Origin of the sequence: Streptomyces lomondensis, from assembly GCF_014651035.1 — a bacterium.
Classification (GTDB): domain Bacteria; phylum Actinomycetota; class Actinomycetes; order Streptomycetales; family Streptomycetaceae; genus Streptomyces; species Streptomyces lomondensis.
Genome location: NZ_BMWC01000009.1, coordinates 1 through 230091, shown reverse-complemented (window position 1 = coordinate 230091; position 230091 = coordinate 1). Strand labels below are relative to the sequence as shown.

The window sequence follows — 230091 nt, the reverse complement described above, 5'->3', positions numbered from 1 at the left end:
CCACATCCCGGCCCACAACCCCTCGGGCCCGTGCATCGGCTTCATCGGCGTCCTGCCCGACCAGCGGGGCCGCGGCTACGCCTACGACCTCCTGGCCGAGTGCACCCACTTCCTGGCCGAACAGGGCGCGGAGTTCATCGCCGCCGCCACCGACCGGGGGAACACCCCCATGGCCGCGAATTTCGCCAAGGCCGGATTCCCGGTGGTCAAGGAACGCGTCAACTTCCACCCGGCCTGGGACCCGGGCAGCGACGTCGCCTAGCGCGCGCCGCCGTTCAGCAGGTCCTCCGCCGCTGTGAGGATCTCCGTGACCCGGAGGCCGAACGCCGCGTCGCACGCGTGCGGGCGGCCCGTCCGGGCGGCGGCGAGCAGGGCGTCCGCGGCCCGCTTCAGGGCGGGGACGGCTCCGTCGGAGCTCTGCGGCAGGACCGCGACCCCGGCCTCCCCGCGGAGCTCCACGGCGGCACCGGCCGCGGCGGGCGGTGCCGTCAGGCTCAGGGTGAGGGTGCTGGACGCGCCGCCCGCGTGGTCGAGGACCACATGCGCCGTGTCCCCGGGACCGTACGCCGCCGCCGTCACGCGTCGCACATCGCCCAGCACCGGCAGCAGCACGGACAGGGCGTGCGGTCCGACGTCCCACAGGGCGCCCTTCTCCCGCCGCCACGGCGTCGCGAAGGGACTCTCGCTGGTGAACACCGCCCCGAGCCACTGCGCCCGCCCGGTGAACCAGCCCGGTACCGCCGCCTGCTCGGTGATCCACGCCTGCGGTCCGGGCTGGAAGCGGGTCGTGAAGAACACGACCGAGGCGACCCCGGCCTCCTCGGCGGCCTCGACCACGGCCCGTCCCTGCTCCACCGTCGGCGCGAGCGGCTTGTCGAGCAGCAGATGGCACCCGGCCCGCGCCGCCCGCGCGGCCAGCCCCGCCTGCACGTCCGGCGGCAGCGCCACGGCCACCGCGTCCACGTCGGCGAACAGCTCGTCGGTGTCGTCGTACGCGCGGACGCCGTGCCGCTCGGCCAGCTCCTTGGCGGCCTCGGGGCGGCGGCCCCACACTCCTGCGAAGTCCAGTTCGTCGTGCCCGCCCAGGGCGGGTGCGTGGGCCATCTGCGCCCAGGGTCCGGTGCCGAGCAGTCCTATGCGCATGCCGCCGCCTCTCCACGGTGCCGAAAAACCGCCGGCGGCCGGTTCCCCGCCGCCGCTCGTCGAAGAGCGTGTCACACGGAACCGGCCGCCGGGGAGTCCGGGCAGGGGTCAGGGCCGCACGAGACCGGTGTCCGTCAGATCCGGCGCGGCGCCGGCCAGGGACCGCACGGTGTACGGCCGCAGGTCCCACGCGCTGACCGCGTAACCGAGGCCGCCCTCGCCCCCGCCCCGCGCCTCGATCCGCCAGGGCGCGCCGCCGGTGGGGTAGAAGCGCAGCGTCAGCGTCCGGCCCGACGGCAGATACACCTCGGCGACGGACCGGTCCACCACGAGACGCAGCTCCACGCTCGCCCCGGGGCAGGGGACGCGGTACGAGCCGCCGTGGGCGCCCGCGTCGAGGGAGGCGTGGTCGCGGTCCACGACGAGTTCACCGGCCGCCGGGTCCAGCCTGAGGTCGAGGTACTCGCCGCCGTCGGCCGAGGTGACCAGCCGGAGCCCTCCCGCCGCCCCGGGAGCCCGGGGTTCCAGACGAGCGGTCAGATCGAAGCTCCCGCTCACCGTCCCCAGCACGGCCGTCCCGTCGGTCACGCCGGCCGCGGTCACCGCGCGCCCGCCCCGCAGCGCGAGCAGTTCCGCCGCCGGCCGCTGTCGTACGGAGCCGTCGTCGGCGAGGGTCACCTCGCGCGGCAGCGTCAGCAGCCCGGCCCAGCCGGCTTCCCGTACCCACTCCGGGTCGCGGGCCTCCCACGACCAGCCCCACAGCAGCCACCGGCCGTCGGGCGCGTGCAGCAGCGCGGGCGCGTAGAAGTCGGGGCCGTGGTCGAGCAGGGCGGGGGCGCCGGCGCGGAAGCGGCCGTTCTCCTCGCGGCCGGAGTGGACCACGGTCCGGCGCGGCCCGAGTTCCGGGTCCCAGGCGCTGAGGATCAGCGCGCCGCGGCCGTCCGTGTGCAGGTACTGGGGGCACTCCCAGCCCAGTCCCGTGTCGGCGCCCGGCGCCACCGGCTGCGGGGCCCGGTCCAGGAACGGACCCCGGTACTCCCACCGCTCCAGGTCCGCGGACTCGTACAGCAGCGCCGCCGCCCGGCCGTCCGCCAGGGCGGAGCCGACCAGCATGCGCCAGCGGCCGGCCTCGCGCCACACGTACGGGTCGCGGTACATGGTGGTGCCCTCGGGCGGGTCGGGGATCAGCAGGCTGCCGCGCGGCGTCCAGGTGACACCGTTGTCCCGGGACTCGGCGGTGGTGACCGGCTGGGCCCAGCGATCGGTGCGGAAGGCGGAGTAGAAGGCGACCAGGCGGTCCCCGTCGGAGACGGCGTTGCCGGAGAAGCAGCCGTCGGCGTCCTCGCCGCCCGGCGTGGGGGTCAGGGCGACGGGCAGTTCCTCCCAGGCCAGCAGGTCGGGGCTGCGGAAGTGGCCCCAGTGCATGTGCGCGTGCTCGGGTCCGTACGGGTTGTACTGGAAGCACACGTGGTAGTGGCCGTCGTGGAAGGCCAGCCCGTTGGGGTCGTTGATCCAGTTGCGGGGCGGGCGCAGGTGCGCGACGGGCCGGTGGGGGTCTGCGGGCAGGACGGACACGCAGGGGTCCTTTCGGTGTGGGGGAGTCGAAGGCGCGCGGTCAGCCCTTGACGCCGGTGGAGGCGATGCTGTTGACGAACGACCGCTGGAAGGCCACGAACAGCGCCAGGATCGGCACGGTGATCATGGACGAGTACGCCATGATCTGGCCCCAGCTCACGTTCAGTTGGAAGAAGTAGGAGAGGCCCACCATCACCGGCCGCAGCTCCTCGCTCTGGACGACCATGAGCGGCCACAGGTAGGAGTTCCAGGCGGGCAGGAAGGTGAGGATGGCCACGGTGGCCACGGCCGGGCCGGACAGCGGCATGACGATGCGGCGGTAGATGGTGAACCAGCCCGCGCCGTCGACGATCGCCGCCTCGTCGATCTCCTTGGGGATGCTCTGGAAGTACTGGTGGAAGAAGAAGATGGAGAAGGCGTTGGCGACGAGCGGCAGGATCTGCACCTGGTAGGTGTCCATCCAGCCGGTGGTCCACTCCAGGTGGAAGCCATTGACGCGGAGCAGCGGCAGCTGGTTGATCCACCACACCAGCGGCAGGGCGAAGGTCTCGAACGGCACGATGAGCGTGGCGATGACGGCCGTCAGGACGAGCTTCCTGCCGGGCCAGCGCATCCGTGACAGGGCGAAGGCGGCCAGGCTGTTGACGATGACGCCGAGCACGACGGTGATCGAGGAGATCAGCACCGAGTTCAGCAGGAACCGCGCCGCCGGGACGCGCTCGAAGACGCCCGTGTAGTTGTCCAGGGACAGGGCGCCGACCGGCAGGAAGGCGCGCAGCGAGCCCAGGTCGCCGAAGATCTGGTCGTCCGGCTTGAACGACGAGACCAGCATGAAGACGAGCGGAAGCGCGAAGACCAGGGCGAGGACGACCCGTCCGACGTGACCGGCGAAAAACCGCAGATAAGAGGTCATGTCAGTCCTTCTCCCGGGTCAGGAAACGCTGGACGAGGGACACGGCCAGCACGAGGACGAAGAAGACCAGCGAGATCGAGGCCGCGTACGCGGTCTGCTGCTGCTCGTAGCCGGTGCGCATCGCCTGGTAGACGACGGTGGTGGTGGAGTCGAGGGGGCCGCCCTCGGTCATGACGTTGATCTGGGTGAAGAGGCCGAGCGCCTGGATGGTGATGGTGATCAGGACGAACGTCCGGGTGGCGCGCAGTCCGGGCCAGGTGACATGGCGGAAGCGGTGCCACCGGGTGGCCCCGTCCAGGTCGGCGGCCTCGTACAGCTCCGCGGGGATGGTCTGGAGGCCGGCCAGCCAGATGATCATGTGGAAGCCGACGCCCTGCCACACCGACATCAGGATGATGGCGGGCATCGCGGTGGCCGGGTCGCCCAGCCAGTCCCGGCCCTCGACGTGTCCGAGGGTGAGCGCCGAGAGCACGTGGTTGACCAGGCCGTCCTGCCGGTAGAGGAAGGTCCACAGCAGGGACACGACCACCATCGAGGTGACGACCGGCAGGAAGTAGACGGTGCGGAAGAAGTTGACGCCGCGCACCTTCGCGTTGACCAGCAGGGCCAGCACCAGGGCGAGCCCGCCCTGGAGCGGGACGACGACGGCGGCGAAGTACGCCGTGTTGCGCAGGGACTTGAAGAAGACCGGGTCCTGGAAGAGGCGGGTGAAGTTGTCCAGGCCCACGAAGCGGGCCGGCGTGGGCGAGATGAGCCTCGCGTCGGTGAAGGCGAGGGCGAAGGTCAGGGCGAGCGGTACGACGACGAAGACGATCAGCAGCACCACGGCCGGAGCGGCCATGCCGAGAGCGGTGAGGCCCTCACGGCGACGGGCGTGCGTCTTGCGGGTTCGCCGGACCGGACGCGGCCGCTCGCGGGCTGCGGTCAGGGTGGTCACGGTGTGGCTCCAGGGGAAGCCGGTCCGGTTCGGGGAGCGCGGTCGGGGCCTCGAACCGGACCGGAGCGGGTCGGCCGGTCTAGTACCTGTTGGTCTTGAGGTTGGTGTCGATGTCCTTCGTCGCCTGGCCGAGCGCCTTCTCGGGGTCCGCCCCGGCCAGGATGTCCTGGACCGCCTTCTGGAACTCGGTGGAGATGTACGGGTAGGCCGGGGTGACCGGGCGCACCACCGCGTACTCGCGGGCGAACCGGGTGAACACACTGAACTTCCCGCCCGGCTGGTAGCCGTCGACCTGCTGCGCGGCGGCGTCGGTCGCCGGGATCGTGCCGGTGGCCTCGGCGTAGTCCACGAAGTACTTCGTCTGGCGGGCGAACTTCAGCCACGCCTGCGCGCCCGCCTTGTTGGAGCAGGTGGAACTCATCGCCCACTGCCAGGAGGCACCGCCGATCTTCGGCCCGTGACCGAAGTCCACCGGCGGGATGATCGCCAGGTCGTCACCGAGCTTCGCCGCGTTCTTGGCCGCGTTCCAGCTGCCGTCCCACTGCAGGGCGCTCTTGCCGGCCAGGAAGTCCTTGTTGGGGTCGGCTCCCGACTTCTTCGACAGATAGCCCTTGGCCACCAGCGAGCGGAACCAGGTCGCCCACTCCACGGCGTCCTTGCCGTCGAGGGTGCCCGAGGCGGTCTGGTAGCCGTCGCGGTCGATCAGGTCACCGCCGAAGCTCTGAAGCTGAGGTGAGTAGGCGTACGGGTACCACTCGCCCAGGCTGCCGGTGCCCATCTCCAGCGGGTACGGGAACTTCCCGCTCTTCTTCAGCTTCGCCAGGGCGGAGTCGAACTCGGCCTTGGTCCACGGCTTGTCGAGCGTCGGTATGCGGATGCCGTACTCCTTCAGCACGGACTTGCGGGCGAAGAAGGCCAGGGAGACGTCGTAGAAGCCGAACGCGTAGACCTTGCCCTGGTAACGGCCCACGGTGCTGGGGAGTTGGGCGGACAGCGGTACCTCGCTGCCGGAGACGTCGATCGGGGCCAGATAGCCGCCCCATGCCCAGTTCGGCACGTTGGGGCCGTCCACGTCGAGCAGGCAGGGCAGCTTGCGGGCGGAGGCGGCGGCCACGACGGAGTTGTTGTAGTCGCTCTGCGGGAACGCCTGGAGCTCGACCTTGTACGTGCTCTGGGAGCCGTTGAAATCCTTGATGATCTTCTTGACGACGTCGAGCTCGGCCGAGTTGCCGGCGTTGTGCGTCCACAGGGTCAGCGTGTCGCCCTTGGCTCCGGACGTGCTGCTGCCGCCGCTTCCGGTCGCGCAGCCGGCGACCAGCGCGGTCGCCGCCAGGGCGGCTACACTCGCGACTGCGAGGCGCCTGGTTCTGAACACCACGAGGTTCCTCCATCTCACTGAGACGGGTCTTGCCGGACCCGCCTGGGCGACCGGTTGCGACGGTCGCTGTTCCTGGTGGCCGTCCCGCCACCCGGGGGTCGTAGCCCCGGGCGGCGGGACGGCCTGTCTTCGGTGCGTCAGCGCGTCGCCGGGGTGCCGATGGAGGCACGGTCCTGCAACGGCATCGGCACCCGGTGCACGGCCGCTTCGAGGGGCCCTTCGCCGAGAATCAACTCCACGGCCAGACGGCCGAGTCGGTAGTGCGGCAGCTTCAGCGTGGTGAGCGCCGGGCGCAGTACGGCCGCGATGTCCTGGTCGTCGAAGGACACCACCGACACATCACCGGGCACCGACAGACCCGCCTCGCCGAGCGCCTGGTAGGCGCCCATGGACACCCGGTCGGTCAGGCACACCAGCGCCCGGGGCCGATGCCCCGCCGCCAGCAGCGCGGAGACCTCCCGGTAGCCGTCCCGCGTGTCCCAGTCGCACTCGACGACCCCGTCCAGCCGGGCCCCGCCCGCGCGCAGGACCTCCTCCAGGCCGCGCATGCGCTCGTTGCCGGCGATGATCCCCTCGGGCGTGGCCGGCACGGCCTGGTGGCCGCCGATCGCCCAGATGCCCTCGGTGTGGCCGGCGGCGAGCAGGGCACGGGCCGCGTCCCGGCCGGCCTCCAGTTCGTCCGGGACGACGGAGGGCGCGTCGAAGCCGGGGGCCAGGCAGTTCAGCAGGACCACCCGGCGCCCGAACAACTCCTTGGGCGGGGTGACGTACCGGGTGAACATCGACGCGTAGATCACGGCGTCGACCTGGCGGTCCAGCAGCGCGTGGACGAGTGACGACTCGGCGGCGCGGTCGCCGCCGGCCTCCGTGATGAACAGCAGGTTGTCCCGCTCCCGGGCGGCCTCCATCGCGCCGCGGATCACATCGCCCGCGAACGGAGTCGTCGTGATGCGGTCCGAGACGAACCCGATGGTCTGGGTCGACTTCGTCCGCAGGCTGCGCGCCGTGACGTTGGGGCGGTAGCCCAGCTCCCGCGCGGCCTCCAGGACGCGTTCGCGGGAGGCGTCGGAGATGCGCATGTCGGTGCGGCCGGAGAGGGCGAACGACGCGGTCGTCGGCGAGACGCCCGCCTTGCGGGCGACGTCGGCCATGGTCACACGGCGTTCAGGCATCAGCGGCTCAGCTCCGTTGTTAAATCGGATTAGCAAGATGCGATGAGAGTGATGCGCTCTTCGGTCGCTGTCAACACCCGGGACACCAACGGTGGCTATATAGGGCGATTTGTCCAGTCCTGAGGTAACGCCCGGGTAAATCGGAGCGCGTTAGCTCTTGCTTTAGCAGGCACGGCACGCGAACCATGCCAACCCCGCCGACTAAACCGATTTGGCATGGCGTCACGCCTGCCGCAGCGCCCAGGAGTTGCCATGAGGAGAAGAACGGCCCTCAGTGTTGTGTCCGCCGCTGTGGGCGGCGCCGTCGTCCCGTTCTCGTTCGCTCCCGCCGCCACCGCCCGGGAGCGGCGCCTGCCCGGAGGCCCCGCCGCCCGCTGGGACTTCGACGAACGGGCCGGCACCGTCACCCGCGAGGCCGTGTCCGGCACCGCCGACCCCGTCGACTACGTCTTCACCGACGCCCGCTACAAGCCCGACAGCGACCCCGTGCGCCGCCGCGGCGTGCGCGGCCGGGCGCTGTACTTCGACGGCTACTCCACCGTCGTCACCGCCCGCGGCCCCGGCGGCCTCGACCTCACCCGCGGCCTCACCCTCGACGTGTGGATCGCGCCCTACGCCTACGAGCACGGCATCGACGGCAAGCCCCAGGCCCTGGTCAACCAGCACGACCCCGACGCCAGGACGGGATTCCTGCTCGGCCTGCGCCGCTTCGGGCGGATCGTCTTCCAACTCGGCTTCGGCACCGAGCTGATCGAGGTCCAGGGAGCCGCGGACCAGCCGGCCGCCAAGGGCACCTGGACGCATGTCGCGGCCACCTACGACCCCGCCGCCCGGCAACTGCGCCTCTACCGCGACGGCCGCCGCATCGGCACCGCCACCACCCCCGGCCAGGCCCCCGAACCGGCCCCCGACGAGCCGCTGCTCATAGGCCGGCACAACCGGCCCACGCTGCTGAACGGCGAGTTCCACGCCAACATGTACATCGGGCTGATGGACAGCCTCGTGATCCGCCCGGGCACCCTCGACGACGAGACGGCCCGGCAGGAGCACACCGACACGATCGCGGCGCTGCCCGGGGGCCGCGCGCCCCGGCCGGACCTGGTCCAGCACCGGACGCGCTTCGACGGCGACCGGCACCGCCCCCAGTTCCACATGCTGCCGCCCTGGCACTGGATGAACGAGCCGCACGCGCCCGTGTACTTCAAGGGCAAGTACCACATCTTCTACCAGCACGACCCGTTCGGCCCGTACTGGGGCCAGATCCACTGGGGGCACGCGGTCAGCACCGACATGGTGCACTGGCGGGACCTGCCCGTCGCCCTCGCGCCCGCCGCGGACTCGCCCGGACCGGACGGGATCTGGTCGGGCTCGGCGTACGTGGACGGCGACCGCGGGCCGGTGCTCTTCTTCACCGGCGGCGACGACCGGCTGCCGTACCGCCAGCGCACCGGCCTTGCCGTGTCCTCGTACGCGGCCGACGGCGACACGGACCTGGCTACCTGGACGATGAGGTCCGAGCCGGTCACCGAGGCCCCGGCAGGCCTCCCCGCGGGACCGGGCACGGCCTGGGCGGAGAACTTCCGCGACCCGTTCGTCTGGGAGGAGGACGGCGTCTGGTACCAGCTGGTCGGCAGCGGCATCGTCGACTACGACGGCACCCGCGTCACCCGCAAGCACGGAGGCACCGCACTCGTCTACACCGCGCGCAGACCGGAAGGGCCGTGGACGTACCGGGGCCCGCTGCACTGGAACGACCTGGCCACGGTGCCCGAACCCGGAGAGGTGTGGGAGCTGCCGGTCCTCCTCCCGCTCCCCGGGCCCACCGGCAAGCGCACCGGCAAGCACATCCTGCTGGTCAGCCCCTGGTGGGAGGCGTTCCACCCGAACGCCGTCAAGCACACCTACTACTGGATCGGGACCTTCGACAAGCACACGTGCCGCTTCGTCCCCGACCACGTCGAGCCCCGCGAGTTCGACTTCGGCGAGCACTTCACCGGCCCGTCCGGCTTCGTCACCCCCGACGGCCGGTCCGTGCTCTTCAGCATCACCCAGGACCGCCGCAGCGAACAGCAGCACGCCCAGGCCGGCTGGGCGCACAACGCCGGGATGCCCGTCAGCGTCTCGCTGCGCACGGACGGCCGCCTGGGCGTCGAACCGATCGCCGAGGCGGCCGGCCTCCGCGGCAAGCGCCTCGCCCGGATCCGCCAGGCCTCGGTCGAGGAGGCGAACCGGCGGCTCGCCGACGTCTCCGGGGACCTGCTGGACATCTCCGCCGTCATCGAGCCGCGCGACGCCCGCAGCATCACCCTGGCGGTGCGGGCCTGCGAGGACGGCACCGAGGAGACGCTGCTCTCCTACTCCGTCGCCGAGCGCCGCTTCTCCCTCGACCGCGGCCGCTCCAGCCTCGACCCGGACGTCCGCAAGGGCGTGCACGGCGGAACCGTCCAACTGGACGGCGGGAAACTGAGGTTGAGGGTCCTGCTCGACCGCTCGATGCTGGAGGCGTACGTCAACGGGACCAACAGCCTCACCAGCCGCGTCTATCCCACCAGAAAGGACGCCACCGGCCTGCGGCTGACCACCGAGGGAGGCGACGCCCATGTCCTGGAGCTGGACGTCTGGCGGATGAACGGCGCCTACGACACCCCCGTCGCCCCGGCCGCCTACGACCCGCCGCGCCCGGCGGACGTCGACGCCCTGCCCAACCACGACTTCGCCACCGGCGACCTCACCGGCTGGACCGTCGTCTCGGGCACGACCTTCGGCGACGCCAACGTCACCACCCGCACCGACTGGGGCTGGGGCGGACCCTTCTACCAGGCCGAGACCGGCGACGACGCGGCCGGCCACCACCTCTGGGGCTTCAACCCGGACGCCGGTGGTGACGAGGCGACCGGGGTGCTCCGCTCGGCCACCGTCGTCCTCGGCGGAGACGGCGTGGTCGACCTGCTCGTCTCCGGCGGCAACGACCCCGACCGGCTCTACGCCGCCGTCGTCCGCGCCGACGACGGCAAGGTGCTGGCCAAGGCGACCGGCCGCGGCGTCGAGCAGTACCGACGTGTAGCCTTCGACCTGGCCGAGCACATCGGCGAGCGGATCTACGTCGAGATCGTCGACCGGGCGACGGGCGGCTGGGGCCACATCAACGTGGACGACGTCAACGTCCCCGTACGCCGGTGACCGACAGGGCAACAAGAAGGGCAAGGAGCACTCTCCTCGCCACTCTCAACCTATAGCGCACAGGGGGCCTTGCGGCAAGGCCCCCTGTCTCCCGCACACTGTCGGGCCTAGGCCCAGGACCTGCGGAAACGGGAGCATGACGTGACCCCCCTGACCACGAGCGCGTTCGATCTTCCCGACCGCCTCGCGCACAAAGCCGCGCCGGCGCTGATCGCCCGCGACGAGCGGCATTTCGCCGCCGTCGCCGACTGCCTGGAGCAGTCGATCGCCGAACTCTCCGACCGTCTCGAAGCAGAGCGCAGGGCGCCCGGCGGCAAGGGACGGCAGGCGATGGACCGGGACGCCGAGATCCACCGGCTCACCGCTCGCCTGCGCGCACTGCGCCGCTTCGGACTGGACCTGTGCCTCGGGCACATGGTCGCCGCGGACGGCTCCGAGCCCGTGTACGTGGGACGCCTCGGCCTCACGGACAGCGAGGGACGCCGCCTGCTCGTCGACTGGCGTTCCCCGGCCGCCGAGCCGTTCTTCGGGGCGACGCACGCCAACCCGATGGGGCTGGCCAGCCGCCGCCGCTACCGCTGGACCGACGGCCGGATCAGCGACTACTGGGACGAGGTGTTCACCCCGGACGGGGTCGTCGGCCACGCCGCGCTCGACGACCAGTCCGCCTTCATCGCCAGCCTGGGCACCAACCGCTCGCCCCGGATGAGGGACGTCCTCGGCACCATCCAGGCCGACCAGGACGCCATCATCCGCGCGGGTTCCCGCGGCGCCCTCGTCGTCGACGGGGGGCCCGGCACGGGCAAGACCGTCGTCGCCCTGCACCGCTCCGCCTACCTCCTGTACTCCGACCCCCGGCTCGGCCACCGCCGGGGCGGCGTCCTGTTCGTCGGCCCGCACCGGCCCTACCTGTCGTACGTCTCCGACGTCCTGCCCAGCCTCGGCGAGGAGGGCGTGCAGACCTGCGTCCTGCGGGACCTCGTCGACGAGGGAGCCGAAGCGGCGGTCGAGACCGACCCGGACGTCGCGCGCCTGAAGTCGTCCGCGGACATGGTGAAGGCGCTCGAGAAGGCCGTCACGTTCTACGAGGAGCCGCCCACCGAGGGCATGACGGTCACGACCCACTGGTCCGACATCCGGCTCAGTGCCGAGGACTGGCTCGTGGCGTTCGCGGCGGCGGAACCCGGCACCCCGCACAACGACGCGCGCGGCCAGGTCTGGGAAGAACTGCTCACGATCCTGGAGGACAAGCACGAGGGCGACGCGCCGGCCGCCCTGCTGCGCAGGTCGCTGTCGCGGAACAGGGACCTGCTCACGGCCTTCAACCGAGCCTGGCCGCTGCTGGAGGCGAGCGATCTCGTCGGGGACCTGTGGTCGGTACCGGCCTATCTGCGGATGTGCGCCCCCTGGCTCGGCCGCGACGACGTGCGAAAGCTCCAGCGCGAGGATCCCCAAGCCTGGACGGTGTCCGACCTGCCGCTGCTGGACGCGGCACGGCAGCGGCTCGGCGACCCGGAGGCGTCACGGCGCAAACGCCGGCACGCCGCCGCCGTCGCCACCGAACGCGAACGCATGGACAAGGTCATCGACAACCTGCTGGAGGCCCATACCCACGACGACGGCGAAGGCGTGCTGGTCATGCTGCACGGACAGGACATGCGCAACTCCCTGGTCGACGAGAGTGCCCTGCCCGCCGACGATCCGGACCGGCTCGCCGGGCCGTTCGCGCACATCGTCGTGGACGAGGCGCAGGAACTGACCGACGCGGAATGGCAGATGCTGCTGCTGCGCTGCCCCTCACGCAGCTTCACCATCGTCGGGGACCGCGCCCAGGCCCGGCACGGGTTCACGGAGTCGTGGCGGGAACGGCTGGAGCGGGTCGGGTTCGGCCGGGTCGAGATGGCCTCGCTGAGCATCAACTACCGGACGCCGGAGGAGATCATGGCGGAGGCCGAGCCGGTCATCCGGGCCGTGCTCCCGGACGCCAACGTGCCGGTCTCCATCCGCAGCGGCGGTGTCCCCGTCGTCCACGGACCCGTCTCGGACCTGCCCGCGATCCTCGACACCTGGCTGGCCGCACACGCCGAGGGGACCGCCTGTGTCATCGGCGATCCCACGTTCCGGCCGACCTCGGCCCGTGTGCGGTCGCTGACGCCGGAGCTGTCCAAGGGGCTGGAGTTCGACCTGGTCGTGCTCGTCGACCCGGAGGACTTCGGCACCGGCATCGAGGGCGCGGTCGACCACTACGTCGCGATGACCCGGGCGACCCGGCAGCTCGTGGTGCTCACGAGCTGCTGAGCCGCCCCGGCCGGAGTGCTACGCGGCGAGTTCCTTGCGGATGCGGTCCAGCATGAACGCCGACGACTCCCGGGCCCGCTCCTCCCAGGCGAAGACGCAGGCCGTGGCGACGCCGTCGAAGCCCAGCTCGCGCAGGGTGCCGAAGAAGGCGTCCCAGTCGACCTCGCCCTGACCGATGTCGAGGTGCTGGTGGATCCGGGCCGGGGTGCCCGGCGGGTTCAGGATGTAGCGCAGGCCGCTGGAGCCCTTGTGGTTGAAGGAGTCCGCGATGTGCACGTGCTGGAGCTTGTCACCGGCGTAGCGCATCATCGCCGCGATGTCGGCCGTCGGATCCGCGCCCGAGAGATGGAAGGTGTGCGGGGCGCAGTACAGGTAGTTCACCCACGGCTTGTTGATCGCGCGGACGAGATCGACGGCGGGCGTGTTCTCCTCGCAGAAGTCGTCCGGGTGGGCCTCCAGGTTCAGAGCGATGCCTTCGCGCTCGAACACCGGCAGCAGTTCCTCCAGCGAGCGCCAGAACGCGGCCTCGCTCTCGGCGGCCCGCTCGGGGCGGCCGTTGAACTCCGAGTTCATCAGCGGGCATTCGAGCTCGACGGTGATCTCGATCATCCGCTTCCAGTAGCGGACGGCCGCCTGCCGCTCGGTCTCGTCCGGCGAGGACCACTTGTACAGCGGCAGCACCGAGGACAGCCGCACGCCGTGCCTGCGCAGGGAGTTCTTCAGCTCCGCCACCCGCGCGTCGTCCGCACGCGGGTGCAGGAAGAACGGCATGAAGTCCGCGCGCGGCGACAACTCGATGTACTCGTAGCCGAGTTCGGCGACCGTGCGCACCATCTCGTCGATCGGCAGGGCACGGAACATATAGGGGTCGAGGGCGATCTTCACGCGGTCCCTCCGTAGAACGCGGGGCGGGGCTTCATGTCGGTGGTGACGATCTCGCCGCCGGACTCAAGGGACCGGACGGCGGCGTCGGTGATGACGGTGGCGGCGTAACCGTCCCAGGCGGACGGGCCGGTGGGCTCGGTGCCGGCCGCGACCGAGGCGACCCACTCGCGGAACTCGGTGTCGAAGGCCTCCGCGAACCGGTCCTTCCAGTCCTGGAGCACGCCCGTGCCGTGCCGGGCGGCGGTGCGGATCCCGACGGCCGCCGGGTCGGGCAGCCGGACCAGCCCGTCCTCGCCGACGACCTCGCACTGGATGTCGTAGCCGTACTGGCAGTTGACGAAGACCTCCAGGTCGATCCGGACGCCCTCGGACGTCTCGAAGATCATGATCTGAGGGTCCTTCAGGTGCGGGAACCGCTTGCTCGTGGCGCGCGGGGTGACCACCTGGGCGGAGACGATCTCGTCGTCGAGCAGCCAGCGCAGCACGTCGATCTCGTGCACGGCCGTGTCCTGGGCGGCCATGGCGGAGTGGTACGACTCGGGCACGGTCGGGTTGCGGTGGGCGCAGTGCACGATCAGCGGCGCCCCGAGCGAGCCGGTCGACAGGACCTCCTTCATCTGCCGGTAGCCCGGGTCGAAGCGGCGCATGAAGCCGACCTGCACCAGCCGGCGCCCGTGCGCCCGCTCGGCCTCGACGATCCGCAGACAGTCCTCGGCGGTCGTGGCCAGCGGCTTCTCGCAGAACACCGGCTTGCCGGCCGCGATCGCGTTCAGGACGTGCTCGGCATGGGTGGGTCCCCAGGAGGTGACGAGCACGGCGTCCACGTCGGGGGAGGCGACCAGGTCCGCGCCGGTGGGCAGCGCGGTGGCACCGGTCCGGGCGGCCACCTCGGCGGCGCGCCCGGCGTCGATGTCGGTCACGGCCGTGACCCTGGCCCCGGTGACGACCTCGGTGAGCCGCCTGATGTGGTCCTGGCCGATCATTCCGGCGCCGATGACGCCTACACGTACGGTCATGGTGAACTCCTCGGGAGTGGTCAGGAGAAGCGCGTCCGGAGCTCGGCTTCGAGGGTTTCGAGGGTGCGGCCCTTGGTCTCGGGGACGTACAGCTTCACGAAGGTGAGGGACAGCAGACCCGCCACCACGAACAGGAAGAAGGTGTTGGAGATCCCGATCCCGGAGACCAGGGACGGGAAGACCAGCCCGATCACGAAGTTGGTCAGCCACAGCACCACGGCCGCGACGCCCATGCCGAAGCCGCGCATCCGCATCGGGAAGATCTCCGACAGCATCAGCCAGGTCACCGGCGAGATCGCGCCCTGCTGGAAGGCGAGGAACGTGACCGTCATGGCCAGCACCGCGAAGGCCCGCGGATCACCGGAGGGCAGCACCAGCGAGAAGACGCCGATCAGCAACAGGGCGGCCGTCGTGCCCACCTGACCGGTCATCAGCATCGGGCGGCGCGGGACGCGGCCCAGCAGCCAGATGCCGACGAAGGTGGCGAGCACCGAGATCACACCGTTGGCGATGTTCGCCGTCAGCGCGCTGTCGGCGGCGAAACCGGCGTCGGTGAGGATCTGCGTGCCGTAGTACATGATCGTGTTGACGCCGGTGATCTGCTGCACGATCGCGATGCCGAACCCGACGAACATCAGCTTCCGCACCCACGGCGTGCTCTTGATGTCCTGCCAGCCGCCGAGCCTCTCCCGCTGGTCCTTGACGGCGAGGGCGGTGACCTCCTTCAGCTCGGCCTCGGCCCGCACCTGCGACCGCACCTGCTTCAGGACGTCGAGGGCCTCGCCGAAGCGGCTCTGCGAGGCCAGCCAGCGCGGGCTCTCCGGCATCACCAGCATGCCGAACCACAGCACCACGGCCGGCAGCGTGGCGATGACCAGCATCCAGCGCCACACGCCGCCGGACTCGCCGCCGATCTGGGCGATGATCGCGTTGGAGGTGAACGCCAGCAGCTGACCGGTGACGATCATCAGCTCGTTGCGGGTCACGAGGGCGCCGCGCCGCTCGGCGGGCGACACCTCCGCGAGATAGACCGGCACGGTCACCGAGGCACCGCCGACCGCGAGACCGAGCACGAACCGTGCCACGATCATCACCTCGGTCGTCGGCGCGAGCGTGCAGCCGAGCGCGCCGACGAAGAACAGCACGGCCAGCAGCAGGATGTTGCGCCGCCTGCCCCGCGCGTCCGACAGCCGGCCGCCGGTCACCGCGCCCAGCGCGGCACCCAGCAGCAGCGAGCTGGTGACCATGCCCTCGGTGACCGGGGTCAGGCCGAGGTCGTCGGTCATGTAGGGCAGGGCGCCGTTGATGACGCCCGTGTCGTAGCCGAAGAGCAGACCACCGAACGTGGCGATGATCGTGATCAGCCGCAGCCGCCGCCTGACCGCCGGAGGGGCGTCGTCCGCGACGGCGGTGGCGGGGGGCGGGGTGGGGGCCGGTGTCGTGTCGTCCCTGACGTCCATGGCCGCTCCTTACCTGTCGATGTTCGGGCGCCGGGTACCCGACAGGCCGCAGCCGGCCAGGTGCTCACGGGTGCTGACCGCGATGGGCAGCGGCACCTCGGGAGCGCACGGGTACAGGTCCTGCTCGACGATCACGAACAACTCCGCGTCGAGCCGGGCGAGTTCGGCCACCACATCGGCCGGCTTGGGCACCCCGGCCGGCGGCGACACGCACACCCCGCGCTTCACGGCCTCACCGAACGACAGGTCCTCGGCGGCGACCTGGGCCAGGATCTCCGGATCCATCTGCTTGATGTGCACGTACCCGACCCGCTCACCGAACCGGCGGATCAGATCGAGGTTGTCCCCGCCGCCGTACGCCACATGCCCCGTGTCCAGGCACAGGTTGGTGTACCGGCCGTCGGACTCGTTCAGCAGCCGCTCGATCTCCGGCTGGGTCTGGATGTGGCTGTCGGCGTGCGGATGGACGACCAGCCGTACGTCGTACTCCTCCAGCAGCAGCCTGCCCAGCCGGTCCGCGGCCCGGCCGAACCCGGCCCACTGCTCGGCGGTCAGCTCGGGCGACTCGGTGAACGCACCGGTCTTCTCGTCCCGGTACATCGGCGGGATGAAGACCAGGTGGTGCGCCCCCGCGGCGGCGGTCAGCGCGGCGACCTGCCGGACATGGGCGAGCATCTCGTCCCACGCCTCGGGCCGGTGCAGCGCGCCGAACGCCGTACCGCCGGAGACCTTCAGCCCCCGGGCGTCCAGCTCGGCCTTCAGCCGCTGCGGGTCGGTGGGCAGGTACCCGTACGGGCCGAGCTCCAGCCACTCGTAGCCGGCCTGGACCAGCTCGTCGAGGAAGCGCGTGTACGACACCTGGTGCTCGTCCTCGGGGAACCAGACACCCCAGGAGTCGGGGGCGGAGCCGAGGCACAGGTTGCCGACGGTGGTACGGAGAGGGGGAGGCGCCGTTGCCATGGTGCGTGTCCTTTGGGAGAGGGACAGGGACGGTCAGTCGGACGTGGGGAAGTCGAAGCCCGCGGCCGCGGACTGGGCCTGCTGGGGCCAGCGGGTGGTGACGACCTTGGGGCGGGTGTAGAAGCGGATGCCTTCGGGGCCGTGGATGGGGGAGTCGCCGATGAGGGAGTCCTTCCAGCCGCCGAAGGAGTAGTAGGACATCGGGACGGGCACCGGCACGTTGACGCCGATCATGCCGACGTGGACGTTGCGCTGGAAGCGGCGGGCGGCTTCGCCGGAGGTGGTGAACAGGGCAGTGCCGTTGCCGTAGGGGTTGGCGTTGATGAGGTGGATGGCCTGGTCGAGGGTGTCGACGCGGACGATGGCGAGGACCGGGCCGAAGAGTTCTTCCCGGTAGGCGTCCATGTCGGTGGTGACGTGGTCGAGGAGGGAGGGGCCGGTGAAGAAGCCGTCCTCGTGGCCGTCGATCTTCAGGCCGCGTCCGTCGACGACGATGGTGGCGCCCTGCGTGGCGGCGGTGCCGACGGCGTTCTCGACGCGTTCCTGGGCGGCCTTGGTGACCAGGGGGCCCATGTCGGTGCCGGGCGCGTTCCCTGGGCCGACCTTCACCTCGCGGGCCTTGCGGGCCAGGACCTCCACGAGTCCGTCGGCGGCGTCGCCGACGGCGACGGCCACCGAGACGGCCATGCAGCGCTCACCTGCGGAGCCGTAGGCGCCGGCGGTGATGTGGTTGGCGGCGTATTCGAGGTCGGCGTCGGGCAGGACGACGGCGTGGTTCTTGGCGCCGCCGAGGGCCTGGACGCGCTTGCCGTGTGCGGTGGCCTGCTCGTGGACGTACTTGGCGATGGGGGTGGAGCCGACGAAGGAGACGGCTCGGATGCCGGGGTGGGTGAGGATCGCGTCGACGGCGGGCTTGCCGCCGTGGACGATGTTGAAGACGCCGTCGGGCAGGCCGGCCTTCCGGTAGAGCTCGGCGACGAAGTTCGCGGCTGACGGGTCGCGCTCGCTGGGCTTGAGGATGAAGGTGTTGCCGGTGGCGATGGCGATCGGGTGCATCCACAGCGGCACCATCGCGGGGAAGTTGAACGGCGTGATGCCGGCGACGACGCCGAGGGGCTGGCGGAAGTCGTGTACGTCGACGCCGCGGGAGACCTGGTCGGAGAAGTTGCCCTTCAACACGTCGCCGAGGCCGCAGGTGAATTCGACGACTTCGCGGCCGCGGGTGATCTCGCCGCGGGCGTCGTCGACGGTCTTGCCGTGTTCGGCGGAGATGATCCGGCCGAGTTCCTCTTCGTGGTCGACGAGGAGCTGGCGGAAGGCGAACATGACCTGGGTGCGCTGGGAGAGCGAGGACTCCGACCAGGCCTCGAACGCGCGGGTGGCGGCGGCGACGGCGGTGTCCACGTCGGCGGAACCGCCCAGGGCCACCCGGGCCTGTTCGGCACCGGTGGCCGGGTTGAACACCGGGGCGGTGTCGGTGCCGGGGACGGCCTGGCCGTCGATCCAGTGGGCAATGGTGTTCACGGGAGCGGGTCCTTACAGGTAGTGGCGCTGGGACTGCTTCTGGGCTGCGTACGTCTCGTAGGCGGTGCGGGTGGAGTCCAGGGCGGAGGTCTCGCTGACGGGGACGTCCCACCAGCCGTGGCCGGGCGGGTTGGGGCCGTAGAGGTCGGCCTCGACGTGCACGACCGTGGTGCGCGTGGCGGCCTTCGCCTTCTCCATCGCCGAACGGAACTCCTCGACGGTGGCGGCGTGCAGGACGTCCGCGCCCAGGCTGGAGGCGTTGGCGGCGAGGTCGACGGGGAGGATGCCGCCGTCGAGCTGGCCCGAATCGCGGTCGCGGTAGCGGTACTTGGTGCCGAACCGCTGCGAGCCGAGCGACTCCGACAGGGCGCCGATGGAGGCGAAGCCGTGGTTCTGGACGAGGACGATGATGACCTTCAGGCCCTCGGAGACCATGGTGACGATCTCCTGAGCCATCATCAGGTACGAGCCGTCGCCGACCAGGACGACGACCTCGTGTGAGGGGTCGGCCATCTTGGCGCCGACGCCGGCGGCGACCTCGTAGCCCATGCAGGAGTAGGCGTACTCGACGTGGTAGGCCTTCGGGTCCCGGGCCCGCCAGAGCTGCTGGAGGTCGCCGGGCATGGAACCGGCGGCGTTGATGACCACGGCCCGGTCGTCCAGGACGTCGTTGAGAGCGCCGAGGATCTCGGTCTGTGCGGGCAGCGGGCCGTGGCCCCGGTGGAAGCACTCCTCCTCGATCTGCCTGGTGCGGGCGATGAGTTGGCGTGTTCGGTCGCGGTAGGCCTGGTCCACCTCCCAGTCCGTGAGTGCACCGGCGAGGGCCTGGATGCCGAGGCGGGCGTCGGCCACCAGCGGCTCGGCGGAGTGCTTGACGGCGTCGAGGCGGGCGACGTTGAGGTTGACGAAGGTGACGTCCGGGTTGCCGAAGACGGTGTGGCTGGCGGTGGTGAAGTCCGAGTAGCGGGTGCCGATGCCCAGGACCACGTCCGCCTCGCGCGCGAGTTCGTTCGCCGCGTACGACCCGGTGGAGCCGATGCCGCCGACCGCGTAGGGGTGGTCCCAGGGGACTGCCCCTTTGCCGGCGTGGGTGTCGGCGACCGGGATGCCCGTGGCCTCGGCGAAGGCGCGCAGGGCGGTTTCGGCACCGGAGTAGACGGTGCCTCCACCGGCGACGATCAGCGGCTTCCTGGCGGTGCGGAGCAGGCGCGCGGCCCGTTCGACCGCCGCCGGCTCCGGCACCGGGCGGCCCACATGCCAGACCCGACGCCGGAAGAAGTCGATCGGCCAGTCATACGCCTCTGCCTGCACGTCCTGCGGCAGCGCCAGCGTCACAGCGCCGGTCTCGACCGGGTCGGTCAGCACCCGCATCGCCGCCAGCGCGGCCGGGATCAACTGCTCGGGGCGGGAGATGCGGTCGAAGTACTTCGACACGGCGCGGAAGGCGTCGTTGACGGTGACGTCTCCGCCCCGGGTGTCCTCCAGCTGCTGGAGCACGGGGTCGGCGGCGCGGGTGGCGAACATGTCGGACGGCAGGAGCAGCACGGGCAGCCGGTTGGTGGTGGCCAGCGCCGCACCGGTGATCATGTTCGTCGAGCCCGGCCCGGTGGAGGCCGTGCAGGCGAAGGTGGCCAGCCGGTCACGCATCTTCGCGTAGGCCACCGAGGCGTGCACCATGCCCTGCTCGTTGCGGGCCAGGTAGTAGGGGAGATCGGCCTCTTGCGTGACGGCGGCCTGGAGCAGGGCCTGGCCGATCCCGGCCACGTTGCCGTGCCCGAAGATGCCCCACACGCCGGGGATCAGCCGCTGCTCCTGGCCGTCGCGCTCGCTGTACTGGTTGGCCAGGAAGCGGACGAGTGCCTGGGCGGTGGTGAGTCGGACGGTGTTCATCGGTTCTCTCCGAAGGGAAGCCGGTCGTCGACGTCCAGGGAGTGCCAGGTGCCGCGCACCCAGCCATGAGCGGGTTCGTCGCAGGTCAGCCAGGCCTGCTCATGCCCCGCCATGCCAGGTGCCGCGCACCCAGCCATGAGCGGGTTCGTCGCAGGTCAGCCAGGCCTGCTCATGCCCGGGACCGGCCATGACGTTGAGGTAGTAGAGGTCGTAGCCGGGCGCGGCGATCGACGGGCCGTGCCAGCCGTGCGGGATCAGCACGGTGTCGCCGGAGCGGACCTCGGCGAGCACGTCGATGGGCCGCTCGGCGGTGCCGTACACCCGCTGGTAGCCGAAGCCGTTCTCACCGCCGGAGACCTCGAAGTAGTAGACCTGCTCCAGCTCCGACTCCTCGCCGGGACGGGCCTCGTCGTGCTTGCCGGCCGCGCTGCTGATGACGGCCTCCGAGTCACGCGGCACGTACGCGAAGTCGGTGGCCGAGGCGAACACGCCCGCCCGCCCAGCCAGTTCGAAGGCCTGCCCGTCGGCCGCGGTTCCGTTGGGCGCGTAGTACTCGCCGTTCACAGCAGGCTCACCGCCTTGTCCACGGCACCGGCGACATCGCCGTCCGAGGGGTAGAGCAGGGAACGGCCCACGACCAGCCCCTGCGCGGTGGGCTGCTTCAGCGCCCTGCCCCAGGAGGCGAAGGCCGCGTCCGGGTCGGTGACCTCGCCGCCCAGCAGCAGCGCCGGCAGTGTCGAAGCGGACAGCACCCGCTCCATGCCGTCCACGACCGGGAGCTTCAGCCAGGTGTACGCGGTACGGCGGCCCAGCCCCGAGGCGATGGTGACCGACTTGACCACGGCATCGGTCGAAAGGTCGTTGCGGATCCTGCCGTCCTGCCACACCGACATGAACGGCTCGACCATCGCGATCAACCGACGGTCGTTGAGATCGTCGATGGCCCGCGCGCTGTTCTCCAGTACGGAAGGCGTGGCGGGATCGGCCAGCGCGATGCGTGTGAGCATCTTGCCGCCGTCGAAGCCCATCGCGGCGATCGTCTCGGCGTCGTAGCCGGTGAAGCGGTCGTCGATCTCGAAGACCGAACCGGCCAGCCCCGCCCGGTTCATGGAGCCGAAGACGCTCTTGCCATCGAGGACACCGAGCAGCAGCAGGTCCTCCAGGATGTCTGCCGTGCCCAGCACACCCGTCACACCCGGCCGTGCCAGGGCCACGCAGAGCCGGTCCAGCAGCTCGAAGCGATCCGCCATGGCGTTCGCGTCGCCGCCCACCCCGTTGGCGCCACGCGCCGGATGGTCCGCGGCGATGATCATCGCCTTGCCGTGCTCACCGAGCAACGAGGGGGCCGGCACCCGCCGTGCGGCAGCCGCCGCGACCGCGCCGGGGTCCTTCACCCGCGCGTCGACGATGCGGGAGATCTTCTCAGAGGGCATGGTTCACCTCGCGCAGCGCGGCCTCGACCTCGGCCTGGGCCGGCATAGCGTCGGAGCAGGACAGCCGGCCGGCGACGATCGCTCCGGCGGCGTTGGCGAAGGACACCGTGCGGCGGGTGTCCCAGCCGGACAGCAGGCCGTGACACAGCGCCCCGCCGAAGGCATCGCCCGCGCCGAGCCCGTTCACCACGTCCACCGGCACCGGCGGGATCTCCACCGCCGTCCCGTCCCGGTCCATGGCCAGCACGCCCTTCGGGCCCTGCTTGACCACCGCCAGCTCCACCCCGGCGGCCAGCAGCGCCTTCGCCGCGGCGTACGGCTCGCGCTCGCCGGTGGCGACCTCGCACTCGTCGAGGTTGCCGACCGCGACCGTGGTGTGGCGCAGCGCCTCGGCGTAGTACGGCCGCGCCTGTGCCGGGTCGGCCCAGAACATCGGCCGCCAGTCGAGGTCGAACACCGTCGTGCCCGCCTTCGCCCGGTGCGCCAGGGCGGCGAGGGTGGCCGGACGGCTCGGCTCCTCGCTCAGGCCCGTGCCGGTGATCCAGAAGATCCGTGCCTCCCGCACCGCTCCGAGGTCCAGCTCGTCCGGCCGGATGTCCAGGTCCGGAGCCTTGGGCAGGCGGTAGAAGTACAGCGGGAAGTCGTCCGGCGGGAAGATCTCGCAGAACGTCACCGGCGTCGGCGCGATCCCGGACGTCCCCACGAACCGGCTGTCGACGCCGTAGCCCTCCAGGGCCTTGCGGACGAAGTCGCCGAACGGGTCCCGGCCCGTCTTGGTGATCACAGCGGCCGAACGGCCGTAACGGGCGGCGGCCACCGCGACATTGGTCGGACTGCCGCCCAGGTACTTGCCGAACGAGGTGACCTCAGCCAACCCCACGCCTGTCTGGAGCGGATACACATCCACTCCCACGCGGCCCATGGTCAGCACATCGAACGGCATCACGCTGCGTTTCCCCTCTCTGTCGCGCTCTACTAGCGCGCTCTAGTTCGAGTACGATGACCCCGGTCCAAATGTCATGTCAATAGCTTGTTGCCGGGAGATTGCAGGATCCCTGTACGGGGGTCCGGACGGATCCCGCAGGGCTCCCCGTGCGGGGCACCCCGTAGGGTGATCGGCGTCGGAGGGTGGGTTCACAGGTGGATGCATCGGGCAGGCAGCGGCCCACGATGGCGGACGTCGCCGAGAAGGCGGGCGTGTCCCGCGCGCTCGTCTCGATCATCTTCCGCAACCAGGCGGGGGCCAGCCGGGAGACGCGGGAGCGGGTCCTGCGCGTGGCCGACGAGATCGGCTACCGTCCCGACAGCGCGGCCCGGCTGCTGGCCCGGGGCCGCAGCCGCACGCTCGGCGTGATGTTCACCGTGCACCAGACCTTCCACACGGACCTCATCACCGGCATCTACCCCGAGGCCGAGCGCCTCGGCTACGACGTCCTGCTCTCCGGGGCCACCCACGGCCGCAGCGAGGCCAAGGCGGTCGAGGCGCTGCTCAGCCACCGCTGCGAGGCGGTGATCCTGCTCGGCCCGGACGCCGAGCCCGCCTACCTCGACGCGCTCGGGCAGCGCACGGTCGCCGTCTCGGTCAGCCGCCGGGTGCCCCAGGCCCGGGTCGACTTCGTGCACTCGGCCGAGGCCAAGGGTGTCCGGCAGGCGATGGACCACCTGGTGGAGCTGGGGCACCGCCGGATCGTGCACATCGACGGCGGACGCGGCCCCGGTTCGGCGGAACGGCGGCGGGCCTACCGGGCCGCGATGCGCCGCCACGGGCTGGAGGGGGAGGCACGGGTGATTCCCGGCCACCACACCGAGGAGTCCGGTATCGAGACGGGCCGCCTGCTCCTGGCCGAGCACGACAGCGGGCGGCCGCTGCCGACAGCCGTTCTCGCCGGCAACGACCGCTGTGCGATGGGCCTGTTGATGTCCCTCACCCGCTCGGGCGTCGAGGTCCCGCGCGACCTGTCCGTCGTCGGCTATGACGACAGCCACCTCTCCCACCTGATGCCGATCGGCCTGACCACGGTCCGCCAGGACGCGGCCCTCATGGCCGAGCATGCCGTCCGCTTCGCCGTCGAACGGCTGGAGAACGGGGAGCTGGAGCCGCGGGAGGCGGTGCTGGATCCCAAGCTGGTGGTGCGCGGGACCAGCGGGCCGGTGCCGGCTCCTTAGGACCTCTCAGCGCGTCCCCTTCTTGGCGAACTCCGCGATGCTGTCCACGTTCTCCTTCGTGACGAAGGCCGGACCGGTGAGCACGGGAGCGGTGCCGCCGCCGCTGAAGTTGCCGTTCGTCCTGTACAGCCACAGCGCGTCGACGGCAAGGTAGCCCTGGAGATAGGGCTGCTGGTCGACGGCGAACTCGACGCTGCCGCCCTGGATGGCCCCGACCAGGTCCTTGTTGAGGTCGAAGGTGGCGACCTTGGCCTTGCTGCCCGCGTCCTTCACCGACTGCACGGCGGTCAGCGCGATCGGGGCGCCGAGCGTGACCACCTGGTCGATGGACGACTCCTTCTGGAGCTTGGCGGTCAGCGTCGACTTCACGGACGGCATGTCGGTGCCGTTGACGTACAGGTTCTCCGTCGTGCCCTTGAAGCCCTTCTTCAGGCCGGCGCAGCGGGCCTCGAGCGCGACCTGCCCCTGCTCCTGGATCACGCAGACGGCGTGCTTGGCGCCCAGCTCGTTGAGGCGCTCGCCGAAGGCCTGGCCCGCGATGTTCTCGTCCTGGCCGAAGTACTCGAGCATACCGAGTCTCTTCCAGTCGTCCAGGCCGGAGTTGAAGCCGACGACGGGGATGCCGGCCGCCTCGGCCTTGGCCACCACCGCCTTCATGGCGTCGGGCTTGGCGGCGGTGAGCGCGATGCCGTCGACCTTCTGGTCGATGGCGTTCTGCACCAGGTTGGCCTGGTTCCCGGCGACGGGGTCGCTGGAGTAGACGAGCTTGATGTTGTCCTTCGCGGCCGCGGCCTGGGCGCCCTTGCGGATCAGGTCCCAGAAGGTGTCGCCGGGCGCCGCGTGGGTGATCATGGCGACGGTCATCCGCGGGGTGGTGGCCTTGCCCGCGGCGGCGTCGGTGCCACCGGCCTCGGACTTCTTCCCGCCGGAGCCGCTGGAGCAGCCGGCGGCGAGCAGGGCGCCCGCGAGGACGGCGGTGGTCAGGGCGGCGGCTCTGTGGTGTCTGCGCATGTCGGGTGCACCTCACTGTGCTGGGACGAGGGGGCCGCGCCCGGGCCGGTGAGACGGGCGGTGGGTGGGTGCCCTGGGCGGCGGCGGTCATGGGGTATGCGGCGGTCCTGGGTGCGGACCCTGCGATCTCGTGGCCGGAACGCGTCACTAGCGCGCTCTAGTGGCAGGTACTATGCGGGCGCCTTCGGGTGATGTCAACAGCTTTGTCAGGACGTTCCAACAAAACAGGGCCGCCCGCACGCGCCGGTGGTGACCGGCGGGTGCGGGCGGCCTCGGGCGGACGGTCCCGGACCGTCCCGATCCGTCCTGCTCAGCTCTCCGAGGTGCTGATGTTGACCATCCAGGGGATGCCGAAGCGGTCCGTGCACATGCCGAACTCGTCGCCCCACATCTGCTTCTCCAGCGGTACCGACACCGAGCCGCTCCCGGACAGCTTCTCCCAGTAGCCGCGCAGCTCGGCGTCGTCGTCGCCGCTCAGGCTCACGGAGAAGGCGCTGCCCTGCGGGGGTTCCATGCCCGGCGGATTGTCCGCGCCCATCAGGGTGAAGCCGCTGGAGGTCTCCAGCATGCCGTGCATGATCTTGTCGGCGTTCGGGGCGTCCGCCTGGCCGAAGTCGCCGTAGGTGTTGAGGGACAGGGTGCCGCCGAAGACCTCCTTGTAGAACTCCATCGCCTGTCGGGCATCGCCGTTGAAGGTCAGGTACGGATTGAGACGCGAGACCATGAGAACCTCCCAAAAGGGGGCAGGGGCCATTTGCGCGCAGCGTAACGCCGGGCGCTGACGACGGCTCGCCGAGCGCGTCCGGCCCCCGGGGGGGCGTGACCGGGCGACCCGCGCCGGGATCGACCGCGCTGTTAGCGTGGCCCCTCAGCAGAGGGGGAGGACCGCGGCTCATGACACCGAGCACGTTCCGCATCGGCGGGGATCTGGACGTACGCAGGCTCGGTTTCGGCGCCATGCATCTGCCGGCCGGGCCCGGCCCGGAGCGGGAGAACGCCCTCGCGGTCGCCCGGCGGGCCGTGGAGCTGGGCGTCACGCTGATCGACACGGCCCATCTGTACGGCGGGGGAGCCAACGAGGAACTCCTCGCCGAGGCCCTGTACCCCTATCCGGAGGGGTTGCTGATCACCACCAAGGTCGGTGTCGCACGCACCGGCCCCGGAGGCGAGTGGAAACTCGACGGACGGCCCGAGATCCTGCGCTCCCAGGTCGAGCAGGCCCGGCTGCGGCTGCGGGTCGAGCGGATCGAACTGCTCCAGCTGCACCGCATCGACCCGGACACGCCGCTCGCCGACCAGCTCGGCACGCTGCGGGAACTCCAGAGCGAGGGCCTGGTCGGCCGGATCGGGCTGTCGGAGGTCACCGTCGCCGAGCTGGAGCGGGCCCGGGAGATCGTCGACGTGGTGAGCGTGCAGAACCGCTACAACCTGCTCGACCGCGAGCACGAGCCCGTGCTCGCTGCGTGCGCGGAGGCCGGCATCGCCTTCCTGCCCTGGCGCCCCGCCGCCTGGGGGAAGACCGGGGCGGAGGCCGAGATCGCCGCCGTGGCCGCCGACCTCGGTGCCACGCCCACGCAGGTCGCGCTCGCCTGGCTCCTCGACCGCTCGCCGGTGGTGCTCCCGATCCCCGGCACGGCCCGGATCGAGCACCTGGAGGAGAACCTCGCCGCGGCCGGACTGGAGCTGACGCCGTCCCATCGCGAGCGCCTCGACCGGCTGGGCGACGGGGCGGGGGCCGCGGCGCAGGCGGGCTGAGGCGGGGCATGGGCCGCAGGGCCGGCCGACTGAGACAGGGCCGCGGGCCGTGGCGCCGGCGGGCTGAGACGGGGACGGGGCATGGGCCGCAGTGCCGGCCGACTGTGACGGGGCATGGGTGGGGCCGCGGGCTGTCGCGCGGAGGGTCACGCCTCGTCGGAGGACCCGTTGTTCCAGTCGTACGGGCCGCCGCCGCGCCACTCGATCAGCTCGGTGTCGTCGACGGCCGTGTCGGTGGTGGGCAGGCCTTCGCGGTGCAGGAAGTCCAGCACGTCGAACAGGCTGTAGGCGACGCCCATGTTCTCGCCGTGGATGGTCACCAGCCGTCCGCCGTCCGACGCGGGCGGCTGCACGACCACAGGGGGTTGACCGTCCATGACCCCACCATGCGCCCCGAACGGCCGGTTCGCAGCTCGGTGGCGCCCAGAAGCGGTAGAACCCGTCCCGGGCCTCCGGTCACCGGGCGCCCCTGTGCGCCGGTGACAAGGCGCGATCCGGATGCTGAGTTCTCATCAGCACTCCCTGAGGGCCCCCGCGCCGCAGCCCTAGCGTCCGTGGCATGGACATGAACCGTAGGAGTAGAGGGAAGTGGCGCGGCGCCGCGCTGGCGGTGCTGCTGACCGCCGGGACGCTCACGGCCGTCGCCCCGGGCGCCCGGGCCGACGGGGCCCGGACCGAGACGCCGGTGGCGTCGACGTCGCCGGTGACCGGGGTGACGGAGTCGGTGGTGCGCGTGAAGGTGCCGCTGCCGGAGTCGGCCGGGCCCCGTCCGGCCGCCTGCGACTGGCTGTCGTACCTGCGCTACCGCTCCGCCGACGGGCCCGCCGCCTCGGCCGACGCGGACCGGATCCTCGTCGCCCAGCCCGGCATCCTGGAAGGGGCGGGGGCGTTCGACAGCGTCGCCCGCAACACCGTGGCGCGCGCCGCCGAGCAGGGCCGGCACATCGAGTTCTGGGCGCTGGACCGGCGCTCCAACTGCCTGGAGGACCGCACCGGCATCGCCTCCGGCGACCAGCACACCGCCGTCGACTACTACTACCGAGGCAAGCAGGTCGACGGCCGGACCTTCGCCGGCTTCGTCGGCAACGGGCAGCTCGGCTGGATGGCGAAGCTCGGCATCGAGCAGACCGTGCGCGACCAGTACGACCTGCTCGCCGCCGAGTTGCCGAACCAGGCGCAGCGCAAGCGCAAGGTGCTGTGCGGCGGGCACTCGCTGGGCGGTGTGATCACCGGGTACTTCGCCGCCGCCGACTTCGACGGCGACCGGGCCACCACCGCGGACGCCGGGTACAACCAGTGCGCCGGCTACTTCGCCCTCGACACGACCGTCTCCACCTCGCTCGCCGACCTCAGCGGCAGCCTGCCCGACGACACCAACCTGCCCGACATCGGCCTCGGGTACGGCGTGGTCCAGGCCGGGCTCGACAGCGGGGCGCTCTCGCGCACCCTGTCCGCGCCGGTGCTGCTCAACCCCGAGACCATGACCCTGCTCGGCATCGCGGGAATGGATGCTCTCAAGGACCCGGACGCCGAGGCGAGCCTGCCGCGCTACCTGCCCTCCAACCTCAACATCGAGGCCACCCACCGCGTCCTGTTCTCCAAGGACACCGCCGCCTTCCTCACCGGCAAGCCCGCCGTGAAGGACTTCCGGCTCACCAACGGGGCGGTGCTCGGCGCCCTGTTGGACGACAACTCCGTACCGCTGGCGTTCCTCCAGACCAGCGTCGGCTTCTTCGACGGCGGGCCGATCGCCGACAAGAGCTTCCCCGTCGCCAACGGCGGTACGCAGCAGCCCGGGCTGTACGGCACCGCGTACAAGGCGATCCCGGACCGGCCGCAGGGCCCGCTCTACACCTGGCGCAACTACGACCGCGTCGGTGACCCCGACGACCCCGGCTACCGGTCGGCCGACGGCACCCCGTTCACCGGCCCCGGGGAGGAGGTCACCGACATCCGGCAACTGGCCCGCAGCCTGGCCGAGCAGCCGCTGGACTTCACCGAGCAGTACTTCCCGACCAAGCTCGTGACGGACATACAGATGTCCACCTCGCCGCAGGTGAAGAAGCTCGTCGTCCATCCCGACGGGCTCAAGGCCAACCCGGTGCTCACCGTCCTCGCCGGTGAGGGACTGCTCGCCGGCCGGGTCCCGCCCGAGCTGCGTCCCGTGATCGCCGACGGCTACCAGCACCTCGACGTGCTGACCGCCGCGCCCGAGCAGAACAACGGCAGGCCAGAGCCCGTCTCCACCAGCCTCGCCGCCTTCGCGCAGGCGCCGCGCTAGACCCTCCGCAACCAGCGCGACGGGGCCCGGGAGGATCTCCTCCCGGGCCCCTTGGTGTGCGCGGTGGCTAGAGCTTGCCCGCGGCGAACGTGGCCGCCGTCTCGGCGTCGTCCCGGTAGCCGAGGTGGGCCCCGACGTCGCCGCCGCCGCTCTCGCAGACGGGGTCGCCCTTGGCGCAGATGTCCAGGGTGCGGCTCTGGTAGGTGCCCGTGACGCTCTTGCCGAGCGCCCGGATCGGGTTGCCGAACAGCAGCACGGCGGCGACCTTCGGCTCGACCGCGGCGGGCAGCGTGGCCACGATGGGGCTGCCCACCACCGCGCCCGCGCTGCTGATGCCGATCGAGTTGTCGACGACGTTCGCGCCCTGCGAATAGCCGACGAGAACGAACTTCTGGTTCGGGCAGGCGGCGGCCTGGCTCTTCACGTGGTTCACCAGGTCCAGATTGCCCTGTGCCGCGGAGGTCGGAGAGAGGTCGGCGGGATAGTTCACCTTGTAGCTGGACAGGCTTTTGCCCGTCAGTTTCTTCTGCAGGGCGGAAAACACCGGGTCGCCGACGATGAAGCCGAGCGTGCCCGGCTCGAAGGTGCCGCGGGCCGCGACGAGTTCCACGTCCGAGCAGGCCGCGGCGGCGGCCGGGGGAGCCGAGAGGGTGGCAAGTCCGGCCCCGCCGGCCAGCGAGAGCGCGGCGAGGGACAAGCGGATACGCATGGGGGATCCTCCGCGTGTGAGGCGCGTCGAGCGCCTGCGAAAAAGGACGGCCCGAACGTATTCGCTGTCCCTCGCCCGGTGTTATGGACGGGATTATGGAATCGCCGCGGTTTTTTGTCGCCGATTGAGTACCGGTATTCAGACCTGCCGGGCACCCAGTGATTCCGCGCGCAACGCGAGAATGAGGTCGAGGCGGGTTTCCGGATCGTGCAGGGCGTCGCCGAACAGTTTCTCCAGCTGGCGCAGGCGGTAGCGGACCGTCTGCGGGTGGATGTGCAGCCGCACGGCGACGTCGGGCACGTTGCTGCCGCTGAGCAGCCAGGCCAGCAGCGTCTCGGCGAGCCGGTCGCGCTGCCCCGCCGAGACGGTGTCGAGGGGCGCGAGGACCCGAGCCTGGAGCCGTTCCAGCAGCGGCTCGTCGCCGTACAGCAGCAGGGTCGACAGATGGTCGGCGCACCGCACCACGCCCTGGCGGGGGAGCACCCCGCGCCCCATCAGGCCGAGTGCCCGGGTGGCGAGGCGCAGCGACTGCGCGGCCTCGGTGACCGCGACCGTCGGGCCGACCGCGGCGGGCCGGCCCCGCAGCGCGAGCGTGAACGCCCGGCCGCCGAACCGTCCGGAGCCGTCCGGGTCGGGCACCAGCATGCGCGGCGGCCGGGACTCCATGTCCACCAGCGCGCCCGCCGCCGCCAGCGGCCGGTCCTCCTCCCGCCGGTCCGGCGCCGCCGCGAGCGCCACGACGGCGACCGTCCGGGGCACCGGCCAGCGCGCGCTGTGCGCCAGGTCCTGCACGGCCTCCAGCGCCACCGGGCCGTCCTCCAGGAGCAGGTCGAGCAGCCGCCTGCGGCGCCGCTCCAGCTCGTCGGAGCTGCGCAGCTGGGCCTCCGCGTAGCCGGCCGCGGCCGCCTGGGCGACCTCGTGCACGGTCCGGAACGCCAGCTCCCCGAGGGCGGCCACGACCGTGGAGTCCAGACCGAGTTCCTCCGCCGTACGCCCCATCAGCCGCCAGGCGTGCAGCCCCCCGACCCGCAGCGCGGACTGGAGCGCGTCCAGGCTGCGGCCCTCCAGGGCCTCGCCGCGCCCGAGTTCGTAGTACGTGGCCGCGATCGCGCCGCCGTCGTCGCGCGGGCCGGCGATGTGGTCGACGAACAGGGTCAGCGCCTGCACCACCCCCGACCGCAGGTTCTGGCGGTACGTCCCGTCCGCGGGCCGTGCGTACTCGGGGACCTGGCGGCGGACCTCCTCCTCCACCTCGTCGGCGACCGCGGCGAGCTGGGCGCGCAGCAGCTCCGCCAGCCCGGGCGGCACCGGGGGCGCGGCGGGACGGTCCGGCACGCCGTGCGGAGTGGGCACAGCCATCACGGACACTCCTTTCGACCGGAAGCGGCTCACCCGCGGGCTGTTGCCTGTGGGACGAGGGGGAAGTCCTGTGTTGGACGGACGACCCTTCCGCTCCGTTCCGTGCCCCGACGGCACCCCCGTCACTCCGGCACGCCCAGCGCACGGGCGAGCATCGGCCACGAGGCGGTGAACTCCCGCTTCCAGTAAGGCCAGTCGTGTCCTCCTCCCGAGTAGAGGTGCGTGGTGGCCGGAATGCCCAGGAGGGTCAGCGCGCGGGCGAAGCCCTGGGCCGAGGGCCACAGGGCGCTCTCCAGGATCCCGGGCAGCGGATCACCGCCGCCGCCCACCCCGCTGCCCTGCGAGACGTACAGCGCGGTGCCGCGCAGCCCGGTGGCGCGGGCGCGCGGGTTGAAGTCCCGCCAGGTCAGGAGGTTCAGCAGCGGGTGCCCCCAGAGGGAGTCGGCCGGCAGGTTCTCGCGGGCCACGATCGCGTCCATGATGGCGGGAACACCCGGGGCGGTGGTGTCGAGGATGCCGCTGTAGGAGGCCGCGGCGGTGAACGCCCCGGGGTGGCGGGCCGCGTGGGCCATCGCGCCGTAGCCCCCGGTGGAGACTCCGGCGACCGCCCGGACGCCGGAGGCCCGGTAGTCCCGGGCCAGCAGCGCCGGCACCTCCTTCACCTGGAACGTCTCGTAGTCGGGGCCGTCGCGCCACACGCTCGGGATGCCGGTGGGGCCCGCGTCCGGCATCGCCACGATCAGGTCGCGGCCCTCCGTGAAGGCCTCGATGTCCGTCTCCCGGGTCCAGGACGTGTAGTCGTCGTGGGCGCCGTGCAGCAGATACAGGACGGGGTACTTCCGCTCGGGCCGGGTGCCGAAGTCCGTCGGCAGGATCAGCCGGACCGGCGCGCTGCGGCCGAGCGCGGCGGAGGGCACGGACACGTCCAGGGTGCGCGGCCCCAGCCGGGTGGCCGCCCGGGCGCGGGCCGTGCCGCTCGCGGCCCCGAACAGGACGGCGAGGCCGGCGGCGGCCGTCGCCCGGGCGAGGGTGCGCCGGGACACTCCGGTGGCGGGCTTCGGCGGCAGGTCGGGCATGGCGGCTCCTCGGGTTGCGGTTCAGGGGGCCCGCTCGGCGAGCACCCGGCTCAGATGGGCGGCTATCTCGTCGACGTGCGGCGGATCGAGCAGCGACAGATGGTGACCGGGCACCCGTACGACCTCCAGACGCGGGCACACCTCGTCCCAGCCCAGCGCCTCGTCGTCCCGCTCGTACGCCGGGTCGCGCACGGTGTGCGGCGCGGGCTCGGCGGCCCGGTAGAGGACGACCGGCCCGTCGTAGCCGCCGGGCCGGTGCGCCTCCCCGATGCCCAGGTCCAGGTAGGAGGCCCGCTGGTGCTCCAGCGCGGCGGCCGGCACGTCGGCGGCCTCCCGCAGCGCCCGCAGTACGGCGTCGATGCGGGCCCGGTCGTCGTCCATGGCCACCAACTCGTCGTACGGCAGCTCCAGTCGCACGTCGTAGGCGTCCGCGACGTGCCGGGCGAAGCCCTCGAAGTGCGTCCGGATCCGGTCGGCGCGGGTCAGTCCGGGGCGGGGGAGGGGACGCACGGAGTCGATGAGCACGACCAGCCGCACGTCCCGTCCGGCGGCGGTCAGCTGCCGCGCGGTCTCCTGGGCGACGAAACCGCCGAAGGACCAACCGCCCAGCACGCAGGGCCCGTCGGGGTGGGCGGTGGTGATGGCCTCGGCGTAGCGCCGGGCCTTCTCCGGCACGGTCCCGGCCTCCTCGATCCGCTCCAGGCCGTACACCGGCTGGTCGTCCCCGAGGCGCTCGGCGAGCGTCCGGTAGACGGTGACCGGGCCGCCGGCGGCGTGGGCCAGGAACATCGGGGGCCGGGAGCCGGTCGCGCGCAGCGGGCGCAGCGGGGTGTCCAGGGCGAGCTGGACGCGGGCGGCGGCGTCCTCGACGGTGACGGCGGCGAACAGGGCCCGCAGGGGGAGTGCGATGCCGAACTCGCGCTCCACGGCCGTGCGGACGCGGACGGCCATCAGCGAGTCCAGGCCCAGGTCGGCCAGGGCGGTGCCCGGGGTGAGGCGGGTGGGCGGGTGGCCGGTGACGGCGGTGATGTGGTGGGTCAGCCGGGCCAGGACCGAGGAGGGCTCCGCCGGCTCGACGGGAGGTTCCTCCGGCACCGGTGCCGTGCGCGCCCGGGCGTGGGCTTCCGTGCGCGCCGGGGCGTCGGTCGGCACCAGCTCATTGCGTGCCGGGACTTGGGTCGGCGCCGGCGCGGTGCGCGCCCGGCCGTCCGTCCACCAGTGCCGTACGTGCCGCCACCTGGGTGCGGGCAGGTCGACGACCCGCCCGGGCGGCACGGGCAGCCGCTGGCCCGCCGCGTACAGGGCGCCCAGCTGCCCGGCGAACGCCTGCGCCCCGTCGGCGTCCCGGCGCAGCGTGGCCAGGGCGAGGGCGCCGGGCACGGTGTCGACGACGGCGGCCGTCAGCACCGGATGGGGCGAGATCTCCACGAACGCGGTGTGGCCGTCGGCCGCGGCGGACGCGAGCGCCCGGTCCAGCCGCACGGGCCGCCTCAGGTTGGCCGCCCAGTGCTCGGCGTCGAACACGCAGTCGCCACGCGGATCGTCGAGGACGGTGGAGTGGACCGGGACGACCGGCCGCCGGCCCCGGATGCCGGACAGCGCCTCGACCAGCTCCGGCAACAGCCCGTCCACCTGGGGGGAGTGCCCGGCGCCGACGACCCGCATGGCCCGGGCCGCCCGGCCCTGCCCCTCCAGCCGGCGCACGAGCCCGGTCACCGCCGCATCCTCGCCCGTGACGACCTTCTGCCGGGGTGAGGAGTGCACGGCGACGTGCACACCAGGGAAGTCCCGTTCCAGAGACTCCAGTTCGGCGTCGTCCAGGTCCACCACGGCCATCGCCCCGCCCCGCAACCCGCTGAGCAGCCGGGCCCGTACGGCGATGACCCGCGCCCCGTCCGCCACGTCCAGCGCGCCCGCGCACACGGCCGCCGCCACCTCGCCCATGGAGTGGCCGATGACCGCGGCGGGCTCGACCCCGTGGGAGCGCCACAGCTCGGCCAGGGCCAGCTGGAGCCCGAACAGCACGGGCTGGGCGACCTCCAGACGGTCGAGGCCGGCCCCGGAGGACAGGTGGTCGTAGAGGGACAGGCCGCACTCCGGGGCGAGCTGCGGGTCGAGCTTCTCGACGGCGGCGGCGAACGCGGGCTCCTCGGCCAGCAGCCGGCGCCCCATGCCCGGCCACTGGCTGCCGTAGCCGGAGAAGACCCACACCGTGCCGGGCCCCACGCGGTCGCGGTCCCCGGTCACCACCCGCGCGTCCGGACGTCCCGCCGCCAACGCGTCCAGGGCGTCGGCCAGTTCGGCGCGGTCACGGGCGACCACGGCGGCCCGTACGGGACCCCGGCCGGTCCGCCCGGCCAGGGTGCGGGCCACGTCGGCGGGACGGGCGGCGCCGCCGCGCAGCCAGTCGGCGAGCCGGCCCGCGGTGTCGCGGACGCGCTCGGCGTCGAGGTCGGAGAGCAGATGAAGACGCGCGACGGGTTCCTCGTCCGCCCGGGCAGGGACCAGGCCCGGCGGCGCCTCCTCCAGCACCACATGGGCGTTGGTGCCGCCGAAGCCGAACCCCGAGACCCCCGCGAGGGCGGTGCCGCCGTAGCGGGGCCAGGGCTCCGGCTCGTTCACCACCCGCAGCCGGGCATCGGCGAGGGACGTGCCCTCCGCGCAGTGCAGGGACGGCGGGATGCGGTCATGGTGCAGGGCCAGCACGGTCTTCACCAGGCCGGCGATGCCCGCGGCCGACTCCAGGTGACCGAGGTTGCCCTTGACGGAACCCAGCAGCAGCGGCTGGTCCGGGTCGCGGCCCGCGCCGAGCACCGTGCCGAGCGCGCCCGCCTCGATCGGGTCGCCCAGCGGGGTGCCGGTGCCGTGCGCCTCCACGTAGTCGACGTGCGCCGCGGCCAGCCCCGCCCGGGCGTACACGCTCTGCAGCAGCGCCTGCTGGGCGGCCGGGTTCGGCGCCATCAGGCCGTTCGAACGGCCGTCGGAGTTGACGGCGGAGGCGCGGACGACGGCCAGCACGCGGTCGCCGTCCCGCTCCGCGTCGGACAGCCGCTTGAGGATCACGGCCGCGCAGCCCTCGCCGCGTCCGATGCCGTCGGCCGCCGCCGAGAACGGCTTGCACCGCCCGTCAGGCGCGAGGGCGCCCGCCCTGCGGAAGGCGACGGTGACGGCGGGCGACAGCAGCAGGTTGACGCCGGCGGCGATCGCCGTGTCGCTCTCGCCCGTGCGCAGGCTGACGCAGGCGTGGTGCACGGCGACCAGCGAGGACGAGCAGGCCGTGTCGACGGCCAGGCTCGGCCCTCGCGTGTCCAGGACGTAGGCGAGCCGTCCGGCGGCGACGCTCAGGGCGCCCCCGGCCGGCGCCCAGGGATCGACGGCGGCCGGATCGGCACCGGTGAGCTGCCCGTACTCCGGTGCCGAGATGCCGACGAACACCCCGGTGGCGGTGCCCGCGAGGGACCCGGCCGGCACGGCGGCGTGGTCGAGCGCCTCGTGGACCACCTCCAGCAGGATCCGCTGCTGGGGGTCCATCACCGCGGCCTCGCGCGGACTGATGCGGAAGAAGTCCGCGTCGAACCCGGCGATGTCGTCGAGATAGCCGCCGAACGGATGCGCCTCGGCGGGCGGGAAAGCGGTGAAGTCGCGCCAGCGGTCCTCCGGGACGCGCCGGATCGCGTCGACACCGTCGCTCAGCAGCCGCCAGTAGCCGTCCGGGCCGTGCACCCCGCCGGGCAGCCGGCAACCGACCCCGACGACCGCGACCGGCTCGGCAGGCCCGCCCGGCCCGCCCGGCAGTCCCGGGCGCGACACCGGGGCGGCCTCGGCCTCCGCGCCGCACAGCCGCGCCACCAGGGCGTCCCCGGTGGGCGTCTCCCACAGCAGCGTCGCGGGCAGCTCGCGGCCCGTCGCCCGGGACAGCTCACCGGCCAGGGCGACCGCGTCCCGCGAGGACATGCCGAGATCCGCGAGCGGCCGGTCCATGGGGACGTTCTCGGGGGCGGTGCCGTACCAGACGGCGACCCGCCCGGCGATCAGCCGGCGCAGCGTTTTCTCGTCGACAGACCTCATCCTTCGGCACCCGCCCGGTCCTGACCGCCGTACGCGCCCTCCAGGTACCGGGCCCGGGTCAGCGCCCGCGACACCTTCCCGCTGGAGGTGCGCGGCACCGTGCCCGGCGGCACCAGGATCACGTCGGCCAGCCGCAGCCCGTGCCGGGCGGAGACCGCACCGCGCACGGCACGCACCACGGCCGGCACGTCCAGCTCGGCGAGGCGCGCCGTCCGCGCGTGCTCGGCCACGACGACCACCCGCTCGCCGCCGGCGCCGCCCGGCACGGCGAACGCCGCCAGCCGGTCCCGGCGCACCGCCTCGTGCGCCTCCTGGGCCGTCGCCTCGACGTCCTGCGGATAGTGGTTGCGGCCGTCCACGATGATCAGGTCCTTCCACCGCCCCGTCACGACGAGCTGCCCCTCCAGCACCGTCCCCAGATCGCCCGTGCGCAGCCAGCCGCCCGGACCGGCCGCGGCGTCCGCGAACTCGGCGCCGAAGACGTCCCCCGGCCCCCGGTTCCAGTAGCCGCGGCCCACGTTCGGCCCCTGCACCCAGATCTCGCCGACCTCGCCCTCCGACAGCAGGGCCCGCGTCACGGGGTCGGCGATCCGGACCCGCTGGCCCGCCGGGGTGCCGCAGCCCGCCAGCAGCACGGCCCGGGGATCGTCCGGCCGCGCGGGCAGCGCCTTGCCGGCCGCCAGGGCGTCACGGTCCAGCGCGAACCGGCGCAGCGGCTCACCCGGCCGGGCCGCGCACACGAACACCGTGGCCTCGGCCAGGCCGTACGACGGGCAGTGCGTCCCCGGCGCCAGGCCCTGGCCGGCGAACGCCGCGTGGAAACGGTCGGCCGTGCCCGGGCGGACCGGCTCGCTGCCGTTGATCAGCGCGGTGACGCCGTCCAGCCGCAGGCCCTCCTTCTGCTCGGCGGTGACGGTCGCGACGCAGTAGTCGTAGGCGAAGTTGGGCGCGGCGCTCACGGCGTTCGGATGGGCGGCGAGCAGCCGCAGCCAGCGCACGGGCTCGTGCAGGAACGCCGCCGGGTCCATGAGCACCGACAGCAGCCCGCGCACCACCGGCGCCGCGACGCTGAGCACCAGCCCCATGTCGTGGTAGAGCGGCAGCCAGCCCACACAGGTCACCGGGCGGGCGTCGGCACCGTAGGCGGTGAGCGCCTGGCGGGCGTTGGCGACGACGTTGCCGTGGCTGATCTCCACGCCCGCCGGGGCACGGGTGGAACCGGAGGTGTACTGGAGGTACGCGGTCGCCCCGGGGTCCGGGGCGACCGGCTGCCAGGTCCGGCCGGCGTCGTCGGGCACCTCGTCCGCGACGACGATGCGCGGACCGTCGGGACCGAGGAAGTCCCGCACCTCGTCCCGGGCCCGGCCCGTGGTCACCACTGCCGAAGGCCGCGCGTCGGCCAGGACGCCCGCGAGCCGGTCCGCGTGCCCGGGCAGCCCCGGCGGATACAGCGGCACGGCGACCAGCCCGGCGGCCAGGGCCCCGAGGAACGCGGTCACGTACTCCGTGCCCTGGGGGCACAGCACCGCGACGCGGTCTCCCGGCCCGGCCTGTTCGGCGAGGCACGCGGCGAGCGCCCGCACCCGCACGTCCAGCCGGCGCCACGTCAGGGTGCGGTGCACGCCGCGCGAGTGCGGCGCGGGATGCTCGACGAAGGTGAAGGCCCGGCGGTCCGGGGCGGTCTCGGCCCAGTGCCGCACGAACTCCGGCAGCGTCGGGCACACGGGCGCGAGCGGGGGGCGACGGCTGTCCATCGGGCGGGGCTCCTCACGGCGCGGATCGGCTGACGAGTCGCGAAAAGGGCGGTCAGAGGGGAGGCGGTCAGAGGGGGATGTTGCCGTGCCGGCGTTCCGGCATCGGCGCGCGTTTGCCGCGCAGGGCGCGCAGCGCGCGGCAGACCTGCTCCCGGGTCTCGCGCGGCGCGATGACGGCGTCGACGTAGCCGCGCTCGGCGGCGAGATAAGGGGTGCCGTGGGTGCGCTCGTACGCGGCGAGCAGGCGGGCGCGCAGCGCCTCGGGGTCGTCGGCGGCGGCGAGGTCGCGCCGGTGCAGCACGCCCACGGCCCCCTCGGCGCCCATCACGGCGATACGGGCGGTGGGCCAGGCGAGGTTGACGTCGGCGCCCAGGTGCTTGGAACCCATCACCGCGTATCCGCCGCCGTACGCCTTGCGCACCACCACCGTCACCTTGGGCACGGTCGCCTCGGCGTACGCGTACAGCAGCTTCGCCCCGCGCCGGATGATCCCCGCCTGCTCCTGCCGCACCCCGGACAGATAGCCGGGCACGTCGGCGAAGGTCAGCAGCGGGATGCCGAACGCGTCGCAGAACCGCACGAACCGCGCCGCCTTCTCGGAGGCGTCGATGTCGAGGACTCCGGCGGCGTGCAGCGGCTGGTTGGCGACGACACCGACCGAGCGGCCCTCGATCCGGGCCAGGCCGCAGATGATGTTCGGCGCGAACAGCTCCTGCACCTGCAGCAGTTCACCGTCGTCGACGACCGCGTGCAGGATGTCGCGCATGTCGTAGGCCTGGCCCAGGCGGTCCGGGACGATCCCGTCGAGCCCGGCCCCGGGCGGCGCGTGCCCCGGGGCGTACTCCGGGGGCCGTTCCAGGTTGTTGGCCGGGAGGTACGACAGCAGGTCGCGCACGGTGTCGAGGGCGTCCTCCTCGCCGGCGGCCAGGAAGTGGGCGTTGCCGTTGACGGTGTTGCTGGTGCGGGCGCCGCCCAGCTCCTCGGCGGTGGTCCGCTCGCCGGTGACCGTCTCGATGACGTCGGGGCCCGTGACGAACATGTGCGAGGCGCCGTCCACCATCACCGTGAAGTCCGTGATCGCCGGCGAGTACGCGGCGCCGCCCGCGCACGGCCCCAGCACGACGGAGATCTGCGGGATCACCCCGGACGCCTTGACGTTGCGGCGCACCAGCTCGGCGTAGAGGGCGAGCGCGGCGACGCCCTCCTGGATGCGGGCGCCCCCGCCGTCGTTCAGCCCGACGACCGGGCAGCCGGTCTTCAGGGCGAGCTCCATCAGGGCGACGGTCTTCTCGCCGAAGGCCTCGCCCATGCTGCCGCCGAACACCGTGGAGTCCTGGGCGAACACGCACACCGGGCGGCCGTCGACCGTGCCGTACCCGGTGACCACCCCGTCGCCGCAGGGGCGGCGGGCGTCCTCCCCGGCGGCCCGGGCCCGGACGAACAGGCCGGTCTCGGTGAAGGAGTCCTTGTCCAGGAGCCGTTCGATCCGCTCCCGGGCCGAGAACTCCCCACGTCTGCGCGGTCCGCCCGGGGTCACCGCCTGGTCCCGGCGGCGCCTCAGGCCGGCGACCCGTTCCGCGGTGGTCCCGGGCGCGTGCGCCGCCGTCTCCCCCGGGCCGGATGCTGTCACCTCTGTGCTCACAACCACCTCCGAAGCGGTTCTCGAATATGGCAGTGAGGCGGGGGAGTGCCGTGCGGATCGCCGTTCTGTGTGGGGGAGTTGAGTGCTCCGGCGCCGGGTTTCATACCGGTGTGACAACGCACCGCCGGGCGCGATTCAGCTGCCCGGGTGCTGAATGCGTTCTCCTTCTTCTATTGGACGTCCGGGCGTGCGGCGTCCAGGCTGGACTGCACCATCGCCGGACAGCCGGAACGACAGCCGGAAGAGGTCACGAGCACATGCACAACCGCCGTATCGGTGACGTCGAGGTCAGCGCGATCGGACTGGGCGCGATGCCCATGTCCATCGAGGGACGACCGGACGAGGACCGCTCCCTCGCCACGATCGATCCACGCCGCGCTCGACGCCGGAGTGACCCTGATCGACACCGCGGACGCCTACCACCGCGACGCCGACGAGGTCGGTCACAACGAGACCCTCATAGCCAAGGCCCTCGCCTCCCACGACCGCGGCGCCGACGTCCTGGTCGCCACCAAGGGCGGCCATCTGCGCCCCGGCGACGGCAGCTGGACCCTGGACGGCAGCCCCCGCCACCTCAAGGCCGCCTGCGAGGCGTCGCTGCGCCGGCTCGGCGTGGAGGCCATCGGGCTCTACCAGTTCCACCGCCCCGACCCGCGCGTCCCCTACGCCGAGTCCGTCGGCGCGATCCGGGACCTCCTCGACGAGGGCAAGATCCGCATGGCCGGCATCTCGAACGCGAACCCCGAGCAGATCCGGCAGGCGGGCGACATCCTCGGCGGCCGTCTGGTCTCCGTGCAGAACCAGTTCTCCCCGGCCTTCCGCTCCAGCGAGCCGGAGCTGCGCCTGTGCGACGAACTCGGCATCGCCTTCCTGCCCTGGAGCCCCCTCGGCGGGATCTCCCGCGCCGGTGAACTGGGCTCGTCCCACGCCCCCTTCGCCCGCATCGCCGAGGCGCACGGGGTGGGTCCGCAGCGGGTGTGCCTGGCGTGGATGCTCGCCAAGTCGCCGGTCGTGGTGCCGATCCCGGGCGCGAGCCGCCCGGAGACCATCCGCGACTCGGCCGCCGCCGTGGACCTCACCCTGACGCCCGAGGAACTCGCGGAACTCGACGGGGCCTGAGCACGCCGCCGGTCCGCCTCCGCGGGCACGTCCGTCGCCATCGGTGTACTCCTGGCGCGCAAGGGAAGTAAGCGCCTGCCATCCGTACCGGCAACCTGGAGGACCACCACCCGATGGCCTCGTCGTGGGAAAGACCGCTCGACCACCGCTACCGGGGCGAGCACCCGATCCGCACCCTCGCCTACCTGTTCCGTGCCGACCGGCGGCGGCTCCTGGCCGCCGTCGTCGTCTTCACGGTCAAGCACAGCCCCGTCTGGCTGCTGCCGCTGATCACCGCGTCCATCATCGACACCGTCGTCCAGCACCAGCCCCTCGGCCGGCTCTGGACCAGCACCGGCCTCATCCTGTTCATCCTGCTCGTCAACTACCCGCTGCACGTGCTGTACGTCCGCCTCCTGTACGGCAGCGTCCGCCGCATGGGCACCGCCCTGCGCTCCGCCCTGTGCACCCGCATGCAGCAGCTCTCCATCGGCTACCACTCCCGGGTCAGCGCCGGGGTGCTCCAGGCCAAGGTCGTCCGGGACGTCGAGACCGTCGAGCAGATGGTCCAGCAGACCGCCGAGATCGGGCTCGGCGCGACGACCGTGCTCACCGGCGGGCTCGTCATCATCGCCGTCCGCACGCCCGAGTTCCTCCCGGTCTTCCTCGTCGTCGTGCCCGCCGCCGCCCTCCTCGTGGCCCGGCTCCGGGCACGGCTGCGCACGCACAACGAGCACTTCCGCCACGAGGTGGAGACCCTGTCCTCCCGCGTCACGGAGATGACCCGCCTCATCCCCGTCACCCGCGCCCACGGCCTGGAGGGCAAGGCGCTGCGCCGCATGAACGGCACCCTGAACCGGCTGCTCACCTCCGGCCTCCGCCTCGACCTGCTCAACGGCCGGTTCGCCTCCCTGGCCTGGGTCGTGCTCAACGTCGTCGGCGTGCTGGTCCTGGCCGGCGCGGCGCTCATCTCGTACCACGGCGTCTGGGGCGTCACCCCCGGAGACGTCGTGATGCTCAGCGCGTTCCTGACCACCCTCACCAACTCCACGACAACGTTGGCAGGGCTCGCGCCGGTCATCACCAAGGGACTGGAGTCCGTCCGCTCGGTGGGCGAGGTCCTCCAGGCCCCCGAACTGGAGGACAACGCGGGCAAGGCGGAGCTCACCGCCCTGCGCGGAGCCGTCACCTTCGAGCACGTCGACTACGCCTACGAGACCGACGGACGCGCCGCCGTACGGGACTTCACCCTCGACGTCGCGCCGGGCGAGACCATCGCCCTCGTGGGGGCGTCCGGCGCCGGCAAGTCCACCGTCCTCAACCTCGTCATCGGCTTCATCCGCCCCACCTCGGGCCGCCTGCTGCTCGACGGCACCGACATGGACACCCTCGACCTGCGCACCTACCGCCGCTTCGTGTCGGTCGTGCCGCAGGAGTCGATCCTCTTCGACGGCACGATCCGCGAGAACGTCGCCTACGGCATGGACGACGCCGACGAGGAGACGGTACGGGCGGCCCTGCGCGACGCCAACGCGCTGGAGTTCGTCGACCGGCTCCCCAGGGGCCTCGACACCCTGGTCGGCGAGCACGGCGCCCGGCTCTCCGGCGGGCAGCGGCAGCGGCTCGCCATCGCCCGGGCCCTGATCCGCGACCCCAGGGTGCTGATCCTGGACGAGGCGACCTCGGCGCTCGACACCCGCTCCGAAGCCCTCGTCCAGCAGGCCCTGGCCCGGCTGCTGCACGGGCGCACCACCTTCGTCGTGGCGCACCGGCTGTCCACCGTCCAGGGCGCCGACCGGATCGTGGTCATGGGTGACGGCCGGATCCGGGAGGTCGGCACCCACGAGGAACTCCTGCGCCGGGGCGGGGCCTACACGGCCCTGCACAGCGGCCAGCCCGCCTGACGGCGATCAGCGGGTGGTCATTTCTCGTCAGATCCGTCACTGCTGAGAAAAAGGTGTGAATGTTTCCGCGTGGTTCGGGCATACGCAGCGCAAACCACAGAGAGGGGCGCTACGTGCTCGTACCGGACCGGAAGGCCGTCAGAGAGCTGCTGACGCGGTATGCGTCGCTGAGGATCGCTCAGGCGGAGAGGCACACGCCGGCGACGGCACGCGAACTGGACGACGTCAGTTACACGCTGTGCGTGATGATGGGGACGTCCGACATCAGCGATGCCATCGCCAAGGCGGATGTGCTGCTGCTCACCAAGGAGCGGTCCGCTGCCGCGGACACGGACGGGGAGAACGGTCTGACGCTGGTCGGCTGAGATCAGGAGCCCGGGCCCGGACCCGGAGCTGCCCCGGCGGTCCGGGAACGGGCCGCCGGGGCAGCGGTCTTCCCGTGGAACGCCGTGCGGTATGTGTACGGCGTGGTGCCGACCACTTTGCGGAACCGCTCCCGGAACGCGGTCGGTGACCCGAACCCGGCCTGCCGCGCGATCCGCTCGACGGAGTGGTCGGTGTTCTCCAGCAGGTACTGGGCGCGCCGCACACGGGCCCGCAGCAGCCACTGCAGCGGCGTGGTGCCGGTCTGCTCGCGGAAGCGGCGGCTGAAGGTCCGCTCGCTCATCCCCGCCCGGGCCGCCAGCGCGCCCAGCGTCACCTCGTGCGCGAGGTTGTCCTCGATCCACTCCAGTACCGGTTCGAGCGCCGACCCCCGGGGCACCGGCGGGTGCTCGTGCACGATGAACTGGGCCTGCCCGCCCTCCCGCTCCAGCGGCATGACCGACATCCGGGCGATGTTCGCCGCGACGGCCGACCCCAGATCCCGCCGGATCATGTGCAGGCACAGATCCAGCGCGGCGGCGGCGCCGGCCGAGGTGAGGATCTGCCCGTTGTCCACGTACAGCACGTCCGGCTCCACCTCGACCCGCGGGAACCGGCGGGCCAGGTCGCCCGCGGCCACCCAGTGCGTGGTGGCGCGCAGCCCGTCCAGCAGCCCGGCCTCCGCCAGCACGAAGGCGCCCACGCACACGGACGCGATCCGGGTACCGGCTTCGGCCGCCTGCCGCAGGGCCGCCAGCACCCGGGCGGAGGGCGGCGCGGCCTCGGGGGAGCAGCCCGGCACGACGATGGTGTCGGCCTCCGCCAGGGCCTCAAGACCCCGGTCGACCCGCAGGGTGAAACCGCCGTCCGCCCGCACCTCCGGTGTCTCGGCGCACAACCGGACCCGGTAGGCGGGCCGCCCGTCCGGCAGATGGGTCCAGGCGAACGTCTGCTGGGGCGCCGCCATGTCGAACGGGACCACGTGATCGAGAACCAGGATCGCCACGGAGTGCATGACGGCCACCCTAGGTGCATTCCCGCCAGCCCGGTAAAGCGGGGATCGCGGCGGCTCAGGCAGGGTGAGCGCAGGTCAGGGGAGTTGGCGAGAACCCGTTGGAAGCTGTCGTTCCAGCCCCTGGGAGATCACGTCGGGGCTTCCTAGCGTGGGCGCTGTCGATCGCCTTCACGGAAAGAGCCCCGGTGACCAAGATCCTGCTGTCCCTCCATGTCCTGGCCGCCATCGTCGCCATCGGTCCCGTGACCGTCGCGGCCAGCATGTTCCCGCCGGCGGCGCGCCGCGCGGCTGCCGCGGGCGGCGAGGGCCCCGACCCGTCGGCCCTCGGCACGGTCGCCCTGCTGCACCGCATCTGCCGCGTCTACGCCGGTATCGGGCTGACCGTCCCGCTGTTCGGGTTCGCCACCGGCGCCGCGATGGGCGTCCTGGGCAGCGGATGGCTCGTGACCTCCATCGCCCTGACCGCCGCTGCCGCCGGTGTCCTGGCCGCGTTCGTCCTGCCCCGCCAGGAGGAGGTCCTCGGTCAGCTGAAGGGCGAGCAGGCCTTCGACCACCGGCACACCGTGCAACTCGCCATGTTCACCGGCGTCTTCAACCTCCTCTGGGCCACCGTCACCGTCCTGATGATCGTCCGGCCGGGCTCCACGACCGGAGCCTGAGATACCGCGTTCGCCTGTCACAGATGTCCGGTCTGCGTCAAGTCATCCCAAGGAATTCACACTCCGGGACACCGTGCCGCCTACACTCGCAGTCTCGCCCCCCACGGGGCCGACGAGCAGAAAGGCACGTTGACGGGTGTTCCAGGATTCCCCCATCTACGACCGACTCATCGCGGAGCGCGGCGACGTACCCGCACAGGTGCGCCGCGAGGCCGAACGTGTGAGCAGGGAACTGGAGCTGGTCATGCGGCCCTCACAGTCCCTCGGCTACGACCGGCCGCACTCCCCGGGCGCGGGCTGGCAGCGCGCGGGCATGCTCCCCGGCCCCCGACCGCAGTGAACCCGGCAGCGGGCCCGGTGGATGCCGGGCCCGGTGCTCAACGGACCGTCGCGTTCGATCCGTTGACGCGCGACGGCTCCTCGGGGACGGGCCGGGCCAGCCACTCGGCGATCGTGCGGGCGATCGGCTGACCCGTCTCCACCTCGACGAACCCGAACTGCCCCGACTGGTTGCACTCCAGGAACCACCACGTCCCGTCGGCGTCCTCCGCGAAATCGAAGGCGCCGTACGCCAGTTCGGCCTCGCGCAGATAGGCCCGGACGGCCGTCGTGACGCGCGGCGGGACGTCGGCCGGCCGCCACGGCGCACCGGGTGCCGCGAAGCGCACGTCGACCTCGTCGGGATCCGCGTCCGCCGCGGTCGCCTTGCGGGCGGCCAGCATCCGCTCGCCCACGACGGTGAGCCGGATGTCGGCCCGCTTGGCGATCCGCCGCTGTAACAGCGTCGGCCCGAACGCGACGGCGGAGAAGTCCGTGTCCGGCGCTACCCGGCTCGTCGGCACCGCCCGGGGCGGGTCCTGCGGATGCGCGCCCGACACCGGCTTGACCACCAGGTCCGGGTAGCGCTCGGCGAACTCGCGCGCGGCGCGCGGGAAGGTCGTGATCAGCGTCGCGGGCACCGGCAGGCCGCACTGCTGGGCCAGACGCAGCTGCCAGGGCTTGTGCCGGGCCCGGCGGGCCGCGTCGGGATGGTTCATCCAGCGCGCGTCCGAGCCCCGCAGCATGCCGTAGAGCGCCTGCGCGGCCTCCTCGGTCAGCCACGCGGACGGCTGGGCCGCCCGCGCGGCCGGGGTGCCGGGCCGGCGTACCCAGACCGACCGCAGCCCCCCGATGCTCACCAGCCGCCCCCCGGCGGACAGATGGCCGCGGAACCGGCCGTGCACGTACTCCCCGGACAGCGCGACGCTCCCGGTCAGGTCGGCGGGGTCGACCCGGACCACCGGAACCCCGGCCCCGTTCAGGTGCACGACCACCATGTCCGCGGTCACGTCCTCCTCACAGGTGAGGATCAGTACGGTCATCTTCGGCGGCCCGCGGTCAGTCGTCGAAGTGGGTCTTGGAGCCGGCGGTGGACGTGGTGGTGCCGAACTCTCTGAGCAGGGCGAAGTCACAGGCGGCTACCCGGCCGTCGCGGAGCACGTTCAACTGCTGTCCGGCGTCGTACACGTACGGAATGGCAGCTTCCAACTCCACTGCCGGGCGCGCGTAGTTGAGCGCGAACGGTTGCATCGTCTCTCCCTCGTCGGTACTGCGCCGATCAAGCGCGGGTCCAGGGGCGCGGCCACCCGGTCCGCCGGCTCGTTTCGGCTTCCAGAGACTTATACGAATCGAACGGGTGGTTGGTTTCCTTACTTTCCGTAGTTATCGGGCCGGTTGCCGGTCCGGCGGGGGTGCCGTGCTGCGCTCCCGTTCGCCGAGGGAGCCGCGGACGGTGCGCAGAGCGAGCAGCAGGACGCCGATGTCGTCCAGGTACACCGGGTCGGGCAGCACGTCGGCGGGCAGCACGAAATAGAGGACCGCGCCCCAGAAGACCCAGCGCGGGCCCGTGGGCAGTCCCGCGCGCCGCAGTTCGCGCCGGGTCCGCACCAGCCGCACGAGGACGCCGACGGCGAAGGCGAGGACGACGGCCGCGAGTACCGCGGCCAGGGTGATCACCGTTGTGGTCGTATCCACGGGCTGCCCTCCTCCTGGCGTGCCGCGACACGGGGTGTCCCTTCCTGGATTCCCGTTTCCGGCGGCTGTATTGCGGCCGGGGCCCGACATGTCGGCGGGTCGGCGGATTTTCCCGTGCGGGCGGTCATCCCGGTGGCTCACCCGAGTGGCACGGTGTGACGGGGGCGCCTAGTAATGGTCAGCGTAACGTCGCTCGTCACACGACGGGGGGCGCAGGAGCGGCCGCACTCTTCCCACGGAGGCGAGTATGACCACCTGCTCTTCATCACCCCGCTCGAACGAACCTGCCATACCCAACGAGCCGAACGGGTCCGCCCAGCCGTCCGCCGAGACAACCGTCGCCACCGGCACGCACCAGGTGGAGCAGACGAGCACGCAGCCCGCCGCCGGCGCCCACCAGGCCGACCGGGCGGGCGCCGAACCTGTCGCCCCCGGCTCCCACCCGGCGGCCGGGCCGGGCCCTGACGGCACGGACCGGCCCGCCGCCCCTGGCATTGGCACGAACGACGCGGATCCGTCCCACGCCCGGCCCGCCGCTCCGGGCCCGGGCCAGACGGACCCGGCGGCGCGGCCCGCCGTCCCCGGCTTTGACCAGGCGGATCAGGCACCGGCGCCGATTACTTCCCCTGCCTCGGAGCAGCCTTCCGAGCGGCCTGCCGCCGCCCCGGGTTTTGATCGGACGGACTCGGTGTCTGCGCGGCCGTCCGCCCCCGGCTTCGATCAGGCGGGTCAGGCACCGGCGCGGGCCGTTTCCCCCGGCTCGGACGAGGCGGCCGTGCGGCTTGATTCCCCTGTCTCGGAGCAGCCTTCCGAGCGGCCCGCGGCCGCCCCGGGCTTCGGCCGGGCGGACTCGGTGTCCGCGCGGCCGTCCGCCCCGGGCCTTGACCAGGTGGATCAGGCACCGGCGCGGGCTGTTTCCCCCGGCTCGGACGAGGCGGCCGTGCGGCTTGATTCCCCTGTTTCGGAGCAGCCTTCCGAGCGGCCTGCCGCCGCCCCGGGCTTCGGCCGGGCGGACTCGGTGTCCGCGCGGCCGTCCGCCCCGGGCCTTGACCAGGTGGATCAGGCACCGGCGCGGGCCGCTTTCCCCGGCTCGGACGAGGCGTCCGCGAGGCCGTCCGCCCCCGACCCGGAGCCCGCGGGCCGCGCGCCCGCGCGCCCCGCCCCCGGCGACCTGACGGACGCACAGCCCGGAACCCCCGGCCTCGACCGGGCCGACCTGACGGACGCGCAGCCCGGCACCACCCCCGGCCCGGACCGGACCGGCCTGACGGGCACACAGCCCGGCGCTCCCGCCCCGGGCGACAGGGGCCAGGCGTCCGCCGCGGCCGGGGCGGAAGAGGCGGACCAGACCGGTCCGCGGCCGTTCGTGATCCGCTCGCTGGACGACAACCCGGTGGAGCTCCGGCCCGGCACCGGGCAGGGCCCCGGCGGCGCACCGTACGGCGACGCGGTCAGCGACCTGGTGCACGCCGCCGTGGCCGACCGGCCGCTGGAGGAGGTCGTCGACCTCATCACCTCGCTGGAGGAGTCGCCCGACCACACGCAGGCCAAGGTCGACGCGCTGCACACCGCCGGGGTGGCCCGGTCCGTGGAGGACGTCTCCCGGCTGATCGCCCTGCTGACCAAGCCCCCGCGCGACGCCGACTGCGCGGACGAGGCGATCCGGGCCGCGGCCGCCCATCGCCCGGTGGAGGAGGTGACCCGGCTGGTCACCCTGCTGCACAAGGAGCCGCAGGAGTCCCACGTCCGCGAAGAGGCGCTGCGGGCGGCGGCCACCGGCCGCTCGGTCGGGGAACTGGTCGAGCTGATCGACCGCCTCGGCCTGGAGCGCCTGGACCGCGACGGCCGCCTGGCGAGCGGGATTTCACGTCCCGTCGGCGAGGCCGCGGAGCCCGCGACCCCCGGCCGGCCGGGCAGGCGCCGCGCGGCACGCAGGGCCTCCGCCGGCGAGACCCACCGGACCCTCGACTCCCCGCCCCCGGACCGCGACCGCGCACAGGAGCGGTTCGCCCGGTCCGTGTCCTGGTCGGGCTGGCTCGCCGCCCTGGCACTCGCCATGTGCGCGGTGGCCCACTTCCCGCTCCAGCGCGGCGACGCGTCCCTGCGCCTGCACGCCTTCGCCCTCGGCCTGTCGGTGCTGTGCACGGTGCTCGCGCTGCTGCTGGCCCTGCGCCCCGTCGCCGTCGTGCTGGCCGGGGCGGTGGTGGTGCCCACGGTGCTGGCCGGCGCCCAGGCCTACGGGAGTTCCTTCCCGTCGGCATCCCTGTCCCGGGCCGTGGACCTCGCCCTCGCCCCGCCCTGGCTCGCCGCCGGAGTCTCCGTCTGCGCGGCCCTGCTGGCGCTCGTCGCACTGGTCTTCCGCGTGCTCGCGCCCATCGCGGGCAGACAGTGGGCGCCCGCGCCGGCGCCCGAGGCGGGCCGTACGACGGAGTGACGCCCACGCGCAGCGCACCGGACCGGACCGGGACCGGATCCGCTCACCGGCGGGTCCGGTCCCGCCCGCGTCCTACGCCCACGCCCGCCCGCCGAGCAGCCCGGCCAGCACCCGGTCCGGCGTGAGCGGGAGTTCCCGCAGGCGGACGCCGGTGGCGTGATGGACCGCGTTGCCGATCGCCGCGGCCGTCCCGACGATGCCGATCTCCCCGATCCCCTTGCTGCCCATAGGGTTGAGCCAGGGATCGTCCTCGTCGAGCCAGTGCGCCTCGATCTCGCCCACATCGGCGTGCACGGGCACGTGGTACGAGGCGAGGTCCGACTCGGTGAAGTCGCCGAACGCGGCGTCCATCGTGCTGCCCTCGGTCAGCGCCATGCCCAGACCCATCGTCATGCCGCCGACGAACTGGGAGCGTGCGGTACGGGCGTTGAGGATGCGCCCGGACGCGTACACGCCGAGCAGCCGGCCGACCCGGACCTCGCCGGTGACCGTGTCCACGGCGACCTCGGCGAAGTGCGCCCCGAAGGCGTGCCGCGCCCGGTCGCTCCCGGCGTCCGCCGTGCCCGTCGTGTCGGCGTGGGCGTCGAGCCCCTGCTCGGGCAGCGGCCCCGGGTGCTCGGCCAGCCGCCGGGCCAGCCGGGCGCAGGCTTCGTGGACCGCCCAGCCCCAGGAGGCGGTGCCGGACGATCCGCCGGCCAGCGGCGCCGACGGCAGTTCCGTGCTGCCGACGTCGATCCGCACCCGCTCCAGCGGCACGCCGAGCGCGTCGGCGCCGACCTGCGCGAGCACGGTCCGGGCGCCCGTCCCGATGTCGGTGGCGTTGATCCGCACCAGGAACGTCCCGTCGGGCAGGGCGCGGACCGCCGCCGTGGAGGGCCCCACCGTGACGGGGTACGTCGCCGCCGTCACGCCCGTGCCCAGCAGCAGAGGTCCCTCCCGGCGCGTGCCCGGGCGGGGATCGCGCCCGGCCCAGCCGAAGCGCCGGGCGCCCTCCCGCAGGCACTCGACCAGATGCCGACTGCTGAACGGCCTGCCGCTGTCGGGCTCGACGTCCGGCTCGTTGCGGACGCGCAGCTCGAGCGGGTCCATGCCGAGTTCGCTCGCGAGCTCGTCCATGGCGGACTCCAGCGCGTACATGCCGGGAGCCTCGCCCGGCGCCCGCATCCATGACGGCGAGGGCACGTCCAGCGCCGCGACCCGGTGCACCGTACGGCTGTGGGGCGCGGCGTACATCATGCGCGCCGGGACCGCCGCGTACTCCACGAACTCCTTGATGCGGGAGGTGTGCGTGGCGACCTCGTGCGTGAGGGACGCGAGGCGGCCGTCCGCGTCGGCCCCCAGCCGCAGCCGGTGCAGGGTGGGGGCGCGATGGCCGACGACGGCGGGCAGGTACCGGCGGGGGAGTGCCACGGTGACCGGCCGCCCGGTCTGCCGTGCCGCCATCGCGGCGAGGACGACGTCGGGCCGCGGCGTGCCCTTGGAGCCGAAGCCGCCGCCGACGTGCTCGGCGGTGACGACGATCCGCTCCTCGGGCAGGCCGAACAGCCCGGCGAGCACGGTCCGTACGGCGCCCGCGCCCTGGCTGGAGGTGTGCACGGTGAGCCGGCCGTCCTCCCAGCGGGCGGTGCTGGCGTGCGGCTCCATGGGGTGGTTGTGCAGCGGCGGCACCCGGTACGCGACGTCGACCCGGGCGGCCGAGGAACCGAAGGCCCCGTCGGGATCGCCCTGTTCACGGACGCCCGGCTGACCTTCGGTGGCCTCTTCGGGCACATACAGGCCCGGGTGCGAGGCGGTGAGGACCACGTCGTGCTCCTCGGCGTCGTAGTCGACGCGGACGGCGGCGGCACCGGCCCGGGCCGCCTCCAGGGTCTCGGCCACCACCAGGGCCACGAACCAGCCCCGGTGCGGCACCCGCGGGTCCTGGAGCACGGCGAGCGTGGGATCGTCCGGCTCCGCGAGCCGCGGCGCGTTCTCGTGGGTGAGGACGGCGAGGACACCCGGCACGGCCAGGGCGGCCGCCGTGTCGACGCCGGTCACCCGCCCCCGGGCGACAGCCGCCGGCACGGGCCACGCCTGGACCCGGCCGGGGACGTGGTACTCGGCGGCGTAGCGGGCGCTGCCGCCGACCTTCTCCCGTCCCTCCCGGCGCTCGACGGGAGCGCCCACGCTGCCGGTCATGAGGCCCTCCTCGCAAGCGCGGTGTCCGTCAGCCGGGACAGCACGTCCACGGCGAGATTCCGGGCGAGCGGCACCTTGTAGGCGTTGTCCCGCAGCGGCTGCGCGGCGGACAGTTCGAGGTCGGCGGCGTGCTCGAACGCGGCGCGGGTGGGGGCCGCGCCCCGCAGCGCCGCCTCCGCCCGCCGGGCCCGCCAGGGCCGGTGCGCCAGCGCCCCGAAGGCGAGCCCCGCATGGCCGATCACGCCGTCCTCCAGCCGCAGCACCACCGCGACGGACGCCAGCGCGAAGGCGTACGAGGCCCGGTCGCGGGCCTTGCGGTACGCCGACGGCAGCCCGGCCGCCGCGGCCGGCAGCACCACGCCGGTGACCAGTTCGCCCGGCCGGATCTCGGTGTCCTGATCGGGCCGGTCGCCGGGCAGCCGGTGGAAGTCCGCCGCCGCGACACGCCGGGCGCCCTCGGGCCCGTACAGCTCGACACGCCCGTCGAGAGCGGCCAGCGCCACCGCCATGTCCGACGGATGGGTGGCGATGCAGTGCGCGGAGTGCCCCAGCACCGCGTGGTCGCGGTGCACACCGTCCCGCGCGCCGCAGCCGCTGCCCGGCTCGCGCTTGTTGCACGGCTTGGACAGGTCCTGGAAGTACGGGCACCGGGTGCGCTGGAGCAGGTTGCCGCCGGTCGTCGCCGCGTTGCGCAACTGCCCCGAGGCACCCGCGAGCACCGCCTGCGACAGCGCCGGGTACCGGTCGCGCACGAGGAGGTGGGCCGCGAGGTCGCTGTTGCGGACCATCGCCCCGATCCGCAGCCCGCCGTCGGGCAGCTCCTCCACCGCGTCCAGCGGCAGGCGGGTGACGTCGATGAGGGCGGCGGGCCTCTCGACGCCGAGCTTCATCAGATCGACGAGGTTGGTGCCGCCGCCGAGATAACGGGCGCCGGCGTGCGAGGCGTACGCGGAGGTCGCCTCCTCGACGCTGCCGGCGCGGACGTAGGCGAACTCCTTCACGGGATCACGTCCTCCACCGCCTCGGTGATCCGCGGATACGCACCGCACCGGCAGAGGTTGCCGCTCAGCCGCTCCCGGATCTCCTCCCGGTCCAGCGGCACCGGCTCACCCGAGGGCGCCGCCGGATCGGTGACGTACGAGGGGTGCCCGGCCGCCGCCTCGGCGAGCACACCGGCCGCGGAGCAGATCTGGCCCGGGGTGCAGTAGCCGCACTGGAAGGCGTCGCGCTCCAGGAAGGCCCGTTGCAGCGGGTGCGGTTCCTCCCCGTCGCCGGAGAGCCCCTCGACGGTGGTGACCTCGCGGCCGTCCAGGGCGACCGCGAACAGCAGGCAGCTGTTCACGCGCCGCCCGTCCACCAGGACCGTGCAGGCGCCGCACTGGCCGTGGTCGCAGCCCCTCTTGGCGCCCGTGAGGGCGAGATCCTCCCGCAGGAGGTCCAGCAGGACCCGTCGGTGGTCGACCGTGAGGGTGTGGGGTTTGCCGTTGACGCGGAGCGTCGTCTCCGAGTGGTGCTCGTGGTTGCCCATGTCGTGGAGGACCTTCCGGGGCGGGCCGTACTGCCGTACGGACCGCGTATCCACGAAGCCCCGACTGACACGTGCGCCCCACGAGGAAGACGCTACGGTTCCGACTTCACCCTCTTGAGGCGTTCGAAGGTCCGGGTGAGCTGCTGGAGCGGGGAGGCGGCGGGCGGACCGGGCGGCTGCGGTCCGGCCGGGGCGATCCCGGCGGACTCCTGGTAGGCGGCCAGGGCCTCGTGGGCGCGTTCGGCCGCCTCCCGGTACAGGTCACGGGACTTCGTCATGGCCTCCAGCGCCTCCGCGTACATCGCCACCAGACCGCGCTGGCGCTCCAGCTCCTCCTGGAGGGTCAGCAGATGCCAGTCCTCCCGCAGCGCGGTGAGGGCGTCCTCAGCACCGTCGGGCAGGGGTCTCGGCAGCGCCGCGAACCGCGTCACCGCCTCGACGAGGTCGGCCGGTTCCGAGCCGTCGAGGAAGACCGCGCGCACGGAGAAGTCCTCGGCGTCGTAGCCCTCCGGGGCCGGGTTGCCGGGCAGGACCGCGGCACCGCCGCGCGGCACCTGGACACCGAGGTCGCGCAGGGCCCAGTTGAGGCCCCGGTGCTGCTGGGGCGCGGCGCGGTGCTCCACCACGCGGTGCCGCAGGCCCGGCGGGAGCCACCGCGCCAGCGGCACCCGGCCGCGGTCGTCGGTGGTCATCGCCTCGTGGACGACCACGTGGATGTGCCACCCGCCGCGCACGGCGTTGCGCAGCAGGCGGCGGGTCTCCTTGTCGTCCTGGGGCAGCCGGTTGATCTCCCGCAGGGACAGATCCGTGGCGGCGTCCTGGACCCAGGCGGTGTCCGGCTCCTCCGGCCAGAACAGGCCGGCGGGGGACGGCCACGCCTCCCGCCACGGCTGCTCGGCCTCCGCGACCAGCATCCACTCCTGCCCGTCGTCCGGACCGGGGGCCAGGCTCAGCCGGGCGCGCACGGTCACGGTCCCGTCCACCCGCCAGCGGGCCTGGAAGACCCGCTCCGAGGGGGCGGCCCCGTCGTCGGGCAACTCCAGGAAGTCGTCGATGTCCTGGCTGTCCTTGCGCTGCTGGAGCGAGCGCCGGAGAACGTCTTCCGCGGCGCCCCCGGGACGGCGGCCGCGGGCCAGCCACACCGTGGCGGGGGTGAAAGGGCGGACGGTGGGGGAGGTCGGCATGGGTCCATCTGTGAGCAGGGGTACGTGTGCCTGCCAGTATCGTCGCCGCAGGCCGGCGGGGATCACCCGGGGTCGCGCCGGGCTCGGGGTGCCCGTCCCGTACGTACCTACGAGCGTTCACCTCCCCGGTCGGGACGCGGCTCGCGTCCGGGTACGACGTCGGTCACGCCCGACTCCTCGGCGGTGTCCTCCCCGCCGGGACGGGGCGCGCTCCGGCCGCCGGCCTGACCGCCGCTCGTGGTGCCGTAGCCGCCCGGGACGCCGGGGACGCTGTCCGCGTCGGCCTGGTCGCGGCTGATGTGGCGGGTGGCGCGCACACCCGCGCGCCGCTCCGGGTGCGGATAGCTGAAGGGACGGGCGGCGGCCCGCTCCTCCTCGGTGCTCTCCGGCTGCCGGGTCCGGTCGTTCGGTTCTGAAGAGTTGCCGTCGGTCATGAGGCACCGCGTACCCCTGCCGAACCGTGCCATGTGAGGACCCGGGCAGCGCCTTGCGGCCCCGGGCAGCGCCCTGGGGCAGGGGCGGGGGTGCGGGGAGTGCGCCCTGCGCGCGGGGTGTGCGCGCCGCGCGCGTACACGTGGATCTCACTCGTGGTCCCGGCCACCACGGCTTCCCGACAATGGTGCGCACGAGCAGGGCCCGCCCACCATCCGCATCGGGGCGGGTCCTGCTCGCTCGCCGGGAGGTGCGGCCCGTGACGCTCGCGCCGGGCGCGGCGGGCGTCGGATGCCGCCCCTTCAGCGCGTCGGCAGAGAGGCCAGCGCGCCCACCCCGGCCGCACAGGCGAGGACGGCGCAGGCACCGGCCGCGTGGCGTCGGAGCAGGGCGTGCCGGAGGGCGGCGTAGCGGCTCTCGTACTCGTGCCGCAGTTGGTCGGCCCGCTGAACCGTGCCGAGCAGCAGCTCACGGGTGACGTCGAGGCGCTTGCGGACGTAGTGCCCGGCGACTTCCTCGGCCTGGGCGGTGGTCAGCCACGGCATCCGGGCGCAGAGGTCCTCGGCCTCACGCCGTGCCTGGTCGTGATGGGTCCGGGCGAGAAGGAAGCCCTCCACCTGGTCGGCCAGGACGTCCCTCGGCCCGCCGGCCGGCGCCTCGCGTCTGCCGCGTCTCACGGCCGTTCGCCCTTGTGCCCGCGGGCGTCGAGCACATCGCGCCGCCCGGTGTTCTCCGCCTCGTCGAGGTGGGCCAGGTCCGGGTGGCGCAGGTCGAAGGCGGGGGACTCGGAGCGGATCTTGGGCAGGGTGAGGAAGTTGTGGCGGGGCGGCGGGCAGGAGGTGGCCCACTCCAGGGAGCGTCCGTAGCCCCACGGGTCGTCGACCTCGACCTTCTCGCCCTTCTGGGCCGTCTTCCACACGTTGTACAGGAAGGGCAGGGTCGACAGGCCGAGGAGGAAGGCACCGATGCTGGAGACGGTGTTGAGAGCGGTGAAGCCGTCGACGGCCAGATAGTCGGCGTAGCGGCGGGGCATGCCCTCGGCGCCCAGCCAGTGCTGCACCAGGAACGTGGTGTGGAAGCCGGTGAAGAGCGTCCAGAAGTGGATCTTCTCCAGGCGCTCGTCGAGCATCGTGCCGGTCATCTTCGGCCACCAGAAGCTGAACCCGCCGAACATCGCGAACACGATCGTGCCGAAGAGCACGTAGTGGAAGTGGGCGACCACGAAGTAGCTGTCGGTGACGTGCCAGTCCAGGGGCGGCGAGCCCAGGATCACGCCGGTCAGGCCGCCGAAGAGGAAGGTGACGAGGAAGCCGACCGCCCACAGCATGGGAGGTTCGAACGACAGCGAGCCCTTCCACATCGTGCCGATCCAGTTGAAGAACTTCACGCCCGTCGGCACGGCGATCAGATACGTCATGAACGAGAAGAACGGCAGCAGCACCGCGCCGGTGGCGAACATGTGGTGCGCCCACACCGTCGCCGACAGGCCGGCGATGGCGATCGTGGCGCCGATCAGGCCGCTGTAACCGAAGATCGGCTTGCGGGCGAAGACGGGGATGATCTCGCTGATCACACCGAAGAACGGCAGCGCCAGGATGTAGACCTCGGGGTGGCCGAAGAACCAGAACAGGTGCTGCCACAGGATCGCGCCGCCGTTCTCCGCGTTGAACACCTGGGCACCGAACCGCCGGTCCGCCTCCAGCACCAGCAGCGCCGCGGCCAGGACCGGGAAGGCCAGCAGCACCAGCACCGAGGTGAGCAGCACGTTCCAGGTGAAGATCGGCATCCGGAACATGGTCATGCCGGGGGCGCGCATGCAGATGATGGTGGTGATGAAGTTGACCGAGCCGAGGATGGTGCCGAAGCCGGACAGCGCCAGCCCCATGATCCACAGGTCTCCGCCGACGTGGGGGGTGCGCTCCCCGCCGCTGAGCGGGGTGTAGGCGGTCCAGCCGAAGTCGGCGGCGCCCTGGGGGGTGAGGAAACTGCCGAGCACGATCAGGCCGCCGAACAGGAACAGCCAGTACGACAGCATGTTCAGCCGGGGGAAGGCCACGTCGGGCGAGCCGATCTGGAGGGGCATGACGGCGTTGGCGAAACCGGCGAAGGTGGGCGTCGCGAACAGCAGCAGCATGATCGTGCCGTGCATCGTGAACGCCTGGTTGTACTGCTCGCTGGACAGGATCTGCAGTCCCGGCCGTGCCAGCTCCGCCCGGATCGCCATCGCCAGGGCCCCGGCGATCAGGAAGAACAGGAACGACGTGATCAGGTACAGGTGCCCGATCTTCTTGTGATCGGTGGTCGTCACCCAGGTGACGATCACCTGCCCCCTGCCGCGGCGCTCCGCCGCGGGCACCGGCGCAACGGGCTCGGTATAGGTCGCCATGAGTTCCTCGATCGGCAGCAAGGGTGTGTGGAAAACGGGACGAGTCGTGTCCGGCTCGGAGGAAACTAGCCCTGCCGATCCGTCACCCTCGCGTGTCATCGCGGTCCACTGGGCCGAACGGCCGAATGATCCATTCGTCCGGGCGGCGCCGTCGCGTTCTCCGCCACCGCTGAGCGGCCGATCGGCCGGTTCATCCGCTGTACATGGGTTTGTCGTGAAGCAACTGCGGCACTCGGGTGAAGGTCCGGCGCCCGGCAGCCGGGCGGAACAGAGGGTGGTCGATGAGGACGATCGGCGTGGAAGAGGAGTATCTGCTGCTCGACCCGGTCACCGGCCTGCCGGTGCCTCATGCGGACAAGGTGCGCGCCGCCGCGGGCGTCGGGCGTCTCGTGGCCGACCAGGAGGTGCAGTACGAGCTGCTCCAGGCGCAGGTCGAGGTGGCCACCCCGGTGTGCGGCGCCCTGGAGGAGGTCGGGGGACACCTGCTGCGTCTGCGGCACGCCGTCGGCGTGGCCGCCGAGGAGCACGGCTGCCGGATCGCCGCCTGCGGCACACCGCCGGTGCGGCACGGCCGTCCCGTGGCCGTCACCGACCAGGCCCGATACCGGGCCATGGTCACGCAGGCACCGCAGCTGGTGGCGGAGCAACTGGTCAATGGCACGCATGTGCACGTCGCCGTGCCCGACCGGGAGGCGGGTGTGCAGGTCCTGAACCGGATCCGGCCCTGGCTGCCCGTCCTGACGGCCATGGCGGCGAACTCCCCGCTGTGGGACGGCCACGACACCGGCTTCGCGAGCTGGCGCACGGTGATCTTCAGCCGCTGGCCCGTCAGCGGCATGCCCCCGGCCTTCCGGGACGCCACGGACTACGACCGGCGCGTGGAGCGGCTGACGGAGGCCGGCCTGATCTCCGACGCCGGCCAGCTCTACTGGCAGGCCCGTCTGTCCTCGCGCTACCCCACCGTCGAGGTGCGGTGCCTGGATGTCCAGCTGCGCGTGGACGAGGCGGTCATGCTCGCCGCGATCACCCGGGGACTGGTGGAGACCGCCCTGGCGGAAACGGCCGCCGGCGCGCCCGTGCCCGACTGCGCCCCGGAGATGCTCCAGGCCGCCATGTGGCACGCCGCCCGGCACGGTCTCGACGACACCCTGGTCGGCCCGGGCGGCGTACCGCACCGTGCCGGGGACGTGCTGTACGAGTTCCTGCGCCACGTCGCTCCCGCGCTCGACGCGTCCGGCGACACCCGCCAGGTCACGTCCCTGATCCACCGCCTGCTCCAGCACGGGACCGGCGCGGACCGGCAGCGCGCGGCCTTCGCCCAGGGCGGCCTACGGGCGGTCACCGAGCTGATCAGCGCCCAGAGCACGATGCCGTGACGGCTCCCCCGGCCGGCCGCCGGCGCACCGTGCGGACGAGCACCGCATGAGCGGCGCTGCCGTCCTCGCGGACCTGCGTCCGAGGCGCCGCCGCGGGTAGCCGTCCAGTGCGACGAACGGAGGTGGACCGTGAGCGAGCGCACCGGCGAGGGCGGACGGCGGATGCTCACCGATCTGCTGGACGCCAGTCACCTCATGCCGGTCGAGCTGCTGCCGGCCAAGGCGTCCGAGTGCGCGCGGGCCGCCGCCTTCCACCACGTGCTGATCTACCTGGCGGACCTGCAACGCAACACCCTGCGCCTGCTGGCCGGCGACGAGGCGGCGGCCCGCGGGCACGAGGCGGAGCTGCACGTCGAGGGGACGGTCGCCGGGCGGGCCTTCCAGTACGGCGACGTGCTGCCCGCCGCGCCCCCGGGCGGCGACACGTTCGAGTGGTGGGTGCCGCTGCTGGACGGGACCGAGCGCATCGGGCTGCTGCGGGTGAGCGCCGGGCGCGACGACCCGGGTGCCCGCGCGGACATGGAGGCGCTGGCGGCGCTCATCTCGCTGATCATCGTCAGCAAGCGGGGCACCAGCGACGCGCTGGCCAGGCTGATCCGCGCCCGGCCGATGAGCGTGGCCGCGGAGATGCAGTGGAACCTCCTGCCCCCGCGCACCTACGCCGACGGGAGGGTGGCGATCTCCGCGTCCCTGGAACCGGCCTACGACATCAGCGGCGACGTCTTCGAGTACGCCATCGACGGGCCCCTGGTCCATCTGACGATCTTCGACGCGATGGGCCACGACACCGCGGCCGGCCTGTCCGGGGCCCTCGCCCTCGGAGCCTGCCGCAATGCCCGCCGCCAGGGCGCCGATCTCGTCGCCGAGGCGGACGCCGTCGAGGCGGCCCTCATCGAGCAGTACGACCGCCGGCGCTACGTCACCGGTGTGCTGGCCACGCTCGACACCCGCACCGGCAGCCTGAAGTGGGTCAACCGCGGGCACCATCCGCCGATCGTCATCCGCGACAACCGCTGGACCACCCACCTGGCCTGCCGGCCGGCCCACCCGATGGGCACCGACCTCGGGCTGCCGGGCACGGTGTGCGAGGAGCACCTCCAGCCCGGCGACCGCGTCGTGCTCTACACCGACGGCATCACCGAGGCGCGCCGCTCCGGTGACCGGGAATTCGGCCTGGACCGGTTCACCGACTTCCTCATCCGCCACCACGCCGACGGCCTGCCCGTCCCGGAAACGCTGCGCCGCCTCATCCACGCCGTCCTCGAGTACCACGACGGCCGTCTCCAGGACGATGCCACCGTCCTGATCTGCGAATGGATCGGCCCGCACGCGGAGCCGGCCCGGACGGCGGCCGACCTGATCGGAGTGTCGTCCACCCTTCCCCAGGGCGACGGCTGACCGGTGATCGCCTGGGTGCGTGCGGCCGCCCTCCGTCAGCGGGAGGCCAGCCCGTGCCGCTCGGCCGCCGCCCCGAAGTAGTCGCCGCCCTTGCGGCGGACGTCGTCGGTGCCCCAGGCCTGCTCGCCGTCGGCGGCCGCGCCGCCCTCGCCGCCGACGTGCTGCCGCAACGGCGCGCGGACCAGCCTCGGTATGTGCTTCGAGCAGTGGATGTACGCCTCCTCCACCTCGACCTCCACCCACATCTGGGGGCGGCGGCCGGGCACCGGGTCGACCGGCAGGCCCGGGTACCTCTGGCGCATGGCGTCGTCGGTGACCAGGCGGGCCCTGCCGTTGACATGCAGGCCGATACGGTCCTGGGAGAAGTCGATCATCAGGATGCCGATGTGCGGGTTCTCCCGGATGTTGCCGAGCGAGGCCATGACGCCGTTCCCGCGGTACTCCGGGTAGGCCAGGGTCGCGTCGTCGAGGACCCGGAGAAAGCCGGGCGGGCCGGCCCGGAAGGTGCTGTCGCACTCCCCGCGGCTGTCCGCCGTGGCCAGGAAGAACATCTCCTGGCGGGCCACGAACTCCCGCATCCGCGGATTGAGCCGGTCCAGCACCTGCTCGTCGTAGAACCGGTCGGCGCGTTCGACGGTGCCCAACTCGCGCTGGATCTGGTGCTCTCCGAGGCTTCCGGGGCGCTCTGCCCGCTGGTCGTCGTACAAGGGTCCTCCTGGCAGGGATTGCGGCAGGGCAGCAACTCGTGGAACCGCGGGGACGGGGGCTCGCGCCCGCGCCCGCCTCGGCGCGCGTGACTGATTCGATCGCCTTGCAGGCCGAAAATGCACCATCGGCCCCGCACGTGAGGGTAGAGCAGACACCTGAACGGGCCCTGCCCGGGCTCGTGCTGAGCGGCCGCCGGGGGCTTACGGGCGCCGAACCTCCAGGAGGACCGCTGTTCCGGCGACGGTCCGGTCCTCGTGCATGGTGATCACCTGGCCGGGGCGAAGACGCCACCACCGCGACGGGTCGAGCGGAGCCAGCCGCACCACGGCCCGCTCGCCGGGCCCCATGAAGGGGACGCGCTCCACCCAGAGACGCGCTGCGCGGAGGTCCGGTGCGCCGCTCAGGGTCCGATCCCCGATGTCCCACATCGGGCGCAGGACGCCGGCGCCGGGGAGGGGCGTCTGCCGACGGGCCTCCTCGGCGGACCTGAGGGAAAGGTCGGCCCGGATGACGCCGTACCGGGTCTCGGAGCAGCGCCAATGGCACCAGGCCGCGCTCCGCTCCAGCCCCGACTGCTCGGCGGCGGTGGCGAGGGCCTGCCAGAAGGCGAGCGGGAGCGGACGCACGTCACCGAGTTCCTCCAAGAGCCCGAGAGCCACTTCCCACTCGTCGTGGACCAGATACTCCCAGACGTCGTTCACCGTCAGGCCGTTCTCGGCGGCGGTCTCCTCGGGAACCAGCAGTGAAGCCGCTTCCAGCAGCTCGCGGACGTCCATGCCCTGATTGTGCTGCCGCTCATCCGGGGCGACCCGGCAGCCCTGGTGGCGGCCGCCTCCACCGTCGCCGGGCAGGTCATCAGCGCGACCGGCCGGTGGAAGGTGTACCTCGTCGTGGGGAGTCCGCGGACACCATCGAGGCGGTCGCGGGCGGCACCGCCGGGCGCGTCGGCGCCGACGTCTGACGCGGAACCGCACCGTGGTGCGGACCAGTGCGGGCGCCTCGTCCGCACCGCGGCCCGCGCTTTGTTCCGGCCCCGGGACCTGCGTTAACCTGCGGCGTATTTTCTCGTCGCGCAGATCCGTGACCGCGGAAATGCACGCACGACAGCCGGGCCGCCGACGCGGTCCGGGGGGTGGTTCCGAGTCCTCGGTGCCGAGGACTCCTGGGGAGCGGAACGAGGGTGCGCATGACCAGCGACAGCACCGGTGCGGTCGACGCGGTGCCGGGCGACCAGGAGTTGCGGCGACTCCTGGCGGGCCTGACAGCCGTCCGGGACGGGGACTTCGGCACCCGCCTGCCGGAGGACGCCGACGGCCTCATGGGCGACATCGCCACGGTCTTCAACGGCATGGTGGACCAGCTGTCCGTGTTCACCTCCGAAGTCACCCGGGTGGCCCGCGAGGTCGGCACCGAGGGGACGCTCGGCGGGCAGGCGGAGGTGCCGGGCGTCTCGGGCACCTGGGCCGACCTGACCGACTCGGTCAACGCCATGGCGGGCAACCTGACCACCCAGGTCCGCGACATCGCCCAGGTGGCCACGGCGGTGGCCAAGGGCGACCTCTCCCAGAAGATCGACGTACCCGCCCGCGGCGAGATCCTCCAGCTGAAGGAGACCGTCAACACGATGGTCGATCAGCTGTCCGCGTTCGCCGACGAGGTGACGCGGGTGGCCCGCGAGGTCGGCAGCGAGGGACGGCTCGGCGGCCAGGCCCAGGTGCCGGGCGTGGCCGGCGTCTGGCGCGACCTGACCGACTCCGTGAACCACATGGCGGGCAACCTCACCAGCCAGGTCCGCTCCATCGCCCAGGTGACCACGGCGGTGGCGGAGGGCGACCTCTCGCAGAAGATCACCGTCGACGCGCGCGGTGAGATCCTGGAGTTGAAGAGCACCATCAACACGATGGTCGATCAGCTGTCCGCGTTCGCCGACGAGGTGACCCGGGTCGCCCGCGAGGTCGGCACCGAGGGGCGCCTCGGCGGCCAGGCCGACGTCAAGGGCGTCAAGGGCACCTGGCGCGACCTCACCGACTCGGTGAACTTCATGGCGGGCAACCTCACCGGCCAGGTCCGCAACATCGCGCTGGTCGCGACCGCCGTCGCCAAGGGCGACCTGTCGCAGAAGATCACCGTCGACGCGCGCGGTGAGATCCTGGAGTTGAAGAGCACCATCAACACGATGGTCGATCAGCTCTCCGCGTTCGCCGACGAGGTGACGCGGGTCGCCCGCGAGGTCGGCACGGAGGGACGCCTCGGCGGACAGGCCCAGGTGCGCGGTGTCTCGGGCACCTGGAAGGACCTCACCGACAACGTCAACGTGATGGCGTCGAACCTCACCGGCCAGGTCCGCTCCATCGCCCAGGTCGCCACCGCCGTGGCGCGCGGCGACCTGTCGCAGCGCATCACCGTGGAGGCCGCGGGCGAGGTCGCGGCGCTGGCCGAGGTCATCAACACGATGGTCGACACCCTGTCGGCCTTCGCCGACGAGGTCACCCGCGTCGCCCGCGAGGTCGGCACCGAGGGACGCCTCGGCGGCCAGGCGCACGTGCCGAACGTCGCCGGCACCTGGAAGGACCTCACCGACAACGTCAACTCGATGGCCAACAACCTCACCGGCCAGGTGCGCAACATCGCGCTGGTGACGACCGCGGTGGCCAGGGGCGACCTGTCCAAGAAGATCGACGTGGACGCCCGCGGCGAGATCCTCGAACTCAAGACGACCATCAACACGATGGTCGACCAGCTGTCCGCGTTCGCCGACGAGGTGACCCGGGTCGCCCGCGAGGTCGGCACCGAGGGGCGCCTCGGCGGACAGGCCGAGGTCGAGGGCGTCTCCGGCACCTGGAAGCGCCTCACGGAGAACGTCAACGAGCTGGCGGGCAACCTGACCCGGCAGGTCCGCGCGATCGCCGAGGTCGCGAGCGCCGTCGCCGAGGGCGACCTGACCCGCTCCATCACCGTGGAGGCGTCCGGCGAGGTCGCCGAGCTCAAGGACAACATCAACTCCATGGTGGAGTCCCTGCGCGAGACCACCCGGGCCAACCAGGAGCAGGACTGGCTCAAGACCAACCTCGCCCGGATCTCGAGCCTGATGCAGGGCCACCGCGACCTGCCCGTGGTCGCCGAGCTGATCATGGACGAGCTGGTCCCCCTGGTGTCGGCCCAGTACGGCGCCTTCTACCTCGCCGAGGACGGCGACGACGGACCCGAACTGCGGCTCGTCGGCTCCTACGGCTACCCGGAGGACAGCAGCCGGCCCACCCGCATCGCCTTCGGCCGCACCCTGGTCGGCCAGGCCGCACGCAGCCGGCGCACCATCACCGTGGACGAGCTGCCGCCCGGCTACGTCACCATCTCCTCGGGACTCGGCCAGGTCGTGCCGACCGCGCTGGTGCTGCTGCCCATCGTGGTCGAGGGCCAGGTCCTCGGTGTCATCGAACTGGCGTCGGTCACCCCGTTCACCCAGATCCACCGGGACTTCCTCGAGCAGCTGATGGAGACCATCGGCGTCAACGTCAACACCATCGTGGCCAACGCCCGCACCGACGAGCTGCTCGTCGAGTCCCAGCGCCTCACGGCCGAACTCCGGGCCCGCTCCACGGAGTTGCAGGTGCAGCAGGAGGAACTGCAGCGCTCCAACGCGGAACTGGAGGACAAGGCCTCGCTGCTCGCGGCCCAGAACCGCGACATCGAGGCGAAGAACCTCCAGATCGAGCAGGCGCGCCAGGAGCTGGAGACCCGCGCCCAGCAGCTGTCGCTGGCCTCGAAGTACAAGTCGGAGTTCCTGGCGAACATGAGCCACGAACTGCGCACGCCCCTCAACAGCCTGCTCATCCTCGCCCAGTTGCTGGCGCAGAACCCGTCCCGCAACCTCACGCCCAAGCAGGTCGAGTACGCGCAGATCATCCACTCCGCCGGATCGGACCTGCTCCAGCTGATCAACGACATCCTCGACCTGTCCAAGGTCGAGGCCGGGAAGATGGACGTCACGCCCGAGCGGGTGACGCTGCGCCAGCTCATCGAGTACGTCGAGGCCACCTTCCGGCCGATGACGACGCAGAAGAGCCTGGAGTTCACGGTGACGACCGCTCCCGGCGCGCCCGCGGACCTGCTCACCGACGACTCCCGGCTGCGCCAGGTGCTGCGCAACCTCCTGTCGAACGCCGTGAAGTTCACCGAGCAGGGCGGCGTGGAACTGAGCATCGAGCCCGCGGCGGACGACGAGGTGCCCGCGGGTGTGATCCGGGGCGGCGCCGTGGTGGCCTTCCGCGTGAAGGACACCGGCATCGGCATCCCGGAGCAGAACCTGGAGACGATCTTCGGCGCCTTCCAGCAGGCGGACGGCACGACGAGCCGCAAGTACGGCGGCACCGGCCTCGGCCTGTCCATCACCCGGGAGATCGCCCAGCTGCTCGGGGGCGCCGTGACGGTGCGCAGCACGCCCGGCCAGGGCAGTACGTTCACGCTCTTCCTGCCCGTGGCCCGTCCCGACTTCGAGGCAGCGCTCGGCCACGGCGGCCCTCCGGAGCGGGCTTCGGCCGGGCCCCTGCCCGAGGGCTCGTCCCGCCCGGTGCCGGTGCCCCAGATCGGGCCCGGACCGCGGCCCCGGCGCCTGCTCGTCGTGGAGGAACGGCCGCGCGGTCTGCTGACCCTCGTCGCCGAGAGCGTGGTCGCGGACCTCACACACGGCCGCGCCGACGGCGGTCAGCGGCCCGCGATCGACATCATCACCGCCGTCGGCGCGCAGGAGGCGGCCGGCGCCCTCGCGGCCGAGCCGTGCCACTGCGTCGTCCTGGAACTGGGCATGCGCGACGCCGAGGCGTCCCGCTTCCTCCAGGCCCTGGAGGGCGACTCGGCGCTGGCGAGCGTCCCGGTGCTCGTGCACAGCAGCCACCCCGCGGACGCCTCCCTGGACGAGACGCTGCGGTCCCGCTCGGCGGGCGGGGCACTGGAGTTCCTGTCCAGCCTCGACGAACTGCGCGAGCGCATCGCCCTGCACCTGTCCGCCGAGGAACCCGGCGACGTGCTCTCCCTGGTCCGGCCCGAGGAACCGCGGCATCCGGCGCCGGGCCTCCTCGACGAGGCGTCGGCGGGCCGCACCGTCCTCGTCGTCGACGACGACGCGCGGAACCTCTTCGCGCTGAGCGGCATCCTGGAGCTGCACGGCTTCAGGGTGCTGCACGCCGAGAACGGGCGCAGAGGCATCGAGACACTCGTGAACAACCCGGATGTCGCGCTGGTGCTGATGGACGTGATGATGCCGGAGATGGACGGCTACACCGCGACGGCCGAGATCCGCAGGATGCCGCAGTACGCGGAGCTGCCCATCATCGCCGTCACGGCGAAGGCGATGCCCGGCGACCGGGAGAAGAGCCTCGCCTCGGGCGCCAGCGACTACGTCACCAAGCCCGTCGACACCCGCGACCTCATCGCCTGCGTCCGGCGCTGGCTGCCCGCATGAGCACGCCGGCGCCCGCCCCGCAGCGCCCGCCGTTCCGCGCCCCAGGGCGCTCCAGCCGAGGAGCATCCACACCGTGAGCACGTCCGAGCAGCCGCCCGAACCGGGTCCGCGCGGTGAGACCGAGCGCGACTCCGCCGCAGGCCCGGCGTCCTCCGTCCCGCCGGTGACGCCTGAGGGGCTGCCGGTGACTCCCGACGGGCCGCTCGCGGAACCCGGCGGTGCCCCGTCCTCCTCCCCGGTGGGCCGGCTCGCGGCCACCGTGGAGCGGCTCAGCCGGGAGGTGCGGGCCGCCCAGGCGGAGGCCGAGGGGCGCGCCCTGATCGAGCTCGCCAAGGGTGTCCTGGTCGAACGGCTCAAGTGCGGGCCGGTCCAGGCCGCCCGGCAGCTCGCCGAGCTGGCCGAGCAGGCCCAGGTCACCCCCCTGGAACTGGCCGTCGACGTCATCAACCAGGCCGCCCGGGACCGGGTGTCGGAGGTGACGGACGCGTTCCTCGCCGCCACGCAGGCCGCCGACGGGGCGGAGCCCGAGTCGGCCGCCGTACGGCTGCGCGCCGCCGAGAGCGGCGTGCTGGCCGCGGACGACACCCAGGCCGTCGCCGACGCCCTGCTGGAGCAGGCGCTGCGCCCCCTGGGCGCGGTCGCCGTGGCCGTCTGGGCCGCGGGCTCCGACGGTTCGCTCACCCTGGCGGGCAGCGCCGGCTTCTCACCGGCCGAGGCCGCGCGCTGGCGCTACGTCCCACCGGACGTGGCGACCGTCGCGCGGCGGGGCCTCCTCGAGCGCGAGGGCCAGTGGATCACCTCCCTCGGGGAGACCGGACTGCCCAGCATCGGCCTCCACTACCACCCGGACGGCGGCAGGGCCGCGCTGCCCGCCGGCACCGGCGGGCGCATCCACGGCGTGCTGGAGATCGCCTGGCCGACGCCTCTGACGCCGCAGCCCCCGCAGATCGTCCGCCAGGTGGAGGCCCTCGCCGAACTGTGCGCCCACACGCTGGAGACGTACACGCCGCCGCAGGCGGGAGCCCAGGAGCCGCGGGTCCTGCCGGACGCCGCGGAGCTGATGGACCTGGCCGACGGGCTGCACGACCCCGCCCTGGTCCTGGTGCCGCACCTGGACGGCGCCGGGAACCTCGCGGACTTCCGCATCCAGCACGTGAACAGCCGCTTCCTGGATCCGGCCGGGCGGCCGCGGGCGGTCGTCAGCGGCGCGCTGCTGCTGGAGGCCTACCCGATGGCCGCCGGGGACAGCGAGCTGTTCCATCGCATCGAGCGCGTCTATTCCACCGGCGAGCCCTTCAGGGCCCGCCGGATGAACCTCACCGCCCTCGTCGACCAGGTCCCCCTCTCGGCCGTCGCGGACATCAGCATCAGCCGGCACGGCACCGCCGTCCTCCTCATCTGGCGCATCGAGGACGAGACGGCGCGCCTGGCGAGCCTGCTTCAGCACGCCCAGCGTCTCGGCCGGATCGGCGGCTTCGAGGAGAACGTGCTGACCGGGGAGATCACCTGGAACGGGCAGCTGTTCGACCTCTACGGGCGCCCGCAGTCGAGCACGCCGGTGCCCCTGGAGGAGCTGCCGTCCCACGCCCATCCGGACGACGGCGTCGCCATCCGCCGCTTCCTGCGCACGCTGCTGCACCACCGGCGGCCGGCGGCCGCGGCCTTCCGGCTCCAGCGGCCGGACGGGGTGACCCGGCACATCCGGATCGTCGCCGAACCCGTGCTCGACACCGACGGCCGGCTGCTCCTGGTCCGCGGCGCCTGCCAGGACATCTCGGCCCAGCACTGGACCGAGGTGGCCCTCGCCGCGACCCGCGACCAGCTGGCCCACACCGAGCAGCAGGCCACCGAACGCAACCGGCTGACCCTTCAGTTGCAGCACGCCATCATGCCCCCCACCCAGGCGCCCCTGCGGGTGACCGGGCTCCAGGCGGCGGTCCGCTACCGGCCCGCGGAGACCGAGCAACTGGTGGGCGGCGACTGGTACGACGCCGTCGTCCTGCCGTCCGGGCTGGTGCTGCTGTGCGTCGGGGACGTGGCCGGGCACGGCATCGAGGCCGCCACCAGCATGGTCGTCCTGCGCAACGCGCTGCGCGGCCTGGCGGTGACGGGCGCCGGGCCGGGCCAGCTGCTGTCGTGGCTCAACATCGTGGCGCACCATCTGACGGGCGCCGTCACCGCGACGGCGGTGTGCGGCCTGTACGACCCGGCCGACCGGACGCTGCGCTGGGCCAGGGCGGGTCATCTGCCGCCCGTACTCGTCCGCGACACCGAGGCGACCCCCTTGCCCCTGGTCAAGGGCCTTCTGCTCGGAGCGGTGCCCGAGGCCACGTACGAGGAGACCGAGATCCAACTGGCCGCCGGAGACACCCTGTTGATGTACACGGACGGCCTGATCGAACGCCGCGACCGCCCCGTGGAGGAGTCCCTGACCCACCTGCTGACCACCGCCCGCACGGCACCCAGCACCCTCGACCAGCAACTGGACCGCCTGCTGACGTACAGCAAGTCGGACACCGACGACGACACGTGCCTCGTGGGCATTCGGGTGGGGTGACGGATACGTACGCTCACGCCCCGTACACCGGCCGCGGCGGCTCCGCCTCCGCCAGCAGCTTCAGGGCGGTCTCGCCCGCCTCCGCGGGGCTCCAGCGGGCGCCTTTGTCGGCGGTCGGGCCGGGGCGCCAGCCCTCCATGACGGTGATGCGGCCGCCCTCGGCCTCGAAGACCCGGCCGGTCACCCCGGCCGAGGCGGCGGAGCCCAGCCAGACGACCAGAGGGGAGACGTTCTCCGGCGCCATGGCGTCGAAATCGCCGTCGTCGGGCGCGGTCATGGTGTCGGCGAAGGTCCGCTCGGTCATCCGGGTCCGGGCGGCCGGCGCGATGGCGTTGACCCGCACCCCGTAGCGGCGCAGCTCGGCGGCGGCGACCAGGGTCAGGGCGACGATGCCGGCCTTGGCCGCGGAGTAGTTGCCCTGCCCGACACTGCCGAGGAGCCCGGCGCCCGAGCTGGTGTTGATCACCCGGGCCTCGGGCGTGCGGCCCGCCTTCGCCTCGGCCCGCCAGTGCGCGGCGGCGTGCTTCAACGGCAGGAAGTGGCCCTTGAGATGGACCCGCAGCACCGCGTCCCAGTCGTCCTCGTCGAGGTTCACCAGCATGCGGTCGCGCAGGAACCCGGCGTTGTTGACGAGCGTGTCGAGGCGGCCGTACGTGTCCAGAGCCGTGCGCACGAGGGAGGCGGCGCCGTCGGCCGTGGTGATGTCGCCGGTGTGGGCGACCGCGTCCCCGCCCGACTCCCGGATCTCGTCGACGGTCTGCTGCGCGGGTCCGGCGGTCCCTCCGGTGCCGTCGAGGCCGACGCCGAGGTCGTTGACGACGACCTTGGCGCCCTCGGCGGCGAAGGCGAGGGCGTGCGCGCGGCCGAGTCCGCGCCCCGCTCCGGTGACGGCGACGACGCGTCCGGTGCACAGTCCGGTCATGGTGTGGATGTCCTTCCGACGGTGGGTCACGTGTGGGCGGTGGCCGCGTCCAGGAAGGCCGGCCGTTCCCCGCCGCCGTGCACGAGGAGGCCGGCGCCGCTGATGTAGGAGGCGCGGTCGGAGGCGAGGAAGACGCAGGCGTCGCCGACGTCCGACGGTTCGGCGAGGCGGCCGAGCGGCACGGTGCGCCCGACGGCCGCGATGCCGTCCTCGTCGCCGTAGTGCAGATGGGACAGTTCGGTGCGGACCATGCCGAGGACGAGGGTGTTGACGCGGATCCGCGGGGCCCACTCGACGGCCATCGACCGCGCCAGGTGCTCCAGACCGGCCTTGGCGGCGCCGTACGCCGCCGTGCCGGGGGAGGGGCGGCTGCCGCTGACGCTGCCGATCATCACGATCGACCCGCTGCCGGGCCGGTCGCGCATCACCTCGTACGCGGCGAGCGAGGCGGTCAGCGGAGCGAGCAGGTTCAACTCGACGACCCGGGCGTGCCGTTCGGCTGCGCCCTCGTCGAGCTTGCGGTACGGGGTGCCGCCGGCGTTGTTGACCAGCGTGTCCAGACGGCCGTAGTCCTCCCGGACGCGGTCGAAGAAGGCGACCGTCGCCTCCTGGTCACGCAGGTCGACCGGCAGGAAACGGGCCGTGCGCCCGCCCGCCTCGACCGGCTCCTCAGGGGCACGGCGGGCGCAGGTGACGACCTCGGCACCGGCCTCCAGCAGGGCCCGGGCGATGCCCGCGCCGACGCCCCGGGTGCCGCCGGTGACGACGGCGACGGACCCCGACAGATCGATGAACGCTGCCAATGGACACCTCCCGCGGCGCGTGGACCGCTGCTACCTTTCCACCTAACAAACGTTTGGTGGAAAGGTAGCTGATCCGCTCATGGGTGTCTCCACCACCGCCCCGGAAGAGGGCGTCGCCGTCGTCACCGTGGACTTCCCGCCCGTCAACGCCCTTCCGGTGCGGGGCTGGTACGACCTGGCCGCGGCGGTCCGCGCCGCCGGGGCTGATCCCGAGGTGCGCTGCGTGGTGCTCACCGCGGCGGGACGCGGCTTCAACGCCGGCGTCGACATCAAGGAGCTCCAGCGCAGCAGGGACCACGGGGCCCTCATCGGCGTCAACCGCGGCTGCTTCGAGGCGTTCGCCGCGGTCTACGACTGCGAGGTCCCGGTGGTCGCGGCCGTGCACGGCTTCTGCGTGGGCGGCGGGATCGGCCTGGTCGGCAACGCGGACGCGATCGTGGCGAGCGACGACGCGACGTTCGGCCTGCCGGAGCTGGACCGGGGCGCGCTCGGCGCCGCCACCCATCTGGCCCGGCTGGTCCCACAGCACCTGATGCGGACCCTGTACTACACCTCGCGCACCGTCACCGCCGCCGAACTGCACCGGCACGGATCGGTGTGGCAGGTGGTCCCGCGCAATCAACTCCATGAGGCCGCTTTGGAGTTGGCCCGCGAGATCGCCGCCAAGGACGGCTCCCTCCTCCGCCTCGCCAAGGCCGCGATCAACGGCATCGACCCGGTCGACGTCCGCCGCAGCTACCGCTACGAGCAGGGCTTCACCTTCGAGGCGAACCTCGGCGGCGTCGCCGACCGCGTACGCGCCACCTTCGGCACCACCGCAGACGGCGGGCAGGAGCAGGCGTGAGCAGGGACAAGACGATGACCGCCGAGCAGGTCGTCGGCCGCCTCGGCAGCGGCATGACGATCGGCATCGGCGGCTGGGGAGCACGGCGCAAGCCGATGGCACTGGTGCGCGCCCTGCTGCGCTCCGACGTCACCGACCTTACCGTCGTCTCCTACGGCGGCCCGGACGTCGGCCTCCTCGCCGCCGCGGGCAAGATCCGCAAGCTGGTCGCGGCCTTCGCGACCCTGGACTCCATCCCCCTGGAGCCGCACTTCACGGCGGCCCGGCAGCGGGGCGCGTTCGAACTGGTGGAGCTGGACGAGGCCATGGTCATGTGGGGCCTGACCGCCGCGTCGCAGCGCCTGCCCTTCCTGCCGGTCCGGGCCGGTCTCGGCTCGGACGTGATGCGGGTCAACCCCCACCTGCGCACGGTCACCTCGCCCTACGAGGACGGCGAGGAACTCGTCGCGGTTCCGGCTCTGCGGCTGGACGCGGCCCTGGTACACCTCAACCGCGCGGACGCGCACGGCAACGCCCAATACCTGGGCCCCGACCCGTACTTCGACGATCTGTTCTGCCAGGCCGCCGACGCCGCCTACGTCTCCTGCGAGCGGATCGTGGACACCGCGGACCTGCTGAAGGACGCCGGCCCGCAGACCCTGCTGGTCGAACGGCCCTTCGTGACCGGCGTGGCCGAGACGCCGAACGGCGCCCACTTCACCTCCTGCGCCCCCGACCACGACCGGGACGAGCCCTTCCAGCGTGCCTACGCGCAGGCCGCCGGCGACCCGGAGACCTGGCGGGTCTTCGCCGAGTGGTTCCTCTCCGGTGACGAGGACGCCTACCAGGCCGCGGTCGCCGCCTTCCACGAGGAGGAAGCCCGATGACGGTGACGAGGGCCGAGTACTGCGTGGTCGCCTGCGCCGAAGCCTGGCGGGACGCGGGCGAGATCCTGGCCGGCCCCATGGGCACGGTCCCGGCGATCGGCGCCCGCCTCGCCAAGCTGACCTTCGCGCCCGACCTGCTCCTGACCGACGGCGAGGCCCTGCTGACGGCGGACGTGCCGGCGATGGGCGCCAAGGCCGAGGTGGTCGAGGGCTGGCTGCCGTACCGCCGGCACCTGGCCCTGGTGGCCACCGGGCGGCGGCACGTGATGATGGGCGCCGGCCAGATCGACCGGTACGGCAACCAGAACATCTCCTGCATCGGCGACTGGACCCGCCCGAAGCGGCAGCTGCTCGGCGTGCGCGGCGCCCCGGTCAACACCCTGAACAATCCGACCAGTTACTGGATCCCCCGGCACTCCCGGCGGGTGTTCGTCGAGCGGGTCGACATGGTCTGCGGTGTCGGTCACGACCGTGCCGCCGCGGCCGGCCCCTCCGCGACCCGCTACCACCATCTCGCCGACGTCGTCAGCGACCTGGGCGTGTTCGACTTCGCGACACCCGACCGCACGATGCGGCTGCGCTCCCTGCACCCCGGTGTCACTGCCGAACAGGTCGCCGACGCCACGGGCTTCACGCTCACGATCCCGGACGACATGCCGTACACCCGCGCACCCACGCCCGAGGAGCTGCGGTTGATCCGCGAGGTCATCGACCCCAAGGGGCTGCGCGAACGCGAGGTGCCGGCGGCATGACGATCGACACCCCCCTGACGGAGCTGGTCGGTGTCCGGCACCCGCTCGTCCAGACGGGCATGGGCTGGGTGGCCGGCCCCCGCCTGGTGTCCGCCACCGCGAACGCCGGAGGCCTCGGCATCCTCGCCTCCGCCACCATGACGGTGGAGCAGCTCCGCTCCGCGGTCCGCGAGGTCAAGTCCCGTACGGACGCGCCGTTCGGGGTCAACCTGCGGGCGGACGCGGGCGACGCGGCCGAGCGGGCCCGGATCATCGTCGACGAGGGAGTGAAGGCCGCCTCGTTCGCGCTCGCGCCGTCGCGGGAGCTGATCGCCCGGCTCAAGGACGCCGGTGTCGTCGTCATCCCGTCCGTCGGCGCGCGGCGGCACGCCGAGAAGGTCGCCGCGTGGGGCGCGGACGCGGTGGTGGTGCAGGGTGGGGAGGGCGGCGGGCACACCGGCAGTGTGGCCACCACCGTGCTGCTGCCCCAGGTCGTGGACGCCGTGGACATCCCGGTGATCGCGGCGGGCGGCTTCCACGACGGGCGCGGTCTGGTCGCGGCCCTCGCCTACGGCGCCGCCGGGATCGCCATGGGCACCCGCTTCCTGCTCACCTCCGACAGCACCGTCCCCGACCCGGTCAAGGCCCGCTACCTGGCCGCCGCCGTCCAGGACGTCACCGTGACCACCCAGGTCGACGGCCTGCCCCACCGGATGCTGCGCAGCGAACTCGTCGACACGCTGGAGCGGTCCGGCCGGGCCGCGTCCCTGTGGCGCGCGGTCCGCCACGCCGCGGCCTTCCGGCGCGAGACCGGCATGAGCTGGGCGGCGATGGTCCGCGACGGCCTGGCGATGAAGCACGGCAGGGAACTGACCTGGAGCCAGGTCCTGCTCGCCGCCAGCACCCCCATGCTGCTCCGGGCGGCGATGGTCGACGGCCGCACCGACCTCGGCGTGATGGCCGCCGGGCAGGTCGCCGGGGTGATCGACGACCTGCCGTCCTGCGCCGAACTCGTCGACCGGATCATGGCCGAGGCGCATGCCGTGCTGCACCGGCTGCCCGACGCGGGCTGACCCGCTCGGGGCACCGGGCGCCTGTCACTTCTCTCACAGCCGCTCGATGATGGTGACGTTGGCCTGCCCGCCGCCCTCGCACATCGTCTGGAGACCGTAGCGGCCGCCCGTGCGCTCCAGTTCGTGCAGCAGCGTCGTCATGAGCTTGGTGCCGGTGGCGCCCAGGGGATGGCCGAGCGCGATGGCGCCGCCGTTGACGTTGACCCTCTCCGGGTCGGCGCCGGTCTCCTTCAGCCAGGCCAGCACCACCGGCGCGAACGCCTCGTTGATCTCGACCAGGTCGATGGCGTCGAGCGTCATCCCGGACTTCTTCAGCGCGTACGCCGTCGCCGGGATCGGCGCGGACAGCATCCGGATGGGGTCCTCGCCGCGCACCGAGAGGTGGTGGATACGGGCGCGCGGCGTCAGGCCGTGTTCCCGCACGGCCCGTTCGCTCGCCAGCAGCAGGGCGGAGGCGCCGTCGGAGACCTGGGAGGAGCAGGCCGCCGTGATGCTGCCGCCGTCGATCACCGGCTTCAGCCCGGCCATCTTCTCCAGGCTGGTGTCGCGGCGCGGGCCCTCGTCGGTCGTGACGTCGCCGTAGGGCACGGTCTCGCGGTCGAAGCGGCCCTCGTCGATGGCGCGCAGGGCCCGCTGGTGGGAGCGGAGCGCGAACTCCTCCATGTCCCGGCGGGAGATGCTCCACTTGGCGGCGATCATCTCGGCGCCGGCGAACTGGTTGACCGGCCGGTCGCCGTACCGGGCCCGCCAGCCCTCCGAGCCGGCGAAGGGGCCCTGGGTCAGGCCGAGCGGCTCGGCGGCCTGCCGGGTCGCGAAGGCGATCGGGACCATCGACATGTTCTGCACACCGCCCGCGACCACGAGGTCCTGCGTGCCCGACAGCACCGCCTGGGCGGCGAAGTGCACGGCCTGCTGCGAGGAGCCGCACTGCCGGTCCACGGTCACCCCCGGCACCTCCTCCGGCAGCCCGGCGGCCAGCCAGCAGGTCCGCGCGATGTCCCCGGCCTGCGGCCCCACGGCGTCCAGGCAGCCGAGGACGACGTCCTCGACGGCCGCCGGGTCGACGGCCGAGCGTTCCATCAGCGCCTTCAGCACGTGCGCGCCGAGATCGGCGGGATGCACGGCGGACAGCCCGCCGCCTCGCCTGCCGACCGGGGTGCGGACCGCTTCGACGATGTATGCCTCGGCCATGGCCACTCCTTTGAAGCCTGTCGGGGTCATTCCCGGAGCGTGATGCCCTCCAGCACCATCGACAGGTACTGGCGGGCGATCTCCTCCGGGCTGTGCTGTCCGCCCGGCCGGTACCAGGACGCGGCCACCCAGACGGTGTCGCGCAGGAAGCGGTACGTGAGCCGGACGTCGAGGTCGGCGCGGAAGGCCCGCTCGGCCACCCCGCGCTCCAGCGTGCCCAGCCACGCCTTCTCGAACTTCACCTGCGATGCGGCGAGATAGGCGAAACGCGGCTGGTCCTGCAGGTGCCTGGCCTCCTTCTGGTAGATGGCGACGGCGTCGCGACGCCGGTCGATCTCCCGGAAGGACTCGGTGACGAGCGCCTCGATGGTCTCCCTGGGCCCGAGGCCGGAACCGAGCACGGCGTCGTAGCGGGCCCACAGCTCGTTCAGGAAGCCGGAGAGGATCTCGTCGAGCATCGACTCCTTGGAGTCGAAGTGGTAGTAGAGGCTGCCCGCGAGCATCCCCGCCGCGTCCGCGATCCGGCGGACGGTGGTGGCGCGGTAGCCCTGCGCGGCGAACACCTCGGCGGCGGTGGCCAGGATCTCCTCGCGCCGCTCGGGCGCGGTGTTCATCGCCGTCTTCTTACGGTCACTGCTGCTGTTCGGCACCGGATCATTCTCGCCTCACGCGCGCCGGCTGCTGACGGAGACGACCTCGCCGGTCATGTACGAGGAGTAGCCGGAGGCCAGGAACACGATCACGTTGGCCACCTCCCACGGCTCGGCGTACCGCCCGAAGGCCTCCCGGGCGGTGAGTTCCTCAAGCAGCTCGGGGGTGGTGACCTTGGCAAGGTGCGGGTGCATGGCGAGGCTCGGCGCGACGGCGTTGACCCGGACCCCGAACGCGGCGGCCTCCAGCGCGGCACACCGGGTGAGCGCCATGACCCCGGCCTTGGCGGCGGCGTAGTGCGCCTGCCCCCGCTGCGCCCGCCAGCCGATCACCGACGAGTTGTTCACGATCACCCCGCCCGCGCCCACGGCCTTCATGCGGCGCAGTGCGGCACGCGTGCAGCGGAACGTGCCGTTCAGGGTGACGTCGAGGACCTTCTCCCACTGCTCGTCCGTCATCTCGACGAGGTCGGCGGTGCCGCCGAGACCGGCGTTGTTGACGACGATGTCCAGCCGCCCGTGCCGTTCCTCGACGAGGTCGAACAACGCGGCGACCTGCGCCTCGTCGGTGACGTCGCAGGGGAGCGCGGCGACCCGGTCCGCGCCGAAGGCGCCGGCCAGTTCGGCTGCGGACTCCTTCAGCCGGCGCGCGTGGGCGTCGGAGACGACGACCCGCGCGCCCTCCTCCAGTAGCCGCCGCGCGGTCGCACCACCGATCCCGGCGCCCGCGGCGGCGGTGACGACGGCGCCCCGGCCGTCCAGCAGCCCGTGGCCGGGCACGTACGGCGGCGGTGCGGTCACGGGCGGGCCCCCTTCCGGCTCCGGACAGCTCTCGACGGGCTCACGTCCCGCACGTTAACCTACCAAACACTTGTTAGGGAAGGGGGGGTGGGATGCCCACCGCCTGGACGGCGCCCGACGTCATGAAGAGGACGGCCCCCTGATGGACCTCTCCTTCTCGCCCGCCGAGGACGCCTTCCGAGCCGAGGCCCGCGCCTGGCTCACCGCCCATGTCCCCGACACCCCGCTGCCCTCCCTGGAGACGGCGGAGGGCTTCGCGGCCCACCGGGAGTGGGAGCGCACCCTGTTCGCGGACCGTTGGTCGGTGGTCTCCTGGCCCGAGGAGTACGGCGGCCGGGGCGCCTCGATCACCGAGTGGCTGATCTTCGAGGAGGAGTACTACGCGGCCGGCGCGCCGGGCCGGGTCAGCCAGAACGGCATCAACCTGCTGGCCCCCACCCTCTTCGAGCACGGCACGCCGGAGCAGTGCGCCCGCGTCCTGCCGCCGATGGCGAGCGGCGAGGCCGTCTGGGCCCAGGCCTGGTCCGAACCGGAGGCCGGATCCGACCTCGCCGCGCTGCGTTCGACCGCGCGACGCACCGACAGCGGATGGCTGCTCTCCGGCCAGAAGACCTGGTCCTCCCGGGCCGCCTTCGCCGACCGCGCCTTCGGCCTGTTCCGCAGCGACCCGCACACCGACAGGCCCCACCAGGGCCTGACCTACGTGATGTTCCCACTGGATGCGGACGGCGTGATCGTACGCCCCATCGGGCGCCTGGACGGCAAGCCGGCCTTCGCCGAACTCTTCCTCGACGACGTCTTCGTGCCCGACGAGGATGTCATCGGCGAGGTGGGGCAGGGCTGGCGGGTGGCGATGAGCACGGCCGGCAACGAGCGCGGCCTCACCCTGCGCAGCCCCGGCCGCTTCACGGCCGCCGCCGACCGCCTCGCCGCACTGTGGCGCGCCACCGGCGACCCGTCCGACACGGCACTGCGCGACCGGGTCGCCGACGCGGTCGTCCGGGCCCGCGCCTACCAGCTGTTCACGTACGCGAGCGCCTCCCGTCTGGCGGCGGGCGGATCGATCGGCGCGGAGTCGAGCCTGAACAAGGTGTTCTGGTCCGAGCTGGACATCGCCCTGCACGAGACCGCCCTGGACCTCCTCGGCCCCTACGGCGAACTCGCCGACGACGCCGCGGACGCGCCCGCGCACGGCAGCTGGTCCGAGGGGTACACCTTCTCCCTCGCCGGGCCGATCTACGCCGGCACCAACGAGATCCAGCGGGACATCATCGCCGAGCGGCTGCTCGGCCTGCCGAAGGGACGCCGGTGATGCGGTTCCTCCTCGACGACGAGCAGCGCGAGTTCGCCCGCTCACTGGACGCCCTGCTGACCGCGGCCGGGACCCCCGCGGTCGTCCGGACCTGGTCCACCGGAGACCACGGCCCCGGGCGCGCGCTCTGGGCCCGCCTGGCCGAGGCCGGCGTCTTCGCCCTGGCCGTCCCGGAGGAGCACGCCGGGCTGGGGCCCCGCCCCGTGGAACTGACCGTCGCCTTCGCCGAGTTGGGGCGGTACGCGGTGCCTGGTCCGCTGGTGGAGACGGTGGCTGTGGCCGCACTGCTCGACCGCCTCGACGACACGACGGACTGGCTGCCGGGCATCGCCTCCGGCAAGACGGTCGCCTCCCTGTGCCTGCTGACACCCGGCACCCCCTACGCCTTGGACGCGGACGCCGCCGACCTCGTCCTCGTCGTCACCGAGGACACCGTGCGCGTGGCGGAGTCGGCGGGTCCGGTCCAGCCGTCGGCCGACCCGGCGCGCCGACTGGCCCGGCCGCTCGGCGGAACGCCCCTGGCGCAGGGCCCGCAGGTCCGGGCCGCGGCAGCCCACGCGGCCGACGTGGCGGCGCTGGCCACCGCCGCCCAGGCCCTCGGAGTCGGCCGCGCCCTGCTCGACCGCACGGTCGACTACGTGAAGCAACGCACCCAGTTCGGCCGGCCCATCGGCTCCTTCCAGGCGCTCAAGCACCACCTTGCGGACACCTTGATCGCGCTGGAGTTCGCCCAGCCGCTCGTCCACGCGGCGGCAGTGGCCCTGACGGCCGGTGCCGACCGGCCGAGCTGTGCCCGCGACATCGCGGCGGCGAAGCTGGCGGCCTCCGAGGCGACCTACCAGGCCGCCCGCGTGGCCCTGCAGTGCCACGGTGCCCTCGGCTACACCGAGGAACTGGACCTCTCCCTCTGGCTGCGCAAGGCCCGCGCCCTGCGCACCGCCTGGGGAACACCGGCGGCCTGCCGCGCCCGCGTCCTCGCGGCCTGACACCGGGGAGGGGGAGGCCGGGAGGTGCTGGTCGGCGGCCTAGGCTGGCGCGCATGGTTTCGATACTGCAGAACGTGGCGATCGACTGTGCGGATGCCTATGAACTGGCCCTGTTCTGGAGCAGGGTGACTGGCCGACCCCTGCATCCGGAGAGCAGACCGGGACATCGGGAGACTCTGGTGCAGCTGGCGGAGGGCCCAGTGCTGTACTTCAACCAGGTGCCCGAGCCCAAGAAGGTCAAGAACCGTATCCACCTGTGTCTGCGCCCGGAGACCTCGCGTGACCAGGAGGTGGAACGGCTGCTGGGGATCGGTGCCACCTTCGTCAGCGATCACCGGAACCCCGACGGCTCCGGCTGGGCGGTCCTCGCCGACCCCGAAGGCAACGAATTCTGCGTTCTCCGGAGCGAGTCCGACCGGGCCGAGATGAATTCCTGAAGCTTACGGCGGCCCGCGGTCGGGCGAGCAGCGCGGCCACGACGGCATGCTCACCGGAGCACCACGCCCGCTGCCGGCCGGTTCCGTGTCCCGGGCAGCGGGGTGGGTGCGGCGGATCCGTCCAGGACGGCCCTGATGTTGCGGGCGGCCAGGTCGACCATCGCCGCGCGAGTCGCCTCGGTGGCGGAGCCCACATGCGGCAGCACGACCAGGTGGGGCTCGGCGAACAGTGGGTCGTCGGGGTCGGTGCGGGGTTCGTCGACCATCACGTCCAGGCCCGCCGAGTGCAGCCGCCCACAGCGCAGCGCGTCGAGGAGGGCGTGCTCGTCGACGACTCCGCCCCGCCCGGTGTTGACCAGGGTCGCCGTCGTCTTCATGCGGGCGATCTCCGCGGCCCCGATGAGACCGGCCGTCTCGGCGGTCAACGGGGTGTGCACGGACACCACGTCACTGGTGCGGAGGAGGTGGTCGAACGACACCCAGCGGGACAGTTCGTCGTCCTCCCGGCGCCGCGGGTGGTGGTGCTGGACACGCATGCCGAAACCGGCCGCCCTGCGGGCCAGCGCGCGGGCGATCTGTCCGTAGCCGATCAGCCCGAGGGTCGCGCCCTGCACGTCCAGGCCCAGGAAGGCCTCCATGCGGAAGGCGCCCCACTCGCCGCGCCGCAGGGCGTCCATGCTCGCCCCGAGGCGGCGGCGCGCCATCAGGATCAGCGCCATCGCCACGTCCGCGGTGGTCTCGGCGAGCACGCCGGGCGTGTGGGTGACGACCACACCGCGTGCGGCGGCGGCTGCCACGTCGACACCGTCGTAGCCCATCGACGCCAGGGCCACGACACGCAGCTGCGGTCCGGCCGCGTCGAGCAGTTCCGCGTCGACGCGGTCGGAGCCGAGGACGAGCAGTGCCGCGCAGTCGCGGGCCAGCCCGGCCAGTTGGGAAGGGGAGGGCGGGGTCTCCTCCCGCCAGGCGGTGACGTCGTAGCGGGAGGCGAGGTGTGCGACGCCGGTTCCCGGCAGCCCTGTGCGGCTGACCGCGACCCGGGGGAGGGGCTGGGGCAGGTCGGTCATGCTGAACTCCGTTTCTCGGCAGGGCTGTTGACGCGGATCGGGGTCAGGAGGCGGCCGGTTCGCCGAAGTCGAGCAGGACCTTGCACGAACGGGCCGGGTCGGCGGCCAGCGGGAACGCCTCGTCCACCCGGGGCACCGGGACCACCGAGGTGACCACCGGGTCGGCCGCCAGACGCCCGTCGGCCAGCGCCCCGAGCACCTCGCCCAGCTCCGTGTCGAAGCGGAAGGAGCCGACGAGCCGCAGCTCCCGCGTGATGACGGCGTTGGCGGCGACGGGAGTGTCCCCGGGCGGCAGCAGGCCGAGCCCGACCACCAGACCTCCCCGGTCCACGCCGTACACGCAGGTGCGCAGTCCCGCCGGGCTGCCCGAGGACTCCACGGCGATCTCGGCGGCGAGACCGTCCAGTTCGTCCGGCCCCGAGCCGACCCGCACCACCGAGGTGGCGCCCACCGCCTTCGCGACCGTCAGAGGTGCCTCGTGGACGTCGGTGACGGTGATCTCCCCGGCGCCAGCGGCGCGCAGCGCCGCGACGACCAGACAGCCGATCGGACCCGCGCCCGTGACCAGCACCCGCTTCCCCCGTACGTCCCCGGCCTGGCGCACGGCGTGCCAGGCGACCGACGCCGGCTCGGCGAGGGCGGCCAGCCGCGGGTCCAGGCCCTCGGGCAGCGGCAGCACCCGCTCCGCGGGGACGACCAGGACGTCGGCGAAGCCGCCCTGCACATGCGGATTCCGGGCCGCGCTGCCCAGGTAGCCGGCGTCCAGGCAGGTGTTGCGCCGGCCTGCCCGGCACTGGCGGCAGGTGCCGCAGGACGCCAGCGGATGGACCGCCACCTGCGTGCCGGGCGGGAGCGCCTGGACGCCGGGCCCGGTCTCGCGCACCCGGCCGACGATCTCGTGGCCGAGGACGAGGGGTTCGCGCAGCCGGAACTCGCCGACCGCGCCGTGCCGCCAGTAGTGCAGGTCGGATCCGCAGATGCCGCCGTACCGGATGTCGACCGCCACCTCGCCGGGGCCGGGAACCGGCACCGGGCGCTCCTCCAGCCGCAGGTCTCCGGCGCCGTGCGCGACCACTGCTCGCATGTCTGTCTCCTTGTTCTCGAATGACCGCGGCGCGTCGTTCTCGCATGGCCGCGGTGCCTCGCTCTCCAATCACCGCGGCGCATCGTTCCCGAATGGCCGCGGCGTGTCTCAGATGACCGCGGTCAGGCCGCCGTCGACGGCGATGACCTGCCCGTTGACGAAGTCGGAGGCGGGCGCGGCGAGCCACACCAGCGTTCCGACGAGATCCTCGACACGGGCCCAGCGCCCGGCCGGCGTGCGCCCCCGGATTCATGAGTCGAAGGCGGGGTCGTCCACGAGCGGACGGGTCAGCTCGGTGACCACGTAGCCCGGGGCGAGTCCGTTGACCGTCACCCCGGACCCCGCCCACTCCGCGCACATGCCGCGGGTCAGCATCGCCAGTCCGCCCTTCGAGGCCGCGTAGGCCGCGATGCCGGGGCGGGCCAGCCAGGTCTGCACGGAGCAGATGTTCATACTCCGACAGCTGCGACGCGCCCGGCGGCACCCCGTTCTCCGGCCAGCCGTCGTTGCCGCTGCCGGGGAGGGCGCCGTGCAGGTGGACGACGGTCCACGGCCGCAGGGCGGCGACGTCGGTCACGGGCCGGGTATCCGCCGCGGCCCGGCTGGTCCCAGACCGCGGGCGTCTGCTCGGTGGCGGGAACCTCGACCGCGGTGAGCGGGAACGCTCCGGAGAGATTGTTCGTCCATGTGACGCGCAGCCGCTCGCCCCTGCGGACCTCGAACGTGGGGCCCGGCAGGTGCCCGTCGTAGGTCCACACGGGCGTGGGTGGAAGCTGGGAGTGGCGCCGCACCGCTGCGGCACGCATCCGGGCGGTGGCGTACGAGACGCCGTCGGCGCGGGTCTTCGCGACGGTCCGGGGGATGCGCAGCGGGTCGAGGTAAGGGGTGAGGGTTCTGGCCGGGGCCGTGGCGGGACCGGTTTCTGCCACCTCTTCCACCGCCGGTGCGGCCTTCTCGCCGGCCACGATCAGTGCACCGGCGGCAGTCGAGGCCAGAAGTGTCCGACGGCTCAAGTGTGTTGCGTTGCGTGCGTCTTCCATGCCGTCCTTCGGTCGGGGCCGTCAGGGGGCGTCAGCTGTTGCCGTCGGTAGCCGCCTCGGCGGCGTGCACCGTGTGGCCGCCGAACTGCTGCCGCATCGCCGCGAGTGCCTTCAGCTGGGCCGCGTCCGGCTTGCGGGAGGCGAAGCGGGCGAAGAGCGCCGCCGTCATGGCGGGCGCGGAGACGGAGAGGCGTACGGCCTCCTCGACCGTCCAGCGGCCCTCGCCGGAGTCGTCGACCCGGCCGGACAGCGCGGCCAGGCCCGGATCGTCGTCCAGGGCACGGACGAGGAGGTCGAGCAGCCAGGAGCGGACGACCGTGCCTTGCCGCCAGGAGGCGAGCACCTTCGGCACGTCGGGCACGTACTCGCAGGCCTCCAGCAGTTCGTAGCCCTCGGCGAGCGCCTGCATCATGCCGTACTCGATGCCGTTGTGGACCATCTTGGCGTAGTGGCCCGCGCCCACCGGGCCCGCGTGGCACAGGCCGTCCCGGTCGGGAGCGAGCGACTCCAGCAGCGGCCGGACGCGCCGCACGTGCTCGTCCTCGCCTCCGCACATCACGGCGTAGCCGTTCTCCCGGCCCCAGACGCCCCCGCTCACCCCGCAGTCGACGTAGCCGATGCCGCGCTCGGCGAGCAGCCGGGCGTGCTCGGTGTCGTCGCTGAAGCGGGAGTTGCCGCCCTCCACGATCACGTCACCGGGCGACAGCAGCCCGGACAGCTGCCGCAGGGCCTGGCGGGTCGCGTCGCCCGCGGGCAGCATCAGCCACACCACGCGCGGGGCGGCGAGCTTGCCGGCCAGTTCCTCCAGGGACGTCACGTCACGGTCGGGGGAGGTGCGGCTGTAGCCGGTCACCTCGTGGCCGGCGTCCCGCCAGCGGGCTGCCATATTGCCGCCCATGCGGCCCAGCCCGACGATTCCTACCTGCATGTGGGTCTCAGTCCTTACGTTGGTGGGAGCGGGGGCCGCGCAGGAGGTGCAGGACGACGCTGTTGTCCAGGTCGCCGAGCCCCTCCGCCTCGACCCGCGCGTACAGGCGGGCGACGGTCGTGGCGAGCGGCAGGGTGGTGTCCTCGGCGGCCGCGCTGTGCAGCACGAAGCCGAGGTCCTTGTGGAGGTAGCGGGCCGGGCCGGACGGGGCGAAGTCCGACTCGGCGAGGTGGCGGCGCTTCTGCGCGAGCACTTCGGAGGAGGCCAGGCCGCCCGCCAGTACGTCCAGCAGTGCGGCCGGTTCGAGCCCGCCGCGCTCGCCGAGCAGGACGGCCTCGGCGAGCGCCACCAGGGTTCCGGCGACCACGAGTTGGTTGCACGCCTTGGCGAGCGATCCGGCGCCGGTGCCGCCCATGCGCCGGACCGTCGAGCCCATCGCCTCCAGGTAGGGGCGGACCCGCTCGACGGCGTCGTCCGGCCCGCCCGTCATGATCGACAAGGTGGCGTCGCGGGCACCCGTGACGCCTCCGCTGACGGGGGCGTCGACGACGGTGACACCGCGCGGGCGCAGCTCGTCGGCCAACTGCCGTACCCCGACCGGGGACACGGTGCCCATCACGACCAGGGTCTCCATGACCCGGCCGGGGGCGAGCAGCGCCTCCAGCACGTCCGCGACCTGCGGCAGATCGGGCAGCATGGTGAGGACGACCGGGGCCGTGACCTCTTCCGGCTGGGCGACAGTCCGGCAGCCGGCCGCCCGCGCCGCCTCCCGTGGCGCCGGGCTACGGTTCCAGGCCAGTACGTCGAAGCCGGCCCGGGCGAGGTTCGACGCCATGGGCAGCCCCATCGCGCCGAGCCCGACGAAGCCCACCGCCGGCGGTGCCGGGCTCATGCCCGGACGCCTGTCCGCGCGACCAACTCACGTAGCCGGCCGAGCAGTTCGGGCGCCTCGGTCACCTCACGGTTGACGACGAAACGCGGGATCCGGCCCGCCGCCACGTCCAGTACGGCCTGTACGGCGCTGCCGCCGTTCCCGGCGGACATCTCGTCGGTCCAGGCGAGGGCGTGCGGACTGAGCACGACCTGGTCCATGGTCAGCAACGGGTGGTCCGGCGCGGGGGGTTCGGACTCGAAGACGTCGAGGCCGGCGCCCCGGATGCGGCGCGTCCGCAGCGCCTCGACCAGTGCGGCCTCGTCGACGATGGGACCACGGGCGACGTTGAGCAGCACGGCGGTTGGCTTCATCAGGGACAGCCGCCGCGCGTCGACGAGATGGCGGGTCTCCTCGGTCAGCGCGCACATCACGATCACGGCGTCCGCCTCGGCCATCACCGTGTCGGCGTCGGCGAGCCGCACCCCGAGCTCCCGGGCGGCGGCCGGCGGGCAGTACGGGTCGTACGCCACGATCTCCACCTCGAACGGCCGCAGCAGCCCGACCAGATCCCGCGCGGTGTTGCCCAGCCCGAGCAGACCGATACGGCGGCCGGTGAGGCCGAGCCCCATCCACTGCTCCTTCTCGGCCCAGCGGTTCTCGCGCACCAGGCGGTCCTTGGCGACCAGGTTGTGCAGGACGGCCAGGAGCAGGGCGAGCGCGGCGGTGGCGACGGGACGGCGGGCCCCGTCGGGGGTGATGGTGACCAGGGCGCCGTGCCGGGTGCAGGCGTCGAGGTCGACGGTGTCGTAGCCGACGCCGAACCGGGCGAAGAGCACCGGCGGCCGGGCGCAGCCCGCGAAGGTGCGCTCGGTGACGGCGGGCGCGGCGAACAGCACGGCGTCCAGCCCGTCGACGTCGGCGGCCGCCAACTCGCCGGTCGTACGCGGTAGATAGTGCCAGTCCACACCGGGCGCCGCGGTCAGCTCGCCGAGCCGGATGTCGCCCCATACGTTGCGCCCGTCGGCGTCCAGGAAGTCGCGGCTGACGCCGACGGTGAAACGGTCGCCGGCCATCACAGCACCGCCACCGGGGTGACGGGCGAGCCGGTGCCGCCAGGGACGTTCAACGGAGCCACGACCAGCATGAACTCGTGGCGGCCCGCTTCCGCGCACGCGGCGGAGAGCGCTTCGAGGTCCAGGTTGTCCAGCAGCGGCACACCCATGGCGGTGATGGCGAGCGCGTGCACGGGGGAGTGCAGGCCCTCGACCGGCGAGGGCCGGACGTCGCTGTCGCCGTCACCGCCGAGCAGCGCGATGCCGCGCTCGGCCAGCAGCGGCATCGCGTCGACGTGGAAACCGGCACTGGCCGCGTCCGGGTTCCAGGCGCCCAGCTCGGCGCGGCGCCGGAAGTGCCCGGAGCGCAGCAGGACGGCGTCGCCCTCGCCGATGCTCACCCCGAGGGCCTTCTCGGCGGCCACGACGTCCTCGGCGTGCACGGCCCGGCCCGGCTCCAGCCAGTCGATGCCCAGGACGGCCGGGAGGTCCAGGAGGACACCCCGGGTGACCAGGGGACCGAGGGCGGCGACCGAGCCGAAGCGGGCACCGGCGGCGTCGACGACCTCGCGCGCGGTGCGGCCGTCGTAGAGCTGCCCGCGGTAGGCGATGTGGGAGAGGGCGTCGAGGTGGCTGACGCCCTTGCCGTGGTAGTCGACGGCGATGAAGTCCTTGTGGCAGGACGGTTCGGGGGCCTCGACGTCGCCGAGGTCGGACATGTAGTGCAGGGCGGGCTTGCCGTTGTCCGGGCCCGGCACGGTGTTCCACGGCAGGGCCATGGGGACGGTGGTGCCGGTGCGGACCAGCGCGGCGGCGCGGCGCGCGTGGTCGGGCGTGACCCGGTTCCAGGCGCCGCGGTCGGCCTGCTCGGGGGCCCAGCGGCCCCAGGTGCGCACGGCCTCGAAGAGGGCGTCGAACTCCGCGCGGGTGAGAGGCGGCCCGTTGTCGGGAACGGACGGGGAGGAAGGAGGATCGTGCGGGCTGCTGGTCATGGGCTTGCTCAGCGCTCCAAGGCTCGGAGGGTGCCGTCGGCCGACCCGGAAGGCGCGCTACGGTCGAGAGGCCCCGGCACAGCGACGAGGGAACTCGACGGCGAAGCGTGCGCCGACGGCATTGCCGTTCGGGGACACACGAGAGACAATAACAATATGCTGAACGACGAACAGAATGATGGGTGGAGTTGCTGGTGAGCGCAAGCGATCCGGGGAGTCTCGTCCCGGCGGTGACCCGAGCCGTGGCGATCCTCGACACGCTCGGCGAGGCGGAGGGGCGCCCCCTCTCGGTCAGTGAGATCGCGCGGGCGCTGGGCCTGCCCAAGTCGTCGACGGGCAACCTGTGCGCCTCGCTGGAGGCGGCGGGCATGATCACCCGCAGCGGCACCGGCTTCACGCTGGGACGCAAGCTGGTCGAACTCGGCGGCCGCTACCTGGCCACGGTCGACCAGCTGCGCGACTTCTACGAGCTGTGCCGCCGCAGCACCCACATCTCCCGGGAGACCGCCCGCGTGGCCGTGCTCGACGGCCTGGACGTGCTCTACCTGGGCCGGTACGACGGGACGCAGCCGCTGCGGCTGACCGCGAACATCGGCGACCGCTTCCCCGCCAACTGCACCGCGACCGGCAAGGCGATCCTGGCCGCGCTGGATCCCGCGGTGGCCGAGGACCGGCTGCGCGGCCGGCCGCTGCCCGCCCTGAGTGAGCGGTCCATCACCTCCGTGCCCGCCCTGATGGCGGACCTGGAGCTCACCCGCGAGCGCGGCTACGCCGTGGACGACGAGGAGACCACGGCCGGCATCCTCTGCCTGGCCGTGCCGGTCACGGGCTTCCGGACCGACTCGGCGCCGTTCGCGATCAGTGTCACCGTGCTGAAGGCCCGGCTGGACGACGAGTTCCGCGAGGCCCTGCTGAAGGACCTGCGCTCCATCGCCGCCGGCCTGGAGAACCCCATGCTGCCGAAGGGGGCACCGCAGGGCAGGGGCTGACGCGCGGCGCGAGGCCGGAACCGTCACGGCGGCCGTACGGAGACATCTCTCCGTACGGCCGCCGTAACTTTGAGGCAATCAATAAAGTCTGACCTATTGACCAACATGTTGCGCGGTGTACAGGATTCTGGTCGAGCCGATGGAGTGACCTCGGCTGGCAGATCCTTCGGAGAAGTCCGTGTATGACGCTTCCGACGATGACACAGCACCTCGCGAAGAAACACCCCTACCAGGCGGTACATCCCCCCTGGTGAGCATCCGCGGACTGCGCAAGCGGTTCGGCGGCACCCTCGCCCTCGCCGACGTCGACCTCGACATCCGCGCGGGCAGCGTCCTGGCCCTGCTCGGCCACAACGGCGCGGGCAAGTCCACCCTCATCAAGATCCTCGCCGGCGTCCACCGCGCGGACGAGGGCGAGGTCACCGTGGCCGGCCACCCGCTCGGCACCGACGCCGCCGGTGCCGAGATGTCCTTCATCCACCAGGACCTCGGTCTGGTCGAGTGGATGACGGTCGCCGAGAACATCGCCCTCGGCACCGGCTACCCGCGCACCGGCGGCCTCGTCTCCTGGCGGCAGGTCCGCCGGCGGGCCGTCGAAGCCCTGGACATCGTCGCCGGTCACCTCGACCCGGACGCGCCGGTGGCCGACCTCACCCGCGCGGAACGCTCCCTCGTCGCCCTCGCCCGCGCCCTGTCCACCCGGGCCCGGCTGATCGTGCTCGACGAGCCCACCGCGAGCCTGCCCGCAGCGGACTGCGCGCGCCTCTTCGACGTCCTGCACACCCTGCGCGACCGCGGCCACGGCATCATCTACGTCAGCCACCGCCTCGACGAGGTCTTCCAGGTCGCCGACAGCTTCGCCGTCCTGCGCGACGGCCGGCTCATCAGCCAGGGCCGTCTCGCCGACCACGGCCCCGACCGGATCGTCCACGACATCGTGGGCCGCGAACCCGAGAGCCACCGGCCGCAACGAGGCCAGGGCGACGGGGCCACCGTGCTCCGCCTCACCGGCGTCACGACCCACGGCGCCGGTCCCGTCGACCTCGACCTGCGCGCCGGTGAAGTCCTCGGCATGGTCGGCCTCACCGGCGCCGGCCACATGGACCTCGGCCGCGCCCTCGCCGGGGCAGGCACCCTCCTGGACGGCGAGGTACTGCTCGACGGCGCGCCCTACCGCCCCCGCTCCGTCACCGAGGCCGTCGACGCGGGCATCGGCTTCGTCACCAGCAACCGCCAGGAGGAGGGCTGCGCCCTCGAACTCACCGTCCGCGAGAACTTCCTCGCCAACCCCCGGGCCGACAGCCGCTCCCCATGGCGCTGGAACAGCCCACGGCGAGAACGAGCCGAGGCGGCAGCGCTCATCGAGCGGTTCGGCGTCCGCCCCGCCGACTCCGAGGCCCCGATCGCCACCCTGTCCGGCGGCAACCAGCAGAAGGTCATGATCGGCCGCTGGCTGCGCATCGGCCGCCGCGTGGTGATCCTCGAAGAACCCACCGCCGGCGTCGACGTCGGAGCCAAGGCCGAGATCTACCGCCTCCTCGACGAGGCCCTCGCCCAGGGACTCGCCGTCCTGCTCATCTCCTCCGACTTCGAAGAGGTCGCCGACGTGTGCCACCGCGCCCTGGTCTTCGCCCGGGGCACCGTGACGGCCGAACTCGCCGGCGTCTCCCTCACCGTCACAGAACTCACCCACGCCGCGTCGGCGATGCCGGCGCTCACCGGAACGGCGGACGACTGATGGCCACGCACACCGAACCCTCCCCGGACCGCACCCGCACCCCGTCCGGCGACGGCCCCCGGCGCGGCACCGGCCGACTGCGCGGCCACCTGATCGGCACCTACGGTCTCCTGGCCCTCACCGCCCTGCTGTTCCTCGCCTTCACCGTGGCGCTGCCCGGCTCCTTCCCCACCGCCGACAACCTCACCTCCCTGCTCTCCACCAACGCCATCCCCGCGATGCTCGCGCTCGGCGCGATGATCCCCATCGTCACCGGCAAGTTCGACCTGTCGATCGGCTACGGCCTCGGCCTGTGGCACGTCCTGACGATGCAGCTCATCGTGGTGGGCGGCTGGCCCTGGCAGTTCGCCTGCCTCGTGACGATCGCCGGCGGCACCCTGGTCGGCGTCCTCAACGGCCTGCTCGTCGAACTCGCCAAGATCGACTCGTTCATCGCCACCCTCGGCACCGGCAGCGTCCTCTACGCCGTCACCCTCTGGATCACCAACGGCGCCCGCATCGTCCCCGGCCCCGAGGGCCTGCCCGCCTGGTTCACCGACCTTTACACCTCGACGTTCCTCGGCCTGCCGGTGCCCGCCTTCTACGTCCTGGTCCTCGCCTTCGTGCTCTGGCTGGTCCTCGAACGCCTGCCGCTGGGCCGGTACCTGTACGTCATCGGGTCCAACGCCCGCGCCGCCGACCTCGTCGGCATCCCGACCCGCCGCTACAGCATCTACGCCTTCGCCGGCTCCGGATTCGTCGTGGGCGTGTCCGGTGTCCTGCTCGCCGCGCAGCAGCAGATCGGAAACCCCAGCGGCGGCCAGGACTACCTGCTGCCGGCCTTCGTGGGCGCGCTCCTCGGCTCCACCGCCATCAAGCCCGGCCGCGCCAACGCCCTGGGCACCATCGTCGCCGTCACCATCCTCGCGGTCGGCCTGTCCGGCATCACCCTGGCCGGCGCCGACTTCTGGGTCACGCCCCTGTTCAACGGCGGCACCCTGCTGATCGCCGTCGGACTCGCCGGCCTGTCGGCACGCCGCCGGCTGCGCGCCGGAGCCGCCGCGACCCGCCGCTCGCTCAGCGCCGACGGCGAGCCGCCCGCCGCACCCGTGGCCACCGAACCGGCGCCCAACGACGAGCCGCGCCACCGGGTGGCGTAGCCGCCTCGCCCCCGCACACCTCCCCTCAGTTCCCCGCACGTCATAAGGAGCCGTACGTGCCGTACCACCGCACCCGCAAGCAGACCGTCAGAGCCGTGGCCGCCCTGGCCGTGCTCGCCGCCTCCCTCACCGGCTGCGTCCGCGGCTCGCAGATGGCCACCCCCGGCACCGCCGGATCCGGCAAGGCCGGCTGCCCCGGCGTCCTCGCGAAGGCGAAGAAGGCCGTCGGCGACGCCGAAGCCGTCGACGTCCCCTGGCGCGGCCCGACCACCGGCCCCCGAGCCGTCTCCGGCCCCCGGACCCTCGTCTACGTGGCCAACACCATGACCAACCCGGGCATCGCCGGCGCGGCCGAGGGAGTGCGGGAAGCCGCGCGGACCATGGGCTGGAAGGTCCGGGTGATCGACGGACAGGGCTCTCCCGCCGGCGTCCAGAAGGCGTTCAGTCAGGCCATCGCGCTGAACCCCTCCGGCATCGTCATCGGCGGCTTCGATCCGAAGACCACGTCGGAACAGGTCCGTCAGGCGAACGCCAAGAACATCCCCCTCATCGGCTGGCACGCCGTCAACAACCCCGGACCCAGCACGAACCCGAAGCTGTACACCAACGTCACCACCGACGTCGGCGACGTCGCGAAGATCAGCGCGGACTGGGTCATCGCGCAGTCCAACGGCACCGCGGGCGTGGTGGTCTTCACCGACGCCTCGATCCCCTTCGCCGACATGAAGGCCAAGCTGATCGAGAAGGAACTCGCCACCTGCCCCGACGTGCACCTGCTGGCGACCGAGAACATCCCGATCCCCGACTCCAGCAGCCGCACACCGACCGAGGTCTCCTCCCTGCTCGCGCGCTACCGCACCAAGTGGACGTACTCCGTCGCCATCAACGACCTCTACTTCGGGGACGCGGCACCCGCGCTGCGCTCGGGCGGGAAGCAGGGCGGTGGCGCGCCGTTCAACATCGGCGCGGGCGACGGCGACTCCTCAGCGTTCCAGCGCATCAACACCAGGCAGTTCCAGGCCGCGACCGTGCCCGAACCCCTCAACGAACAGGGCTGGCAGATCGTCGACGAGTTCAACCGGGCCTTCGCCGGCAAGCCCGCGAGCGGCTATGTCTCGCCCCCGCACATCGCCACGGCCCGGAACAGCGCGGGCGCCTCGTCCTGGGACCCGAAGGGCTACCGGGAGGCATACCGGAAGCTGTGGGGGAAGTGACTAACGTGCCAGCACCTGCCGCGCGGCATCGGACTGTCGCCGCAGCAGGCTCTTCCAGGTGGTGAGGAGCTCCGGGCTCTCGGTGAGCACGTGCCGCTGGGCCCTGGCGAGACCGGTGTACGCCGACCGCAGATAGTCGGTCTCGTCCTTGCAGGTCAGATCGGCCCGTGCGGACGGCTCGGTCCTGAACACCGCTTTCGCGGGGAGTTTCTCCAGCACCTGCAAGGGATCCCGGAACGTGAATCCCGCCCGTTTCATACAGGTGGCCCATCTGGCGTTCAGCGACTTGAATTCGGGGTCTTGCCGGACCAGGCTCTGCGCTTCCACTTCCGCCTCGTACAGTTTGATGCGGGTTTCCGACCAGCGCTTCAGATTCTTCTTCTCTCCGAGCAGCCGCGTGTCGGCCTGCGTCTGGCAGCCGTGCGCGGGCCGGCTCACCTGCATGGTTGCGCCCTTGGCCGTGATGCGGTCGGACTCGTCACCGTAGAGCGCCCGAATGTAGGCCTTGTCCACGCGTCCCGGCTTTTCCGAGGCCGGGCTCTCCCGCGTCGCCAGGGGTTGTTCGAGAGATTCCAGTCCGAACGGCTTGGGCCGGTCAGGGGCCCCGACCTCGGCAGGGTCCATGGCCGGATAGGTGAATCCCGCCTCCTTCATGCAGCGCGCGATCAGCTGCCCCTGCGCCGCGCTGATCTGTCGGCCCACTTCCTCGGTGTCGTAGACCGCGGAGTAAATGGGCGGGAGCAAGTGGGGCGGGGCTGCGCTCGGCAGCGGGGCCGGGTCGTCGGCGGGAGCACCCGAGCATGCGGTGCCCAGCGCTACGACCACCGGCAACAGCAGCGTGGTCACGGCGAGGCGCCTCGGCGGCCGACGGCCGCCGAGGTCCTCCCGTCCGGTGACGGTCAGTTGAAGCATGTGATGCTCGTCGTCCCCCTGAGGAGGAGCGAGCTCGCCTGGTCGTTCATCCCGGAAGGCAGGTACGTCCCGGTCTGCCTGCCGGGGTTCACGCAGAACAGGAAGTTCGCGTGGTTGATGTCCCGGTAGTAGTGGCTCTCGTAGCCGCCGGTCGAGGAGTTGCTCGCCGCGGTGATGTTGTCGTTGACCACTCCACCGCTGTTGCTGAAGTAGTCATTGGTGAAATTGGAGTCGCTGTTGAAGTAGTTGACGCGCTGGTTGTCGCCCTGGATGTCCTTGAACACGCAGTGGTAGCCCGACGGGCAGTTGGCGGCAGCCGAAGCGGGCGAGGCGGCCAGGACCCCTCCCAGCATGATCGCCGCCATGGAACCGAATGCCGTCGCTGTGCGTGCGATGGACAGTCTCCTCATGAGCTTCTCCTTGGGTTGAGGTCTGGTTGACCGCGGTCCCCACGGTGTGGCGTGAATATGGGCAGGAACCTTGCGCAAACCTTGCTTCACTGGTCAGCAGTGGGCCGACTGGTGCGGGAAGCAACCCCGTAGGCGGGGTTGTCCGGAGTGACCTCGGGGGGAAGCGCATGACGGATTTTCTGCTGCTGGGCACGGTCGAGTTACGTGGCGCGGACGGCGCGGCCGTGGACCCGGGGCCGGCCAAGCAGCGCACGGTCCTGGCGGCGCTGCTGGCGGACGCGGGCCGCTGGGTGACGGCGGAGACCCTGATCGACCGGGTCTGGGGGCAGGACCTGCCCGCTCAGGTACGCCCCTCGCTGTACGCCCACATCGCCCGGGTCCGCCGGACGCTGGCAGGCATGGCCGCACCCCTGTGCGAGAGCGTGGACGGTGCTGCCGCGCGACCGCAGCTGCGGCGCGGTCCTGGAGGCTACCTGCTCGACGTACCGCCCGACCGGGTCGACGTGCACCGGTTTCGGCAACTGGTCGAACAGGCCCGCGGTGCCGACCGCGCGCTTGCCGAGCGGGTCGCGATGCTGCGTGAGGCGCTCGAGCTGTGGCGCGGTGAGCCGCTGGCGGAGCTGCCCGGTGCGTGGGCGCAGCGCACCCGGCACAGCTGGCAACAGCAGCGCATCGAGGCGGTGGTGGCGTGGGCCGATGCCGAGTTTCTCATGGGCCGTCATGCGGAGGTGATCGGCGCGATGACCGGTCTGCTCGCCGAGCATCCGCTGGTCGAGCCGTTCGCCGTGGCGCTCATGCGGGCACTGCACGCTGCCGGGCGCGGCCCGGAGGCGCTGGCCTGCTACGCCGACCTGCGGAACCGACTGGTCGAGGAACTCGGCGCGGATCCGGGTGCCGAGGTGCAGCAGGTGCATCAGGCGATCCTGCGCGGCGAAGCCGCCCTGCCCGCGGCCCGCGCCGCGCTGCCACCTGCCGAGGCGGCGCAGACTCAGGTGGTTCCGGCGCAACTGCCTCTGGGAGCAGCGGGGTTCACCGGCCGGGAGGAGGAACTGGCCCAGCTGGACGCGATCCTGGCCGCTGACGCGGAGTGGCCGGCCACGCTGGTCATCTCGACGATCGCCGGTGCGGGCGGCATCGGCAAGACCTGGCTGGCGTTGTACTGGGCGCACCGCCATACCGAGCACTTCCCCGACGGTCAGCTCTTCGTCGATCTGCTGGGCTTCAACCCGTCCATGCCACCCATGGAACCGACCACGGCCCTGCGAGGCTTCCTGGAAGCGCTGGGCGTCGCCCCAAGTGCCGTGCCGTCCACGCTGCACGGCCAGGCCGGCCTGTACCGGAGCCTACTGGCGGACAAACGGATGCTGGTGGTCCTGGACAACGCGGGCAGCCCGGATCAGATCGTCCCCCTGCTGCCCGGCAACCCGAACTGCGTGGTGCTGATCACCAGTCGCCGCAAGCTGACCGAGCTGGCCATCCGGCACGGCGCCCGGCCCATCGCGCTCGAGGCGTTGAGCCCAGCGGATTCACGCCGCGTCCTGGACACGCGGCTGGGCACCACGCGGACTGCCGCCGAGCCGGACGCCGTCGACGAACTGCTGGCCCTGTGCGACGGATATCCCCTCGCGCTGGGCATCATCGTCGGCCGCGCGGCATGCGCACCGAGACTTCCCCTGGCCCGGCTCGCCGCTGAACTGCGTGAGTCCACGACCAGGTTGGACGTCCTCGACGACGACACGCCCACGGCGAGCCTGCCGAAGGTGCTGTCCTGGTCGTACAACGCCCTGGCACCCGTACAGGCGCGGCTGTTCGCGTTGCTGGGACTGGCATCCGGCCCCGACATCGGCCTGTTCGCGCTCGCTTCCCTTGCCGACCTGCCCGGACCGACGGCCCGGGCGGCGTTGCGCGCCTTGGAGAGCCTGCACCTCATCGAGCAGTACGAGCCCGGCCGATGGCGCATGCACGACCTCGTACGCCTGTACGCCGCTGACCGGGGCCGCCAGGACCTCTCGCCCGAGGACCGGGACGCGGCCCTACGGCGGCTGATCGAGTTCTACCTGCACACCACGTGCGCGACCCGCCCGTTGATGCAGGCGCACGAGTCGCCTCCCGGACTCCGCGAACCCATACCGGGTTGCCGACCGCAGCGGATGACCACGCAGGCCGAGGCGGTGCAGTGGCTCGCCGGAGAACTGCCCAATCTGCTCGCCGCCCAGAGCCTGGCGGCCGACCAAGGCTGGCGGCAACTCGTGTGGCAGTTCGTCTGGAGCCTGGACCACTTCCACAGCCTACTCGGGCATGTCCGCGACAGAATGGCGATGTGCAGAGCCGCCCTCGCGGCACTCGACCCCGACGACACACTTGATGTCCATGTGATGGTCCATCGGCAGCTCGGACACGCCGCAGCCCATGTCGGAGCGCACGAGGAAGCCACCAAGCACCTGATGCATGCGCTGAGCCTGGCCGAGCAGGCCGACGACCACGGTACTCAGGCCCGCATCCACATCTCGCTCGCGCAGGCATACGGGCAACAGGACCATCTCCCTCCGGCACTGGACCACGCCACCCGCGCCCTGCAACTGCACCAGCGAGTGGACCAGCCGGTGACGAAGGCCACCGCGCTCAACTCAGTGGGCTGGTACAGCGCCCGGCTCGGACGCTACGACCAGGCCCGCGCCCACTGCGAGGCGGCACTGAAGCTTTCCCGCCGCATCCGGCACGACTCTTTGGAAGCCGACATCCTGGACAGCCTCGGCTATATCGCCGACCACACCGGCCACCACCTCGAAGCGGTGGACCACTACCAGCTCGCCGCGGCCCGCTACCGCGCCCTCGGCGGGGACTACTGGGCCGCCGACACCCTCAACCGCCTGGGCTACGCCTACCATGCGCTCGGCCGACCCGACCGGGCGCGCATCACCTGGGAAGAGGCGGCGGCGATGTACCGGGACCAGCACCGCCACGCGCTCGCTGACCGCGTCCAGGGCCAGCTCGACGACCTCGAACTCGCCGGAGCGGGTTAGCGCGCGGAGCGCCGGGTTCCCGATTCCCGTTGCCGCGACCCAGCAGCGCCCGATGCAGCCGACGCCATAGGCAGATGCCGCCAGGCACAGCCGCTGGTCAGCGCGTACACCAATGCCGTGAACACGGCCCGCGGGCGGCTGGCTCCCAGAGTTCATCAGGAACCAGACGCTTCGTTAGCTCAGGACCCACGACCGGCATCATGCCGCACGAACATCAAGTCACGTGAGACAACCTCTAAGCCTTGACCGGTGCGGCCGACCTGGCAGCCTGCTCGATCTTCGCGCAGTGGGCTGCGCGGGCTTCCTCGTCGATCGGCTCCTCGTGTTCCGGGCGCAACCCGGTCCGGCCGTCGAGGCCCTCGCGCAGGATGTCGGCGTGTCCGGCATGGCGGATGGACTCGCCGAGGACATGGACCATGACGGCGAACAGGTTCGTGTCGGCATAAGGCTCCGGCCACCACGGCACGTGGCCGGGGGCGTCGAGGGGAAGCTCGTTGATCGTCGCGTCCGAGTGTTCCCATGTGCGCCGGTAGAACCCGATGATCTGATCGCGGGTCTCGTCCTCGGTCGCCCACAGATCGCTGCCGTCGGAGTCCTGCCACCGGGGCAGCGGTTCCGGGGAAGGGCGGTCGAAGACCTCGCCGAAGTACCTGGCCTCGACGGTGGCCACGTGTTTGACCAGGCCGAGGAGGTTGGTCCCGGTCGCTGTCAAAGGTCGGCGGGCGTCGTATTCGGACAAGCCGTCGAGTTTCCAGAGCAGCGCCTTGCGGTCCCGCCGCAGTCTCCCGTACAGGTTGTCTTTCGCGAATTCATCGATCATGTGGCATGAGCTTGCCATGGGCTGCTCGTGGTCTCAAGATCCCGTACGTGGTCCGCAACGACTGGCCGCGGTTTCAGTGGGGCGACTGGCTTGAGCGGATTGCGGTCCGCTGCTCAGTAGCCGGGCGGGATCCCGTCCTGCGGCCCCTCAGCCACCTCTGCCGCGCCGTCGCCCGTCTGCGCCCGCTTGGCTACGGTCGGGTCGGTCGAGTCCGAGACCAGCTCCGCGATGCGCAGGCTGCACTCCCACTCCGTCAGCTTGCCTTTGATCACCACCAGGTAACTCTCCTGGTCGGCGAAGCGGTACACGTGACGCCGCTTTTCGATGATGTTTTTGCTCGGCACATACGTGTGGAGGGCGGCACGAAGTTCCTTCAGCGCCTGGTCCTTCGTTTCCAGCCCACGGCAGATGAATTCGGTCCTGTACACGTCGCTGTAGTACTCCGCGATCACGACCCAGTTGCCCATGCCCCACTCCTTCGGCGCCGCTGCCAGTCAGCCACAGCTCAGCCTCCGGAGCAAGAGGTTGCCGGCCCGGGGCCGGGCCTTTCACGGGACGGGTGTGTAGCTGACAGGGCAGGCGGCGGCGCGTTCGGTGGCGTCGGTGGGTGGAGCAGCCGCTCTCCTTCATGCCCTGGCCAACAGCACCGCAGGCTTCGTCAGCGAGGACCTGCCGTTCGTCGGCGCGCTCGCCGAAACCGCCCTGGCTTCGCAACTGACGGGCGACAGCGCTTAAGCACGTGACACCGGTCATGGGCGCACTGCGGCGCGACGCTGACGAGGATCTCCGAAACCTCCACCGCGGTTCGGTTGATCCACCAGACTTGCTCTTGTTTCCCAATGGAGAAGGGGACGGCAAGCATGGCGAACAGCGCACTTCTGGTGATGGACGTCCAACGGGACGTCGTGGCCATCGCCGATGACGGTTCTGGATATCTGCCGCGCTTGCGCAGGGCGATCGACGGTGCCCGGGCTGCCGGCATCCCCGTGATCTACGTGGTGATGGGGTTACGGCCGGGCGATCCGGAGGTCAGCCCTCGCAACAGGGTGATGACAAACGCCGTGCGGGCCGGCCTGTTCACCGAGGGCGCCCCCGGCACCGAGATTCACGACGATGTTGCGCCCCAGCAGGGCGACGTGGTGGTCACCAAGAGGCGGGGGAGCGCGTTCTCGGGCAGCGACCTCGACTTGGTGCTCAGGGCTCGCGATATCGACAGCCTCGTTCTCACCGGCATCGCCACCAGCGCTGTGGTGCTGTCCACCCTGTGGCACGCCATCGATCTGGACTTCGGCCTCACCGTCCTGGCGGATGCCTGCCTCGACACCGACCCCGAGGTGCACAAGATGCTCATCGAGAAGCTGTTCCCGCAGTGGGCAGATGTCGTCGCCGTCGAGGACTGGCTCGAAGCCATCGCACTGCAATAGCGGGAGGCCGTCCGGGACCCCTCGCGTGCGGTGCAAGAGACTCCCTCGATGGCGGGACGGACGGCTCGACGCACTTCCCCAATGCGGTTCCTCCACCGAGGTCTCGTGCCCCTCGTCCAAAGGCAGATCCGCCCCCAACGCCCGCCTCGGCGAGCGGGCCCCGCTGACGCTTAGGAGGGGGGCAGCAATCGGCAGATACGGCGGGGGGTCAAGCAAGGACGGATGAGGGATGGGGCGGCGTGCGCTCCCACACGCGCCATGCCGGGGCACCGACATGCGCCGCATCTGCGTGTTCGAGCCTCGATACCTTCCGGTGACAGCCGTCCGTGACCGTTTTTCCTGCTCCACGCGAGGGCATCCAGGCCACGTCAAGGTGCGGCCGGAAGCCCTGGCCGCTGCGCTGTGAAGGGAGAGGTTCATGGGAGCGGGCGACTGGATGTCGGAAGGGCCCAACAACCTGATCACGGACGGTGAGGAGACGCTGTTCGCGGCGATCGAACAGCAGGCGGAGCCCGGCGAGTCGGAGAGTTCCGACGCCTGACCGGCGGCGGTCCGGCCTCGCACCGCGGCCGGACCGCCGCATAGTTGCCCAGAGGAAGGCGACTTGATGCTCCCTCATTCAGCTCCGTCCGCCGTCAACTGTCAGCGTGGTGAACGTGAGGCCGATCTGGAGACGGCCCTGCGGCACGGATCGGCCGCCGTGGCCGAGCTGGGGCTGACAGCCCGACTGGAGCCGCTGCCACGGGAGCGGCCCGGTGCGTGGTGGTGCACCCTGGAGCGGGACGGTGTGCCCGTGCCGCAGGGCTACGGAGCCGGGAAGGGCGAGGAGCCAGCCGCCCGGGTGGGGGCGGTCTTCGAGGCGCTGGAGCATCACCTCTGCGGGACTCTTCCCCCGCCCGCACAGCTCGTGCTGCGTCGCCCGCGGCAACTCGCCGAGGGCCCGCTGGGTGGCGAGGCGGTCATGACCGCCCTGGCCGACGGCCCGGACCTTCCGCTGGCCTGCCTGCCGTACCGGCCGCTGGGCGACGGCGACCCGACGGACGTTCCTCTCTTCTACAACGTGCCCGGCTACATCAGCGCGTCCGCCCACCGGCGCGGAGCGCTCGGCGACCACTACCCGTACGAGGCGGCCGGGCGTTACTCGATGAACAACGGCTGGGCCGCAGGCGCCACCGTCACGGACGCCCTGGTCCACGCCCTGAACGAGATCAACGAGCGGGACGCCATGTCACTGCTGCTGGCGCGGCAGTTCCTCACTCCCCGCCCCGCGCCCCTGCGGGTGGTGGACCCGAATACCCTCCCCGCCGACCTCGCCGCCCTCCACCAGGATGCCGAGGACCGCGTCGCCGGTCCGGTCAGCCTGCTGGAAATGACCACCGACCTCAGCATCCCTGCCTACTGGGCCTACACCCCCGCTCCACCCGCTGCCGCGGCACGGCTGCGCGGCGCGGGCTCCTCCCTGTCGGCCCATTACGCCGCCGAACGGGCCCTGAGCGAACTCGTCCAGATCCACTCCGTGCTCACCGCCCGCCCCGGAACGGTGCGCCGGCCGAAGGCGTGCACCGAGAAGTACCCGGCGCTGCACCGCTGCCACCTCGCCGACTTCTCCACCCGCCTCTCCTCGGCCCGCACCGTCCCCTTCACGGACACCCCCAGCCCCGCCACTCCGGCCGAGCACCTGACGCGCCTCCTGGAGCGCTTCCGCGCCTGCGGAATGGCCGCCTGGGCCCGCGAGCACCACGTCACCGGTCATCTGGCCGTGGTCAACGTCCTCGTCCCCGGCGCCGAGCGCTTCGTCCTGGTCACCGACGGCACCCCGGTCCTGCCGGGCCGACGCGCGCTGAACGCACGCGGGACCGGCCGGCCATGCGCTGACCGACGGACGACCTGACCCATCGGCTGCGGCAACAACGGAACGGCACCGGGTGCCCTCCATGACCTAGCCTGTATACAGGCGGGTGCGCGGATCGGTAGACAGGAGTGTGGTAGTGGCCCGGGCGACTGGCAAGAGCGAGGCGGTCTACGAGCGGCTGAAGGGTGACATCGAGTCACTGCGGTTGCGGCCGGGGGCCAAGCTGAGTGAGGTCCAGCTGGGCGAGGAGCTGGGGGCTTCACGGACGCCGGTCCGGGAGGCGATCCGGCGGCTGGCCCGGGAAGGGCTGGTCGACTTCGTGCCGGGGGAGGTGGCCCGGGTGGCCGCCATCTCCCTGGGCGGCGTGCGTGCCCTGTTCGAGTTCCGGATGCTGCTGGAGCCCCGGGCGGCCGCCTCGGTCGCCACGGCGGGCTCGGCCGACGAGCGGGTGCTGGCGCCGTTCCGTGAACTGCTGGAGCGGCTGGAGGTGTTCGACGAGTCCTTCCGCGCGCTGGATTCCGCCGCGCAGGCGGGCTCGTACCAGGAGTTCTACGACATCACCGAGGCCTTCGACCAGGCGGTCATCGCGGCCTGCCGCAATCCCTACCTCGCCCGCACGATCCGCGACCTGCGCAGTCAGACCGTACGCCTGCGACACCTCTCGCACAGCGGCCCGCGTCGCATGCTGACCTCGCTGGAGGAGCACCGCGCCATGCTGAAGGCGGTCACGCACGGGGACGCCCAGGCGGCGGAGGCGGCCTGCCGGCACCACCTCGCGCAGACCCTGCAGGCACTCATCGACAGTCTGACCAGCCAGGATCTGACACTCGGTACGGATGTGTCGCTGGACGTCGCAGGCTGAGACACCTCTTCACGTCCGACGACGGCGCCTGAGCCTCGCGCCTTCCGGCCTGTGGTTTCTCCGCGAGGCGTGCTGTATACAGGAGTGGATACATTACGTCTCGATACGGGAGGCCGCCTCATGCCGCATACCGTCGGCGCCGCCGACCTGCTGGGTTTCGCCGCCGCCACCGCCGAGGCACACGGCGTTCCGCCCGCGGACGCCCGTCTGCTCGCGGACACGCTGGTGACCGCGGAGCTGTGGGGACACGCGTCCCACGGCATGCTGCGCCTGCCCTGGTACCTCGACCGCCTCGCGAGCGGGGCCACCACGGCCGTCGCGGACCCGGAAGTCGTCAGCGACAACGGCGCCGTCCTCGTGGTCGACGGCCGTGACGGTCTCGGTCAGGTGCTCGCCGACCGCGCGGTGGCCCTGGGCGTGGAGCGTGCCCGTCGGCACGGCATCAGCGCGGTCGCCGTCCGCAACTCCGGTCACTTCGGGACCGCGGCGTACTTCACGCGCAGGGCCGCCGAGCAGGGCTGCGTGGCACTGCTGGCCACCAACGCCAGCCCGGCGATGCCCCCTTGGGGCGGCACGGAGAAGCGAGTCGGCACCAATCCGTGGTCGATCGCCGCCCCTGGCGGCCGTTACGGCACGGTCGTGATGGACATCGCGAACACAGCCGTGGCGCGCGGCAAGATCTACCACGCCAAGGAGCGCGGTGAGCCGATTCCCGAGGGCTGGGCGGCCGACGCCGCGGGCGTGCCGACGACCGATCCGCGGCGTGCGATCGAGGGCCTGATCCTGCCGATGGCCGGCCACAAGGGTTACGCCATCTCGTTCATGTTCGACGTGCTGGCGGGCGTGCTGACCGGCAGCTCCTTCGGCTCGGCGGTCGTCGGCCCCTACCGGTCCACCGGCCGCAGCGGCGTCGGCCATCTGCTGATGTGCGTCGACATCGGGTCGATGGCCGACCCGGCCGAGTTCGAACAGCGGATGGAAGCCCTGATCGAGGAGACCAAGTCCACCCCGACCGCGCCCGGCACCGACGAGATCTTCGTCCCCGGTGAGCCGGAGATCCGCACCGCCGAGCGGCTGCGCACCGAGGGCATCACGCTCGTCGACGACACCTGGGCCGCCCTCGCACGGATCGCCGACGCCACCGCCGTACCCCTGCCCCTTTCCGTCACTCCCCAGGAGTTGCCCGCATGATCGCCCTGACCGTGTCCCTCCAAGTCGTGCCCGGCTGCCGTGAAGACTTCCTCAAGGCCATCGAGGAGAACGCCGAGCGTTCCTTCACCGACGAGCCCGGCTGCCGCTACTTCGACGTCGTCTGCGACCTGGCCGACGACCACCACTTCGTCTTCCACGAGATCTACGACGACGAGGCCGCCGTAGAGGCCCACCGCGCCGCACCCCACTTCAAGGTCTGGCGCGAGGCCGCGGAGAAGTACGTCGTCCCCGGCAGCCAGGTCAACACGCTCTCCCGGCGCCTGTTCCACCACTCCTGAACTCCTGAAGGGGCAGCTTCCATGTGCACCGACCACCCCACCGAGCCGAATCTGCTCATCCACCCCGACGAGGTCGAACGCTTCGACCGCGGCGGCGGTGTGGCCACCCTCCCCTACGTCGGCAAGTGGAACTCGGAGAAGGCCGTCATCACAACTGGCCAGACCGTCTTCCAGCCCGGCACCGGCCTGCCCCTGCACAGCCACAACGTCGAGGAGTCCGTGCTGATCCTCGAAGGCGAGGCGACCGCGGAGATCGACGGCGAGTTCTTCGACCTGGAGCCCGGCCAGGCCACCTGGGTGCCGGCCGGGACACCGCACCGCTTCTTCAACCGCGGCGAGGGTGTCATGCGGATCTACTGGGTCTACGGCGGCCGGGACGTCACCCGCACCATCACCGCCACCGGCGAGACCTTCGAGCACCTCTCGGAGCACGACAGGGGAGGGGCACCCACCGCATGAGCGGCATCCTGCAGACCGTCGACCCGGCAACCGGTGAGCCGACCGCCACGTACGAAGGCTGGGACGCGGACCGTATCGAGACCGCTGTGGCACGGGCCCACGCCGCGAGCCGTGCCTGGGCCCTGGTGCCGGTCACCGAGCGGGCCGCGCGCGCCGACCGCCTTGCTCAGACCCTGCGCGAGCACAAGGACCATCTCGCTTCCCTGGCCGTCGCCGAGATGGGAAAGCCGGTCGGCGAGGCCGAGGGCGAGGTCGAGAAGTCGGCCGTCACGGCCGAGTACTACGCCCGGCAGGGCCCCGGCATCCTCGCCGACGAGCGCGTCGAGATCGACGGGGCACAAGCCTGGGTGGCCTACGAGCCCGCCGGACTCGTCCTGGCCGTGATGCCGTGGAACTTCCCCGTCTGGCAGGTCATGCGCTTCGCCATCCCCTCCCTGGTGGCCGGCAACGGCGTCCTGCTCAAACATGCCTCCAACGTCACCGGCAGCGCGCTCGCACTCCAGGACCTCTTCGTGGCAGCCGGTTTCCCCGAGCACCTGGTGACCACACTGGTGATCGCCGACACCGACGTGCCCGACGTGACCGCGCGGCTCATCGATGACGACCGCGTCGCGGCCGTCACCCTCACCGGAAGCAACCGGGCCGGCGCGGCCGTCGGTTCGGCGGCCGGGCGCGCGGCGAAGAAGTCCGTGCTGGAACTGGGCGGGTCGGACGCCTTCGTGGTCCTGGACGACGCCGACGTCGAAGTGGCCGCGGCGGCCGCGGTGAAGGCGCGCTTCACCAACTCCGGGCAGAGCTGCGTATGCGCGAAGCGGTTCATCGTCGCCGCCTCCGTGGCGGATGCGTTCACCGCCGCGTTCGTGGCCGGTGTCGAAGCCCTGCGCGTCGGCGACCCCCGCGAGCGTCAGACGCAGGTCGGCCCGCTCGCCCGCGATGACCTGCGGGCCGCGATCCACAGGCAGGTGCAGGAATCCGTCGCCGCCGGAGCCCGCCTCCTGACCGGCGGCAGGCCCCTGCCCGGCGACGGCTTCTTCTACCAGCCAACCGTCCTGGGTGACACCGGCCCGGGAATGCCCGCCTTCGACGAGGAGACCTTCGGCCCGCTCGCCGCCATCGCCGTCGCCCGGGACGACGAGGACGCCGTACGGCTCGCGAACGCCACGCCGTACGGGCTCGGCCTGAGCATCTGGACGGCCGACCCGAGCCGTGGCGTCGCCCTCGCCCGCCGTATCACCAGCGGAGCGGCCTTCGTCAACGCGATCGTCGCCTCCGACCCCCGTCTGCCCTTCGGCGGCACCAAGCGCAGCGGCCACGGCCGCGAACTGGCCGCCGCCGGCATCCGCGAGTTCACCAACACCCGCACCTACTGGGTCACCGCCTGACCGGGTCACGCCCTGCCGGAACACCTCACGGGACCTGTCTGCCACCCACCGGCAGACAGGTCCTCGTGCTGCCCGTACACAGCCCCTGACACCCGCGCTGTCCGTGGCCTCGGCGGCAGGCGTGGGGCGTTGCGGGCTTCGAACAGCGCGGCGCCCGGGTCCGTCGGTCTGACGGGCCCGGGCGCCTGCTCGCGGTGTCGGTGGCGAGGTGGGCGTGCCCCGGCGGCGGGATGCGGTGCTCCGCTACCCGGTCTTCGGGTGTGTCACCTCGCCGCGGACGCCGATCACCTCATCGCACCTTCTTCGCGTACGGCGCGACCGTGATCCGGTCGATCAGTGGCGCGTAGCGGGAGCGGAGCAGCACCCCGGGGAAGGTTTCCGAGGCGTAGGTCGTGCCGTCGAAGTTCGGCAGTTCCTCGGAGCGGAAGGTGAGCGTGTTCTGTCCCTTCTTGAGCTGGACCGGGACGGTCAGTTCCCAGAAGTTGTTCTGGTGGAAGGTGTGCGGGAAGCCGACGCGTCGCGGCTCGCCGCCGTTGACGGAGAGGTCGGCGTGGCGGGCGAGCGGGTCAGGGTTGTAGTGGGTGGCCGGGGACTGTTCGGGGTTGGAGTAGCGGATCCGCAGCGCGTACAGGCCCGCCTTGTCCGCGGCGACGGTGAACGTGGCCGTGTTGCCGTTGCCCGGGTCACCGCCGATGCCGGTGATCGCGGTGCCGTCCGTGGCCAGCGAGAGCGGGCTGAGCGTGGCCGAACCGGCAAGGGTGGCGTCCTGCGCCTCGTACGTACGCGCCGTGAGGGTGCCCTCGGTCGGGGTGACCGTCAGGCGGTCGACGAGGGTGGTCGACGAACCCCCGGTCACCGTCACCTTGTTCACGCCGCCGGACAGGGAGACCGCGACGCTGTTCCCGCCCTTGTCCAGGCGCAGGACGCTCTGGCCGTTGACGGAGACGCGGGCGTCCGTGCCGCCGAGGGTGTCGATCCTGAGGGTGGCTTCGCGGTCGGCGGGGGAGTAGACCCAGAAGGTGGCCGTCTGGCCCTTCTTGAGCCGGGCCGCGCCCGATCCCGTGTCCGGCCGCTTCGGCAGGTCGTAGACGGGCCGTGCCCCGCCGTCCAGCCAGGCCAGTTCACCCTCGTACACCTGGGTGCTCGAGGATGCCTCGGGGAGGGAGAGAGTGAGGCGGTCGACGATGGCGTCGCCCTTGGTGACGCCCTTGCCGTCGGCGCTCTTCGCGGCGAGAGTCAGGGTGTGCTTGCCCTTGGTGAGCTTCACCTTGGTGTCGGTGTGGTCCCAGACCACCCACTTGTAGCCGAGGGGCAGGTACAGCTCCTGCTCGCTGTCCGCCTTGCCGTCCACGCGCAGGAAGACGTTGGTGGGGCCCTGCTCCTTCACCTTGTCGAAGGTGTTGAGGGAGTTGGCGAAGACGCTCAGGTCGTAGGTGCCGTCCTCGGGCACGTCCACGGTGAAGTCGAGGGTGACGTCCGAGCCGGTGCGCAGGCCGCCGACGTTGTAGCCGCCTGAGGTGTAGAACTTCGACACGTCGCGGGGCGAGCCCTCGGGGCCGTTCTTCGACCAGCCGGATCCGGTGTGGGCGGCGTCCTCCGCCTCGTACGAGCCCTGCCAGCGCGTGGACGGGGACTGCGTGCCCTTCGCCTCACCGGCCGGGCTGAGGACGATCTCGTACGCCGAGGACTCCTTCAGCTTCGGCAGCGCGCCGTCGCCGAAGTCGACGACCACCTCGCCGTCGTCACCGACCTCAAGGTTCGTCTCCGTGAGCAGCTTCGGGCCGGAGGAATCGCCCACCTGCCCGGTCCACTCGATCTCCCGCACCCAGGCGTGCACGCTCTTTCCGAAGAGCTTCTTCGGAACGCCCGCGAAGGTGATGTGGCCCTTGCCCGCGGAGCCGCCGAAGATCAGCCGTGCCTGCTTCTTCTTCTCGTCGAGGGTGGCGACGCCCTGCATGGTGTAGTTCTCGCCGGGGAACGGCGGGTTCACCGTCACCGTGTGCCCGCTCATCGAGGCGTACGAGTGCAGCAGCCACCATTGGCCGTTGCCGCGGTTCGACTGCACGGCTGAGTCGGAGAGGTTGCCGTCGATGTTCCAGTACGCGATGTCGGCGTCCACCTTGGACTCCTCGATCGCGGACACCCACTGGATCATCTGGCCGGGGACCGAGGTGTGGTAGTTGAAGGCGTACTCGTTGATGTTGACGGGGAGTTGGGTGCCCTCACGGTCGGTGCCCTGGAACAGTTCCTTCTCCCATGCCCGGTACTTGGCGACGCTCGCGCGTACCGCTTCGGGGTGGCTCAGTTCGTGCCAGGTGATCACCTCGGGGACGGTGCCGGCGGCCAGGGTGTGTGCGAGGAAGCCCTTCACCTGGTCGTAGAGGACGCTGGTGTTGGGGCCGGCGATGCGCGCGTCGGGCATCTTGCCCTTGATGAGCTTGTGGGCGCTGTCCCAGGCGGCGAAGAAGTCGTCGGGGTCGTTGAGCCAGCTGACCTTGTTGTAGCTCCACTGGCCGGTGCCGAACATGTTGCCCTCGGGCTCGTTGAACGGCACGAAGACGATGTTGTCCTGGTACTGCTTCGGCAGTCGCAGGACCTGGTCCACCTGCTTGGCGATCTTCTCCTCGTAGAGCTTGAGCTTCTCCGCGGGGGAGTCGCCCGGCCACTCGTACGGGAACCCGCGGTGGATGTCGGTCATGTAGATGTAGACGTCACCGTCGGTGGAGTCGGCCAGCGGCTTCACCACCTCCAGCGCGTCGGCACCGGGGTGTTGCGGGCCGTCCTGCGCCTTGGTGGAGACCGTGCGCAGGCCCATGCCCTCGATGAGGTTGTTGCTGGGGACGTCCGGTCCGTACACGCCGTAGAGCGTGCCGGAGGCACCGCCGTGGAACGCGCCGGTGTCCGAGCCGAGGTCGACGGTGAGCTGCCCCTCGCGGACCACGGTGACCGTCGCCTTGACGTCACGTCCGGCTGCCGTGCCTGACACCGTGAAGGAACCAGGCCGGGCGTACTGGTCGGACGGTACGGCGTCCCAGGTGACCGGCAGATCGCGGTCGTAGCCGTCGGAGAAGGAGGCGCGGACGGCGGTGGGGAGGGACGGAGCGGTTCCGGTGGTCGTACGGACCTCGAAGGATGTCTTCGAGAGATCCTGGACCGTCGGCATGGCCCCGACCGTACCGGCCACCTGCTCGGCGCTCAGCGCCGAGTGCCACACCGTGAAGTCGTCGATCGCGCCCTTGAGCAGCGGGTCCGGCCAGAAGGACTTGCCTATGTAGCCGGCGGCCGTGGCCGAGCCGTCCAGCAGTTCCCTGGCCTTGATGGGCGTCGCGGCGGAGGCGACCGCCACGCCGTCGAGGTAGGTGGTGAGCCGGCCGGCGGTGGTGTCGAGGGTGACGGTGACCGTCCGCCACTCGTTCGCGGGGAGCGCCGCGTAGCCGCGGACCTGGTCCTCCGCGCCGCCTCCGCCGGTGGTCACGGAGGTCTGGAACAGCCCGTTGCCGTTGTACGGGGTGCTGAAGAGGTACTTGGTGGTGTTGGTGCCGAGGTCGAAGATCCGTTGCCAGGACGACGTGTCGCCGCTCCACTTCACGCGGGCGGACACCGTCAGGTCGGTCGCGTCTCCGACCACTTCGCGGGGCAGGCGGACGTACGCGCCGTCGGAGGTGGGTGCCCCGCCGGGCAGGGCGAGCGCCTTGCCGCCGTCCGGGCCCTCGACGGACCGGGCGGTGGAGCCGTTCACCAGGCTCGCCGTCAGACCGTTGCCGGACGTGTCGATGATCTTCCCGGACGCGAGGTCGTCCTCGTCGAAGGTGTAGCGGGCCGTGGGCCGGGGCGTGTCGGCCGCCTGTGCGGGGGCGGCCGGCGCGACCAGTACGCCGGCGCCGAGCGCCAGGGCCACGGCGGCCGATGCCCGGCGCCGGGCGGATCTGTCAGCGGATGGCATGGATCGCGTCCTCAATCCTTGAGTAACGGGTCCCGGTCGGCCGCCTCGGCCGGATGCTCGTGCGCATGGCCGCACCGGCGAGGAGGCTCCGGGATGACGTGGTGTCGAACCGGATCGATCACTTGGGCCCCAGAGGTAAGGGGCTTGTCCAGGTGGCAGTGTCGGCGCTCCGCACGGCAAGGGCTGGGGAGGAGCGGGCCCCGGTCGCCGGAAGGATCGCTTCATCGAACCGGTTCGCAGGAAGCTAGCACCGGGGAAATCTCCCGGCAATGCCTCTGACGCAAGCGCAGTCCCGGATCGTCCGGGATTCCCGTGCTGCACAAGAAGTGTCGTTTCAGGTGTTGACAGGCGTCCGGCTTGTTCCTACCTTCACTTCACCGAACCGGTTCGACGACCGGTGGTTGTTCTCTCCTCATCCCAGCACCCCCGCGAGTCGGACGCTCTGCCCCCTTGGGAGCATCGAACCGGTTCGAGGAAGGAGTTCTCCTTGAACATCGGTGAGATCGCCCGGCGAGCCGGTGTCTCGCGGAGCACTGTGTCGTACGCGTTGAGCGGCAAGCGCCCGGTGTCGGACGAGACCCGCGCGAAGATCCAGCGGGTCATCGACGAACTGGGCTACCGGCCCAACGCGAGCGCACGCGCCCTCGCCAACGGCCGCACCAGCACGATCGGCCTGGTCTTCCCGCCGGCCGGCAACCACTACACCGGCATGCAGCTCGACTTCATCGGCAGTGTGGTGGAGGCCGCCGCGGCCTACGACTACGACGTGCTGCTCTCGCCGAGCGGCGTGGACAGCGACCGCTCGTTCCAGCGGCTGCTGGGGGAGCGGCGGGTGGACGGCGCGATCCTGATGGAAATCAGGCTGGAGGACGACCGGGTCGATCACCTGGCCGCGCTGGACTTCCCCTCCGTCGCCATCGGCCGCACCGCACACCCGGAGAACGGCTGGTGGGTGGGCCTGGACCACACCGCGCTGGTGGAGGCGTGCGTGCACCACCTGGCGGACCTCGGCCACCGCAGGGTCGCCTTCGTCAACCGGCCCGAGCAGCTCCTGCGGGCGGGGTACGAGTCGGCGCACCGGGGACTGGACGGCTTCACCAAGGCCGCGGCCGAGCGCGGGCTGACGGTGCGGACGTACTGCTGCGGGGACGACGCCGCATCGGGCCAGGCCTGCCTGGAGCGGATCCTGCACGACGACCCGGCCACCACGGCCCTGGTCACGCTGAACGAGGCTGCCCTGGGCGGCCTGTACCGGGGGCTCGCGCAGGCGGGCCGCCATGTGCCGCGCGACTTCTCCGTCACCGGGGTCGTGGCCGGCCGCTGGGCGGAGACGGTGACCCCGCAGCTCACCGCGGCGGACGTACCGGCCGAGGAAATGGGACGCCGCGCCGTCGACCTCCTCGTCGAGCGGCTCGACCACCCCGACGCGTCGCCCCGGCACCACCTGCTCGCACCGCCGATCTCCTTGCGGGCCAGCACCGGACCCGTGCTCGGCACCTTCTGAAGCCGAAGGCCCCGGCCTCCGTCCCACTTCCGACCACGACAACACGGGCATAGTCCCGACCCCGACCCCACGGGCGTCCGACGACCCAGGGCACCGAGCACCCGAATCCCTCACCGACGCCGTTCGGCGTGCCCGGCTCTCCCCCCGTCATCCCTCCGACGGCACACCGCTGCCAAAAACGAAGGACCCACCATGTACAGCACCTCCAGACAACGCCGTCTGACCGCCGTGGCGCTGACCGCCCTGGCCGTGGCGGTCAGCGCCACCGCCTGCTCCTCGGGCTCGGGCAGCTCCGCGGCCGAGGACTCCGACGGCGGCACGTACACCATCTGGGACCCCTACCCGCAGTTCGCCAAGGGCTCGGCGTGGGTGAAGCTGCTGGACGACTGCGGCACCGAGGCCGGCGTCAAGATCAAGCGGACCGGCTTCGACACCAGCGACCTGGCCAACAAAACACTGCTGGCGGCGCAGCAGGACAACTCCCCGGACGTCCTCATCGTCGACAACCCGGTGGTGTCGACCCTGGCCGACGCGGGTGTGCTCACCACCACCGACGACAACAAGCTCGACACCTCGAAGGTGGACCCCAACCTGCTCGCGGCCGGCCAGTCCGGCGGCAAGACCTACGGCACGCCGATCGGCGCCAACACCCTCGCCCTCTACTACAACAAGGACGTGCTGAAGGAGGCCGGGGTGGACATCGCCTCGGTCAAGGACTGGAAGTCGCTGACGGCGGCCCTGGCGAAGGTCAAGAAGGCGGGCAAGAAGGGCATCACCTTCTCCGCCATCGGCACGGAGGAGGGCAGCTTCCAGTTCCTGCCCTGGTTCTGGGGCTCGGGCGCGCAGCTGACCCAGCTCGACTCCGCGCAGGGCGTCTCCGCGCTGTCCCTGTGGAAGGGCTGGCTCGACAAGGGCTACGCCCCCAACTCGGTCATCAACAACACCCAGACCACCAGCTGGCAGGAGTTCGCGAGCGGCGACTACGCCTTCGCCGAGAACGGCACATGGCAGCTCGCGAACGCCGAGAAGGCCGGCTTCGACTACGGCGTCCTGCCCATCCCCGGCGCCTCGGGTGGGAATGCCGCGGCTCCGACCGGCGGCGAGTTCGTCACCCTCCCCGTCCAGGGCGACACCGGCCGCTACGCCACCTCGCAGAAGCTGGCGACCTGTCTGACCAGCACGCAGAACCTGTACGACACCGACACCACCCTCTCCTACGTGGCCCCCACCAGCGAGGTCCAGGACAAGCAGGTGGCCGCGAACGCCGCGTTGAAGCCCTGGGTCGACGCGGTCAAGGCGGCCAAGGGACGCACCAGCGACGACCTCGGCACCAAGTACCCCAAGATCTCCGAGCAGATGTGGAAGGCCGTCCAGTCCGCCCTCAGCGGATCCGCGTCGCCGAAGGACGCGCTGGCCAAGGCCCAGTCGGCCGCCAAGTAACCAGGGATGCGCGGTCCGCAGATGAACGACACGAAACAGTCCTCGGACCGCCGGTCCGCGCACGGCCGGAGCGGGGCGGCCACCGCCGTCCCGCCCCCGGCCCCGATGCGAGAACGGCGCCGTCCGACCTCCCAGCAGTGGGCCGCCTGGGCCTTCCTGGCCCCGGTGACCCTCTACCTCGTCCTCTTCTACGCCTATCCGCTCTACCGCAACCTCGACCTGAGCCTGCGCAACTACACGGTGCGCTCCTTCGTCCAGGGCGACGCGCCGTTCACCGGCCTGCAGAACTACCTGACCGTCTTCAAGGACCCGACCTTCGCCCCGGCCCTGCTCCACACCGTGGTCTTCACCGCCGTGTGCCTGGTCTTCCAGTACATCATCGGCCTGGCCCTCGCCGTCTTCTTCAACCAGCACTTCCGGCTCTCGGCCACCCTGCGCGCCCTGTTCCTGGTGCCCTGGCTGCTGCCGCTGATCGTGTCGGCCTCCACCTGGTCGTGGATGCTCAACAGCGACTCCGGCATCGTCAACGCCGCCCTGCACGCCGTCGGTATCGGCCCGGTGAACTGGCTGACCTCGCCGTCCTGGTCGCTGACCTCCGTGATCATCGCCAACATCTGGATCGGCGTCCCCTTCAACCTGGTCGTGCTCTACAGCGGCCTGCAGTCCATCCCCGCGAACCTGTACGAGGCCGCGGCCCTCGACGGGGCCAACGCCTGGCAGCGCTTCAGGCGCATCACCTTCCCACTGCTGCGCCCGGTCTCCGCGATCACCCTGCTGCTGGGCCTGGTCTACACGCTCAAGGTCTTCGACATCATCTGGATCATGACCAAGGGCGGCCCGGCGGACTCGTCCACCACCTTCGCCACCTGGTCCTACCAGCTCGGCTTCGGCAACCTCCTGCCGGCCTTCGGCCCCGGCGCGGCCGTCGGCAACCTGCTCGTGGTCGCCGCCCTGGTGTTCGGCCTGGTCTACCTCCGGGTGCAGAGAAAGCAGGCGCTGTCATGAGCCGAAGCCGCAGCCGCACGTGGGGAAAGACCACGGTCGGCGTCCTGCTGACCGCCGTCATGCTCTTCCCGGTCTACTGGATGCTGAACGTCTCTTTCACCCGCGACCAGGACATGCGCAAGAGCCCGCCGGGCCTGTTCCCGACCCACGGCACCCTGGCCGGCTACCGCACTGTCCTCGACGAGCAACTGCCCTACCTCGGCACCAGCCTCGTGGTCGCCCTCGGCACCGTCGTCCTCACCGTGGCCCTGGCCGCGCCCGCCGGCTACGCCCTGGCCAAGCTGCGCCCACGCGGCGGCGGCCTGTTGAGCTTCGTCCTGCTGGCCGCCCAGATGATCCCCGGCATCATCATGGCGATGGGCTTCTACGCCATCTACCTCCAGCTCGGCCTGCTCCAGTCCGTCCCCGGCCTCATCGTCGCGGACTCCACCCTGGCCGTCCCGTTCGCGGTGCTGATCTTCACCGCGTTCATGTCGGGCATCCCCGGCGAGCTGCTCCAGGCCGCGCAGATGGACGGAGCGAGGACCCTGCGCACCTTCTGGTCGATCGTCCTGCCGATGAGCCGCAACGCCGTCGTCACGGTGTCCCTGTTCGCCTTCCTGTGGTCCTGGTCCGACTTCGTCTTCGCCAACACCCTGGTCAACGGCGGCACCCACGAGCCGATCACCCTCGGCATCTACCACTACATCGGCAACAACAACCAGGAGTGGAACGCCATCATGGCCACCGCGGTCGTGGCGTCACTGCCCGCCGCGGTCATCCTCGTCCTCGCCCAGCGCTACGTCGCAGCCGGTGTGACCACCGGCGCCGTCAAGGACTGAGTCCCCCCCAACCCACCACGCCGGTCGGCGCGTTGCCACGCCGGCCGGCGCCCCCTGCTCCAGAAACGAGTCACGCCACATGACCGCCGCCTCGCCTGCCGGCCCGGCCTTCTCCGTCCACGACATCCCGTTCAGCGCGTACGGCTCCTGGTTCGACATCTCGCCCGTGGTGGCGGAGAAGACATACGCCGACGATCTCCACGTCGTGTCGCACCAGAACGGCATGCACGGCGTCCTGCGCCTGGTTCCCCTGGTCCCGGCGAGAGGCGAGCGGGCCGAGACCCGCGTCGAGGCGACACCGGGCCTGCTCGGCTGGGCGGGCGGAGAGGGACGCGTCGAGCTCGCCTACGAGTCGCCGGACACCGTACGCCTGCGGGGCAGCGGCCTGGACTTCGGCGTCTTCGCTGCCGCGCGGACCCTCACCCCGTTCAGCGGCACGTACTTCTTCCACGACCCGGCGGCGAACGCGCACGTGTTCACCTCGTACGAGACCGGCCGCCGGTACCGCGTCACCGTGCTGTCCGGCACCCTCGCCGGCACAGCCGGAGACCAGGCCCTGGGCGGCAGCGACCGTGGTGTCACCGTGACCGCGCGGGGCGACGGCGTCTGGGAACTCGCGATCGAGGAACTCGGCACCGCCCGCCCGCCCTACGCGCCCTCGGCGGCCTTCGACGACATCGTGGCGGCGGCCCAGCAAGCCTTCGCGGACTTCGTGGACGCCGTGGCGCCCTGGCGTACGCCCGCCACCCCGGCCGTCGAACTCGCCGCCTACGTCGTCTGGTCGGCGACCGTGGCGGCGAAGGGCCTGGTCACCCGGCCCGGCGTGCTGATGTCCAAGCACTGGATGGACAAGGTCTGGAGCTGGGACCACTGCTTCAACGCCCTTGCCCTGGCGCCCGGAGCGCCCGCGCTGGCCTGGGACCAGTTCCAGCTGCCGTTCGACCACCAGGACGACAGCGGCGCCCTGCCGGACTCGGTCACCCACTCCGAGGTCCTTCACAACTTCGTCAAACCGCCCATCCACGGCTGGGCCTTCGGCCGCCTGCGCCGCAGTCTGCCGGCACCCCTCGGCCGGGCCGAACTCACCGAGGTGTACGAGCGGCTGGAGCGCTGGACCGGCTTCTGGCTCACCGCCCGCCGCGCTCCCGGCGCCGAACTGCCCTACTACCAGCACGGCAACGACAGCGGCTGGGACAACGCCACCACCTTCGACCCCGGGCGGGTGGTCGTCACCGCCGACCTGGCCGCCTTCCTCGTCCTCCAGCTCCATGAACTCGCCGATCTGGCATCGGAGTTGGGCAGGCCGGGTGAGGCCGGCCGGTGGGCGGGAGTCGCCGAGGAGATCCAGACGGCGCTGCTCGACCAGCTCTGGACCGGGGACAGGTTCGTCGCCCGCTCGGCCGGCACCGGGGAGACCTGGAGCAGCGCCAGTCTCCTCGACCTGATGCCCATCGCGCTGGGCGAGCACCTGCCCGCCGAGATCGGCAGCACGCTTGCCGACCACATCAAGGCCCACCTGACGCCGCACGGCCTGGCCACCGAACTGCCCACCTCACCCCACTACCTCGCCGACGGCTACTGGCGCGGCCCCATCTGGGCCCCCGCCACGGTCCTCATCGAGGACGGCCTGCGCCGCGCCGGCCACCAGCGGCTCGCCGACGACATCAGCGCCCGCTTCCGCGCCCTGTGCGAGACCCACGGGTTCGCCGAGAACTTCGACGCCCTCACCGGCACCGGCCTGCGCGACCGCGCCTACACCTGGACCGCGAGCAGCTACCTCCTCCTCGCCCGTGACCACCACCTGCGCGTGGACGCCGGGATCGACGACCCCGTCGCCTGACCCCACGAGCGAGAACCCACCCACACGTCCGGCACGGGGGCCGGCGCAGCACCGACAAGCCTCATCCCTGAAGGAACGTGAGCACATGCGAAGACTCGGGCAAAGGCGCTCGACCACAAGGCGCCTTCTCCACGGCATCACCAGGACGCTGCTCCCGCTGACCGTCATAGCCGGCCTCACCACCGTCATGGCAACGCCGGCCTCCGCCGCCACCCCCACCCTCACCGTCGACCTGGGCACCACCACCGGAGCCTTCCACGGCGGAGCGTCCGGGGTGCTGTACGGCCTGTACGGCCCGGATGTGCCGACCAACAACCTCATCGAGGGGATGGGGGTGCAGACCACCAACACCAAGGCCCAGGACGGACAGCAGCACCCGGGCTCGGACGCGCTGGAGGTCGCCGAGCCGTTCGTGGACAGCGGTGGCAAGGACGTCTACATCTACATGACGGACGTGTACCGCACGTTCGGCTACGAACGGGACAGCTACGCCGCTTACCAGGCAGCCATGAAGACGCAGGTCGAGCAGGTGATGGCCAGCCCCTACAAGGACCGGGTGGTCTTCGTCCCCTACAACGAGCCCGACGGTATGTGGTTCCCGGGCGCGCGCACCCAGTCGTCGCCGCTGGCCGCCTTCAACGCCGAGTGGAAGAAGACCTACGACTTCCTCAAGGGCCTCTGGCCCCAGGCGCGGCTGGCCGGCCCCAACTTCTCCAGCTACACGGAGTTCGCCTACAAGGGCTTCCTCACGTACTGCAAGGCCAACAACTGCCTGCCGGACGTCATGACCTGGCACACCCTGGGCAGCCCGGCTGACGTGCGCAGCACCGTCGACAACTTCCGGGCGGCCGAGACCTCGGTGGGACTCACCTCGCACCTGCCGATCAACCTCAACGAGTACGCCTTCCGCTACCACCTGACCGACCCCGGCCAGATGGTGCAGTGGATCGCGGCCCTGGAGGACAAGAAGGTCGACGGCAACCTGCCGTACTGGAACATCAACGGCAACCTCGGTGACTCCGCCGCGGCACAGAACACCCCCAATGCCCAGTGGTGGCTCTACAACTGGTACAGCTCCATGACCGGCAACACCGTCAAGGTCGACGGCGCCGCGTCCAACGCCGCGTACACCCTCCAGGGCCTGGCGAGTCTGGACACGGCCAAGAAGCAGGCCCGCGTCATCCTCGCCGGGGGCGGCACCAGCGGTGCCTCCGACACGGTCATCAAGAACATCGACCCCGCGGTCTTCGGCAGCACCGTGCACGTCAGCGTCTTCCAGAACCGCTACAGCGGCTACATCGGCGCGGCGGCCACCCCGACCCGGCTCTCCGACGCCGACGTCGCCGTGGGCTCCGACGGCTCCATCACCGTCCCCATCACCCTCGACGCGATGTCCGCGTACCAGGTGATCCTCTCCCCGGGCGGCACCGGCAGCACCACCGCCTCCGACAACACATGGCGGGCCACCTACGAGGCCGAGAACGCCACGCTCAGCGGCAGCGGCTACAACATCAACACCGAAGGCACCCCCAGCAGGCTCGACAAGTTCGCCACCTCGGGCACAAAGGACGTCGGGGGCCTGCGCACCGGCTCGACCACGGTGATCTCCTTCCCCGTCACCGTCCCCACCACCGGCGACTACAACGTTTCGGTGTTCGGCAACAGCTACGCCAAGGACGCCGACGTCAAGGGCCCGACGAACGTGTACATGCGGGTCGACGGCGGCGCCTCGACCAGGATCGACATCCCGGTGGGCTTCCAGTGGGTGGTGTGGGGGCACAGTGACACCACCGTGCGCCTCACCGCGGGCAGCCACACCATCACCCTGGCCACCACCGGCGACAACGGCGCGAAGACCGTCGGCGACGCCATCATCGACAAGATCGACCTCCAGTACCAGGACGCCGACGTCCAGGGCACCACGCGCTACGAGGCCGAGCAGGCCACCCTCTCCGACAACGGCAGTACCGCCTACACCTCCCAGGGCCAGTCCGGTGCGGGTGCGGTGAACCTCACCTCCGGCAAGTCCGCGACGTTCTGGGTCTACTCCGCGCGGGACGGATACGCGGACCTGACGGCCCGCTTCCGCAACACCGGCCAGGCCGGCCTCACCGTCAACGGCAAGGCCGCCGTCGACCAGACCCTCTCCGGCGCGACGACCGGCGCCTGGTCCACCTCCACCAACCGGGTGTACCTGAAGGGCGGCATCAACAAGGTCAAGGTGACCGGCACCAGCGGCACCCTCGCCCTGGACGACCTGGACGTCACCCCGTTCAGCGCCACCTCCGCCGTCACCACCGGCAACGTCGTCACCTACCAGGCCGAGGACGGCACGCTGACCGGCACCGCGGCCGTGGACACCAGCTACAGCCAGGCCAACGGCGGCGTCGTCACCGGCATCGGCAACGGAACCGCCAACTCGCTCACCCTCAACGTCGACGCGCCCTCGGCCGGCACCTACGCCATGACCATGCGCTACGCCAACAACGAGGAACTGCCCTCCAACCACTACAACCCCGATCTGTACGCCGAGCACGCCGACGTCAGCGTCAACGGCGGCGCCGCCACTCGCGTCAACTTCGCCAGCACCCTGCACTGGAACCAGTTCCAGGACTACACCGTCCCCGTGACCCTCACCAAGGGCGCCAACACCGTCAAGTTCACCGCCTCACAGCTGTACAACTGGGACGGCACCACCATCGGCGTGGTCTACTCCGGCGGCGGCAGCGACATCGGAGAGCCCATGCGGTCCAGCTCCGCGCCCCACCTCGACCAGGTGTCCTTCGCACCCGCGAGCCTGCACATCGGCGCCTCGTCCGGCTTCTCCTCCACGGCCGTCGCCCAGCACAGCGGGCTCTGCCTCGAAGACCCCGCCAAGTCCACCGCCAACGGCACCCAGTACCAGCAGAACACCTGCGGCAGCGGCCAGGAGCAGATCTTCGACTTCCACCGTGTCACCGGCACGACCGACACGTACACACTCGTCAACCATCACAGCGGCAAGTGCCTGGACGTCAACAACGCCTCCACGGCCGATGGCGCCGCCGTCCAGCAGTGGACCTGCAACGACGGCAACAACCAGCGGTTCAGGCTGAGGGCGGTGACGGCGCTCGGCAACAGCCACGACTACCAGCTCGTCGCCGTGCACAGCGGCAAGTGCGTCGACGTCAGCACCATCTCCACCGCACCCGGCGCCCTCATCCACCAGTGGACCTGCGACGCGGCAAGCGCCCTGACCACCAAGAGGAACCAGATCTGGAGGCTCACCGGCAAGGACTGACCTGACGGCGGCTCCAGCCCCTCCTCCGGCCTCCTCCGGCGACGCCGGAGGAGGCCGGAGGAGGCCGGAGACTCACAACCCGTACCGCGGCTCAGGAGAGTTGAAGTCGAACTCGTTCGCGCCAGGCCGCGACCGGTTCGCGGAGCCCCCGGAGATGATCTCGCTCCGGCCCTCTCGCGGCCGGTGAAGCCCGCCAGGGGCCCGAGTTGAGCCCCGGGCGACTGCCCGCGCCTACCTGCTCGGGCTGCTGTCCAAGGCCGAGCGGAAGAACTGCCGGCGGCTGGCCGAACAGGCCGGTCACGCACGGCCCGGGCCGATGCAGCGCCTGCTGCGCTACGCCCGCCGGGACGCCGACGCCGTCCGCGACGACATCCGTTCTCCCTCGGTGAACTCGGCTGTTGCGGCCCGCCGCAACAGCATGGCCGGACGCGGTGCCACTCAGCAGAGTGGGTTTCGCCATGTACAACAGTCCTAGGGGGAAAACGTGCAGAAGAACCTCAAGACGCTCGCCGCGGCCGCCGGCGGTCTTGCTCTGGCACTCGGCGGATCGACGGTGGCTGTCGCCGCTCCGCAGGGCGACGTGAGCGCCCAGGTCAGCTGCTACGACGGGGCCTCGTCCTTCTCGAAGGCGTCCGGCCGGCACACGACCAGCGTCTTCAAGACGTCGACCAGGTGCAACGACATCAACCTCAAGATGGGCTCCAGCGGCCGTTACGTGATGGTGTGCTTCAAGCTCAGCAGCGGCTCCTTCGACTGCCAGAGCGACTACAAGTGGGCACCTTCGGGCTCCTGGAAGGTGATCGCCACCGACGTCCGCGACTCCCAGGAGTTCGTGTTCTTCTTCCAGACCACCGACTCCGCGTCGGGCTCATACGCCGCCTGACCGCAACAACCGCACTGACTTGTGGGTACGTGAGGGGCGGGCCCGCCGGTGGACAACCGGCGGGCCGCTTCATGCTCGTGCCGACGGCGACGAACCAGTGCTGGTCACTCCATCCGGCTCACGGCGCGCAGCAAGGACGCCCCCGCCGGGGTGAGGGTGTGCAGCACGCTCGGGCCGTTCCGGGTGGTGGTGATGAGGCCTGCGGCGCGCAGCACGGTGGCGTGTCTGCTGGCGGAGGATGCCGAGACTCCGGCGGCACGGGCGATCTCGCCGGTCGTGGCACCAGTGGACGCGGCGCGCAAGGCGACCGCTCGGGCGCGCCCGAGCAGGGTGATCAAGGACTTCTCGGGGGCATCGACGCCATGCGGGGCATCCGGGGGGCCCGGCTCGTGGAGGAGCGAGTACCAGAGCACGGGCGGCATGTCCGGGTCGGCGAAGGTGACCGGCTCACCCCAGTTGAAGTACGAAGGGACGAGGGTGAGCCCACGTCCGTTCAGATACAGGTCCCGATCCTCGACCTGCTTGGGGTAGACGACCTCCAGGACGGGCGGGCGCCAGCGCAGCATCGGCCCGAGTCCCGAGAGCATGCCCTCGACTCCGCCGTCCAGCAGCCCACGGGCACGCGCCGCTCGCTCCGCCTCGATCCGGGCCTGTGCCTGCTCCTCGTACGGGGCGATCACCGCGTCGTGGTACGCCCGCAGCATCCCCACGAACTCCTTGCGCGCCTCCAGCCGGGCCAGCTGCCCGGCCCACGCGGGAGCTCCGACGGTCCGGTCCAGGATGGTCACTTCCTTCAGGACTCGTCGCGGAGGCGTGGCCAGAATTGATTCCAGTCCAGCGTCCAGATCACCCACCGCGTCAGCGGGCGTCAGAAAGTCCGGAAAGTAAGCGGCCCTTGGATACAAGGGCAGGAAGACGCTCCGCAGGACACGCCCCAGCCCCCTCTCCCGCGTCTGCTGCCTTGCCATGCGGTACCACCCGGCGTAGGCCCACCGCCCTCTGCGCGACTGCAATCGGTGCAGACTCGCGGCGACTTCCCAGAGCGGATCAGGCGCGGCGGCAATCCTGGTTCTCGCCAGATCTGTATCGCTGAAATGAATGCGGAGCATGGCGTCCCCCATTCGGCATGGTCGGCTGGGAGATCGTAGGTCGCACGGATCAATACGCGATAAACAGGGGTTCAACAGACATGAGGTGCCTGTTTAGCCTCGATCCCAGGCCCGGCGGTCCAGAGCGATCTGGACGATCTCCAGCCAGATCTGGTTCCCCGTGACAAGGTCCGCCTGAGCCGCAGCGGCAGGTCTCGGGAGCCGACGCCTGGGCCGGCCGGCATCGCTGCCCCGCGATGCATCCTGCCCGCTTCCGATCAACCACTGCCCGCTTCCCTGCACATTCCTTTGGAAAATGCCAAAGCGTTCACCTGGGCCCAGCACTTTCCGTAGTGTCGTGCTCACGTTCGCGGGAACAGCCGTGCAGGGGGAGGGGATTCGGCGTGCCCGGAATCGACGAAAGTCTGCTGGAGGCCATGCGGCTGCCCGGTGCGCGCGGGGCCTCGGTCGTCGACTGGATCAGCGGTCTTGCCCTGGGCACGGTCGGCGACGCACCGGGCGGCGACCCGGAGGCGACGGCCGCGGAGACCGCCGAACTCGCCCGCCTCGCCACGGAGAGCGGCGCCCTCGCCCCGGGCGCCCTCGCCCCGGCCGCTGGCGCCCCGGGCGGACCGTCCCGCAAGGAACCACCCGTGCAGGACCTGATCATCACGACCGCCGACTCGTACCACCTGCTCAGGTTCGTCACCACGACCTTCGACAGCACCGTGTTCCTGCACTTATGGCTCGACCGCGCGGACGGCAACCTGGCCCTGGCCCGCATCCGGCTGGCCGAGTTGGCGGACCGACTGGTGCTCGGATGATCGCGTCGGCCCTGGTCCCACGCACGGACGAGCCGGCCTCGGCCCTGCTCCGCACCCTGGCGGCACAGCGCGCGAGCGGCGCCATGTCCACCGAGTCGGGGATCGTCTACGTCGCGTCGGGACACGTCGTCCACGTCGAATCCGCCGTCACGCCCGACCTCGGCGACCTGCTCACGCACAGCGGCGCGCTCGCCCCGGACGGCTGGTGGCAGGCGATCGACCAGGCCGGCCGCCGCTGCCGGGTCGGCCGGCACCTGGTCGACAGCGGCCACCTTGCCGCCGGCGCGCTGGAACTGTGCCATCTCGGCGCCCTCTTCGACGCGGCGTACTTCGTCCTCGCCCACGACGGACCGGTGCTCCGCTTCCGCCCCGGAGTCGCGCACTGGCTCGGCGCGGTCCGCTCCGTACCCGTGGACACCGTCCTGCGCGAGTCGAGACGCCGCCGCGAACTGCTGCACCGCATCTGGCCCGAACCCGCCATCGACCTGGCCCCGCTCGCCCGGGTGCCGGGCGACCCTGTGGACCTGCCGGCCCGCCGCAGACGGACCCTCGCCCAGGTCGACGGCGCCCGCACCGCCGCCCAGATCGCCACCGCCCTCGCCTGCCGCACCTTCCACACCCTCGTCGAACTCCGCCGCCTGGCCGCAGTCGGGCTCGTCGTCCCGGCAGGCACCGCAGGCACCGCCACCGCCACCGCGTCCGCCGAGCCGGGCCCCGCCCCCCTGCCGGGGACACCGGACGAACCCGACACCGCACTGCTGCGACGGGTCCTGCACGCCTTGGAGGCACTGTGATCCGCGCGCGACGACAGCGTGCCGAAAGGAGACTGCTCATGGCCGTCGAGACCGACGTCCTGGACGAACTACGCCGGCTCCGCACCCGCGTACCCGGGCTGACGGGCTCGCTCGCGGCCACCGTCGACGGACTCGTCGTCGCCCACGACGTGCCGGAGACCGAGCCGGAGGGGCTCGCGGCGCTCACCGCCGCCGCCCTGGGCGTCGCGTACCGCATGGCCGACGCCGCCGCCCGCGGCGACTTCCGCGAACTGCTCGTGCGGGGTTCCCACGGCTACGTCGCGACGTACGCGGCCGGGGCGACCGCCGTCCTCACCCTCCTCGCCGAGGACCGCGTCAACGTCGGCCGCCTCCACCTGGAGGGCCGGCGCAGCGGTGCCCGGATCGCGGATCTGGTGGCCACACGCGTCGGCCCGGGCACCGGCCGCCACGCCGGCCGGCCGACGCCGACTCCCGCCCCCGCTCCCGGGCCCGCTCCCGGCCCCGCGCCGGAAGAGCACCTCGCCACGGCACCCCCGGCCACGGCCCGCCCCATCGGCACCCTCCCGGTACGCACCCCGCAGCGGCCCACCCACCCGCCGCGTCCGCAGACCGGCACCTGAGCCGCCCGAACCCCGGACCGACCGAAGACCACCGACCGAGAGCCACCGACCGAAGAGTCACCGCACGAAAGGAACCGACCGCATGGCCAACACGGAGACCGCGCTGAAGGAATGCCTGAGCTCCATCGACGGAGCCACGGCCGCCGCCCTGGTCGACTACACCAGCGGCATGGCCCTCGGCACCCTCGGCGGCAGCAAGGACTTCGACCTGGAAGTCGCCGCCGCCGGCAACACCGACGTCGTACGGGCCAAGCTGCGCACCATGGAACACCTGGGACTGAAGGAGGAGATCGAGGACATCCTGATCACCCTGAACTCCCAGTACCACCTCATCCGCCTGCTCAAGGGCCGCGGGGGCAGCGGGCTGTTCCTCTACCTCGTGCTCGACGGGAGCCGGGCCAACCTGGCGATGGCCCGCCACCAGCTCCGCAGGATCGAAGCCGAGCTGGAGGTCTGAACCGGCACCACTACACGGGAGCCCTCCGCGACGGACCCGGCGCGGAGGGCACCGCGCTCTCCGTCGACTAGGCCGGAAGCCCCCCGAGCCACTCGATCAGCAGCCGGTTCGTCTCGGCCGGACGCTCCTGCTGAAGGAAGTGACCGCAGCCGTCGAGGACGTGAGAAGCCGTGAGTCCGGGCAGCGTGGTCGGGTACGCCTCGATCGCGTCGGCCAGCCAGGTCGTGGACGCGTCCAGGCCGCCGCCGACGAACAGCGACGGCTGCGTGACGGGCGCGCCGGCGAAGTCCGCCAGGTCCTGCCAGTCCCGGTCCATGTTCCGGTACCGGTTCAGGGCGCCGGTCATCCCGGTGCGCTCGGACTCCCCGGCATAGACGTCGAGATCGGCCTCGCTCAGCCAATGCGGCAGCCGGCCGACGGGGAACCGGTCGCGCAACCGGCCCCCGCGCGCCACGAAATGCGGGTCCGCTTCGGGCATCGTGTCCGGCGACAGGGCCGCGTAGAAGCCCGCGAGCCAGCCGCGCACATCGGGCTCGATCTCCGCCTCGGCCCGGCCGGGTTGCTGGAAGTAGGAGACGTAGAACTCCTCGTCGCCGCCCATCCGCGCGAAGACCTCGCTCGGCTTCGGGCCGCCGGGCGGCGTGTAGGGCACGCTCAGCAGTCCCACCGCGCGGAACACGTCCGGCCGGACCAGCGCGGAGGTCGCGGCGATGGTCGCGCCCCAGTCGTGCCCGACGAGCACGGCGGAGCGCTCGCCCAGCGCCTCCACGACGGCGACGTTGTCCGCCACCAGTTCGAGCATCCGGTAGGCGCCGACCTCCGCGGGCCGGGACGAGCGCCCGTAGCCGCGCACGTCGAGGGCCACCGCGCGGTAGCCGGCCGCGGCCAGGGCCGGCAGCTGGTGGCGCCACGCGTACCAGGACTCGGGAAAGCCGTGCAGCAGGAGCACCAGCGGCCCCTCACCCTGCTCCACGAGGTGGATACGGCCGGCCGGTGAAGGCACCAGGCGGTGCGTGCGGTCGACGGCGGACGTCTGCGGCATGGATCCTCCCGCGATCAGGAAAGAGGCGCTCGGTCCATCGATCATGCGGCGCCCGCCGCGACCCACACGAAGCCTGTTGCCGGTTCGGCAAAGGGCTCAGCCGTGGAACGTGATGTACCCGTTGCCGTCCCTGTCGGATCCGCTCTTGGTGTACGAGTGCACATCGGCGGGGCTGCCGGACGGCTTGTACACGTAGATCGTGTCCTTGTCGTTGTTCCACATGAAGTTGCAGTTGTCGCGGTACACGACGTTGTTCGCGTCGGAGTCGGACCCGTTGCCGCCGCGCAGCTTCACGTAGTCACCCGGCTGAAGGGTGTGGCTCGCGGTGAAGGTGAACTTGTTCCCCGCGGCGTCCTTGACGACGTACCCCTTGAGGTTCACCGTCGTCGAGCGCGAGTAGTTCTTGATCTTCAGGTACTCCTCGTCCGTGTTCCCCGTCCGGCAGTTGTTGGAGTCGCGGCCGGGAGCGTCGTACTGGACACCGCCGATCTTCAGTGCGGAGTTGTACTCGGCGGCCTGGGCCGGAACCGCCGTCAGGGCGGTCAGCACTCCGGCAGCGGCGGCCGTGGTGACGACAAGGCGTATACGCATGGACGTTCGTCCCCCCTTGCATGGCCCTCTGGTGAAGGCGATGTGATGGTTCGGTGAAGCGTCTGGATCGTACACGGTTCAAGTGCGCATAAGGGCGGGTCCGGTGACATTGCCACCGGACCCGCCCCGCGGGTGTACAGAAGGTCAGGCGCCGCTGGCGCGGAGCATGTCCTCACGCTCGACGATCTTCACGCGCTCGCGGCCCTCCGGCTCGCCCAGCGCCTTCTCCGCGGCGTCCAGCCGGTACCAGCCGTCCCAGGTGGTGAAGCGGATGTTGCGCTCGGCGAGGAACGCGTCCACGGCCTCCGGGCCGGGGGAGGTGGGCGTGTGCAGCCTGTCGTTCGCGTAGTCGTCCAGCAGATTCGACACCGTCTCGTTCGCGTCGCCCTTGGTGTGACCGATCAGGCCCACGGGGCCGCGCCGGATCCAGCCGGTGACGTACGTGGACTGCAGGTGCTCGCCGGACTCCTGCATGACCCGGCCGCCCTCGTCCGGGACGGTGCCGGAGTCGATGTCCCAGGGCAGCTTGGGGAGTTTGTCGGACAGGTAGCCCACCGCACGGTAGACCGCGGTGACGTCCCAGGTCTTGAACGTGCCGGCGCCCTTGACGTTGCCGGTGCCGTCGAGCTCCGTGCGCTCGGTGCGCAGGCCGACGACCCTGCCGTCCTCGCCGAGGATCTCCACCGGCGACTCGAAGAAGTGCAGGAAGAGCTTGTGGGGCCGGTCGCCGACGTCGCGGATCGCCCAGTTCTCCAGGGTCTTGGCGACCATGTCGGCCTGCTTGTTGCCGCGCCGGGTGGCGATCGAGCCCTCGTCGTAGTCGATGTCCTCGGGGTCGACGATGACCTCGATGTTGGGGGAGTGGTCCAGCTCCCGCAGCTCCATCGGGCTGAACTTCGCCTGCGCCGGGCCGCGGCGGCCGAACACGTGGATCTCCTTGGCCCGGTTGGCCTTCAGACCCTCGTAGACGTTCGGCGGGATCTCCGTCGGCAGCAGCTCGTCCGCCGTCTTGGCCAGCACGCGCGCGATGTCGAGCGCGACGTTGCCGACGCCGAGCACGGCGACCTTCTCCGCCTCCAGCGGCCAGGTGCGCGGCACGTCCGGGTGGCCGTCGTACCAGGACACGAAGTCGGCGGCGCCGTACGAGCCGTCGAGGTCGATGCCGGGGATGGACAGTGCCCGGTCGGCCATCGCGCCGGTGGCGAAGATCACGCCGTCGTAGAACGCGCGCAGGTCGTCCAGGCCGATGTCCGTGCCGTAGTCCACGTTGCCGAAGAGCCGGATCTGCGGCTTGTCGAGCACCTGGTGCAGGGCCGTGATGATGCCCTTGATCCGCGGGTGGTCGGGGGCGACGCCGTAGCGGATCAGGCCGAACGGCGCCGGCATGCGCTCGAAGATGTCGATGGACACGCCGGGTTCGGCGGCCACCTCGGACTTGAGCAGGGCGTCGGCGGCGTAGATCCCGGCGGGGCCGGATCCGACGATGGCTACCCGCAGGGGGCGGGGCATGGTCAGGTTCCCTTCGAGCGGCGACAAGCGATCTCGACGGGAAGCCTAAACTAAGGCAAGCCTAAGTCGGTATGCGGGTCCGGTCTATGAGCTCATAAGGCGACTTTATGAGCAGCCGTCCAGCGCCCGTTTCGGCCGCCTCACAGACATCGGGTGAACGGAGCGGCGACACCGAGCCGTTGGCGGACCGGGTCGCCGCCCAGTCAGCGCCGAGAGCTCGCGCGCCACCCCGGCCGGCGCCTTCCCCCGGCGGCGCGCCCTGCGGACCGCGATCGCCGCGACGGCCACCGCGGCCGTCGCAGCTGCCCGGGCGGGCACAGCCCGGTGACCGCTCACGGCAGCGGCTGTTCCGCCCAGATCACCTTCCCCGCGGGCAGATAACGCGTCCCCCAGCGTTCCGCGAGCTGTGCGACGAGGAACAGCCCCCGCCCGCCCTCGTCCGTCATGGTCGCGTACCGCAGGTGCGGCGAGGTGCTGCTGCTGTCGAACACCTCGCAGATCAGGTTGCGGTCGCGCAGCATCCGCACGTGGATGGGGCCGTCGCCGTACCGGAGCGCGTTGGTGACCAGCTCGCTCAGGATGAGCTCGGTGGTGAACGACAGCTCGTCCAGCCCCCATTCGGACAGCTGCCGGGTGACCGCCGCCCGCACCTGGCCCACGGCCGCCGGGTCGGCCGGCACCGGCCACTCGGCGACCCGGTCGGCGGCGAGCGCCCGGGTGCGCGCGACGAGCAGGGCGATGTCGTCGCTGGAGCGGGCGGTGAGCTGCGAGTCGAGCACGGTCCGGCAGGTGTCCTCGGGGGACCGGCCGGCCCGGCTCAGGGCCTCGCGCAGCATGTCCAGGCCGACATCGATGTCCCGCTCCCGGTCCTCGACCAGCCCGTCGGTGTAGAGGACGAGCCGGCTGCCCTCGGCCAGCTCCAGCTCCGCCGTCTCGAACGGCAGACCGCCGAGCCCGAGCGGGGGCCCGGCCGGCACCTCCGGGAACTCGACGGTGCCGTCGGGGTGGATCAGGGCCGGCGGCGGATGCCCGGCCCGCGCGACGGTGCAGCGCCGGGAGACCGGGTCGTAGACGGCGTACAGGCAGGTCGCGCCGGTGACCGGGGCGCTGCCCTCCGCCTCCGTCTCGTCCTGGTCGATGCGGCCGACCAGCTCGTCCAGCAGCGCGATCAGTTCGTCGGGCGGCAGGTCGAGGGCGGTGAAGTTGTGCACGGCGGTGCGCAGCCGCCCCATCGTGGCCGCGGCGTGCAGGCCGTGGCCGACGACGTCGCCGACCACGAGCGCGACCCGGGCGCCCGACAGCGGCAGTACGTCGAACCAGTCGCCGCCCACCCCGGCCTGCGCGGGCAGATAGCGGTAGGCGATCTCCAGCGCTCCCTGCTCGGGCAGGTTCCGGGGGAGCAGGCTGCGCTGGAGCGTCACGGCCATGCTGTGCTCGCGGGTGTAGCGGCGCGCGTTGTCGATGGAGACGGCGGCCCGCGCGACCAGCTCCTCCGCCAGGGCCAGCTCGTCCTCGTCGAAGGGTTCGGGCTTCTCGGAGCGCCAGAAGCTGACCACGCCCAGCACCAGCGTGCCGGCCCGCAGCGGCACGGTGATCAAGGAGTGGATGCCGTAGTCGACGATCTGCGCCGAGCGCTCCAGGTCCTGTGCCTGCCAGCCGGGGGCGTCGCTCAGCCGTGGTTCCAGGACGGGCCGGCCGGTGGCCAGGCTGCGGCCCTGCGGAGAGGAGTCGACGAACCTGATCCGCTCGCCGACGGCGTACAGCGGAGCGTCCTTGCGGATGCCGCCCAGCGCCGTCCGGCTCAGGGCGGCCGCCGCGTCCGGCTGCCCGCCGCCCAGCACCGCGTCGAAGAGGTCCACGGTGGCGAAGTCGGCGAACCGGGGCACGGCCAGCTCGGTCAGCTCCTCGGCCGTACGGGTCACGTCCAGGCTCGTCCCGATGCCCACTCCGGCGTCGTACAGCATGTTGAGCCGCTCGCGCGCGGTCTCGGCCCGGCCGGACAGGGCACGCAGCTCGGTGGAGTCGCGCAGGGTGGCGACACTGCCGGGCGGGCCGCCCGCACGGTCCGTGGTCCGCTGGTTGACGGCCAGAAGCCGGTCCCCGACGAGATGCACCTCGTCCGTGGCGACGCGCCCGGAGGCCAGCAGCTCGGCGGTTCCCGGGTCGAGGCCCAGGCTGAGGACGTGCCGGCCCTCGGCATCGGCGGGCAGCCCGAGCAGCCGGTGCGCCTCGTCGTTGGCGAGCACCAGGGTGCCCCCGTCGTCGACGATGAGCACGCCCTCGCGGACGGCGTGCAGCACGGCGTCGTGGTGTTCGTACATCCGGGTCATCTCGTGCGGCCCGAGGCCGTGTGTCTGGCGCAGCAGCCGCCTGCTCACCAGCGCGGCACCCGCGGTCGCCAGGGCGAGCGCCGCGGCGGCGGCGGAGAGCACGAGCGGCAGCTGCTGGTCGGCGGTGCCGCCGACGTTCGCGGTGGTGATTCCCGCCGACACCAGGCCCACGACCCGGCCGTCGGGGTCCTTCACCGGCACCACGGCCTGCACGAGGGGGCCGATGGTGCCGGTGATCTCCTCGGTCACCGACTCCCCGGCCAGCGCGGGCGCGAGCGTCCCGACGAACTGCTTCCCGATCCGGTCCGGCCTGGGGTGGGTGTAGCGGATCCCGTCGGTGTTCATCACCACGACGAAGTCGACCTTGGACCGCTCACGGGCGGCCTCGGCACGCGGCTGGAGCACGGCCGTGGGATCGGGGCTCTCCAGCGCCTCGACCGTGCCCGGCGCGTTGGCGAAGGTCTCCGCGACGGCGAGCGAACGGTTGCGGGCCTCCTGCGTCGTGTCGTGCCGCACCTGAAGCACCAGGGCCACCACGGCCGCCACGACCAGCAGCAGCACGATCACCACGACCAGCAGGAACACCTGTCCGGCGACACTGCGCCCGCCCAGCACCGACCGCAGCCCCGCCAGTGGATGCCACCGTGACGGGCCCGCCTCCCGCCGCTGCCGTGCGGACGGCGCAGCGCCGGGCCGCAGGGGCGATCGAGTCCCGGATCGACCCAAGAGTCGGACCATGTGCCATGTCTACACTGCCCGGCCCCGGGAGGCGAGGGGCATCACCCATGGTGACAGGGGGCCCTCACGGTTTCGTCACGACTCCGGGCCGGCACGGGCTCGCGGCCCTCCGGAAAAGGTACGACGGCTTCAGGCGCCCAGCGAGCGGGCGAGTTCGGTCGTGGCCCGGGCGATCTCCGTGTCCTCGTCCGCCATCAGCCGGCCGAGGTCGGCGCGCCGGTCCCGCACCGCCTGGCGCGCCGCACGCTCCCACGCCACCGGGTTCTCCCGGTGGTTCAGCAGCTTCGGATAGACGGCGGCGGTGCTCTCCCACTGACGGGCCTCGGCGATGCTCCTGAGCAGCTTGATGATCTCGGCGCGGCAGGTCACCTGCGGCAGCTTCGCCAGCTCCCACAGGAACGGAACCGTGGCGGCGGTCGCCTGCTCCACGACGAAGCCGAACTGGCAGATCCGCTTGCGCAGGTCGTCGAGGGCGGACCGGGCGGTGTCGGCGTCACCCCAGGCGATGCCGTTGAGCAGCAGGGGAATGGCCGCCGCCGAACCGGTGGAGTCCTGGATGTCGCCCCAGGGCACGCGGTCCAGTGCCGTGAGCGGCGTGGTCCGGGCCACCCCGGTCGGGGCGTCGGGGCGCTCGCCGCTCGGGTGTTCCGTCGAAGCGCTGCGCATGGCGTGGGGCCTTTCCGCGGCAGTCGTGTCAGATGGGTGGACAGGTCGACAACCTGGCCCAGACCGTCTTGCCCGCCGGGGGACTGGGGGCCCAGCCCCACTCCTCGGAGAGGGCGTCGACGATGCACAGGCCGCGGCCGTGCTCCTCCAGGGAGGAGCCGGCAGGCGCGTACACGGGCGGATGGTCGTCGGGGTCGGAGACGGTGACCAGCAGGTACGTGGGGTCCAGGAGGAATCCGAGCCGGATCTCCGGCGCACCCGCGACACCCACCGCACCCGACGCCCTCGGCGCCGCGTGCGTCGCGGCGTTGGCGGTGAGCTCGGTGATGACGAGGGTGGCGTCGTCACAGCGGTGGTCGAGCGACCACACGTGCAGGGTGTCACGCGTGAAGGACCGGACGCGCGCGAAGCCTTCCCGGCTGCACTCGACGCTGAGGACGGCCGAGGCGGACAGGGCGGCGGGAAGCCGCGGCACCGTCTCCGGCATCGGGGGCGGGCTCCCGTACGGCGTCGCCTCGTACGGCGTCACCGTGCGGGGGCCGGGCGGGAAGCCGTCGGCCGTCCCGGATGCGCCTGCGTGTGCCGCAGCCCCATTCGGCGGCCGGAGCACATGCTGCGCAGGTGATGACACGGCATCTCCCCGATGCGACGTCAGGACGCGGCGCCAGCCCGGGGGTTGACGCCGCAGCTATTATCCACGCTGAACGGCGCTCGCGTGCAATTGCACGAGAAATTGCGTGAAAATCGAGCCGTTGTGGGTACGCAAGCCGGGACGAACACGGCCGGAGAGCAAGGAGACCGCGGTGGCACCAGTGCGGAACGGAGTGCAGGCAAGCTCGTTGGACGCCTGCTGGATCAAGAGCCGGCACAGCAACGCCGAGGGCAACTGCGTCGAGGTCGCCCCTCTCGTCGACGGGGGGATCGCCCTGCGCAACTCCCGTGACCCCGACGGGCCCGCCCTCGTCTACACGGCTGCCGAGGTGGCGGCGTTCCTGGCCGGGGCGAAGGACGGCGAGTTCGACCATCTGGTGTGAGCGGCGGCGCCGGCCCGGCCGATTGCGATAGTGTAAGTCGCCCTTGTGCCGGTCTGCTGGGAGTCAGGATGTCCGCCGCGTCGCATCGCCTCTCCCGTCTGGAACCCTATCTGGACAGGCCCGAGCCGGCGCCGACTCTGCTGAAGATGCTGGTCGGTGTGCAGCTCGCCGGCTTCCGTGAGGACGCCGGGCTCGCCCAGGACCAGGCGGCGCGCGCTGTCGGGTTCAGTGCCGCGAAACTGTCCCGCATCGAGTCCGGCAAGGGCCGCCGCCCGCCGACGGAGAGTGACGTCCGGGCGCTGCTGGAGCTGTACGGCACCGACGCGTACGAGGCCTCGGTGCTGATCAAGCTGCTCCAGCGCGCCGGTGAGCCGGGCTGGTGGCAGCGGTACGACAAGCGGCTGATGCCCGAGTGGTTCGACCGGCTGGTCGGACTCCAGGAGGCCGCCGCCACCATCCGTACCTTCGAGATCCAGTACGTGCCCGGCCTGCTCCAGACCCCCGCCTACACCAGGGCCGTGGTGGAGCGGGGCCTGCCGAACGCGCCCGCCGGCGAGGTCGAGCGGCGCGTCGAACTGCGCAGGAACCGGACGCAGTTGCTGTTCCGGTCCGACGCTCCGCAGCTCTGGGCGATCATCGACGAGTCCGTCCTGCTGCGCGTCCTGGGCAGCACCGACGTGATGCGCGAACAGCTCGCGCACCTCGTCGAGATGGCCCAGCGCAGCAACGTGACGGTGCAGATCGTGCCGCTGAGCGTCACGAACGCCTCCGCGCCCGCCATCCCGGTGACGTATCTGCGCTTCGGCGGCCTCGACCTTCCCGACGTGGTCTACCTGGAGCACATCAGAAGCGCCAACTTCCTGGAGGACCGCGACGAGACGGAGGAGTACCGGATCGCGCTGGACCGCCTCGCCGACGAGGCGCTCAAGCCGCGTGACTCCCTCGAACTGCTGCGCCGGACGATGGAGCAGCGCTACCCGTGACGCGCGGCTGCCTCGCGCGGGACGCCGGCCGTCCCGCGCGAGGCAGCTCGCTCACTTCTCCAGGGGAACCCGCCCCACACCGCCGAACTCGATCCACTCGTGGGTGAGCTGGCGGGGCGCCACCTCCGTGTCCGGACGCCAGGTGGACACCTCCACCAGGCCCGGTTCGAGGATCTCCAGGCCCTCGAAGTAGGCGGCCACGTCCTTCTCCTCGCGCACCCGGCCCCAGTGCCCCTGGGTCGCCTGGTCCATGAAGTTCGTGACGAAGTCGCGGACCTCGGGGTCCTCGCTGACCAGCTGGCACATCACCATGAAGCTGCCCGGCGCGAGCCGTTCCCGGATGCGGCGGGCCACCGCGAGCGGCCCGTCGGTGTCGCTGTCCGGGATGCAGTGGAACACCGAGTTGAACAGCACGCACACCGGCTGGGAGAAGTCGATCAGCCGCTTGGTGTCGGGGTGGTCGAGGATCAGGTCGGTCTCGCGCATGTCCGCGTGGATGACGGCGGTGCGCTCGTCCTGCTCCAGCAGCGCACGGCCGTGGACCAGCACCATGGGGTCGTTGTCGACGTACACCACGTGGGTCGTGGGGTCGATGCGCTGGGCGACCTGGTGCACGTTGTCCTGCGTCGGCAGGCCGGAGCCGTGGTCGAGGTACTGCCGGATGCCGTACTCCTCGGACAGGGTCCGCACGACCCGCTGGAGGAAGCGCCGGTTGTTCAGGGCCAGGCGGCGCGTGCTCGGCACGACCTTGTCGAGCTCCTCGCACGCGGCGCGGTCGGCCGCGTAGTTGTCCTTGCCGCCCAGGTAGTAGTCGTACATGCGCGCTGCCGTCGGCACGTTCGCGTCGATCTCGGTGGACAACTGCTTGTCGGAATGCATCGTTCCCCCTGCAAGGTGCCGCGCCAACGGTCTGGCTGGACAGGAAGTACATCCTAGGGAGCGGGAGTTGGGCCGTGCCAGCCCACCGGCGAACTGCCCTCGATCGAACGACAAGATGATCCTCTCGGTGGCGCAGCGTGCCTGCTGTGTCACTCTTCGCCACTGCTCCGCGGCTGCCGTCCGGCGCATTAATGTGGAAATACGAGAACTCATCGGGAGTCCGAGAACTCATCGGGAGTCGAGGACGGTCTGCAGGAAACCGCTATTCTCACTGGCTCCGGCCGCATTCCCAGGAGAAATCATGGGCGACTATTACGACCTCGGGACCCACAGCCGTCCCGTCAGCACGTCCTCAGCCGAAGCCCAACTCTGGTTCGACCGCGGCCTGGTGTGGACGTACGCCTTCCACCACGAGGAAGCCGTCGCCTGTTTTGAAAAGGCGGCCGCGGCCGACCCCGAGTGCGCGATGGCTTATTGGGGTATCGCCTACGCGCTCGGCCCGAACTACAACAAGCCCTGGGAATTCTTCGACGACGACGAACTCGTACGCACCGTCGAGCGCACGCACCACGCCGTCGAACGGGCCCACGACAGAGCCGCCCGCGCCACCCCGGTCGAACACGCCCTCATCGGCGCGCTGCGTGCCCGCTACCCACAGGCGGAGGCCGTCGAGGACTGCTCGGTGTGGAACGAGCCCTACGCGGACGCGATGCGCGCGGTGTACGAACTGGCGCCCGGCGACCCGGACATCGCCACCCTCCACGCCGACGCCCTGATGAACCTCACCCCCTGGCAGCTGTGGGACCTGAGGACCGGACAGCCGGCCGAGGGCGCCCGCACCCTGGAGGCCAGGGCCGTACTGGAAAGCGCGCTCGGCACCGACGCCGGGGCGGGACACCCCGGCGTCCTGCACCTGTACATCCACCTGATGGAGATGTCCCCGACGCCGGAACAGGCGCTCACCGTCGCCGACCGGCTGCGCGGGATCGTGCCCGACGCCGGGCACCTGCACCACATGCCCTCGCACCTCGACGTCCTGTGCGGCGACTACCGCCGGGTCGTGGCGGCCAACAGCGACGCGATCGCCGCCGACGAGAAGTTCCACCAGCGGGCCGGCGCCATGAACTTCTACACCCTCTACCGGGCGCACAACTACCACTTCAAGATCTACGGAGCGATGTTCCTCGGGCAGGGGCAGGTCGCCCTGGACACCGCCGCCCGGCTGGAAGCCGCCATCCCGGAGGAACTGCTCCGGGTGCAGAGCCCGCCCATGGCCGACTGGCTCGAAGGCTTCCTGGCCATGCGCGTCCACGTACTGATCCGCTTCGGCCGCTGGACCGAGATCCTCGCCTTGCCGGCCCCCGCCGACCCGGAGCTGTACTCCGTGACCACCGCCATGCGGCACTACGCCCGCGGTGTCGCCCTCTCGGCCACCGGCGAGGTCGCCCGGGCCGAGGCCGAGCGCGAGCTCTTCCGGGCGGCGGTGAGCCGGGTGCCCGAGACGCGGATGCTGTTCAACAACACCTGCCGGGACATCCTCGCCATCGCGGCGGCCATGCTGGACGGAGAGCTCGAATACCGCAGGGGCAACCACGACCTCGCCTTCGCCGCCCTGGAGCGGTCCATCGAGCTGGACGACAACCTCCCCTACGACGAGCCCTGGGGCTGGATGCAGCCCACCCGCCACGCCTACGGCGCACTGCTGCTGGAACAGGGCCGGGTGGCGGAGGCCGAGGCGGTCTACCGCGCCGACCTCGGCCTCGACGACACGCTGCCCCGCCCCCTCCAGCACCCCGGCAACGTCTGGTCCCTGCACGGCTTCCACGAGTGCCTGCTGCGGACGGGCAGGACCGGCGAGGCGGCCCTCGTGGCCCAGCAGCTCAAGCTGGCGAGCGCGCTGGCCGACGTACCGATCCAGGCGTCCTGCTTCTGCCGCCTGGACACCGCCCCCGGGCCCCAGCAGGCCGAGGGGTGCTGCCACTGACCTCGCTCAACCCCCGGCCGGCGACGGCCGGACCGGCAGCGGGCGCATCAGGACGACGCCGTACACGACGAGCCACACCACCCACATCAGCCAGCCGACGAGGCCGAGGAGACCGAGCGGGCCGGCGTGGTCGATGACCAGCGGGGTGAGGACCGCCGAACCGGACAGCAGCGCGGCCGACACCAGACCCCAACGGCCGTGCCACGGCCGGATCAGCCCCGCACGCAGGCCGGCCAGGGACAGGCCGGCCAGCGCGACCGCCAGGAAGGTGCCGTTGAGGGTGAACAGGGCGTCGTGCAGGGCCCACAGGCTCGTGGCCGCGCCGACGCCGTCCGCGGCTGTCGACGCGAGCGCCAGCCGGATCGCGACGACCCCGGCGAAGACGGCGTTCTGGAGGAGGAGCCCGGCGAAGCCCAGCAGGGCCCAGGCCTCGCCCCGGTCCCGCTCAGACCGCCACAGCACACGCACCGCCCCCGCGCCGAACAACGTGGCCAGTACCCAGGCCACTGGGGTGACCGCGGACCCGATGCCGACCAGGTCCCCGTGCGTTCGGAAGAACTCGTCCACTTCCCCGATACCGGCGCCGGTGCGCGGCAGGCCGGCCGGGACCAGGACCACGTTTCCGGCGACGATCAGGAAGGCGAAGCCCAGGGCGGCGAGGCCGCTGACCCGGGCGAAGTTCGCGGAGGCCGGGGCGGTCCCCGACTGGGTACGTAACATATATTGATTATAGACTGCGTAAAGCGAATGAGAGAACGAGAGAAAGGGGCCGGGCATGACCGAGGGACCGGGGCGGCGGCGGTACGACTCGCTGCGCCGGACGGCGCAGGCGCAGCAGACCCGCGCCGACGTCGCCCGCGCCGCGCTGCGGCTGTTCGTCTCCCACGGGTGGGCGGCGACGACGGTGCGGGATGTGGCCCGCGAGGCGGGGGTGTCCGTACCGACCGTCTACGCCGCGTACGGCAACAAGTCCGGACTGACCCGGGCGCTGGCCGACGCGGCCGATCTCTCGGCCGACGTGCCGCAGTTGGTCGCCGAGCTGGAGGCCGCCACGACGGACCCCGCCCGGCAGCTCGCCGCGATGGCCCGCTACGACCGGCGCCTGTACGAGCGCGCCGGCGAGATCATCAGGCTCGTCCGGGAAGCGGGCCGCTCCGAGCCGGAGCTGGCCACGCTCTACCACGACAGCCGTGTCCGCGGAGATCAGACGAGGGTGCAGGTCTTCTCCTCCTGGCCGGCCGGTGTCCTGCGCCCCGGCCTCGACGTGCCGTCCGCGGTCGACGTCTACGCCGCGCTGTGCAACATCGACGTCTACACCGTGCTGACCGGAGAACGCGGCTGGGCGCCCGACCGGGTCGAGCGGTGGTGGTGCGGGGCGCTGGTACGTGAACTGCTGGACTGACCGTCAGCGCCCCGGCATGTTTGGGTTGCCGTGTCCAAGGTCACTCGGACCGTGACCCCGAAGTCGGACACGGCTGGGAGTGAGCGAACCGTGGCTGGAGAGCAGAAGGCCAAGGCGAAGAAGGAACAGGCCAAGGGAAAGGCCAAGGAGGCCGTCGGCCGCGCGGTGGGCAACGAGCGGCTGGAGGCCAAGGGCCGTACGAAGCAGTCGAAGGGCGACGCTCGGCAGGCCAAGGAGAAGACGAAGGACGTCTTCAAGCACTGAGTTTTCAAGCACTGAGATCATGAAACCTGTCCGGGCTGGTCACAGCCCGGACAGGACCATGTCGGGCCGCGTCGCGGCGGTTGTCCGGAACGAAGGTGACGGACAGGGATTGGCAGAATCCCGGATTGTCCAGGGCCGGTGGCAGGACGAGTATGGCCGGACATGGAGAGACGGCGTCCGTTCCCGCACGAGGCGCGCAGCGCCGCCGAGTTCGTGGCCTGCATGCGAGCGCTCAAGCAAGAGGCCGGACTGACCTACCGGCAGTTGGAGGCCAACGCGGAACAACGCGGGGACGTGCTGGCGCGCAGCACCGTGGCCGATGTGCTGCGGCGGGACACGCTGCCCCGTGCGGAAGTGGTCGCCGCGTTCGTCCGGGCCTGCGGCAGGGGCGAGGAGACCGCCGACTGGCTGGACGCCAGAAACCGGCTGACCGCCGCCGAGCCGCCGCCCGGGGACGAGGAACCGGCGCCGGCACCCGCCGTCCGGCCGTCGGTCGCGGCCCGGATCACGAACCGGCGGACCCTCGCCGCCTCGGCCGGCGCCGCCCTGCTGCTCGCCGCCGTAGGAGCCTGGGCGCTGCTGCCCGACGACACGGGCGACCGGGACGGGACGACGAACGCCGCCGGCGTGGCACCGCGCCCCGCACCCTCCGCCTCCCCCCACTCCACCACCGACGTCGACGGCCCGGCAGCGGGACGGTCCCGGATCCGGCCGGCCCTGGCACCCGAGCTGTGCGTCACCGAAGGCCACGACCGCAAGGGCCGCTACCGGAGCCAGGTCGCCGTCCAACGCCCCTGCGCCGACGCCACACCGCCTGACCTCTCCCTGGTGGCTGTCGGCACCACAGGCTCGTACTACATCCAGTGGCGCCACCCCGTGCACGGCGACGCGTGTCTCACCGCACTGGGCAGCGGCCACGTGGTCGAGGGGCTGCTCGAACCCTGGCCCTGGGAGAGTTGCTCGGCGGACCGCACCAGCCAGCACTTCTACTTCGACCCGGCCGGCGACACGGAGGCCGACGGCTATCGGATCCACGTGGTGCAGAACGGGATGTGCCTCGGCGTCAACGGCACCGACGACCGGGCGGCGGGCGCCGAGATCGCCCAGCAGCGGTGCACGGGTGCACGGGATCAGGAGTTCCTGGTGGAGGCCGCCGACTGACACCCGCGTCAGGCCGTGACCACGTGGGTCTCCTCCAGGGGAAAGTGGCATGCCGCGCCGTGGAGCGGCGCACGCGGCACCGGCGCGGGGACGACCTCGGCGCACACGTCCCGCGCCTGCGGGCACCGGGTCCGGAACCGGCATCCGGACGGCGGGTCGGCCGGTGACGGGATCTCGCCGGTGAGCACGATGCGCTGCCTCCGGCGCCCGCCGCCGGCGACGGGGGAGGGGGCCGCCGACAGGAGCGCCTCCGTGTACGGGTGGCGCGGCCGCTCGTAGACCTCCTCCGTCGGGCCCGTCTCCACGATCCGGCCCAGGTACATCACGGCGACCCGGTCGGCGAGGTGCCGCACCACGGACAGGTCGTGCGAGATGAACACGTACGACAGCCCCAGCTCGTCCCGCAGGTCGCACAGGAGGTTGAGCACCTGTGCCTGCACCGACAGGTCCAGCGCGGAGACGGGCTCGTCGCAGACGATCACCTCGGGCTCCAGCGCCAGGGCCCGGGCGATCCCGATCCGCTGCCGCTGCCCACCGGAGAACTCGTGCGGCAGGCGGCGCGCGTCCGAGGCGCGCAGGCCGACCATCTCCAGCAGTTCGGCCACCCGCGCCGCCCGCTTTGGCGCGGGCACGAGCACGCGGTGGGTCAGCCAGGGCTCGCCGATCAGATCCGCGGCGGTGAGGCGCGGGTCGAGCGAACCGAACGGGTCCTGGAACACCATCTGCACCCTCCGGCGCCAGGCGAGCAGTTCCGCACCCGACAACGCGAACGGGTCGACGCCGTCGTACCGCACACGGCCCGCGTCGGGCCGTTCCAGCCGCAGGAGGACCCTGGCCAGCGTCGACTTCCCGCAGCCGGACTCGCCGACGAGCCCGAGCGTCTCCCCGCGCCCCAGGGTCAGGTCCACACCGTCCAGGGCCCGCAGCCGGGTGCCGCCCCGCAGCGTCCGCCGGACCGTGAAGCTCTTGGCCAGGCCGGTGGCCTCCAGCAGTGCCGCGTGCTCAGGCATCGGCCAGTTCCTTCCCGAAGTGGCAGGCGGCGGCCCGTCCGGCCGCGGTGCCGGTCAGCGCCGGCCGGTGCGTGGCGCAACGCTCCCGGGCCATGGGGCAGCGCGTACGGAAGGCACAGCCGGCCGGCACCGCACCCGGCTCCGGCGGGCTCCCGGGGATGGAACTCAGGCGAGCGCCCCGCTGCTGCTCGGCCGGTACCGACGCCAGCAGGCCACGGGTGTACGGGTGATGGGGCCTGCCGAGCACCTCGGCGACCGGCCCGGTCTCCACCACCGTCCCGGCGTACATGACGGCGACCCGGTCCGCGTGCTCGGCGGCGAGTCCGAGGTCGTGCGTGATGAGGACGAGCGCCATCCGCTGTTCGCCGCGCAACTCGCCGAGGAGGTCCATGATCTGCGCCTGCACGGTGACGTCCAGTGCCGTCGTGGGCTCGTCGGCGATCAGGACCTTCGGCCGCAGGGCGACCGCCGTCGCGATCAGCAGGCGCTGCCGCATCCCGCCGGAGAACTGGTGCGGGTGGGCGTCCGCCCGGGAGCGGGCCTCCGGGATGCCCACGCGCTCCATCAGCTCCACCGCCCTGGCCCTCGCCGCGCGCCGGGACAGGCCCTCGTGGATGCGGAACGGCTCGGCGAGCTGGGTGCCGACCGTGAGGACGGGGTTCAGCGCACTGAGCGCGTCCTGGAAGACCATGGCGAGACCCGGGCCCGCCAGCCGGCGTCTGGCCCGTGCTCCGAGCCCGAGCAGGTCCACGCCGTCCAGGAGCACCTGCCCGCCCACCACCTCCGCGACCGGGTCGAGCAGACCGGCGACGGCGTGCGCGGTCATGCTCTTGCCGCAGCCGGACTCGCCCAGCAGCGCCAGCGTCTCGCCCGAGCGTACGGCGAAGCTCACCCGGCGGACGACGTGGACGGGGCCGGCCGGGGTGTGGACGTCCACGGACAGGCCGTCCACGACCAGGACATCGCCACCGCCGGCGGCCTTGCCCGTCGTAGCCGCGGCGAGACCACCAAGGCTCCCCGGCACCGCACGCCCGCCGTCTCCGGCTGCGGCGTGCTTGTGGTCTTCGGCTGTGCTGTCGGCTGCGGCGTGCTTGTGGTCTTCGGCTGTGCTGTCGGCTGCGGCGTGCTTGTGGTCTTCGGTTGTGCTGTCGGCTGCGGCGTGCTTGTGGTCTTCGGTTGTGCTGTCGGCTGCGGCGTGCTTGTGGTCTTCGGCTGTGCTGTCGGCTGCGGCGTGCTTGTGGTCTTCGGTTGTGCTGTCGGCCGCGGCGTGCTTGTGGTCTTCGGTTGTGCTGTCGGCCGCCGCCTGCTCGCTGTCTCCGGCCGCGCTGCCGGTCGCCGCCTGCTCGCCCCCTCCGCCCGGGCTGTCGGCGGCGCCGCGCCGGTCGTCTTCGGCCGCGCTGCCGGCCGCGGCACGCTCCCCGTCTTCGACCGCACGGCCCGCCCCCGACCGCCCCCGGTCGCCACGCGCCCCCCGCGGACGCCGCCCGAGTGCCTCCCGCCAGCGCTGTCCCGGGTCGGTCGTCAGCCGGGCCCACGAGGCGAGAACGGTCGCCGACACGGTCGTGACGACGATCGCGAGACCCGGGAACAGCGCGATCCACCACGCACTCTGCAACTCCTGCCGCCCCTGCGCCACCATCAACCCCCAGCTGACGTCCGGCGGTTGGATGCCGATGCCGAGGAAGCTCAGCGACGACTCGGCCAGCATCACGAAGCAGAAGTCGAGCGCGGCGACGGTGAGCAGCGTGGGCAGCACGCTCGGCGCGACATGCCGCCGGATGGCCGCCCAGCTGCCCGTGCCGAACGTACGGGCCGCGTCCATGAACAGCCGGCTGCGCAGCTCCGCCGCCTCCGCCCGGGCCGTGCGCAGGTACACGGGGATCCGGGCCACGGCCAGCACCAGCACCAGGCTCGCGGCGCTCGGCGAGAAGACGTACAGCACGACCACGGCCAGCAGCAGGGAGGGGAAGCTGAGGATCACGTCGGCCACCCGCAGCGACACGTTCTCGCGCCAACCACCGTGGTATCCCGCCCACATGCCCCACACCGAGCCGATGACGAGCGAGCACAGCACGGCGGGCACCGCCACGGCCAGGGTCGTCCCGGCCGCGGCCAGCAGCCGCGCGGCGACGGGCCGGCCGAGCGAGTCGCTGCCGAGGACGAAGGCCCAGCCGTGGTCGAGGCTGAACGGTGGCCGGCCCGGGGCGCGCAGGTTCTGACGGGTCGCCAGCTCCCCCGCCAGCAGCGGCCCGAGGACCGCGCACAGTGCGACGACGACCAGCACCAGGGCCGCCGCGCAGGCGAACCGGTCCCGGAGCAGCAGGGCGAACCACCGCCGCCGTACGGCCGGACCGCCGGCCTCGGAAGTGTCGAGCATGTCCCGTCCTTGGCTCATGCCGCCGCCCGCTGCCGTATCCGCGGGTCGAGGAGCGCGTGGCAGAGGTCCACGAGGATGTTGAGGGCGAAGATCGCCAGAGCGGTCACGAGCACCGCCGCCTGCAGCACCGCGAAGTCGCGCTGGAGCACCGAGTCGATCATGAGCTTGCCGATCCCGGGCCAGCCGAAGATCGTCTCGACGACGACCGCCCCGTTGACCAGCCCCACGGCCAGGTCACCGGCGACGGTGAGCGCCGGCGCGGCCGCGTTGCGCAGGGCGTGCCCGAAGACCACCCGGACCTCGGAGGCTCCCTTGCCGCGCGCCACCTTCACATACGGGGCGGACAGCGCGGAGACCATGGCGCCCCGCACCACCTGGACCAGCACCCCGAACGGCCGGATGAGCAGGGTCGCCACGGGCAGGACCCACGCCGCCGCGCCGCTCGTGCCCGAGGTGGGCAGCCAGCCCAGGGTGACCGCGAAGACCAGCACGCCCATGATGGCGATCCAGAAGTCGGGCACGCTGGCCGCCGTCGAGGACAGGAAGCTTGCGATCCGGTCCGTGGCCGAGTTGGGGCGGTAGGCCGCCAGGCTCCCGATGACGACGGCGCCCGCGATGGCCAGCAGCATCGTCCAGCCGGCCAGTTGCAGGGTCGCGGGGAACGCCCGCAGGACGGCCTCGCCCGCCGGCTGCGCCGTGCGCAGCGACTCGCCGAAGTCGAGGTGGGCGACCTGGGCGAGATAGTCGCCGAACTGGGTGATCAGCGGGTCGTCCAGGCCGTTGCGGGCGGCGAACTCGGCCCGCATCTCGGGCGTCGCGCTCAGCGGCAGGTACAGGTTGGCGGGGTCTCCGGTGAGGCGGGCCAGGAAGAACACGCCGAGGACCACGAACAGCAGCGGGATGACACTGGAGACCGCGCGGCGGCGCAGCAGGGTCAGCATGTGATGTCCCCCCCTCAGCCCGCGCGGCGCATGTCGGCGAGCCGCATCTCGTCGTTGGTGGCGGAGTCGGGCCGGTAGCGGACCTTGGGGGAGAGAGCCAGCAGACCGGTCATGTTGGCCATCACGGCGTCCCGTACGACCTTGTCGTTCTGGTGGGCGAACGCGTCCGCGAACGCCTTCTGCCGCTTCCCGCCCGAGGCGAGTTCGGCCTGCTCGATGAGCGTGTCGAACTCGGCGGTGCCGTAGCTGCTCTGGGCGCCCTCGCTGCCGTAGATCTGGCCCATCGTGAACGCGGCGTCGCCCGCCTGGTTGCCGTGCTGCGCCTGGAGCAGGGTGGGGCCGGTGTCGCCGGCGGGGAAGGGGCGCAGCAGGTACTCCAGCCAGGCGTTGACGTCGAGCATCCTGATCCTGACCTTCAGCCCGGCCTTGATCAGGCCGTCCTGGACGACCTCCATCGCCTCGGCGGCCTTCGGGTAGATGCCGGTGCGGCCGATGAGGGTGAGGGTGGTGTCGGTGCGGACCCCGTCGGCACGGGCCTCGGCGACCAGTCGCCTGGCGCGTTCCGGGTCGTAGGGCCACGGCCGGACGCCCGGGTTGTAGCCGGTGACGCCCTTCGACACGAGCTGCCCGGTGGGTCGGCCGGCGAAGACCGCCGTGGTCAGGCCCTCCCGGTCGATGGCGTAGTTGACGGCCCGTCGGACGCGGATGTCGTCGAGCGGCGGCTCGGTGGCGTCCATCCGCAGGTAGGAGACCTCGTTGGTGGCGAACTCCACGGCCCGGTCGCCGGCCCCGTCCTCGGGCGCGAGCCCGATCGCCACATCCGCCTCGTCGTTCGTCACCATCGCGGCCCGCACACTGCCCTCGGCGCGCCAGACATACGTGGCAGCGGTGAAGTCGGGGGTCTTGCCCCAGTAGCCGGGGAAGCGTTTGAGCCGCAGGTAACGGCCCTGGTTCCACTCGTCGATCCGGTAGGGGCCCGTGCCGACCGGCTCGCGCACACGGGAGTCGGGGTCGGTGGTCGTCGGCACGATCTCGACGAAGGACAGGCGCAGCGGAAGGATCGGGTCGGGCTCCTTCGTGGTGACCCGGAGCGTGGTCCCGCCGACGGGCGTGGCGGTCAGCTCGCTGTCCGCGAAGATGTAGCCGTCGACGTTGCAGTCGATCCCCGAGTCCGTGGCGCGTTCGATCGAGAACGCCGCTGCGGCCGCCGTGAACGGGGAGCCGTCGTGGAAGGTGACGCCCTCGCGGAGGGTGAAGGTCCATGAAGTCGCCGATGTGCGGGTCCACTTGGTGGCGAGGGCGGGTTGCAGGCGCCCGGTGGACGCGTCGCGCTCGGTGAGGGCCTCCGTGATGTTGGCCCGCGTCACCCGGCCCGTCGCGGTCAGCGAGGCGTCGCAGGGTTCGAGTGTCGGCGGTTCCTCGGGGAGGACGATGCGCAAGGCGTCCGGGCCGCCGCCGATGGGATCGGCACCGGCGACCGAGCAACCGGAGACGGCGAGCAGGACGACGAGGGACGTGACGATCGCATGACTGCGGGCTGCGCCTGAACCGGCCACTGTGCCTCCGCGTTCGCTCCCGTACACAACAGAGAACGTCGTTTAGATATATGGACGGTCATTATTGGGGTGGCGAGGCGGAACGCGTCAAGAGGTGTGCGCCTGTTCCCAACTCGTCCCAGCTCTTGACGTGTTGATTGCCGTCCTAAAATATTCGGGAAGCTCGATTGGTTCTGCGCGGTTCTGTTTGCTCCCGAAGGGAATCCATGTCCAGCAGACATCGCTTCGCCCAGGCACTGGCGGCCACCGTCCCCCTGGCACTGGGCGCGGGGCTCATGGCCGTGCCGCCCGCCGCTGCCGCCGAACCGCCCGGCAGCGCGGTCACGGTCGGGATCGACCCGTCCTACCGGCAGCAGGAGTTCGAAGGGTGGGGCACGAGCCTCGTCTGGTTCGCCAACATCACCGGCGGCTATCCGGAACCCATCCGCCGGAAGCTCGTCGACATGCTGTTCGGCGAGGACGGTCTCCGCCTCAACATCGCGCGCTACAACATCGGCGGAGGCAACGCCCCGGACGTCCGCAAGGACTACATGAAGACCGGCGCGACCATGGAGGGCTTCTGGAAGGCCCCGGAGGGCACCACCAGGGAGGACACCGACTGGTGGAACCCGGACGACCCCGCCCACTGGGACTGGTCCGCCGACGCCAACCAGCGCTGGTGGGTGGACCAGGTCAAGAGCAAGGTGACCCGCTGGGAGGCCTTCAGCAACTCCCCGCCCTGGTTCCAGACCGTCAGCGGCTACGTCTCCGGAGGGTTCGACGCCAACACCGACCAGATCCGGCCCGACCGCGTCGACGACTTCGCCACCTACCTGGTCAAGGTGACCGAGCACCTGGAGAAGAAGCACCGCATCCGCTTCGACACCATCGCCCCGCTCAACGAGCCCAACACCAACTACTGGGGCACCCAGATCGGCCCCGACGGACAGCCCACGGGCGGCCGCCAGGAGGGCGCGCACGCCGGCCCCGAACTCCAGCAAAAGGTCGTCCTGGCCCTGCACCGCGCCCTGCAGAACGCCGGCACCCGCGCCACCGTCTCCGCGATGGACGAGACCAACCCCAGCACCTTCGTCCGCAACTGGAACGCCTACGACAGCTCCGCCCGCGCCGCCGTCGACCAGCTCAACGTGCACACCTACGGCACCGGCATGCGCACCAGCGCCCGCGACAGCGCCAAGGCCGCGGACAAGAAGTTCTGGATGAGCGAGGTCGAGGGCACCTGGGGGACCGGCACCGACTTCACCGGCATGGAGCCCGGGCTCGGCATCGCCACCCGGGTCGTCGACGACATCCGTGAACTGGAGCCGTCCGCCTGGGTGTTGTGGCAGCCGATCGAGGACTCCATCCCCCAGGCGGCGGCAGGCAAGAACTGGGGCAGCATCCACATCCCGTTCAACTGCACGGCCGCGGACACCCTGGAGACCTGCCCGGTCAAGGCCAACACCAAGTTCCACACCCTGCGCAACTTCACCCACCACATCCGGCCCGGCGACCACTTCGTGAAGGCCGACGACCCCTCCAGCGTCGCCGCCGTGCGCAAGTCCGGCCGTGGCGCGACCGTGGTGCACGTCAACAGCGGCACGACCCCGCGCGCCGTCACCCTGGACCTCTCGAAGTTCCGGCGCGTCGCCCCCGGCGCCACCGTGACACCCGTGGTGACCAGCGCCGAGGGCGCACTCGTCCGCGGCACGCCCGTGAAGGTGAAGGACGACTCCGCCACTGTGACCGTCCCGGCCAAGTCGGTCACGACCCTCCTCGTCGACGGCGTGTCCGGCACCGCCGAGGACGCCGCGCTCGTCCGGCCCGGCCACGTCTACCGCCTCCAGGGCGCCCAGAGCGGCAAGTCCCTGGCCCCGGCCGCCGAGGGCGACGGCGTCGTCGTCCGCACGAACGACCCGGCCGCCAAGTCCCAGCTCTGGTCGGTGAAGCGGCTGACCCGCGGCGACGGCAACCGCGACCGCTACGCCCTCGTCAACGCCTCCGACGGCAGGCGCCTCGCCGTACGCGACGACGAGGCCGTCCTCGAAGAGGCGGACACACCCGCGACGACAGCCGCACAGTGGATCATGTCGACCACCGGAGACGGCACCTGGACCTTCGTCAACGCCGCCACCGGCCGTCTGCTCGACGTCGTCGGGCAGTCCACGGCGGACGGCGCACGCGTGTCGGCCTTCCTGCCGACCTCCGCCGCCAACCAGCGGTGGGGCGTCACCGACGAGACGGTGCTCCGGACGCAGCCCGCCAAGGCCTTCACCGTCCCCGGCCGCGCGCCCGAACTGCCCGCGACCGTGACGCCCGTCTACCGCGACGGCGCCCGGGGCGCGCTCCCCGTCGAGTGGACGCCGCCCTCCGAGTCACGCTGGCGCGAGCCCGGAACCGTGCGGGTGAAGGGCCGGGCGACCGACGCGCTGGGCCGGACCGTCCCCGCCGAGGCGGTCGTCACCGTGGACACCGTCGCCGCCACGCTCCCGGCCCGCGCCAAGACCTACACCGGCGGACGGCCCGGCCTGCCCGCCACGGTCACCGCCGTCGGACGGCACGGTGGAACCGCCGACCTGCCGGTCACCTGGGACCCCGCGCCCGAGGGCGCGTTCGCCGAGGCCGGCGTGGTGACCCTGCGAGGCACCGCCCGGGTCCCCGGCGGAACGACGGCGGCGGCGACCGTACGCGTCCAGGTCACCGCGCCCCGGGAGACGAACGCCGCGCGCGACGCGGGCGTGACGGCCGGCGCGACGTACACCGAGAGCGGGTACTCCGCCGAGGGCCTGCGCAACGGCACCACGTCCGAGAAGGCCTGGTCGAACTGGAGGTCCGGCACGAAGAACCCGTCCGACACCGTCACCTTCACCCTGCCCGAGGCACGCGACCTGACCCGGGTCGTGACCCACTTCCACCGCGACGGCACCAACGTCAGCTTCGCGGAGTCGCTCAAGGTGCAGGTGCGCGGGGCCGACGGCACCTGGGCCGACGCGAGCGACCAGGTCGCCGTCGGCACCGAGGGCACACCCGTGGCCGATGTCCCGGTCCGCGCGAGCGGCCCGGCGACCGGCGTGCGCGTGGTCATGACGGCCCGGCCGGGCGGTTACCTCACCCTCGGGGAGATCGAGGTGTACGCCAAGGCCCCGGGCGCCTCCTCGGACGCCGCGGCGGCCTCGATCGAGGTGGACGGCGTGCCGCTGAGCGGCTTCGAGCCGGACCGGACGAGCTACCGTACGGCGGTCGACCGCCCGGACCGGGCCCGGGTCACCGCCACCCCGCGTGACCCCTACGCGAACGTGACGGTCCGTAAGGACACCACCGGGGGCCGGACGGTCCACGTCGTCTCCGTGACAGCCGAAGACGGCTCACAGACCCGGGAGTACCGGATCGAGCTGACCCGCCGCTGACACACGAAAGCGCGGGGCCCGCACGCCCCGCGCTTTCCTCGGCACGCCCGGATCAGACCGCCGGAGACGGGTACGTCGGGTACTCCACCCCGGACACGTGCTGCACGACCCGGATGACCTGGCACGAGTAGCCGAACTCGTTGTCGTACCAGAGGTAGAGGATCGCGTTGTCGCCCTCGACCTTGGTGGCGCCGGCGTCGACGATCGAGGCGTGGCGCGAGCCGATGAAGTCGCTGGAGACCGCGTCGGGAGCGCTGATGAAGTCGATCTGGCGCTTCAGCGGCGAGGTCAGGGAGACCTCGCGCAGGTAGTCGAGGACCTCCTGGCGGGTGGTCTCGCGCGCCAGCTGGAGGTTGAGGATCGCTATCGAGACGTCCGGCACCGGGACCCGGATGGAGCTGCCGGTGATCTTCGCCTTGAGCTCGGGCAGCGCCTTGGCGACGGCGGAGGCCGCGCCGGTCTCGGTGATGACCATGTTGAGCGGCGCGGACCGGCCCCGGCGCTCGGACTTGTGGTAGTTGTCCAGCAGGTTCTGGTCGTTGGTGAACGAGTGGACGGTCTCCACGTGGCCGCGCTGGACACCGAACTCGTCGTCCATCGCCTTCAGCGGCGGCACTATGGCGTTCGTGGTGCACGACGCGCAGGACAGGATCTGCTCGTCCGGCTTGATCGTGTCGTGGTTGACGCCGTGCACGATGTTCGGGACGTCGCCCTTGCCCGGCGCGGTCAGCACGACCTTGTCGATACCCGGCCGCAGGTGCTGCGACAGGCCCTCGCGGTCGCGCCACTTGCCGGTGTTGTCGATGAGGATGGCGTCCTTGATGCCGTACGCCGTGTAGTCGACCTCGGACGGGTCGTTCGCGTAGATCACCTTGATCGCGTTGCCGTTGGCGACGATCGTGCTGTTCGCCTCGTCGACGGTGATCGTGCCCTGGAACTGGCCGTGGATGGAGTCCCGGCGCAGCAGGGAGGCGCGCTTGACGATGTCCTGTTCGCCGCCCCCGCGCACGACGATGGCCCGCAGCCGCAGGCCGTTGCCCGAACCGGCCTTCTCGATCAGCAGCCGGGCCACGAGCCGGCCGATACGGCCGAAGCCGTACAGGACGACGTCCCGGCCCTCGCGGCGCTCGATCTTGTTGGCGCCGGTGGCACCGGCGACGGCCTCGGCGGTGAACTCGGCGACCGACAGGCCGCGGTCGTCCTCGCGGTACGTCGCGGCGAGCATGCCGATGTCGATCTGGGACGGCCCGAGGTCCAGCTCGGCGAGGGTCTGCAGGAACGGCAGCGTCTCGGTGACGGAGAGCTCCGCGCCGGCGATCTGCCGGGCGAACCGGTGGGTCTTGAGGATGCTGACCACCGACTTGTTCACCAGGGAGCGGCTGTGCAGCAGGACCGTCACGTCCCGCTCCCGGTGCAGCTTCCCGATGATCGGGATCATCGACTCCGCGATCTCCTCGCGGTTCTTCCAGTTGGTGAACGAGTCGTCGTTGACAGTCACGAATCCATCTTTCGAGCTAGGCGGCGCTCATATGTTAAACCGTCGATTTCCTGAGCATGAACGGGGTCCCTCCGGGGCGTTCGGCCGGCATTCCGCGCGCCCATGAGGGCATGGCCTGAGACGATCGAACCGGAGCATCCGCGCGAAAGGGACGCGCATGGATTTCGACGCTGTGGCCGACGAGCTGTACGCCCTGCGGCCGGAGGACTTCACCGTCGCCCGCGCCTCTGCCGCGGCAGCCGCCCGCACCGCAGGCGACCGGGAACTCGCCGAGCGGATCGGCGCGTTGCGCAAACCCAGCCTCGCGGCCTGGGCGAGCAACCTCCTGGTCCGCAGCCGGCCCGGCGACATCGAGCCGCTGCTCCGGCTGGGGGAGGGCCTGCGGCAGGCCCATCAGAACCTGGACGGCACACAGCTGCGCGAGCTGAGCCGCCGGCAGCACGCGCTCATCCGCGCCCTGTCCGCCCAGGCCCGGCAGCTCGCGCAGGAGGCCGGCCATCCGATCGGCGAGAGCGTGCAGCGCGAGGTCGAGAACACCCTGCACGCCGTCCTGGCCGACCCCGAGGCCGCCGAGGCGTGGGCGAGCGGCCGGCTGGCCAAACCGCTCAGCCCCGCTGTCGGCTTCCCGGCCGCCGCGGAGGGGGCCCCGCCGCGGCGCCGCACACCGGCCGCGGCCCCCTCCCGCCCGGACAGGAAGGCCGACGAGCGGCAGTGGCGACAGCTGGCGGAGGCCCGGCAGGACGCCGAGGAGGCGGAGCGCGAGCTGCGGGCCCGGAAGGACGAGGCAGCGGCGGCGGGGCGGGCGGCCGAGGAGGCGACCCGGCAGGCGGAACGCCTCCAGCAGCGCATCGGCGAGCTCACCGAGGAACTGGAGCGCACCAGGGGAGAGCACCAGCAGGCCCGCTTCGCCGAGCGGTCGGCCCGGGAACGGGCACGTGACGCCGACCGCCGCCTCCGTGAGGCCGACCGCCGGGCCGCGACGGCCGCCGCCCGGCTCGCACGCCTTACCTCCTCCTGAACCCGCCCGGACCGGCGGGTCACGGCTCGAACTGACATCGGCCGGGCACGATCATCAGCCATGTGACATGGCTCACGTACCGGCGGGCGCAGCCGCCCCTCCCAGAGCCTCACGCATACGACACCAAAATTGAACCGTTCGTTTTCTTGAACCAGTCGTGTTTATGCCGCTAGGTTGTCCCGCATGACCGCCTCCCGGAACCCGACCACCGCAGAAGAGCTGCGCGGTGCCGGCCTGCGGGTGACGGCCGCCCGCGTCGCGCTGCTCGAGACCGTGCGGGACGGTGACCACCTCGGCGCCGAGGCGATCGCCTCCGAGGTGCGCGGCCGCGTCGGCCACATCTCCGTCCAAGCCGTCTACGAGGGGCTCCACGCACTCACCGCGGCGGGACTGATACGCCGCCTCGAACCACCCGGCAGCCCGGCCCTCTACGAGGGGCGGGTCGGCGACAACCACCACCACCTCGTGTGCCGGTCCTGCGGAGCCGTCGCCGACGTCGACTGCGCGGTCGGGCACGCCCCCTGCCTGACCGCGTCCGACGACCGCGGCTTCGCCGTCGACGAGGCCGAGGTCATCTACTGGGGCCTGTGCCCCTCCTGCTCCACCGCTCGCAGTTCCTGACACGCGATCCACCCGAGCACCGTGCTCCACCCCGTCCGGAAGGATTTCCATGACCGAGAACCACGACGCGATCGTCACCGACCCGAAGGAGACGAGCGGCGGCTGCCCCGTGGCGCACGACCGCGCGCTGCACCCGACCCAGGGCGGCGGCAACCGCCAGTGGTGGCCCGAGCGGCTCAACCTGAAGATCCTCGCCAAGAACCCCGAGGTGGCCAACCCCCTCGGTGAGGACTTCGACTACGCCGAGGCGTTCCAGTCCCTCGACCTCGCGGCCGTGAAACGCGACATCGCCGAGGTGCTCACCACCTCGCAGGAATGGTGGCCCGCCGACTTCGGCCACTACGGCCCGCTGATGATCCGGATGGCCTGGCACAGCGCGGGCACCTACCGCATCAGCGACGGCCGCGGCGGTGCCGGCGCCGGCCAGCAGCGCTTCGCCCCGCTCAACAGCTGGCCGGACAACGGCAACCTGGACAAGGCCCGCCGCCTGCTGTGGCCGGTCAAGAAGAAGTACGGCCAGAGCATCTCCTGGGCCGACCTCATGATCCTCACCGGCAACGTCGCCCTGGAGCAGATGGGCTTCGAGACCTTCGGCTTCGCCGGCGGCCGCAAGGACGTCTGGGAGCCCGAGGAGGACGTGTACTGGGGCCCCGAGACCACCTGGCTCGACGACAAGCGCTACACCGGCGACCGCGAGCTGGAGAACCCGCTCGGCGCGGTCCAGATGGGCCTCATCTACGTCAACCCGGAGGGCCCGAACGGCAACCCGGACCCGATCGCCGCGGCCCGCGACATCCGTGAGACGTTCCGCCGCATGGCGATGAACGACGAGGAGACCGTCGCCCTCATCGCCGGCGGCCACACCTTCGGCAAGACCCACGGCGCCGGCCCGGCCGACCACGTCGGCGCCGACCCCGAGGCCGCCTCCATGGAGGAGCAGGGCCTGGGCTGGAAGAGCACCTACGGCACGGGCAAGGGCGGCGACGCCATCACCTCCGGCCTGGAGGTCACCTGGACCGCAACGCCGACCCAGTGGAGCAACGGGTTCTTCAAGAACCTCTTCGAGTTCGAGTACGAGCTGGAGCAGAGCCCGGCCGGTGCCCACCAGTGGGTGGCCAAGGACGCCCCGGAGATCGTGCCCGACGCGCACGACTCCACCAAGAAGCACCGCCCGAAGATGCTCACCACCGACCTGGCGCTGCGCTTCGACCCGATCTACGAGCCGATCTCCCGCCGGTTCTACGAGAACCCGCAGGAGTTCGCGGACGCCTTCGCCCGCGCCTGGTACAAGCTGACCCACCGTGACATGGGTCCGAAGTCCCTGTACCTCGGCCCGGAGGTCCCGGAGGAGACCCTGCTGTGGCAGGACCCGCTGCCCGAGGCCGACGGCGAGCCCATCGACGCCGAGGACATCGCGACCCTCAAGACCAAGCTCCTCGAGTCCGGTCTGAGCGTCTCGCAGCTGGTGTCCACCGCCTGGGCCTCGGCCTCCACCTTCCGCGGCAGCGACAAGCGCGGCGGTGCCAACGGCGCCCGCATCCGCCTGGAGCCGCAGCGCGGCTGGGAGGTCAACGAGCCCGACGAGCTGGCCCAGGTCCTGCGCGTCCTGGAAGGCATCCAGCAGGAGTTCAACTCCGGCGCCGGTGCCAAGAAGGTCTCCCTGGCCGACCTGATCGTCCTCGGCGGCACCGCCGCCGTCGAGAAGGCCGCCAAGGAAGCCGGCTTCCAGGTGGAGGTTCCCTTCGCCGCGGGCCGGGTGGACGCGACGGAGGAGCACACCGACGTCGAGTCCTTCGAGGCGCTCGAGCCGACCGCCGACGGGTTCCGCAACTACCTCGGCAAGGGCAACCGCCTGCCGGCCGAGTACCTGCTGCTCGACAAGGCGAACCTGCTGACCCTGAGCGCCCCCGAGATGACCGTCCTGGTCGGTGGCCTGCGGGTGCTGGGCGCCAACTACCAGCAGACCCAGCTCGGCGTGCTCACGAAGACGCCCGGTTCGCTGACGAACGACTTCTTCGTCAACCTGCTCGACCTGGGCATCGAGTGGAAGTCGACGTCCGAGGACCAGACCACGTTCGAGGGCCGCGACGCCGCCACCGGCGAGGTCAAGTGGGCCGGCTCCCGCGCCGACCTGGTCTTCGGCTCGAACTCCGAGCTGCGGGCCCTCGCCGAGGTCTACGCGAGCGACGACGCCAAGGAGAAGTTCGTGAAGGACTTCGTCGACGCCTGGGTCAAGGTCATGAACCTGGACCGGTTCGACCTGGTCTGATCGACCCCGTCGTGACAGGACGCCCCGGGCCGGCCGGCCCGGGGCGTCCCCCGTGTCTTCTGATGGATCGTCAAAGACCGTTAAACGTAAGAACATCACTTACCCAACTCTCACCATGAAACGGCAAGGACCTGCGGCCGCGCCCGGATTCGGGCATACGTTCTGCTCGTGAAGACAGATTCCGCTGCCCACAGAGGCGCCGGCCGTGCACCGCACCCCTTCGACGGTTCACGGCCGACCACCGGCGGCCCCGTCCGCCGCACCCTCCTGCGCACCGTGCTGACCGGGGCCGCAGCCCTCGGCGCCGGCCTCGGCGCCGCCCGGCCGGCCACCGCCGCCCCCGGCGCCCCCCACACCCCCGGCCCCGGCACCGGCCCCCGGCCCAGCACCCCGGGCGAGGCCCTCCAGGAGCTGGCCGCGGGCAACCAGCGCTGGCGCGCCTACCGCGAACGCCACCCGCACGAAACCCCCGAGATCCGGCGGACCCTGACGACGGCCCAGCACCCCTTCGCGGTCGTGCTCGGCTGCATCGACTCGCGCGTGCCCCCGGAGCTGGTCTTCGACCAGGGGCTCGGCGACCTGATGACCGTGCGCACCGCCGGCGAGGTCCTGGACGAGGCCGTGCTCGGCAGCGTCGCCTACGGCGTCCTGGAACTCGGCATACCCCTGGTCGTCGTCCTCGGGCACCAGTCGTGCGGCGCGGTCCGTGCCACCTGCGAGGCGGAGCAGTCCGGCGGACAACTGCCCGCCCACATCCAGTACCTGGCCGACCAGATCAGCCCGGCCATCGACCACGGCAAGGACGGGGACGCGCGGATCGACGCGACCGTGGACGCCAACGTCCGGCTCGTCCGCTCCCGGCTGGTCGCGGAGCCCGACCTCGCCGCCAGGATCGACACCGGCCGGCTGGCGATCGTCGGCGCCCGCTACGAACTGACCAGCCAGGCCGTCCACCGCGTCGCCTGAGAACCCGAACCCGCCCGGTCCGCCGCACACGGCAGCGGACCGGGCCGACCCGTCAGGCCCGCAGCGGGTTGTACCGCGCCGCCGCCATCAGGTACCAGGCGGTCGCCCCCGTGTGCCGGTACGGGTAGTAGCCGAAGCCGAATCCGGTGTCCAGCGGGCTGCTCGCGGACACCACCCCGCAGCGCTCGGGCAGCGCCCTCCCGCCGACGGTCTGACCGCCGCCCAGCAGATCCTGGGCCTGCTCGGTCGACGCGATCAGACGGCGGGCCCGCGCGTCGTCACCCCGCGCCCCGCGGTCGCGCAGGGCGAGCGCGAGGTGGGCCGTCCCCTCGAACCACACGCCGTTGCGATCGGGCTTGGGCTGCCCCGCCGCGATCGGGGCGTCCTCGTTCGCGAGGAGGCTCGCCGAACTGAAGGTGACGCCCTCGTACGACTGCCCGGCCGGAACCGTGCTGTTGGTGCGGCCGGAGTGGTCCAGGACGGCCAGCTCCGCCACGGCCCAGTCCAGCGAACGGGAGTGGCGGTGCGAGCCGAGTGCGAGGTGCGTCCAGGTCTGGGTGTCCTCAGGGATCGGGGACTTGTTGACCGTGACACCGTCGTTGGTGCCGGTGTAGAAGAAGCCGCCGGACGGCTCCCACATCCGCCGCACGAAGGCCTCGGCCCGCGCACGCCGCTCCAGCCACACCCGGTCGCCGGTGAGCCGGGCGAGCCGGCCGAACAGGCAGACCAGGTCGGTGTTGTGCTCGGTCGAGGTGAACGGCAGCTTCTGGTTCGCCCCGTCGACCCCGAACTTGTAGCCGCCGAGGGGCTCGTCGGTACGGCCGGTCCGCTCGATCCACTCGCCGATCCGTACGGCGCCGGTGAGGAAGCGGCGCGCCCCGGTGCGGCGGGCGAGAGCGCTCAGCGCGATACCGGCCCAGGCCATGTCGCCCACCGCCGTGCCGGTGAAGCCGAACTGCGTGCCCACGTTGACGGTGCCGTCCGGCCGTACGAAGCCGTCGGGCTGCGGCGAGCCGTCGTAGAAGGTGTACGGCCCGACGTTGTAGGCCTGCCGGAGCCTGCCGTCGTCGTACGCCGGGTCGTGCGACTGGGCGTAGAGCAGAGCGTCGCCCAGCGCCTCGGCCCGGGTCAGGCCGTTGCCGCTGCGGGCGGCGAGGTGGGCCAGGATCGCCAGGGCGTTGTCGTAGGTGAACGCGGTGCTGAACAGGCCGGCCTGGTCGGTGTAGCTCTGGGTCAGGCGGATGCCGCCGTGGTCGGGGTAGGCGTCCATGGCGGCGGCGAGAAAGGCGTGCCCACGGGCCGGGGCCGACGCGGGACGCGCCGCGGCGGCACCGGCCGCCAGGGCCTGGCCCGAGCAGACGGCGGTGAACCCCGCGGCGCTGATGCCGAGTCCGGCCCCGATGAGCGAACGCCGGCTGACCGCCGGGCCTTGTCTGCCAGTCATGGATCTCCCCTTGAGAGCGCTCTCAGCAATGCGCGCTCATTGTGCTGGCGCTCCGGGGGAGGGTCAACGCTCCGGTCGGAATCGAGAGTTGCAGAGCAGGGCGAACGGCGGGCGGATCACTCGCACACGATCTCGTCACGCGGCGTGTAGTGCGTGCGGAACGGCTCGCGCTTCACTTCCCTGCCGTCGTTGTAGAAGACCCGCTCCACGGTGACGTCGAACCCTTCGAGCGGCGTCTGCGGCACGCACTCCTTGTCGTCGCTCACCTTCTTCTCGGGCTTCTTCACCTCGGTGCGGGGACCCTTGACCGACTTGATCTCGTCGTACTTGCGGGTGCCGAGGAAGGAGACGGTCACGGAGGTGTCCGTGGACTCGGCCTGGATGTAGATCGCCTTGCCGGAGTCGTTGGTGAACCTCAGGTCCAGGCTGCCCCAGGCGACCGTCGCCTCGCGGCCCTCCGGGTAGCGCTCGATGTAGAAGGAGTGCGCGCCGTGCTCCACGGGCTTGACCCCGGCGAAGAACAGCGCGTTGTACACCGTGGTCGCCACGGCCGAGACGCCGCCGCCGGAGGCCTTGGTGAACTTGTCGTCGAGGATGATGATGCCCTCGACGAAGCCGTTCTCCTCGGTGCGCTCGCCGACGGTCCGGTTGAAGCTCCAGGTCTCGTCCGGCCTCACGAGGGAGCCGTTGATGAGCTCCACCGCCCGGCCGATGTTCTTCGTGCGGTACTCGGCCGGTTCGAAGTGGACGGTGAAGGAGGACATCGTCTCCGTCAGCCCCAGCTCCGCGGTGTTCTCCCGGGTCACCTCGGGCTGGATCCTGCGCACCTCCACCGCGCCGCTGCGCCCGGCGCCCGACCGGGTGAGCAGCGGCAGCACCGCCTTGCCCAGCGCCTTGTCGGTGACCTCCTGACCGGGTGTGGCGTCCTCGGCCACCACGGCCTTGTCGCCGTCCGGCCGCAGTGTGGCGTTCTCGGCGGTCGTGGTGACGTCGTTGAGCGGCCCGGCGACGGCGGGGGCGGCGCGCAGCCCCTTCGCGTCGAGTTCCGGTCTGAGCCTGCCGCTGCCGTCCGGCCGCATGGTCAGATGCTCGCCCAGCACCTCCGGGCCGACCGTGAACCGCCGGCCGGCCGCGGTGAGGGTGACGGGCGCCGACATGGCCGGCTCCGCGAAGGTGCGCACCGCCCGCCGTACCTCCCCGGCGGTGACCTTCGGCCGGGTCTCGCGCGTCGGCAGGGCCGTCACCGCGTCGGCGTCCCCCCGGAGGAAGGAGGCACGCAGGGGCGGCACCGCGGCGTCCACGTCGAGCGCGTATCCCGTGCGCGGCGCGACTTCCTTCACCCGGCCGTCGTCGAAGGCGACGGCACCGTCCCGGACCTTCTGGTCGAGCCCCTTCGCCAGCTGTCCGAGAGCGGCCCGGGCCTTGTCCTCGTCGAACCGTACGACCGGCTCGATGGCACCGCCCGAGCGGAAGAACCCCTCGAACACGCTCAGCGGATCGTTGCCGGTGCGGGCCGCCCGGTCGACGGTCTCCCGGACGTCGAAGGAGAGCCCGGCCCGCTGCGGATCGACCGTGCTGGTCCGGTCACCGACCCGCACGGGCAGCTCCCGCGCGCCGGCCGGACCCAGCCGCCGCTCCAGCTTCCGCACCGCCTCCGCGCGGCTCAGCCCCCCGATCTCCACGCCGCGCACGGTCGTACCGGAGTCGATCTCGCCGCCCGTGAGCAGCAGCCCGGCCAGATACAGACCGCCCACGCCCACGACCAGCGCGCCGCCGGCCAGGGCGAGGGGCGGGAGGGAGGTGATGCGCGGGACGGAGGATATTCGGGGGCGCATGGGTCTCCTGGAAATCGGTACGAGGGGGCACCCGATGACGCGACGCTGCTGCGGGCAAGCACACCAAGCTATCCACACAAGTGCGGCACAACGGTATGGCCCAGACCACTTATGTCCGAGATCACGCCGGAACCGGCCGGACCGGCCCGCCCCGCAGGCGCGGCCACAGAGTGGTAACGGCGAACAACTGTCCGGTGGTTGACGCGGTCTAGGCCACTATGAAGATCTCTTTCCTGATCCACAACGCCTACGGGATCGGAGGCACGATCACCACCACGTTCAACCTGGCCGGAGCGCTCGCCGAACGGCACGACGTGGAGATCGTCTCCGCGTTACGCCACCGGGAGCACCCGACCTTCACGCTGGATCCCCGGGTGCGGCTGCGGGCCCTGGTGGACCTGCGCAAGGAGGCGGACCATCCGCTGCACCGAAGACCGGCGACGGTGTTCCCGCCCGCCGAGTACCGCCATCACCAGTACAGCGAGCTGACCGACCAGCGGATCGGCGAGTGCCTGGAGACCCTCGACGCCGACGTCGTCATCGGCACCCGGCCGGGCCTCAACGTGCACATCGCCCGCCAGGCCCCGCGGCACGTGCTGCGCGTCGGCCAGGAGCACCTCACCCTCGACCACCACTCGCCGCGGCTGCGCACCGCGCTGCGCCGCGCCTACCGCCACCTCGATGTGATCACCACCGTGACCGAGGCGGACGCCGCCGCCTACCGGCGCAAGATGTGGCTGCCCGGCGTCCACGTCGAAGCCCTCCCGAACAGCGTCCCCGACCCGGTCCTGCCCCCGGCGGACGGCAACGCCAAGATCGTGACCGCCGCGGGCCGGCTGGTCCGCGTCAAGCGCTACGACCTGCTCATCGAGGCGTTCGCCCAGGTCGCCGCCGCGTTCCCGGACTGGCAGCTGCGCATTTACGGCAAGGGCGAGGAGCAGCCCAGGCTGCGGCAGCTCATCGAACAGCTCGGCCTGTGGAACAACGTGTTCCTGATGGGGGCCGCCACGCCCATGGAGGCGGAGTGGGCCAAGGCGTCGATCGGCGCGGCCGCCTCCGACTTCGAGCCGTTCGGCATGACGATCGTCGAGGCGATGCGCTGCGGACTGCCCGTCGTCAGCACCGACTGCCCCTACGGCCCCGGCGAGATCATCCAGGACGGATTCGACGGCCGTCTGGTGCCGGTCGGGGACCGTGACGCCCTCGCCTCGGCCCTGCTGGAACTCGTCGGCGACGACGAACGGCGCCGCCGCATGGGCCGCGCGGCCCTGGAGAACGCCCGCCGCTTCGCCCCGGGCCCCGTCGTCGCACAGGCCGAACGCATCCTCGACGAGGCCGTCACGGCCAGGACCACGGGCCGACGGCCCACCACCCCGCAGGACCACCGGCCCCTCGGCCCGCTGACCGGCCACGGCCACGCCGCCCGCGACGCGGCCCACGCCACCGCCGTCGGCGTACTGCGCACGCTCCGGAAGGGACGACGATGAGCACGCAGGAAGGGCCGACGATGGGCACGCCGGAGGGCGCGGCGTCGGGTACGCCACAGGACGCGGCGACGGGCGCACGGGAGGGCGCGGCGATGGGTACGCCGGAGGGCGCGGCGATGGGAACGCCGGAAGGCACGGCGACGGGAACGCCGGAAGGCGCGACGACGGCCACGCCGGAAGGCACGACGATGGGAACGCCGGAGGGCGCGACGACGGGCACGCAGCCCGACACCCACCCGCGCATCCACTGCGCGATCGACACCGACGGCAGGATCACCTTCCGCCTCCCGCCGACCCCGGCCGCCCGCCCCCAGCTGCTCCTGCGGCTGCGTCCCAAGAAGGGCCGGCCCGAGACGACCCGCCACCTCCTCGATCTGGCGCCGGACGACTCCGACGGCCACCTGCGCGCCGTACTGGAACCGGACCCGGCCCTCGACGAAGGCCGTTGGGACGTCTGTCTCCTGCCGGAACCAGGAGCCGAGCGCCTCCGGCTGCGACCCGGCCTGCGGGACCTGCGCGCCCTCGTCGACGGGCACCTGCGCGACCGGCCCGCCCCGGTCGCCGTCCGGATCCCGTACGTCACCAAGGACGGCTTCCTCGCGCTGCGGGCGTGGCTGCGCACCGCCCACGCGGAGGCCCGCACCCTCGACGTCACGGACCGGTCGATGACGGTCGCCGCCCGCCTGCACGGCGCGCTCCTCCAGGAGGACGCCACCGTGCGCCTGCGCCTGCGCGGCACCGACACCGTACGGAGCCTCCGCCCGCGCATCGACGACGACGGCAGGGGCTTCTCCTTCACCGCGGGCCCCGAGGACCTGGCGGACGACGGCGGGCGGGCGGACCGGATCTGGGACGCCTTCGTCCGGCCCACCGCCGGCGCTCCGCAGATCAGGATCGGCCGCCTGCTCGACGACGTCGCCGACCGCAAGCACGTGTACGTCTACCCGGCGATCACGCGGAACGGATCCACTCTGCGCCCCTACTACACCGTCGACAACGACCTCGCGATCGAGATGACGCAGGCCGATTCCCCGATATGCCCGAAATGAAAATCCATGGGGCTTCGGATGGTTGTTTCGGTACCGCGAAGCGACAGCCATGTGTGGATTCTGTGCAAAGCGGTGGCAAAAAGGTCAGGCGCTCCTCTTCAGTGGCCGCAAATCGGTAGGGGACTTGCGGCGTTAACCAAACTCAAGTACCTAGATGAATCATGAACTTGTTCAACCGCGTCGTGCCGTCCCGCCGGCAGGCGCCGACCGTCCCCCCACAGCGCCCCGGCGGCGCACCGGCATCATCCACTGCCGTGCTGCCGGACCCCAGCCTGGCGAATCTCACCGGTGAATGGGTCGTCGACCCCGCGCACAGCAGGATCGGCTTCTCCGTCCGGCACGCCATGGTGACCACCGTGCGCGGTTGTTTCCTGGAGTACGAAAGCCGGCTCTACTTCGACGCCCGCGACCCCTCCCGGTCACGGGCCGACATCACCCTGTTCACGTCCAGTGTCGATACCGGAGTGGAACAACGCGACGCCCATCTGGTCGGCCGGGACTTCCTCGACGCCGCGACCTATCCGCGGATGCGCTTCACCAGCACCTCGGTGGAACACGCGGGCTCCGACCTGTATCGCATGTCGGGTGAGCTCACCATCAAGGGCATATCCCGTCCCGTCGTACTGGACATGACCTATATCGGCCACGTCACCGACCCCTTCGGTTACGACCGGGTCGGATTCGACGGCACCACCACCATCAACCGCTCCGACTGGGGCCTGACGTACAACAGCAGGCTGGCCGAGGGAGGCGCGATGGTGAGCGAGAAGGTGCGCCTTCAGTTCGACATCGCCGCCATCCGCACGCCACCGTCCGCCGGCTGACGGCCGCAGGAGCCCCAGGACACGGTCTCGGCCCCGGCCACGACACGGAACGTCGCCGGGCCGACCGTGAGCGCCCCGTCGCTCAGGGGAGTGCACCGCACACCGCCCCGGCCGCGCAGGGCCCCCTGTGCGCCGGGGCCGACCGTGACGTCCATCCAGGCGCAGGGCCGGGCGGGGCGGTTCACGGCGAACTCCACCGGCCCGGTGCCGCAGTCGAGGGCGATCGTCGCGCCGACGTACGCGTCGATGTCGACGCCCCGGAGCAGGACGTTCCGCCGCGTGTGCCGAAGGTCGGCGGCCGCGGGGAGGCCCTCCGCGGCCATCATGGTGACCGCCGCGTTCCGGTGGGCGGGCCGGGCGTAGTAGCGGTCGCCGACCAGTCCCAGGCCGCGGCGGACCTCCACCCGGGTGACACGCTCGTCGGACGGGCCGGGGGAAGGGCCGTCCGACGGCCGTCCGGCCAGCCGGTGCGACGGCGACACCAGCAGCTGAAGCACCTCCACCTCGCTCATGGCACCCACCCTATTTCGCGGTGACCACGGCCGGACGCGTGCCCGCCGGCCGGCGAGGGCGTACGGGACCGCGGCCCGTCACTCGCCCTGCCGCCGCCCGATCCCCTCGTCCTCCAGGGAGGCCCGGCCGTCCGGAGCCTCGCCCGCGGTCAGGTGCTCCAGAACCTCGACCAGCTCCTGGCACGCCCGCTCCACGGAACGCCGCGTGTTGATCTGCTCGGTGATCACCGCCGACAGGATCAGGGCCGTCAGGGCCATCGCCCCGTTGAACGCCTGGAGCTTGATCATCACCTCCACCCGGGTCAGCCGCTCGAACGGCCCGGACCGATCGGTCGCCGCCACCGTGGCCATCACCGAGGCGAACAGGGCGCACAGCATGCTGCCCGCCAGCTGGAAACGCAGCGCCGCCCAGATCAGCAGGGGATAGACGAGGAACAGCAGACTGACCGAGCTGTGCGCGGCCAGCGGAACGACACAGCACACGATCAGCGCCAGGCCCGAGGCCTCCTTCCAGCGCGACAGGCGCAGCGGCCGGCGGACGCGGTACAGCAGGAGCAGCACGGGCGTGACGATCAGCACGCCCATCGCGTCACCCACCCACCAGGCCAGCCACACGGCCCAGAAGCTCGGCCCGTCGAGCCGGCCCGTGACGATCAGGAGGCCGGCGCCCACGGTCGCGCTGATCAGCATGGCGGTGAACGCGCCCAGGAACACCAGGGCCAGACCGTCCCGCAGACGCCCGAGATCGGTACGGAAACCGGCCCGGCGCAGCAGCAGGTACCCGGCGATCGGCGCGGCGGTGTTGCCGGCCAGGACGCCGAACACCGCGGGCCGCAGGGAGGTGAGGGACAGGATGACGAGGAAGGCGCCCAGGGCGATCCCGGGCCAGCAGCGCAGCCCGAAGATCAGCAGAAAGGCGACCGAGACGCCGGTGGGAGGCCAGATCGGGGTGACGACCGCGCCCTCCACGACCAGTTCCCGCAACAGGCCCAGCTGCCCCGACGCGTAATAGCAGGCGGCGACGGCCAGCGTCTGCAGAGCGAGGACGACCGGCGTACGCAGATCCTGGCTACCCACCACAGCAGCCATGAGACACCGAGGCCGCCGCGGCGGCGAGGTGAGAGCGGGGCCCTGCGGCCCTATGGCTGAGCGTCCGGTCCGTCCATGCCGACCACCAGGACGGCGGCGTCGTCGTCATGCCCCACCCGCTCGGCGCCCTTGATCACGGCGGCCGCGAGCGCGTCCACGTCCATGCCCGCCACCGCCGCGATGCCCGCCAGCCGCGTCACCTGGTCGAGGCCCTCCTCGAGCCGCATGGACGGCCCCTCCACGACACCGTCCGTGAGCAGCACGAACACGCCGCCGTTCGTGAGCTCGTACCGGGTCACCGGATACGGCGTGCCCGCCTGGACCCCGAGCGGCGGGCCGCCCTCGTCCTCCGTGACACCGGACTTCCCGTCTGCCGTGGCCCAGACGCAGGGCAGATGCCCCGCCCGCGCGCTCTCCAGCACGCCGGCACACGGGTCGAGCCGCATGAAGGTGCAGGTGGCGAAGAGGTCGGAGCCCAGCGACAGCAGCAGCTCGTTGGTCCGGGCCAGGACCTCGCCCGGCTCGCTGGTGACGGAGGCCAGGGCCCGCAGCCCCGCCCGCACCTGCCCCATGAACGCGGCCGCCTCGATGTTGTGGCCCTGGACGTCACCGATGGACAGCCCGATCCGGCCGTCGCCCAGCGTGAAGGCGTCGTACCAGTCGCCGCCCACGTTGAGGCCCTGGCACGCGGGCGTGTACCGCACGGCCAGATGCAGCCGCCGGGCGACGGGCAGATCCCGCGGGAGCATGCCGCGCTGGAGCGCGATGGCCAGCTCGACGCGGGACCGCTGCATCTCGGCCTGCGCACGCGCCTGCGCCGTCAGGGCCCCGAGCCTGGTCAGCAGCTCGTCGCCGTCGTCCGTCGTGCCGGTGCGGAACATTGATCACTCCGGCGAGGATGGCCACGGTCGGTGACCGACCCTCGAAGGGAAATCCCCCCATTTGCGTCCATAGGATGATACTCAGCCGGAGGGGTCGACGACGACCCGGGCCCTGGCCCGCACCTCACCGTCCCGGGCTTCCGCCACGGCCTGCCGCAACAGCCGGGACAGCCGCTGATCGGCGTCGGGAGCGGCGCACAGCACCCGCAGCGCGTGCTCGAGGTGGCGACGCCCCGGCCCGCGCCACCACAGCAGGTCGACGACGCGCTCCGGCAGGCCGCCCGCACGGGCGCCGGCGAGGCGTTCGGCCCGCCGGCGGCAGGCGCGGCCGTGCCGCGCCAGGCGCCGGGACGCGGGACGCGCCTCGCGGGCCGCGTCCACGACCGTACCGACCAGCAGCGGCGCGTACGCCCGGCCCGGAGGACGGGCGTCGGCGAGCTCGGCGGCCAGCGGCCACAGGGCGAGCCGGGTCGCGTCGCCGACACTGTCGTTGACCGCACGGGCCAGCGCCGCCAGCGCCGGATGCGTACCCGCCGGGCTGTCGGTGAACCTGCCGGTGGCCAGCAGGGCGGCGGCCTCCATCAGGCAGGCGCCGTCGTCGGGATGCAGATGGGCGAAACGGCCGGGTATCGGAAGCCCGTCCGGGGCCGCGGCCCGGGACTGCCCGGACGGCCGGTGCGGGGGAAGGGCGGTCATGGACGGCCTCCGGCGGGGCTCACAGGCCGGTGACGGCGTGCAGGAACAGGTACATCGCGGCGGCCGGAATCCCGGCGCCGGGGAACGTGAGCATCCAGGCGGTGACGATGGAACGCGCCACCTGCCAGCGTACGGCGGAGGCGCGCTGCGTGGCACCGGCGCCCAGGATGGCCGCGGTGATCGTCTGCGTGGTGGAGATCGGTGCCTTCACGAGAAACGCGGTGGTGTAGAGGACGGCCGCGGCGGCGGTCTCGGCGGCGAACCCGCGCGGCGGATCGAGATGCACGATGCGCCGCCCGAGGGTGGTGATGATCCGGCGCCCGCCGCTGTACGTGCCGGCGGCCATGGCGGCCGCCACCGCGACGATCACCCACACCGGGACGGAGAAGTCGTCCTGCCACCCCGCCGTGACCAGGGCGAGCACGATGACACCCATGGTCTTCTGCGCGTCCTGCAATCCGTGGCCCAGCCCCATGGCGGCGGCGGAGACGGTCTGCGCCATGCGGAAGCGGCGCATCGTGGGCCGGGGCATGGCACGCCGGAACGCCCACAGGATGGTCGCGTGCAGCGTGTACCCGAGAGCCACGCCGACCAGCGGCGACAACAGCATCGGCAGCAGGACCTTGTCCACGATGCCGGACCAGTGCACGGTGGCGGAGGCGGCGAGCGCGGCACCGACCAGCCCGCCGATCAGGGCGTGCGAGGACGAGGTGGGCAGCCCTCGCCACCAGGTGAAGACGTTCCACGCGATGGCGCCGATGAGCGCGCAGATGACCAGCAGCAGACCCGAGATCTCCTCGGGCGCGCCGATGATGCCGCTGCCGACGGTCTGGGCGACCTCGGTCCCCAGGAAGGCGCCGAAGAAGTTCATCACCGCGGCCATGGCCAGCGCCACACGCGGCGTCAGCGCCCTGGTCGAGATCGAGGTGGCGATCGCGTTCGCGGCGTCGTGGAAGCCGTTGGTGAAGTCGAACGTCAGCCCCACGATGATGATGAGCACCACCAGAGTGAGCTCCATGACCGGTCACCTTTCGCCGCGCACCCGCACGGTTCCATCGTGCGCCCCGACCCGCGGACGGGGCCGGACGACTACGCCACGCGGGGGCGCCCCGTGCCCGAACCCGGCGCCCCTGCACACGGCCATCGCCCGCCGGACGCCACATCCGACGAGGAGCGAATACCCCGCTTTACGGTGTCCTGGTGCGATCTGTACCTACCTGGGCCCTGCTGTCGTCGGGGTGTGCGCCTGTCGTCCTGATCTTGGGCTGGCTGGTGGCGGCGTCGTTACACGGCCCGGCCTACGACCCGGCCGCCCAGACGATCAGCGTCCTGGCGGCGCCCGGAGGCTCGGGCTCCTGGGCCATGACGGCCGCGTTCATCGCGCTGGGCGTCTGCCATCTGCTCACCGCCTGGGGACTGCGCCCGGCCGCGACCGCGGGACGCCTGATGCTCGCGGCCGGCGGCATCTCGGCACTGGCGGTGGCCCTGGTCCCGGCACCGAGCAGCGGAGGCTCCCTCAGCCACGGCTCGGTGGCCGCCGTGGGCTTCGTCGTCCTGGCGGCATGGCCCGTCCTCGCCGCCCGGACCGGTGCGGCCGCGCCCTGGGCCCTGCGCCCGTTGCCCTCCCTGGGCGCGACCGCCGTGATGGCCCTGGGCGCGGCATGGTTCCTGATCGAACTGCACCACCAGGGCGCCGCCGGTGCCGCCGAGCGCGCCGTGACGACGATCCAGTCGGTCTGGCCCTTCGTGGTCGTCCTCTCCTGCTTCCACCGGTCCGCCCGCGACGGGTCTCCGGCGTGAACGGTACGCCGTAGGTGCGTGTTTCGTACGGGATTTCGTACGCGATAAGTGCGCTTCGCGATACGGTTGCCGACAGGAGGTCCTGCATGTCCGAACTGTTCGACGCGGTCGACGCACTGGTCGCTTCCCGCTCCCCGCTGCCGCCGCCCGCGGAGCGCAAGCGCCTGCGGCAGGCGCACGGGCTGACGCTCGACGAGGTGGCCACGGCCCTGCGGGTGCGGCGCGCGACGCTCAGCGGCTGGGAAGCCGGCAAGACCGAACCGCGGCCTCCCGAGCGGGACGCGTACGCCCGCCTGCTGGAGCAGCTGGCCCGGCTCTACCCCGCCGACCCCGACGCCGCCGCTCCGGAACCGGACACGGCACGGGACACGGCCACCGCACCCCCGCCCTCCGAGACCCCCGAGACGCGACCGGATCGAGAGCCGGGGACGGTCCCCGGGGCACGCCCGTCCGGCTCGGCCCCGTCACCGGCATCCCGCCGCCGCGACGCCGACCGGGCGGCACACACGACCCCGCCGCAGGCCGCCGCCGACCGGTTCGCGAACGGACCGCTCCTGGTCCTCGACGCGGACGCCGAACGCCGGGTGACCGGATACGGCGTCGGCGGCCTGATGCTGGACGTCCCCGCCAAGTCCCTTCCCGCACTGGTGGAATGGACGCTGACCGAAGCCCGACTGGGCGCCCCCAGGCTGCACGGCAGCGGCAAGGACGCCGACCCCCTGCTGGTGCTCACCGAGTCCGCGCTGGAGCGCTACGGCCTCCCGGTGCGGCTGTCGCAGCCGGAGCGGCTCGCTGGGCGACTCCCGGACGGCCACAAGGTCCTCAAGCAACTCGACCGGGCGAACTGGCGTCTGACCCAGCGCGGCTTCGGCCCGTGGGCGCGGGTCTACCGTCCTGCCGAGGGCCGGACGCGGCAGTGCGTGCAGCTGTGCATCCCGTCCTGGAACGCGCTCGACCCCCGTACCTGGGGCGAGGCCGCACAGCTCGAACCGGCGGAACTGGCCCGCGTGCTGGGCGCCTACGCGGTTCGGGTCATGACGCCGAGGGGCTCGGCGGCTGTCACCGGCCTGGAGCTGATGACGGCGTTGAACCCGCCGACGCGTGCCGGCGAGCCGGACGAGTCCGGCCGGCGGCACAAGGAGCACCGGCCAGGTTCGCTGGGGGAGCACCCCATCGAGTGCGCGCCGTGCGAAGCCCCCGACGGTCATCCGCTCCTTGCGCACCTGCCCCGCTTCCACCAGCGGGGCCCGGCGGAGATGCTGCTGGAGGAGGCCTACGACTGGGCGCGGGAGCTGACCGACGACGAGTGCATGCGGCGCTACCTGGTCGGCATCGACGTCAACCTCGCCTTCGGAGCCGCCGCCAACGGCGCGGTGGTCGGCCTGGCGACGCCGCCCGTGCACGTCACCCACCCCGCCTTCGACGCCGCGCTGCCAGGGGCCTGGCTGGTCGACCTCTCCCACGTCGACCTCTCCCGTGTGCTGGTGGGAAAGCAGTGGCGGCAGCTGCGGGGCGAGTTGCTGCCGAACCCGTTCACCCCGACGGGCGAGCGTCCCACGGGCCCGGCCTGGTACGCGACACCGACGGTGGCCTACGCCGTGGAGCTGGGCTACGACGTCGCCCCCGTCGAGGCCTGGGTCCGCGAGGAGAAGGGCCGGTTCCTGGACGGCTGGTACAAGCGGCTGCGCGACGCCTACATCGAGACGATGGGCGACCTGGGCGTGGGCGAGAAGCTGCCGCCCGCGGAGTTCCTGAAGGCGATGGACGGCCACCGGCGGCGCGACCCGGAGATGGCGATGGTCCTGGACGCGGTCAAGTCGACCGTGAAGGGCGGCATCGGCAAGCTCAGGGAACGGGCGCGCGGCGGCGGCTGGAAGCCGGGACAGGCCTGGCCGGCCCTGTCCCGCCCGACATGGCGCCCCGACATCCGCGCCGCCGTCATCTCCCGCGCCCGCGTCAACATGCACCGCAAGATGCTCAACCTGGCCGCCGAGACCGGCCGTTACCCTGTGGCGGTACTGTCCGACTGCGCCGTCTACGCCGCTGACGGCCCGTCCCCGCTGGACGTGCTGCCCTACGGCCCCGACGGCAGGACGGTCCCCGGCTCCTTCCGGATCGGAGTGTCGCCCGGCATGGTCAAGCACGAGGGCACGCAGACCACGCTGTGGGCCGAGGAGGTGCGCGAGAAGTACGGCCAGGACCTCAACCTCGCGCGCTACATCAAGACGGGCGAGGTCACCGCCGGGGACGACGGAGAGTAGAGGGGGCAGGTCGGTGGACAGGGTCGGCGACGGTCTGGATGCCGCGCTGCAGAAGGCGTTCACACGCCCGATTCCGCGCAGTGCGGGAGCGCGCATGCGGTTCCTGGTGAGGCAGTTGAGGGGCACCGGGCCGGTGGCGGAGCTGCTCGGCGTCACCCGGCGTACGGTCGAGCGGTACGTCCGGGACCAGCTCAGACACCCCCGCCCCGACCTGGCGCAGCGCCTGGAGCGCGAGGTGGTCAGGCGGTGGCAGCCCCGAGTCAGGGCCGACGCCAGGCGGACCGCCGCCACCACGGCCGGCATCGTCATCGACACACGGGCCCGGTTCGGCTACACCGCCGCCCCCGGCACCACCGACGACGCCCGCCTGCGCCACCTCACCGTGGCACTGCCCCCCGAATACGCCGCGCGCCTGTTCGAGGCGAAGGAGGCCGGCGGCAGTGAGCAGCAACTGCGGGACATCGCGGCCGAGGGCCTCCAGGAGATCTACTTCAAGGACCGTGGCCGCCGTGCGCAGGGCCTGCTGGTGGAGTTCACCGACGTCGAGCACCTCGAGTTCGACCTGTGAGGTCCGCGTCGAGGCTCCTGACGCCTGTCAGCGGGCCACGCGGTAGCGGAGGTAGACGACTCTCGCACTGAAGGGGCGGGTCTCGACGAGTTCGAGATCCACCCGGCGCTCGTGCCGGGGAAAGAACGGAATGCCACCGCCGACCAGCACCGGGTAGACCATGGTCCGGTACTCGTCGATCAGACCCGATGCGGCCGCCTCGGCGGCGAGAGTCGCGCCGCCGATCGCGATGTCGCCCTCACCCGGCTCGGCTCGCAACCGCTCGATCTCCTCCGCCACGCTGCCGGAAGCCAGGCGGGCATTGCCCTGCACCGCCGACAGCGTCGTGGAGAACACCACCTTCGGGAGCGGCTTCCACAGCGCGGCCCACTCGAGCATCGAGTCGTCGAGCGAGGGATCCTGGTCGGCGGTCTCCCAGTACAGCATCGTCTCGTACAGCCGTCGTCCCAACAGGTGGACGCCGACCTCTCGAATGTCGTCAATCCAGAAACGGAACACGTCCTCGTCGGGCGCCGTCCAGTCGAAGCCGCCGTCCGGCCCGGCGATATAGCCGTCGAGCGAGACGCTCATCGAATAGGTCACGCTGCGCATCAGAAGTCCTTCCCGGTGGGGCTGGACAGTATGACCGCCGGACACCGCAGAACTCATCGCGGCTCGCGGGCCCTGTGCGCGCATCCGTCCGCCCATCCCCTCGGCCGCGGCCGACAGCCGTGTCCCGAAGGACCTGCGTGGCAAGAACTCCTTCGGCGATCAGGTTCCGGGACACGGCTGAACGGTCTGGGGTGGCCGAGTTCAGTCAGGCCCGGTTGATGCGCGCAGCGATGCCGTGACCGATCAGCAAATAGATGACGGCCGGAAGACCATAATTGAGGACGACGCGCAGACCTTCTGTGTCCATCGTGAAAATATCCTGCGCCCATCCGGACAGCCAGTTCGCCGCTCCACGCACGAATTCGACGAAGGGATTCGCCTGGTTGGCGTCGAGCAGATAGAGCACGATCCACAGGGCCAGCAGGCCGGCCGCAACGTCGGCGATCGTGCAGATCGCCAGGGCTGTCCTCCGTGCGGCGGTCCGGCGATCCGCGGAGTGGCCGCCGGGCCCCGAGGGCTGGTCGTACGTCTGGTATCCGGAAGCCGGTCCAGTGTTGTTCACAAGAAATCCCGCCTGACGCGTCGGTTCGTCGGCCGGTCGCCCACGGCAGTGAGATTCAGCCAAGGCCGGCCCTTTCTGCCCACTACAGCGCCTCGCAATCGCCGCCGCGTTACACCCGGTCCTGTAGAAGGCAAAATAGGGCGGCTTATTCGGTCACACACCCAAAAGTGCATTCGTGAGGTACATCTCGGGCGCCGCTCGGATGCCGGGGCTCCGGATGGTCACCTCCACCGGGCGATTGCCCTGGGGCGCGTACCACGAGGTGCGCGACGCAGGTCCTGGCCGACCGCCGCACCGAGCCACTCGGGATCACCGAGCCGGTCCAGCGCCTTCGCCTCGGCGGCCTGGTCGAACGGGGCCTTCTGGGCGAGGACGTGGCAGACACAGCCGCGTCCGTCGTCAGAAGCCGGAGCGCGTTCCGCCCAGCTCGCCCAATGCATGTGCCTCGGAGGCCGAGATCGACACGGGCCGACCGCAACCCGCTGCCGAACACCCACAGTTCAAACTTCCCTGAATTCACGGCTATCTGTATTGTCGAGGCGTGCTGACGATCGCCCCGGAGGTCGAAGTGCTCGCGCGCTTCGGCCGTGCCCTCGCCGACCCCATCCGCTGCCAGCTGCTGCTGGCCCTGCGGAACGCCCCCGCCTACCCCTCCGACCTCGCCGACAAAATCGGCGTCTCACGGCCCCGGCTGTCGAACCACCTGGCCTGCCTGCGTGACTGCGGCCTGGTCGTCGCGGTCCCGGACGGCCGCCGCACCCGTTACGAACTCGCCGATCCCCGGCTCGGTCACGCGCTGGACGACCTCCGCACCGCGGTCGTCGCCGTCCAGACGGACCGGACCTGCGTGGACGCCGACGAGAAGGACTGCTGCTGAGATGACCGCGATATCGCTCGGACCGTCCCCGGCCCGCCGCGAGGCGCTGACCAAGCGAATACGGCTGCTGGTCGCCGCGACGATCACCTACAACGTGATCGAGGCGATCGTCGCCATCACCGCCGGCACACTCGCCTCTTCCACCGCCCTGATCGGCTTCGGACTCGACTCCGTCATCGAGGTCTCCTCCGCCGCGGCGGTCGCCTGGCAGTTCTCCGCGACCGACCACGACGTCCGCGAAGCCCGCGAGAAGCGCACCCTGCGGATCATCGCCGTCTCGTTCCTCGCGCTCGCCGCCTACGTCACCATCGACTCCATCCGGGCCCTGACCGGCCCCGGCCAAGCCGAGCACTCCACCCCCGGCATCGTCCTCGCGGCCCTGTCGCTGGCGATCATGCCGTTCCTGTCCGCCGCCCAGCGCAAGGCAGGACGCCAACTCGGCTCCGCCACCGCCGTGGCCGACTCCAAGCAGACCCTGCTCTGCACTTACCTCTCCGCCGTCCTCCTGGTCGGCCTCATCACCAACAGCCTCTTCGGCTGGTCCTGGGCCGACCCGGTCGCCGCCCTCGTCATCGCCGCCGTCGCCGTCAAGGAAGGCCGCGAAGCCTGGCGCGGAGACACCTGCTGCGGTCCTCTCCCCACCGCCACTCCCTCGACGCCCACCGAGGCCGATGCCCGCGACGCCAAGTCAGGCTGCGACTGCTGCTGAAACTCACCCGGCCCCCATCTCTCCTGTGCCCACGCGGCGTACTTGTGTACAGAACGCCCAGTCGGTGTCACCGACCGTCGGTAGCGTGACCACCGTGATGGTGGGAACCGAAGAAACCCGGCTGGTCGTACTACGCGGCAACAGCGCCTCGGGGAAGTCGTCCGTAGCGGCCGGCATCCGCGAGAGGTTCGGCCGCGGCCTGGCCCTGGTCGGCCAGGACAACCTCCGCCGCATCGTGCTCCGGGAACGGGACCGGCCCGGCGCCGCGAACATCGGCCTGATCGACCTGACCGCCCGCTACGCCCTGGACGCCGGATATCACGTCATCGTCGAAGGCATCCTCTACGCAGACCGCTACGGCGCCATGCTGGCCCGGCTGCGCGCGGACCACCGCGGCCCGACCCACGGCTACTACCTGGACGTGCCGTTCGACGAAACCCTCATCCGGCATGCCACCAAGCCGATCGCCGACGATGTCGACGAAAGCCAACTACGCGACTGGTACCGGCCGCGCGATCTGCTGCCCGACGGCCACGAGACCGTCATCGGCGCCGACAGCTCCCTGCACGAGACCGTCGACCGCATCATGTCCGACACCGGCCTCACCCACCTGCCCGCACTGGACCACTGACCCGGGGCAGCGCTGGGGAGAGGCCAGTGCGGATTCTGCGGATCCGTCGTCTGGCCTTCCTGATCGAGTGTCGCCAGGAGGTCACCCGGTCGGTCGCTGCACCTGTCCGCGTTGGTGCAGGAGTTCGGTTCGACTTGCTTGGTGGCCCGTGCCGGAGACGCTATCCGCGGGTACCTTATTGGCGTCTCGGACGGCGTCTTTACGCGGCGTTTGAGGAGGCTGCGCGTCGCCAGGGCACGAAGCGGTTGAAAGCGATCACGTCTGTGGGGAATGCCGGTTCGATCGCCTTCCATAGCAGCCTCGGTTTCCGGGCGCAGGTCGTCGAGGACTACAACGGCCCTGGCCACCCCATGGTGGTCTTCGGACGGCCGCTGCCTGCGCGGGGGGGGGCGATGTGGTGAGTGTCCGCGCTCATTTTCCCGGGCACGGATCGACGCCGGGCGGCTCTGCGTTGGCCGACCGGCCGGTGCTGCCGTGTACCGCTCGAAGGGCTGGATGATGCCGCATACCCGCCCGGATGCCGCTTCTGGCATGGTGCGGGTCGGTTCTCAACAGTGGTCAGATGGAAGCCTGGTCGGTCAGCGCAGGCACAGTACACGGGCGGAGGACCATGAGCGGGTCTTCCTGGGTCGCCACCATGGCAAAGGGAAACCGGTCGAGTTCGAGGCAGAGGGCGACGTCGTCAGGGTGGACTCCTTGACGCACCCCTTCCCTCAGTTCGGCGGCGGCACGCGACTCGCCGGCGCGGCGGAGGAACTCGGCCGCATCCGTGCCGGGCTCGGTGGCCCTGCGGGCGATGTACTGAGCGCATGCCAGGTCTTCATCGGCATGCCCGTCCTCGCCGGTGATGACGAAGGTGACACTGTCGCACTCACGTGTGCGCAGGAGCCGGGCCGTTGCCTCGGCCACCACGAAGCCGGCGCACAGCACCAGCGGCGCTTCCTTGACCGCGAGTGCGCCGACCGTCCCTGCCGTGGTTTTCTGCACCACGGTCCGTCCGCCAAGGTCGACAGAGCGCAGTAGCCCCGGCGAGTTGACGGTGTCGAATCCGGGCGCGGGCGGACCGTCCTTGAGGGCGACCCAGTCCGGGTGGCGCGCCTTGAGCGTCAGGGCTTCGTCGAGCGACTCGGCAAGAACGATCTTTTCCGCCCCTTGGGCGAAGGCCCATGCGGCCACCGTGAAGGCGCGCATGACGTCGACCACGACCGCCACGGGCGGGGTCTGGGACAGTTCGGTGATGCCAAGGAAACGAGCCTTCATCCAGTCATGATCGCGCATGCCCGACCCGAAGCACCCAGGCAGTGTTCGGCATCACGTCACCGGTCTCGGATTTCGGCATCTCCAACTGATCGACAGCTGTCGCGACGCATCGGTAAGCCACTGTCATGGTGCATCGTCCCGATCGCTTCGACGTGTGTCTCCTCGCCCCTGGCTGACCAGGGCGAGGAGTCCGGGAACATTCGCCGACTCGACGTGCCGTGCCGGCACCTGGAGCAGGACCACTCCACGGCGTGGGGTGCTGGGCCGTCCGGCAGGGCCAGCGGCTTCAGGCGATCGACGCAGAAATGATGGCGGAGACAGCGAGGTTGCAGGACGCCGTCACCCAGACCGCAGGATGAGGCTCTGCCTCGACCAGCGTCGCACCCAGGCGCCCCGGCGTGATCAGGTCCACCACCAGGAACGCCACGGCCATCATCACCAGCCCGAGCAGCCCGAACGCCGCAGTCGAGACCAGTCCCTTGCCGAAGTCCTCGTAGGTCGTCCAGATGGACGTGAACACGATGCCGCCGATACCGAGCAGTGCGGAGCTGAGCACCATGGCGGCGTTGCGATTGCGCTGTTCCCAGATCTGCCGGCCGAGCTTTCCAGGCGTCAGCACGTCGACCAGGATGATCCCAAGGACCAACAGGACCAGACCCAGGCCGCCGTATGCGGTGGCCCGCCCGAGTCCGTTGATGATGTCGCTCATGGGGATGCCGGCTCCGTAGCGTGAGAGATCGTGAGTGATCGCGGTCAAGGCGAGGCAAAATGTAGCGCACACGTTCCGCCCGCTGATCAGCGCCCGGCCCTTCCGTGAGTATCACCGCTCCACGACACAACCCTGGTACGCGGCAGCCGGGTTGGTGTACCGGCGGCGGAATGCCGCGTCCCGTGACCGCACCGCAGGACGCGGGCCTCGCGCACGAGGTACGGGACATGGCAACAGGAAGCAGTGGCCGGACGGAGCGAAGGCTGTGAGGCCATGGCGAAGGCCTGGGGCCCGTCCCGGGCCTTCGCCATGAAGCATGATCAGGCCCACAACACCACGGGCCCCGGGGGAGAAGTCGCCCCCCGGGGCCAGGCATGTGGCTTCGTACTGCTGGACGACAGTGCGCGTCAGGCGCCACGCGGTGGCAGGCCGCGGCTCCTGCCGCTCCTGCGGCACTTCGGCGACTTTCCGCGCGAGCTTCGCGCGCGTAGACGCTGCCGCACTCGGCCGGCCAGGGCGATGACGGCGGCGGTGGCGAGCCCGCCGAGAAACTCCGGCACCGCGGCGGTGAGGATGCTCATGCCGCGGCCGCCCGGGTGGCGGTGGCCGCAGCAGTGCGTTGTCGGTGGAGGGCCGCCAGACGCCTGAGTTTGCGCCGTACGCGTTCCCCGGCGGCCACCGGGTCGGTGGCCCCGGCGACCAGCGCGGCTTCCGCCCACGTCATCACGCCCGCCTGGCCCCGGGCCATGGCCACCGCCCGCTCGTCCGGGTGCAAGGCGCTCAGGACGGCGGCAAGCCCGGCGTCGTCCGGGCCGCATCCGGCCGGATCGCCCCGGTGTGGGGCGCGGTCGGCCACCAGGTCGTACAGCGTCAGCCCGTCGCCGAGCGGAGTGTCCAGCAGCAGCCACCGGTGCCCCAGGGTTCGGCGACGCCACAGCGGCATCAACTGCCGGTGCAGGGCTTCCGCCTCCCGCCGCAGGCCCGCCAGGGCGTCCAGCCCCAGCCGCCCCTGACCATTCAGCGGCGCGGCCCAGTCGCCCAGAAGTGCGGTCGACACCGCCTCCCGCCACCGTGCACCACGCCGGCCGAGCACCTCCAGCGTGAAGCGGTCCACCAGGTGCTCGCCTCCCTCCAATGCCGCTTGCCGGGCGCGCAGCGCGTGGGCCAGCTGGATCGTGCCACGTTCCAGCGACTTGAAGGACGGCGCTGACACCTCCGGGGCATTGGTCGGGCCGGGCATGCCGGGGAGAGCGGGGTCACTGGCGAACAGCCTCTTCGACAGCGAGCCGTCCGCCTCGACCGCGACCACGACGGGCCGATGATGGCCGCTGGCCACCGTGATGAGGCTGCGCCGGTCCATGCTTGCCGAGAAGTACTGCAGAAGCGGAGCGCCGGTGGGTATGCGCAAGGCCACCGAGGAGGTGGAGGGTTTTGCGACAGGGCGGGCGGTCACGGACCAGGCTCCTTCCGAGATCGGGATCAGCTTCCCTTCTCGGCCCCGGGACGCCGGGAATCCGGCAAAGAATCTGGATGTGACGTGCATCACGCTACGATCCCGGGCTGCGCGACCTCGCCTGCCCAGGCCGATGCGCACGCGTACGTGCCCTTGCCGCCCGGCACGCCGAGAGAACGAACACCGAGCCCGACTGTGTGCTGCCTACGGCATCTCCACGCCGGCGGCCCGCCAGGGCGACCGCACGGACATGAACTGGGCGGCATGAGCGAACCGCTCCGTCGAGCCCGCCTGTTCGCTCTGCCGCGTCCCCGCCAGCGTATGGGCGTCAGCGTCGAACAGCCCTCGCCAGCGAGTGGGCGTGGTCAGCGGACCCTGGGGTGTGCCTCAGGGTCCGGTCGGCGCGTTCGCGTCGCCTGCTGCCTGACCTCGCAGCGCTGAGGAGAAGTGCTGCGCCAGTTCCCGCTTGAACGCATCCGTGTCGCCCTCCAGGGCGACCTCGGCCAGCCTCGCGTGTTCTACGGCGATGTCGTGCAGGTCGCTGTAGGAGGGGTGGTCGACCAGGAGGTAGAGGCGCAGCTTGGTCTCCCAGCCGTTCCAGAGGCTGCGCAACGTGCCGTGTCCCGACAGGTCGTAGAACAGCCTGTGGAACTGAAGGTGCGCATCGACGCTGGCCGGGATGTCGCTCTTCTCCGTCGCGCGGTGAAGGTCCTCTATCGTCTGCGTCAGCCTGGACCGCTCGGGTCCACGGAGCGCCTCGATGGCGAGCTCTGCGGCGTAGGGCTCGACGAGCAAGCGGATCGAGGCGATCTCGGCGATCTCCTGAGCGCTGACCTCGACGACGAACGCTCCACGGAACGGGACCTTCACGACCAGGCCCTCTTCCTCGAGCCTGGTCAGTGCCTCCCGCAGCGGAGATCGGCTGATCCCGAGATCAGTCGCGATATCCCTTTCACGCAGTTGTCCACCGGGAGGCACCGTCCCGTCGAGAATCGCTCCGCGCAGCACGCGGTACACACCCTCCGGAGTCGTCGTCCGCTCCAACCCTCCGAACCTGGAGTCCATCCCGGTCACCTCTCTGGTCGGTTGTCGACCACACAGGCTACAGTCCGTCCGTGCCGCACGGATCTGTCGAACGGGACCTCGGGCCAGGCGGTGGAGGACCGTCCGGTCACGGACGCGGCAGGCCCAGGAGGACCGGCAGGTCGGCGATATCGGTGATCCGCTCGTAACCGAGCCAGGGCTCGTCGGGCTCGAAGCCCCGGTCCATGTAGACCGTGTGCTTGATGCCGAGGGCGGCGGCGGAGCGCAGGTCGTACTTCGGGCTGGCCGAGACGTGCACGATCTCGTCCGGTGCCGCCCCCAGCTTGTCCAGCATGTACTCGAACGCGCGAAGCCGGGGCTTGTAGACACCCATCTGCTCTGCGGTGATCACGACCTCGAACGGCGCCTGGAGGTTCTCCACCAGCTGCGGCGCGAACGCATCGTCGCTGTTGGTCAGGATCACCAGGGGGTACTCCTCCGCCAGCCTCCTCAGCGCCTCGGTCACTCCCGGGTACGGCGTCCAGGTGGGGATCTCCTCGTACACCGCCTGGCCGTCGCCCTCCCGGTACTCCACGCCGAACCGCGCGCAGGTGCGCACGAGTGCGTCCGTGACGATCCGGTGGAACGGCTTGTACTCGCCCATGCACTCGTCGATCCGGTACTGGTTGCCGGCCCGGGTGAAGGCGTCGGCGAGCTCCGGCGGCAGCCGGTCTCCCAGTACCCGGCGGATCGCCTCGCCGATGCGGAAGTGGATCAGGGTCCCGTTCATGTCGAACGAGACGAACTTGGGCTTGACGTCAAATGCCATGGGGTCCTCCAACGGTGTTCTGCCCCTGGGGCGTCGGCGACGCCTCGGTAATGGTCGATTGTCGACCATTTTGCTTGGTTGTCAATGGGTCGAGGGGTGGACGGTCTCTTGTCGATTGTCGACCATATGGTTATGGTCGACAACTGTCAACGGGCCCCGAACTTCCCCTCAGGCTTGCTCCCGCGTCCCGTCTCGGGGCGGCAGTGAGCCACCTTCCGACGGCGGATCTTGAGAGGGCCTGACCCACGTGCGTTCAGAGCGGCTGACAGCACTGGCAGGAGAGAGCAACGCTATGAAGTTCACGCCCTATTGGCTCGACACCGCTCCCCAGGGTCCGGACCGGTCACGGACCCAGATCGGTGGGAGTGTCGACGTGGCGATCATCGGAGCCGGCCTGACCGGCCTCTCGGCGGCACTTCACCTGGCTCGGAAGGGCGCCTCCGTACACATCTTCGAGAAGGACACCGTCGGCTTCGGCGCTTCGGGCCGCAACGGCGGCATGGCCACCACGGGAATGTCGATCGGCTTCCGCGACGCGATCTCCCGCTACGGCTTCGACACCGCCAAGGCCTATCTGATGGACTACCACGACGCGGTCGACACCCTTGAGAAGCTCGTCACGGACGAGAACATCGACTGCGACTTCGCCCGCACAGGCAAGCTGAACCTGGCGTCCAAGCCGGCCCACTTCGAGGGTCTGCGCAAGACCCACGAGATCATGTCGGGCCGGCTGGGGCTGGACACCCATCTGATCCCCAAGAGCCAACTCCACTCCGAGATCGGTTCCGACTCCTACCACGGGGCGATGGTCGAGACCAGGAGCGCGGGGCTGCACGTCGGCAAGTTCACCAAGGGGCTGGCCGAGGCCGCCGCGCGGATCGGCGTCACCATCCATGAGAAGGCGCCGGTCGAGAAGGTCAAGCGGCTGGGTGGCACGCGACATGAGCTGGTCACCCCGCGCGGCACCGTCCGCGCCGACCAGGTGCTCGTCGCGACCAGCGGCTACACCCGCCGGCCGTTCCGCTGGCAGCAGGTGCGGATCGCGCCCGTCGGCAGCTTCATCATCGTGACCGAACCGCTGGGCAAGGACGTGTGCGACCTGCTGCTGCCGAACCGGCGGATGGCATCGACGACCATGAACCTGCTGAACTACTTCCGCATCACTCCCGACCAGCGGCTGCTGTTCGGCGGCCGCGCCCGGTTCGCCATGTCCAACCAGCAGTCGGACGCGAAGAGCGGGCGCATCCTGCACAAGGCGATGACCGAGGTCTTCCCGCAGCTCACGCACGCGCGCGTCGACTACTGCTGGGGTGGTCTGGTCGACATGAGCATGGACCGGATGGTGCACGCCGGTGAGCACGACGGGCTGTTCTACTCGCTCGGCTACTCCGGCCACGGCGTCCAGATGGCGACCCACATGGGCAAGCAGATGGCCGAGTACATGAACGGCGACTCGGGCGCCAACCCCTGGAGCGACCTGCCCTTCAAGCGGATCCCCGGACACTTCGGTCCGCCGTGGTTCCTGCCCTTCGCGGGCGGCTTCTACAAGTTCAAGGACCTCATCAAGTAAGTGGGACAGAGAGGCTGAGCGGACGGGCGGTACCGACGGAACCCCCGTGGCCGTACCTCTCGCCGGAGCGCGCCCGGTCTGCGGTTGGGCACCGGCTGGGGAGCTACGGGCTACGGGCTACGCCTGCGACGCCTCCAACTACCGGCCGCAGCCACGGCCGTGGCCTTCCCCCCGGCACCGCCGACGACGTGGCCGTGGCGCTGCGGCCTGCTGTGCTCGACGATGCCGCCGGGCTGGGTGGTCGGATGCGCCGCTGCGGAGTGCGACTGTGTTGTTGCGCCAGCCACGAGTACGCCACCCTCAGCCAGTGCCCGGTTCGCCTTCGGGGACTGCTGGAGCACTCCTGCCCGTCCCCGGCTGGTGGCGTGAGCAAGGAACATGCCGGCGTAGGCGCGGAGGTCGTCGCGGACCGCATCGGTGTCCCAGCGGGCATAGCGCAGCAGGCGCTGCATCGGCCCGGGCCGGGCGTGTCCGGCCTGTTCGACCAGCTGCCGGCAGTTCTTCCGCTGAACCGTCCCGCGATCCGGGCCATGCCCTGGTCGAACACCGCCCGCCGAGGGGCAGGGTCTACTCTGTCGCCCGACGGCCATCGCACCATCTTCAGGAGTCCACACAACTCCCGATGATCACGCGGAGGTCGTTCCTGCTGCAGGCCGACAGCGTTCACTCGTCGTAATAGTCACCATCGCCGCCCTGGACACGCGCGCCCAGCACCCCAGCGACCTCCCGCATCTTCTTGAGCAGAATCTCGTCCGGGTTTCTTCACCACGACCCGACCGTCTCGCCAGTCCAACCAGGCGCCCTGGGTGTCCCGTTCGGGATGGGTGGCCATCTGCGCCAGCCACTTGTGCCGGTACTCCAACCCCGCGTCCTGGCCGGGCGGAGAAACCCGGGCCACTTGGACCATCACCAGTTCAGGATCGGCAGCGACCACCGCCTCCCACTCCTGCGTGGTGATCGGCTCACCCCCTTCCTCCCACCACGGCGTACGCCGGGTGATGTGTCTGCGCGAGGTGAGCGCGGGCGGGGCGCTCGCCCGGCTTGAGCGGACCGGGCGTGGTTGGTGGTGGGCCGGGAACGATGAGGGGCGGCGCGAGCTGCTGGCCATTCCCTTTCCGCACCCCGACTCCTATGCCGAGAGGGACGACGAACTGATGGCGCGTGAGCCACATGCTGAGGCGTTTGAGGACGACGCCGCGTATCGGACAGCTTGGCGTGCCTGGGCCGACGAGGCCGACAGGTTCGAGGACCTGAAGACGGCCGGTGCGGTCGTCATCCAGGAGCACGGCTGCGGCTTCTCCACCCTGTTGGCGCTGACCGGCTCGCTGGCCGGCACGGTGTGGTGGGACGGACGGGCTACCTGCGACCGGATCGTCCCGCTCTCCTTGGACCACGTCCCTGGCGCCCGGCCTGTCCAATTCCGGGAGTGGTTGGAACACGGTTCGTGGGCCCTGCTGCCGCCGGACTGGGGGCCACCCCTTGCACCAGACCCTGTTGTTCACCGCTAGGTTCTGTCCCTTTGGTCAGCGTCGGGTCCAGATGAGGATGCCCGTGAGTCAGCGGCGTGCAGGCGCGGTCGAGGTTCTGGGTGACGAGAGAGGAGGCCAGGCCGAATTCGGCGTCGTTGGCGACGGCGACGGCCTGGCCTCCTCGTCGAAGGTGCGGATGGTGGCATGCCACTGACGAAGATCCTGGTTCCGAGATGAGGCCAGGGGTTGCCAGGGGATCGTGGGTCAGGTGAGGGGTTCGACAGGGAGGGCGCCTTGGCCGTTGCGGTGGCCGCCGAGTTTGCGGACGGCGGCGACGAGGGCGAGTGCGATCAGGACGGCGCTGATGGCGGTGACGGTGGGGTCGACGTCGTACTGGAGGGCGTTGAAGACGAGGACCGGCAGGGTTCGGGTGTCGGGTGTGGACAGGAACTGGGCGATGAAGAACTCGTCGAAGCTGGTGATGAAGGAGAACACTGCGGCGGCGATGAGGCCAGGGGTTGCCAGGGGCAAGGTGATGCGCCGGGCGTCGCACCACCGCGTGGAGCGCGACGTCCCTACGTCACCTCTCCTGCAGCATGCGCTCGATCATGTGGTCGATCGGTCATGCTGCCGTCGGTGGTCGCCCGAGTCGGAAGGTGAGGCGCAGGACAGGCCGTTCAGCCCGATGCTGACGTGATGTTCGGCAAGGGTGTTCAGAAGGCGGTGTACCCGCCGTCGACGGGGAGGACCGCTCCCGTGACGTACGACGACTCCGACGATGCGAAGAAGAGGACCGCGTCGGCCACCTCTTCGGGGGTGGCGAGGCGTTGGAGCGGAATCTGGGTCTCGCGCTCGCGGCGGTAGGCCTCGGGGTCGGGGCTGCGCTGGATCGCCGCTTCGATGATCGGGGTGGCGGTCAGACCCGGGGCGACGACGTTGACGCGGATGTTGCGGGGGGCCCATTCGATCGCCGCGCCCTTGGCGAGCATGATGAGGCCTCCCTTGGCGGCGGAATACAGGACTTCCCCGGGCTTGCCGACCATGCCGAGCCGTGAACTGACGCAGACGAACGAGCCTCCTTCGCGGGGCATCAGCGGCGCGAAGTGCTTCATCACGAGGAACGCGCTGAGCAGGTTGCTGTCGAGCACGCTCTTCGCGTCGTCGTACGGCATCTCGGTGAGCGGGCTGCTGGCCTGCAGGCCGTGGTTGAGGACGACGACGTCGACGGTGCCGAGGGACTCGGCGGCCTGGTTGGCCAGGGCCTCGACGAACGCCTCGTCATTGAGGTCTCCCGGGACGTACAGGTCGTCGGGCTGGACGGTGGGGAGTCGCTCCTTGCGGCCGGTGAGCAGCAGTCGCGCGCCCTCGCGGCGGAAGTGGGAACTCACTGCCTCTCCGATGCCACTGCTGGCACCGGTCACCATGGCCGCGACGTTCTTGAGTCTCATGTCAGGCACTCCTCTACAAAGATGGGGCGGTCGGGTCGCGGGCTCGGAGACGAGGGTCTCGTCCCGGGGCTCGTCAGCTGAGGAATCCGCGGGCGTCGACCGGCCACCGCCGCAGCGACGTGCCCGCGCTGTCGGTGACGATCAGCTCCTCGAAATTGACGACGACCGGGCAGACGTGGTTCGGCACCACCGGCACCACGGTGCCGACCCTGGGACGGAACCCGCCCGCGGGCAGCGCGAGGAATCCGTGGTACTCGTTGAGCTTGGACAGGACGGCCTTCGTGCCGGCGACCCGGCCGTAGCCGCGCTCGACGCTGCCTTCGCGGCTGAGGGCCTTGGTGCCCGTATCGAGGATGACCTGGTCGGGCACCCAGTCGCTGACCACGGTGGCAGCGACGAACAACGCGATCTGATCGTCCGTGCAGGCGCCGAGGCGGGCGTTGTTCAGGTCGCCGAAGACGTACTCGCCGGGACGTATCTCGGTGATCACGCTGCTGGTGGAGAACTCGACGGTAGGAGTGGAGCCGGCGCTGACCACCTCCGCGGTGATCCCGACGCCGCCGAGGCTGCGTACCGCGGTGGTGAGCGCGGCGTCCTGGTCCTGCGCGGCGCGCTCGCGAGCGTCCGGGCCGGAGCTGCCGTGACCTGGATAGGTGAAGACGCCCACCGGGACCAGGCCGCGCTTGCGTGCGGCGAGCGCGAGGTCGCCCGCGGCCTCGGGCGGCGCCCCGGAACGACGGGCACCACAGTCGACCTCGACCACGACCCGCAGCCGGTCCGGTTCGTCTCCCATCGCGTCGGCGAGGGCCTCGATCGCCGCGACGTTGTCGACGCCGACCCGCAGCCGGACGGACCCGGCGAGCCGGCGGATCCGGGCCCCCTTCGTTCCCGCGGGCCAGACCGGGTAGGCGAGGAAGATGTCGTCGAATCCGGCCCCGGCGAAGACCTCGGCCTCACCGACATTGCCCGCGGTGATCCCGACCGCCCCGGCCTCGATCTGCCGTCGGCCGATCTCCACACACTTGTGGGTCTTGACGTGAGGCCTGACATCGAGGTGGCGCTGGGCGGCGAAGCCCTGCATGCGGTCGATGTTGTCCTGCATGACGTCGACCAGCACGATCGGCGCGGGGGTGTCGACCCGCTCGACCAGAGCGTCGAGTGCTCGCTGGAGCCGGTTCACGCTGCACTCCTCTTGCTTGTGTCCGGAATGAACGAGGGGAGCGGATGCCGACTCCCTCGAATACCGAATGTGCGTGGCCCGCACCATCAGGCGCGCTCGCGCCGCTCCGCCGTCGTGCCCGCCCCTACACCGCGGTGCAGACCATCTGGATCTCGACCGGACTGTTGAGCGGTAGCCCCGCGACACCGATCGCGGTGCGAGCGTGCCGTCCGTTCTCGCCCAGCACCTCGATGAGCAGTTCACTGGCCGCGTCGGCGACCCGCGACTGCAGACCGAAGTCCGGCGTACTGGCCACGCAGACCAGCATCTGCACGATCCGGACCCGGTCCAGGTCTCCCACCGCCTGCACAGCGGCGGCGAGCGCGTTGAGTACGGCATGGCGCGCGAGCTCCCGCGCCGTCTCCAGCTCGACGTCCCGGCCGACAACCCCCTGACCCAGCAGCTCACCGTCCTGGTAAGGCAGTTGGCCCGAGATGTGGATGCTGGAGCCCACCGTCCGGTGGTCCACGTAGTACCGGTTACTGCCGAGGCTGGGAAGGTCCAGGCCGAGGGCATGGAGCCGATCCCTGGCCGAGCCGGTCTCAGGGGCCGAGATCGCAGGCCGGCTCACCGCGCCACCGCCGTAACCGGCGCGGGGCACGAGTCGCCGGAGTCGGCCCCGAGAACCCACTTCGTATGTATCTCGATCATCTGTGCCCGGTTCTCCTTCAACATTGTCCTTTGTCGACCATTTGACGGCCGTCACTACTGCCGCGTGGTGGCTCAAGATAGTCCCCACATTGTCGTTTGTCGACCATCTGGGCGGCGGTCCTCTGCCAAGCTGTTCCAGCGGCTGGTCCGGCCGGGTAGGGGACTGGTGCAGGTGTTTTCGCGTGAGCGTCGCCGCCCCGCACCGGACACCCAGAATCCTGGGACCGGCGGTGCGGCGCCCGTGGCCCGGTCGCGGAGCGGGGACGTACCGGGCCACGGGAGTCTCGGATCAGTAGCCGTAGATCATCTTGTAGGCGACCTCGGGGAGGAACTGCCCGGCCGAGGAGCCCGCTCCTACGCCGCAGTTGCCGTCGGACTCGCCCGGTGTCTTGATCCACAAGAGCATCTCGGCGCCTCCGCCCAGCTGCGTGGGCGTGCCGATACGACGGCCTGCGGGGTTGCACCACTGACCGTTGGAGCCGTTGCCATTGCGGCTGGTGTCCACGACGAACGGCTTGGAGTAGCCGTAGCGGGCGCCCAGCTCCCTGTTGACGGTGTTGCCGTAGGCGGTGTTCTCGGCGGTGGTGAGGTAGTTGGAGACGTTGAGTGAGAAGCCGTGAGCCTGCCGGAGGCCTGCTTCGTGGAGGCGCCGGGCCATGGTCGCCGCGTCCGCCCAGGCCGGGTTGCCGGCGTCGAGGTACACCCAGGTGTTGGGGGCCTGGCGGTTGAACTCGGCGAGTGCGCCGGTGAGCATGCCCTCGCGTTCGTCGATCTGGGCCTGGGTCATGCAGCCGTAGTCCCCGAGGGAGTCCGGTTCGAGGATGACGACGGCCGGGCGGTTGGCGATCCCGCCGGCGAACTGGGCGATCCAGCTCTTGTAGGCGGACGGTGAGGCGGCGCCGCCCGCGGAGTGCCCGCCGCAGTAGTCGCGGTTGTAGATGTTGTAGGCGACGAGGAGGGGTAATTTGTCGACGCGGTCCGCAGCTCCCACGTACGCCCCCGCGGCGGTGCCGATGGCGCCGCTCCAGGAGCCGAACCAGCGGGCCATCGGGGTGTTGGCGATGGAGGCGTTGATGGCGGCGGCTCGGCCGTCGCCGTGGTTGGCGGCCACCCACCTCTTCGGACTGGAGTCCGGGTCCACGTAGAACCCGTTGGTCATGGTCGTCGGGTCGGCCGCGTGCGCGGACGGTGCGACGGCGAGCGCCAGCGGCAGAGCGAGGAGTGCTGCGGCCAAGGCGCGGAGTCTGTGGCGCATGACGGAACCTCAACTTCCTGGCAGGGGAGTGTCGCACGCTCTGGTCCCGAGCCTGCGACCTGAGAGGGAGCGGTGATACGACCTGATCTGGGAGCGCTCCCACTGGAAGCGTTCCCAACAGCACCGGAGAATCGTTGGGGTGTGCTCGGTATGGTCTGGCGGGGTAGGTGAACTGTCAAGGGGCGATGCGCGACCCGATTTGCATGGCGAGAACCAGCCTCCGGGGAGCCGGAACTGGAAGCGCTCCCAGTCGGTGGGCGCCTAGGACCCTCGGCCTGCCCTGCCACGTCCCCCAGGCGGAGTGGCAGCGCCTTGGGCCGGGGTGAGACGCTTCCCGTCCGGTCGTGAGGGAAAGGCTCGTGGTTGATGACAGAAGGTGCGCCGCGTCGGCACCCGACGCTCGACGAGGTGGCCGAACGCGCCGGTGTCTCCCGATCGGTGGCCTCCCGCGCCCTCAACAACGCTCCGCATGTCAGCCGTGCCAAGCGGGAGGCCGTCGAACGGGCTGTCCGGCAGCTCGGTTATGTGCCGAATCCGACCGCCCGTGCTCTGGCCACGCGTCAGACGGGAGCGGCCGCCCTGGTCATCTCGGGAGAGGATCCGTCGATCTTCGCGGATCCGTTCTACGCCCAGGTGATCGTGGGGGCGTCGGCCGCTTTGGAGGAGGCCGATCTGCATCTGATGCTGTGCCTGGCCGCTTCCGACCGGGGCCGCAAGCGGGTGGAGGAGCTCTTCCGGTCCAAGGGTGCCGACGGCGTCATGCTGATGGGGCTGCGCGAGGACGATCCGCTGACCGGTGTGGCGGAGGAGGCGGAGATGCCTGTCGTGTTCGGAGGGCGCCCGGTCGGTTCGGCTCCCCGGTGGTACGTGGATGTCGACAACGTCGGCGGAGCGCGCGAGGCCACCGAGTACCTGGTGTCGCTCGGCCGGACTCGCGTGGCTGTGATCTGCGGGCGTCTGGACACCGAGGCCGGGCGCGCTCGGTACCGCGGCTACCGGGACGCCCTGCTGGCGGCCGGCCTCGATCCGCTGCCGCCGCAGGAGGGGGACTTCACCGAGCCCAGCGGATCCGCCGCCATGGCCGTACTGCTGGCGAACCATCCCGACCTGGACGGGGTGTTCGCCGCCAACGACAACATGGCGGCGGGGGCGCTGCGCACGTTGCGTGAGGCAGGCCGGGCGGTCCCCGCCGACGTCGCCGTGGTGGGCTTCGACGACCTGACCGTTGCCCGGGTCGCCGATCCGCCCCTCACCACCGTCCATCAGCCCATAACGGCTCTCGGACGGGAGATGGCGCGCATGCTCGTCACGCTCATCAACGGACAGGACCCCACCCCGTTGATCCTGCCCACCCGACTGGTCACCCGCTCAAGCGCCTGACGGGCCTCCCCTTCTTCGTACCGCGGTACGAAGAAGGGGAGGCCCCGTGCGGCGGGGGCGAACGGCCAACCCTCCTGTATCTCCGTGTGGACCGGTCAGCCTTGCGTTGCGCCCCGCCTCCCGCCAAAGCCGCAGGGCGACGCCGCTTCCGGGGCCTGTGGCACGGCCCCGCTCCGGCCGTCGGCATCCACGACCGGATCCCGGCGGCCGGGACCCCTACGATTCTCTAGGGCCTCGCATGACTGACCTGCCCGTGCGCGTCCTGTTCGGCGCCGCCTACTACTACGAGTACCAGCCGTACGAGCGGCTCGAGACCGACCTCGATCTCATGGCGGAGGCGAAGTTCACCGTCATCCGCGTCGGCGAGTCGGTCTGGTCCACCTGGTCCACCTGGTCCACCTGGGAACCGGAGAACGGCCGGTTCGAACTCGACTGGCTGCAACCTGTCCTCGACGGCGCCCACGAGCGCGGCATCTCCGTCGTCCTCGGAACTCCCACCTACGCGGTGCCGCCGTGGCTGGCCCGGCAGTACCGGAGATCGCCGCCGAGGACGCCAGCGGGCGCCTCGCCGCGTGGGGTGGCCGGCAAGAGGTCGACATCACGCACCCGGCCTTCCGTTTCCACGCGGAGCTGGTGATCCGCGCGATCACGGCCCGCTACGCCGCCCACCCGGCGGTCATCGGCTTCCAGGTCGACAACGAGCCCGGCCCGCGACTGCCGCACAACCACGGCGTCTTCCAGCGGTTCGTCGACGACCTGCGGCAGCGGTACGGCGATGTGGAGACTCTCAACCGCGCATGGGGGCTGGGGTACTGGTCGCACCGGCTGTCCGCCTGGGCTGACCTGTGGACCCCGGAGGGCAACGCGCAGCCGCAGTACGACCTGGCCTGGCAGGCGTTCCAGGCGCGCCAGACCACCGAGTTCATCGCCTGGCAGGCCGGCATCGTGCGCGGGTACGCGAGGCCGGGCCAGTTCGTCACCACGTGCCTGGCCTACTGGTCTCCCGGCCTGGAGGACGACGAACTCACCGACAGCCTGGACGTCACCGCGGGCAACGCGTACTACGACAGCCCGGCGTCGGTCTGATGGGCGAGCAGGCGTGGCGTGAGTCGGGCTTCGGTGCCCCCGCCGATCAAGAGGAGTTTCAGCGCCAGGTCTCCCGCCTGGAACAGGCGAACACCGGGCTGTTGGCGCAGATGGAGGAGAGTGACGCGGACCGCCAGGGTCTGGCCGGCCCCGTCGTCCGGCTTCCGGCCGAGGCAGCCTGGCCGCGCAAGGCGCGCTCCGGCAGGCGCTGCCCGCTTCGACCACCGTCCCGAGGAGACCGACGCGGCCGTGACCGATCTTGCGCAGCGCCGGCGGCAGAAATAGTTGGCTAGCCACATGTTTGCTGTTACGGTGATTATGTGTCCAGCCACCTAAATGGGTGGTGGCACGAGAGGAGTCGTCATGAAAGCCATCCTGTTCGACCGTTTCGGGGGCACGGAAGTGCTGCGCGAGGCGGACATCGAGGTCCCGCAGCCCGGCCCGGGGCAGATCCGCGTCCGCGTCAAGGCGGCCGGGCTGAACGCGCTGGACGGCAAGATCCGCTCCGGGGCGCTGGAGGCCGTGTTCCCGACGCCGCTGCCCGCCGTCCCCGGTGGCGAGCTCGCCGGCGTGGTGGACGCCCTGGGTGAGGGCGTGCGGGACGTGCAGGTCGGCGATGAGGTGCTGGGCTGGTCGGACACCGGCTCGTACGCCCAGTACGCGCTCGCCACCACCGTGGCCCCCAAGCCCGCCGGCCTCGACTGGCAGCACGCGGTCGCGCTGCCGGTGGCGGGCGCGACGGCCGAGCGGGTTCTGAACCTGCTGGGCGTCACCGCCGGGGAGACCGTACTCATGCACGGCGCGGCCGGAGCGGTCGGCACCCTGGCGGTCCAGCTCGCCACGGCCCGCGGAGCGCGTGTGATCGGCACCGCCGGCCCCGCGAACCAGGACCACCTCGCCTCGCTCGGCGCCACCGCGACCCTCTACGGCGAGGGCCTGGTCGAGCGGGTCCGGGCGCTCGCCCCCGATGGCGTGGACGCGGTGTTCGACCTGGCCGGGAAGGGAGCCCTGGAGGACTCCATCACCCTGCGCGGCGGCACTGAGCGCATCGTCACCATCGCCGACTTCGGCGCGCATCAGCTCGGCATCACCTTCTCCAGCAGTCCCCGGGAACATTCCGCCGCAGGCCTGGCCGCGCTGGCGCAGGACGCCGCGACCGGCAAGGTCGTCACCACCGTCACCGCCTACCCCCTCGACCAGGCCGCCAGCGCCCAGCAGGTCAGCGACGCCGGGCATGTCCGGGGCAAGCTCGTTCTCACCATCGACTGATCACGCCCGCCGCTGCACCCACCACACCCGCCGCATGTCCCGATGACCACCTGCTCACCACCGCACCGAAGGACCATCCATGCTGAACGCCCTGTGGACACCGACCACCGTCGGTCACATCTCCCTCCCGCACCGCCTGGTCATGGCCCCCATGACCCGTGACCGCTCCACCCCCGAAGGCGTACCGACCGAGCTGAACGCCGAGTACTACGCCCAGCGGGCCTCGCACGCGCTCATCATCACCGAGGGCACCCAGCCGAACGCCGACGGCCAGGGCTATCTCCTCACTCCCGGCATCCACAACGACGAGCAGATCGCCGGGTGGCGCAAGGTCACCGACGCCGTGCACGCGGCCGACGGCCGGATCGTCATCCAGCTGATGCACACCGGACGCATCGCCCACCCCGACAACACCCCCCACGGGCGCCGGCCGGTCGCCCCTTCGGCGATCCGGCCGGAGGGCGCGATGTTCAGCGCGTCCGGGCCCCAGGAGATGCCGACACCTCGTGCTCTGTCGACGCAGGAGGTCGCGGCGACCGTCGACGACTTCCGCCGCGCCGCGGCGGCCGCCGTCGCGGCAGGCGCCGACGGCGTGGAGATCCACGGCGCCAACGGCTATCTGGTGCACCAGTTCCTGTCCGACAACACCAACCAGCGCACCGACCGCTACGGCGGCTCCCTCGGCAACCGCATCCGCTTCGCCGTCGAGGTCGCCGCTGCCGTGGCCGACGAGATCGGCGCCGACCGCACCGGCCTGCGCATCTCCCCCGGCAACCCCTACAACGACATCGCCGAGTCCGACACCGTCGAGCTGTATCCGGCGCTGGTGCGCGCCCTCAGCCCGCTCGGCCTCGCCTACCTCCACATCCTCCACGCGGGCGACGAGGAGCTGCTGGGCACCATGCGCACGCTGTGGCCGAACACGCTGATCCGCAACCGGGCCGGCACCGACCTGCCCACCCGCGCCAAGGACATCGACAACGGCACGGCCGACCTGATCTCCGTCGGCGCCCTCGCGCTCGCCAACCCGGACCTGGTCGAGCGGCTACGCTCTGACGCGCCGCTGAACACCCCCGACCCGGCGACTTTCTACGGCGGCGGGGTGGCCGGCTACACCGACTACCCCACCTACACCGTCTGAGGAACCCAACCATGCCCGCCCCCACGCCCCGCACCCCCACCACGGCCAGCGACGGGCCGATGAGCTACGCGATCTTCCAGCTCGCCCGTGCTCACCGGGCCCGCGCCGCCGCCATGCTCCGTGAGATGGACCTGCATCCCGGACAGGAACTGCTGCTGATGCACCTCTTGGACCGGGACGGCCAGACCCAGTCGGAGCTGCTCGAAAGCGTCGGCCTGGATCACTCCACCGTCTCCAAGTCCCTGCGCCGCATGCAGGACGCCGGCCTGCTCGTCCGCGAGCCGGCCGAACACGACCGGCGCGTCATGGTCGTCCACCTCACCGACAAGGGCCGTGCCATGCGCGGCCCCCTGGCAGCCATGTGGCGGGCCCTGGAGGAGACCTCCGCACGGAACCTCTCGGCGCAGCAGGCAGAGTCCTTCGTCCGTACCGCCTACGCCATCGCCGACGCGATCAACAGCCGCGCTCTTCCGCGGGAAGAGTCCGAGTAACTCCTCTCGGCTTGCAGCCCGGTTCCGGCCTGGAGTGCGAAGCGTTTCCGGCGTTCCTGCGAAGTGGACAGTGCCGCAGCGCACTCGGCTCACGAAGCTCCGGTCCGAGCTGGACGGAGCAAGGTTCCCCGGCTGTCGGAAGAAACCCGGGTCGAGCCGAGCCGGCCGACGGAAGCAGGCCGGAACTCATTCAGGGGAGCGGGGCAACACGCCCGTGGGGACGACGAGCCCTTCCCCGGCGCCGGACCGGCCGCACATCGAGGACGGACGCAACACCCGCGTCCACAGGCCAGCCCTCTGAGAGACCCGGGCCGACGGCGTCCACGTCCGCGGCCTGCACTGTCCCGCCCACGTGTCCCCCACTACTGACCTGATGGAGAGTGAGATCCCCCATGACCACCACCCTTCCCGTCCTCGTCGTCGGCGCGACCGGCTTCCTCGGGGGCAAGGTCGTCGACGAACTGCTCCAGCGCGGTAAGAACGTCCGCGCCCTGGTCCGGCCGACCACCGACGCGAGCAGGCTCGACAGCCGGGGTGTCGAGATCGCCCGCGGCGACATGCTCGACCTCGACTCGCTCGTCGCCGCCATGAACGGTGCCGACGCCGTCATCACCACCGCTGCCGGTTACACCCGCGGCGGCAAGAACGCGCACGACATCGACACCGTCGGCAACGCCAACCTCGCCGAGGCCGCCTGCCGCGCCGGCATCCGGAGGTTCGTCCTGACCAGCATCCTCACCAGCGACCAGACGCCCCAGGTCCCGCACTTCTGGCACAAGAAGGTCGCCGAGGACAAGCTCGAACAGCTCGGCGTCCCCTTCGTCGCACTGCGCCCGGGGGCCTTCCTCGACCAGATCGCGACCATGGCGGGCGATCCGATCGACAAGGGCCGCCTGATGTGGATCGGCAGGACCACCGTCCCGCTGACGTTCGTCCACACCTCCGATCTCGCGGCGTACCTGGCGGCCGCCGTCGACGCCGAGGCCGACAAAGGTGAGCGCATCGACATCGGCTGGGACCGTCCGGTCAGCATGCGCGAGATGGCCGACCTGATGGGCAACCGGGCCGGAAAGAAGATCAAGGTGTGGGCCGTCCCTTCCGCCGTCGCCCGCTCCGCGGGAGCCGTCACCGGCCGCTTCATGCCCCTGGTCAAGGACATGGCCGCGATGTTCGGCTGGTTCGACACCGGCCGCTATGTCGCCGACACCCGCCGCCAGGAACAGCTGTTCGGTCCCGTCCCCACGGCCGAGGACGCCCTCAGCCGGTACACCGACGAGCTGGGCACGGCGCAACACCGGTGACCGGCTCGCGCCCCAGCCCCGCCGCCCGGGCGCCGGCCAACCCATGAGTGGAGGAACCGCTGTGACAGATCGCCACACGTTCCTACCGCACCCGGAACGGGACCTGCCGGGCCGGCTGCAGCCGGGCTTCACCTGAACTGGCGATACGACGACACTTGTTGCACCTGGTGGCGTCAACGTGACGGGCGCTGAGCCGCATGAAGCCCCCTCGGCCAGCCTCGCGCCACAGTCGCTCCCCCGGAGAGGGTCCGCCCGCCAGGTACGTCGAATTCCCCCTGCGTCCAGCGGCACTTCAAGAAGGGTGCACCTGGCAGGACAACGTCATGCCCGGCGGCCACAACTGGATCGCCTGCACCAAGCGCTGGATGCCCGGCAACGAGACCATCGGCGACGTCCACACCCGGGCCGAAGCCGGTCCGGCGTGGGCCCCGCACGAGCGGCGGGGCCCACCGGGTCAGCAGGTGGAATTCGTCTGGGTCAGCAGGCCCAGCCGCCAGGGGAGGAGGTTGTAGTCACCGCCCGCGTTGGGGTTCATGCCTTGGTACAGGTACTGGAGCCGGCAGGCGGGGATGGTGAGTGTCTGGTCGTAACCGGCACGGATCATCTCGCCGTGGCTGATGTCCCTGGTCCAGGCTCCTGACGGGAAGGTGACGTTGTTCGACCTCGCGAACGGGTTGCTCTCGGACGCGGCCAGGGGTGTCCAGGAGCCGGCGAGGCTGGTTGTCGTCCAGGAGCGGAAGTAGCGTCGGCCGTCCGATCCGATGGCCTCGACGAGGAGCAGGTACTGGTTACTGCCCTGCACCTTGTACACGTTGCTCGCCTCGAAGAGGGCGTACTTGGAGTCCCGGGCCGCGATGACGGTGTTCGTGAAGCCGTTCGGGAACTGGCCGACGGTCGTCTGGGAGCGGTACAGGTGCCCGTTGTCGTCGGAGGAGAACAGGTAGCAGTTGGCGCTGTCGCAGATCACCCACATGTCGACCCAGTGGCCGTTGCCGATGTTCTGCTTGATGATGTCCGGCATCGACGAGTAGAAGTGGCGCGGGGCGCTCCACCCGTTCGGGTTGCTGATGTCCGGGTTCGTGGAGTACGAGGCGTTGCCGGTCTGGTACACGAGGTACCACAGGCGTTGCGGCGCGTAGTAGAAGACCTGCGGCGCGGCCCGGTACCCGCGTCCGATGGCGCTGCGGTCCAGATAGTGGTGCGTGGCCGAACCGGCCTGGGACCAGTCACTGAAGTTCAGGTACACCAGGTTGTATCCGGAGGAGCTCGCGGTACTGGCGAACACGTGGTACTTGCCGTTGTACCGGACGACCGTCGGATCCTTGATGCCGGCGATGTTGTGGGTGGCGTCCGACTTCGGGGAGATCAGTGTTCCGCTGGAGCTCCAGGAGAAGCGGGAGGGCAGCGCGGCGGCGGACCGGGGCGAAGGGTCGTCAGCCCGCTTCGTCACGGCCGAGCCGCCCATCGCGGTGAGCGTCGACTGGTAGGCCGGTTTCTTGTTGCCGTTGCGGTCGAACAGCAGGGGGTTCTCCTGGCTGCGCCAGGAGTCGCTGTCGCGGATGCCCCAGACGGTGATGCCCGTGCAGCGGGCCACGTTCATACAGGCCCTGACGGTGTTCGCGTACGCGTTCGGCGGTGCCTGCGCGATGTCCAGTTCGGTGATCTGCACGTCGACGCCGAGGGCGGCGAAGCTCGACAGCGTCGTCTGGAAGCTGGCGGGCGGGCCGCCGGCACCGAAGTGGGCCTGGAGGCCGACGCAGTCGATGGGCACGCCGCGTGACTTGAAGTCGCGCACCATGCGGTAGACGCCCTGGGTCTTGGCCGCGTTCCAGTCCTCGATGTTGTAGTCGTTGTAGCAGAGCTTGGCCGCCGGGTCGGCCGACCGCGCGGTGCGGAACGCCTGCTCGACGAAGCCGGTGCCCAGGACGTCCCGGAAGACCGAGCTGCGCATCTGGCCGCTGCCCCCGTCGGCGAAGGCCTCGTTGACCACGTCCCAGGAGTGGATCCGGCCCTTGTAGCGGTTCATCACCGTGGTGATGTGGTTGTTCATCACGCCGCGCAGCGTGTTCGCGTCCCTGATGGAGCTGACCCAGCCGGGCAGTTGGGAGTGCCATACGAGGGTGTGGCCGCGGACGCGCTGGCCGCGGGCCGCCGCGCGGTTCACTATCTGGTCGGCGGCGCCGAAGGTGAACTGTCCGCGGGACCGCTCGGTCGCGTCCCACTTCATCTCGTTCTCGGGTGTGACCGAGTTGAACTCGCGGTCCAGGATGCTGGTGTAGGTGCCGTCGCCGAGCCGTCCGGCGGCCACGGCGGTCCCGAAGTACCGCCCGGACTGGGCCGCCTGGGCCCCGAGCGTGGACGCCCGGTCGGCGTCGGGCGCGGCGGTCGCGGCACCGGGCGTCACCAGGGCGCCGATGGCCAGCAGGGATAACACCGACGCTCGGCGACGGCCGAGCCGTGTCAGCGGGTTCATGGTTCTCCTTCACCAAATTGATGGGGGCATGACAGATGCATGAGTGAAGTTCTCCTTATGCAGCCCCTCCTTCATGCGGTGTGAAGTAACCGAAGTGATCCCATCACTGTTCGAAATGTCGGACGCACATCGGCTTGTCGAGCATCCTGGATGATAGGAGGCTAGTCGTCACCGTCAATACATCTCGCATGATTCGTCTGCAGCTCCGAAACATTCGGAAGATCAACTGAGTCTTCTTGTGCCGTTGGGCTGCCAGAAGCAGCCCAACGGGCGGACGGTGTTGACATGTTCGAACGTCTCCCTAGTATCCGTGAGGCCCCTGCTTTCCGAATGGTGATCGAAATTGCGAACACCTCGCCCCCTCCTGGTGATGTGATGAAAAAGGAGCCCCGGTGCCCACACGATCAGGAAGACGACTGCTCCACCTCCTCGCGGCGGCCGTGCTGACGGTCACGGCGTGCCTGACGGCCTCCGCTCACTCCACCGCCTCGGCCGCGCCCGGCAGCCCGGCGCTCACCCCACCCTTGGGCTGGAACAGCTGGAACAGCTTCGGGTGCGGGATCACCGAGACCCAGGTTCGTCAGGCCGCCGACGCGATGGTGTCCTCGGGCATGCGGGACGCCGGCTACCGCTACGTGGTGGTCGACGACTGCTGGTTCGACCCCCAGCGGGACGCGGCGGGCAACCTGCGGGCCAACGCGGCCAAGTTCCCGAGCGGGATGAAGGCGCTCGGGGACTACATCCACAGCAAGGGCCTGAAGTTCGGCATCTATCAGGCACCGAACGAGCGCACCTGCGCGCAGGCCACGGGCGGCTACCCGGGATCCACGGGCAGCAGGGGCCACGAGGCCCAGGACGCGGCCACGTTCGCCTCCTGGGGCGTCGACTACCTCAAGTACGACTGGTGTTCCCCCAGCGGCACCCGTGACGAGCAGGTCGCGCGTTTCACGCTCATGCGCGACGCCCTGCGCGCCACCGGGCGGCCGATCGTCTACAGCATCAACCCCAACAGCCTCCACGCCATCACCGGCGCCACGTACAACTGGGGCGAGGTCGCCGACCTGTGGCGGACCACCGAAGATCTGCTCGACATCTGGCAGAACGGCAACACCAACAGCTACCCGATGGGCGTCGGCAACGTCCTGGACGTCACCGCGCCGCTGGCGGCGCAGTCGGGCCCGGGACACTGGAACGACCCCGACATGCTGGTCGTAGGCCGCCCCGGCCTGTCACTGACCGAATCCCGCTCGCACTTCGCCCTCTGGGCGCTGCTGGGCGCACCGCTCATGGCCGGCAACGACATCCGCACCATGTCCGCCGATGTGAGCGCGATCCTGCGCAACCCGCGTCTGCTGGCGGTGAACCAGGACCCGCTGGGCGCGGGCGGGCGCCGGGTGCGCGACGACGGCGGCACCGAGGTGTTCGCCAAGCCCCTGTCCGACGGCTCGGTCGCGGTGGGCCTGTTCAACCGGGGAGGCGGCACGGCGACGGTCACCACCACGGCCGCGCAAGTCGGCCTGTCCGGCGGGCCGTTCACCCTCACCGATGTGTGGAGCGGCGGCACGTCCAGCACATCCGGGCAGATCTCGGCGAGCGTCCCCGCGCACGGCGTGGCCGTGTTCCGGGTGAGCGGTGGCAGCCCGCTGGCGGCCACCACCTCGCGGCTGCGCGGCACCGCGTCCGGCCGCTGCCTGGACGTGGACAAGGCCTCCACCGCGGCCGGGGCCACGGTCCTGATCTGGGACTGCCACACGGCCGCCAACCAGCTGTGGACCACGTGGGCCGGCGGCGAGATCCGCGTCTTCGGCGACAAGTGCCTGGACGCCTACGACCGGGGCACCGCCAACGGCACCCGGGTCATCACCTGGCCCTGCAACGGCCAGGACAACCAGAAGTGGACCGTCGGCTCCGACGGGTCGATCCGCAACGTCCACGCCGGGCTGTGCCTCGACGTCAACGGGGCCGGCACCACCAACGGAACCCCGCTGGTCCTGTGGACCTGCAACGGCCAGGCCGGCCAGAAGTGGAACCGCGTGTGAGGGGCGTCGCGCCCCGGCCACGGCGCCACCGTGAACAGAAGGGAGTTGCACGATGACAAGGACGAGATCCCTCTTATGGCCCGCCATGATCGCGGTGCTGGTCGTCCTGAGCATGGGCGGCACGGCACTGGGGGCCGGCCATGGCGAGAAAACTCCACGCGCCACCTCCGGCGGCGCTGCCGCGAGCCCCGGATGCGGCAGGGCGCCCACTCTGACGAGCGGCACGCACACCATCCGGAGCAGCGGCAAGAACCGCAGCTTCATCCTGCGGGTCCCGGACGGCTACGACCGCAACCGCGGCTACCGGCTGGTCTTCGGGTTCCACTGGTGGGGCGGCACCTCCACCGACGTCGCCACGGGCCGCACCGTGGAAACGGGCACCTGGGCCTACTACGGGCTCCAGCGGCTCGCGAACAACAGCGCCATCTTCGTGGCACCGCAAGGCCTCGACAACGGCTGGGCCAACTCCGGCGGTGAGGACGTCACCTTCGTCGACGACATGATCAGGCGGATCGAAGCGGACCTGTGTGTGGACACGACACAGCGTTTCGCTCTGGGCTTCAGCTACGGCGCCGCCATGTCGTACGCGCTCGCGTGTTCCCGGGCGAGGGTCTTCCGCGCGGTCGCCATCCAGAGCGGCGGACAGCTCAGCGGATGCAGCGGCGGCACCCGGCCCATCGCCTATCTCGGGGTGCACGGCCTGCGGGACAGCGTCCTCGGCATCTCCGGCGGGCGGGCGATGCGGGACAGGTTCGTCAGGAACAACGGCTGCACCGCCCAGAACCCGCCGGAACCGGCGCAGGGCAGCCTGACGCACCGGGTCACCACCTACTCGGGCTGCTCGGCCGGCCATCCGGTCGCCTGGGCCGCGTTCGACGAAGGACACATCGCCGCTCCGCAGGACGGAGCCCCAGGGGACAGCGGCTCCAGGACGTGGCTGCCGGGAGAGGTGTGGAAGTTCTTCACGCAGTTCAAGACCCTCACGCTGCGGGAGTGAGGCGCTGCGCACAGACGCCGGTGCCCTGGTTGCCGGGGAGGTGGGCAACCAGGGCGAGCACCGGGCGGTCAGGATTCCTTGACAGCCGTACCGGTGACCGAGTCGCCGGACTTCGTGACCTTGTACTTCAGTTCGGCGCCACTGTGGAAGTGGAAGGTCAGCGTCGCCGGTTCGCCGTCCCGCAGCGACTTGAGTGTTTCGGTGGTCAGGATGATCGCGCCGTTCGCGTAGTCCGGCGAGAAGGCCTTGTTGAACTCCTGGTACGGAGTCCAGCTGGTCGGGCCGGCGTTGGTGCCGTCGGCGTACGTGGCCTCCATGGTCGCCAGCGAGTCACCCTGGTACTTCGTGGGAATGGCGAACTTCTCGGCCGTGCCCGTGGCGTTCGACAGCACCGGAGTGTCGTAGGTGACGACGTCGATCTGCCAGGGCAGCCCCTTGGAGAACCGGGCCTGGAGCGTCGCGTTGACCCCGTAACCGCGATCGCCGGTCAGCCGGGTCAGGGCCGGTGCCGTGAGGGTGAGCCGATCCTCGAAGACGGTGTAGTCCCGGCCCTCGGCGAGCTTGGTGTCGCCGTGCCACAGACCTCGGAACTTGGTGCCGTTCAGGTTCAGTGTGAACGACTGGGCCGTGATCCGGCTCGACTTCGCCACGTAGACCTTGTCGAAGGAGGTGGTTCCCGAGCGGGTGGTCCAGCTCGACTTGATCCAGGCGAACAGGGCGGGGTCCGTCCACTTCAGCGTCTCGCGGTTCAGGTAGGCCCAAGCTCCGGGGTCCCACAGGGCGGTGGTGACACCGGCGACGCGCGCCAGGTGTCCGACGTGCTCGTAGTACTTCAGCGCCTCGCCCCGCTCGATGCGGGAAGGGTGGTTGTGGTCGGGCCAGCCCAGCAGGCCGTACTCGCCGACGTAGACCGGGATGCCCTTGGCGACGAAGGTGTCGTGCATGCGGGCGAAGGCGTCGTCCGCGTCGTTGCGGGCGGCCTCGTCGTACCGGGTGCCGCCGGCGATGTTCACGCTGAACGGGTACCAGCTGTAGTAGTGCACGGTGGCGACCAGGTTGCTGTCGCGCAGCGCCCTGATCGTGGTGTGCAGGTCGTCCATGAGGTCCTGGGAGGGGGTGCCGACCTGTGTGGTCAGGACGAGCAGGCGGTCCTTGTTCCCGCCGCCCGAAGCGCGCACGACCTTGTGGAACGACGTGTTCAGCTCCTCCATGAGCCGGGTCTTCTGCGCGGCCGTGGCATCGGCGAAGATCGGTTCGTTGACGCCTTCGAAGAGCAGGGTGCGCGGCTCGTTCCGGAACGCCGCGGAGATCTGGGTCCACAGGGCGTTGAAGCGGGCGAGCACGTTGTCGTGGTCCGTGGAGATCTTCTCGATCCACTGCCATGAGTCGTGGTGGACGTTGACCACGACGTAGAGGTTCTCGGCGAGCGCCCCGTCGACCACCTCCTTGACACGCTTCATGTAAGCGGCGTCGACGGTGTAGGGCGCGGTGGTGGACTGGTGTGCGCTCCAGGTCACCGGGATGCGGACGCTGCGGAAGCCCTGCGCCCGGATGGTCTTCAACAGCTCCCTGGTGGCCTTGGGGTTGCCCCAGGACGTCTCGTCCGGAATCGCGTCCAGCGTGTTGCCCAGGTTCCAGCTGGGCTGCATCGCGGCGACGGCGTCCATGGCGCGGGCCGGGACCCTGACCGTGGAGGCTGCCTGCTGTGCCGTGCCGCCGGGCGCGGCGAGCGCGGTGCTGCCGGACAGTCCCAGGACGACGAGCAGCGCCATCAGCAGGCCGGCCAGGCGTCCGGGGCCGCGGCTGCGGTGGTGTGCGGGTCTGCGTATGTTCTTCATCGGTGATGCCCTTCGGTCGAGCAGTGGGAGGGAGGCCTGGTTCAGCCGTCGAGGGGCTCGTAGTCGAAGCAGTCGAAGCGGACGGTGCCTGCCGCGGCGTACATGCCGATGACCCGGCCCGTGAAGCCGCCGGCGACCTCGGTCGACAGGTAGCGGCCGTCGAGGGTCGCGAGTTCGGTGAGCGTGCCGTCGGACTGCTCGACGCCGAGGGAGACGACGTCGGGTCCGGTGCACGGCCCGTGCGGAGAGGGCGGTTCCGCGATCGTGACGGCGAGGACCACCGGCCCGGCGGGCACGGACTGTTCGGCCACGACCGTGCGCAGGGAGCCGACGCGCGCGACCACCCGCACCCGTGTGCCGGACACCTCGATCGCGTAGTGGTGCCGCTCGTCGAGCCGGACGGCGAGGCCGCCGCTTCCCTCCGCGGCATCGACCAGAGTCCGCGCCCGGCACGACAGATGCTGCTGGCGCCGGCCGGTGAACACCACGTCCGGCTCGTCCAGGGAGCCGCCCCGCGCGCGGAGCGTCAGCCAGCCGGGGCGCTCCTTGGTGGTGCAGTGTTCGGCGGTCCGGTCGCGCACGGAGAGCCAGGACGGTCGCAGTTCGGCGAGCTCGAAGTCGTCCCGGTGCTCCTCGACAGGGCCGGGGGAGAGCGGCCACGGCAGTTCGGGCAGGTCCAGGGCGACCTCGCCGACGACCGGCCAGTCGTCAACCCAGGTCACGGGCGCCAGGAACGTTTCGCGGCCGAGTACGTGCCAGCCCGGGGTGCCGCCCCCCGGCCGGACGCCGAGCAGCACCATCCACCACGATCCGTCGGGGCCTTGGACCAGGTCGGCGTGCCCGGTGTTCTGGACGGGGTGGTCGGTGCCCCGGTGGGTGAGGATCGGGTTGGCCGGGCACGGCTCGAACGGGCCGGCGGGCGTACGGCCGCGGGCGATCGAGACACCGTGCCCGCGCTCGGTGCCGCCCTCGGCGATGAGCAGGTACCAGTAGTCACCGATCCGGTACAGGTGCGGCGCCTCCGGGGCCTTGGCGCCCGGTCCACCGGACCAGAGCCTGTGCGGTGTGCCGTACGTCTGCCCGGTGGACGGGTCGAGACGGACCTGCGCGACCCCGGCGACCGTGCACCAGCAGGTGCCGTCCTCGTCCCAGACCAGGTCGGGATCGATGCCGGGGACACCCGGCGCCCAGACGGGGTCCGACCACGGTCCGGCGGGGTCGGTGGCCGTGACGATCAGGTTGCCGCCGCCCTCGCTGCAGTTGGTGACGATCAGCCAGAAGCGGCCGTCGTGGTGGCGCAGGGTGGGGGCGTAGATCCCGCCGGAGGACGACATGGAGGCAGGCAGCCGCAGTTGCTCCGGCCGGTCCAGGACGTTGCCGATCTGCGTCCAGTGGACCAGGTCACGGCTGTGGAAGAGGGGCACCCCGGGGAAGTACTCGAAGCTGGAGCAGGCCAGGTAGTAGTCGTCGCCGACGCGGCAGACGCTCGGGTCGGGGTGGAAGCCGGGGATCACGGGGTTGGTGACGCGTCCGTCCGGCTGGCGCAGAGGGGGCACCCGATAGGTCCTTTCGTCGATTGTGAGTGATGTGGGCGTGGGGTGGTTCAGGAAGCGCCGGCGGCCGTGGGGATGATGCGGAGCAGGACGGCGGACGGCGCGCTGGGCAGGGTCAGGCTCAGCTCGGACGTGCCGGGCCTCCAGGCGGAATCGGCCCGGCTGACGGAGGGGTAGAGCAGGTCGACACGGGCGGCGGTGTCCCGCAGGTGGGGCAGGTGGAGCGTCGCGGTGGCGTCGGTTCCGGGGCGGCGCCAGGCGGTGAGGTAGGTGGTGGCGGGAGTGCGCAGGACGAGGGCGATCCAGGGGTCGTCCCAGGCGGGAAGGCCCAGTGGCCAGGACGGCACGGCGTGCGGCAGATCGGCGCGGATGGCCTTGTACGCCGCTACCGCCTCGTGCACCAGGGCGCGGACCTCCGGCTCGAGTTCGGGAATGCGGCCGGAGAGATGGATCCGGCCGAGGAGCGCGCCCGCCATGGTGAAGGCCACCTCGTCGAGGGAGTCCTCCGGCTGGGGGTACGCCCAGACGGCACCCTGTTCGGGCGTGACGGCGGTGGGCGCGGACGCCGCGATGGGCGCGTAGAGGTGGAGGTTCTGCTGATCGCTCGTGGACTGCAACTGCATCCGGGACAACAGGGCGTGGTCCCAGCGCATGCCGCCGGAGGAGCAGTTCTCCACCACCAGGTGCGGGTACCGGTCGAGGACGCCGTCGAGCCAGTCGAGGTGCGCCCGGTTGTGGCCGAGCAGACCGGCGCCCGGGGTCTCGCCGGGGTGGGCGCTGGTGCCGGAGCCGGGGTCGATGTTGTGGTCGAGTTTGAGGTAGCCGACGCCCCACTCGCCGACCAGGCGGTCCACGACCTGGTCCAGGTGGGCACGGGCGGCCGGGTGGCGCAGGTCCAGGTGGTGCCGGCCGGTCTCCGTGACGCGGACGCCGTCGCGGCGGAAGAACGCCTCTTCGGGCAGGGACTTGGCCATGGGGCTGCGTACGCCGATCACCTCCGGCTCCAGCCACAGGCCGGGAACCATGCCGCGCTCCCGGATGCGGTCCAGCACCTCGTGGATCCCGCGCGCCCCGGGGAACCGGGAGGCGGCGGGCTCCCAGACGCCGACGCTGTCCCACCAGCCGCCGTTGTCGCCGTCGTACCAGCCGGCGTCGATCACGAAGTATTCGGCGCCCGCGTCGGCCGCCGCGTCGATGTGCGGCAGCAGCTTCTCGGTCGTGGGGTCGCCCATCAGGCAGTTCATGTAGTCGTTGAAGATGACGGGCAGGCGCTGATGGTCGGCGTGCGGGCGGCGCTGGGCGCGGCGGTAGCGGGTCAGCGCGGCGAACGCGGCGTCGGGGCCGCCGTCGGCGCTGAAGGACAAGGCGGCGGGTACGGTGCGGAAGACGGCGCCGGGTTCCAGGGGGTGCCGCCAGCCGTGGTGGGTGTCGGTGGGTCCGAACAGCGCCGCATAGGCCGCCCGGTCCCGCTCGCCGCACTCCCAGCGCCAGCCCCCGCCGTTGTGCTCGATCTGCCACACCCAGGTGCGGCCGGTACGCCGGTCGGTCAGGCCGCCCATGGGGAGGTGTCCGCAACTGGACCAGGTGCCCTGTCCGTTCAGGACGAAGCCGGATTTGCCGTGCGCGTAGCTCACCCGTCCGCTGCGGCCCGGTGTGGTCAGGCGCATCGGCTGTCGCTGCCAGCGGCATTCGGTGAGCCAGTCGTTCTCCGCCCACAGCAGATCCGCGGCGTCGATGGCCGCCGGGTCCTGCGGGGTGAGGCCGCCCACCGCGAGCGAGCTGACCGACTCCAGGTGCAGCGATGTCCGCCCTTCGTTGCGCAGGGTCACCTCGCCGCGGAGCACGGGGATGCCGTCCGGTGACCGGTAGGTCACCTCCGCGACGAGCCCCGTTTCCGGATCGTGGAGGTGCACGGCCAGTGTGTGCCAGTCGCCGTCGCGGGTCGCGTGGTGGGTCCGGTGGCGCAGACGCCCGCCGAGATCGGTGCCCACGAGGTGGCCGCCCGACCAGCCACGGCCATGACCGGCGGCCGTCACCTCCACCAGAGGCAGGGACGCACCGGGGATTCTCCGCGTTTCGCCGGGCAGCCCGAGGTGCGTGAGGCGCGGGCTGCCGTCGTCATCGAGGACGATCTCGAGGTGAAGTGCCTCGTGCCCCCAGTGGAAGGCCCCTTGTTCCTTGGTCATGTCGGCCCCTTCGAGGTCGATGCCCGCTCAACCGCCGGGCGGCGGTTCGTGCGCGAGGGCATCGGTGAGCAGGTCGTGGGCGGCGTCCGGCAAGAGCACGGCCTCGGGGCCGGGGTGGAGCAGAACCTGCCGGTGGCGGCAGCTGTCGAAGCGCTTCACCGACAGACGCAAGTTAACGGACGATTTCCGTGTGAAACAAGGGCCTCTACCGCAACTGGCTCTCTCTTGCTGGACCATTGACAGTCCATCGGAGTGAATGCAGCGTTGAAGCGCTTCGACATCGCCCCTGGTGAACACCGTCGCCGCCCTGCCGGGAACCCGGCGGCGGCCCGCCAGGCTCGGATCTCACAGCGGCTGGGGCTCGGCGAGGGGCTGCGCGCACCAGATCGTCTTGCCCTCGGTGGTGTGCCGGGTGCCCCACCCCTGGGTGAGCTGGGCGACGAGCAGCAGGCCCCGGCCGCCTTCGTCGAAGGCGCGTGCCCGGCGCAGGTGCGGCGCCGTGTTGCTGGCGTCGGAAACCTCGCAGATCAGGGAGGTGTCGCGAATCAACCGCAGCATGATCGGGGGCTCGCCGTATCTGATGGCGTTGGTGACCAGCTCACTGACCACCAGTTCGGTGACGAACGACACCTCCCCCAGACCCCAGGCCTCCAGCTGGTCGAGGGCGAACTTCCTGGCGCGCGGCACCTCTGCGGGGTCGGGTACGACGTCCCAGTCGGCGACATGCTGGGGATCCAGCGCGTGAGTGCGAGCGAGCAGCAGGGCGGCGTCGTCGGTGCGGCGTTCCAGATGCATGGCGTCCATGACCGTGTCACAGAGGCCCTCCAGCGAGGTGGTCGAACGGTTCAGGGCCCGCAGCAGTTCGGCGACGCCCTGGTCGACATCGCGCTCACGGCCCTGCACCAGTCCGTCGGTGTAGAGGGCGAGCAGGCTGCTCTCGGGCAGCTCGAGCTCGGCCGCCTCGAAGGGCAGTCCACCGAGGCCGAGCGGTGGTCCCGGCTGTACGGGAACCGGGGCCCTGGCGCCGTCCGAGGAGATGATCAGCGGCAGCGGATGACCTGCGCTCGCCAGTGTGAAGCGGCGGGAGACCGGGTCGTAGACGGTATAGAGGCAGGTGGCCCCGAACTCACCGGTCGGCTGGAAGTGCCCGGCGGGCTGAAGATCGCTGGCGAGGTGGATGACCAGGTCGTCCAGGTGCGTCAGCAACTCGTCCGGCGGCAGGTCCACGTCGGCGAGCGTGCGGACCGCCGTGCGCAGCCGGCCCATGCTGGCCGAGGCGTGCAGGCCGTGGCCGACCACATCGCCGACGACCAGGGCGACCCGGGCCCCGGAGAGCGGGATGACGTCGAACCAGTCACCGCCCACTTCCGAGCCGGTGCCGGCGGGCAGGTAGCGGGATGCCACCTCGAGCGCCTCCTGGCTCGGCAGCCGCTGTAGCAGCAGGCTGCGTTGCAGGGTCAGCGCGGTCGTGCGCTCGCGCGCATACCGACGGGCGTTGTCGATGGCGACGGCCGCCTTGGCGGTCAGCTCCTCGGCGAGGATCAGGTCGTCGGCGGTGAAGGCCTCGGGCCGGTTGCTGCGGGAGAACGCGACGACGCCGAGCAGCGCGCCCCGCGCCCGGAGCGGCACGGTGAGCCGGCCGGTCAGCCCCTCCGCGGCGAGGGACTCGTCGATCAGCGGGTTGCCCGGCGGCCAGTGGGCCGGGTCTGCGGCGAGCCCGGGTCCGAAGGCCCATTCGCCGCCGGGGCCGGGCTCGGCCGCGACCTGAACGGTGGACCTGCCGGTGGCCATGCAACGGGCGGCGACGGAATCGGGAGCGTGACTGACCGGCACCGGGTGCCCGGGAGCCCGGTCGGTGTCATGGGTCGCACTGTGCCGGGCGGCGCGGCTGAGCGCGATGGCTTCGCCGGAGGCGGGGGAAAGGGGCGGTTCCTCTCCTCGCAGCACCTCGTCGAAGAGATCGACGGTGACGAGGTCGGCGAATCCCGGGACCGGGGTCCTGGCCAGCTCCTGGGCGGTGCCCAGCACGTCGAGTGTCCGGCCGATGCCGCCGCTGGCCTCGTTGAGAATGAGCAGGCGCTGCCGGGCCCAGTACTCGGCGCTCATGTCGAAGCCCCAGTTGGCGACCGCGCGGACCCTGCCCTCGGCGTCCCGTACGGGCCACATGCTGGTGGCCCAGGCATTGGCGTAGTCGCTGCCGAGCGGACGGAAGACGGTGATGAGCCGCGCGGGCTCACCTGTCCTCGCCACCTCGGAGAGCTGGTCGGTGTAGGCCTTGTCGTCCAGTTCGGGGAACAGCTCGCGGTACTTCTCCCCGAGCACTTGCTCCTCGGAGTGCGCCATCACCCGGCACGCGGAGGCGTTGACCCACAGAAACCGCAGCTCAGGGTCGTAGACGCCCAGGGCGAAGGGGCACTGTTCGAAGGCCAGGTCGGCGATCACCGGGCGGCGTTCCCAGCGATGGACGGTGATCGCGTGGCCCAGCACCCGGCCACCGGCGCCGAGCAGCGGATGAGCCGACACCAGGGCGTCCACTGTGGAACCGTCCCGGTGTCGCAGGGGGAGGAGCCCCATATGGTCGGGGCCGCTGCCGGAGCTCTCGGGGAAGCCGGGTGGTGGGGGAGCGGCCAGCAGGTCGGTCACGGGGCGCCCGACGGCGTCCTCCGCCGTCCAGCCCAGCAGCAGCCGTCCGCTCTCGCTCCAGCCGCTCACCACGCCGTCCGGGCCCACGACCAGCGCGGCAGCGCGGGCGTCCTGCGTGCCGCCCATGTCCACGCGCCTCACCTCCGCCCGGACAGCCGCGCCCGTCAGGGCCGGTCTGCAGCCGCAGCTTCCAGCCTAGGTCCGCTTCCGCTCCACGGCGCCCCCGCCAGTGAGTGCCTGACCGCCGGGTGCGGAACCGAGCGGCGGCCGGTGCCGTCACCAGTTCATCGGCAGTCCGGCGATGAACGAGGTGAGCCGGTCGGAGACGACTCGGTCGTCGCGGGCCGAGTAGTGCCGGTGGCAGCCGAGGAAGTCCAGGTCCGAGCTGTCGAGGAACCAGCAGCGGACTCCGCTGTCGCCGGCGTCGTTGCGCGTCCGGAGTTTCTGGAAGTCGCCGTAGGCGCTGCGGTAGGCGGCCGCGAGGCTGTCGGACGTCCACGGCTCACCAGGGTTGACGGCCGTCGAGAAGTCGTTCCCCTCTCACTGAGTCTCCGCCGGCTACAGCGCGGTGAAGGTCCACAGCAGGTTGGTGCTGCTGCCGTAGGTCCACTGCTTGGTGGTGGAGCCCGAGTCGACGTTGCCGCCGCCGTCGAGAACCAGACCGGTGGTGCGGTTGGCGATCGAATAGCGGTCACCGCCCCGATGGGTGATGGTCCACTGCTGGTTGGGGCCGCCGTTCCAGGCGGCCTGCCTGGCGGCGGAGCCGTCGGCGGTGGCGCCCCAGCCGTCGGCGACCATGCCGTTGGTGCGGTTGACCAGCCTGTAGTAGCCGCCTCCGACAGCCTCCGCATGCCACTGCAGGTTCGAACTGCCGTCCCAGGTCCACTGCTTGAGGTGGGAGCCGGAGGCGACGTCGCCGCCACTGTCCAGGGCGAGGCCGCTGGTGGCGTTGGTGATCCGGAAGTACGTCGCCGGGTCGAACTGGACTCTCAGCGAGGCGATCTGGTCGTTGCTGCCGGTGACCCTGAGGTCGGGGTTGTCGGCGGTGAAGGTCCAGGAGGTGCCGGTGAAGTTGTCCCCGGAGTAGCCGATCACCTGATAGCCGGGGGCCGGCCGGAGGGAGGAGAGGGTACGCGTGCCCGGCCCGGCCGCGGAGAGGTCTGCCGCGGTGTAGTCGCCGAGGGTGAGGACAGCGCAGTCGCCGGTGTAGTCGACGTCCGTGAAGGCGACGGCGCCAGCGAGCGGCCGCAGGCCGGGGATCGTGCCGGAGAAGGCGAGCTTCAGGACGTAGGCGTGGGCGCCGTACGGCGCGGAGGAAGGCAGGGTGACCGTGAGGCCGGAGGCGTGCTGGGCCGGCTTGGGCAGGTCGATGTAGGTACCGGCGGTGGTGCCGAGGAGCTTCACCGAGGTCAGCGAGGAGAGGTTGATCCGGTCCGAGCCGAGGGTCTTGATCGTCAGGGAGCCGCCGGGCCAGCCCAGGGCGGTGGCGTACAGGACGTCGTTCGCCTTGTTGCGGGTGAAGCGGATGTCCTGCGCCGTGCCGGCCGTCGGTCTGGTGAACGAGCCGCCGCCCATCTTGGTCGGGCCCTCGCCGTACGCCGTCCAGGCGCGGGTCGCGTACACCGACTCGCCGAAGCGCTTCAGATGGTCGCCGATGCCGAGCAGGATGTCCTTCTGTGCCTGGGGGATGGTGCCGTCGGCCATCGGCGCCATGTTCAGCAGCACGTTGCCGTTCTTGCTGACCCGGTCGATGAACGAGTGCAGCATCTGCTGGATGCTGTAGTAGCCGATGCCCTGCGTGTAGCACCAACTGCTGCTGGAGACGCTGTCGTCGGTCAGCCAGTACGGGGTGGTGAGGTCGGCCGGACCGCCGCGCTCGTAGTCGAAGACCTCGCCCTTGCCGTTCATGCCGTCCTTGTACGTGGCGACGACCTCACGGCCCCAGCTGTTCGCCTGGTTGTAGTAGTACGCCAGGAAGTTCAGGCGCTGCTGCTCGTCGACGGCGTCCAGGTTGAAGTCCTGCCACAGGATGTCGGGCCGCGCGCGGTCGATGACCTCCTTGAGCTTGTCGAACCAGAGCTGGTTCGCGGCGGCCGGGTCCAGCTGCCCGTAGAGCTTCTTAAGGCTGGGGTCCGTCTGGGCGGGGGCGTACTCGTAGAAGCCGGTGAAGTTGTACGCGTGGTGCATGGCCACCAGCAGCTTGAGGCCCTTGGCGCGGATGGCCGTGGAGAAGAGCTTCAGCAGATCCAGTCCTGGTCCCTTCTTCACCGAGTTCCACTCGTTGACCCGGCTGTCCCACATGGAGAAGCCGTCGTGGTGCTCGGCGACCGGGCCGGCGAACCTGGCGCCCGCGTCGACGAACAGCTGCACCCACTCGTCGGGGTCGAACTTCCCGCCGGCCGACTTCAGCTCCGGGGCGAACTTCACGGTGTTGCCCGCCAGGTCCTTCGCTCCGTCGATGAAGTTGTGGTACGGCCACGCCGATGGCCGGCCGTAGGTCGCGATGTGATGCTTGTTGGGTGAGCTCCCGGCCTGGTACATGCTGCGCGGGTACCACTCGTTGTCGAAGGCGGGGACGCTGAAGGCGCCCCAGTGGAAGTAGATCCCGAACTTCGCGTCCTGGAACCACTCCGGCGCCGGCGGGTGCTGGTCGAGCGAGTTCCAGTCGGGCGTGTACGTGCTGGGCGCCGCCTCGGCGGCACCGGCACTGAGCCCACCTCCGGCAACGGCCGCCGCGGCCACGCAGGTTGCGGAGGCCACGAACTGACGTCGGTTGATCGAACTCGACATGGACACATCCCTGATGCGGAAGGGGGCAAGGGGAATGCAGGGGCCACGCCTGAAGGTCCGTCATGTCGCCATGGGATGTCAACCAGTGTGCAGGGATGAAAGTGGCCATAGCTTTGGGGGAGCTGCCTGTTTTGCCCCCATCTGGCATGTATCGCGATCACGGAAACATGGCATGTCTACCAGGACGTCCCGCCGCCGCGATCGCCTTCCCGCAGACGCATCCCAGTATCATCAGGTCACCCTCGGCATGCGGACTCCGGAACAGGTCGGACGAAACGTGAACTCCATGATCAGCACGTCCCGGACGGTCTCTGGGATGATCTCCGTACTCAGGGCTGATCAGGTCGGACGTGCTCATGGGGGCACGTAGGGGGAGGGATGAACGGTGTCACTGACGGACAAGGCCATCGAGCAGATCCGTGAGCTGATCCGGACCGGTGCCCTTCCTCCGGGCTCGAAGCTCCCACCGGAACCGGACCTGGCCGCCCAGCTGGGCCTGTCCCGCAACCTCGCCCGCGAAGCGGTCAAGGCGCTGGCCGTCGCACGCGTCCTGGAGGTCCGGCGGGGCGACGGCACGTATGTGACCAGCCTCCAGCCGAGCCTGCTGCTGGAGGGTCTCGGCGGCGCGGTGGAACTGCTGCAGGGTGACTCGGTCGCCCTGCAGGACCTCATGGAGGTGCGGCGGCTCCTCGAACCGATGGCCACGGCCCTTGCCGCGACCCGAATCTCCGATGCCCAACTGGCCGACGTGAAGCGGCACTTGGACGCCATGCGCGAAGCCCGCGACGACGTCGCACAGCTCAACGCCCACGACGCCGCGTTCCACCGCGCCGTGGTTTCGGCCACGGGCAACGAGACCCTCCTCACCCTCCTGGAAGGGATCTCCGGCCGCACCCTGCGCGCCCGCATCTGGCGCGGTCTGGTCGACGACAAGGCCGCGGGCCGCACCCTCGCCGAGCACGAGGCGATCTTCAACGCGCTCGCCACCCGTGACGCCGCCCTCAGCCAGGCCGCCGCGCTGCTCCACGTGAGCAACACCGAGCAGTGGCTGCGGAAACACCTGCGCTCCGGCGAACCCCTGCCCCTCGGAGCGGCAGCGCAGAACTGACGGGCGGTCGCTGCCGCCACGGTGCACCGGATGCCGCGATACGGTCCAGGGGCATGGGATGTATTACCTCGAGTAGCTATTGACGTGGACATGCTGACTGTATGCTGTGGGTGGTGACCGTACGAAGTCACCCCCGCATCCGGCAAGCAACGCCGACCTGCGCAACTACGAGCTCACCGCCGACTCCACCGGCTACGACGGCCTGGCCGCCAACCCCTGTCCCGGTAGCCGCCGACGAGGCATCCGAACTGTTCGAGCGCGACGACGTCCTGCGAGACGGGCGTGCCCGACGGACGGGCAGCCGCCTCCGGCAAAGGAGAGACAGATGAAGGGCATGCTCAGGGCACGCAGGGTTCCATGGTGGGGAGGTGGGAGGCGTGCGGGAGTGCTCGCCGCGGTGACCGCCCTGATGGCGGCGCTGCTGACCGGGGTCGGTGCCGTGGGGACGGCGCGGGCCCAATTCCACCTGCTGACAGCCCGAATTTCGATCAGAGTTCCGGTACCACGGTCGCGCGGCAGGCCGATCGTCAACCCGATCATCCGGGGGGTCGCGCATGCTCACCCGCTGTTTCGAGAGCTTCACGCCCGAACACGGCAGGCTCACGCCCCGCTCGGCCCTTGACTCCGACGCTCCCGGGGTCGATCCGGGATCGGCCTCGACGGCACGTGGGCGAGTTGCCCTGCGGAGCTGACGTCTCCTGCAGTGGCTGCGACTTTGTCATCCGGAGAATCTCGCGTGGACGTCAGGGGACGGACCATCCGGCAGGCTTCGGTAACGGCCCCGCCGGTCGGCGTGCATCGCCCCGCCGACCGGCGGCCCCTCGTCCCGATTCGATCCGGCGCGACCGGACGGCGGTCTTCTCCATCCGACCAGCGGCAGCTCCAGCCACACGGCGGGGTGTCATCCTCCAGCGGGCAGACACTCGCCCGCGAGGAGGCGGAACGTCGTGCGATCCGCGAGCGCCTGGGCAACTGGCCAGATCCTGGTTGGTCTCCCGCCGGGTGCATGAGCAGGGCGGGCCGCCGCGGCGCCGGCGCGGAAAGCCCCCGCAGCGTCACCTCGTAGCTGACGCGCCGCTGCGCGCGGCGCAACCTCTTCCCTGCCCCGCACCGCGTCCTGTATCGGTTGTACGACCGCGCAGCGCCCTCACTGCGTGGCGCGCGCCGGCGAATTCGACCCCGGACTATCGGCAGCCTGGAGTGCGATCATGAGGCCCGACGCCGTTGCGGAGTTGGGGCCGCCGTGGGTGGCGGCGGGGAGGGGTCCCGGTCATGGCGGGGTTCAATGGTGACCATGATGCGTAGAACGTCATCCGCCGTCGTCGCCGTTGCCGTCGCTGTCGTGTTCGCCGCTCTCACGTCGTGTTCCTCGGATTCTTCGGACGGTTCCCCCGCTGAGGGCCGGCCCAGCGGGTCCGAGGCCGGGACACCGGCGTCCGCCCCCACACCGACTGTCACGGAGACGGCCACGCCATCGCCCTCGCCGACCGGGCCATGCGCTGACGGGACGTGCGAGATAGAGGTCGCCGTGGGGGACGTCGTGACAGTGCCGGAAAGGTACGGCCTCGGGCCGATCGAGGTGAAGGCGATCACCGGCGGCGAGGTCGAGATGGTCGCGCCGCTGACGGGGTCGGGCTACAGCGTTTCGGGCTGTTCCGGTGGCGGCGGCGTGTCATCGGAAGGCGGAGGCGGCGTCGTGCTCCGCTGCGGCGAGGGACCCGCCGCGACCATCAATGACGCGATGAGCCTGAAGGTCGTCGACATCCTCGACACCGCCGCCGTCCTCCGTATCGAACCCGTTGGGTGACTTACGGCTCGGCCCTTTGGGCCTGGCTCCCTCACGGTCCGTACGAGGGCGCCGGTCACGCGGGGACAGTTCCGAAAGAGCTGAGGTCCTCCAGTGAACCCGTGGGCGCGCGGGCGTTGCCCTCTGACACCGGGACGGAAAGGATTTTTGAATGCGCGGCTCAGGGCAGCCATGGCTAAGGATCCTGGGCTGGGCTCTGTTCATCGTCGGCATGACCATGTTCTTCATCAACGCCGAGGCGCTGATGAACGGCGACGCCGTCGAGTGCGACGGCAGCCCGATGAGACCCGGTCAGTGGTGCGTGAGCTTCAGCGGCGGCGAATCCCTCAGCTACGACGAGGAGAAGCAGAACGAAGCCCGTGGAGAACTCGTCGGCTACGCCGGGGTGGGCCTGAGCGCCCTCGGTATCGTCGTCTTCATCAGCAATGAGATCACCACGCGGCGAGGACACCGAAAAGGCTAGCAGGGCCCTGCTGACCCGCGATCAGGTTCGGCAGTACGCCTTTCCTGCGACCAAGGGCAAGGCGCGACTACCCGCGATGGCTGGATCCCCTGCAGAGGCGGTCCCACCGGCGACCTGGCCAACAGGGCGGTCCGGGAGCGCTCGGTCGGGTCCACGGTCAGGCCCTCACTGGAGTTTCACGGTAGGTCCAGCGGGCCAGGCAGTGACAGCGTTCGGCGGGGAGGGGCGGGCACGAACAAGGGTGAGGTCCTGGCCGGCGCTACAGCCGTTCCGGCAAGGCGTCCGACGGTATCTTTGCGCCCTTCGCCTTGTCCCCCGCGGGGAGTTGGTCGGCGTAGCCGGCTTCAGTCCACACGAACTTCTTGAACTGTTCCGGGGTGAGTGCTCCCCGCCACGGGGCGCCGCCCGGGCAGAACACCGAGGCGCAGCCGGAGCAGTAGTGCGCCGGCCGCCACAGGCGCTCCGCGCGAGCAGCCCCCGCCTCGACGGCGGCCTTCTCTCGCCCGTCACTACGTACGACCACGAGGGTCCCGATGATGCAGAGGAGAGCGAGCGCGGCGCCGCCGACCGTGTACAGCGACTTTTCCTGTTGAACACCGACGCACGCGAGGGCGATGCCGATACCGGTCAGCAGCATGCCTTCCGCGAAGTGCATGCATCCGTCGCCGGTCTTGTCCGGCCCAGGCGCCAGTCGACCGTACAGGTCGTCACGCATCGCGCCCTTACCGCCGCGGGCCTGCTCGACTGTCCGGACGTCCGTACCGCCGCACCTCGGACACGTCACCACAACCGGCCCTCCGGCCGCCTCGGACTCCATGCTGATCAGCCTATCGCTGGCCTGAACTCAGAGGTCCAGCCGACCGCTCACTCGCGTCACTCGCGCCATGGGACTGACTGCCTGATGCCTCAGCCTACTCCGGAGCTCTGACACTCCAGCGGTAGATCGTGATCGCGATCGTGGCGCCTGCGGGTCGCCCACGGCGGGCTACGGGCGATGCTGTCCGGATCGGAGCGCCGGGCGGGAGGGCTGCGGGGAGCGGCTGAGGCCGGCTGCCCGGCGCGGGGCGCAGTTCTGTTCGCCGGCGTGCCGGTCCAGGCAGCGGCGTCAGGAACGGCGGTTGCGTCAGCGCCTGGCGGCCGGTCCGGGACGGCACGGGCGCAGTGGAGTGCCCGGAGTGCGGGATCCGGTGGGTGGCCGGCGTCGACCGCCGCTCGGACACGGAGTTCTCGTGTCATGCCTGGACGGTGGGGCGAACGCTGATCTCGCCGATCTCGACGTCGGCGGGCTGCTCGACGGCGAAGGCCACCGTGCGGGCGACCGCCGACGGTGGGATGCCCACCGCGTCCATGGCCTGGCGCGTCTGCTCGCGGATGTGCGGTTCTGCCATGGAGTCGGCGAGATCGGTGCGGATGTATCCCGGCGAGATGGCTGTCGTGCGCACCACCCCGTCGGTGGACTCCGTGCGCAGCCCCTCATGCACGGTGCGCACCGCGTTCTTGGTCGCGGCGTAAACAGCCATCGTGGGGGACACGCCGTACAGGCCGGCCACGGAGACGATGCTCACCAGGTGGCCCGACCCTTGCTCGCGGAAGACGGGCAGCGCGGCGGCGACGCCGTTGAGCATGCCGCGCAGATTGACATCGATCATGGCTGACCAGCCTTCGGTGTCGAGGTCGGCCAGCGGGCTGATCGGGGCGATGCTGGCGTTGTTCACCAGTACATCGAGGCGGCCGTACTGGTCGATGGTGGTGGAGACCAGGCGCTGCAGGTCCTCGGCCTTGGTGACGTCGACGACGCACGTGGCAGCACGGCTTCCTTCCTCGCCACGGGCGCGTACCGGCGCGTACCGGTGCGACCGCCCGGGCGGCACGGACCCCGCCCAGGCGGTCGGCAGCGCGCACCAGCGCGTTGCCGACCGCCGTCCGCGCCGTTGCCGCACGGGTCAGTAACTAACGATGAAGCGCCGGTTGAGGTGCCGATGGGTTTCGATCTCGTCGGGGAGGGCGACGGCGTAGTCCTCGTAGGAGATGCGGGCCTGCCCGACGGCGCCTGCGACCGGGTGGTCGAGGCCGGTGCGGTAGCTGCCGGTGCGCTCGCCGGGGGCGAAGTGCACCGGGGACGGGGAGAGATACGTCCAGGTGACGTCATCGCCGAGCGCCTGGTAGTCGTCGAGGGCCTAAATCTGGCCGATGGCGTACGGCTTGAATTCCTCCGGGAAGTGGGGCGAGTCGAAATGGCGCACCTCGTCCTCGTTCAGCAGGCTGGCCCCGCCGCCCGTGTGCACGATGCGCGGTCCCTTGGGGCCGAGGGCACGGACGGCCGCGGCGACGGTGGCCACTGCCTCGGTGTACAGCGGCGCGTCGGGGCCGCCGACGGTCCGCACCAGCGCGTCGGCCTCTCGGACCAGGGAGGGGCGACCGACTCGCTGTCGGTAACGTCACCCGCTACCGGCCGCACCCCGTCGGGGAGTTCAACGAGTCGCGCGATGTCGCGACGACGGCGGGGACCTCGTGACCGCGCGCGGCGGTCTCGGCGACGACGCGGGAGCCGAGCCGGCCTTCCCCAGCGGCTCCGAAGACGACGATCCTGCTCATGTCTCGACCGACAGGCGGGGGCCGCGACCCTCAGCCACGGCCCGGCGCTCGGGCAAATGGGCCGAGTCGATGAGCCGGGCGGCCCGCCATCCGTTCCATCGTGCCGGTACCGCAGACGGGACGGATCCCGCGCTCCTCGAAGACCCCGCGCAGAACACCGACGGCATTGAGCGCACGGGGGAATCCCGTGTACGGGACGGCCTGGATGACCGTCTCGATCACCTGCCGCGGTGAGAGTCCCACCCTGAGCGCGGCGTTGAAGTGCACCCTCTGCTGGGGCGCCGTGTCACCGAATGCGATCAGTCCGCCCAGGGTGACAAGCTGCCGTTGCCGCAGGTCGAGCCCCGGTCGCGAGTAGACGTCTCCGAAGGCGAACTCGACGATGTACCGGCCGAGATCCGGCGCCACGTCGTTCAGGGACTCGATCACCTCGAGGCCGTGCTCGCCGTCGACCTCCCGCAGTTTGTCCTCGCCCCGTGCATAACGGTCCCCGCCCGGCTCCACCTCGATCGGCTCGATGCGTACGCCCCGCTCCTCGAACACGGTGCGTGCGGCGGCCAGCGCGTTGAGCGTCCGCGGGAACCCCGCGAAGGGAACCAGGTGGATCAGCGCCTCCACCACCTGCGCCGCATCCAGTCCGACATGCAGCGCCGCGCCGATGTGGAACCGCAACTGCGGGGCGGTGTCCCCGGCGGCGGTCAGTGCGCCGATGCTCACCAACTGCCGCTGCCTCACGTCGAGTCCGGGCCGTGCGTGCACATCCCCGTACCCGAACTCCACCACGAAGCGCCCCAGATCCGGGGCGATGTCCTCCAGCGCCTCCACCGTGGCGAGGGCATCCTCCCCGGCGATCTCCCTCATACGGGCAGCGCCCCGCGCGTACCGCTTGGACGGCCCACGATCCGCACTGTCGGCCACCGCCACGCCAGGCCTCGTCAGGGGCGCCATCGCACCGACCCCTCCAACAGCTCCGTACCGCAGGAGGGCCCGCCTGCCCCTGCCCGCCTCGTCCCCCCGCCGTGCGTCACGCCTCTCGTCCGCTGTCCCCATCCCGTTCCTCCACCAGTCGCTCGTAGTGCCCGATCTTCTTGTCGATGGCGTCGAGGCTGCGCATGACGGCCTCATACCTCCTCCTGACCTGTGCCTGGTGCCTCCGCAACAGCTCCAGCCGCTCCCGCACGGTGGCGTCTCCGCCCCGGCGCAGCTCCGCGAACGCCAACATCCCCTGGATGGGCATCCCGGTCGTCCGCAGCCGCAGCAGAAACGCCATCCAGGCCAGATCCGCTGCCTGATAACGGCGCCGCCCGTCCGGCCCGCGCTGCACGCCGTCGATCAGCCCGATGCGTTCGTAGTACCGGAGAGTGGAGGGGCTGAGCCCGGTCAGCTCGGACGTCTCGGCAATGGTCAGAGTCGCGTCGATCCGTTCGGTCGCCACACGACGACCGTACGAGTTGAAGCGCGCTTCAACGCAAGGGAACTGTCGCAGCCAAGGTCGCGACGATCTCCGGACACCGCCCCCCGCTCAAGGGGAGGACCGCGGTGAGGGCTACGACGTCCTAGTGAACCCTCGGCTTCTTCACCCCGTAGGGCGGGAAAACCGGCACCCGGACAGCAGCGACCGACCGTCCTCTGCACCCACCGATTCGAGCACCGAACCCGAGCGGCGCGACGTGATGACCTGGGCGAGCCGCCAGGGAAGGTCGGCTACGGCTAGCCGACAACTGTTACGAGACGCTGTGACGCCTACTGCGCCACCGGCTCCCTGTGCCGGGCCGCCGATCTCCTTCACCTGCGCCTCGCAGCGCTGCCCGCCGACTTGAACAGATGTTGCGCGCTCGCGGAATGACCGGCCCCGCCAGGTGGATCAGCGGGCGATGAACGGCTCGGTCAGGTGCGGGGTCGCGAGGTAGAGGGTACTGGCGGCCCCGCTGTGGAGCACCTGTTCCCTTGAGGCCCTTGCCTGCTCAGAGTCCATCTCGTGGGCGTAGGCGAGTTCGGGGTGGAGCAGCTGGATCGCGTGCACGAGCAGGTCACCGGTGACGGCGACCAGTTCGCGCCCGGACGCGACGAGCACGCTCTGGTGCCCGGGCGTGTGACCGGGCGTGGCGAACACGCGCGCGCCGCTGCGCAGCGGGGTGTCGCCGTGGAGCAGCCGTAGCTGATCGGTCTTCCGCAGCGGGTCGATCACAGCGGACCGCAGCTGGGGGTTGACCTCCTCGATCGCGTCGAGTTCGGCCTGCTGCAACAGATATTCGGCGTTCGGGAAGAACGGCCGCGTCTGCTCGCCGCCGACGACGGCCCAGCCCACGTGGTCGGTGTGGAGGTGCGTGAGCACCACGGTGTCCACTTCGGATGGTTCGATACCCGCGGCGGCCAGCGAAGCCGGGAGCACCCCCGGCACGGGCGCCCACGAGGCCGCCGGGCTGTCGGCCGGGCCGATCCCCGCGTCGACCAGCGTCACGCCCTGGTCGCTGCGGATCGCGAACGCGCGGAACTGGAGCCGCCAGCGCCCGTCGGCGTCGAGCGCGCCGGGATCGAGCTCGTCGGCCGCCGCCCACTGCTCGGTGGTGGCGCCGGGGAACGCCTCTGATCTGGGGGAGAAGAAGGGGCCCGCGCCGTCAGCGAGCGCGATGACGGTGTAGGGGCCGACCTGAATGGAAGGGGGCATCCCACGGATAGTGCCACCGGTGGACGGCCCATGACCAGGCCGGTTGCCCCGGAATTCACTCCAGGGTCGTGGGCGCCTCGCAGAATTCGCAGACCTCGAGTGTGGGGGCCGAGTTCGTGTGAGCCCGGCACGGTCGAGGTGACGGCGCGAGGCCGGGCGTCCGTGGCGACATGCCCCGACCGCGGCCACGTATCAGGCCCGGTGCGCGACTCCTACCAGCGCAGGCTGAAAGATCTTCCGCTTGGCGGGCAGACAGCGCCATGACCCGGCTGAGGTCCGGCGCTTCATCTGCGATGCGGGCGACTGCTCGCGTCGTACCTTCGCCGAGCCGTTCGCCCAACTGACCCGCTCGTACGCGCGCTTCACCACGCCCCTCAATCACCTCTTGGAACGGGTCGGGCTCGCGCTCGCCGGGCGGGCCGACGCCCGCTAGGTGAGTCAACTCGGCATTAGCGCGGGGCGGATGACCTTGTTCCGCAGGGTCGTGGCGCTGCCGCCCCCGTTGTTCAGCACGCAGATCTACTCCACCGCCCGCGGCCTGGCTCACCTTCCTCCACTCCGGCGTGGAGATCATCTGCCGGGCTTGGACCGGCGCTACGCCGAAGGGGCCCGGCTCGGCGCCCCCGCCGCTCTCCAGGTCGCCGACCGGTTCCACCTGTGGCAGGGCCTGGGCCGGGCTGTGGAGACCTGCGTCGCCGCCCACCGCGAGTGCCTGCGCATCCCGAGGTCGGCCCGAGTCGCCTTCCAGCATCCGCATCCGGCCCCGCCGGCAGGCCTCCCGCCCGGATCGGTCGGCCAAAGGGCCCAGCGCAAGAAGGCTGCGCCCGCCGTGGTCCACGAACTCCTCGCCCAAGGCCCGCTCCCGCCGGGCGATCGCCCGTCACCTGGGTTGAGGCCTCAGCACCGTGCTGCGCTACGCCAGCGCCATGCGCCGGCAGGACACCCTCCACGACAACCAGCCCCGCCCCAATCGCCTTGACCGCCATAAGTCCCACCTGGACCGCCGGTTCACCGAGGGCTGCACGAGCGTCACACAGCTCCACCCTGAGCTGGTCGCCCAAGTCGCCCCGCTCGCCTACGGCATGGTCCGCGCCTCCATCGCCACCCTGCGCGCTGTTCCACCGGACGGGCCGCCCCCGCCCTCAGCTAGGAGGACCGAGCGGGCTTGAAAGACGTCCTGGCCCGCTGCCCCGAACTGGACACCTCCGCCCGGCGTATCCGCGACTTCGACGCCGTGCCGGCCGGATTCACCCTGGACCGTTGAGCGGACACGACGAATAGAGCAGGGTTGTCATCGCCTCCAACGAAAGGCTTTGCGCGTGCCGTAGTCCGGGCGATGAGGTGGCACGGTGACCAACCACGATGATGCGGCGGCTGTCCGACCGTTGACACTGGCTTGGGTGAACCGGCACTTGGAGGTCGGTGAACGGGTCGTCAAAACCGAGGTCTTGCATGGCGGCATCACCGCCGAAATGCGGCGGCTGACGATCGGCAGGCGGGACGGAGGGACTCGCGACCTGGTGCTGCGGACCTTCGTCGACGTCGAGCACGCCGAGGACTGGCTGAACAGGGAGGCCGGCGCCCTGTCCCTGCTCACGGGGACCGCCGTGCCGGCCCCTGGACTGGTCGCGGTTGATCCGACCGCCGCGCATTGCGAGTATCCATCGCTCCTGATGACACATCTGGCAGGCCGGACGGTTCTCGACGATGAGGGATTGGAGACGCGCGTTCCTCTGCTGGCCCGTCAACTCGTGGCGATCCACGCGTTGCGACCCGCCGAGCGGCCCCGGAAGTACGTGGCGTTGACGACCGCCGACACCGTCGTGACTCCGAGGGGCGCCGACGCGGCGGCATGGGCCGCGACGATCGACGTGATCCGCAGGACCGCGCCGCCCTATGAAGGGCGATTCCTGCACCGGGACTTCCAACCCGGCAACGTGCTGTTCGACGTGCCGCCCGCAAGGCCGGCAAGTGCCCGGATCACCGGCGTCGTCGACTGGGCAGCGACCTCCTGGGGCCCGGCCGATCTCGATGTGGCGCACTGCTCCACCAATCTCGCGCTGCTGCACGGCCCGGCGTGGGGTCTGCGGTTCGCTGAGGCGTATGAAGAGGCCGGCGGGGTGCTGGCCGCGGACGCGAGCGAGCGGCTGTACTGGCAGGTGCGTGACGGGCTGGCGTGCTCGGAAGAAGTGCAGTTGGTGTCGCAGCCATGGCGGGAGGCAGGGAGGACAGAGCTGACGACGCGGGCCGTGGAGGAGCGGCTGGATGCCTACGTCACCCTCCTGATGGACGCGCTGGGCTGAGCCAAATGAAGGCTGTCAGAAGGTGGCGAGGAATTGTTCGGCCGGAGGCCGGTCCGGGTCGCGATGTGTCCTGCCTAAAAGGACCTGGCCCTGGTCCAGAGCTGTGGCCTGGGCCGACGAGATCAGCCGAGACCTGAGACCTGAGGCCGAGGATTGCGGTTGATGTGGTCCTGGGTGACTGGATGCTGGCTGCTGTCTCACCTGATCTGGTCCGGTTTGGCGCTCCGAACTGATCCACGCCTGGGCAGTCGGCCACGGCTGGTGGTTTCTGGCCATTCCGGCAGGTCCGGTCGGGCTGCTGTCGTGTGTCGGACTCACGGTGCCCAAGCCGAGGACGAAGGCGGTGGTCGTGGTGAAGGATTCTCCGTGGTGAAGGAATCATCGAGGCCATGCCGGGTGGGACCGGCCTGTGCCTGGTCGCCGTGCGCCTGGACTGCGCCCCACCGCGTCGGCCGTGCTCTGATCGGCCGGGTCCTGCACCTGACGAAGGACTGGGCCGCCGAGTGGTGAACGAGAGGAATCGTTGACTCGCCCCAGTTCACGACTTCCTGGCCGGCCCTTCATACAGGGAGCGCAGCTTCGCAGCAACGGCGTCGTCGTTCACCGCCTGGGCGATCTGTGTGTTGCCGCTGTCCATTGCTGAGCTGGGACATGATTCCTCAGCCCCAGCGGTGCCCTGCATCCTGAAGTCGGCAACTTCGCGGCCGGTGCGCGCCTCCCTGACCACGAATGTGTGATCCGCCTGGACGACATCCATGCTCCCGGACATTCCCGGATAATCGAACTCGCAGGTGCCTATGACGCCTCCGGTGGCGACGGCGTCGTCGCAGACCACCAGCTGGACCTTGTTGTGATCCTCTTCCTCGTCCGACCAGTCGAAGTCGACCTCCGGGTCCCAACCGTCGGGCAGGGTGACGTACTGCAGCTCGAGCGTGGCGGGGCCGGAGTCATAGTGAATGATCGTCATCGGATGCGGACCCTTGCCTGCGTACGGTGCGCTGTCGGGGTTGTAGGGCCGTTCACCTAGACACACGGCGGTGGAGACCGGACCAGGAGTTTCCTCGTCCGACGGAGAAACCGAAGGTTTCTCTGGTGCCATCGTGATGGTCCGCGTCGGAGGTGCCTCTGCTTCCGGCTGATCCTGGGACGAGTTGCCAGTGCATGCGGGTACCGCGATGAGCGTGAAGCAGCTACACAACGTGAGAAAGAGCCGCCTGCTGCAGGTAGTCGCTGCGAATACCACTGCATTCCCCCTTCACTGAGCCGCCGCCTTGTCATTCTGATCGACGGGGCGGTTCGTCAGCCATGGCAGATGTGCAGAGTGCCTCGCTCTGTCCGGGACCCCTCCCGAGAGGTTGGCGCTGCAGGCGGGCCATCACGGACACGCTGGCGCGGAGGCGGCGGCTGTGTCTGCTGTCCGGTGCCACTGAACTATGGCCGGTGGCTGCCGGTCGCCGGACACTGGCGGGTGGTGCCGCGGCGAACGCCGCCGCCCGTTCTGGTCGTTGGCCTTCCCTGCGGTGCCACGGGCATCGAGCTGACTGACGATGAGCACCTGGGGGCACCGGTCGCGCTGCAGGCCGATGTCGGAAACGACGACGATGTCCTGGCGGTCCTGGCGGTCCTGGCGGTCCTGGCGGGCGGGTGCTGGCGAGCGCCCGCTGCTGATGCTGCTGGCCGCCTACGGGCAGCACACACTCCTCGCTGGGCGCGGAGATCGACAGTGATCCGATGGCCCGCATGGTCTTTGTCCTGACCGACGCCCTGCACGATCAGGCCGCTCTCGCAGGCGACGACCCGCCACCGCGAAGCTCGTCGCCCCATCCTGATGGCGGTCCATGCGTTAGATCACCGCCGCCGAGAACCAGGACGCCCTGCTCCTGCTGCGCGCACTGTGCAACGAGGTCCTGCGGGCCGGCTGAACGACACCAGTCATCAGCACTCCGCATCCCGGCTTCCCCCCTTAACGTTGCCCAGCCGAGCCCGAAGGGGGCCAGCTCGTCGAACGCCCGGGGGCGGTTGCAGCGCAGCACTCTGGCGGCCCGGGGCGTCAGCACCAGCAGACTGGACCTGCTACCGGGTACCGTCCAGGCCACGGTCGGCCTCTCACGGACCCAGCGCATCTGCGGCCCGTGACCCCGGTCTTCGTGACCGTCGGCACGTAGCCGGACCTGAGGCAGGGGCTACCGGCCCCGGGGTTCACTGAGCCCGGCGGCGGGGCATCCGGCCTCGGCCGCCGACGTTGGGGCCTTCGACAGGGGCTCCACCCGAGGCGGCTACAGCCGGCGCCGTCGCCGGTGACGTGGTCGAGGTGATGCGTTCTCTCGGCCATGTCCGGTTCGCGCTCGTCGGACACGGCCGCGGAGGCCATGTCGCGCTCAGGCACTGGATTCGCCAACAGTGTCTTCCAACTGCCGGGGACGAGGCGCTTCGCAGTTCACGGGTTGGCGATCAGTTTCTTCACCTCGGTCGGCAGTTCGTTTCCGGAGTAGGCGGCGACGAACGTGACGTCGCCGGGTGTGTCCCCGACAGCGATGGCCACCTTCGGGGAGATGCCGTCCACGGCGTAGGCGGTCTCTGTCGTGGTGGCCGGCTCCTCGCCCTCTCCCTGGCCGCCGGTGTCGTCACAGGGCGGTTTGGTCGCTGCGCCGAGCTTGTCTGCGACTGTGAACTCAACGTTCGCAACGTCCCGGTAGGTCCGACCCTCGTAGGTCACCTGGTAGACGCACGACGCCGAGTCCTCTGCGCTGTTGTGGTCCGATGTGCAGGCGGCACCCGACGTCACTGCGACTGCCGTCAGCAGTGCGCTCATGGATCGCTTGGCCCAGCTCATGAACGGCCTCCTCAGTAGGTGTTGCGAACAGCGAGGACGTCGCCCTTGCCGAGCGTCCTGGCGTCCGTGGTACAGGTGAACGAGTTGGTGTACATGGTGAGGTTTTCGTGTCCGGAGCCAGGTCCAGGAGCAGGTCACGGCGACGTGGTTGCTCTTGAGGCCCCCGCGTCCCAGGTGCTGAGTTCGTCCCGGTCGGTGCACTTAAAGCTGCTGTTGATATCGGCCTCGCAGTTGGTCTGGGACAGGAAGTTCGTCTTCGCTCCGACCGAGTCGCCGTATCCGCAGTTGTTGTAACTGTCGGTGAGGTTGTTGATGGCATCGTAGAAGGCCCACTTGGCGTCCGTGCGGGACAGCCCGCCGGGCATACCGCCGTCGCCGATGTACCAGTTGTACGTGCCGTACTCCTTGCGGTCTGCCGTTGAGTAGGCACCGTCGCTGCGGGCGCCCGGGGCGGCGAGGGCGTCCGCGTCTGCCACCTCGGCTCCCCCGAGGCGTCGGCCGCGTCAGCGTCCGCACTGTCCGGCTCCTGCGTCAGGTCCTGCGGCGTTGTGGCAGGGTTGGACAGCCGAAGCTGTCCGGCCCGGGCAAGGACGCCGACCCGCTGCTGGTGCTCACCGAGGCCGCGCTGAAGCACTACGGCCTCCCCGTCGCCCTCCCGGACGAGGAGCGGCTCGCCGGGCGGATCCCGGAGGGCCACAAGGTCATCAAGCAGCTGCCCCGTGCCGACTGGAAGCTGACGAAGCGGGGGTTCGGGCCGTGGGCGCGGATCTACCGCCCGGCCAAGGGCTCCGAGCGCAACTGCGTGCAGCTGCACATCCCGTCCTGGCACGCGCTCGACTCCCGCCACTGGGGCCTGGCCGGGCAGCTTCCGCCGGCGGAACTCGCCCGCGTGCTGGGCGTGCACGCGTCCCGGGTGATGACACCGCGCGGATCGACCGCGTCACGGGCCTAGAGCTGATGACCTCGCTGCACCCGCCGACCCGCGCGTCCAAGCCCGACGCGACGGGTAGGCGGCACTCCGAGCACAACCCCGGCTCGCTGGGCAAGAACCCGGTGGACTGCGCCCCGTGCGAAGCCCCCCCCACGGGCACCCGCTCCTGGCGGACCTGCCACGCTTCCACGTCCGCGGCCCCGGCGAGAAGCTGTTCGAGCAGGCGTACGACCGGGCGCGGCCGATGCCGGACGCCGAATGCACCATGCGGCACCTGATCGGCATCGACGTCAACATGGCCTTCGCCGCCGGAGCGAACGGCCTGGTCGTCGGCCTCGGCGCACCGACGCACCGACGCACCGACGCACCGACGCACGCCAGGAACCCGGTGTTCGACCCGATCGCGCCTGTCGCGATGAACCTTCACGGGGTTCCGCCAGGCAGGTGAGAAGGGCGGGAGCGGCGCAGGGCGGGGGCGGCCGCGAGGGCGGCCGGTAGCGGGAGGGCCGCCACCAGCAGGGCGAAGGAGATGGAGAGGTGTTCCGTCAAGAGGCCGGCGGTCAGGGTGCCGGCCGCCGTGCCCACGGCGTTGGTGGACATGAACAGGGCAAAGGCCTCACTGTGCCGGTCGGGGGCGACTCGTCGCGGGACGAGGGCGAAGGTGAAGCTGACCGCGGGGCCGAGGAAGCAGCCGGCGGCCATGACGACCACCAGTACACCGGCGTACGGCGGGAGCGTGACCAGGGCCAGGAACGCCAGCCCGTAACAGGCGTGGCAGAGCACCGACCTGCGGGCCTCCGCGCCCCGGGCGAGGTAGCGCTCCGCAGCTGGCACGGTCAGCAGCAGGACGGTGGCCGCGCTGGTCAGGGACAGCGCCGCGATGAGCAGACCGCTGCCGGCGGGTGCCTCACCGCGGTCGTGCAGCAGAGCGGGCAGGGCGACGTCCAGGGTCCCCAGGTTGACCCCGACGCTGAGGTTCAGCACCAGCAGGGGCAGCACGGCCCGCACCAGCCCCACGGTGTTCTGGCGTGCCGCCGGGGACATCGGGGGTGTGCGGCGGCCGGGGATGCGCCGCACCAGCAGGCAGGCCGTCGCCCAGAAGAGGGCCGCGCAGGCGATCGGAGCGGTGGTGCCGAGGCCGGTGGCCAGGACGGCGGTAAGGGCGGGGCCGGCCACCCAGGTGATCTCGGTGATGGCGGAGTCCCCGGCGAAGGCGCGGGTCGAGGTCCGCTCGCCCCACAGCACCGGCAGCAGGCTCCGCATTCCTCCCGGTGCTCCGGCCGTGGCTACCGCGGCGGCGGCCGCTGCCGCGGCCAGGACTGCCACGGGTGCACGGACGGCCAGTGCAGCGACGACGGCGGCCAGCATCAGGGCCCCGCCGATCAGCGGAAGGGTGAGTCCGTCCGGCAGGGTTGTGCGGTCGAGTCGCCGACCGCGCCAGGGCGCGGTCAGGGCGGCGGCGCCTGCGTAGGCGCCGGCCAGCACACTGCCTGCGGTGAAGGAGCCGGTGGCGGACTGCCCCGCCAACACCAGGCCCAGCGGCAGCATGGTGGCGGGCAGGCGTGCTGAGGCCGCGGCGGCGGTGTACAGCAGCCAGCGCCGGTCGGTCCACAGGCGTTCCGCTTCCTCTGACCGGTCGACGGTGGGTGGTCCGGTCGGCCTGGCGGGCATCGTACGGTCCCTTTCGACGGTCGTCGGTTCCTCTCCTGCTCGCTCCGCAGTGCTGTCAGCGGCCTTTTCCGGCCGATTCCGTGCGTCCCTGTGCGACGAGGTCGGCGAGGTGGGCGACCGCGGGCTCGGCGAGGAAGTCCCGTAGGTGACGTCGGTATGCAGTTCCCTGCGGATCAGGGAGATCAAGCCCTGCGTCGCTGAGCTTGACCGTGGGCACCGGCCCGGCGGCCGTGTCGTTGACGATCTGGAGGCTGCCCGGATCGAAGGGCCGATCCAGCACGCGACCGCGAGCAAGCCGGTAGATCGCTTCTCGCGGTGACAGCGCCGACTCGAAGGTTGCCAGGTCGGCGGTGACACGATCGGGGAACCCGTCACACTCGCCCCCCACCGCCTCGAGGTCCGCAGGCGTGGCCAGGAGGTCGATGGGCTCGTCCCGACGAGACCCCACGGTGCCGACCAGATCTAGGGCTGGGCTACCGCTCACCACCGTGAAAATGCGTCACCATCTTGAACGGCGACGATGCCGACAGCAACATCGTCGCCTGCTGAACCGGTGACACCAGGGCGAACAGGAGAATGCATGGCCGAGATCCGCGACATCGAGGTCGTCGTCTTCGACGTCCTCGGAACACTGGTTGACGAACCCAGCGGGCTTCGAGCGGAAATCCGCGCCGCGGTGCCCGCGTCCGACGATGCGCCCGTCGACGAACTGCTCACCGTGTGGCAGCAGCATGTCGAGTTCGAGCAGCAACGCATCGCGCAAGGACACCGCGCGTACGTCAACACCGAGATCATCGACGGAGAGGCTGCTCAACGGGTGGCCGACCATGCCGGACTCGCCGATCCGGCAATCATCGGCCGACTGGCCACAGCAGGTCAGCGCCTTCCCCCCTGGAGCGACTCTGTCGCCGCTCTCGAGCGGCTCGCGCAGTACTTCCCCGTGCTTGGACTCTCCAACGCCAGCCGCACCGCTCTGCTGCGACTCAACGCACATGCCGGGCTGCGCTGGCACCAGGCCTTGTCCAGCGAAGCCGTCCTGGCCTACAAGCCGACGCCGGAGGTCTACCAGTTCGCCATCGACACCGCCGGGTGTCCACCAGAACGCGTGCTCATGGTGGCCGCCCACGCCTGGGACCTCCGCGGAGCTCAGGCGAAGGGCATGCGGACCGCCTACGTCCAGCGACCGGTCGGGGATCCCCCGACGAGCTCCGATGCGTTCGACTGGCGGTTCAACGGGTTGGACGAACTGGTAACCGCGCTGATGGCGAAGCCCTGGGACGATCCGCACTCCGCCGCGCCGGTATGACGAGTCCCGGATCGAGCACGCCTCAGGACCCAGCGACACGACCATCCACAGGTCTCGACTATTGCTCTGCGCCGGGTAACCGAGGCGGCTATGCACGTGACTGCGGGAGTCGTATCGACGTGACCGTGGGAGTCGCCATCTGACCGCGTTCGCCATGTCAGCGTCCAAGGAGTCGTTATCAGTTCACGCCGCTTGGCCGTCTCTGCGTTCGCCGCCTTCGGGGCCTTCGGCTCGTTCTGGGGGGTGTGGGGAGCCTCCGTACCCCGAGTGCAGGACCAAGCCCAGGTCAGCGACGGGCAGCTCGGTTTCGCCCTGCTCTTCGTGGGCGCCGGTGCTCTGCCCGCCATGCTGCTGGCGGGCAGAGCACTCGATCGCTGGGGGCTGAGGATCGCCGCAGGGGCGATTGGGCTGCTGGGCATCATCGGAGTCGCCCTGGCGCTGACGGCCGTGAGCCTTCCAAGCCTGTGCGTCGGGCTCACCATCGCCGGTGCCTCCAGCGGCGCGGCCGACGTGACCATGAACGCGGTGGCGGGACGAGCCGAGAAGGACACGGGACGCCCGGTCATCGTCCGTGCCCACGGCACGTTCTCCACGCTCGTGGTCCTCACCAGCCTCGGCACCGGCGCCGCGGCAGCCGCCGCCTGGCCGCTCACCGTGCCCTTCCTCGGCGTCGCCGCTCTCTGCCTGACCGCTGGCGCCGTCACACTCACGACGCCGCCTGCCCACCGCCTCGCGAGCAGCGACGACACCGCGCTGACAGCGCCCCCGGCAGGCCGCTTCGGCATCTTCCCGCTCCTGCCCGTCGGGGGCCTTAGGGGCGCTGGCCTTCGCCAGCGAGAACGCCCACCAGAGCTGGAGCGCCGTCTTCGCCCAGGACGAGCTGCACGCCGGATCCGGGCTCTCCTCAGTGGCACCCGCCGTCTTCGCGGGAACGGTCGCCATCACACGGTTCGCGGCCGGAGCACTGAAGGCCACCCACGCCCAGTCCGTGATCGTGGTGGGCTCGCTCGCCGCGGCCTGCGGGACACTCACCATCGCCGCCGCCCCCACGCTGTCTGTCGTCATCCTGGGACTGGTGACCGCCGGCGCCGGAACCGCCGTGCTCTTCCCCGCTCTCCTGGGCATCATGTCGCGCAACGTCAAAGAGTCCCACCGAGGCCGCGCGACGTCCGTCATCACCACCATTTCCTACCTGGGCTTCCTCCTCGGCCCCGTCTACGTCGGTCTCTGGGCCGAAGCCACAGGGCTACGGGGAGCCATGACTGCCGTCGCGGCGCTCGCAGCCGCCCTGTGCCTACTGGCTGCCCCGCTACTGCGCCTGAGCGGATTCACCGGGCACAGGTCCTGCCGCCGGCACGCGAACGGCATCGAACGTCACTGACATTGATCATGATGAGCGCCGCGCAACGACTCCCAACGTCACCTCCAAACGACTCCGCTGGGACTGACACAGCCACCGAGGCGAAGCAGTGCACCGCTGCCCAGCTGGCTGTCGCCTGGGTGGCCGCACAGGACGAGGACTTCGTGCGCTGGTCGGCGCTCGCACCCGCGAGCGGCTGGGCGCGGTCATCAACACCAAGAAGCAGACCAGTGATGTGCGGCGACGCGACCGTCGTTTCGGAGGCCGGTGTCAAGGTTGCCGTGGGTGACGTGGGCGTCGAGCGTATCGACGGATTCTGAATCGCTCAGGGATCGGTGGAGGCTCTATGCGTTGACTCCAGCCGCCGGTTGGGGCTGCTGTTGAGCGTAGTAGCTGGTCTCGTGCTCGTGGGGTGGGATGTCTCCGATCGAGGCATCGATGCCGGCCTCGAGGAGATGGGCAGTGAACGCGAAAGACGTGTATTGACTGCCCGCGTCCGAATGGTGAACCAGCCCCGGTCCAGCGGGAGTTCCGGCGCGGTCGCGGCGCCACAAGGCCATGTCGAGGGCGTCGAGGACGAGCTTGGCCCGCTTGCTGGTTGCAGCGGACCAGCCCACGATCGCCCGGGAGAACACGTCCACGACGAACGCGACGTAGACGATCCCGGACCAGGTGGCGACATAGGTGAAATCAGCCACCCACCGCTCGTTCGGACGGGACGCGGTGAAGTCGCGCCTGAGCAGGTCACCAGCCCTCTCCCGGCCGTCGTCCCGGATCGTGGTGCGGATCTTCTTCCCACGTCGGGCGCCCTGGAGGCCGAGGTCGCGCATCAGCCTGGCGACGGTGCAGCGGGCCACTGGTATGCCTTCGCGGTGCAGCTGCCGCCAGACCTTCCGCACCCCGTAGACGCCGAAGTTGTCCGAGTGGACGCGGCTGATCTGCTTCTTCAGCTCCGCGTCACGGAGCGACCGGACGCTGGGGGTGCGCTTCTTGGCGGCGTAGTAGGTGCTCGTTGCGATCTTCAGTCCGTGGCCGGTCAGGACTCGGCAGATCGGCTCGACTCCGAACACCTGGCGGTGTGCGTCGATGAACGCTACGAGCGCTTCGACGGCCGGTCGAGCTCGGCCGCGAAGAAAGCCGACGCCGCCTTCAAGATCTCGTTGGCCCGCCGCAGCTCGGCGTTCTCGGCCCGCAGCCGCTTGATTTCCGCAGCCTCGTCGGAGGTGACGCCGGGCCGCTGACCGGCGTCGACCTGGGATTTGCGGACCCAGGTCCGCACCGTCTCCGCCGCACCGATCCCCAGCTTTGCGGCGACCGCCTTCATCGCCGCCCACTCGGTTGGGTAGTTGGGACGGATCTCCGCGACCATGCGCACCGCACGCTCACGAAGCTCAGCAGGATAGGGGGACGGACGTGCCATGACTCGATCCTCTCAGGGAATCGAGCCTCCATCAGACCCGGAGCGGTTCACCCTCGACGAGCTTGCCCGGCGCACCGGCTTCTCCAAGACCCGCATCTCCGCTCTCCTGCGCGGCATCGAGTACTACCCGAGCTGGGAGATCACCTACAGCGTGGTCCACGCCCTGGGACTGCCGCCCTGGCCCCTGTGCCGCCTGTGGACCGCAGGGGCGTACGAGGCCGTCAAGTCCACCACGTGGATCACGCAACGCATCGCGGCCGTCCGGCCGCTGGGGCCCGAGGAGCGGCCCGTGGAACACCGCGGCTTCATCGAGAAGATGGGGCACTACTACGTCTCCTACGCCCGGGCGCTGCTGCACATCGAGCGGCCGGAGCGGATCGTCGACGAGGCATTCGACATCCTGTGGGCCGGCTGGGACGAAGCAGAAGCGGCCGCCGGCCCGAACCTTCCCCGCTACGCGTGGCGGCTGCTGCGCTCGCGGGTGCTGCTGGGGGTCAGACGACACCCGGACGGCCGCCCCGATCTGCGCCCTGCCGCGTTCATGACCGTCGCCCAGAGCCGCATCGAAGACCCGGTGGCCAGATTCGTCGAGATCAGTGAAGTCGCCGAGTTCTTCGACGCGATCAGCCGCCTGCCGCCAGACCAGTTCGACGTCGTCGTCCTGCGCTACCTATGCGAGTTCACCCCCGACGAGGTCCAGGAGGCCACCGGCCTGTCCCCGGCCCACGTCCACACCCTCGACCACCACGCACGAGGAGCCCTCGAACTGCTCCACCACCGTCCCACAGCCCGGGAGTGATCACCCCGACATGAGCGCCATCGACGACCTCCTCGCCCGCGCAGCCCTGCTGAAGAACCCCCGCATCCCCGCGGACACGGTCCCCTTCCTCGACACCCACCCGGACCCCACCTCCCCGCCCGACGAATCCAGCATCCTCATCGAGGAGACCTTCGCCGACGACACGGCCGCCGAGCACCTGCGCTCCCTGTGCGAAGTCGCAGTGACCCACGCCAGCGCACCCCAGATCACCGACTTCATCACCGAACAGCTCCCCGGCCCCGCAGGCGCCTGGATCCTGGGCTGCCTGCTGCACCTGGCCGGCGCCCAGGACGGAGCACGCTACTGGTGGCAGTACGCCGCCGGAGCCGGCGACCGCGGCGCCGGCTACTGCCTGTCCCTCCACCACCGGGCACGAGGCGACGACCAGACGGCCGACTTCTGGCTCGACCAGACCCGCGACGACACCGACACCGACGATGGATGCGCGGCCAGCACCGCCACCGTCCTGCGCATGGTCGCGTAGATGACCGCCGACAGCGACCGCACCTACAGCGACACCACCCTCGCCGTCATGTCCTACACCACCGCAGCCGTCACCGACGGATACCGCCGCCACCCCGACATCGAAATCCCCGCCCCCGGCCCCTACTTCGCCGAAATACTGCAGATCATCCTCGCGGCCCTCACCGACCCGCGCGACGACTGCACCGACTCCACCGCAGGCCCTCTGCCCGCCCGACCGATCGAAGACGACGACATGGCCACCCGCCGCACACCAGCACCGGAGCCGGACCACGTCCTGGTCCAGTCCGCGGCCCCCGACGCAGAGTCCGCCTCCGCCTTCCACGAGGCAGCCCTCGCCCACGCCTGGACGCACATCCCCCCGGAACAGCCCCAGAAGCCGGGTCAGAGGGAAGTCCTCATGCGCTTTCTCCTCGACCGCCGCCGCATGTGCGCGCCTGGCCTCGGTCGTGCACGTGACGCTACGGGAAAGAGCCTTCTACCTTTTGCGCCATGACGACAGTGATCTTGATGTACGGCCCGGCACGGGCAGGTCCTCACCACCGAAGTGACAGAGGGAGAGGTACTGAGAGAGGGCGGGTGGAGCTATCAGCTGACCGATGACGTGGACGAGCGCGAGACCGGCGCATCACGCGTGCGTACATGGACTGATCCTCGGCACCGCCCGAGACGTCGGCGCCGCGCGGCGCCGGGCCGGCTCGATCTGGACATGACCGGCTGAGCCAGCGCTACGAGTCGGGCTCCTCACCTGGCGGCTGACACGAGGATGACTCGTTGTCGGTCCTCAAGCAGGCCGCCGGCATGCCTGGCCAGGTGGTCCCTCCTCGCGATTGAGGAAGGACCGACCGTTCCGCCACGCTGCTGTGCCATCCGCGTGGGCAGGGCGATGATCTGCCCCAGGCTCACACGTCGGGGGCGGCTTGGCGTAGCGACCATGTCGGCGAGCTCCTCCGGGGGCGGCCTGGTCGGCGGGCTGGTCCAGCTGCTGCTGGCGGCGCCGCTGCTCGTTGCGGTGCTCCTCGACGCGCTGGGTGAACAGCTTCAGCGCCTGCTGCTCCTGGTCCTCGCCGAAATCACTGTAAGGGCCGACGCCAAGTGTGAAGGCGTTGGCCTCTTCCTCGATGGCGTCGGCGGTCTGGAGTAGGGAGTAGCTACGCTCGCGGTATTTGTAGTAGCCGGTGAAGGCGGCTGCCACCGTGCCGGTGAAGCCGATGGACACGATGGTGATGTTCTGCCACGTGTACTGGTTGGGGGTGTCCAGAGCCGCGACGACCGTTGTGGACGCGGAACCGATCAAAATGAGGTTCTGCAGCGTGTTGTGGACGCGCCGGTACTTGCGGCTATCGATCCGGTGCTGCTCGATGACTCCGGCGGGCGCTGTCACGTTGGCTGAGTGGGTGGGATGATCTTCGTGTTGATCACGGTGAAGGGGGATCATCCGTGGGGAGCGCGTCGCCGTCGTACAGGGGGCACCGGTACCCGGTCGAGGTGATCTCCCACTGCGTGTGGCTGTACTTCCGGTTCCCGCTCAGCTTCCGTGAGGTCGAGGAGTTGATGCTTGAGCGCGGCGTGATCGTCTTCTACGAGACCATCCGCCGCTGGTGCATGAAGTTCGGGCAGACCTACGCCAATTCGCTGCGCCGCCGCCAGCCCCGGCCTGGTGACAAGTGGCACCTGGACGAGATCTTCATCAAGATCAACGGCGAGCAGAAGACCTCTGGCGGGCTGTCGACCAGGACGGCATGGTGCTGGACATCCTGGTGCAGAACCGGCGGGACAAGACCGCGGCGAAGCGATTCTTCCGCAGACTCCTCAAGACGGCAGGCGCGGTGCCGCGGGTGATCGTCACGGACAAGCTGCGCTCATACGGCGCCGCTCACCGCGAGGTCATGCCCTCCGTCGAGCACCGCTCCCAGGGCAAGGGCCTGAACAATCGGGCGGAGAACAGCCACCAGCCCACCAGGCAGTGCGAACGGGCGATGAAGGGCTTCCGCAGCACCGGCGCAGCCCAGCGGTTCCTGTCCGCGTTCAGCGGCATCTCACCCCACTTCCGGCCCCGCCGCCATCTGATGACCGCACACGACT

The 230091-nt window shown here is 71.3% G+C and carries 193 protein-coding genes and 13 pseudogenes (1 of these 206 only partly in view); 93 read left to right on the top strand and 113 right to left on the bottom strand.

The annotated features are described in order from the left end of the window. Window positions 1-262: the 3' end of a GNAT family N-acetyltransferase gene (locus IE255_RS27970; protein ID WP_190053144.1), read on the top strand. It extends 650 nt beyond the left edge of the window; only the last 262 of its 912 coding nucleotides appear in the window; its start codon lies beyond the left edge, outside the window; it ends in the stop codon at window positions 260-262. On the opposite strand, the gene IE255_RS27965 is transcribed toward IE255_RS27970, so the two are convergent. The 6 genes from IE255_RS27965 to IE255_RS27940 all read right to left on the bottom strand — a co-directional run bounded on the left by IE255_RS27965 (window position 259) and on the right by IE255_RS27940 (window position 7118). Continuing rightward, complete coding sequence (locus IE255_RS27965; protein ID WP_190053143.1) at window positions 259-1143, bottom strand: Gfo/Idh/MocA family protein; 885 nt, start codon at window positions 1141-1143, stop codon at window positions 259-261. The two genes, IE255_RS27970 and IE255_RS27965, sit on opposite strands and share 4 nt — an antisense overlap. Window positions 1144-1251: 108 nt before the next feature. Next, the gene (locus IE255_RS27960; RefSeq protein WP_190053142.1) at window positions 1252-2718 is read right to left on the bottom strand and encodes a glycoside hydrolase family 32 protein; all 1467 of its coding nucleotides are present in this window, start codon (window positions 2716-2718) and stop codon (window positions 1252-1254) included. Between the two features lie 40 nt (window positions 2719-2758). Further along, complete coding sequence (locus tag IE255_RS27955) at window positions 2759-3631, bottom strand: carbohydrate ABC transporter permease (RefSeq protein WP_190053141.1); 873 nt, start codon at window positions 3629-3631, stop codon at window positions 2759-2761. Window position 3632: 1 nt separating this feature from the next. Further along, window positions 3633-4568, bottom strand: coding sequence for a carbohydrate ABC transporter permease (locus IE255_RS27950; RefSeq protein WP_190053140.1), 936 nt, complete (start codon window positions 4566-4568; stop codon window positions 3633-3635). 79 nt (window positions 4569-4647) lie between these two features. Then, window positions 4648-5946 carry an ABC transporter substrate-binding protein gene (locus tag IE255_RS27945; RefSeq protein ID WP_190053139.1) on the bottom strand — a complete coding sequence of 433 codons (1299 nt, stop codon included), beginning with the start codon at window positions 5944-5946 and terminating at the stop codon, window positions 4648-4650. A gap of 137 nt (window positions 5947-6083) precedes the next feature. Further along, window positions 6084-7118 carry a LacI family DNA-binding transcriptional regulator gene (locus tag IE255_RS27940; RefSeq protein WP_190053138.1) on the bottom strand — a complete coding sequence of 345 codons (1035 nt, stop codon included), beginning with the start codon at window positions 7116-7118 and terminating at the stop codon, window positions 6084-6086. Window positions 7119-7370: 252 nt separating this feature from the next. Here IE255_RS27940 and IE255_RS27935 point away from each other — a divergent pair, with 252 nt between their 5' ends. After that, a complete protein-coding gene (locus IE255_RS27935) occupies window positions 7371-10298 on the top strand; it encodes a glycoside hydrolase family 32 protein (protein ID WP_190053137.1) in 2928 nt (975 codons plus the stop codon). A gap of 141 nt (window positions 10299-10439) precedes the next feature. Next, a complete protein-coding gene (gene helR, locus IE255_RS27930; protein WP_190053136.1) occupies window positions 10440-12596 on the top strand; it encodes an RNA polymerase recycling motor ATPase HelR in 2157 nt (718 codons plus the stop codon). Between the two features lie 18 nt (window positions 12597-12614). Here helR and IE255_RS27925 read toward each other — a convergent pair whose 3' ends face one another. The 9 genes from IE255_RS27925 to iolC form a co-directional block, all read right to left on the bottom strand. Further along, window positions 12615-13481, bottom strand: a complete 867-nt coding sequence (locus IE255_RS27925; RefSeq protein ID WP_190053135.1) for a sugar phosphate isomerase/epimerase family protein — start codon at window positions 13479-13481, stop codon at window positions 12615-12617. Further along, a complete protein-coding gene (locus tag IE255_RS27920) occupies window positions 13478-14497 on the bottom strand; it encodes a Gfo/Idh/MocA family protein (RefSeq protein ID WP_190053134.1) in 1020 nt (339 codons plus the stop codon). Before IE255_RS27920 ends, IE255_RS27925 begins: the two co-directional genes overlap by 4 nt. A 20-nt stretch (window positions 14498-14517) precedes the next feature. Further along, entirely contained in the window at window positions 14518-15957 is a 1440-nt protein-coding gene (locus IE255_RS27915) for a sugar porter family MFS transporter (protein WP_190053133.1), read from the bottom strand. Window positions 15958-15966: 9 nt separating this feature from the next. Beyond that, a complete protein-coding gene (locus IE255_RS27910; protein ID WP_190053132.1) occupies window positions 15967-16917 on the bottom strand; it encodes a TIM barrel protein in 951 nt (316 codons plus the stop codon). Between the two features lie 33 nt (window positions 16918-16950). Further along, complete coding sequence (locus IE255_RS27905; RefSeq protein WP_190053131.1) at window positions 16951-18441, bottom strand: CoA-acylating methylmalonate-semialdehyde dehydrogenase; 1491 nt, start codon at window positions 18439-18441, stop codon at window positions 16951-16953. Window positions 18442-18453: 12 nt separating this feature from the next. Beyond that, window positions 18454-20331 (bottom strand): 3D-(3,5/4)-trihydroxycyclohexane-1,2-dione acylhydrolase (decyclizing), encoded by a 1878-nt coding sequence (iolD, locus tag IE255_RS27900; RefSeq protein ID WP_190053130.1) that lies wholly within the window; start codon window positions 20329-20331, stop codon window positions 18454-18456. A 99-nt stretch (window positions 20332-20430) separates the two neighbouring features. Next, window positions 20431-21009 carry a 5-deoxy-glucuronate isomerase gene (locus tag IE255_RS27895; protein ID WP_190053278.1) on the bottom strand — a complete coding sequence of 193 codons (579 nt, stop codon included), beginning with the start codon at window positions 21007-21009 and terminating at the stop codon, window positions 20431-20433. Beyond that, a complete protein-coding gene (locus IE255_RS27890; protein ID WP_190053129.1) occupies window positions 20892-21764 on the bottom strand; it encodes a Cgl0159 family (beta/alpha)8-fold protein in 873 nt (290 codons plus the stop codon). Before IE255_RS27890 ends, IE255_RS27895 begins: the two co-directional genes overlap by 118 nt. After that, window positions 21754-22707 carry a 5-dehydro-2-deoxygluconokinase gene (iolC, locus tag IE255_RS27885; protein WP_190053277.1) on the bottom strand — a complete coding sequence of 318 codons (954 nt, stop codon included), beginning with the start codon at window positions 22705-22707 and terminating at the stop codon, window positions 21754-21756. The genes IE255_RS27890 and iolC overlap by 11 nt, the downstream gene beginning before the upstream one ends. 227 nt (window positions 22708-22934) lie before the next feature. On the opposite strand from iolC, the gene IE255_RS27880 reads away from it, so the two are divergent. Beyond that, window positions 22935-23930, top strand: coding sequence for a LacI family DNA-binding transcriptional regulator (locus IE255_RS27880; RefSeq protein WP_190053128.1), 996 nt, complete (start codon window positions 22935-22937; stop codon window positions 23928-23930). Window positions 23931-23936: 6 nt separating this feature from the next. On the opposite strand, the gene IE255_RS27875 is transcribed toward IE255_RS27880, so the two are convergent. Next, entirely contained in the window at window positions 23937-24941 is a 1005-nt protein-coding gene (locus IE255_RS27875) for a substrate-binding domain-containing protein (protein ID WP_190053127.1), read from the bottom strand. Window positions 24942-25251: 310 nt separating this feature from the next. Further along, entirely contained in the window at window positions 25252-25665 is a 414-nt protein-coding gene (locus tag IE255_RS27870) for a VOC family protein (RefSeq protein ID WP_190053126.1), read from the bottom strand. A 170-nt stretch (window positions 25666-25835) separates the two neighbouring features. Here IE255_RS27870 and IE255_RS27865 point away from each other — a divergent pair, with 170 nt between their 5' ends. Then, on the top strand, window positions 25836-26696 hold the full coding sequence (locus IE255_RS27865) for an aldo/keto reductase (protein WP_190053125.1): 861 nt from the start codon (window positions 25836-25838) through the stop codon (window positions 26694-26696). 146 nt (window positions 26697-26842) lie between these two features. Here IE255_RS27865 and IE255_RS27860 read toward each other — a convergent pair whose 3' ends face one another. Then, on the bottom strand, window positions 26843-27073 hold the full coding sequence (locus IE255_RS27860) for a hypothetical protein (RefSeq protein WP_190053124.1): 231 nt from the start codon (window positions 27071-27073) through the stop codon (window positions 26843-26845). A gap of 182 nt (window positions 27074-27255) precedes the next feature. Here IE255_RS27860 and IE255_RS27855 point away from each other — a divergent pair, with 182 nt between their 5' ends. Then, complete coding sequence (locus IE255_RS27855; RefSeq protein ID WP_190053123.1) at window positions 27256-28977, top strand: hypothetical protein; 1722 nt, start codon at window positions 27256-27258, stop codon at window positions 28975-28977. Window positions 28978-29044: 67 nt separating this feature from the next. Here the strand turns inward: IE255_RS27855 and IE255_RS27850 are convergent, their stop codons facing one another. The 6 genes from IE255_RS27850 to IE255_RS27825 form a co-directional block, all read right to left on the bottom strand. Further along, a complete protein-coding gene (locus IE255_RS27850; RefSeq protein ID WP_190053122.1) occupies window positions 29045-29686 on the bottom strand; it encodes a cutinase family protein in 642 nt (213 codons plus the stop codon). A gap of 138 nt (window positions 29687-29824) precedes the next feature. Next, a complete protein-coding gene (locus IE255_RS27845) occupies window positions 29825-31045 on the bottom strand; it encodes a PucR family transcriptional regulator (protein ID WP_190053121.1) in 1221 nt (406 codons plus the stop codon). 122 nt (window positions 31046-31167) lie between these two features. Further along, window positions 31168-32121 (bottom strand): alpha/beta hydrolase, encoded by a 954-nt coding sequence (locus IE255_RS27840; protein ID WP_190053120.1) that lies wholly within the window; start codon window positions 32119-32121, stop codon window positions 31168-31170. Between the two features lie 21 nt (window positions 32122-32142). Further along, the gene (locus IE255_RS27835; RefSeq protein ID WP_190053119.1) at window positions 32143-36189 is read right to left on the bottom strand and encodes a type I polyketide synthase; all 4047 of its coding nucleotides are present in this window, start codon (window positions 36187-36189) and stop codon (window positions 32143-32145) included. Continuing rightward, window positions 36186-37943 (bottom strand): fatty acyl-AMP ligase, encoded by a 1758-nt coding sequence (locus IE255_RS27830; RefSeq protein ID WP_190053118.1) that lies wholly within the window; start codon window positions 37941-37943, stop codon window positions 36186-36188. Before IE255_RS27830 ends, IE255_RS27835 begins: the two co-directional genes overlap by 4 nt. A gap of 67 nt (window positions 37944-38010) precedes the next feature. Continuing rightward, window positions 38011-39585, bottom strand: a complete 1575-nt coding sequence (locus tag IE255_RS27825; RefSeq protein ID WP_190053117.1) for an acyl-CoA carboxylase subunit beta — start codon at window positions 39583-39585, stop codon at window positions 38011-38013. A 257-nt stretch (window positions 39586-39842) separates the two neighbouring features. On the opposite strand from IE255_RS27825, the pseudogene IE255_RS27820 reads away from it, so the two are divergent. From IE255_RS27820 to IE255_RS27810, 3 genes and pseudogenes are all read left to right on the top strand, one after another. Continuing rightward, window positions 39843-40704: pseudogene (locus IE255_RS27820) on the top strand (aldo/keto reductase). 113 nt (window positions 40705-40817) lie between these two features. Next, complete coding sequence (locus IE255_RS27815) at window positions 40818-42587, top strand: ABC transporter ATP-binding protein (RefSeq protein ID WP_190053116.1); 1770 nt, start codon at window positions 40818-40820, stop codon at window positions 42585-42587. Between the two features lie 113 nt (window positions 42588-42700). Beyond that, window positions 42701-42952 (top strand): DUF5133 domain-containing protein, encoded by a 252-nt coding sequence (locus tag IE255_RS27810; RefSeq protein WP_190053115.1) that lies wholly within the window; start codon window positions 42701-42703, stop codon window positions 42950-42952. A 2-nt stretch (window positions 42953-42954) separates the two neighbouring features. Here IE255_RS27810 and IE255_RS27805 read toward each other — a convergent pair whose 3' ends face one another. Continuing rightward, the gene (locus IE255_RS27805) at window positions 42955-43965 is read right to left on the bottom strand and encodes a GlxA family transcriptional regulator (protein WP_190053114.1); all 1011 of its coding nucleotides are present in this window, start codon (window positions 43963-43965) and stop codon (window positions 42955-42957) included. Between the two features lie 185 nt (window positions 43966-44150). Between IE255_RS27805 and IE255_RS27800 the strand changes: the two genes are divergently transcribed. Continuing rightward, on the top strand, window positions 44151-44624 hold the full coding sequence (locus IE255_RS27800) for a hypothetical protein (RefSeq protein ID WP_190053113.1): 474 nt from the start codon (window positions 44151-44153) through the stop codon (window positions 44622-44624). A 136-nt stretch (window positions 44625-44760) separates the two neighbouring features. Beyond that, the gene (locus IE255_RS27795) at window positions 44761-44964 is read left to right on the top strand and encodes a hypothetical protein (protein WP_031111422.1); all 204 of its coding nucleotides are present in this window, start codon (window positions 44761-44763) and stop codon (window positions 44962-44964) included. A gap of 37 nt (window positions 44965-45001) precedes the next feature. Here IE255_RS27795 and tgmB read toward each other — a convergent pair whose 3' ends face one another. From tgmB to IE255_RS27780, 3 genes are all read right to left on the bottom strand, one after another. After that, window positions 45002-45985: an ATP-grasp ribosomal peptide maturase gene (tgmB, locus tag IE255_RS27790; protein WP_190053112.1), complete on the bottom strand. Its 984-nt coding sequence runs from the start codon at window positions 45983-45985 to the stop codon at window positions 45002-45004. A gap of 16 nt (window positions 45986-46001) precedes the next feature. Continuing rightward, complete coding sequence (tgmA, locus tag IE255_RS27785) at window positions 46002-46193, bottom strand: putative ATP-grasp-modified RiPP (RefSeq protein WP_030847392.1); 192 nt, start codon at window positions 46191-46193, stop codon at window positions 46002-46004. A 132-nt stretch (window positions 46194-46325) separates the two neighbouring features. Continuing rightward, window positions 46326-46637 (bottom strand): YkvA family protein, encoded by a 312-nt coding sequence (locus tag IE255_RS27780; protein ID WP_190053111.1) that lies wholly within the window; start codon window positions 46635-46637, stop codon window positions 46326-46328. A gap of 1054 nt (window positions 46638-47691) precedes the next feature. Here IE255_RS27780 and IE255_RS27775 point away from each other — a divergent pair. Then, window positions 47692-49071 carry a hypothetical protein gene (locus IE255_RS27775; RefSeq protein ID WP_190053110.1) on the top strand — a complete coding sequence of 460 codons (1380 nt, stop codon included), beginning with the start codon at window positions 47692-47694 and terminating at the stop codon, window positions 49069-49071. A gap of 72 nt (window positions 49072-49143) precedes the next feature. Here IE255_RS27775 and IE255_RS27770 read toward each other — a convergent pair whose 3' ends face one another. The 7 genes from IE255_RS27770 to ctaD all read right to left on the bottom strand — a co-directional run bounded on the left by IE255_RS27770 (window position 49144) and on the right by ctaD (window position 56779). Next, window positions 49144-51249: a xanthine dehydrogenase family protein molybdopterin-binding subunit gene (locus IE255_RS27770; protein WP_190053109.1), complete on the bottom strand. Its 2106-nt coding sequence runs from the start codon at window positions 51247-51249 to the stop codon at window positions 49144-49146. Next, complete coding sequence (locus IE255_RS27765; RefSeq protein ID WP_190053108.1) at window positions 51246-52250, bottom strand: FAD binding domain-containing protein; 1005 nt, start codon at window positions 52248-52250, stop codon at window positions 51246-51248. The genes IE255_RS27770 and IE255_RS27765 overlap by 4 nt, the downstream gene beginning before the upstream one ends. Then, the gene (locus IE255_RS27760) at window positions 52247-52777 is read right to left on the bottom strand and encodes a (2Fe-2S)-binding protein (RefSeq protein ID WP_190053107.1); all 531 of its coding nucleotides are present in this window, start codon (window positions 52775-52777) and stop codon (window positions 52247-52249) included. Before IE255_RS27760 ends, IE255_RS27765 begins: the two co-directional genes overlap by 4 nt. 92 nt (window positions 52778-52869) lie before the next feature. Beyond that, complete coding sequence (locus tag IE255_RS27755; RefSeq protein ID WP_190053106.1) at window positions 52870-53961, bottom strand: hypothetical protein; 1092 nt, start codon at window positions 53959-53961, stop codon at window positions 52870-52872. 107 nt (window positions 53962-54068) lie between these two features. Continuing rightward, window positions 54069-54395: a hypothetical protein gene (locus tag IE255_RS27750; RefSeq protein WP_229906636.1), complete on the bottom strand. Its 327-nt coding sequence runs from the start codon at window positions 54393-54395 to the stop codon at window positions 54069-54071. Window positions 54396-54695: 300 nt separating this feature from the next. After that, entirely contained in the window at window positions 54696-55070 is a 375-nt protein-coding gene (locus tag IE255_RS27745) for a hypothetical protein (RefSeq protein WP_190053105.1), read from the bottom strand. Then, on the bottom strand, window positions 55067-56779 hold the full coding sequence (gene ctaD / locus IE255_RS27740) for an aa3-type cytochrome oxidase subunit I (RefSeq protein ID WP_190053104.1): 1713 nt from the start codon (window positions 56777-56779) through the stop codon (window positions 55067-55069). The genes IE255_RS27745 and ctaD overlap by 4 nt, the downstream gene beginning before the upstream one ends. A 281-nt stretch (window positions 56780-57060) precedes the next feature. On the opposite strand from ctaD, the gene IE255_RS27735 reads away from it, so the two are divergent. Further along, entirely contained in the window at window positions 57061-58155 is a 1095-nt protein-coding gene (locus IE255_RS27735; RefSeq protein WP_190053103.1) for a carboxylate-amine ligase, read from the top strand. A 162-nt stretch (window positions 58156-58317) separates the two neighbouring features. After that, window positions 58318-59553, top strand: coding sequence for a PP2C family protein-serine/threonine phosphatase (locus tag IE255_RS27730; RefSeq protein ID WP_190053276.1), 1236 nt, complete (start codon window positions 58318-58320; stop codon window positions 59551-59553). A 35-nt stretch (window positions 59554-59588) separates the two neighbouring features. On the opposite strand, the gene IE255_RS27725 is transcribed toward IE255_RS27730, so the two are convergent. Together IE255_RS27725 and IE255_RS27720 are read right to left on the bottom strand one after the other, a co-directional pair. Further along, a complete protein-coding gene (locus IE255_RS27725) occupies window positions 59589-60260 on the bottom strand; it encodes a pyridoxamine 5'-phosphate oxidase family protein (RefSeq protein WP_229906623.1) in 672 nt (223 codons plus the stop codon). Between the two features lie 201 nt (window positions 60261-60461). Continuing rightward, the gene (locus IE255_RS27720) at window positions 60462-61037 is read right to left on the bottom strand and encodes a hypothetical protein (RefSeq protein ID WP_190053101.1); all 576 of its coding nucleotides are present in this window, start codon (window positions 61035-61037) and stop codon (window positions 60462-60464) included. Window positions 61038-61447: 410 nt separating this feature from the next. Here IE255_RS27720 and IE255_RS27715 point away from each other — a divergent pair, with 410 nt between their 5' ends. Continuing rightward, entirely contained in the window at window positions 61448-65719 is a 4272-nt protein-coding gene (locus IE255_RS27715) for a HAMP domain-containing protein (RefSeq protein WP_190053100.1), read from the top strand. A gap of 73 nt (window positions 65720-65792) precedes the next feature. Then, a complete protein-coding gene (locus IE255_RS27710) occupies window positions 65793-68276 on the top strand; it encodes a SpoIIE family protein phosphatase (protein WP_190053099.1) in 2484 nt (827 codons plus the stop codon). Window positions 68277-68289: 13 nt separating this feature from the next. Here IE255_RS27710 and IE255_RS27705 read toward each other — a convergent pair whose 3' ends face one another. Beyond that, entirely contained in the window at window positions 68290-69198 is a 909-nt protein-coding gene (locus IE255_RS27705; protein WP_190053275.1) for an SDR family oxidoreductase, read from the bottom strand. Window positions 69199-69224: 26 nt separating this feature from the next. Further along, complete coding sequence (locus IE255_RS27700) at window positions 69225-70001, bottom strand: SDR family oxidoreductase (RefSeq protein WP_190053098.1); 777 nt, start codon at window positions 69999-70001, stop codon at window positions 69225-69227. 79 nt (window positions 70002-70080) lie between these two features. Between IE255_RS27700 and IE255_RS27695 the strand changes: the two genes are divergently transcribed. Genes IE255_RS27695 through IE255_RS27680 form a run of 4 tightly spaced genes read left to right on the top strand, consistent with a single transcriptional unit; the run spans window position 70081 to window position 73515 of the window. Beyond that, window positions 70081-70845, top strand: coding sequence for an enoyl-CoA hydratase family protein (locus IE255_RS27695; RefSeq protein WP_190053097.1), 765 nt, complete (start codon window positions 70081-70083; stop codon window positions 70843-70845). Window positions 70846-70859: 14 nt separating this feature from the next. After that, window positions 70860-71711: a CoA transferase subunit A gene (locus tag IE255_RS27690; protein ID WP_190053274.1), complete on the top strand. Its 852-nt coding sequence runs from the start codon at window positions 70860-70862 to the stop codon at window positions 71709-71711. After that, window positions 71708-72463, top strand: coding sequence for a CoA-transferase subunit beta (locus IE255_RS27685; RefSeq protein WP_190053096.1), 756 nt, complete (start codon window positions 71708-71710; stop codon window positions 72461-72463). The genes IE255_RS27690 and IE255_RS27685 overlap by 4 nt, the downstream gene beginning before the upstream one ends. Before the next feature lie 2 nt (window positions 72464-72465). Then, window positions 72466-73515: an NAD(P)H-dependent flavin oxidoreductase gene (locus IE255_RS27680; protein ID WP_372487574.1), complete on the top strand. Its 1050-nt coding sequence runs from the start codon at window positions 72466-72468 to the stop codon at window positions 73513-73515. Between the two features lie 33 nt (window positions 73516-73548). On the opposite strand, the gene IE255_RS27675 is transcribed toward IE255_RS27680, so the two are convergent. The 3 genes from IE255_RS27675 to IE255_RS27665 are packed head-to-tail and all read right to left on the bottom strand — an operon-like array spanning window position 73549 to window position 76157. After that, a complete protein-coding gene (locus IE255_RS27675) occupies window positions 73549-74706 on the bottom strand; it encodes an acetyl-CoA C-acetyltransferase (protein WP_190053094.1) in 1158 nt (385 codons plus the stop codon). Window positions 74707-74732: 26 nt separating this feature from the next. Then, a complete protein-coding gene (locus IE255_RS27670; RefSeq protein ID WP_190053273.1) occupies window positions 74733-75320 on the bottom strand; it encodes a TetR/AcrR family transcriptional regulator in 588 nt (195 codons plus the stop codon). A gap of 51 nt (window positions 75321-75371) precedes the next feature. Beyond that, on the bottom strand, window positions 75372-76157 hold the full coding sequence (locus IE255_RS27665) for an SDR family oxidoreductase (protein ID WP_190053093.1): 786 nt from the start codon (window positions 76155-76157) through the stop codon (window positions 75372-75374). Between the two features lie 142 nt (window positions 76158-76299). Here IE255_RS27665 and IE255_RS27660 point away from each other — a divergent pair, with 142 nt between their 5' ends. The 3 genes from IE255_RS27660 to IE255_RS27650 are packed head-to-tail and all read left to right on the top strand — an operon-like array spanning window position 76300 to window position 78892. Continuing rightward, on the top strand, window positions 76300-77469 hold the full coding sequence (locus tag IE255_RS27660) for an acyl-CoA dehydrogenase family protein (RefSeq protein WP_190053092.1): 1170 nt from the start codon (window positions 76300-76302) through the stop codon (window positions 77467-77469). Next, the gene (locus tag IE255_RS27655; RefSeq protein ID WP_190053091.1) at window positions 77469-78455 is read left to right on the top strand and encodes an acyl-CoA dehydrogenase family protein; all 987 of its coding nucleotides are present in this window, start codon (window positions 77469-77471) and stop codon (window positions 78453-78455) included. Before IE255_RS27660 ends, IE255_RS27655 begins: the two co-directional genes overlap by 1 nt. 53 nt (window positions 78456-78508) lie before the next feature. Beyond that, window positions 78509-78892 (top strand): VOC family protein, encoded by a 384-nt coding sequence (locus tag IE255_RS27650; protein WP_190053090.1) that lies wholly within the window; start codon window positions 78509-78511, stop codon window positions 78890-78892. Between the two features lie 50 nt (window positions 78893-78942). Here IE255_RS27650 and IE255_RS27645 read toward each other — a convergent pair whose 3' ends face one another. The 8 genes and pseudogenes from IE255_RS27645 to IE255_RS27610 all read right to left on the bottom strand — a co-directional run bounded on the left by IE255_RS27645 (window position 78943) and on the right by IE255_RS27610 (window position 85929). Beyond that, on the bottom strand, window positions 78943-79959 hold the full coding sequence (locus tag IE255_RS27645; RefSeq protein WP_190053089.1) for a 2-hydroxyacid dehydrogenase: 1017 nt from the start codon (window positions 79957-79959) through the stop codon (window positions 78943-78945). Between the two features lie 43 nt (window positions 79960-80002). Beyond that, window positions 80003-81043, bottom strand: a complete 1041-nt coding sequence (locus tag IE255_RS27640; protein ID WP_190053088.1) for an L-idonate 5-dehydrogenase — start codon at window positions 81041-81043, stop codon at window positions 80003-80005. Window positions 81044-81151: 108 nt separating this feature from the next. After that, window positions 81152-81496, bottom strand: a pseudogene (locus IE255_RS27635) (SDR family oxidoreductase); the annotation flags it as partial. Then, complete coding sequence (locus IE255_RS27630; RefSeq protein ID WP_229906631.1) at window positions 81493-81849, bottom strand: multicopper oxidase domain-containing protein; 357 nt, start codon at window positions 81847-81849, stop codon at window positions 81493-81495. The pseudogene IE255_RS27635 and the gene IE255_RS27630, both read right to left, overlap by 4 nt. A gap of 265 nt (window positions 81850-82114) precedes the next feature. Next, complete coding sequence (gene gnd, locus IE255_RS27625) at window positions 82115-83011, bottom strand: phosphogluconate dehydrogenase (NAD(+)-dependent, decarboxylating) (protein WP_190053086.1); 897 nt, start codon at window positions 83009-83011, stop codon at window positions 82115-82117. Window positions 83012-83018: 7 nt separating this feature from the next. Next, window positions 83019-83903 carry an NAD(P)-dependent oxidoreductase gene (locus IE255_RS27620; RefSeq protein ID WP_190053085.1) on the bottom strand — a complete coding sequence of 295 codons (885 nt, stop codon included), beginning with the start codon at window positions 83901-83903 and terminating at the stop codon, window positions 83019-83021. Beyond that, entirely contained in the window at window positions 83900-84958 is a 1059-nt protein-coding gene (locus IE255_RS27615; protein WP_190053084.1) for an NAD(P)-dependent oxidoreductase, read from the bottom strand. The genes IE255_RS27620 and IE255_RS27615 overlap by 4 nt, the downstream gene beginning before the upstream one ends. Continuing rightward, entirely contained in the window at window positions 84958-85929 is a 972-nt protein-coding gene (locus IE255_RS27610; protein ID WP_190053083.1) for a cyclase family protein, read from the bottom strand. The genes IE255_RS27615 and IE255_RS27610 overlap by 1 nt, the downstream gene beginning before the upstream one ends. A 194-nt stretch (window positions 85930-86123) precedes the next feature. Between IE255_RS27610 and IE255_RS27605 the strand changes: the two genes are divergently transcribed. The 4 genes from IE255_RS27605 (at window position 86124) to IE255_RS27590 (ending at window position 91009) form a co-directional block, all read left to right on the top strand. Further along, complete coding sequence (locus IE255_RS27605) at window positions 86124-86918, top strand: IclR family transcriptional regulator (protein WP_229906622.1); 795 nt, start codon at window positions 86124-86126, stop codon at window positions 86916-86918. 178 nt (window positions 86919-87096) lie between these two features. Then, the gene (locus tag IE255_RS27600; RefSeq protein ID WP_190053082.1) at window positions 87097-88656 is read left to right on the top strand and encodes a sugar ABC transporter ATP-binding protein; all 1560 of its coding nucleotides are present in this window, start codon (window positions 87097-87099) and stop codon (window positions 88654-88656) included. Next, window positions 88656-89795, top strand: coding sequence for an ABC transporter permease (locus tag IE255_RS27595; RefSeq protein ID WP_190053081.1), 1140 nt, complete (start codon window positions 88656-88658; stop codon window positions 89793-89795). The genes IE255_RS27600 and IE255_RS27595 overlap by 1 nt, the downstream gene beginning before the upstream one ends. Before the next feature lie 56 nt (window positions 89796-89851). Beyond that, window positions 89852-91009 carry a substrate-binding domain-containing protein gene (locus tag IE255_RS27590; protein ID WP_229906620.1) on the top strand — a complete coding sequence of 386 codons (1158 nt, stop codon included), beginning with the start codon at window positions 89852-89854 and terminating at the stop codon, window positions 91007-91009. On the opposite strand, the gene IE255_RS27585 is transcribed toward IE255_RS27590, so the two are convergent. Continuing rightward, the gene (locus IE255_RS27585) at window positions 91010-91921 is read right to left on the bottom strand and encodes a hypothetical protein (protein WP_190053080.1); all 912 of its coding nucleotides are present in this window, start codon (window positions 91919-91921) and stop codon (window positions 91010-91012) included. Next, the gene (locus tag IE255_RS27580) at window positions 91909-92331 is read right to left on the bottom strand and encodes a peptidase inhibitor family I36 protein (RefSeq protein WP_190053079.1); all 423 of its coding nucleotides are present in this window, start codon (window positions 92329-92331) and stop codon (window positions 91909-91911) included. The genes IE255_RS27585 and IE255_RS27580 overlap by 13 nt, the downstream gene beginning before the upstream one ends. A gap of 167 nt (window positions 92332-92498) precedes the next feature. Here IE255_RS27580 and IE255_RS27575 point away from each other — a divergent pair, with 167 nt between their 5' ends. After that, the gene (locus IE255_RS27575) at window positions 92499-95354 is read left to right on the top strand and encodes an AfsR/SARP family transcriptional regulator (RefSeq protein ID WP_190053078.1); all 2856 of its coding nucleotides are present in this window, start codon (window positions 92499-92501) and stop codon (window positions 95352-95354) included. Between the two features lie 235 nt (window positions 95355-95589). Here the strand turns inward: IE255_RS27575 and IE255_RS27570 are convergent, their stop codons facing one another. Together IE255_RS27570 and IE255_RS27565 are read right to left on the bottom strand one after the other, a co-directional pair. After that, a complete protein-coding gene (locus tag IE255_RS27570; protein ID WP_190053077.1) occupies window positions 95590-96174 on the bottom strand; it encodes a DinB family protein in 585 nt (194 codons plus the stop codon). 113 nt (window positions 96175-96287) lie between these two features. Next, the gene (locus tag IE255_RS27565; RefSeq protein WP_190053076.1) at window positions 96288-96641 is read right to left on the bottom strand and encodes a hypothetical protein; all 354 of its coding nucleotides are present in this window, start codon (window positions 96639-96641) and stop codon (window positions 96288-96290) included. A gap of 393 nt (window positions 96642-97034) precedes the next feature. Here IE255_RS27565 and IE255_RS27560 point away from each other — a divergent pair, with 393 nt between their 5' ends. The 8 genes from IE255_RS27560 to IE255_RS27530 all read left to right on the top strand — a co-directional run bounded on the left by IE255_RS27560 (window position 97035) and on the right by IE255_RS27530 (window position 103643). Then, on the top strand, window positions 97035-97598 hold the full coding sequence (locus IE255_RS27560; protein WP_190053075.1) for a cysteine hydrolase family protein: 564 nt from the start codon (window positions 97035-97037) through the stop codon (window positions 97596-97598). 418 nt (window positions 97599-98016) lie between these two features. Beyond that, window positions 98017-98139, top strand: a complete 123-nt coding sequence (locus tag IE255_RS39985) for a hypothetical protein (RefSeq protein ID WP_267974881.1) — start codon at window positions 98017-98019, stop codon at window positions 98137-98139. 66 nt (window positions 98140-98205) lie between these two features. Beyond that, window positions 98206-99489: a YcaO-like family protein gene (locus IE255_RS27555; RefSeq protein WP_190053074.1), complete on the top strand. Its 1284-nt coding sequence runs from the start codon at window positions 98206-98208 to the stop codon at window positions 99487-99489. Window positions 99490-99586: 97 nt separating this feature from the next. Continuing rightward, window positions 99587-100312 carry a GntR family transcriptional regulator gene (locus IE255_RS27550; protein WP_190053073.1) on the top strand — a complete coding sequence of 242 codons (726 nt, stop codon included), beginning with the start codon at window positions 99587-99589 and terminating at the stop codon, window positions 100310-100312. A gap of 120 nt (window positions 100313-100432) precedes the next feature. After that, a complete protein-coding gene (locus tag IE255_RS27545) occupies window positions 100433-101503 on the top strand; it encodes an Ldh family oxidoreductase (protein ID WP_190053072.1) in 1071 nt (356 codons plus the stop codon). Beyond that, window positions 101500-101802, top strand: coding sequence for a putative quinol monooxygenase (locus IE255_RS27540; protein WP_190053071.1), 303 nt, complete (start codon window positions 101500-101502; stop codon window positions 101800-101802). Before IE255_RS27545 ends, IE255_RS27540 begins: the two co-directional genes overlap by 4 nt. Before the next feature lie 21 nt (window positions 101803-101823). Beyond that, window positions 101824-102261, top strand: a complete 438-nt coding sequence (locus tag IE255_RS27535) for a cupin domain-containing protein (protein WP_190053070.1) — start codon at window positions 101824-101826, stop codon at window positions 102259-102261. After that, window positions 102258-103643, top strand: a complete 1386-nt coding sequence (locus tag IE255_RS27530; RefSeq protein ID WP_190053069.1) for an NAD-dependent succinate-semialdehyde dehydrogenase — start codon at window positions 102258-102260, stop codon at window positions 103641-103643. The genes IE255_RS27535 and IE255_RS27530 overlap by 4 nt, the downstream gene beginning before the upstream one ends. A 289-nt stretch (window positions 103644-103932) precedes the next feature. On the opposite strand, the gene IE255_RS27525 is transcribed toward IE255_RS27530, so the two are convergent. Then, a complete protein-coding gene (locus IE255_RS27525; RefSeq protein WP_190053068.1) occupies window positions 103933-107586 on the bottom strand; it encodes a LamG-like jellyroll fold domain-containing protein in 3654 nt (1217 codons plus the stop codon). Window positions 107587-108073: 487 nt separating this feature from the next. Here IE255_RS27525 and IE255_RS27520 point away from each other — a divergent pair, with 487 nt between their 5' ends. From IE255_RS27520 to IE255_RS27490, 8 genes and pseudogenes are all read left to right on the top strand, one after another. Beyond that, the gene (locus tag IE255_RS27520) at window positions 108074-109090 is read left to right on the top strand and encodes a LacI family DNA-binding transcriptional regulator (protein WP_190053067.1); all 1017 of its coding nucleotides are present in this window, start codon (window positions 108074-108076) and stop codon (window positions 109088-109090) included. A 192-nt stretch (window positions 109091-109282) separates the two neighbouring features. Next, the gene (locus IE255_RS27515; RefSeq protein WP_190053066.1) at window positions 109283-110530 is read left to right on the top strand and encodes a sugar ABC transporter substrate-binding protein; all 1248 of its coding nucleotides are present in this window, start codon (window positions 109283-109285) and stop codon (window positions 110528-110530) included. A 21-nt stretch (window positions 110531-110551) separates the two neighbouring features. After that, complete coding sequence (locus IE255_RS27510; protein ID WP_190053065.1) at window positions 110552-111535, top strand: carbohydrate ABC transporter permease; 984 nt, start codon at window positions 110552-110554, stop codon at window positions 111533-111535. Then, window positions 111532-112356 (top strand): carbohydrate ABC transporter permease, encoded by an 825-nt coding sequence (locus tag IE255_RS27505; protein WP_190053064.1) that lies wholly within the window; start codon window positions 111532-111534, stop codon window positions 112354-112356. Before IE255_RS27510 ends, IE255_RS27505 begins: the two co-directional genes overlap by 4 nt. A 79-nt stretch (window positions 112357-112435) precedes the next feature. Next, complete coding sequence (locus IE255_RS27500; protein ID WP_190053063.1) at window positions 112436-114196, top strand: amylo-alpha-1,6-glucosidase; 1761 nt, start codon at window positions 112436-112438, stop codon at window positions 114194-114196. Window positions 114197-114281: 85 nt separating this feature from the next. Beyond that, window positions 114282-117476 carry an RICIN domain-containing protein gene (locus tag IE255_RS27495; protein WP_190053062.1) on the top strand — a complete coding sequence of 1065 codons (3195 nt, stop codon included), beginning with the start codon at window positions 114282-114284 and terminating at the stop codon, window positions 117474-117476. Between the two features lie 235 nt (window positions 117477-117711). Continuing rightward, window positions 117712-117855, top strand: a pseudogene (locus IE255_RS40600) (IS701 family transposase); the annotation flags it as partial. A 105-nt stretch (window positions 117856-117960) separates the two neighbouring features. Then, on the top strand, window positions 117961-118359 hold the full coding sequence (locus IE255_RS27490; protein ID WP_190053061.1) for a hypothetical protein: 399 nt from the start codon (window positions 117961-117963) through the stop codon (window positions 118357-118359). A 104-nt stretch (window positions 118360-118463) separates the two neighbouring features. On the opposite strand, the gene IE255_RS27485 is transcribed toward IE255_RS27490, so the two are convergent. Continuing rightward, entirely contained in the window at window positions 118464-119468 is a 1005-nt protein-coding gene (locus IE255_RS27485) for a MarR family transcriptional regulator (protein WP_190053060.1), read from the bottom strand. 383 nt (window positions 119469-119851) lie between these two features. On the opposite strand from IE255_RS27485, the gene IE255_RS27480 reads away from it, so the two are divergent. The 4 genes from IE255_RS27480 (at window position 119852) to IE255_RS27465 (ending at window position 122124) form a co-directional block, all read left to right on the top strand. Next, complete coding sequence (locus tag IE255_RS27480) at window positions 119852-120271, top strand: hypothetical protein (RefSeq protein WP_190053059.1); 420 nt, start codon at window positions 119852-119854, stop codon at window positions 120269-120271. Further along, a complete protein-coding gene (locus IE255_RS27475) occupies window positions 120268-121065 on the top strand; it encodes a hypothetical protein (protein ID WP_190053058.1) in 798 nt (265 codons plus the stop codon). The genes IE255_RS27480 and IE255_RS27475 overlap by 4 nt, the downstream gene beginning before the upstream one ends. Window positions 121066-121103: 38 nt before the next feature. Continuing rightward, window positions 121104-121667 (top strand): roadblock/LC7 domain-containing protein, encoded by a 564-nt coding sequence (locus tag IE255_RS27470; protein ID WP_190053057.1) that lies wholly within the window; start codon window positions 121104-121106, stop codon window positions 121665-121667. Window positions 121668-121749: 82 nt separating this feature from the next. Further along, window positions 121750-122124 (top strand): roadblock/LC7 domain-containing protein, encoded by a 375-nt coding sequence (locus IE255_RS27465; protein ID WP_190053056.1) that lies wholly within the window; start codon window positions 121750-121752, stop codon window positions 122122-122124. Between the two features lie 67 nt (window positions 122125-122191). On the opposite strand, the gene IE255_RS27460 is transcribed toward IE255_RS27465, so the two are convergent. From IE255_RS27460 to IE255_RS27435, 6 genes are all read right to left on the bottom strand, one after another. Beyond that, complete coding sequence (locus IE255_RS27460) at window positions 122192-123166, bottom strand: alpha/beta fold hydrolase (protein ID WP_190053055.1); 975 nt, start codon at window positions 123164-123166, stop codon at window positions 122192-122194. A 96-nt stretch (window positions 123167-123262) separates the two neighbouring features. Continuing rightward, on the bottom strand, window positions 123263-123757 hold the full coding sequence (locus tag IE255_RS27455; RefSeq protein ID WP_190053054.1) for a lamin tail domain-containing protein: 495 nt from the start codon (window positions 123755-123757) through the stop codon (window positions 123263-123265). A gap of 144 nt (window positions 123758-123901) precedes the next feature. Then, window positions 123902-125266, bottom strand: coding sequence for an FAD-dependent oxidoreductase (locus tag IE255_RS27450; RefSeq protein WP_190053053.1), 1365 nt, complete (start codon window positions 125264-125266; stop codon window positions 123902-123904). Window positions 125267-125598: 332 nt separating this feature from the next. Continuing rightward, window positions 125599-128334 (bottom strand): SpoIIE family protein phosphatase, encoded by a 2736-nt coding sequence (locus IE255_RS27445; protein WP_190053052.1) that lies wholly within the window; start codon window positions 128332-128334, stop codon window positions 125599-125601. A gap of 129 nt (window positions 128335-128463) precedes the next feature. After that, on the bottom strand, window positions 128464-129000 hold the full coding sequence (locus tag IE255_RS27440) for a hypothetical protein (RefSeq protein ID WP_190053051.1): 537 nt from the start codon (window positions 128998-129000) through the stop codon (window positions 128464-128466). A gap of 28 nt (window positions 129001-129028) precedes the next feature. Next, entirely contained in the window at window positions 129029-129487 is a 459-nt protein-coding gene (locus IE255_RS27435; protein ID WP_190053050.1) for an ATP-binding protein, read from the bottom strand. 316 nt (window positions 129488-129803) lie between these two features. Between IE255_RS27435 and IE255_RS27430 the strand changes: the two genes are divergently transcribed. Beyond that, window positions 129804-130034 (top strand): DUF397 domain-containing protein, encoded by a 231-nt coding sequence (locus tag IE255_RS27430; protein ID WP_190053049.1) that lies wholly within the window; start codon window positions 129804-129806, stop codon window positions 130032-130034. A 68-nt stretch (window positions 130035-130102) separates the two neighbouring features. Next, window positions 130103-131017: a helix-turn-helix domain-containing protein gene (locus IE255_RS27425; protein ID WP_190053048.1), complete on the top strand. Its 915-nt coding sequence runs from the start codon at window positions 130103-130105 to the stop codon at window positions 131015-131017. A gap of 51 nt (window positions 131018-131068) precedes the next feature. On the opposite strand, the gene IE255_RS27420 is transcribed toward IE255_RS27425, so the two are convergent. After that, window positions 131069-131896 carry an SAM-dependent methyltransferase gene (locus IE255_RS27420; protein WP_190053047.1) on the bottom strand — a complete coding sequence of 276 codons (828 nt, stop codon included), beginning with the start codon at window positions 131894-131896 and terminating at the stop codon, window positions 131069-131071. Between the two features lie 301 nt (window positions 131897-132197). Between IE255_RS27420 and IE255_RS27415 the strand changes: the two genes are divergently transcribed. After that, window positions 132198-133880, top strand: a complete 1683-nt coding sequence (locus IE255_RS27415; protein ID WP_190053046.1) for a hypothetical protein — start codon at window positions 132198-132200, stop codon at window positions 133878-133880. 6 nt (window positions 133881-133886) lie between these two features. On the opposite strand, the gene IE255_RS27410 is transcribed toward IE255_RS27415, so the two are convergent. Next, a complete protein-coding gene (locus IE255_RS27410; RefSeq protein ID WP_229906619.1) occupies window positions 133887-134600 on the bottom strand; it encodes a 2-oxoglutarate/malate transporter in 714 nt (237 codons plus the stop codon). Window positions 134601-134655: 55 nt separating this feature from the next. Between IE255_RS27410 and IE255_RS27405 the strand changes: the two genes are divergently transcribed. The 3 genes from IE255_RS27405 (at window position 134656) to IE255_RS27395 (ending at window position 136707) form a co-directional block, all read left to right on the top strand. Then, on the top strand, window positions 134656-135282 hold the full coding sequence (locus IE255_RS27405; RefSeq protein WP_190053045.1) for a TetR/AcrR family transcriptional regulator: 627 nt from the start codon (window positions 134656-134658) through the stop codon (window positions 135280-135282). Between the two features lie 90 nt (window positions 135283-135372). Next, window positions 135373-135546, top strand: coding sequence for a CsbD family protein (locus IE255_RS27400; RefSeq protein ID WP_190053044.1), 174 nt, complete (start codon window positions 135373-135375; stop codon window positions 135544-135546). Between the two features lie 162 nt (window positions 135547-135708). Next, window positions 135709-136707 carry an XRE family transcriptional regulator gene (locus tag IE255_RS27395; RefSeq protein ID WP_229906618.1) on the top strand — a complete coding sequence of 333 codons (999 nt, stop codon included), beginning with the start codon at window positions 135709-135711 and terminating at the stop codon, window positions 136705-136707. An 8-nt stretch (window positions 136708-136715) separates the two neighbouring features. On the opposite strand, the gene IE255_RS27390 is transcribed toward IE255_RS27395, so the two are convergent. The 5 genes and pseudogenes from IE255_RS27390 to IE255_RS27370 form a co-directional block, all read right to left on the bottom strand. After that, a complete protein-coding gene (locus tag IE255_RS27390) occupies window positions 136716-137717 on the bottom strand; it encodes an ABC transporter ATP-binding protein (protein WP_190053043.1) in 1002 nt (333 codons plus the stop codon). Next, the gene (locus IE255_RS27385; RefSeq protein ID WP_372487573.1) at window positions 137710-138675 is read right to left on the bottom strand and encodes an ABC transporter ATP-binding protein; all 966 of its coding nucleotides are present in this window, start codon (window positions 138673-138675) and stop codon (window positions 137710-137712) included. Before IE255_RS27385 ends, IE255_RS27390 begins: the two co-directional genes overlap by 8 nt. 588 nt (window positions 138676-139263) lie before the next feature. Next, window positions 139264-140094: pseudogene (locus tag IE255_RS39980) on the bottom strand (ABC transporter permease); the annotation flags it as partial. 14 nt (window positions 140095-140108) lie between these two features. Continuing rightward, the gene (locus tag IE255_RS27375) at window positions 140109-141035 is read right to left on the bottom strand and encodes an ABC transporter permease (RefSeq protein ID WP_190053042.1); all 927 of its coding nucleotides are present in this window, start codon (window positions 141033-141035) and stop codon (window positions 140109-140111) included. Window positions 141036-141049: 14 nt separating this feature from the next. Beyond that, on the bottom strand, window positions 141050-142591 hold the full coding sequence (locus tag IE255_RS27370; protein ID WP_190053041.1) for an ABC transporter substrate-binding protein: 1542 nt from the start codon (window positions 142589-142591) through the stop codon (window positions 141050-141052). 206 nt (window positions 142592-142797) lie between these two features. On the opposite strand from IE255_RS27370, the gene IE255_RS27365 reads away from it, so the two are divergent. After that, window positions 142798-145977 (top strand): RICIN domain-containing protein, encoded by a 3180-nt coding sequence (locus IE255_RS27365; RefSeq protein ID WP_190053040.1) that lies wholly within the window; start codon window positions 142798-142800, stop codon window positions 145975-145977. Between the two features lie 52 nt (window positions 145978-146029). Here the strand turns inward: IE255_RS27365 and IE255_RS27360 are convergent, their stop codons facing one another. Continuing rightward, a complete protein-coding gene (locus IE255_RS27360) occupies window positions 146030-147475 on the bottom strand; it encodes a glyceraldehyde-3-phosphate dehydrogenase (RefSeq protein WP_190053039.1) in 1446 nt (481 codons plus the stop codon). Window positions 147476-147632: 157 nt separating this feature from the next. On the opposite strand from IE255_RS27360, the gene IE255_RS27355 reads away from it, so the two are divergent. The 4 genes from IE255_RS27355 to IE255_RS27340 all read left to right on the top strand — a co-directional run bounded on the left by IE255_RS27355 (window position 147633) and on the right by IE255_RS27340 (window position 152349). Next, window positions 147633-148493 (top strand): hypothetical protein, encoded by an 861-nt coding sequence (locus IE255_RS27355; RefSeq protein WP_190053038.1) that lies wholly within the window; start codon window positions 147633-147635, stop codon window positions 148491-148493. A gap of 183 nt (window positions 148494-148676) precedes the next feature. Next, the gene (locus tag IE255_RS27350) at window positions 148677-149114 is read left to right on the top strand and encodes a Fur family transcriptional regulator (protein WP_190053037.1); all 438 of its coding nucleotides are present in this window, start codon (window positions 148677-148679) and stop codon (window positions 149112-149114) included. Between the two features lie 49 nt (window positions 149115-149163). Continuing rightward, window positions 149164-151383, top strand: coding sequence for a catalase/peroxidase HPI (gene katG, locus IE255_RS27345; RefSeq protein WP_190053036.1), 2220 nt, complete (start codon window positions 149164-149166; stop codon window positions 151381-151383). A gap of 168 nt (window positions 151384-151551) precedes the next feature. Beyond that, window positions 151552-152349 carry a carbonic anhydrase gene (locus tag IE255_RS27340; RefSeq protein WP_190053035.1) on the top strand — a complete coding sequence of 266 codons (798 nt, stop codon included), beginning with the start codon at window positions 151552-151554 and terminating at the stop codon, window positions 152347-152349. A 52-nt stretch (window positions 152350-152401) separates the two neighbouring features. Here the strand turns inward: IE255_RS27340 and IE255_RS27335 are convergent, their stop codons facing one another. Both IE255_RS27335 and IE255_RS27330 read right to left on the bottom strand, forming a co-directional pair. Then, on the bottom strand, window positions 152402-153793 hold the full coding sequence (locus IE255_RS27335) for a Tat pathway signal sequence domain protein (RefSeq protein WP_190053034.1): 1392 nt from the start codon (window positions 153791-153793) through the stop codon (window positions 152402-152404). Window positions 153794-153909: 116 nt separating this feature from the next. Then, window positions 153910-155628: a VanW family protein gene (locus IE255_RS27330; protein ID WP_190053033.1), complete on the bottom strand. Its 1719-nt coding sequence runs from the start codon at window positions 155626-155628 to the stop codon at window positions 153910-153912. A gap of 218 nt (window positions 155629-155846) precedes the next feature. Between IE255_RS27330 and IE255_RS27325 the strand changes: the two genes are divergently transcribed. The 3 genes from IE255_RS27325 (at window position 155847) to IE255_RS27315 (ending at window position 158988) form a co-directional block, all read left to right on the top strand. Next, entirely contained in the window at window positions 155847-157115 is a 1269-nt protein-coding gene (locus IE255_RS27325) for a glycosyltransferase family 4 protein (RefSeq protein ID WP_190053032.1), read from the top strand. Between the two features lie 188 nt (window positions 157116-157303). After that, a complete protein-coding gene (locus tag IE255_RS27320; protein WP_190053267.1) occupies window positions 157304-158164 on the top strand; it encodes a transferase in 861 nt (286 codons plus the stop codon). Window positions 158165-158325: 161 nt separating this feature from the next. Continuing rightward, a complete protein-coding gene (locus IE255_RS27315; protein WP_190053031.1) occupies window positions 158326-158988 on the top strand; it encodes a YceI family protein in 663 nt (220 codons plus the stop codon). Here the strand turns inward: IE255_RS27315 and IE255_RS27310 are convergent. The 5 genes from IE255_RS27310 to IE255_RS27290 all read right to left on the bottom strand — a co-directional run bounded on the left by IE255_RS27310 (window position 158943) and on the right by IE255_RS27290 (window position 163184). After that, window positions 158943-159500, bottom strand: a complete 558-nt coding sequence (locus IE255_RS27310) for a molybdenum cofactor biosysynthesis protein (protein WP_229906617.1) — start codon at window positions 159498-159500, stop codon at window positions 158943-158945. The two genes, IE255_RS27315 and IE255_RS27310, sit on opposite strands and share 46 nt — an antisense overlap. Window positions 159501-159578: 78 nt before the next feature. Further along, window positions 159579-160589, bottom strand: a complete 1011-nt coding sequence (locus tag IE255_RS27305) for an MASE1 domain-containing protein (RefSeq protein ID WP_190053030.1) — start codon at window positions 160587-160589, stop codon at window positions 159579-159581. A 50-nt stretch (window positions 160590-160639) separates the two neighbouring features. Further along, window positions 160640-161470, bottom strand: a complete 831-nt coding sequence (locus tag IE255_RS27300; protein WP_190053029.1) for a PP2C family protein-serine/threonine phosphatase — start codon at window positions 161468-161470, stop codon at window positions 160640-160642. Between the two features lie 81 nt (window positions 161471-161551). Then, window positions 161552-162166 (bottom strand): hypothetical protein, encoded by a 615-nt coding sequence (locus IE255_RS27295; RefSeq protein ID WP_190053028.1) that lies wholly within the window; start codon window positions 162164-162166, stop codon window positions 161552-161554. A 19-nt stretch (window positions 162167-162185) separates the two neighbouring features. Continuing rightward, window positions 162186-163184 carry an inorganic phosphate transporter gene (locus IE255_RS27290; protein ID WP_190053027.1) on the bottom strand — a complete coding sequence of 333 codons (999 nt, stop codon included), beginning with the start codon at window positions 163182-163184 and terminating at the stop codon, window positions 162186-162188. 182 nt (window positions 163185-163366) lie between these two features. Here IE255_RS27290 and IE255_RS27285 point away from each other — a divergent pair, with 182 nt between their 5' ends. The 3 genes from IE255_RS27285 (at window position 163367) to tpg (ending at window position 166795) form a co-directional block, all read left to right on the top strand. Beyond that, window positions 163367-163966, top strand: a complete 600-nt coding sequence (locus IE255_RS27285) for a DUF998 domain-containing protein (RefSeq protein ID WP_190053026.1) — start codon at window positions 163367-163369, stop codon at window positions 163964-163966. Window positions 163967-164052: 86 nt separating this feature from the next. Then, window positions 164053-166227 (top strand): telomere-associated protein Tap, encoded by a 2175-nt coding sequence (tap, locus tag IE255_RS27280; RefSeq protein WP_190053025.1) that lies wholly within the window; start codon window positions 164053-164055, stop codon window positions 166225-166227. Window positions 166228-166240: 13 nt separating this feature from the next. Then, window positions 166241-166795, top strand: coding sequence for a telomere-protecting terminal protein Tpg (gene tpg / locus IE255_RS27275; protein WP_190053024.1), 555 nt, complete (start codon window positions 166241-166243; stop codon window positions 166793-166795). Window positions 166796-166822: 27 nt separating this feature from the next. On the opposite strand, the gene IE255_RS27270 is transcribed toward tpg, so the two are convergent. Together IE255_RS27270 and IE255_RS27265 are read right to left on the bottom strand one after the other, a co-directional pair. Further along, window positions 166823-167386, bottom strand: a complete 564-nt coding sequence (locus tag IE255_RS27270) for a dihydrofolate reductase family protein (RefSeq protein WP_190053023.1) — start codon at window positions 167384-167386, stop codon at window positions 166823-166825. Between the two features lie 205 nt (window positions 167387-167591). Next, window positions 167592-167948, bottom strand: a complete 357-nt coding sequence (locus IE255_RS27265; protein WP_190053022.1) for a hypothetical protein — start codon at window positions 167946-167948, stop codon at window positions 167592-167594. 541 nt (window positions 167949-168489) lie between these two features. Here IE255_RS27265 and IE255_RS27260 point away from each other — a divergent pair. From IE255_RS27260 to IE255_RS39455, 4 genes and pseudogenes are all read left to right on the top strand, one after another. After that, on the top strand, window positions 168490-168825 hold the full coding sequence (locus IE255_RS27260; RefSeq protein ID WP_190053021.1) for an ArsR/SmtB family transcription factor: 336 nt from the start codon (window positions 168490-168492) through the stop codon (window positions 168823-168825). 1 nt (window position 168826) lies between these two features. Then, the gene (locus IE255_RS27255) at window positions 168827-169534 is read left to right on the top strand and encodes a cation efflux transmembrane domain-containing protein (RefSeq protein ID WP_190053020.1); all 708 of its coding nucleotides are present in this window, start codon (window positions 168827-168829) and stop codon (window positions 169532-169534) included. Window positions 169535-169631: 97 nt separating this feature from the next. Next, a complete protein-coding gene (locus tag IE255_RS27250) occupies window positions 169632-170165 on the top strand; it encodes a P-loop NTPase family protein (protein ID WP_190053266.1) in 534 nt (177 codons plus the stop codon). Window positions 170166-170255: 90 nt separating this feature from the next. Beyond that, window positions 170256-170566, top strand: a pseudogene (locus IE255_RS39455) (GNAT family N-acetyltransferase); the annotation flags it as partial. 157 nt (window positions 170567-170723) lie between these two features. Here IE255_RS39455 and IE255_RS27245 read toward each other — a convergent pair. The 6 genes and pseudogenes from IE255_RS27245 to IE255_RS27225 all read right to left on the bottom strand — a co-directional run bounded on the left by IE255_RS27245 (window position 170724) and on the right by IE255_RS27225 (window position 175439). Further along, on the bottom strand, window positions 170724-171425 hold the full coding sequence (locus IE255_RS27245; protein WP_190053265.1) for a 2-phosphosulfolactate phosphatase: 702 nt from the start codon (window positions 171423-171425) through the stop codon (window positions 170724-170726). A 95-nt stretch (window positions 171426-171520) separates the two neighbouring features. Beyond that, window positions 171521-171668: pseudogene (locus IE255_RS39450) on the bottom strand (serine hydrolase); the annotation flags it as partial. 43 nt (window positions 171669-171711) lie between these two features. Then, the gene (locus IE255_RS27240) at window positions 171712-172134 is read right to left on the bottom strand and encodes a DUF350 domain-containing protein (RefSeq protein WP_190053019.1); all 423 of its coding nucleotides are present in this window, start codon (window positions 172132-172134) and stop codon (window positions 171712-171714) included. 577 nt (window positions 172135-172711) lie between these two features. Next, window positions 172712-173587 (bottom strand): hypothetical protein, encoded by an 876-nt coding sequence (locus IE255_RS27235; protein ID WP_190053018.1) that lies wholly within the window; start codon window positions 173585-173587, stop codon window positions 172712-172714. Between the two features lie 387 nt (window positions 173588-173974). Continuing rightward, entirely contained in the window at window positions 173975-174652 is a 678-nt protein-coding gene (locus IE255_RS27230; RefSeq protein ID WP_190053017.1) for a GntR family transcriptional regulator, read from the bottom strand. A gap of 106 nt (window positions 174653-174758) precedes the next feature. Beyond that, window positions 174759-175439 carry a haloacid dehalogenase type II gene (locus tag IE255_RS27225; protein WP_190053016.1) on the bottom strand — a complete coding sequence of 227 codons (681 nt, stop codon included), beginning with the start codon at window positions 175437-175439 and terminating at the stop codon, window positions 174759-174761. A gap of 292 nt (window positions 175440-175731) precedes the next feature. Here IE255_RS27225 and IE255_RS27220 point away from each other — a divergent pair, with 292 nt between their 5' ends. Further along, window positions 175732-177009, top strand: coding sequence for an NAD(P)/FAD-dependent oxidoreductase (locus IE255_RS27220; protein WP_190053015.1), 1278 nt, complete (start codon window positions 175732-175734; stop codon window positions 177007-177009). 386 nt (window positions 177010-177395) lie between these two features. Here IE255_RS27220 and IE255_RS40595 read toward each other — a convergent pair. Next, window positions 177396-177521 (bottom strand): annotated as a pseudogene (locus IE255_RS40595) (IS701 family transposase); the annotation flags it as partial. 438 nt (window positions 177522-177959) lie between these two features. Between IE255_RS40595 and IE255_RS27215 the strand changes: the two are divergent. After that, a complete protein-coding gene (locus IE255_RS27215) occupies window positions 177960-178517 on the top strand; it encodes an SMI1/KNR4 family protein (RefSeq protein ID WP_229906616.1) in 558 nt (185 codons plus the stop codon). A 225-nt stretch (window positions 178518-178742) separates the two neighbouring features. On the opposite strand, the gene IE255_RS27210 is transcribed toward IE255_RS27215, so the two are convergent. From IE255_RS27210 to IE255_RS27190, 5 genes are all read right to left on the bottom strand, one after another. Further along, window positions 178743-178973 (bottom strand): ABC transporter permease subunit, encoded by a 231-nt coding sequence (locus IE255_RS27210; protein WP_372487631.1) that lies wholly within the window; start codon window positions 178971-178973, stop codon window positions 178743-178745. Window positions 178974-179191: 218 nt separating this feature from the next. Further along, entirely contained in the window at window positions 179192-179926 is a 735-nt protein-coding gene (locus IE255_RS27205; RefSeq protein WP_190053014.1) for an SDR family NAD(P)-dependent oxidoreductase, read from the bottom strand. 73 nt (window positions 179927-179999) lie between these two features. Then, window positions 180000-181106 (bottom strand): alanine racemase, encoded by a 1107-nt coding sequence (locus IE255_RS27200; RefSeq protein ID WP_190053013.1) that lies wholly within the window; start codon window positions 181104-181106, stop codon window positions 180000-180002. 124 nt (window positions 181107-181230) lie between these two features. Continuing rightward, window positions 181231-181716: a RidA family protein gene (locus IE255_RS27195; RefSeq protein ID WP_234560161.1), complete on the bottom strand. Its 486-nt coding sequence runs from the start codon at window positions 181714-181716 to the stop codon at window positions 181231-181233. Between the two features lie 369 nt (window positions 181717-182085). Beyond that, window positions 182086-183051 (bottom strand): glycoside hydrolase family 6 protein, encoded by a 966-nt coding sequence (locus IE255_RS27190; RefSeq protein ID WP_190053012.1) that lies wholly within the window; start codon window positions 183049-183051, stop codon window positions 182086-182088. Window positions 183052-183417: 366 nt separating this feature from the next. Between IE255_RS27190 and IE255_RS27185 the strand changes: the two genes are divergently transcribed. The 6 genes and pseudogenes from IE255_RS27185 (at window position 183418) to IE255_RS27160 (ending at window position 189719) form a co-directional block, all read left to right on the top strand. Then, complete coding sequence (locus IE255_RS27185; protein WP_190053011.1) at window positions 183418-184431, top strand: LacI family DNA-binding transcriptional regulator; 1014 nt, start codon at window positions 183418-183420, stop codon at window positions 184429-184431. 238 nt (window positions 184432-184669) lie between these two features. After that, window positions 184670-185517, top strand: a pseudogene (locus IE255_RS27180) (beta-galactosidase). A 363-nt stretch (window positions 185518-185880) separates the two neighbouring features. Beyond that, a complete protein-coding gene (locus IE255_RS27175) occupies window positions 185881-186786 on the top strand; it encodes an NADP-dependent oxidoreductase (RefSeq protein WP_190053010.1) in 906 nt (301 codons plus the stop codon). A 79-nt stretch (window positions 186787-186865) separates the two neighbouring features. Beyond that, window positions 186866-187927, top strand: coding sequence for an alkene reductase (locus IE255_RS27170; protein WP_190053009.1), 1062 nt, complete (start codon window positions 186866-186868; stop codon window positions 187925-187927). An 11-nt stretch (window positions 187928-187938) separates the two neighbouring features. Further along, window positions 187939-188418 carry a MarR family winged helix-turn-helix transcriptional regulator gene (locus IE255_RS27165; RefSeq protein WP_190053008.1) on the top strand — a complete coding sequence of 160 codons (480 nt, stop codon included), beginning with the start codon at window positions 187939-187941 and terminating at the stop codon, window positions 188416-188418. A 392-nt stretch (window positions 188419-188810) separates the two neighbouring features. Beyond that, complete coding sequence (locus IE255_RS27160; protein WP_190053007.1) at window positions 188811-189719, top strand: SDR family oxidoreductase; 909 nt, start codon at window positions 188811-188813, stop codon at window positions 189717-189719. 454 nt (window positions 189720-190173) lie between these two features. On the opposite strand, the gene IE255_RS27155 is transcribed toward IE255_RS27160, so the two are convergent. Continuing rightward, window positions 190174-192192 carry a glycoside hydrolase gene (locus IE255_RS27155; protein ID WP_190053006.1) on the bottom strand — a complete coding sequence of 673 codons (2019 nt, stop codon included), beginning with the start codon at window positions 192190-192192 and terminating at the stop codon, window positions 190174-190176. Between the two features lie 392 nt (window positions 192193-192584). Here IE255_RS27155 and IE255_RS27150 point away from each other — a divergent pair, with 392 nt between their 5' ends. After that, complete coding sequence (locus IE255_RS27150; protein WP_190053005.1) at window positions 192585-194231, top strand: glycoside hydrolase family 27 protein; 1647 nt, start codon at window positions 192585-192587, stop codon at window positions 194229-194231. Window positions 194232-194316: 85 nt separating this feature from the next. Continuing rightward, a pseudogene (locus tag IE255_RS27145) lies at window positions 194317-195210 on the top strand (CE1 family esterase); the annotation flags it as partial. Between the two features lie 86 nt (window positions 195211-195296). Here the strand turns inward: IE255_RS27145 and IE255_RS27140 are convergent. From IE255_RS27140 to IE255_RS27120, 6 genes are all read right to left on the bottom strand, one after another. Further along, on the bottom strand, window positions 195297-197066 hold the full coding sequence (locus IE255_RS27140; RefSeq protein ID WP_190053003.1) for a cellulase family glycosylhydrolase: 1770 nt from the start codon (window positions 197064-197066) through the stop codon (window positions 195297-195299). Window positions 197067-197107: 41 nt separating this feature from the next. After that, window positions 197108-198622 (bottom strand): glycoside hydrolase family 43 protein, encoded by a 1515-nt coding sequence (locus IE255_RS27135; protein WP_190053002.1) that lies wholly within the window; start codon window positions 198620-198622, stop codon window positions 197108-197110. Between the two features lie 47 nt (window positions 198623-198669). After that, on the bottom strand, window positions 198670-200805 hold the full coding sequence (locus IE255_RS27130) for an alpha-galactosidase (RefSeq protein ID WP_190053001.1): 2136 nt from the start codon (window positions 200803-200805) through the stop codon (window positions 198670-198672). Between the two features lie 27 nt (window positions 200806-200832). Further along, window positions 200833-200964 (bottom strand): hypothetical protein, encoded by a 132-nt coding sequence (locus IE255_RS39975; RefSeq protein ID WP_267975537.1) that lies wholly within the window; start codon window positions 200962-200964, stop codon window positions 200833-200835. Between the two features lie 186 nt (window positions 200965-201150). Beyond that, window positions 201151-203574 carry a SpoIIE family protein phosphatase gene (locus tag IE255_RS27125; protein ID WP_190053000.1) on the bottom strand — a complete coding sequence of 808 codons (2424 nt, stop codon included), beginning with the start codon at window positions 203572-203574 and terminating at the stop codon, window positions 201151-201153. A 432-nt stretch (window positions 203575-204006) separates the two neighbouring features. Then, window positions 204007-206238, bottom strand: a complete 2232-nt coding sequence (locus tag IE255_RS27120; protein ID WP_190052999.1) for an alpha-L-fucosidase — start codon at window positions 206236-206238, stop codon at window positions 204007-204009. A gap of 385 nt (window positions 206239-206623) precedes the next feature. On the opposite strand from IE255_RS27120, the gene IE255_RS27115 reads away from it, so the two are divergent. The 3 genes from IE255_RS27115 (at window position 206624) to IE255_RS27105 (ending at window position 209616) form a co-directional block, all read left to right on the top strand. Further along, entirely contained in the window at window positions 206624-207346 is a 723-nt protein-coding gene (locus IE255_RS27115; RefSeq protein ID WP_190052998.1) for a FadR/GntR family transcriptional regulator, read from the top strand. A 1528-nt stretch (window positions 207347-208874) separates the two neighbouring features. Further along, window positions 208875-209153, top strand: coding sequence for a hypothetical protein (locus IE255_RS27110; RefSeq protein ID WP_190052997.1), 279 nt, complete (start codon window positions 208875-208877; stop codon window positions 209151-209153). A gap of 151 nt (window positions 209154-209304) precedes the next feature. Beyond that, window positions 209305-209616 carry a hypothetical protein gene (locus IE255_RS27105; RefSeq protein ID WP_190052996.1) on the top strand — a complete coding sequence of 104 codons (312 nt, stop codon included), beginning with the start codon at window positions 209305-209307 and terminating at the stop codon, window positions 209614-209616. Window positions 209617-209875: 259 nt separating this feature from the next. Here the strand turns inward: IE255_RS27105 and IE255_RS27100 are convergent, their stop codons facing one another. The 8 genes from IE255_RS27100 to IE255_RS27075 all read right to left on the bottom strand — a co-directional run bounded on the left by IE255_RS27100 (window position 209876) and on the right by IE255_RS27075 (window position 214879). Next, the gene (locus tag IE255_RS27100) at window positions 209876-210433 is read right to left on the bottom strand and encodes a hypothetical protein (RefSeq protein ID WP_190052995.1); all 558 of its coding nucleotides are present in this window, start codon (window positions 210431-210433) and stop codon (window positions 209876-209878) included. A gap of 415 nt (window positions 210434-210848) precedes the next feature. Beyond that, window positions 210849-211487, bottom strand: a complete 639-nt coding sequence (locus tag IE255_RS27095; protein WP_229906614.1) for an SDR family oxidoreductase — start codon at window positions 211485-211487, stop codon at window positions 210849-210851. Window positions 211488-211559: 72 nt separating this feature from the next. Next, window positions 211560-211730 carry an NAD(P)-dependent oxidoreductase gene (locus tag IE255_RS39445; protein ID WP_229906613.1) on the bottom strand — a complete coding sequence of 57 codons (171 nt, stop codon included), beginning with the start codon at window positions 211728-211730 and terminating at the stop codon, window positions 211560-211562. Window positions 211731-211793: 63 nt separating this feature from the next. Beyond that, window positions 211794-212000: a hypothetical protein gene (locus IE255_RS39440; RefSeq protein ID WP_229906612.1), complete on the bottom strand. Its 207-nt coding sequence runs from the start codon at window positions 211998-212000 to the stop codon at window positions 211794-211796. Between the two features lie 61 nt (window positions 212001-212061). Beyond that, on the bottom strand, window positions 212062-212211 hold the full coding sequence (locus tag IE255_RS39435; RefSeq protein WP_229906611.1) for a hypothetical protein: 150 nt from the start codon (window positions 212209-212211) through the stop codon (window positions 212062-212064). Window positions 212212-212241: 30 nt separating this feature from the next. After that, a complete protein-coding gene (locus IE255_RS27085; protein WP_229906610.1) occupies window positions 212242-213036 on the bottom strand; it encodes a carboxymuconolactone decarboxylase family protein in 795 nt (264 codons plus the stop codon). A gap of 199 nt (window positions 213037-213235) precedes the next feature. Next, entirely contained in the window at window positions 213236-213646 is a 411-nt protein-coding gene (locus tag IE255_RS27080; protein WP_229906609.1) for a MerR family transcriptional regulator, read from the bottom strand. Between the two features lie 429 nt (window positions 213647-214075). Next, window positions 214076-214879, bottom strand: coding sequence for an MBL fold metallo-hydrolase (locus IE255_RS27075; protein WP_190052993.1), 804 nt, complete (start codon window positions 214877-214879; stop codon window positions 214076-214078). Window positions 214880-215120: 241 nt separating this feature from the next. On the opposite strand from IE255_RS27075, the gene IE255_RS27070 reads away from it, so the two are divergent. The 3 genes from IE255_RS27070 (at window position 215121) to IE255_RS27060 (ending at window position 217182) form a co-directional block, all read left to right on the top strand. Further along, complete coding sequence (locus tag IE255_RS27070; protein ID WP_190052992.1) at window positions 215121-215312, top strand: hypothetical protein; 192 nt, start codon at window positions 215121-215123, stop codon at window positions 215310-215312. 472 nt (window positions 215313-215784) lie between these two features. Further along, entirely contained in the window at window positions 215785-216048 is a 264-nt protein-coding gene (locus IE255_RS27065) for a hypothetical protein (RefSeq protein ID WP_190052991.1), read from the top strand. A 180-nt stretch (window positions 216049-216228) separates the two neighbouring features. Then, a complete protein-coding gene (locus IE255_RS27060) occupies window positions 216229-217182 on the top strand; it encodes a phosphotransferase family protein (protein WP_190052990.1) in 954 nt (317 codons plus the stop codon). Window positions 217183-217720: 538 nt separating this feature from the next. Here the strand turns inward: IE255_RS27060 and IE255_RS27055 are convergent. The 3 genes from IE255_RS27055 to IE255_RS27045 all read right to left on the bottom strand — a co-directional run bounded on the left by IE255_RS27055 (window position 217721) and on the right by IE255_RS27045 (window position 220491). Further along, window positions 217721-218149 carry a hypothetical protein gene (locus tag IE255_RS27055; protein ID WP_190052989.1) on the bottom strand — a complete coding sequence of 143 codons (429 nt, stop codon included), beginning with the start codon at window positions 218147-218149 and terminating at the stop codon, window positions 217721-217723. Window positions 218150-219619: 1470 nt separating this feature from the next. Then, window positions 219620-220015 (bottom strand): DUF6281 family protein, encoded by a 396-nt coding sequence (locus tag IE255_RS27050; protein ID WP_229906608.1) that lies wholly within the window; start codon window positions 220013-220015, stop codon window positions 219620-219622. 134 nt (window positions 220016-220149) lie between these two features. Continuing rightward, window positions 220150-220491 carry a hypothetical protein gene (locus IE255_RS27045; RefSeq protein WP_190052988.1) on the bottom strand — a complete coding sequence of 114 codons (342 nt, stop codon included), beginning with the start codon at window positions 220489-220491 and terminating at the stop codon, window positions 220150-220152. A 77-nt stretch (window positions 220492-220568) separates the two neighbouring features. Between IE255_RS27045 and IE255_RS39425 the strand changes: the two are divergent. Beyond that, window positions 220569-221355, top strand: a pseudogene (locus IE255_RS39425) (DUF8841 domain-containing protein); the annotation flags it as partial. Between the two features lie 14 nt (window positions 221356-221369). On the opposite strand, the gene IE255_RS27030 reads toward IE255_RS39425, so the two are convergent. Both IE255_RS27030 and IE255_RS27025 read right to left on the bottom strand, forming a co-directional pair. Continuing rightward, window positions 221370-222617 (bottom strand): MFS transporter, encoded by a 1248-nt coding sequence (locus IE255_RS27030; protein WP_190052987.1) that lies wholly within the window; start codon window positions 222615-222617, stop codon window positions 221370-221372. Between the two features lie 55 nt (window positions 222618-222672). Continuing rightward, window positions 222673-223101, bottom strand: coding sequence for an ABATE domain-containing protein (locus IE255_RS27025; protein ID WP_190052986.1), 429 nt, complete (start codon window positions 223099-223101; stop codon window positions 222673-222675). A 96-nt stretch (window positions 223102-223197) separates the two neighbouring features. Here IE255_RS27025 and IE255_RS27020 point away from each other — a divergent pair, with 96 nt between their 5' ends. The 3 genes and pseudogenes from IE255_RS27020 (at window position 223198) to IE255_RS39420 (ending at window position 225304) form a co-directional block, all read left to right on the top strand. Then, window positions 223198-223923, top strand: coding sequence for a haloacid dehalogenase type II (locus IE255_RS27020; RefSeq protein WP_190052985.1), 726 nt, complete (start codon window positions 223198-223200; stop codon window positions 223921-223923). Between the two features lie 192 nt (window positions 223924-224115). Further along, a pseudogene (locus tag IE255_RS40425) lies at window positions 224116-224676 on the top strand (MFS transporter); the annotation flags it as partial. A gap of 67 nt (window positions 224677-224743) precedes the next feature. Continuing rightward, a complete protein-coding gene (locus IE255_RS39420; RefSeq protein WP_267975548.1) occupies window positions 224744-225304 on the top strand; it encodes an MFS transporter in 561 nt (186 codons plus the stop codon). A gap of 323 nt (window positions 225305-225627) precedes the next feature. Here IE255_RS39420 and IE255_RS27010 read toward each other — a convergent pair. Further along, window positions 225628-226703, bottom strand: a pseudogene (locus tag IE255_RS27010) (IS3 family transposase). On the opposite strand from IE255_RS27010, the gene IE255_RS27005 reads away from it, so the two are divergent. From IE255_RS27005 to IE255_RS26995, 3 genes are read left to right on the top strand one after another with little or no spacing between them, the layout of a single operon-like run. After that, a complete protein-coding gene (locus tag IE255_RS27005) occupies window positions 226702-227502 on the top strand; it encodes a sigma factor-like helix-turn-helix DNA-binding protein (protein WP_190052983.1) in 801 nt (266 codons plus the stop codon). The pseudogene IE255_RS27010 and the gene IE255_RS27005 overlap by 2 nt on opposite strands. A 10-nt stretch (window positions 227503-227512) precedes the next feature. Then, window positions 227513-228007, top strand: a complete 495-nt coding sequence (locus tag IE255_RS27000) for a hypothetical protein (RefSeq protein WP_190052982.1) — start codon at window positions 227513-227515, stop codon at window positions 228005-228007. Continuing rightward, window positions 228008-228502, top strand: coding sequence for a hypothetical protein (locus IE255_RS26995; protein ID WP_190052981.1), 495 nt, complete (start codon window positions 228008-228010; stop codon window positions 228500-228502). Between the two features lie 288 nt (window positions 228503-228790). Here IE255_RS26995 and IE255_RS39415 read toward each other — a convergent pair whose 3' ends face one another. After that, window positions 228791-229390 (bottom strand): DUF4231 domain-containing protein, encoded by a 600-nt coding sequence (locus IE255_RS39415; protein WP_229906606.1) that lies wholly within the window; start codon window positions 229388-229390, stop codon window positions 228791-228793. 56 nt (window positions 229391-229446) lie between these two features. On the opposite strand from IE255_RS39415, the pseudogene IE255_RS26985 reads away from it, so the two are divergent. After that, a pseudogene (locus IE255_RS26985) lies at window positions 229447-230091 on the top strand (IS6 family transposase); the annotation flags it as partial.

Excerpts from the sequence above, each read along its gene's own strand:
- IE255_RS27620 (WP_190053085.1), bottom strand. The coding sequence starts at position 83,903 with ATGAGCCCGGCACCGCCGGCGGTGGGCTTCGTCGGGCTCGGCGCGATG.
- IE255_RS27715 (WP_190053100.1), top strand. The coding sequence starts at position 61,448 with ATGACCAGCGACAGCACCGGTGCGGTCGACGCGGTGCCGGGCGACCAG.
- IE255_RS27325 (WP_190053032.1), top strand. The coding sequence starts at position 155,847 with ATGAAGATCTCTTTCCTGATCCACAACGCCTACGGGATCGGAGGCACG.
- IE255_RS27155 (WP_190053006.1), bottom strand. The coding sequence starts at position 192,192 with ATGAACCCGCTGACACGGCTCGGCCGTCGCCGAGCGTCGGTGTTATCC.
- IE255_RS27565 (WP_190053076.1), bottom strand. The coding sequence starts at position 96,641 with ATGGGCAACTGGGTCGTGATCGCGGAGTACTACAGCGACGTGTACAGG.
- IE255_RS27695 (WP_190053097.1), top strand. The coding sequence starts at position 70,081 with ATGGGTGTCTCCACCACCGCCCCGGAAGAGGGCGTCGCCGTCGTCACC.
- IE255_RS27670 (WP_190053273.1), bottom strand. The coding sequence starts at position 75,320 with ATGAACACCGCGCCCGAGCGGCGCGAGGAGATCCTGGCCACCGCCGCC.
- IE255_RS27675 (WP_190053094.1), bottom strand. The coding sequence starts at position 74,706 with ATGGCCGAGGCATACATCGTCGAAGCGGTCCGCACCCCGGTCGGCAGG.
- IE255_RS27435 (WP_190053050.1), bottom strand. The coding sequence starts at position 129,487 with ATGCCGGAGACGGTGCCGCGGCTTCCCGCCGCCCTGTCCGCCTCGGCC.
- IE255_RS27220 (WP_190053015.1), top strand. The coding sequence starts at position 175,732 with ATGAAGTTCACGCCCTATTGGCTCGACACCGCTCCCCAGGGTCCGGAC.
- IE255_RS27120 (WP_190052999.1), bottom strand. The coding sequence starts at position 206,238 with ATGTCGAGTTCGATCAACCGACGTCAGTTCGTGGCCTCCGCAACCTGC.
- IE255_RS27750 (WP_229906636.1), bottom strand. The coding sequence starts at position 54,395 with ATGACCGACGGCAACTCTTCAGAACCGAACGACCGGACCCGGCAGCCG.
- IE255_RS27615 (WP_190053084.1), bottom strand. The coding sequence starts at position 84,958 with ATGGCCGGCGACCGTTTCACCGTCGGCGTCAGCCGCGACTTCCTGGAC.
- IE255_RS27160 (WP_190053007.1), top strand. The coding sequence starts at position 188,811 with ATGACCACCACCCTTCCCGTCCTCGTCGTCGGCGCGACCGGCTTCCTC.
- IE255_RS27875 (WP_190053127.1), bottom strand. The coding sequence starts at position 24,941 with ATGCGCAGACACCACAGAGCCGCCGCCCTGACCACCGCCGTCCTCGCG.
- IE255_RS27830 (WP_190053118.1), bottom strand. The coding sequence starts at position 37,943 with ATGGACAGCCGTCGCCCCCCGCTCGCGCCCGTGTGCCCGACGCTGCCG.
- IE255_RS27190 (WP_190053012.1), bottom strand. The coding sequence starts at position 183,051 with ATGCGCCACAGACTCCGCGCCTTGGCCGCAGCACTCCTCGCTCTGCCG.
- IE255_RS27870 (WP_190053126.1), bottom strand. The coding sequence starts at position 25,665 with ATGGTCTCGCGTCTCAATCCGTACCTGACCTTCAACGGCGATGCCCGA.
- IE255_RS27645 (WP_190053089.1), bottom strand. The coding sequence starts at position 79,959 with ATGACCGACCTGCCCCAGCCCCTCCCCCGGGTCGCGGTCAGCCGCACA.
- IE255_RS27410 (WP_229906619.1), bottom strand. The coding sequence starts at position 134,600 with ATGTTACGTACCCAGTCGGGGACCGCCCCGGCCTCCGCGAACTTCGCC.
- IE255_RS27075 (WP_190052993.1), bottom strand. The coding sequence starts at position 214,879 with ATGCCCCCTTCCATTCAGGTCGGCCCCTACACCGTCATCGCGCTCGCT.
- IE255_RS27390 (WP_190053043.1), bottom strand. The coding sequence starts at position 137,717 with ATGCCTGAGCACGCGGCACTGCTGGAGGCCACCGGCCTGGCCAAGAGC.
- iolD (WP_190053130.1), bottom strand. The coding sequence starts at position 20,331 with ATGAACACCGTCCGACTCACCACCGCCCAGGCACTCGTCCGCTTCCTG.
- gnd (WP_190053086.1), bottom strand. The coding sequence starts at position 83,011 with ATGCAGGTAGGAATCGTCGGGCTGGGCCGCATGGGCGGCAATATGGCA.
- IE255_RS27920 (WP_190053134.1), bottom strand. The coding sequence starts at position 14,497 with ATGACCGTACGTGTAGGCGTCATCGGCGCCGGAATGATCGGCCAGGAC.
- IE255_RS27495 (WP_190053062.1), top strand. The coding sequence starts at position 114,282 with ATGCGAAGACTCGGGCAAAGGCGCTCGACCACAAGGCGCCTTCTCCAC.
- IE255_RS27335 (WP_190053034.1), bottom strand. The coding sequence starts at position 153,793 with ATGACTGGCAGACAAGGCCCGGCGGTCAGCCGGCGTTCGCTCATCGGG.
- IE255_RS27125 (WP_190053000.1), bottom strand. The coding sequence starts at position 203,574 with ATGGGCGGCACGCAGGACGCCCGCGCTGCCGCGCTGGTCGTGGGCCCG.
- IE255_RS27505 (WP_190053064.1), top strand. The coding sequence starts at position 111,532 with ATGAGCCGAAGCCGCAGCCGCACGTGGGGAAAGACCACGGTCGGCGTC.
- IE255_RS27205 (WP_190053014.1), bottom strand. The coding sequence starts at position 179,926 with ATGAGACTCAAGAACGTCGCGGCCATGGTGACCGGTGCCAGCAGTGGC.
- IE255_RS27395 (WP_229906618.1), top strand. The coding sequence starts at position 135,709 with ATGGAGAGACGGCGTCCGTTCCCGCACGAGGCGCGCAGCGCCGCCGAG.
- IE255_RS27470 (WP_190053057.1), top strand. The coding sequence starts at position 121,104 with ATGGCCGTCGAGACCGACGTCCTGGACGAACTACGCCGGCTCCGCACC.
- IE255_RS27230 (WP_190053017.1), bottom strand. The coding sequence starts at position 174,652 with ATGGACTCCAGGTTCGGAGGGTTGGAGCGGACGACGACTCCGGAGGGT.
- IE255_RS27935 (WP_190053137.1), top strand. The coding sequence starts at position 7,371 with ATGAGGAGAAGAACGGCCCTCAGTGTTGTGTCCGCCGCTGTGGGCGGC.
- IE255_RS27425 (WP_190053048.1), top strand. The coding sequence starts at position 130,103 with ATGTCCGCCGCGTCGCATCGCCTCTCCCGTCTGGAACCCTATCTGGAC.
- IE255_RS27755 (WP_190053106.1), bottom strand. The coding sequence starts at position 53,961 with ATGCCGACCTCCCCCACCGTCCGCCCTTTCACCCCCGCCACGGTGTGG.
- IE255_RS27005 (WP_190052983.1), top strand. The coding sequence starts at position 226,702 with ATGACTCGATCCTCTCAGGGAATCGAGCCTCCATCAGACCCGGAGCGG.
- IE255_RS27055 (WP_190052989.1), bottom strand. The coding sequence starts at position 218,149 with ATGACGATCATTCACTATGACTCCGGCCCCGCCACGCTCGAGCTGCAG.
- katG (WP_190053036.1), top strand. The coding sequence starts at position 149,164 with ATGACCGAGAACCACGACGCGATCGTCACCGACCCGAAGGAGACGAGC.
- IE255_RS27175 (WP_190053010.1), top strand. The coding sequence starts at position 185,881 with ATGAAAGCCATCCTGTTCGACCGTTTCGGGGGCACGGAAGTGCTGCGC.
- IE255_RS27255 (WP_190053020.1), top strand. The coding sequence starts at position 168,827 with ATGACCGCGATATCGCTCGGACCGTCCCCGGCCCGCCGCGAGGCGCTG.
- IE255_RS27890 (WP_190053129.1), bottom strand. The coding sequence starts at position 21,764 with ATGCCCTCTGAGAAGATCTCCCGCATCGTCGACGCGCGGGTGAAGGAC.
- IE255_RS26995 (WP_190052981.1), top strand. The coding sequence starts at position 228,008 with ATGACCGCCGACAGCGACCGCACCTACAGCGACACCACCCTCGCCGTC.
- IE255_RS27420 (WP_190053047.1), bottom strand. The coding sequence starts at position 131,896 with ATGCATTCCGACAAGCAGTTGTCCACCGAGATCGACGCGAACGTGCCG.
- IE255_RS27840 (WP_190053120.1), bottom strand. The coding sequence starts at position 32,121 with ATGCCCGACCTGCCGCCGAAGCCCGCCACCGGAGTGTCCCGGCGCACC.
- IE255_RS27855 (WP_190053123.1), top strand. The coding sequence starts at position 27,256 with ATGGACATGAACCGTAGGAGTAGAGGGAAGTGGCGCGGCGCCGCGCTG.
- IE255_RS27805 (WP_190053114.1), bottom strand. The coding sequence starts at position 43,965 with ATGCACTCCGTGGCGATCCTGGTTCTCGATCACGTGGTCCCGTTCGAC.
- IE255_RS27525 (WP_190053068.1), bottom strand. The coding sequence starts at position 107,586 with ATGCCATCCGCTGACAGATCCGCCCGGCGCCGGGCATCGGCCGCCGTG.
- IE255_RS27720 (WP_190053101.1), bottom strand. The coding sequence starts at position 61,037 with ATGGACGTCCGCGAGCTGCTGGAAGCGGCTTCACTGCTGGTTCCCGAG.
- iolC (WP_190053277.1), bottom strand. The coding sequence starts at position 22,707 with ATGCCGTTCGATGTGCTGACCATGGGCCGCGTGGGAGTGGATGTGTAT.
- tap (WP_190053025.1), top strand. The coding sequence starts at position 164,053 with ATGTCCGAACTGTTCGACGCGGTCGACGCACTGGTCGCTTCCCGCTCC.
- IE255_RS27760 (WP_190053107.1), bottom strand. The coding sequence starts at position 52,777 with ATGGGCAACCACGAGCACCACTCGGAGACGACGCTCCGCGTCAACGGC.
- IE255_RS27405 (WP_190053045.1), top strand. The coding sequence starts at position 134,656 with ATGACCGAGGGACCGGGGCGGCGGCGGTACGACTCGCTGCGCCGGACG.
- IE255_RS27845 (WP_190053121.1), bottom strand. The coding sequence starts at position 31,045 with ATGGCTGTGCCCACTCCGCACGGCGTGCCGGACCGTCCCGCCGCGCCC.
- IE255_RS27500 (WP_190053063.1), top strand. The coding sequence starts at position 112,436 with ATGACCGCCGCCTCGCCTGCCGGCCCGGCCTTCTCCGTCCACGACATC.
- IE255_RS27315 (WP_190053031.1), top strand. The coding sequence starts at position 158,326 with ATGAACTTGTTCAACCGCGTCGTGCCGTCCCGCCGGCAGGCGCCGACC.
- IE255_RS27880 (WP_190053128.1), top strand. The coding sequence starts at position 22,935 with ATGGCGGACGTCGCCGAGAAGGCGGGCGTGTCCCGCGCGCTCGTCTCG.
- IE255_RS27140 (WP_190053003.1), bottom strand. The coding sequence starts at position 197,066 with ATGAAGAACATACGCAGACCCGCACACCACCGCAGCCGCGGCCCCGGA.
- IE255_RS27000 (WP_190052982.1), top strand. The coding sequence starts at position 227,513 with ATGAGCGCCATCGACGACCTCCTCGCCCGCGCAGCCCTGCTGAAGAAC.
- IE255_RS27455 (WP_190053054.1), bottom strand. The coding sequence starts at position 123,757 with ATGCGTATACGCCTTGTCGTCACCACGGCCGCCGCTGCCGGAGTGCTG.
- ctaD (WP_190053104.1), bottom strand. The coding sequence starts at position 56,779 with ATGGCGACCTATACCGAGCCCGTTGCGCCGGTGCCCGCGGCGGAGCGC.
- IE255_RS27445 (WP_190053052.1), bottom strand. The coding sequence starts at position 128,334 with ATGGTCCGACTCTTGGGTCGATCCGGGACTCGATCGCCCCTGCGGCCC.
- IE255_RS27530 (WP_190053069.1), top strand. The coding sequence starts at position 102,258 with ATGAGCGGCATCCTGCAGACCGTCGACCCGGCAACCGGTGAGCCGACC.
- IE255_RS27630 (WP_229906631.1), bottom strand. The coding sequence starts at position 81,849 with ATGCGTGCCGCAGCGGTGCGGCGCCACTCCCAGCTTCCACCCACGCCC.
- IE255_RS27375 (WP_190053042.1), bottom strand. The coding sequence starts at position 141,035 with ATGCTGACCCTGCTGCGCCGCCGCGCGGTCTCCAGTGTCATCCCGCTG.
- IE255_RS27440 (WP_190053051.1), bottom strand. The coding sequence starts at position 129,000 with ATGCGCAGCGCTTCGACGGAACACCCGAGCGGCGAGCGCCCCGACGCC.
- IE255_RS27940 (WP_190053138.1), bottom strand. The coding sequence starts at position 7,118 with ATGCCTGAACGCCGTGTGACCATGGCCGACGTCGCCCGCAAGGCGGGC.
- IE255_RS27560 (WP_190053075.1), top strand. The coding sequence starts at position 97,035 with ATGGCGAACAGCGCACTTCTGGTGATGGACGTCCAACGGGACGTCGTG.
- IE255_RS27105 (WP_190052996.1), top strand. The coding sequence starts at position 209,305 with ATGCGCGGCTCAGGGCAGCCATGGCTAAGGATCCTGGGCTGGGCTCTG.
- tgmB (WP_190053112.1), bottom strand. The coding sequence starts at position 45,985 with ATGACCGTACTGATCCTCACCTGTGAGGAGGACGTGACCGCGGACATG.
- IE255_RS27660 (WP_190053092.1), top strand. The coding sequence starts at position 76,300 with ATGGACCTCTCCTTCTCGCCCGCCGAGGACGCCTTCCGAGCCGAGGCC.
- IE255_RS27130 (WP_190053001.1), bottom strand. The coding sequence starts at position 200,805 with ATGACCAAGGAACAAGGGGCCTTCCACTGGGGGCACGAGGCACTTCAC.
- IE255_RS27415 (WP_190053046.1), top strand. The coding sequence starts at position 132,198 with ATGGGCGACTATTACGACCTCGGGACCCACAGCCGTCCCGTCAGCACG.
- IE255_RS27685 (WP_190053096.1), top strand. The coding sequence starts at position 71,708 with ATGACGGTGACGAGGGCCGAGTACTGCGTGGTCGCCTGCGCCGAAGCC.
- IE255_RS27860 (WP_190053124.1), bottom strand. The coding sequence starts at position 27,073 with ATGGACGGTCAACCCCCTGTGGTCGTGCAGCCGCCCGCGTCGGACGGC.
- IE255_RS27650 (WP_190053090.1), top strand. The coding sequence starts at position 78,509 with ATGGTTTCGATACTGCAGAACGTGGCGATCGACTGTGCGGATGCCTAT.
- IE255_RS27165 (WP_190053008.1), top strand. The coding sequence starts at position 187,939 with ATGCCCGCCCCCACGCCCCGCACCCCCACCACGGCCAGCGACGGGCCG.
- IE255_RS27915 (WP_190053133.1), bottom strand. The coding sequence starts at position 15,957 with ATGGACGTCAGGGACGACACGACACCGGCCCCCACCCCGCCCCCCGCC.
- IE255_RS27835 (WP_190053119.1), bottom strand. The coding sequence starts at position 36,189 with ATGAGGTCTGTCGACGAGAAAACGCTGCGCCGGCTGATCGCCGGGCGG.
- IE255_RS27655 (WP_190053091.1), top strand. The coding sequence starts at position 77,469 with ATGCGGTTCCTCCTCGACGACGAGCAGCGCGAGTTCGCCCGCTCACTG.
- IE255_RS27535 (WP_190053070.1), top strand. The coding sequence starts at position 101,824 with ATGTGCACCGACCACCCCACCGAGCCGAATCTGCTCATCCACCCCGAC.
- IE255_RS27705 (WP_190053275.1), bottom strand. The coding sequence starts at position 69,198 with ATGACCGGACTGTGCACCGGACGCGTCGTCGCCGTCACCGGAGCGGGG.
- tgmA (WP_030847392.1), bottom strand. The coding sequence starts at position 46,193 with ATGCAACCGTTCGCGCTCAACTACGCGCGCCCGGCAGTGGAGTTGGAA.
- IE255_RS27850 (WP_190053122.1), bottom strand. The coding sequence starts at position 29,686 with ATGCGTATCCGCTTGTCCCTCGCCGCGCTCTCGCTGGCCGGCGGGGCC.
- IE255_RS27185 (WP_190053011.1), top strand. The coding sequence starts at position 183,418 with ATGACAGAAGGTGCGCCGCGTCGGCACCCGACGCTCGACGAGGTGGCC.
- IE255_RS27330 (WP_190053033.1), bottom strand. The coding sequence starts at position 155,628 with ATGCGCCCCCGAATATCCTCCGTCCCGCGCATCACCTCCCTCCCGCCC.
- IE255_RS27545 (WP_190053072.1), top strand. The coding sequence starts at position 100,433 with ATGCCGCATACCGTCGGCGCCGCCGACCTGCTGGGTTTCGCCGCCGCC.
- IE255_RS27450 (WP_190053053.1), bottom strand. The coding sequence starts at position 125,266 with ATGCCCCGCCCCCTGCGGGTAGCCATCGTCGGATCCGGCCCCGCCGGG.
- IE255_RS27515 (WP_190053066.1), top strand. The coding sequence starts at position 109,283 with ATGTACAGCACCTCCAGACAACGCCGTCTGACCGCCGTGGCGCTGACC.
- IE255_RS27305 (WP_190053030.1), bottom strand. The coding sequence starts at position 160,589 with ATGGCTGCTGTGGTGGGTAGCCAGGATCTGCGTACGCCGGTCGTCCTC.
- IE255_RS27250 (WP_190053266.1), top strand. The coding sequence starts at position 169,632 with ATGGTGGGAACCGAAGAAACCCGGCTGGTCGTACTACGCGGCAACAGC.
- IE255_RS27245 (WP_190053265.1), bottom strand. The coding sequence starts at position 171,425 with ATGAAGGCTCGTTTCCTTGGCATCACCGAACTGTCCCAGACCCCGCCC.
- IE255_RS27965 (WP_190053143.1), bottom strand. The coding sequence starts at position 1,143 with ATGCGCATAGGACTGCTCGGCACCGGACCCTGGGCGCAGATGGCCCAC.
- IE255_RS27485 (WP_190053060.1), bottom strand. The coding sequence starts at position 119,468 with ATGCTCCGCATTCATTTCAGCGATACAGATCTGGCGAGAACCAGGATT.
- IE255_RS27770 (WP_190053109.1), bottom strand. The coding sequence starts at position 51,249 with ATGACCGGCAGCGTGGGCGCTCCCGTCGAGCGCCGGGAGGGACGGGAG.
- IE255_RS27020 (WP_190052985.1), top strand. The coding sequence starts at position 223,198 with ATGGCCGAGATCCGCGACATCGAGGTCGTCGTCTTCGACGTCCTCGGA.
- IE255_RS27555 (WP_190053074.1), top strand. The coding sequence starts at position 98,206 with ATGCTCCCTCATTCAGCTCCGTCCGCCGTCAACTGTCAGCGTGGTGAA.
- IE255_RS27465 (WP_190053056.1), top strand. The coding sequence starts at position 121,750 with ATGGCCAACACGGAGACCGCGCTGAAGGAATGCCTGAGCTCCATCGAC.
- IE255_RS27100 (WP_190052995.1), bottom strand. The coding sequence starts at position 210,433 with ATGGAGTCCGAGGCGGCCGGAGGGCCGGTTGTGGTGACGTGTCCGAGG.
- IE255_RS27355 (WP_190053038.1), top strand. The coding sequence starts at position 147,633 with ATGGATTTCGACGCTGTGGCCGACGAGCTGTACGCCCTGCGGCCGGAG.
- IE255_RS27815 (WP_190053116.1), top strand. The coding sequence starts at position 40,818 with ATGGCCTCGTCGTGGGAAAGACCGCTCGACCACCGCTACCGGGGCGAG.
- IE255_RS27510 (WP_190053065.1), top strand. The coding sequence starts at position 110,552 with ATGAACGACACGAAACAGTCCTCGGACCGCCGGTCCGCGCACGGCCGG.
- IE255_RS27310 (WP_229906617.1), bottom strand. The coding sequence starts at position 159,500 with ATGAGCGAGGTGGAGGTGCTTCAGCTGCTGGTGTCGCCGTCGCACCGG.
- IE255_RS27585 (WP_190053080.1), bottom strand. The coding sequence starts at position 91,921 with ATGCTTCAACTGACCGTCACCGGACGGGAGGACCTCGGCGGCCGTCGG.
- IE255_RS27475 (WP_190053058.1), top strand. The coding sequence starts at position 120,268 with ATGATCGCGTCGGCCCTGGTCCCACGCACGGACGAGCCGGCCTCGGCC.
- IE255_RS27690 (WP_190053274.1), top strand. The coding sequence starts at position 70,860 with ATGACCGCCGAGCAGGTCGTCGGCCGCCTCGGCAGCGGCATGACGATC.
- IE255_RS39985 (WP_267974881.1), top strand. The coding sequence starts at position 98,017 with ATGGGAGCGGGCGACTGGATGTCGGAAGGGCCCAACAACCTGATCACG.
- IE255_RS27030 (WP_190052987.1), bottom strand. The coding sequence starts at position 222,617 with ATGCCCGCCAGGCCGACCGGACCACCCACCGTCGACCGGTCAGAGGAA.
- IE255_RS27240 (WP_190053019.1), bottom strand. The coding sequence starts at position 172,134 with ATGAGCGACATCATCAACGGACTCGGGCGGGCCACCGCATACGGCGGC.
- IE255_RS27290 (WP_190053027.1), bottom strand. The coding sequence starts at position 163,184 with ATGGAGCTCACTCTGGTGGTGCTCATCATCATCGTGGGGCTGACGTTC.
- IE255_RS27570 (WP_190053077.1), bottom strand. The coding sequence starts at position 96,174 with ATGATCGATGAATTCGCGAAAGACAACCTGTACGGGAGACTGCGGCGG.
- IE255_RS27595 (WP_190053081.1), top strand. The coding sequence starts at position 88,656 with ATGGCCACGCACACCGAACCCTCCCCGGACCGCACCCGCACCCCGTCC.
- IE255_RS27640 (WP_190053088.1), bottom strand. The coding sequence starts at position 81,043 with ATGCGAGCAGTGGTCGCGCACGGCGCCGGAGACCTGCGGCTGGAGGAG.
- IE255_RS27225 (WP_190053016.1), bottom strand. The coding sequence starts at position 175,439 with ATGGCATTTGACGTCAAGCCCAAGTTCGTCTCGTTCGACATGAACGGG.
- IE255_RS27295 (WP_190053028.1), bottom strand. The coding sequence starts at position 162,166 with ATGACCGCCCTTCCCCCGCACCGGCCGTCCGGGCAGTCCCGGGCCGCG.
- IE255_RS27170 (WP_190053009.1), top strand. The coding sequence starts at position 186,866 with ATGCTGAACGCCCTGTGGACACCGACCACCGTCGGTCACATCTCCCTC.
- IE255_RS27350 (WP_190053037.1), top strand. The coding sequence starts at position 148,677 with ATGACCGCCTCCCGGAACCCGACCACCGCAGAAGAGCTGCGCGGTGCC.
- IE255_RS27610 (WP_190053083.1), bottom strand. The coding sequence starts at position 85,929 with ATGACCAGCAGCCCGCACGATCCTCCTTCCTCCCCGTCCGTTCCCGAC.
- IE255_RS27955 (WP_190053141.1), bottom strand. The coding sequence starts at position 3,631 with ATGACCTCTTATCTGCGGTTTTTCGCCGGTCACGTCGGACGGGTCGTC.
- IE255_RS39435 (WP_229906611.1), bottom strand. The coding sequence starts at position 212,211 with ATGAGCAGGATCGTCGTCTTCGGAGCCGCTGGGGAAGGCCGGCTCGGC.
- IE255_RS27580 (WP_190053079.1), bottom strand. The coding sequence starts at position 92,331 with ATGAGGAGACTGTCCATCGCACGCACAGCGACGGCATTCGGTTCCATG.
- IE255_RS27540 (WP_190053071.1), top strand. The coding sequence starts at position 101,500 with ATGATCGCCCTGACCGTGTCCCTCCAAGTCGTGCCCGGCTGCCGTGAA.
- IE255_RS27050 (WP_229906608.1), bottom strand. The coding sequence starts at position 220,015 with ATGAGCTGGGCCAAGCGATCCATGAGCGCACTGCTGACGGCAGTCGCA.
- IE255_RS27910 (WP_190053132.1), bottom strand. The coding sequence starts at position 16,917 with ATGGCAACGGCGCCTCCCCCTCTCCGTACCACCGTCGGCAACCTGTGC.
- IE255_RS27460 (WP_190053055.1), bottom strand. The coding sequence starts at position 123,166 with ATGCCGCAGACGTCCGCCGTCGACCGCACGCACCGCCTGGTGCCTTCA.
- IE255_RS27300 (WP_190053029.1), bottom strand. The coding sequence starts at position 161,470 with ATGTTCCGCACCGGCACGACGGACGACGGCGACGAGCTGCTGACCAGG.
- IE255_RS27865 (WP_190053125.1), top strand. The coding sequence starts at position 25,836 with ATGACACCGAGCACGTTCCGCATCGGCGGGGATCTGGACGTACGCAGG.
- IE255_RS27270 (WP_190053023.1), bottom strand. The coding sequence starts at position 167,386 with ATGCGCAGCGTGACCTATTCGATGAGCGTCTCGCTCGACGGCTATATC.
- IE255_RS27575 (WP_190053078.1), top strand. The coding sequence starts at position 92,499 with ATGACGGATTTTCTGCTGCTGGGCACGGTCGAGTTACGTGGCGCGGAC.
- IE255_RS27365 (WP_190053040.1), top strand. The coding sequence starts at position 142,798 with ATGTCCAGCAGACATCGCTTCGCCCAGGCACTGGCGGCCACCGTCCCC.
- IE255_RS27320 (WP_190053267.1), top strand. The coding sequence starts at position 157,304 with ATGGGAACGCCGGAGGGCGCGACGACGGGCACGCAGCCCGACACCCAC.
- IE255_RS27730 (WP_190053276.1), top strand. The coding sequence starts at position 58,318 with ATGCTCACCGATCTGCTGGACGCCAGTCACCTCATGCCGGTCGAGCTG.
- IE255_RS27735 (WP_190053103.1), top strand. The coding sequence starts at position 57,061 with ATGAGGACGATCGGCGTGGAAGAGGAGTATCTGCTGCTCGACCCGGTC.